General features: G+C 61.5%; 162 protein-coding genes, 2 tRNA genes and 2 riboswitches (1 of these 166 only partly in view). Of the genes, 94 read left to right on the forward strand and 70 right to left on the reverse strand.

Annotation, left to right across the window (positions count from 1 at the left end):
• Together I6E52_RS12065 and ychF are read left to right on the forward strand one after the other, a co-directional pair.
• A protein-coding gene (locus I6E52_RS12065; protein ID WP_197157739.1) for a CoA-acylating methylmalonate-semialdehyde dehydrogenase crosses the window boundary here: on the forward strand, positions 1 to 662 show its 3' portion. The gene continues 835 nt to the left of window position 1, outside the view; only the last 662 of its 1,497 coding nucleotides appear in the window; its start codon lies beyond the left edge, outside the window; the stop codon is at positions 660 to 662.
• A 73-nt stretch (positions 663 to 735) separates the two neighbouring features.
• The gene (gene ychF / locus I6E52_RS12070) at positions 736 to 1,812 is read left to right on the forward strand and encodes a redox-regulated ATPase YchF (protein WP_197107419.1); all 1,077 of its coding nucleotides are present in this window, start codon (positions 736 to 738) and stop codon (positions 1,810 to 1,812) included.
• 54 nt (positions 1,813 to 1,866) lie between these two features.
• Here the strand turns inward: ychF and I6E52_RS12075 are convergent, their stop codons facing one another.
• Positions 1,867 to 2,823 (reverse strand): class II glutamine amidotransferase, encoded by a 957-nt coding sequence (locus I6E52_RS12075; RefSeq protein ID WP_197157741.1) that lies wholly within the window; start codon positions 2,821 to 2,823, stop codon positions 1,867 to 1,869.
• Positions 2,824 to 2,962: 139 nt separating this feature from the next.
• Between I6E52_RS12075 and I6E52_RS12080 the strand changes: the two genes are divergently transcribed.
• Positions 2,963 to 3,220: a DUF4190 domain-containing protein gene (locus I6E52_RS12080; RefSeq protein WP_197107416.1), complete on the forward strand. Its 258-nt coding sequence runs from the start codon at positions 2,963 to 2,965 to the stop codon at positions 3,218 to 3,220.
• 9 nt (positions 3,221 to 3,229) lie between these two features.
• Positions 3,230 to 3,616, forward strand: coding sequence for a hypothetical protein (locus tag I6E52_RS12085; RefSeq protein WP_197157743.1), 387 nt, complete (start codon positions 3,230 to 3,232; stop codon positions 3,614 to 3,616).
• A 34-nt stretch (positions 3,617 to 3,650) separates the two neighbouring features.
• On the opposite strand, the gene I6E52_RS12090 is transcribed toward I6E52_RS12085, so the two are convergent.
• Positions 3,651 to 4,034 (reverse strand): hypothetical protein, encoded by a 384-nt coding sequence (locus I6E52_RS12090; protein ID WP_197157745.1) that lies wholly within the window; start codon positions 4,032 to 4,034, stop codon positions 3,651 to 3,653.
• Between the two features lie 164 nt (positions 4,035 to 4,198).
• Between I6E52_RS12090 and I6E52_RS12095 the strand changes: the two genes are divergently transcribed.
• Together I6E52_RS12095 and I6E52_RS12100 are read left to right on the forward strand one after the other, a co-directional pair.
• Positions 4,199 to 4,873: an SDR family oxidoreductase gene (locus tag I6E52_RS12095; RefSeq protein ID WP_197157747.1), complete on the forward strand. Its 675-nt coding sequence runs from the start codon at positions 4,199 to 4,201 to the stop codon at positions 4,871 to 4,873.
• A gap of 55 nt (positions 4,874 to 4,928) precedes the next feature.
• The gene (locus I6E52_RS12100) at positions 4,929 to 5,948 is read left to right on the forward strand and encodes a hypothetical protein (protein WP_197157749.1); all 1,020 of its coding nucleotides are present in this window, start codon (positions 4,929 to 4,931) and stop codon (positions 5,946 to 5,948) included.
• On the opposite strand, the gene I6E52_RS12105 is transcribed toward I6E52_RS12100, so the two are convergent.
• Complete coding sequence (locus tag I6E52_RS12105) at positions 5,945 to 6,529, reverse strand: nitroreductase family protein (protein ID WP_197157751.1); 585 nt, start codon at positions 6,527 to 6,529, stop codon at positions 5,945 to 5,947. The genes I6E52_RS12100 and I6E52_RS12105 overlap by 4 nt on opposite strands.
• A gap of 182 nt (positions 6,530 to 6,711) precedes the next feature.
• On the opposite strand from I6E52_RS12105, the gene I6E52_RS12110 reads away from it, so the two are divergent.
• From I6E52_RS12110 to I6E52_RS12120, 3 genes are all read left to right on the forward strand, one after another.
• A complete protein-coding gene (locus I6E52_RS12110; RefSeq protein WP_197157753.1) occupies positions 6,712 to 7,071 on the forward strand; it encodes a zinc ribbon domain-containing protein YjdM in 360 nt (119 codons plus the stop codon).
• 74 nt (positions 7,072 to 7,145) lie between these two features.
• Positions 7,146 to 7,634, forward strand: a complete 489-nt coding sequence (locus I6E52_RS12115) for a heme-binding protein (protein ID WP_197157755.1) — start codon at positions 7,146 to 7,148, stop codon at positions 7,632 to 7,634.
• Between the two features lie 41 nt (positions 7,635 to 7,675).
• Positions 7,676 to 8,653, forward strand: coding sequence for a Ppx/GppA phosphatase family protein (locus I6E52_RS12120; protein WP_197157757.1), 978 nt, complete (start codon positions 7,676 to 7,678; stop codon positions 8,651 to 8,653).
• Between the two features lie 33 nt (positions 8,654 to 8,686).
• Here the strand turns inward: I6E52_RS12120 and I6E52_RS12125 are convergent, their stop codons facing one another.
• Entirely contained in the window at positions 8,687 to 10,021 is a 1,335-nt protein-coding gene (locus I6E52_RS12125; protein ID WP_197157759.1) for an MFS transporter, read from the reverse strand.
• Positions 10,014 to 10,121, reverse strand: a riboswitch (TPP riboswitch). (Overlaps the previous gene by 8 nt.)
• A 163-nt stretch (positions 10,122 to 10,284) precedes the next feature.
• Between I6E52_RS12125 and I6E52_RS12130 the strand changes: the two genes are divergently transcribed.
• The 5 genes from I6E52_RS12130 (at position 10,285) to I6E52_RS12150 (ending at position 14,245) form a co-directional block, all read left to right on the forward strand.
• Complete coding sequence (locus I6E52_RS12130) at positions 10,285 to 11,421, forward strand: iron-containing redox enzyme family protein (RefSeq protein ID WP_197157761.1); 1,137 nt, start codon at positions 10,285 to 10,287, stop codon at positions 11,419 to 11,421.
• Positions 11,418 to 11,645: a CDGSH iron-sulfur domain-containing protein gene (locus I6E52_RS12135; protein WP_197157763.1), complete on the forward strand. Its 228-nt coding sequence runs from the start codon at positions 11,418 to 11,420 to the stop codon at positions 11,643 to 11,645. Before I6E52_RS12130 ends, I6E52_RS12135 begins: the two co-directional genes overlap by 4 nt.
• A 25-nt stretch (positions 11,646 to 11,670) precedes the next feature.
• A complete protein-coding gene (locus I6E52_RS12140; protein WP_197157765.1) occupies positions 11,671 to 12,060 on the forward strand; it encodes a PPOX class F420-dependent oxidoreductase in 390 nt (129 codons plus the stop codon).
• Between the two features lie 9 nt (positions 12,061 to 12,069).
• On the forward strand, positions 12,070 to 12,273 hold the full coding sequence (locus I6E52_RS12145; protein ID WP_197157767.1) for a hypothetical protein: 204 nt from the start codon (positions 12,070 to 12,072) through the stop codon (positions 12,271 to 12,273).
• A gap of 226 nt (positions 12,274 to 12,499) precedes the next feature.
• On the forward strand, positions 12,500 to 14,245 hold the full coding sequence (locus I6E52_RS12150; protein ID WP_197157769.1) for a VWA domain-containing protein: 1,746 nt from the start codon (positions 12,500 to 12,502) through the stop codon (positions 14,243 to 14,245).
• A 90-nt stretch (positions 14,246 to 14,335) separates the two neighbouring features.
• Here the strand turns inward: I6E52_RS12150 and ctlX are convergent, their stop codons facing one another.
• Positions 14,336 to 15,328: a citrulline utilization hydrolase CtlX gene (ctlX, locus tag I6E52_RS12155; protein ID WP_197157771.1), complete on the reverse strand. Its 993-nt coding sequence runs from the start codon at positions 15,326 to 15,328 to the stop codon at positions 14,336 to 14,338.
• 7 nt (positions 15,329 to 15,335) lie between these two features.
• Complete coding sequence (locus I6E52_RS12160) at positions 15,336 to 16,367, reverse strand: ornithine cyclodeaminase (protein ID WP_197157773.1); 1,032 nt, start codon at positions 16,365 to 16,367, stop codon at positions 15,336 to 15,338.
• A gap of 131 nt (positions 16,368 to 16,498) precedes the next feature.
• Between I6E52_RS12160 and I6E52_RS12165 the strand changes: the two genes are divergently transcribed.
• The 5 genes from I6E52_RS12165 to I6E52_RS12185 all read left to right on the forward strand — a co-directional run bounded on the left by I6E52_RS12165 (position 16,499) and on the right by I6E52_RS12185 (position 23,715).
• Positions 16,499 to 16,930, forward strand: a complete 432-nt coding sequence (locus I6E52_RS12165; RefSeq protein WP_197107398.1) for an Lrp/AsnC family transcriptional regulator — start codon at positions 16,499 to 16,501, stop codon at positions 16,928 to 16,930.
• Positions 16,931 to 16,984: 54 nt separating this feature from the next.
• A riboswitch (glycine riboswitch) is annotated at positions 16,985 to 17,106 on the forward strand.
• A 138-nt stretch (positions 17,107 to 17,244) separates the two neighbouring features.
• Positions 17,245 to 18,402 (forward strand): glycine cleavage system aminomethyltransferase GcvT, encoded by a 1,158-nt coding sequence (gcvT, locus tag I6E52_RS12170; protein WP_197157775.1) that lies wholly within the window; start codon positions 17,245 to 17,247, stop codon positions 18,400 to 18,402.
• A 2-nt stretch (positions 18,403 to 18,404) separates the two neighbouring features.
• The gene (gene gcvH / locus I6E52_RS12175; RefSeq protein WP_197125574.1) at positions 18,405 to 18,776 is read left to right on the forward strand and encodes a glycine cleavage system protein GcvH; all 372 of its coding nucleotides are present in this window, start codon (positions 18,405 to 18,407) and stop codon (positions 18,774 to 18,776) included.
• Positions 18,776 to 21,700 carry an aminomethyl-transferring glycine dehydrogenase gene (gene gcvP, locus I6E52_RS12180; RefSeq protein ID WP_197157777.1) on the forward strand — a complete coding sequence of 975 codons (2,925 nt, stop codon included), beginning with the start codon at positions 18,776 to 18,778 and terminating at the stop codon, positions 21,698 to 21,700. Before gcvH ends, gcvP begins: the two co-directional genes overlap by 1 nt.
• A 329-nt stretch (positions 21,701 to 22,029) precedes the next feature.
• Positions 22,030 to 23,715, forward strand: a complete 1,686-nt coding sequence (locus tag I6E52_RS12185; protein ID WP_197157779.1) for a VWA domain-containing protein — start codon at positions 22,030 to 22,032, stop codon at positions 23,713 to 23,715.
• A 101-nt stretch (positions 23,716 to 23,816) separates the two neighbouring features.
• On the opposite strand, the gene I6E52_RS12190 is transcribed toward I6E52_RS12185, so the two are convergent.
• The 4 genes from I6E52_RS12190 to I6E52_RS12205 are packed head-to-tail and all read right to left on the reverse strand — an operon-like array spanning position 23,817 to position 25,966.
• Positions 23,817 to 24,239: a VOC family protein gene (locus tag I6E52_RS12190; protein ID WP_197157781.1), complete on the reverse strand. Its 423-nt coding sequence runs from the start codon at positions 24,237 to 24,239 to the stop codon at positions 23,817 to 23,819.
• A 19-nt stretch (positions 24,240 to 24,258) separates the two neighbouring features.
• The gene (locus I6E52_RS12195) at positions 24,259 to 24,735 is read right to left on the reverse strand and encodes a GyrI-like domain-containing protein (protein WP_197157783.1); all 477 of its coding nucleotides are present in this window, start codon (positions 24,733 to 24,735) and stop codon (positions 24,259 to 24,261) included.
• 50 nt (positions 24,736 to 24,785) lie between these two features.
• Positions 24,786 to 25,568, reverse strand: coding sequence for a CPBP family intramembrane glutamic endopeptidase (locus tag I6E52_RS12200; protein ID WP_197157786.1), 783 nt, complete (start codon positions 25,566 to 25,568; stop codon positions 24,786 to 24,788).
• Positions 25,565 to 25,966, reverse strand: a complete 402-nt coding sequence (locus I6E52_RS12205; RefSeq protein WP_197125566.1) for a thiol-disulfide oxidoreductase DCC family protein — start codon at positions 25,964 to 25,966, stop codon at positions 25,565 to 25,567. Before I6E52_RS12205 ends, I6E52_RS12200 begins: the two co-directional genes overlap by 4 nt.
• 264 nt (positions 25,967 to 26,230) lie before the next feature.
• On the opposite strand from I6E52_RS12205, the gene I6E52_RS12210 reads away from it, so the two are divergent.
• From I6E52_RS12210 to I6E52_RS12240, 7 genes are all read left to right on the forward strand, one after another.
• A complete protein-coding gene (locus tag I6E52_RS12210) occupies positions 26,231 to 27,823 on the forward strand; it encodes an ABC transporter substrate-binding protein (RefSeq protein WP_231602090.1) in 1,593 nt (530 codons plus the stop codon).
• A gap of 139 nt (positions 27,824 to 27,962) precedes the next feature.
• Positions 27,963 to 28,892, forward strand: coding sequence for an ABC transporter permease (locus I6E52_RS12215; protein ID WP_197125564.1), 930 nt, complete (start codon positions 27,963 to 27,965; stop codon positions 28,890 to 28,892).
• Entirely contained in the window at positions 28,882 to 29,841 is a 960-nt protein-coding gene (locus I6E52_RS12220; RefSeq protein ID WP_197157790.1) for an ABC transporter permease, read from the forward strand. The genes I6E52_RS12215 and I6E52_RS12220 overlap by 11 nt, the downstream gene beginning before the upstream one ends.
• Complete coding sequence (locus tag I6E52_RS12225) at positions 29,838 to 31,589, forward strand: ABC transporter ATP-binding protein (RefSeq protein WP_197157792.1); 1,752 nt, start codon at positions 29,838 to 29,840, stop codon at positions 31,587 to 31,589. Before I6E52_RS12220 ends, I6E52_RS12225 begins: the two co-directional genes overlap by 4 nt.
• Positions 31,590 to 31,697: 108 nt before the next feature.
• Positions 31,698 to 33,500: an ABC transporter family substrate-binding protein gene (locus tag I6E52_RS12230; RefSeq protein WP_307842530.1), complete on the forward strand. Its 1,803-nt coding sequence runs from the start codon at positions 31,698 to 31,700 to the stop codon at positions 33,498 to 33,500.
• A gap of 203 nt (positions 33,501 to 33,703) precedes the next feature.
• On the forward strand, positions 33,704 to 35,611 hold the full coding sequence (typA, locus tag I6E52_RS12235; RefSeq protein WP_197157794.1) for a translational GTPase TypA: 1,908 nt from the start codon (positions 33,704 to 33,706) through the stop codon (positions 35,609 to 35,611).
• A gap of 74 nt (positions 35,612 to 35,685) precedes the next feature.
• Positions 35,686 to 36,222 (forward strand): hypothetical protein, encoded by a 537-nt coding sequence (locus I6E52_RS12240; RefSeq protein ID WP_307842531.1) that lies wholly within the window; start codon positions 35,686 to 35,688, stop codon positions 36,220 to 36,222.
• Positions 36,223 to 36,252: 30 nt separating this feature from the next.
• Here I6E52_RS12240 and efeB read toward each other — a convergent pair whose 3' ends face one another.
• The 3 genes from efeB to efeU form a co-directional block, all read right to left on the reverse strand.
• Positions 36,253 to 37,524 (reverse strand): iron uptake transporter deferrochelatase/peroxidase subunit, encoded by a 1,272-nt coding sequence (gene efeB / locus I6E52_RS12245; RefSeq protein ID WP_197157796.1) that lies wholly within the window; start codon positions 37,522 to 37,524, stop codon positions 36,253 to 36,255.
• A gap of 67 nt (positions 37,525 to 37,591) precedes the next feature.
• Entirely contained in the window at positions 37,592 to 38,764 is a 1,173-nt protein-coding gene (efeO, locus tag I6E52_RS12250; protein WP_197157798.1) for an iron uptake system protein EfeO, read from the reverse strand.
• Entirely contained in the window at positions 38,764 to 39,621 is an 858-nt protein-coding gene (gene efeU, locus I6E52_RS12255; protein WP_197157800.1) for an iron uptake transporter permease EfeU, read from the reverse strand. Before efeU ends, efeO begins: the two co-directional genes overlap by 1 nt.
• Before the next feature lie 115 nt (positions 39,622 to 39,736).
• Here efeU and I6E52_RS12260 point away from each other — a divergent pair, with 115 nt between their 5' ends.
• The 4 genes from I6E52_RS12260 (at position 39,737) to I6E52_RS12275 (ending at position 43,760) form a co-directional block, all read left to right on the forward strand.
• The gene (locus I6E52_RS12260) at positions 39,737 to 40,927 is read left to right on the forward strand and encodes a PIG-L family deacetylase (protein WP_197157803.1); all 1,191 of its coding nucleotides are present in this window, start codon (positions 39,737 to 39,739) and stop codon (positions 40,925 to 40,927) included.
• Positions 40,924 to 41,259 (forward strand): ferredoxin, encoded by a 336-nt coding sequence (gene fdxA, locus I6E52_RS12265; RefSeq protein WP_197107380.1) that lies wholly within the window; start codon positions 40,924 to 40,926, stop codon positions 41,257 to 41,259. The genes I6E52_RS12260 and fdxA overlap by 4 nt, the downstream gene beginning before the upstream one ends.
• The gene (dapC, locus tag I6E52_RS12270; RefSeq protein ID WP_197125550.1) at positions 41,259 to 42,365 is read left to right on the forward strand and encodes a succinyldiaminopimelate transaminase; all 1,107 of its coding nucleotides are present in this window, start codon (positions 41,259 to 41,261) and stop codon (positions 42,363 to 42,365) included. The genes fdxA and dapC overlap by 1 nt, the downstream gene beginning before the upstream one ends.
• Before the next feature lie 99 nt (positions 42,366 to 42,464).
• Entirely contained in the window at positions 42,465 to 43,760 is a 1,296-nt protein-coding gene (locus I6E52_RS12275; RefSeq protein ID WP_197125549.1) for a citrate synthase, read from the forward strand.
• A gap of 142 nt (positions 43,761 to 43,902) precedes the next feature.
• Here the strand turns inward: I6E52_RS12275 and I6E52_RS12280 are convergent, their stop codons facing one another.
• The gene (locus tag I6E52_RS12280; protein ID WP_197157805.1) at positions 43,903 to 45,216 is read right to left on the reverse strand and encodes a hypothetical protein; all 1,314 of its coding nucleotides are present in this window, start codon (positions 45,214 to 45,216) and stop codon (positions 43,903 to 43,905) included.
• Positions 45,217 to 45,249: 33 nt separating this feature from the next.
• On the reverse strand, positions 45,250 to 46,191 hold the full coding sequence (gene dapD / locus I6E52_RS12285; RefSeq protein ID WP_197125542.1) for a 2,3,4,5-tetrahydropyridine-2,6-dicarboxylate N-succinyltransferase: 942 nt from the start codon (positions 46,189 to 46,191) through the stop codon (positions 45,250 to 45,252).
• Between the two features lie 26 nt (positions 46,192 to 46,217).
• Between dapD and dapE the strand changes: the two genes are divergently transcribed.
• From dapE to I6E52_RS12300, 3 genes are all read left to right on the forward strand, one after another.
• Positions 46,218 to 47,315, forward strand: a complete 1,098-nt coding sequence (dapE, locus tag I6E52_RS12290; RefSeq protein ID WP_197157807.1) for a succinyl-diaminopimelate desuccinylase — start codon at positions 46,218 to 46,220, stop codon at positions 47,313 to 47,315.
• Complete coding sequence (locus tag I6E52_RS12295) at positions 47,297 to 48,544, forward strand: hypothetical protein (RefSeq protein WP_307842532.1); 1,248 nt, start codon at positions 47,297 to 47,299, stop codon at positions 48,542 to 48,544. The genes dapE and I6E52_RS12295 overlap by 19 nt, the downstream gene beginning before the upstream one ends.
• Before the next feature lie 94 nt (positions 48,545 to 48,638).
• Complete coding sequence (locus I6E52_RS12300) at positions 48,639 to 48,812, forward strand: DUF3117 domain-containing protein (protein ID WP_197107374.1); 174 nt, start codon at positions 48,639 to 48,641, stop codon at positions 48,810 to 48,812.
• Positions 48,813 to 48,952: 140 nt separating this feature from the next.
• Here the strand turns inward: I6E52_RS12300 and uvrA are convergent, their stop codons facing one another.
• Together uvrA and I6E52_RS12310 are read right to left on the reverse strand one after the other, a co-directional pair.
• Positions 48,953 to 51,421, reverse strand: coding sequence for an excinuclease ABC subunit UvrA (uvrA, locus tag I6E52_RS12305; RefSeq protein WP_197157809.1), 2,469 nt, complete (start codon positions 51,419 to 51,421; stop codon positions 48,953 to 48,955).
• Positions 51,422 to 51,559: 138 nt separating this feature from the next.
• On the reverse strand, positions 51,560 to 52,192 hold the full coding sequence (locus I6E52_RS12310; RefSeq protein WP_197157811.1) for an O-methyltransferase: 633 nt from the start codon (positions 52,190 to 52,192) through the stop codon (positions 51,560 to 51,562).
• A 63-nt stretch (positions 52,193 to 52,255) separates the two neighbouring features.
• Here I6E52_RS12310 and I6E52_RS12315 point away from each other — a divergent pair, with 63 nt between their 5' ends.
• On the forward strand, positions 52,256 to 52,651 hold the full coding sequence (locus I6E52_RS12315) for a sec-independent translocase (protein WP_197107371.1): 396 nt from the start codon (positions 52,256 to 52,258) through the stop codon (positions 52,649 to 52,651).
• A 29-nt stretch (positions 52,652 to 52,680) separates the two neighbouring features.
• Here I6E52_RS12315 and I6E52_RS12320 read toward each other — a convergent pair whose 3' ends face one another.
• Positions 52,681 to 54,243, reverse strand: a complete 1,563-nt coding sequence (locus I6E52_RS12320) for a succinic semialdehyde dehydrogenase (RefSeq protein WP_197157813.1) — start codon at positions 54,241 to 54,243, stop codon at positions 52,681 to 52,683.
• A 60-nt stretch (positions 54,244 to 54,303) separates the two neighbouring features.
• Between I6E52_RS12320 and I6E52_RS12325 the strand changes: the two genes are divergently transcribed.
• Together I6E52_RS12325 and I6E52_RS12330 are read left to right on the forward strand one after the other, a co-directional pair.
• Complete coding sequence (locus tag I6E52_RS12325) at positions 54,304 to 55,701, forward strand: MFS transporter (RefSeq protein WP_197157815.1); 1,398 nt, start codon at positions 54,304 to 54,306, stop codon at positions 55,699 to 55,701.
• Positions 55,698 to 57,188 carry a pyridoxal-dependent decarboxylase gene (locus I6E52_RS12330; protein WP_197157817.1) on the forward strand — a complete coding sequence of 497 codons (1,491 nt, stop codon included), beginning with the start codon at positions 55,698 to 55,700 and terminating at the stop codon, positions 57,186 to 57,188. Before I6E52_RS12325 ends, I6E52_RS12330 begins: the two co-directional genes overlap by 4 nt.
• Positions 57,189 to 57,207: 19 nt before the next feature.
• On the opposite strand, the gene I6E52_RS12335 is transcribed toward I6E52_RS12330, so the two are convergent.
• Complete coding sequence (locus tag I6E52_RS12335; RefSeq protein WP_197157819.1) at positions 57,208 to 57,645, reverse strand: GNAT family N-acetyltransferase; 438 nt, start codon at positions 57,643 to 57,645, stop codon at positions 57,208 to 57,210.
• A 34-nt stretch (positions 57,646 to 57,679) separates the two neighbouring features.
• Positions 57,680 to 58,594, reverse strand: a complete 915-nt coding sequence (locus I6E52_RS12340; RefSeq protein ID WP_197157821.1) for a LysR family transcriptional regulator — start codon at positions 58,592 to 58,594, stop codon at positions 57,680 to 57,682.
• Positions 58,595 to 58,666: 72 nt separating this feature from the next.
• On the opposite strand from I6E52_RS12340, the gene I6E52_RS14480 reads away from it, so the two are divergent.
• The gene (locus I6E52_RS14480; protein ID WP_255529328.1) at positions 58,667 to 58,789 is read left to right on the forward strand and encodes a hypothetical protein; all 123 of its coding nucleotides are present in this window, start codon (positions 58,667 to 58,669) and stop codon (positions 58,787 to 58,789) included.
• An 84-nt stretch (positions 58,790 to 58,873) separates the two neighbouring features.
• Here I6E52_RS14480 and I6E52_RS12345 read toward each other — a convergent pair whose 3' ends face one another.
• The 5 genes from I6E52_RS12345 to I6E52_RS12365 form a co-directional block, all read right to left on the reverse strand.
• Positions 58,874 to 59,086 (reverse strand): helix-turn-helix transcriptional regulator, encoded by a 213-nt coding sequence (locus I6E52_RS12345; protein ID WP_197138917.1) that lies wholly within the window; start codon positions 59,084 to 59,086, stop codon positions 58,874 to 58,876.
• Entirely contained in the window at positions 59,086 to 59,568 is a 483-nt protein-coding gene (locus I6E52_RS12350) for a DUF2975 domain-containing protein (protein ID WP_197157823.1), read from the reverse strand. Before I6E52_RS12350 ends, I6E52_RS12345 begins: the two co-directional genes overlap by 1 nt.
• A 98-nt stretch (positions 59,569 to 59,666) precedes the next feature.
• Complete coding sequence (locus I6E52_RS12355; RefSeq protein ID WP_197157825.1) at positions 59,667 to 60,788, reverse strand: P-loop NTPase; 1,122 nt, start codon at positions 60,786 to 60,788, stop codon at positions 59,667 to 59,669.
• Positions 60,778 to 61,275: a DUF1003 domain-containing protein gene (locus tag I6E52_RS12360; protein WP_197158063.1), complete on the reverse strand. Its 498-nt coding sequence runs from the start codon at positions 61,273 to 61,275 to the stop codon at positions 60,778 to 60,780. Before I6E52_RS12360 ends, I6E52_RS12355 begins: the two co-directional genes overlap by 11 nt.
• Positions 61,276 to 61,303: 28 nt before the next feature.
• Complete coding sequence (locus I6E52_RS12365) at positions 61,304 to 62,635, reverse strand: magnesium transporter MgtE N-terminal domain-containing protein (RefSeq protein ID WP_197157827.1); 1,332 nt, start codon at positions 62,633 to 62,635, stop codon at positions 61,304 to 61,306.
• A 36-nt stretch (positions 62,636 to 62,671) separates the two neighbouring features.
• On the opposite strand from I6E52_RS12365, the gene I6E52_RS12370 reads away from it, so the two are divergent.
• Complete coding sequence (locus I6E52_RS12370) at positions 62,672 to 63,304, forward strand: general stress protein (protein ID WP_197157829.1); 633 nt, start codon at positions 62,672 to 62,674, stop codon at positions 63,302 to 63,304.
• A gap of 70 nt (positions 63,305 to 63,374) precedes the next feature.
• On the opposite strand, the gene I6E52_RS12375 is transcribed toward I6E52_RS12370, so the two are convergent.
• Together I6E52_RS12375 and I6E52_RS12380 are read right to left on the reverse strand one after the other, a co-directional pair.
• On the reverse strand, positions 63,375 to 64,853 hold the full coding sequence (locus I6E52_RS12375) for an aminopeptidase P family protein (RefSeq protein WP_197157831.1): 1,479 nt from the start codon (positions 64,851 to 64,853) through the stop codon (positions 63,375 to 63,377).
• A gap of 96 nt (positions 64,854 to 64,949) precedes the next feature.
• Complete coding sequence (locus I6E52_RS12380) at positions 64,950 to 65,963, reverse strand: endonuclease/exonuclease/phosphatase family protein (RefSeq protein WP_197157833.1); 1,014 nt, start codon at positions 65,961 to 65,963, stop codon at positions 64,950 to 64,952.
• A gap of 33 nt (positions 65,964 to 65,996) precedes the next feature.
• Between I6E52_RS12380 and I6E52_RS12385 the strand changes: the two genes are divergently transcribed.
• Together I6E52_RS12385 and I6E52_RS12390 are read left to right on the forward strand one after the other, a co-directional pair.
• A complete protein-coding gene (locus I6E52_RS12385) occupies positions 65,997 to 66,863 on the forward strand; it encodes a PHP domain-containing protein (RefSeq protein WP_197157835.1) in 867 nt (288 codons plus the stop codon).
• Positions 66,864 to 66,922: 59 nt separating this feature from the next.
• A complete protein-coding gene (locus I6E52_RS12390) occupies positions 66,923 to 68,095 on the forward strand; it encodes a MalY/PatB family protein (protein WP_197157837.1) in 1,173 nt (390 codons plus the stop codon).
• Here I6E52_RS12390 and I6E52_RS12395 read toward each other — a convergent pair.
• Positions 68,092 to 68,796: a TetR/AcrR family transcriptional regulator C-terminal domain-containing protein gene (locus I6E52_RS12395; RefSeq protein WP_307842533.1), complete on the reverse strand. Its 705-nt coding sequence runs from the start codon at positions 68,794 to 68,796 to the stop codon at positions 68,092 to 68,094. The genes I6E52_RS12390 and I6E52_RS12395 overlap by 4 nt on opposite strands.
• 84 nt (positions 68,797 to 68,880) lie before the next feature.
• Here I6E52_RS12395 and I6E52_RS12400 point away from each other — a divergent pair, with 84 nt between their 5' ends.
• Both I6E52_RS12400 and I6E52_RS12405 read left to right on the forward strand, forming a co-directional pair.
• Positions 68,881 to 69,618, forward strand: a complete 738-nt coding sequence (locus I6E52_RS12400) for an NAD(P)-dependent oxidoreductase (protein WP_197157839.1) — start codon at positions 68,881 to 68,883, stop codon at positions 69,616 to 69,618.
• Positions 69,619 to 69,778: 160 nt separating this feature from the next.
• Positions 69,779 to 70,732: an L-lactate dehydrogenase gene (locus I6E52_RS12405; RefSeq protein ID WP_197157841.1), complete on the forward strand. Its 954-nt coding sequence runs from the start codon at positions 69,779 to 69,781 to the stop codon at positions 70,730 to 70,732.
• On the opposite strand, the gene I6E52_RS12410 is transcribed toward I6E52_RS12405, so the two are convergent.
• The gene (locus tag I6E52_RS12410; protein ID WP_197157843.1) at positions 70,721 to 71,464 is read right to left on the reverse strand and encodes a hypothetical protein; all 744 of its coding nucleotides are present in this window, start codon (positions 71,462 to 71,464) and stop codon (positions 70,721 to 70,723) included. The two genes, I6E52_RS12405 and I6E52_RS12410, sit on opposite strands and share 12 nt — an antisense overlap.
• Positions 71,465 to 71,884: 420 nt before the next feature.
• On the opposite strand from I6E52_RS12410, the gene I6E52_RS12415 reads away from it, so the two are divergent.
• Genes I6E52_RS12415 through I6E52_RS12445 form a run of 7 tightly spaced genes read left to right on the forward strand, consistent with a single transcriptional unit; the run spans position 71,885 to position 80,113 of the window.
• Positions 71,885 to 73,534, forward strand: coding sequence for an ABC transporter substrate-binding protein (locus I6E52_RS12415; RefSeq protein ID WP_197157845.1), 1,650 nt, complete (start codon positions 71,885 to 71,887; stop codon positions 73,532 to 73,534).
• A complete protein-coding gene (locus tag I6E52_RS12420) occupies positions 73,531 to 74,508 on the forward strand; it encodes an ABC transporter permease (RefSeq protein WP_197157847.1) in 978 nt (325 codons plus the stop codon). The genes I6E52_RS12415 and I6E52_RS12420 overlap by 4 nt, the downstream gene beginning before the upstream one ends.
• Positions 74,508 to 75,377, forward strand: a complete 870-nt coding sequence (locus tag I6E52_RS12425) for an ABC transporter permease (RefSeq protein WP_197157849.1) — start codon at positions 74,508 to 74,510, stop codon at positions 75,375 to 75,377. The genes I6E52_RS12420 and I6E52_RS12425 overlap by 1 nt, the downstream gene beginning before the upstream one ends.
• Entirely contained in the window at positions 75,374 to 77,053 is a 1,680-nt protein-coding gene (locus I6E52_RS12430) for an ABC transporter ATP-binding protein (RefSeq protein WP_197157851.1), read from the forward strand. The genes I6E52_RS12425 and I6E52_RS12430 overlap by 4 nt, the downstream gene beginning before the upstream one ends.
• Positions 77,050 to 78,156, forward strand: a complete 1,107-nt coding sequence (locus I6E52_RS12435; protein ID WP_197157853.1) for an FAD-dependent oxidoreductase — start codon at positions 77,050 to 77,052, stop codon at positions 78,154 to 78,156. Before I6E52_RS12430 ends, I6E52_RS12435 begins: the two co-directional genes overlap by 4 nt.
• Before the next feature lie 5 nt (positions 78,157 to 78,161).
• Positions 78,162 to 78,929 (forward strand): transcriptional regulator, encoded by a 768-nt coding sequence (locus I6E52_RS12440; RefSeq protein ID WP_197157856.1) that lies wholly within the window; start codon positions 78,162 to 78,164, stop codon positions 78,927 to 78,929.
• Positions 78,926 to 80,113 carry a MalY/PatB family protein gene (locus I6E52_RS12445; protein ID WP_231602092.1) on the forward strand — a complete coding sequence of 396 codons (1,188 nt, stop codon included), beginning with the start codon at positions 78,926 to 78,928 and terminating at the stop codon, positions 80,111 to 80,113. Before I6E52_RS12440 ends, I6E52_RS12445 begins: the two co-directional genes overlap by 4 nt.
• Here I6E52_RS12445 and I6E52_RS12450 read toward each other — a convergent pair.
• On the reverse strand, positions 80,102 to 80,833 hold the full coding sequence (locus tag I6E52_RS12450) for a transcriptional regulator (RefSeq protein WP_197107347.1): 732 nt from the start codon (positions 80,831 to 80,833) through the stop codon (positions 80,102 to 80,104). The two genes, I6E52_RS12445 and I6E52_RS12450, sit on opposite strands and share 12 nt — an antisense overlap.
• A gap of 54 nt (positions 80,834 to 80,887) precedes the next feature.
• The gene (locus I6E52_RS12455) at positions 80,888 to 82,387 is read right to left on the reverse strand and encodes a DEAD/DEAH box helicase (RefSeq protein WP_197157858.1); all 1,500 of its coding nucleotides are present in this window, start codon (positions 82,385 to 82,387) and stop codon (positions 80,888 to 80,890) included.
• Positions 82,388 to 82,562: 175 nt separating this feature from the next.
• Here I6E52_RS12455 and I6E52_RS12460 point away from each other — a divergent pair, with 175 nt between their 5' ends.
• Complete coding sequence (locus I6E52_RS12460) at positions 82,563 to 83,279, forward strand: ferritin-like fold-containing protein (RefSeq protein WP_197157860.1); 717 nt, start codon at positions 82,563 to 82,565, stop codon at positions 83,277 to 83,279.
• 14 nt (positions 83,280 to 83,293) lie between these two features.
• Here the strand turns inward: I6E52_RS12460 and I6E52_RS12465 are convergent, their stop codons facing one another.
• On the reverse strand, positions 83,294 to 83,584 hold the full coding sequence (locus I6E52_RS12465; protein ID WP_197157862.1) for a hypothetical protein: 291 nt from the start codon (positions 83,582 to 83,584) through the stop codon (positions 83,294 to 83,296).
• Positions 83,585 to 83,586: 2 nt separating this feature from the next.
• A complete protein-coding gene (locus tag I6E52_RS12470; RefSeq protein WP_129073342.1) occupies positions 83,587 to 83,811 on the reverse strand; it encodes a DUF3107 domain-containing protein in 225 nt (74 codons plus the stop codon).
• Positions 83,812 to 83,885: 74 nt separating this feature from the next.
• On the opposite strand from I6E52_RS12470, the gene I6E52_RS12475 reads away from it, so the two are divergent.
• Both I6E52_RS12475 and I6E52_RS12480 read left to right on the forward strand, forming a co-directional pair.
• Positions 83,886 to 86,987, forward strand: a complete 3,102-nt coding sequence (locus I6E52_RS12475; RefSeq protein WP_197157864.1) for an ATP-dependent DNA helicase — start codon at positions 83,886 to 83,888, stop codon at positions 86,985 to 86,987.
• Positions 86,984 to 90,250 carry an ATP-dependent DNA helicase gene (locus I6E52_RS12480; RefSeq protein WP_197157866.1) on the forward strand — a complete coding sequence of 1,089 codons (3,267 nt, stop codon included), beginning with the start codon at positions 86,984 to 86,986 and terminating at the stop codon, positions 90,248 to 90,250. Before I6E52_RS12475 ends, I6E52_RS12480 begins: the two co-directional genes overlap by 4 nt.
• Positions 90,251 to 90,262: 12 nt before the next feature.
• Here I6E52_RS12480 and I6E52_RS12485 read toward each other — a convergent pair whose 3' ends face one another.
• Positions 90,263 to 91,117 carry a LysR family transcriptional regulator gene (locus tag I6E52_RS12485; RefSeq protein WP_197125496.1) on the reverse strand — a complete coding sequence of 285 codons (855 nt, stop codon included), beginning with the start codon at positions 91,115 to 91,117 and terminating at the stop codon, positions 90,263 to 90,265.
• Positions 91,118 to 91,204: 87 nt separating this feature from the next.
• On the opposite strand from I6E52_RS12485, the gene I6E52_RS12490 reads away from it, so the two are divergent.
• Positions 91,205 to 92,656, forward strand: a complete 1,452-nt coding sequence (locus I6E52_RS12490) for an MFS transporter (RefSeq protein WP_197157868.1) — start codon at positions 91,205 to 91,207, stop codon at positions 92,654 to 92,656.
• Between the two features lie 27 nt (positions 92,657 to 92,683).
• Here I6E52_RS12490 and I6E52_RS12495 read toward each other — a convergent pair whose 3' ends face one another.
• Positions 92,684 to 93,685 carry a phosphotransferase gene (locus I6E52_RS12495; RefSeq protein WP_197157870.1) on the reverse strand — a complete coding sequence of 334 codons (1,002 nt, stop codon included), beginning with the start codon at positions 93,683 to 93,685 and terminating at the stop codon, positions 92,684 to 92,686.
• Between the two features lie 67 nt (positions 93,686 to 93,752).
• Between I6E52_RS12495 and nudC the strand changes: the two genes are divergently transcribed.
• On the forward strand, positions 93,753 to 94,679 hold the full coding sequence (gene nudC / locus I6E52_RS12500; protein ID WP_197125490.1) for an NAD(+) diphosphatase: 927 nt from the start codon (positions 93,753 to 93,755) through the stop codon (positions 94,677 to 94,679).
• Positions 94,676 to 96,370 (forward strand): ATP-dependent helicase, encoded by a 1,695-nt coding sequence (locus tag I6E52_RS14590; protein WP_197157872.1) that lies wholly within the window; start codon positions 94,676 to 94,678, stop codon positions 96,368 to 96,370. Before nudC ends, I6E52_RS14590 begins: the two co-directional genes overlap by 4 nt.
• On the opposite strand, the gene I6E52_RS12510 is transcribed toward I6E52_RS14590, so the two are convergent.
• Positions 96,288 to 97,178 carry a hypothetical protein gene (locus I6E52_RS12510; RefSeq protein ID WP_197157874.1) on the reverse strand — a complete coding sequence of 297 codons (891 nt, stop codon included), beginning with the start codon at positions 97,176 to 97,178 and terminating at the stop codon, positions 96,288 to 96,290. The two genes, I6E52_RS14590 and I6E52_RS12510, sit on opposite strands and share 83 nt — an antisense overlap.
• A gap of 127 nt (positions 97,179 to 97,305) precedes the next feature.
• Positions 97,306 to 98,649: a zinc-dependent metalloprotease gene (locus I6E52_RS12515; RefSeq protein ID WP_197157876.1), complete on the reverse strand. Its 1,344-nt coding sequence runs from the start codon at positions 98,647 to 98,649 to the stop codon at positions 97,306 to 97,308.
• A 108-nt stretch (positions 98,650 to 98,757) separates the two neighbouring features.
• Between I6E52_RS12515 and I6E52_RS12520 the strand changes: the two genes are divergently transcribed.
• The 4 genes from I6E52_RS12520 (at position 98,758) to I6E52_RS12535 (ending at position 104,237) form a co-directional block, all read left to right on the forward strand.
• On the forward strand, positions 98,758 to 99,870 hold the full coding sequence (locus I6E52_RS12520) for a S16 family serine protease (RefSeq protein WP_197157878.1): 1,113 nt from the start codon (positions 98,758 to 98,760) through the stop codon (positions 99,868 to 99,870).
• A gap of 174 nt (positions 99,871 to 100,044) precedes the next feature.
• On the forward strand, positions 100,045 to 102,924 hold the full coding sequence (locus I6E52_RS12525; RefSeq protein ID WP_197157880.1) for a UPF0182 family protein: 2,880 nt from the start codon (positions 100,045 to 100,047) through the stop codon (positions 102,922 to 102,924).
• 89 nt (positions 102,925 to 103,013) lie between these two features.
• Positions 103,014 to 103,090: transfer RNA gene (locus I6E52_RS12530), tRNA-Met, on the forward strand.
• A gap of 196 nt (positions 103,091 to 103,286) precedes the next feature.
• Positions 103,287 to 104,237, forward strand: a complete 951-nt coding sequence (locus tag I6E52_RS12535) for an SDR family NAD(P)-dependent oxidoreductase (RefSeq protein ID WP_197157882.1) — start codon at positions 103,287 to 103,289, stop codon at positions 104,235 to 104,237.
• Positions 104,238 to 104,256: 19 nt separating this feature from the next.
• Here the strand turns inward: I6E52_RS12535 and I6E52_RS12540 are convergent, their stop codons facing one another.
• The 3 genes from I6E52_RS12540 to I6E52_RS12550 form a co-directional block, all read right to left on the reverse strand.
• Positions 104,257 to 106,143 carry a threonine/serine exporter ThrE family protein gene (locus I6E52_RS12540; protein WP_197157884.1) on the reverse strand — a complete coding sequence of 629 codons (1,887 nt, stop codon included), beginning with the start codon at positions 106,141 to 106,143 and terminating at the stop codon, positions 104,257 to 104,259.
• A 122-nt stretch (positions 106,144 to 106,265) separates the two neighbouring features.
• Positions 106,266 to 107,891, reverse strand: coding sequence for an LPXTG cell wall anchor domain-containing protein (locus I6E52_RS12545; RefSeq protein ID WP_197157886.1), 1,626 nt, complete (start codon positions 107,889 to 107,891; stop codon positions 106,266 to 106,268).
• A 113-nt stretch (positions 107,892 to 108,004) separates the two neighbouring features.
• On the reverse strand, positions 108,005 to 108,628 hold the full coding sequence (locus I6E52_RS12550) for a TetR/AcrR family transcriptional regulator (RefSeq protein ID WP_197157888.1): 624 nt from the start codon (positions 108,626 to 108,628) through the stop codon (positions 108,005 to 108,007).
• 104 nt (positions 108,629 to 108,732) lie between these two features.
• Between I6E52_RS12550 and I6E52_RS12555 the strand changes: the two genes are divergently transcribed.
• The gene (locus tag I6E52_RS12555; RefSeq protein ID WP_197157890.1) at positions 108,733 to 109,125 is read left to right on the forward strand and encodes a VOC family protein; all 393 of its coding nucleotides are present in this window, start codon (positions 108,733 to 108,735) and stop codon (positions 109,123 to 109,125) included.
• Here I6E52_RS12555 and I6E52_RS12560 read toward each other — a convergent pair.
• On the reverse strand, positions 109,122 to 109,394 hold the full coding sequence (locus I6E52_RS12560) for a hypothetical protein (protein WP_197157892.1): 273 nt from the start codon (positions 109,392 to 109,394) through the stop codon (positions 109,122 to 109,124). The two genes, I6E52_RS12555 and I6E52_RS12560, sit on opposite strands and share 4 nt — an antisense overlap.
• Before the next feature lie 112 nt (positions 109,395 to 109,506).
• Here I6E52_RS12560 and nadE point away from each other — a divergent pair, with 112 nt between their 5' ends.
• Complete coding sequence (gene nadE, locus I6E52_RS12565) at positions 109,507 to 110,331, forward strand: ammonia-dependent NAD(+) synthetase (protein ID WP_197157894.1); 825 nt, start codon at positions 109,507 to 109,509, stop codon at positions 110,329 to 110,331.
• Between the two features lie 15 nt (positions 110,332 to 110,346).
• Here nadE and I6E52_RS12570 read toward each other — a convergent pair whose 3' ends face one another.
• The 6 genes from I6E52_RS12570 to I6E52_RS12595 form a co-directional block, all read right to left on the reverse strand.
• Positions 110,347 to 112,563 carry a S9 family peptidase gene (locus I6E52_RS12570; RefSeq protein ID WP_197157896.1) on the reverse strand — a complete coding sequence of 739 codons (2,217 nt, stop codon included), beginning with the start codon at positions 112,561 to 112,563 and terminating at the stop codon, positions 110,347 to 110,349.
• Positions 112,564 to 112,630: 67 nt separating this feature from the next.
• Complete coding sequence (locus I6E52_RS12575) at positions 112,631 to 113,374, reverse strand: FadR/GntR family transcriptional regulator (RefSeq protein WP_197138953.1); 744 nt, start codon at positions 113,372 to 113,374, stop codon at positions 112,631 to 112,633.
• Positions 113,374 to 114,162: a 3-oxoacyl-ACP reductase gene (locus I6E52_RS12580; protein WP_197125454.1), complete on the reverse strand. Its 789-nt coding sequence runs from the start codon at positions 114,160 to 114,162 to the stop codon at positions 113,374 to 113,376. Before I6E52_RS12580 ends, I6E52_RS12575 begins: the two co-directional genes overlap by 1 nt.
• A gap of 33 nt (positions 114,163 to 114,195) precedes the next feature.
• The gene (locus I6E52_RS12585) at positions 114,196 to 115,557 is read right to left on the reverse strand and encodes an aldehyde dehydrogenase (RefSeq protein ID WP_197157898.1); all 1,362 of its coding nucleotides are present in this window, start codon (positions 115,555 to 115,557) and stop codon (positions 114,196 to 114,198) included.
• Complete coding sequence (locus I6E52_RS12590; protein WP_197157900.1) at positions 115,554 to 116,297, reverse strand: gamma-glutamyl-gamma-aminobutyrate hydrolase family protein; 744 nt, start codon at positions 116,295 to 116,297, stop codon at positions 115,554 to 115,556. The genes I6E52_RS12585 and I6E52_RS12590 overlap by 4 nt, the downstream gene beginning before the upstream one ends.
• Positions 116,284 to 117,651, reverse strand: coding sequence for a glutamine synthetase family protein (locus I6E52_RS12595; protein WP_197157902.1), 1,368 nt, complete (start codon positions 117,649 to 117,651; stop codon positions 116,284 to 116,286). The genes I6E52_RS12590 and I6E52_RS12595 overlap by 14 nt, the downstream gene beginning before the upstream one ends.
• A 218-nt stretch (positions 117,652 to 117,869) precedes the next feature.
• Here I6E52_RS12595 and I6E52_RS12600 point away from each other — a divergent pair, with 218 nt between their 5' ends.
• Together I6E52_RS12600 and I6E52_RS12605 are read left to right on the forward strand one after the other, a co-directional pair.
• Positions 117,870 to 119,414: an amino acid permease gene (locus I6E52_RS12600; protein WP_197138957.1), complete on the forward strand. Its 1,545-nt coding sequence runs from the start codon at positions 117,870 to 117,872 to the stop codon at positions 119,412 to 119,414.
• A gap of 135 nt (positions 119,415 to 119,549) precedes the next feature.
• A complete protein-coding gene (locus tag I6E52_RS12605; protein WP_197157904.1) occupies positions 119,550 to 120,410 on the forward strand; it encodes a sulfurtransferase in 861 nt (286 codons plus the stop codon).
• Between the two features lie 93 nt (positions 120,411 to 120,503).
• Here the strand turns inward: I6E52_RS12605 and I6E52_RS12610 are convergent, their stop codons facing one another.
• A complete protein-coding gene (locus tag I6E52_RS12610) occupies positions 120,504 to 122,000 on the reverse strand; it encodes an APC family permease (protein ID WP_197157906.1) in 1,497 nt (498 codons plus the stop codon).
• A gap of 142 nt (positions 122,001 to 122,142) precedes the next feature.
• On the opposite strand from I6E52_RS12610, the gene I6E52_RS12615 reads away from it, so the two are divergent.
• The gene (locus tag I6E52_RS12615; RefSeq protein WP_197125366.1) at positions 122,143 to 122,952 is read left to right on the forward strand and encodes an acetoacetate decarboxylase family protein; all 810 of its coding nucleotides are present in this window, start codon (positions 122,143 to 122,145) and stop codon (positions 122,950 to 122,952) included.
• 127 nt (positions 122,953 to 123,079) lie between these two features.
• Positions 123,080 to 123,574 (forward strand): AAA family ATPase, encoded by a 495-nt coding sequence (locus I6E52_RS12620; RefSeq protein ID WP_197157908.1) that lies wholly within the window; start codon positions 123,080 to 123,082, stop codon positions 123,572 to 123,574.
• 69 nt (positions 123,575 to 123,643) lie between these two features.
• Here the strand turns inward: I6E52_RS12620 and I6E52_RS12625 are convergent, their stop codons facing one another.
• Complete coding sequence (locus I6E52_RS12625) at positions 123,644 to 124,990, reverse strand: glutamine synthetase family protein (protein WP_197157910.1); 1,347 nt, start codon at positions 124,988 to 124,990, stop codon at positions 123,644 to 123,646.
• 110 nt (positions 124,991 to 125,100) lie between these two features.
• Here I6E52_RS12625 and I6E52_RS12630 point away from each other — a divergent pair, with 110 nt between their 5' ends.
• A complete protein-coding gene (locus I6E52_RS12630) occupies positions 125,101 to 125,808 on the forward strand; it encodes a type 1 glutamine amidotransferase (RefSeq protein ID WP_197157912.1) in 708 nt (235 codons plus the stop codon).
• Positions 125,809 to 125,858: 50 nt separating this feature from the next.
• Here the strand turns inward: I6E52_RS12630 and I6E52_RS12635 are convergent, their stop codons facing one another.
• The 3 genes from I6E52_RS12635 to I6E52_RS12645 all read right to left on the reverse strand — a co-directional run bounded on the left by I6E52_RS12635 (position 125,859) and on the right by I6E52_RS12645 (position 128,896).
• Positions 125,859 to 126,194 carry a cupin domain-containing protein gene (locus I6E52_RS12635; protein WP_197138963.1) on the reverse strand — a complete coding sequence of 112 codons (336 nt, stop codon included), beginning with the start codon at positions 126,192 to 126,194 and terminating at the stop codon, positions 125,859 to 125,861.
• Between the two features lie 65 nt (positions 126,195 to 126,259).
• The gene (locus I6E52_RS12640; protein WP_231602093.1) at positions 126,260 to 127,630 is read right to left on the reverse strand and encodes an aminotransferase class V-fold PLP-dependent enzyme; all 1,371 of its coding nucleotides are present in this window, start codon (positions 127,628 to 127,630) and stop codon (positions 126,260 to 126,262) included.
• 21 nt (positions 127,631 to 127,651) lie between these two features.
• Positions 127,652 to 128,896 (reverse strand): cytochrome P450, encoded by a 1,245-nt coding sequence (locus I6E52_RS12645; RefSeq protein ID WP_197157914.1) that lies wholly within the window; start codon positions 128,894 to 128,896, stop codon positions 127,652 to 127,654.
• A gap of 147 nt (positions 128,897 to 129,043) precedes the next feature.
• On the opposite strand from I6E52_RS12645, the gene I6E52_RS12650 reads away from it, so the two are divergent.
• The 7 genes from I6E52_RS12650 (at position 129,044) to I6E52_RS12680 (ending at position 135,196) form a co-directional block, all read left to right on the forward strand.
• A complete protein-coding gene (locus I6E52_RS12650) occupies positions 129,044 to 129,544 on the forward strand; it encodes a MarR family winged helix-turn-helix transcriptional regulator (RefSeq protein WP_197138965.1) in 501 nt (166 codons plus the stop codon).
• 120 nt (positions 129,545 to 129,664) lie between these two features.
• Positions 129,665 to 131,128: an aldehyde dehydrogenase gene (locus I6E52_RS12655; protein WP_197157916.1), complete on the forward strand. Its 1,464-nt coding sequence runs from the start codon at positions 129,665 to 129,667 to the stop codon at positions 131,126 to 131,128.
• A gap of 2 nt (positions 131,129 to 131,130) precedes the next feature.
• The gene (locus tag I6E52_RS12660) at positions 131,131 to 132,042 is read left to right on the forward strand and encodes a catechol 1,2-dioxygenase (RefSeq protein WP_100389797.1); all 912 of its coding nucleotides are present in this window, start codon (positions 131,131 to 131,133) and stop codon (positions 132,040 to 132,042) included.
• The gene (locus I6E52_RS12665) at positions 132,035 to 132,913 is read left to right on the forward strand and encodes a fumarylacetoacetate hydrolase family protein (protein WP_197157918.1); all 879 of its coding nucleotides are present in this window, start codon (positions 132,035 to 132,037) and stop codon (positions 132,911 to 132,913) included. The genes I6E52_RS12660 and I6E52_RS12665 overlap by 8 nt, the downstream gene beginning before the upstream one ends.
• A complete protein-coding gene (locus I6E52_RS12670) occupies positions 132,910 to 133,101 on the forward strand; it encodes a ferredoxin (RefSeq protein WP_009774276.1) in 192 nt (63 codons plus the stop codon). Before I6E52_RS12665 ends, I6E52_RS12670 begins: the two co-directional genes overlap by 4 nt.
• A complete protein-coding gene (locus I6E52_RS14595; RefSeq protein WP_197157920.1) occupies positions 133,101 to 134,327 on the forward strand; it encodes an NAD(P)/FAD-dependent oxidoreductase in 1,227 nt (408 codons plus the stop codon). Before I6E52_RS12670 ends, I6E52_RS14595 begins: the two co-directional genes overlap by 1 nt.
• A 56-nt stretch (positions 134,328 to 134,383) precedes the next feature.
• The gene (locus tag I6E52_RS12680) at positions 134,384 to 135,196 is read left to right on the forward strand and encodes a carbon-nitrogen hydrolase family protein (protein WP_197157922.1); all 813 of its coding nucleotides are present in this window, start codon (positions 134,384 to 134,386) and stop codon (positions 135,194 to 135,196) included.
• Here the strand turns inward: I6E52_RS12680 and I6E52_RS12685 are convergent.
• Entirely contained in the window at positions 135,193 to 136,395 is a 1,203-nt protein-coding gene (locus I6E52_RS12685) for an aminotransferase class I/II-fold pyridoxal phosphate-dependent enzyme (RefSeq protein WP_197157924.1), read from the reverse strand. The two genes, I6E52_RS12680 and I6E52_RS12685, sit on opposite strands and share 4 nt — an antisense overlap.
• 94 nt (positions 136,396 to 136,489) lie before the next feature.
• On the opposite strand from I6E52_RS12685, the gene I6E52_RS12690 reads away from it, so the two are divergent.
• The 6 genes from I6E52_RS12690 to I6E52_RS12715 all read left to right on the forward strand — a co-directional run bounded on the left by I6E52_RS12690 (position 136,490) and on the right by I6E52_RS12715 (position 142,520).
• Entirely contained in the window at positions 136,490 to 137,041 is a 552-nt protein-coding gene (locus tag I6E52_RS12690) for a hypothetical protein (RefSeq protein WP_197157927.1), read from the forward strand.
• Positions 137,035 to 137,856, forward strand: a complete 822-nt coding sequence (locus tag I6E52_RS14365; protein ID WP_307842534.1) for a PKD domain-containing protein — start codon at positions 137,035 to 137,037, stop codon at positions 137,854 to 137,856. Before I6E52_RS12690 ends, I6E52_RS14365 begins: the two co-directional genes overlap by 7 nt.
• A 163-nt stretch (positions 137,857 to 138,019) precedes the next feature.
• The gene (locus I6E52_RS12700) at positions 138,020 to 139,675 is read left to right on the forward strand and encodes a S1C family serine protease (protein ID WP_197157929.1); all 1,656 of its coding nucleotides are present in this window, start codon (positions 138,020 to 138,022) and stop codon (positions 139,673 to 139,675) included.
• 130 nt (positions 139,676 to 139,805) lie between these two features.
• On the forward strand, positions 139,806 to 140,834 hold the full coding sequence (locus I6E52_RS12705) for a glycosyltransferase family 2 protein (RefSeq protein WP_197157931.1): 1,029 nt from the start codon (positions 139,806 to 139,808) through the stop codon (positions 140,832 to 140,834).
• A 4-nt stretch (positions 140,835 to 140,838) separates the two neighbouring features.
• Positions 140,839 to 141,657 (forward strand): CDP-alcohol phosphatidyltransferase family protein, encoded by an 819-nt coding sequence (locus I6E52_RS12710; RefSeq protein WP_197125412.1) that lies wholly within the window; start codon positions 140,839 to 140,841, stop codon positions 141,655 to 141,657.
• Positions 141,654 to 142,520, forward strand: coding sequence for a glycosyltransferase family 2 protein (locus tag I6E52_RS12715; protein ID WP_197157933.1), 867 nt, complete (start codon positions 141,654 to 141,656; stop codon positions 142,518 to 142,520). The genes I6E52_RS12710 and I6E52_RS12715 overlap by 4 nt, the downstream gene beginning before the upstream one ends.
• Positions 142,521 to 142,588: 68 nt before the next feature.
• On the opposite strand, the gene I6E52_RS12720 is transcribed toward I6E52_RS12715, so the two are convergent.
• Positions 142,589 to 144,523, reverse strand: coding sequence for a DEAD/DEAH box helicase (locus I6E52_RS12720; protein ID WP_197125408.1), 1,935 nt, complete (start codon positions 144,521 to 144,523; stop codon positions 142,589 to 142,591).
• A gap of 116 nt (positions 144,524 to 144,639) precedes the next feature.
• On the opposite strand from I6E52_RS12720, the gene I6E52_RS12725 reads away from it, so the two are divergent.
• A complete protein-coding gene (locus I6E52_RS12725) occupies positions 144,640 to 146,010 on the forward strand; it encodes a CDP-glycerol glycerophosphotransferase family protein (protein WP_374059111.1) in 1,371 nt (456 codons plus the stop codon).
• Positions 146,011 to 146,015: 5 nt separating this feature from the next.
• On the opposite strand, the gene I6E52_RS12730 is transcribed toward I6E52_RS12725, so the two are convergent.
• From I6E52_RS12730 to I6E52_RS12750, 5 genes are all read right to left on the reverse strand, one after another.
• Complete coding sequence (locus I6E52_RS12730) at positions 146,016 to 146,858, reverse strand: hypothetical protein (protein ID WP_231602095.1); 843 nt, start codon at positions 146,856 to 146,858, stop codon at positions 146,016 to 146,018.
• A gap of 87 nt (positions 146,859 to 146,945) precedes the next feature.
• The gene (locus I6E52_RS12735; RefSeq protein ID WP_197157935.1) at positions 146,946 to 147,686 is read right to left on the reverse strand and encodes an ABC transporter ATP-binding protein; all 741 of its coding nucleotides are present in this window, start codon (positions 147,684 to 147,686) and stop codon (positions 146,946 to 146,948) included.
• Positions 147,686 to 148,471 carry an ABC transporter permease gene (locus tag I6E52_RS12740; protein ID WP_255529335.1) on the reverse strand — a complete coding sequence of 262 codons (786 nt, stop codon included), beginning with the start codon at positions 148,469 to 148,471 and terminating at the stop codon, positions 147,686 to 147,688. The genes I6E52_RS12735 and I6E52_RS12740 overlap by 1 nt, the downstream gene beginning before the upstream one ends.
• A gap of 160 nt (positions 148,472 to 148,631) precedes the next feature.
• Entirely contained in the window at positions 148,632 to 149,324 is a 693-nt protein-coding gene (locus tag I6E52_RS12745) for an NTP transferase domain-containing protein (protein WP_197107291.1), read from the reverse strand.
• A gap of 302 nt (positions 149,325 to 149,626) precedes the next feature.
• On the reverse strand, positions 149,627 to 150,115 hold the full coding sequence (locus tag I6E52_RS12750) for a hypothetical protein (protein ID WP_197157940.1): 489 nt from the start codon (positions 150,113 to 150,115) through the stop codon (positions 149,627 to 149,629).
• Between I6E52_RS12750 and I6E52_RS12755 the strand changes: the two genes are divergently transcribed.
• The 3 genes from I6E52_RS12755 to I6E52_RS12765 all read left to right on the forward strand — a co-directional run bounded on the left by I6E52_RS12755 (position 150,108) and on the right by I6E52_RS12765 (position 153,771).
• Positions 150,108 to 151,892, forward strand: coding sequence for an ABC transporter ATP-binding protein (locus tag I6E52_RS12755; protein WP_307842536.1), 1,785 nt, complete (start codon positions 150,108 to 150,110; stop codon positions 151,890 to 151,892). The genes I6E52_RS12750 and I6E52_RS12755 overlap by 8 nt on opposite strands.
• An 11-nt stretch (positions 151,893 to 151,903) precedes the next feature.
• Positions 151,904 to 153,439, forward strand: a complete 1,536-nt coding sequence (locus I6E52_RS12760; RefSeq protein WP_231602096.1) for a hypothetical protein — start codon at positions 151,904 to 151,906, stop codon at positions 153,437 to 153,439.
• Positions 153,440 to 153,510: 71 nt separating this feature from the next.
• Entirely contained in the window at positions 153,511 to 153,771 is a 261-nt protein-coding gene (locus I6E52_RS12765) for a DUF3039 domain-containing protein (RefSeq protein ID WP_197125402.1), read from the forward strand.
• A 30-nt stretch (positions 153,772 to 153,801) separates the two neighbouring features.
• Here the strand turns inward: I6E52_RS12765 and I6E52_RS12770 are convergent, their stop codons facing one another.
• A complete protein-coding gene (locus I6E52_RS12770; protein WP_307842537.1) occupies positions 153,802 to 155,094 on the reverse strand; it encodes a nicotinate phosphoribosyltransferase in 1,293 nt (430 codons plus the stop codon).
• Positions 155,095 to 155,166: 72 nt separating this feature from the next.
• Between I6E52_RS12770 and murI the strand changes: the two genes are divergently transcribed.
• From murI to I6E52_RS14600, 4 genes are all read left to right on the forward strand, one after another.
• Positions 155,167 to 156,003 carry a glutamate racemase gene (murI, locus tag I6E52_RS12775; RefSeq protein WP_197157943.1) on the forward strand — a complete coding sequence of 279 codons (837 nt, stop codon included), beginning with the start codon at positions 155,167 to 155,169 and terminating at the stop codon, positions 156,001 to 156,003.
• A gap of 55 nt (positions 156,004 to 156,058) precedes the next feature.
• Positions 156,059 to 156,808: a ribonuclease PH gene (gene rph / locus I6E52_RS12780; protein WP_197157945.1), complete on the forward strand. Its 750-nt coding sequence runs from the start codon at positions 156,059 to 156,061 to the stop codon at positions 156,806 to 156,808.
• Positions 156,808 to 157,440: an RdgB/HAM1 family non-canonical purine NTP pyrophosphatase gene (rdgB, locus tag I6E52_RS12785; RefSeq protein ID WP_197158080.1), complete on the forward strand. Its 633-nt coding sequence runs from the start codon at positions 156,808 to 156,810 to the stop codon at positions 157,438 to 157,440. Before rph ends, rdgB begins: the two co-directional genes overlap by 1 nt.
• Before the next feature lie 74 nt (positions 157,441 to 157,514).
• Complete coding sequence (locus tag I6E52_RS14600; RefSeq protein ID WP_197157948.1) at positions 157,515 to 158,060, forward strand: HEAT repeat domain-containing protein; 546 nt, start codon at positions 157,515 to 157,517, stop codon at positions 158,058 to 158,060.
• An 11-nt stretch (positions 158,061 to 158,071) separates the two neighbouring features.
• Here I6E52_RS14600 and I6E52_RS12795 read toward each other — a convergent pair whose 3' ends face one another.
• Both I6E52_RS12795 and I6E52_RS12800 read right to left on the reverse strand, forming a co-directional pair.
• Positions 158,072 to 158,809: a DedA family protein gene (locus I6E52_RS12795; RefSeq protein WP_197158082.1), complete on the reverse strand. Its 738-nt coding sequence runs from the start codon at positions 158,807 to 158,809 to the stop codon at positions 158,072 to 158,074.
• A 203-nt stretch (positions 158,810 to 159,012) separates the two neighbouring features.
• Positions 159,013 to 159,097, reverse strand: a tRNA-Leu gene (locus I6E52_RS12800).
• Between the two features lie 396 nt (positions 159,098 to 159,493).
• Here I6E52_RS12800 and I6E52_RS12805 point away from each other — a divergent pair.
• The gene (locus I6E52_RS12805) at positions 159,494 to 160,306 is read left to right on the forward strand and encodes a TauD/TfdA family dioxygenase (protein ID WP_197157950.1); all 813 of its coding nucleotides are present in this window, start codon (positions 159,494 to 159,496) and stop codon (positions 160,304 to 160,306) included.
• A 19-nt stretch (positions 160,307 to 160,325) separates the two neighbouring features.
• On the opposite strand, the gene I6E52_RS12810 is transcribed toward I6E52_RS12805, so the two are convergent.
• The 5 genes from I6E52_RS12810 to I6E52_RS12830 all read right to left on the reverse strand — a co-directional run bounded on the left by I6E52_RS12810 (position 160,326) and on the right by I6E52_RS12830 (position 164,530).
• The gene (locus I6E52_RS12810; RefSeq protein ID WP_197157952.1) at positions 160,326 to 161,171 is read right to left on the reverse strand and encodes a hypothetical protein; all 846 of its coding nucleotides are present in this window, start codon (positions 161,169 to 161,171) and stop codon (positions 160,326 to 160,328) included.
• 91 nt (positions 161,172 to 161,262) lie between these two features.
• Entirely contained in the window at positions 161,263 to 162,219 is a 957-nt protein-coding gene (locus tag I6E52_RS12815; RefSeq protein ID WP_197157955.1) for a DUF2510 domain-containing protein, read from the reverse strand.
• A gap of 231 nt (positions 162,220 to 162,450) precedes the next feature.
• Positions 162,451 to 162,852, reverse strand: a complete 402-nt coding sequence (locus I6E52_RS12820; protein WP_197157957.1) for a roadblock/LC7 domain-containing protein — start codon at positions 162,850 to 162,852, stop codon at positions 162,451 to 162,453.
• Positions 162,849 to 163,439, reverse strand: coding sequence for an ATP/GTP-binding protein (locus tag I6E52_RS12825; RefSeq protein ID WP_197107277.1), 591 nt, complete (start codon positions 163,437 to 163,439; stop codon positions 162,849 to 162,851). Before I6E52_RS12825 ends, I6E52_RS12820 begins: the two co-directional genes overlap by 4 nt.
• Before the next feature lie 218 nt (positions 163,440 to 163,657).
• Complete coding sequence (locus I6E52_RS12830) at positions 163,658 to 164,530, reverse strand: EamA family transporter (protein WP_197157959.1); 873 nt, start codon at positions 164,528 to 164,530, stop codon at positions 163,658 to 163,660.
• A 97-nt stretch (positions 164,531 to 164,627) separates the two neighbouring features.
• Between I6E52_RS12830 and I6E52_RS12835 the strand changes: the two genes are divergently transcribed.
• The gene (locus I6E52_RS12835) at positions 164,628 to 165,137 is read left to right on the forward strand and encodes a MarR family winged helix-turn-helix transcriptional regulator (RefSeq protein WP_197157961.1); all 510 of its coding nucleotides are present in this window, start codon (positions 164,628 to 164,630) and stop codon (positions 165,135 to 165,137) included.
• Here the strand turns inward: I6E52_RS12835 and xylB are convergent.
• On the reverse strand, positions 165,125 to 166,519 hold the full coding sequence (gene xylB, locus I6E52_RS12840) for a xylulokinase (RefSeq protein WP_197157963.1): 1,395 nt from the start codon (positions 166,517 to 166,519) through the stop codon (positions 165,125 to 165,127). The two genes, I6E52_RS12835 and xylB, sit on opposite strands and share 13 nt — an antisense overlap.
• Positions 166,520 to 167,710: a xylose isomerase gene (gene xylA / locus I6E52_RS12845; protein ID WP_197157965.1), complete on the reverse strand. Its 1,191-nt coding sequence runs from the start codon at positions 167,708 to 167,710 to the stop codon at positions 166,520 to 166,522.
• Between the two features lie 360 nt (positions 167,711 to 168,070).
• Between xylA and chvE the strand changes: the two genes are divergently transcribed.
• The 5 genes from chvE to I6E52_RS12870 all read left to right on the forward strand — a co-directional run bounded on the left by chvE (position 168,071) and on the right by I6E52_RS12870 (position 174,717).
• Positions 168,071 to 169,174, forward strand: a complete 1,104-nt coding sequence (gene chvE, locus I6E52_RS12850) for a multiple monosaccharide ABC transporter substrate-binding protein (protein WP_304610964.1) — start codon at positions 168,071 to 168,073, stop codon at positions 169,172 to 169,174.
• An 88-nt stretch (positions 169,175 to 169,262) separates the two neighbouring features.
• Positions 169,263 to 170,792 (forward strand): multiple monosaccharide ABC transporter ATP-binding protein, encoded by a 1,530-nt coding sequence (gene mmsA / locus I6E52_RS12855; RefSeq protein ID WP_197157969.1) that lies wholly within the window; start codon positions 169,263 to 169,265, stop codon positions 170,790 to 170,792.
• A gap of 4 nt (positions 170,793 to 170,796) precedes the next feature.
• Positions 170,797 to 171,996 (forward strand): multiple monosaccharide ABC transporter permease, encoded by a 1,200-nt coding sequence (mmsB, locus tag I6E52_RS12860; RefSeq protein ID WP_197107270.1) that lies wholly within the window; start codon positions 170,797 to 170,799, stop codon positions 171,994 to 171,996.
• A 42-nt stretch (positions 171,997 to 172,038) separates the two neighbouring features.
• Positions 172,039 to 173,241 (forward strand): ROK family protein, encoded by a 1,203-nt coding sequence (locus I6E52_RS12865; protein ID WP_197157971.1) that lies wholly within the window; start codon positions 172,039 to 172,041, stop codon positions 173,239 to 173,241.
• Positions 173,242 to 173,307: 66 nt separating this feature from the next.
• Positions 173,308 to 174,717 carry a GH1 family beta-glucosidase gene (locus I6E52_RS12870; protein WP_197157973.1) on the forward strand — a complete coding sequence of 470 codons (1,410 nt, stop codon included), beginning with the start codon at positions 173,308 to 173,310 and terminating at the stop codon, positions 174,715 to 174,717.
• Between the two features lie 26 nt (positions 174,718 to 174,743).
• Here I6E52_RS12870 and I6E52_RS12875 read toward each other — a convergent pair.
• A partial coding sequence (locus I6E52_RS12875) for a SulP family inorganic anion transporter (protein ID WP_197157975.1) occupies positions 174,744 to 176,209 on the reverse strand: 1,466 nt, incomplete at its 5' end.

Here is a 176,209-nt window from a genome sequence, read left to right on the forward strand (position 1 = left end):
GCGAGCGTTGCATGGCGATCTCGGTCGTCGTTGCTGTCGAGCCTGTTGCTGATGCGCTCATCGCGAAGGTCAGCGAGCGGATGGCGACACTCAAGGTCGGCGACGGAACTCGCTCCTGCGACATGGGTCCGCTCATCACCGAGCAGCACCGCGACAAGGTTGCTGGCTACATCGAACTTGCTGAGGCTGACGGCTCCACTGTCGTCGTTGATGGACGCGGCATCGAGATCGACGGCGACGCTAACGGCTTCTGGCTCGGCCCGACGCTCATCGACAACGTCTCCACTGATTCGGATGTCTACAAGCACGAAATCTTCGGACCGGTTCTCGGCGTGATTCGCGTTCAGAGCTACGAAGAAGGGCTCGCCCTGATCAACTCGTCGCAGTACGGAAACGGCACCGCGATCTTCACGAACGATGGTGGAGCGGCTCGTCGCTTCCAGCGCGAAGTTGAGGTCGGCATGGTCGGCATCAACGTTCCGATCCCCGTTCCGGTTGCGTTCTTCTCCTTCGGCGGCTGGAAGGATTCGATGTTCGGCGACACGAAGGCTTATGGCCCCGACGCGATCCGTTTCTTCACCCGTCAGAAGGCTGTAACCAGCCGCTGGCTTGACCCCAGCCACGGTGGAATCAACCTCGGCTTCCCGCAGAGCGACGCCTAACACCTAGTCCGCATTACCGTCGCGATAGCGGTCCCGTACCTCGGGGCCGCTATCGCCGGTAGGATTGTCTTCTGTGGCTCTCACTATTGCAATCGTTGGACTCCCGAATGTCGGCAAGTCCACCCTCTTTAACGCTCTGACCAAGAATTCGGTGCTCGCCGCGAACTATCCGTTCGCGACCATCGAACCTAACGTGGGCATCGTGAACCTGCCCGACCCGCGCCTCAAGGTGCTCGCGGGCATCTTCGGCAGCGAGCGCATCCTGCCCGCTCCCGTCTCCTTCGTTGACATCGCCGGCATTGTGCAGGGCGCCAGTGAGGGCGAAGGTCTGGGCAACAAGTTCTTGGCGAACATTCGCGAGGCTGACGCCATCGCTCAGGTCGTGCGCGGCTTTAGCGACCCGGATGTTATTCACGTCGACGGCAAGGTTGATGCGGCATCCGATATGGAGACCATCAACACTGAGCTGATTCTCGCTGACCTGCAGACGCTTGAAAAGGCTGTTGCGCGGTACGAGAAGGAACTCAAGACCAAGCGTGTTGAGCCGGCCGTTCTCGAGGCTGCGCTTGCTGCGCAGGCGTTCCTCAATGAGGGCAAGCCGTTGTCGGCGGCGACCAAGATCGAACTTGAGCTGATCAGTGAACTGGGTCTGCTCACCTCTAAGCCATTCATTTACGTTTTCAACGTGGATGAAGCGGTGCTGGGCAGCACCGAAAAGCTCGCCGAATTGGCGGCCCTGGTTGCCCCCGCGAAGGCGATCTTCCTCGACGCTAAGTTGGAGGCCGAACTCATCGACCTCGACGAAGAGGATGCCGCAGAGCTTCTCGCGAGCACCGGTCAGGAAGAGAGCGGTCTCGACCAGCTCGCGCGTATCGGCTTCGACACTCTCGGCCTGCAGACCTACCTCACGGCTGGTCCGAAAGAGACTCGCGCCTGGACCATCCCGAAGGGTGCCAAGGCGCCTCAGGCTGCCGGCGTCATCCACACTGACTTCGAAAAGGGCTTCATCAAGGCTGAGGTCATCGGCTTCGACGACCTCGTCGAGACCGGTTCCATCGCTGAGGCTCGCGCCAAGGGCAAGGCTCGCGTTGAGGGCAAGGAATACGTCATGAGCGACGGCGACGTCGTGGAGTTCCGCTTCAATAACTAGGGGTTTTCGTCTTCCGTCACGCCAGGCTGCTCACAATCTCCGTGAGAAGAACACCTAGCGCGCTGAGACCTTCAGCGTGTTGGTGGTTCTGGTGATGCGCTCACCGTCGTTCTCGAGGAAGACGATCTCGCCGAACTCGAGAAGCGACCAGTCGTCACCCTCGGTCAAGGGCTCGGAGGCGAATATGACACCGGTCGCGTCATCCTCGCTGCTCTCCTCAAAATCGTAGGTCGTTGCGTCGTCCTCGAAGTTGCGTCCCATCAGTAGGTACATCGGTTCGAGGAGCATCGAGAGCGCGAAGTCGTCGCTGTCGGGGGCTGATTTCCGCAGCTCCTTCCAGTCACCAGCGGGGTTGGTCTCACCGTGGTGACCGAGGCCGACGTTGACACCGATGATGCGGTCGGCTGACACGAGGGCCATTTTCAGCTTCGTCAGAGCGCCGAGGTCGAGGTCCTTCATCGCCTGGGCGATCAGCTCGATGAGCTTCTCGATCGCTCGTTGGACGTCCTCGTTGCTGTCACCTTCGAGCAGCGAGAGGAGTAGCACGTAGATGAACTCGGTGTCCGTGTTCCCGCGCATTTGTTTGAGATACCGATCCTCGCAGTGCTGCAGCAGCTCGCGCTGCAGGAGCTGCCAGTTGGGCAGGTAGCCATTTTGGGCGACGATCCACGGGGTCTCCTCGAAGGAGAACGGGTGGCAGTTCTCGTCGACCATCACGACCTTCGAGTCGTACGCCGCGGCGCGCACATGCGCCAACATCGTGCTGGCTTGGAGGCTGGGGATCATCCGGCTGGCGTTGTCGTCGTAAAAGGCCGCCATGGGTCGGCGGTAGATGAAGGGTTCTTCGGGCTTCAGCAGGTGCTCGCCCCAGATTCCGAATCCCCATCCGGCCAACTGGAGCTCGGGGTGCCGTTCGGGGTCGAGTGCCTGGTTGATCAGGCTGTTCTCCGGCTTGAGTAGGAGGTTCTCCAGTGGTGTCTCAGGACCGAGGTAGGCGAGCACGCGGCACATAAGTCTCCTTCGTTGGGCTCCTGTCATCTTACCGTCGGTGCACGGGGCCGATGCTGGTCGCGGTGGAGTTCCGCTTCCATAACTAGCCGCGTCTCACAGTGCCGCACGACGGCTTTCGGCGGTCGTGCCACTATGACGTATGACAACAAGCCCTGTCCCGCGCACGAACACGCTCGCACTCATCGGATTCATCGCCGCGTTCATGATTCCGATCGTGGGGGTGGTGCTGGGCGCAATGGGTCGCAAGCAGATCACGTCGAGTGGGGAATCGGGTCGCGGGCTAGCTCGCGCAGCGATCATCATCGGCATCGCGGGCACGTTGTTCCAGGTCGCTTTCTTCGCTGTCTGGCTCACGATCATGACCGCTGGGCTGACGCAGAGCGGACTTCTGGGCTAGGCCTAGACCATGATTCGGTCTTTCTGGAAGAAGCATGTCAAGCCTCCGATCCCGGACGAAACCCTGGATCCGTTCGAGGGAGGCGTTGGTGTCTTAACGAAAGATGGCGTCGAAGCCGGCCACATCGCGTCAGTCGTAGGGCACTTCGTATCGCCATTGAGTCTCTTCCAGCAGACATGGTGGGTCTGGTACATCGTCGTCTGGGCCGACGGCACTCACGAGCGATCCCAGGAAGACTATCCACCGTGGATCACCGTGCGGGAGCTGCAAGCGGGATACTTCGAATTCAGCGGCCACAAGTCGCCACACAACGGTCGCTACGATTTCGCTTGGCTCGACGCGGACGAAGCGGCCGCTACTAAAGAGAAACTAGGCATCACGGACGAAGAGTTTTAGAGGCGCTGAGGGTGACCGCGTCGACGCTCTACTCTTAGCGTGAATTAGGCTCCGCGAATCTCTTCTCAAGCTTCGCGAGCTGTGCGGGCGATCGAGTCCAATTCGGGTTTTTGTCCCAGGCCGGCTTTCGTTTGCCACTTTGTTTCCGCGTGAGGTGCCACGCATCGCAACGATCACAGGGATAGACGCGATGTGGCATCTTCATGTCTGCCTTTTCCGCTTTCTGCCAGCGGCTAAGTGCCTCGCGAGCTTCCGCTTGAGTACGGAAGGCGTTCTTGGCGCAGGATGATGCTTTCGCCACCGGGGATGGTGGTGGCGTCGACTTGGTTTTTAGCGGGCGCGTTGCCTTCGTTTTCGTGGCCGGAGCGGTTTCAGCGCGGTTCAGTTGTCGATCGATCGCGGTCAGGATCGCGTCCATGTCTGCGTCATCCTCTGCTCCATATATCTGCCGGTCACTGAGGGAATATCGCTCTTCCATAAAACGCAGGATAGCGGCTGGACCCGCCACTGCGTTCCCTGCCGAAACGCCGGTAAGCTTTTTCGAGCAGCACTGCCGCCGAACGCTTTGATCAAAGGATGCTCATGCCCGTTATCGCCATCATCGGAGCAGGCCCCGGACTCGGCGCTGCAGTCGCCCGCCGGTTCGGACGCGAAGGCTTCGCCGTCGCCCTAGTTTCACGTGACCAGTCGAAGCTTGACGCTCTCGCATCTGAGCTCGAAGCGGATGGCGTGACCGCTCGCGGTTTCGCCGCCGACGTGCGTGAGCCGGCGCAACTCGAAAGCGCGCTCGCTCGTGCGGCTGCCGAGCTCGGGCCCATCACCGCCGTTCAATACAGCCCGCTCCCATCACGCGACTACCTGAAGCCGGTGCTCGATCTGACTCCCGAACTCGCACTCGAAGCGCTGCAGTTCTCTGCCCTCGGTCTCATCCACACCGTGCGCGCGGTGCTGCCCGCAATGCGCGAGGCTGGCCACGGCAGCATCATCCTGATCAACGGCGGAACCTCGGTGAAGGCCCGTGCAGGCTTCGCGGGAACGTCACTCGCGTTCCCCGCCGAAAGTGCTTACGGCGAGATGCTGCACGAGACACTTGAAGGGGAGGGGATCCGCATCCGTCAGCTCGTCATCCCGGGCGGCATTCCCAAGCTTCAGCTGCCCAACGGCATTGATGACGTCGCTTCTCGCATCTGGGCCATCCACGCTTCAGAGGGCGAGTTCCGCACGATGCTCATCCCGCTCGAAGACGGCCGCGAATAGTGCGCTCTTCCGCGACTAGGCGCACAACCTGCCGGCCTTCGAAAGGAATCAGTTCATGACGACAGCGGAAGAGTACCTTCGCAACATTCCCGCGGCCCACCGCTCGGCGACAAACACCATTGTTGCGCGGCTCTCGCTGTGGGCAAAGGACCTTGCGTCTGAACTGCAGCCGGTGGTGTTCCTTCCCGGCCAGAAAGACCACCCGGTCTTTGACGACGCTGCTCGAGTCTTCGACGAAGCTGTCGAGCAGCTGTTGCTTGCGGATGCTCCGCGACCGAACGAGGTGCCGCTGCTGTTCGTCGGCTACCACGCCATGAATCGCTTCACACGAAAGCGCCAGACTCTGGGTTTTCTCGTGACCGATCAACGCATCGTTATTCAAGACAAGTTCGCGGGAGTATTCGGGCGAGAGCTCCCCAACTATCGGATGCTGCCCGTCACCTCGGTAGATCCGGTCGCCTCCAGCCATGCCCTGATCAGTTCCGTTGGCAGTGCGTTCGACTGGTCAGACATGGTGAAGCTCATCGGAGCCGACTCGGCTGAGGGCCACTCTCCAGAGTTCCGGCTCACTCAACTTCTCGCGGATGCCGTGACGAGCGTCGTGCAGCTCTCGCAGGTGCTCGGGCTCGCCATCGCGGGCGAACCGGACGAGGAAGAGACTGAGAACGCGACTGCTGCTGAGCTGGTTCCGCGGCTGGCAGAGCTCGGCATCCGTAGTGACGTGTTGCTTGCTGATGACCCGCGCCTCGCCAAGATGCTCAAGAAATTTGGCCCCAAGATCGGCTTGGGCGACGGCGAGACTATAGCGTTCGCATCGCTCGATAAAACCTTCGCGGGTGTGTACGGCATTGTCGTTACGGATACCGCGGTTCGCTCGTGTGACCTAATGGAAGAACCGGTCGTATCTCTCCGCAGTGCAATCGACCCGGCATCCGTCAAGCTGGATGACAAAGCGACCGCCATCATTACGGAGCCGGGCGTCGCGCACGTGCTTGTCTCGCACCTGTCGGCCGACGTGAAGAATGGGATTGTGACCGCGCTGCGCGAACTGATCGCGGGCGACATCAAGCCTTAGGCGTTGACGAGTACCGACTCGGCAGCGGCACGTCGTGCGCGGGGTGCGGTTTCGCGCTCGCGGATGACGTCGGTCATCTCGGCGGGGTCGCCCAGTGCGCCAACGGCCATGACCGTGGTGGGTGTGAAGTGCGGGTCGAGGTCGAGGGCTGCTGCTGCGGCATCCGAGTCGAAGCCTGACATCTGGTGGCTGAACAGCCCGTGGCTCTGGGCCTGGATCGTGAAGTAGGCAACGGCCTGGCCGGTGTCGTAGAGGGCGGTCGGCTGCGGCTTGCCTTCGGGGTTGTGGTGTTCCGTCAGGAAGACGAGCAGTGCCGACGCGGATCCGGCCCACGTTTGGTTGAACGCGATAAGCGAGGAAACGATGGCGTCGTGCTGCGGGGTTCCGCGACGAGCGACGACGACGCGCCAAGGCTGGCTGTTGTAGGCCGAGGGTGCCCAGCGAGCAGCTTCGAGAGCATTCTGCAGCGCCGCCTCGTCAAGAGGCGCGGTGGCATCGAAGTGGCGGGGGCTCCACCGTTCGGCAAGCACATCAAGGATGGGGGAGTCGGTCGCGGCGAGACGGTCGTGAAGCATGGTCATAAAGAGGGCCTTTCAGGAGCTGAACAGAAGCAATCTGCGATGTCGATGGGTGCAACAGAGGCGTCGCTGAACCTATTCCGAATCTGCGAACCAATCTGCAACCGCGCAATCAGGTAAAATTGACGATTAGCGACTAGTTCAGCGCTGCGCCAGCCCGAACGGCGCCAAGCCGAAAGTGCCTTATGTCTGACGCCCTGCCTCTCTGCCCGAACTGCTCTAGCGACCTCGCCTACGAAATGGGCGCGCTGTTGGTGTGCCCGATGTGTGGTCACGAGTGGTCGCCAAGCGAGGCGGATGCCGCTGCCGAAGCAGAGCAGAACGCCGCAGTGATCAAGGATGCGTTCGGCACGCCGCTCGCCGATGGCGACACGGTGAGCATCGTCAAGGACCTCAAGGTCAAGGGCAGCCCCACGTCGATCAAGGTCGGCACGAAGGTGCGCAACATTCGCCTCGTTGACGGTGTTGGCGACCACGACATCGACTGCAAGGTTGACGGTTTCGGCCAGATGCAGCTCAAGTCGAGCGTCGTCAAGAAGGTCTAGGCGGCCACGTTTTCGCCGCGATAGCTTCGAGAATTATCAGGTTCGCTCACTGCCCACGGGCGTAGGGTGACGGCATGACCGAAAAGCAGCCCTACAGGGTGATTTCTGAGCATGATGGTTACGAAGTGCGGCTCTATCCGGCACACATTCTTGCGCAGGTGGATGCCGATGGTTCGTTCTTTGAGGCGGGAAATCAGGGGTTTCGTCCCCTCATCCGCTACATCAGTGCCTCCAACATTTCTATGACGGCGCCGGTCATTCAATCACCGGGCCAATCGAAGAGATACACGGTTAGTTTCGTGATGCCTGCTGGCGCAACGAGCGTTCCGGCGCCTCGCGATGCCACTGTGCGTACCGTTGACGTGCCCGAGCAGCGGGTAGCTGCGCGGCGTTTCAGCGGTGGCTCGAACGAAGACCGATATCAAGAGAATGCGGATGCTCTGCTTGCCGCCCTCACCCGTGATGGTTGCGCGCCGCTCGGCTCCGTCTATTTCGCCCGCTATGACCCGCCGTGGAAGCCGGGATTTTTGAAGCGCAACGAAGCCCTAGTCGTTGTTCGCTAGCCCCACCCGCTAGCCCCACCCACCGCACTTCAGGAGAATCCATGACCCGCGTCGCCGCCATCGATTGCGGAACCAACTCGATCCGCCTGCTCATCGCCGACCTCGACGGCCACGGCGGTCTGACCGACGTCGTGCGCACTCTCGAAGTCGTGCGCCTGGGGGAGGGCGTCGACCGCACCGGCCAGTTCAGCCAGGGCGCCCTCGATCGCACCCTCGCGGCCGTGCGCCGCTATGCCGATCTGTGCCGCGAGCACGGCGCCGAGCGCATCCGTTTTGTGGCTACCTCTGCCACCCGGGATGCCGCCAACCGTGCCGAGTTCACCGACGCGGTCCTCGCGATTCTGGGTGCGCCGGTCGAAGTGATTCCCGGAACCGAAGAAGCCGCGCTGTCGTTCCGTGGCGCGCTCACGGCGCTGCCCGCATCCGATTTCGACGACGCAACTGCGACCACGCCTGCACTCCAACACCTCGTCGTTGACCTCGGTGGCGGCTCCACTGAACTCGTGATCGGCGGCAACATCCCTGAAGCGGCATATTCGATGGATGTCGGCTGCGTGCGACTGGCGGAGCGCAACATCACGAGCGACCCGCCCTCCGATTCTGAGCTCGCCGCCATCCGTAGTGACGTCAGTGCGGCCCTCGATATCGCCACGGCGACAGTCGATCTCTCGCAGGCCAGCGAAGTCATCGGTGTTGCCGGGACTGTCACCACAATCACCGCGCATGCCCTCGGTCTCACCAGCTATGACCCGGTCGCGATCAGCGGAAGCCGGTTACCGCTCGCAGACGTGCTCCGTTCCTGCGAAGCGCTCACCCACATGCCCCGCGCCGAACGTGAAGCCTTGCCCTACATGCACCCCGGTCGCGTGGACGTGGTTGCCTCGGGCGCCATCATCTGGGCGACAGTGCTCCGTCGAGTGGCGGATGCCGCGGCTGCAGCCGGACACCCGCTCGAGTGGGTCACGACGAGCGAGCGCGACATCCTCGACGGTGTCGCCCTCTCGCTCGCGACTGACTGAGCGGTTGTCTGGCCAGCCGACTAGCGAAACGACTTAAGCGCGCTCGCCAGCGTCGAGATCAACCCCCGCCGTCTCCGGCCCGACAAACGCACCCACCGCAATCAGTATCCCGCCGAGGGCGAGCAACGCAGCTACCGCACCCTGCTGCCCCAAAATGCCTTGCAGCGCCGGCAGGTAGTACGGATACAGCGCCGGGATCACGATCGAGAGGCTGTATCCAACGCCGTAGCCGCTCGCGCGCACCGAAGTGGGGAACCGCTCCACGAGGTACGCCCCGACCGGCCCGTACGCCGACACGGTCACCACTTGAAGCGCGACTACTCCGAGCACAAGCAGCCCAAGGCTAGGTGCCGCAAACACGGCGAGAAACGCGAGCGGGCCTGCAACCGCCGTCAGCATCCCGAACCCCATAAAGAAGCGCCGCCGTCCGGTGAAGGTCGAGAGATGACCGCACGCTGCCATAGTGAGAGCGGATGCCGCGGTGCCGATCATCATCGCGAACGACAGGGTTCGACCATCCAATGTCCCTGTCGCGCCCAGCGCCCCCGCGCCGGAACCCAGCTGACCGGCCAGCACCGGTATCGCCATGTTGGTGAGCAGCCAGAGCCCGCTCATCATGATGAACACTTGCCAGAGCGCACGGCGGTGGCGGCCGACGAGAATCTGTTTCAACGGGTTAGTGCGCTGCAATGGGCGTTGCCACTGCGGCGACTCTTCGACCCGCGCACGGTAGTAGAACAGCATCGTGAAGGCGAGCAGCGAGCCCAAGATGAAGAGCGCACGCCAGCCCCACTGGTTATAGGCGGCGGCGTCGAGCACGCTCTGCAGCACAAACACCATGCCCGCGATCGAGGCGTTGGCCCAGGGCGACATCCACATGATGAGGCCGCTGACGAGGCCGCGCCGTTCGGGCCGCGACCATTCCATCGCGAGTGGGATGGCGGAGGTGTATTCTCCGCCGAGGAAGATGCCGCCGACAAACCGCAGCAGAAGAATTGCGGCCAGGGTTCCGCTACCGAGCACGGTGTGGTCGGGCACGAACGCGATCAGCAGAGTCGTGAGCGCGACACCGAGCAGAGCGACCTTCGTGGTCGCCGTTCGCCCGATGCGGTCGGAAATGGACCCGAAAATCGCCGCCCCGATCGGTCGGCCAAGCAGCGTCGCGACAAAGATCAGGCCGGCGTTCCCGACCAGATTGTCCGAGCCAAACAGTTGGGCGGATGCCGGCGCGAGCGCAATCACCGGTAAGAAGATGTCGAACTGGTCGACATAGTTGCCGAAGATCCCGCCGCGCACAGCGCGACGTGTGGCCAACGGAGCCGCAGAGGAGGCAGACGAGACAGCGGGGATCGAATGTGTGGGGCGCATGAGCCGTACTTCCTTCGCCGGCATTACCCGGTAGGTTCGACGGTCGAAGCTGCGTCAGCTCCCTCTCAGCCCTTGCATTAGGGCTCCCGTGTGGACGCCACCAACCTAACACTCCGCTGCGCTCAAAAAGACCGGCAAAGTCCCAAGAATCGCGCAGCAAGCTTCCAGCCAGACCGTCAAAGATTCCATGAGTAAAGCTGAACGATCGGCGGAGATCGTACAACGATTCAATCCCCACTTTCAGATGAAAAGGAGAGGTCATTATGGCCACAAGCGAGAACTCTCTTCCCGGAAATTCGGCAGAGTACGACAAATGGTGCGATGAAGAGATCGAGGCCCGCGGCCCGATTAGTGAGCTGCTTCTTAACGCGTTTTCACAGCAGAGCAAACCGCAAGAGGTCGTGGGATTGCCTGAAGCTGTAGCGTCCGCTGTCGAAAGCGGTCGGGATCTCATCCGCGATGAAGACGTGCAATTGGCGCTGTTTCTGCTCTACGGCCTCTACTACGGGGCCGTGGTGGAAAATGGCGATCGCTGGGAGTGGGATCTGGGCACTATCGCGGCGCGACTCGATCTCGAGCAGGCGTTCGAGGCGCAGCTCCGTGCGGCGGTCACCATTCCGGAGTTGCCGAACGCTGCGGACGAGGATGTCGCTGCCGCCCTTTTTGAGTTCACCAGCGCAGACTCCGGACCGAGTCTCTCTCGCTATGTGGCAAAGAAACTCACGGCGGATCAAGCCCACGAGTACTTAGTGCAGCGTTCGATTTACACACTGAAGGAAGCTGACCCGCACTCCTGGGCAATTCCGCGCCTTCGCGGTCGGGCCAAGGCGGCGCTGGTCGAGATTCAGTCCGATGAGTATGGCGCCGGGCGCCGAGATCGGATGCACTCCGAAATTTATGCTCGCACCATGCGCGGTGTGGGGCTCGATTCGCGGTATGGCGCGTACCTCAACTACGCGCCAGCGATCACGCTGGCGTCGTTCAACATGATGTCGATGTTTGGGCTCCATCGCCGACTTCGCGGGGCCATCGTCGGCCACTTGGCGGCATTCGAAATGACGTCATCGATCCCCAACAAGCTGTATGCGCGTGGCTTCCGCCGCCTCGGTTATGGAGGCGATGTCACTGAGTACTTCGATGAGCATGTGGAAGCCGACGCGGTTCATGAACAGATTGCGGCGCGCGACTTAGCTGGCGGTTTGGCGGAGAGCGAGCCAGCGTTGCTGAGCGAGATTTTCTTTGGCGCGGGTGCGTGCCTCCTACTTGACGACTGGGTGGCGCAGCACATGCTGGAGTCGTTCGAGGCCGGGCGTTCGTCGCTTCGAAAGCCTCTCGCGGCGCTGGCGACCGGCGACTTCGTGAATGATTCCAACCCGATCGGAGAGGTAGCGGCACGATGAACAAGCAGTCCCACAATTCCCCTGAGGCGCGCGGCTCTGACGATGTCGAAGTGATTGCTTGCGCCGACGGACCGCTCTTGGTTCGAGGCGCGATTGACTTGCGATCGTCAGACGGCGAGCCCATTCCTCAATCACGGCGCACCGTTGCGCTCTGCCGCTGTGGGGTGTCAGACATCAAGCCGTTTTGCGATGGAACTCACAAACTCGTCAACTTCAAGGCGTAGTGGCGCAGGCGGCGATAATGGGGAGATGACTTCTCCTGAATTCTCCGCTCTGGCCACCGAGCCTTATGTCTCGCTCACTACTTTCCGCAAGTCGGGGGATGCGGTCTCTACCCCGGTGTGGATTGTTGCGGATGGCGATCGCATGTTTGTTACGACGGCGCCCCATTCGGGCAAGGTGAAGCGCATCGCTCATACTGATCGCGTCGAACTGACCGCGTGCGACATGCGTGGCACGATAACCGAGGGTGCTGCCACGGTGACGGCGACCGCGAGTGTTCATCATGATGCTGAGACTTTGGATGCCATGGATGCGGCTCTCAAGAAAAAGTACGGCGCCAAGTACGCGGCAATCCGTCTCGCGCAGAAGCTTCGCGGCACTGCAGGGCAATCGGTTGCGATCGAGTTGCGCGCGTAGGTTCGCATCATGAGCCTCGATGACGATCCGTTCGGGTTCGAGATCACGAAGAGTGGTGAGGTGCGCATTTTTCGCGCTGGTCGCGAGGTTGTGGTGGTGCGAGGTGTTGCTGCGGCCAACTTGTCGGCGCGTTTAGGAACGAGTGCAGCTTCTGATCAGCAGGTTTTGGCGCGGGCGACGGGAAACTACCGTCGCGGCAATGAACGGCGTTAGAGGGCGGGAGCAAGCACTTTATTCCCATGCAAAAATCTTGCGCTAGGAGATGAAATCAGGCGTCTCACCGGGATATTCGTTGGTTTCACGCAACGATACTGAGAATAACCTGTGTAAGGCCGTTTTATTGAAGCGAAATTGTGTCACTATTGTGTAGGCCCCCGAAAGGGGGTCAACTCTTGGTTCCCCCGAAATCAAGTGCACCCGTGATCGATGGAGTCCCCCTGTGTCCCGACCTCGCCACCGTTCCAGAACAATTAAATCCTGGTTCCTCCGCGCTAGTACACCCGCCCTCGCAACCCTGCTCACCCTGTCCCTCGCCGGTGGTGGCGCTCTCGTAGCGCTTGCTGCCCAGAACAAGCTCGACGATTTTGTGGCCCAGACTTTCGGATGCCCGAATGCCACCGAACTCGTTGTCGTCACCGATCCCACCATTTCGTCGACCGTCCAAACCGTCGCGAATGCTTTCAATGCGGAGCACGTTGGTCAATGCCTCTCGGCCACAATCGTGACGCAGCGCTCCGCGGATACCGCCGCATTGCTGGCATCCGGCACCTCCACTGGTGCTGACGCCTGGATCCCTGATTCGCCGATTTGGTTGAACCGAGTGGAAAGCACCGCGACCGCTCTCGGCCGCGAAATCCCCAAGACGCAGGAGTGGGATTCGATCGCATCGAGCCCGCTTGTGCTGGCAACCCCGGCCGTGAAGGTCGCGGAATTCGAAGCATCCGAGGTGGGGTGGGGTGCAATCCTTGATGGCCGTTACCGCACGCTTCTGCCTGATCCTGAATCGTCATCTGCGAGCATGATCGCGCTCGCTACCCTCAATGATCTCGCGGCAGATACCGACCCTGCTGACTTCGACCGTGTGCTGATGAATCTGGGGCGCTCGATCCCCGACTCCACCAAGGCGGCCTTCACCGAGCTGCAGATCACTGACTCACGCACGGTTGCTCTCGCAACCGAGCGAGAGATCGTGGAACATAACGCGTCCAGCCCTGACGAGCCTCTGGTGGCGCTGTACCCGTCCGAAGGCACCGTCGCCCTCACCTACCCCTTTGTTGTTGTCGATAACTCCGAAGTAACGGAACTCGAAGCCTCACGGATGACCGACGAAGAACGCGCAGAACTCGCCGACCTCGAAACCTCTCGTACGAAGCTTCTTGAGGAATTTGCTGATCTTGTTCGAGGCTCGGCTCAGGTCCTGAACGCCGAAGGTTTCCGTGACAACGCCGGCGAGGGCGAGATTCTCGCCTCCGGTGTCATCGCAGCACCCGTCGCCACCAAGTCGGTGGGAGACACTGACGAACTCGTGAGCATTCTGCGCAACTGGAACGCCCTCAACCTGCGCTCGCGCATTCTCACCGTCGTCGACGTTTCTGGTTCGATGCTTGAGCGTGCCTGGGACGGTCAGCGCCGCATCGAGATGTTCCAGAACTCGGCCGAGGATGCCTTCAGTACGCTTTCTGAGGATGACGAGCTCGGCATGTGGCTCTTCTCCAAAGAGCGCGTTGGCACCGAGGACTGGGAAGATGTCGCGGGCATCCGCTCCATGAACGATCCCGAGCACGTTGAGAACCTTCAGGCGATCATCGACACCCTCCCGTCGCGCATCAACGGCTACACCGGTCTCAACGACACCGTTTTGGCCGCGGTTACTCACGTGCGCGAAGACTTCAACCCCGACAAGGTCAACTCAGTGATCCTCATAACTGACGGTCGCAACGAAGACGACAACGGCATCTCCTTGGAGAAGCTGGTTGACGAACTGAACGCGATGATCGACAACAACACTGATGAGCCCGTTCCCGTGGTGCTCGTCGGAATTGGGCCAGACACCGACGTCGAAGCGATGCGAAAGATCGCCCAGGTCACCGGTGGAACGGCCTACCAAGCAAACAACCCCACCGAGCTCAGTAACGTGATGCTCGAGGCGTTGTCACAGCGCGACTGCCGCCCGAACTGCAGTTAGCGAACGCCCAGCAACCTGCGACACCACTGGTGTCGCAGGTCGCTGAGGTCTGTGGCGAAGGCGGAGGGACCCGCTTCCACCACAGATTGGCTAGGCGCCTGCTGTCGGGGCTGCTTCGGCAGCGTCGGCAGCAGGAACGCCGGCGGCAACATCCGCGGCCATGCGTGAACGACGATCCAGATGGATGCCGGCCACCATGCAGCGCACCGAGCCACCGGCCAACTCGATCGTCGGAATGTCGAGCGGCACGATCTCGCAGCTGGCTTCGATCACCGAGCGCTGAGCGCGAGTGAGACTCGCGAGTGCGCGGTTTGAGAGGGCCAAGATGCGGCCGTTCGGAGTCCTCAGCTCGAGAGCATTTCCCGCAAAGTTAGCAATCTGCTCAGCCGTGAGGTCGATCAGGGTGCGACCGGGGGCGGTCAGGCGCTCGGCCATTTCCATGCGGCGATCTCCCGACGCAATCAGGTCGAGCCCGATCATGGCGAAGTCGGTCGCGATGCACATCATGACGTTGGTGTGGTAAATCGGCACACCGTGGCTGTCGCGGGCCTCAAACATCATTGGCTCATAGCCGAAGGATGCGCAGAACCGTTCGAGCGCGAGCGGGTTGGCGCGGTGCGATTCTGCCGCATACGCTACCCGGTTGGTGTGGTCGATGACCATCGCGCCGGTGCCCTCAAGGTAGATGCCGTCGTGCTCTAGTCCGGAATAGTCCACGACATCCTGCACCCGAAAGTCATGCTTCAACATTTCAATGACATCGGTGCGTCGCTCGGTGCGCCGGTTTGGAGCAAACATCGGATACACCGCAACGCGCCCACCACTGTGCGTCGAGAACCAGTTGTTCGGGAACACACTGTCGGGCCGCGTGCTCTCCTCATCCTCAAACACGTGGATGTTGACGCCCGCGTCACGCAACGTCTCGGCCACCTGGGTGGACTCGTCGTACGCGGCGCGAGCAATCTCATCCGGAGTGCGGCTGGGGTCAGTCGACTGGAAGGCATTGTCGCCCGCAGTTTGGCTATTCGGGGTGAAACGGTGCGGGCGGATGAGAACAGCGGCCGAAGGGGCCTGAACGCTCATCGGTGGCCTACGCGGTCAGTACAGGAACGCGCGACACGAGCGAGAACAGATCCTTGGGGTCAGCCGGGTCGGCAATCAGGTCAAGGTTCGTTGCATAGTCGGTGTCACGAACAGCGTCGAAGACGTAGCGCAGTGCCGAGAAGTCTTCGATCGCGAAACCAACGGAGTCGAAGAGTGTCACTTCCTCAGCGGAGCTGCGGCCCGTCGCGGTACCGGCGAGAACTTCCCACAGCTCGGTGATGGGGGAGTCCGCTTCAACCTGCTGAATTTCGCCCTCGATGCGGGTTTGCTCGGGGAACTCGACGAACACGGTCGAGTTGCGCACGATGGCCTCTTCGAGTTCTGTCTTGCCTGGGCAGTCTCCGCCAATGGCGTTGAGGTGCATGCCGGGTTCAATCATGTCGGCGGTGAGAATCGTCGCGTTCTTCTTGTCGGCGGTGCAGGTGGTGACGATGTCGGCGCCGGAAACAGCGTCTGCTGCTGAGGTTGCGCGCACGATGTCGAAACCGAGTGGCTCAACGTTGCGGATGAACTTGTCCATCGCAGCGGGGTCGGTGTCCCAGACGCGCAGGCTCGTGATGCCGAGGCCGGCGCGGAAGCCGAGTGCCTGGAACTCAGACTGAGTGCCGGTGCCGATGAGGGCGAGAACACTGGAGTCGGGGCGAGCCAAAGCGCGCGCGGCCATGACGGAGGTCGCAGAGGTGCGCAACGCCGTCAGCAGGGTCATCTCCGAGAAGAAGGTGGGGTAGCCGTTGTCGACGCGGGCAAGCATGCCGAGCGCAGTCACGGTCTGGAAGCCCAGTGCAGGGTTGGATGGGTGGCCATTGACATACTTAAAGCCGTACGTTTCGCCATCGCTCGTCGGCATCAATTCGATGACGCCTTCGGGGGAGTGGGCGGCAACGCGAGGTGACTTGTCGAACTGGGGCCACTTGGCATAATCCTGTTCGAGGTAACCCACGATGCCCATAATGATTGGCTCGATGCCGGTGTCGGCAATCCAGCGGCGCATGTTGTTGACGTCTACGTAGTGAACCATGGTCACTCCTTTCGTTGCGGTAATCGTGCTTCCTACGTTACGAATGTGCACTATGTAGCTACAACTCCCAGTCGACGCTATTTCCGGCCAATAACTAGGCATAATGCGAGGCTAAATTATACACTTTGTGTATGTCTGACTTAGATGACCTCGATCGTCGCCTCCTCGCCGCGCTTCGAGCCGATGCGCGAGAGTCAGTGGCGAGCCTCTCGCGTCGCCTCAACGTCACGCGCGCGACCGTCACGAGCCGTATCGATCGCCTCGTGAGCAACGGCACAGTGCTCGGTTTCTCGATCCGTATTCGGGAAGATCGCGACCCGTCCTTTATCCGGGCGATTGCCTTTGTCGAGGTAGAAGGGCGATCGACGGACTCTGTGATCAGCCAGTTGCGAGGCCTGCCCGAGATCCACGAACTTCACACCACCAACGGCGCCTGGGATCTGGTGGCAGACATCCGCACCGACAGCCTCAGCAACTTTGACCGGGTGCTGGCCCGCATGCGCAATGTGGAAGGTGTCGTGAACAGTGAGACCAGTTTGTTGCTCAGTTCAGCGCTTCTGTAGCGCGAGCATCCTTCCCACATTGCTATGCTGAACTCACAACTGAACATCGGGCCGCAACACGATGCGGGAGAGCCGGGCACCCAGCGCTAGTCAACTGAAATTGGCAAGCGTCAGGCCGGCACCGAAGGAGCAAGCCTCCCCGCCAATCTCTCAGGTTCACGTACCGCACCGCACTGGCCACTCTGGAAAGAGAACCTCGCATCACCCTGAGGTTCCGCCGACGGTGAAAGCTCGCTAGCGTTTAGCGTGTGAAGCTCTCAGGCTCATCACAGAGGGGGAGTTCTATTCACTAGCCCATGCGCCAGGAGAACTCCGTGACCGATGTATCAAGTTCTGAAGCTTCATCCGCTGAATCTTCGCCCACCGCGGTGAGGTATTCGCCGTTGCACAACATCCATGAGCAACTCGGTGCTGCGTTCACCGATTTCGCTGGCTGGATGATGCCGGTGCGGTATAGCTCCGACCTCGCCGAGCACCATGCCGTGCGCACCGCTGCCGGCATTTTCGACATCTCGCATATGGCCGAGATTCACGTGCGCGGCGCTGACGCTGGCGCGTACCTCGACTACGCGCTCGCGGGCAAGCTCTCGGGTATTGCCTTGGCTCAAGCCAAGTACAGCCTGTTGCTCAATGAGGCGGGTGGCATCATCGATGACCTCGTCACCTATCGCCTTGCCGACGACCATTTCCTCGTCGTGGCGAACGCAGGCAACCGTTTCGCTGCCGCAACTGCTCTCACCGAGCGCGCTGCCGACTTTGACGTAGTGGTCACCGACGAGAGCGACGACTACGCGCTTATCGCCGTGCAGGGTCCGGTCTCGCGCGCCATCCTCGAAGCGACCGCCGGTCTCGGCGACTTCGCTACGCCGCTCGACGAACTCAAGTACTACCGCGAAACCGCGGCCACCTTCAACGGCACCGACCTCATTATCGGTCGCACCGGGTACACGGGCGAAGACGGCTTTGAGCTGTACATTCACGTGGATGCCGTGGCCGACCTCTGGGCAGCGCTCACCGTCGCCGGCGAACCGCTCGGCCTCGTGCCCGCCGGTCTCGCGTGCCGAGACACTCTCCGCCTCGAAGCGGGCATGCCGCTGTATGGACACGAGCTCAACCTCAGCACCTTCCCCGTGCAAGCGGGCCTCGGCCGCGTTGTTGCGCTCAGCAAGGAAGGCGACTTTGTCGGCCGCACTGCAATCGAAGCCGGGCCGGATGCTGACGCTCGCGTTCTCGTCGGTCTCGCTGCCGAGGGTCGCCGTGCCGGTCGCGCCGACTACCTCATCTTCGACGGCGACACCGAGGTCGGAGTCATCACCTCCGGTGCGCTCTCGCCGACTCTGGGCCACCCCATCGCGATGGCTTATGTCGACCCCGCCGTGAGCGAGGTCGGCACCGAGCTTCACATTGATGTGCGGGGCAGTCGCATTGCTGCATCCGTTGTTTCCCTACCCTTCTACAAAAGAGAGGCCTGATCATGGCTGAGAAGAGCGAATTGCAGTACACCGCCGAGCACGAGTGGGTGTTGGTTGACGGCAACGTCGCGACGGTCGGAATCACCGACTTCGCGGCAGGCAAGCTGGGCGACATCGTTTTCGTTGATCTGCCCAAGGTTGGGGCCACCGTCGCTGAGGGCAAGATCGTTGGCGAGATCGAGTCGACCAAGTCGGTGGGCGAACTCTTCGCTCCCGTTGCGGGAACCGTCGTCGAATCCAACGATGCTGTCGCCGACAGCCCAGAACTCGTCAACAGCGACCCCTTCGGCGAAGGCTGGCTCGTGAAGATCGAATTTACTGAACTCCCGTCGATGCTCAGCCTCGACGAATACACCGCATTGACAGGCGAATAATGCCCAACCCTTTCATCAGCGGCACGTTTGCTGACCGCCACATCGGCACGGATGACGCAGCCCAGGCCAGCATGTTGGCCGCTGTCGGCTACGACAGCCTCGAATCGCTCGTGGATGCTGCGGTTCCGCCCGCCATTCACCAGACTCCGATCGTGAATTCCACGATCCCGGCTCCCGCCTCTGAGCGTGAGGCGCTCGCCGAACTGCGTGCTCTCGCCGGCGCAAACAAGATTCGTCGCAGCATGATCGGTCTCGGTTACTACGACACCATCACGCCCGCCGTAATCAAGCGCAACGTGCTTGAAAACCCGAGCTGGTACACGGCCTACACGCCGTACCAGCCGGAGATTTCGCAGGGTCGCCTTGAGGCGCTCCTCAACTTCCAGACGATGGTTGCTGACCTTGCTGGAATGACCACGACGAACGCGTCGATGCTCGATGAGGGCACCGCCGCTGTTGAGGGGATGCTCCTTGCGCGCCGTGCGGCTCGCGTGGAGTCGCCCGTGTTCATCGTGGATGCCGATACTTTTCCGCAGACCAAGGCTCTGCTGGCGAACCGCGCGGAGGCTCTCGGAATTGAGCTTGTTGAGATCGACCTGGCAACGCTCGGTGCGAACCCTGAGCTGCCGGAGTGCTTCGGCGCGCTCATCCAATACCCGGGCGCAACCGGTCGCGTGTGGGATTCCAGCGAGGTTATCGCTGCAGTGAAAGCTCACGGCGGACTCGCCGTTGTTGCCGCTGATCTGCTTGCGTTGACGATTCTCAAGTCGCCCGGTGAACTCGGCGCAGATGTTGCCGTCGGCACCACACAACGCTTCGGCGTTCCGATGGGCTTCGGCGGACCGCACGCCGGCTACATGTCGGTGCGCAAGGGCCTCGAACGCCAGTTGCCCGGCCGCCTCGTCGGTGTATCTCAGGATGCCGCTGGCGACCCCGCCTACCGTCTTTCGTTGCAGGCGCGCGAGCAGCACATCCGCCGCGAGAAAGCGACCTCCAACATCTGTACCGCGCAGGTTTTGCTCGCTGTCATGGCATCCATGTATGCCGTTTATCACGGACCGCAGGGCCTCAAGCGAATCGCTCAGCGCATCCACCACGACACCGCCAAGTTCGCAGCACGCTTGACCGCTGCCGGCTACACGGTCGAGAACGAGACCTTCTTCGACACCCTCTCTGTGACGAAAAAAGGTCAAGCGCAAGCGATCGCCGCCAAGGCACTCGAGAGCGACATCCTGCTCTATGTTGTGGATGCTGACACTGTTCGTTTGAGCTTCGACGAAGTCTCGACGCAGCCTTACGGTGGAATGCTCGCCGCGCAAGAGAACGATCTCGCCGAAGCCTTTGGGCTCGAGAGCGGCTACACGACACCGCTTGACGACTCCAGCATCCCCGAGGCTCTCAACCGCACGAGCGAGTACCTCACGCATCCGGTGTTCAACACGCACCGCTCGGAGACGAGCATGATGCGGTACCTCAAGTACCTCGCCGACAAGGATTACGCGCTCGACCGCGGCATGATCCCGCTGGGCTCGTGCACGATGAAGCTCAACGCAGCGACCGAGATGGAAGCGGTGAGCTGGCCGGAGTTCGCAGGCATCCACCCCTTCGCTCCGGCCGAAGATGTGTCGGGCTATCTCGTCATGATTTCGCACCTAGAGTCGTGGCTCACTGAGGTCACCGGTTACGACACCGCGTCGTTGCAGCCGAACGCCGGAAGCCAGGGCGAACTCGCGGGGCTCCTCGCAATTCGTGGCTACCACCGCGCGAATGGCAATCCGGAACGCACGATCTGCCTCATTCCGTCGAGTGCTCACGGCACGAACGCCGCCAGCGCCATGCTCGCCGGAATGCGTGTCGTCGTGGTGGCCTGCGATGATCTCGGCAACGTGGATCTCGACGACCTGCGTGCCAAGATCGCCGAGCACGCGAGTGAAATCGCCGCCCTCATGATCACCTACCCCTCCACCCACGGTGTCTACGAGCACGAAGTGCGTGAAATCACGCAGGCCGTGCACGATGCTGGCGGTCAGGTGTACGTCGATGGCGCCAACCTTAACGCCCTGCTCGGTTACGCGCGGTTCGGGGACTTCGGCGGCGACGTCAGTCACCTCAACCTGCACAAGACCTTCTGCATCCCGCACGGTGGTGGCGGCCCCGGCGTTGGTCCGGTTGTGGCGAAAGCGCATCTGGCTAAGTTCTTGCCTGGCCACCCCATGGCGCAGAGCCAGCATCATCCCGCTTTCGACATGCAGACCGGTGCTGCTGGTCCCTATGTTCACGCTGGGGGAGCGGTGAGCGCTGCGCCCTACGGAAGCCCGAGCATTCTGCCGATCACGTGGGCCTACGTGCGCATGATGGGATCGGCTGGCCTCAAAGCCGCGACCGGTGCCGCTGTGCTTTCAGCCAACTACATTGCGGTGCGCCTACGCGAGCACTTTCCGGTGCTGTACGCGGGAGACAACGGCCTCGTTGCTCACGAGTGCATCCTCGATCTGCGTCCGCTCAAGGAAGCGACCGGCATCGACAACAACGATGTCGCCAAGCGCCTCATTGACTACGGTTTCCACGCTCCGACGATGTCGTTCCCGGTATCGGGCACGCTCATGGTTGAACCTACCGAGAGCGAAGACCTCGCTGAGCTCGATCGCTTCATCGACGCGATGATTGCCATCAAAGAAGAAGCGGATGCCGTGGCGGCCGGAACGTGGCCAGCCGACGACAACCCCCTCATCAATGCTCCGCACACGGCGCATTCGGTGATCGCGGGCGACTGGGATCACTCGTATTCGCGTGAGCAGGCGGTGTATCCGTTGAGCTCTCTCGTTTCGGGCAAATACTGGCCGCCGGTACGCCGTGTTGACAACGCGTATGGTGACCGCAATTTGGTCTGCTCGTGCCCGCCGATTGAGGCGTTTGCGCACTAGCGAAATGCCCTAAATTTCGTTGCTTGAGTAACGGAAAATGGCGCGTGCGGAACCGATCCAGTTCGGTTCTGCACGCGCCATAATTGTGTCCCCCGAATGTGGGACACCAGCATTCGTCTGGCATCGGCATCTGCCGTGGGGAAAATTCTTCACTTTAGCTGGATTTTCTCTCTTCAGGTGTTGTAATGTGCGTTTGGTGTACAGCGAGTGGTCGACCCGACGACCCCAAATCGCTTTCTCACCGACTGGAGAGCTTCGTGACCACCCGACGGCATCGACACCGTAAAACTTTTTGGCAACGGTGGAAGAAGCGCTGGTGGCTGGCGCCGGTGGCACTGGTTGCCATTGCAGCACTCTCTCTCGCTGGCATCCAACTGGGTGCAATTGGATGGATTTCGGATGCTGTTGCTCCGTTAGCGGGTGGCTGCACAGATACTCGCCCTGTCGTAATCGCCGCTGACCCGTCGATTGCTCCTGCCCTCACTATCGTCGCGGCGGAGTTCGATGAGGCCGACGGCAACTGCACGGAAACCGAAGTCCGTTCGCTCGTTTCGGCAGACACCGCTGCTCTCTTCGCTTCAGGTGCTGCCGGCGATCTCGACGCGTGGGTTCCTGACTCGGCGGCTTGGCTCGATCGCGTCACATCGATGGCCGACTCCTTGGGGCGCACTGCCCCCGAGCTCGAGATCACCGACTACGTGGCGAGCACCCCGGTAGTGCTGGCTACATCCGCATCGCAAGTCGCCGACCTCGGCGATACGCCGCTGTCGTGGGAGTCACTACTCAGCGGCACTGTGGTGACCCTGGTCCCTGACCCCGAGGCGAATGCCGCGAGCCTTGCTGGCCTTGCGCAGCTGCAGTCGGTCTCGTCTGCTGAAGATCCGCGCCAGTTCGCGGGTGCCATGATCGCCATGGGAAAAACAATTCCTCAGACTTCCGAAGAGGCTTTCGGGCTCGCGACTGACGCAACTCTGCCCACCGTTGTCATGACAACGGAGCGTGAAGTTGCCACCTACAACAGCGGGTCTGAGTCCTCGCCCATGATCGCGCTATATCCGACGGACGGAACGGTTGAATTGACCTACCCCTTTGTTGAGGTCGTCGGTGGGGATGAAGAAGCTGAGACGTCCACTTCAGCGACCTCTGCGTCCACAGGCGCTTCTGCTGCGGTAGCGAGTGAAATAGTCGCTGCCGATGCTCCGCAACGACTTCTTACGGCGCTGGCGGCGGCAACGCGCTCGTCGGCTGAAGTGTTGGCCAAGGAGGGTTTCCGCGATGCTGATGGCGGCGGCGACTTGCGGGTGACGGGAGTTCCCGAGACAGCCACTGAAGCGAAGCCGACGGCGGATGCTGCAGTACAGATCGAGATTCTTCGCTCGTGGAGTGTTCTTACGCTTCGTTCGCGACTCCTCGTTGTCATTGACACTTCAGGTTCCATGCTGGATCCGGCGAATAACGGCCTGCGCCGAATCGACGTGTTCCAGCTCGCTGCTAGTGAGGCGCTGTCAAAGTTCTCGGGCGAAGCCGAGCTGGGCGTGTGGGCCTTCTCTCAGAACCGTATCGGCACGCAGGACTGGGAACCGCTGTCGCCTATTGAGCCTCTGTCTGATCCCGATCATGTGGCTCAGATCAATGGCGTTGTCGCATCGTTGCCGGATCGCATTTACGGCTACACGGGGCTCTATGACACCATCTTGGCTGCGGTCAAGGAGGTCAAGGAGGACTACGACCCGTCGAAGATCAACTCGGTTCTGCTCATCACTGATGGCTACAACGAAGATGACAACGGCATCAGCCTGTCGGCGCTTCTCAAAAACTTGAAGGCGATTGACGACCCGAATGAGCCCGTTCCGGTGATCTTGATCGGGTTCGGTCCGGATACTGACCTGGAGTCAATGACGAAAATTGCGCAGTCGACGGGTGGTGCAGCGTATTCCGCTGCCGTGCCGGAAGACCTCGGCAAGGTGCTCGTGGATGCCCTCAGCCAGCGGTCCTGTCGTCCGAACTGCACGTAGTCGCTCAGGCCGCGGCTCGCTGACTCTCGAAGCGGAGCATCCTGAGGATGCCCGCTCGAGGGGGTCAGCGCCGCGGCGGTGCAGACTGCTGCAGTACGGCGCTAACGCGTCTCGTTGTCGTCGCTGATGCTGACGATCCAGTTCACGGAGTAGCGGTCGAGCACCATTCCGAAGATCCCGCCCCATTCGGCGCGCTCGAGCGGCATGTCGATTCGACCACCGTCGCACAGCTTTTCCCAGTAGCCCTCGATGGCGGTTTTTTCGCTGAGGTAGCCCGCAATCGAGATCGACATCGATCCGCCAGGGCTGTAGTCCATGGTTTTGGGGGTGTCGGCCAGCATCAGCGTGATTCCGGCCGGGGATTCCAGCTGGCCGTGCATGACCCACTCTTGTTCTTCGGGATCTTCACTGGCGTTGAAATCGGCGAAGGTATGGATTTCGGTGGTGCCGTCGAACACGGACTGATAGTAGGCAAGAGCTTCGCGAGCATTGTCTCTAAAACTCAGGTAGGGGTTCGTTTTCATGGTTGTTTCCTCTCTGGAGCTATTCGGCGGCGGGAACCACGGGAAATTCGAGGCGGGTGAGGAGCTCTGCTTCCGTAACTTCGCCAGGGGTGTTGAGGTAGATTTCGCGGGGTGCTCCGGCGTAGGTGTGGCCGTGTTCGCTGAACCAATCGAAAACGTCGTTGTAAGTGGCCTTGAGACCGCTGTAGGCGCCGTGGTGTGTGACCGTAGCAACGCGGCCACCGGCCAGTTCGTGTGTCGTGAGCACTGGATGATCGATAAGCCCGTTCGCGACTGGAACGCAGACTTCGCACTTCCATGGCCCATCGGTGCGCATCTCTTCGGTGTACACGGCCATCACGGGCCCCGCGACGGTGATGGCGGGGTCGGCAGTCTCGGTGAGCAGAGTGCCGATTGCGCCGCTCATGTCGGCAGGAAGAGTGTGCATCGTTGTCGAGAACTCGATGCCGGCAACGACGTGGCTTGGCACTGTTTCAATAGTGATTTGCGACGACATGCGCCACACTCTACGCCTCGGATGTAGCGAACGGTACTGGTTGTGGAGAACTATTCCGTGGCGCCGAAGAGCGCGGGAAACGCTCCTAGAGCCCAGCCGTAGCCGACAAAGATGGCAGCGTCGATGAGGGTGTGGGCAATGACAAGGGGCAGCACTCGACGGTAGCGCGTGTAGAGCCAGCCGAAAAGCAATCCCATGGCGACATTGCCGACAAACGCGCCAATGCCTTGGTAGAGGTGATAGGTGCCGCGCAGGATCGCAGTCGAGATAATGATCTGCCACCGGCTCCAGCCAAGCTCGCCGAGTCGGGCGTAGAGGTAGCCGATCACGATGACTTCTTCGGTAATACCGGCACGCAGAGCCGAGAGCAGCAGCACGGGCACGGTCCACCAGTATTGGTCGAGTGCAGCGGGGACAACATTGACAGTGATGCCGAGGGCACGCCCGGCGAGGTAGACCGCGATTCCGGGGATGCCAATCGCAAGGGCGAGAGCGATTCCGGTGAGTCCATCGCGAGTCGGGCGTGTGAAGTCGATTCCGAGTCTCGACAGTCGCGGCTTGGTCGCACTCCACAACAGGAACGCGACGAGCGCGACGGGCGCGAGATCAAAAGTGATACCGAGCAGCTGATAGATCAGGTCGAAGGTTGGCCGTGTGCTGAGTGACGAATTCAGCGTTGCGGTTTGCTGCGACAGCGATTCGGTACGCGTCAGTCTGTTCGTGATCGAGACGATCGAATAGATCGCGGACGCCCCGAGCGAGAGCGCAAGAACGATCGAGATCTCTGTCCAGAGCCGGCCGCGCGACTGAGGAAGCGCTGGTGCTGAGCTCACTCGGAGGGGCGCATGGCGCAGGCTGGAGTTCCGCCGGGCAGACGGTGCCGGAAGCGCGCGACGAAACGGTAGCCGAGGGAGGCGATCGTGCTGAAGGGCTCGGTGGCAATGAGATGCCCAAGGAAGCGCCATCCGAAATTTGGCTGAATTCTCAGAAGGGCTGAGAACGCCATGTGGCCGGCGAACTGTCGAGTAGGAGTCACGAACCACGCCGCTTTCTCAACGTCGTCCTGAGTGAGGGCGTAGTCGTCGAGATCGATCCATTGCCAGGGAGTGCTCTCGGGGAACACCGGAAGAATTGCCTGCAAACGATTGACCCAAAGGGTGCAAAAGGCGCAGTCACCGTCGAAGATCAGTATGGTCTGGGGCGCGCGGGAAGCCGGGCTCGATTGCGACATGGAAAGATGTTAACTCACGTTGCTGGGCGTCGCTCTGGAGAGGTTTGCGCAGTTTTGTAGTGAATGGCAGCGATGGTGCGCGGGAATTCTGCAAAGTATGCACATAATCTTCACGAGCGTTACTGCTGTGTAACGTTTGGCTTTACAGTTTTGATTGGGGCATCCCCCCGTTTTAGGGTGTGAACTATCAAGCGCGGTGCGGCGCCAAAAATTCCGTGCCGTTAGCGCAATTCTGCACAGGAGGAAACATTGAAGAGATCACGCATGGGCATCAGTGCAATCGCACTGCTGTCAGCCTCAGCACTCGCACTTGCGGGTTGCTCGGCCAGCGAGGCGCCCGCCGAAAGCGATACCGCCGCGATCATCACCACAAACGGTAGCGAGCCACAGCAGTCGCTCATTCCGACCAACACCACCGAAACTGGTGGCGGCAAGATCGTCACCTCGATTTTCGCTGGTCTCGTTTCCTACACCGCTGATGGCGATGTAGTCAACGAAGTAGCTCAGTCGATCGAATCCGAAGACGGACAGGTGTGGAACGTCACACTGAACGACGGCTGGACCTTCACCAACGGTGAAGCTGTAACGTCTGACTCCTTCGTCAAGGCATGGCAGTACGGCGCACTGCTCAGCAACGCGCAAAGCTCCTCGTACTTCTTCGACAACATCGAGGGCTTCAGCTACGACGAGGAATCAGAGCTCACGGGTCTTGACGTTGTCAGCGACACCGAGTTCACCGTCACCCTGATCAACCCTGAGGCAGACTTCCCGCTGCGTCTCGGCTACTCGGCATTCATGCCGCTGCCCGAGTCGGCTTGGGAAGACCTTGACGCATTCGGCGAAAACCCTGTCGGCAACGGTCCGTACATGGTTGCTGAAGACGGGTGGCAGCACGATGTCCAGATCGACCTCGTCACCAACCCTGACTACGACGGCGTACGCAAGGCTGTCAACGGTGGCGTGTCGATCATCTTCTACACCAGCCAGGATGCGGCATACGCTGACGCTCTCGGTGGCAACCTCGACATCCTCGACGCTGTCCCTGACTCGGCATTCGCAACCTACGAGTCGGACTTCCCGGGTCGTTCGGTGAACCAGCCTGCAGCAATTTTCCAGGCGTTCAACATGCCGTACTACCTCGAGCACTGGTCGGGCGAAGAGGGCAAGCTGCGTCGTGCAGCTATCTCGATGTCGATCGACCGCGCTGAAATCACTGATGTCATCTTCCAGGGCACTCGTACGCCGGCAACCGACTTCACGTCGCCGGTAATCGCTGGTCACTCCGACAACCTCGCTGGCGCTGAAGTCCTCGACTTCAACCCGGATGAGGCTGTAAAGCTGTGGGCTGAAGCTGACGCAATCGCGCCGTACGGAGACACCGTCTTCGACCTCGCGTACAACGCTGATGGTGGACACCAGGCATGGGTTGACGCTGTAGCTAACAGCATCAGCAACACGCTTGACATTGAAGCTGTGGGCAAGGCATACCCGACGTTCGCAGACGCGCTCAACGACCGTGACGCTAACGCGCTCACCGGTGGAACGCGTGCCGGATGGCAGGCTGACTACCCGTCGCTGTACAACTTCCTCGGACCGCTCTACGTTGATGGAGCCGGCTCGAACAAGGAAGGCTACTCGAGCCCCGAGTTCGAGAAGATTCTTGCTGAGGGTGCTAGCGCATCGTCCGTAGAAGAGGCAACGGCGAAGTACCAGGAAGCTCAGGAAGTCCTCCTGGTCGACCTTCCTTCGATCCCGCTGTGGTACTCGAACGTCACCGGTGTCTACTCTGACACCGTTGACAATGTTGTATTCGGTTGGGACTCTGTCCCGCTGTACAACGAGGTAACCAAGGGCTAATTAGCTCTTAGTTTTACCCAGTTTCCACTCTCAAGGTGTAATGCCCGGGGCTAGCTTTAGGCCCCGGGCATTACACTGAGTACCCTCATTCAGTGATTGTGACTCTTATGCTTATCCGTTCCTTCGAGGGAACCATCTGATGCTTTGGTATGCAGGCAAGCGTTTCCTCCAGATGATCCCCGTGTTTTTCGGCGCGACATTCTTGATCTATTTCATGGTGTTCGCGGTTCCCGGCGATCCAATCGCTGCGCTTTACGGCGACCACCCGCCAGCTCCGGGAGTGATTGAAGCGGTTCGAGCGGAGTACAACCTCGACAAACCCTTCATCGTTCAGTATCTGCTGTACATCGGTGGGCTCTTCCAAGGCGATCTGGGAACGACGTTCTCCGGCCGACCGGTCATCGACGTTATGGCTCAGGCCTTTCCGATCACCGCTCGACTAGCGCTGCTTGCTCTCGCGATCGAAGCCTTCTTCGGCATCATCGTCGGCCTCGTTGCTGGTCTCCGCAAGGGAAAACTGTTCGACGCTTCCGCCCTCGTGATCAGCCTTCTGCTGATTTCGGTTCCGACGTTCGTTGTCGGTTTTGTGCTTCAATACGTCTTCGGCATCCAACTGGGGTGGGCAAGAACCACCGTCAGCGGTGCGGCGCCGTGGGGCGAACTCATTTTGCCGGCGATCGTTCTCGCCTCGGTTTCATTCGCCTATATCGTGCGGCTTACCCGTGCGAGCGTGGCAGACAACCTCGGCGCAGACTTCGTGCGCACGGCTACTGCTAAGGGACTCTCGCGGCGTCGAGTTGTCACCGTGCACGTTCTTCGCAACTCGCTTGTTCCTGTCGTCACCTACCTAGGAGTCGATATCGGTTCGCTCATGGTCGGCGCGATTGTGACCGAGGGAATCTTCAACATCAACGGTGTCGGTGGAACCGTCTATCGAGCAATCCGGCTAGGGGAGGGTCCCACTGTGGTTTCCTTCGTCGCAGTGATGGTCATCATCTTTGTGCTAGCCAACCTGCTCGTTGACCTGCTCTACGCCGCGCTTGACCCAAGGATCCGTTATGCCAAGTAACAACACTGGTCGGCATCGTCCCGGCCAAGAACACTTCATCGCCTCGCTTGCAGAGACTCCGGTCGCTGAAATCGATCAGGTTGATGAAACAGGCAAGGCCCGCAGCACCTGGACCGATGCGTGGGAAGCCATGCGTCGTCGTCCGATGTTCTGGGTATCAGCCAGCTTGATCTTCGTGATCGTGATTGTGGCGGTATTCCCGGGGCTCTTCGCTAGCGCTGACCCCCGCGAGTGCTACCTCAAGTTCAGCAACGGAGATCCTCAGGCCGGTCACCCTCTCGGGTTTAACCGCCAGGGCTGTGACGTCTACTCGCGGATCATCTTCGGAACTCAGGCATCGGTGACCATCGGTCTGCTGACCACGGTGATCGTAACCCTGTTCGGCGGCGTGATCGGAGCTCTCGCGGGCTTCTACGGCGGGTTCCTCGACTCCTTCGTTTCGCGCGTCGGTGACGTATTCTTCGCTATCCCCACCGTTCTCGGAGCAATCGTTCTGTTCTCGGTAATCTCTGTTCGTGACGCACTCACCGTGTCGCTCGTGCTCTCCTTGTTTGCGTGGCCCCAGATTGCGCGCATCATGCGTGGCGCAGTCTTGTCCGCTCGAAACTCGGATTACGTCACGGCTTCGGCCGCCCTCGGTGTCTCGCGATTCAAGACTCTGGTTCGCCACGTGATCCCCAACTCGATTGCTCCCGTAATTGTGGTGGCCACGGTGTCGCTCGGTATCTTCATCGTTGCGGAAGCGACTCTCGGATTCCTCGGAATTGGTTTGCCGCCCACCGTCATGTCGTGGGGTAACGAGATCAACCAGGCTCAAGTGACGGTTCGTACGCACCCGCAGACGCTTTTGCTGCCTTCGGCTGCGCTTTCGATTACCGTGCTTGCCTTCCTGATGTTCGGCGACGTAGTTCGCGATGCCCTTGACCCGGAAGCGAGAGCACGCCGATGACCAATCCAGAAACAGTTTCCGTGTCGTCTGACTCCTCGAACGATGAAACACCGCTGCTCAAGATTCGCAACCTCGAAGTTGGCTTCGAGACTCAGCGTGGTCTTGTGCCCGCCGTCCGCGGCGTCGACCTGACTCTGTATCAGGGGCAGACGCTCGCGATCGTCGGTGAATCCGGATCGGGCAAGTCCACGACTGCGCAAGCAGTTATTGGGCTCCTCCCGGGTGCAGGCAAGGTGTCGGGCGGCTCGATCGAGTTCGAAGGCCACGACCTCACCCAATTCTCGGATGCTCAGTTTGCTGAGGTGCGCGGTAGCCAGATCGGCTACGTTCCCCAGGACCCGATGTCGAACCTCAACCCCGTCTGGAGCATTGGCTTCCAGGTAGAAGAGGCGATCAAGGCCAACGGAATCGCTCAGGGCAAAGAAGCGCGCCAGCGCACCATCGAAGTACTGCAAGAAGCCGGCCTCAGCGATGCCAGCGAGCGACTCAAGCAGTTCCCTCATCAGTTCTCTGGTGGAATGCGCCAGCGTGTTCTCATCGGTATCGGACTCTCGGCTCGCCCGAAGCTCCTGATCGCCGACGAGCCAACGTCTGCGCTCGATGTCACCGTGCAGCGCCAGATCCTCGACCACCTGCAAACACTCACGCGTGATTACGGCACCTCCGTGCTCTTCATCACTCACGACCTCGGCCTAGCTGCTGAGCGTGCTGAACAACTCGTGGTGATGTACAAGGGCAAGGTCGTGGAATCGGGACCGTCGCGTGCGATTCTCGAGAACCCACAGCATCCGTACACTCAGCGTCTCGTCGCTGCGGCACCGAGCCTCGCCTCGCGTCGCATCCAGTCGATCAAATCGGCGAAGTCGACTGACGACAGCGTGCGCATCTTCGGTGAAGGCTCGCTCGATGAAGCTCTCATCGCTCGTGCCGCAACCCGAGAAGCATCAGCGGATGAGGACCTGATCAAGGTGAGCAACATCACCAAGGTCTACGAGATTCGCAAGCAGGGCTTCCGCAAAGACAAGCTTCTTGCCGTCAATGACATTTCCTTTGGCGTCAAGAAGGGCACCACGACCGCGCTGGTCGGGGAGTCCGGTTCTGGCAAGTCGACGGTCGCCAAGCTGATTCTTCAGCTCGAATCGCTCACGAGCGGAAACATCGAATTCGACGGCAAGAACCTCGCGGGAATCAAGGGACAGGAACTCCTCGAATTCCGTCGCCGCGTTCAGCCCGTTTTCCAAGACCCGTATGGGTCACTCGACCCGCAGTACAGCGTGGGAAACACCATCGCAGAACCGCTGCTTGCTCACAAGCTCGGCACTGCGAAGGAACGCTACAACCGGGTGAGCGAACTGCTCGATCAGGTCTCGCTGCCGCAGGCAGCACGTCACCGTTACCCCGGCGAACTTTCCGGTGGCCAGCGTCAACGTGTTGCTATCGCTCGTGCCTTGGCACTCAAGCCAGAGGTGCTCGTGCTCGACGAAGCGGTCTCGGCGCTTGACGTGCTGGTTCAGGGGCAGGTGCTGAATCTCCTCACCGAGTTGCAGACCGAGCTTGAGCTCACGTATCTGTTCATCACGCACGACCTCGCTGTCGTGCGACTGGTGGCAGATAACGTGTGCGTCATGCAGGGTGGCCGCATCGTAGAAGCCGCGTCGACAGACGAGGTCTTTGAGAACTCCAGCAATCCCTACACGCAGGAATTGCTTGAAGCGATCCCCGGCGCCAACATCACACTCGGCGCCTAGTTTCTTAGTGCAGAAGGGCCGTTCCCCACTCGGGGAGCGGCCCTTCTGACTTAGACTCGTTTCTAGCGTGCCACCGCACGCTGTGTGTCCGTGTGCAGAAGGGGTTTCGTGAGCGCCACAAGAATTACGGCGAGCCTTGCTGTTGCCGCGGCCGCAGTATTGGTGTTGGCGGGCTGTGTCCCTCAGCAATCGCCCACTATCGAAGGCTCAGAGCTCACCGTCGCGGTCACTCAGCCCTACACCTCGGGCAACCCGTCGACTTCTTTTGGTGCGAGTGACACGAACGCCACCATTGCCTATGCAACAGGCTCCGGTTTCACCTACTTCGACGACAAGTCTGCGCTCGTGCGCGATGAGTCTTTCGGCCACTTCGAGAAGGTGTCCGATGACCCCCTCGCCGTGACCTATACGGTCGCTGACGGCGTGCGCTGGTCAGATGGTTCCGCCGTTGATGCCGTTGATCTGCTCTTGGAGTGGGCTGCGACATCCGGTGCTCTCAACACTCCCGATGCGGATGCCGCCAGCACGGTGGATTCCGAGACGGGCGCTCCGATCGATCGTTCGGATGACCGAGTGTTGTTCGACGCCAGCGCCACCGGAGATACCGGAATCGGTCTCGTCACAGAGATGCCGCAAATGAGTGACGATCGGATGTCGCTCACCCTCGTGTTTGACGAGCCAACCGCTCAGTGGCAATCTGCGTTCTTCGGCGCAGATTCTGCGGCCAAGCCCGCCCACGTCGTCGGCATGATGGCCTTCGCCAGTGACGACTCGATCGAGGCCAAAGAGCGCGTTTTCTCCGCCATTAGCGATGGCAATGAGAGCGACCTTGCCGCGATCGCGCGCACCTGGAACACGGTCTTCAACTTCGAGGGCATGCCCGCGAATAAGAGCCTTGTCGTCTCGAACGGACCTTACGTAGTTTCTGACTTCGTCGCGAATCAGTACGTGACTCTGAGGGCCAATGAGGACTACAGCGGCATGCGCGAGCCGACTTTTCAAGAGATTCGCGTTCGGTTCATGAGCGATCCGCTAGCGCAAGCACAGGCCTTGCTTGTTGGTGCTGTACAAGTAGCAGAGCCGACAATGAATCAAGATGTGCGCAATGCTCTTGCCACGATGAACGCCACGGTCATCGATGGCACCACCGATAGGTTTGAACACCTTGATCTGCAATTCGCGGAGTCAAAGAGTGGCGTCTTCGATGATCCGCTCGTGCGTCAAGCGTTCCTCAAAACGGTGCCGCGCGCCGCAGTTGTTCAGACTGCGCTAGGCGAGCTGTATCGTCGGGCAACCCCGCGCGACTCATTCCTCTTCGCTCCCGGCGATGAGGGCTATCGCAGTGCGCGTGCCGCTAATGGCTCTGCCGACTTCGTCGAGCCGGACATTGCTGGCGCCAAAGAGCTTCTTGCCGAAGCGGGCGTCTCGAAGCCTGGCGTATGCATCCTCTATGACGCCTCTGACGACATGCGTGCAGCCGAATACACCTCCATCGCCGAGTCGGCCAAGGCGGCGGGTTTCGTAGTGAGTGATTGTTCGAGTGACGACTGGCGTGACCAACTCGGCACCCCCGGTGCCTACGACGCTGCGTTGTTCAGCTGGCAGAATCCTCGCCCTGGCGTAGGGCTTTCGGCGGCGATCTACGGCACCGGCGGTTATGCCAACCTCAATTACTTCTCTGATTCCACGGTCGATTCGTTGATAGCCGATGCGACTGACCCGAGCGTGGACGCTGAGGGACGAACCAACGCCCTGAAGGCGGCGGATGCTGCGCTCTGGAGTGCATCCTATGGAATGCCGTTATTCCAATACCCCGCCACAGTCGCATACGACCAAGACCGGGTCGATAACGTCTCGTTGTCGTCGCTGAATCCGGGCGTATGGTGGAACGTGTGGGAGTGGAAGCCCTAGCATTTTCGTCCCCCTGAGGGGGCGGCTGCGATAAATCTTGTCAAACAGGGTAAACTGGTGGAGCAGGACACTCTGAATGATCTTCTGCGACCTCCCAAGATCTTTACCCGGTGGCATCAGGCCGCCGATCTGCTGCCGAGAATTTCTGCGCAGCGTCTGCGGTGAAAGACCGCACAGCCTCCAATGAATTAAGGAATATTGCTATGGCTATGGCCACTCGCAGCGATTTGCGCAACGTAGCGATCGTTGCCCACGTTGACCACGGAAAGACAACCCTCGTTGACGCGATGCTTCGCCAGACGAACTCCTTCGAGGCGCACGCGCACCTCGAAGAACGCGCGATGGACTCGAACGAGCTCGAGCGCGAAAAGGGCATCACGATCCTCGCGAAGAACACCGCGATTTCGTACAACGGCAAGTACGCCACTGATGGCCCCATCACGATCAACGTGATCGACACCCCCGGCCACGCCGACTTCGGTGGCGAAGTTGAGCGTGGACTCAGCATGGTCGACGGCGTTGTGCTGCTCGTTGACGCCAGCGAGGGCCCGCTTCCGCAGACTCGCTTCGTTCTCCGCAAGGCTCTTGAAGCCAAGCTTCCCGTGATCCTGCTGGTCAACAAGACTGACCGTCCGGATGCGCGCATTGACGAAGTTGTCGCCGAAAGCCAGGACCTGCTCCTCGGCCTCGCGAGCGACATGGCAGACGACGTTCCCGACCTCGACTTGGACGCCATCCTTGATGTCCCGATCGTTTACGCTTCGGGCCGTGCTGGTGCTGCAAGCTGGAACAAGCCCGAAAACGGCACCCTGCCTGACAACGATGACCTCGAGCCGCTGTTCGACGCCATCCTCAAGCACGTTCCCGCACCGTCGTACGACGACGAGCACCCCCTGCAGGCCTGGGTTACCAACCTTGACTCCTCGCCGTTCCTCGGCCGTCTTGCTCTTCTGCGTGTCTTCAACGGCACCATCAAGAAGGGCCAGACTGTTGCCTGGGTCAAGCACGATGGAAGCGTTGCCAACGTGCGCGTCACCGAGCTCATGATCACGAAGGCTCTCGACCGTTACCCGGCCGAAAGCGCCGGCCCCGGTGACATCGTTGCTGTTGCAGGCTTCGAGGACATCTTCATTGGTGAAACTCTCTGTGACCCCAACGATGTTCGTCCGTTGCCGACCATCACGGTCGACGACCCAGCAATCTCGATGACCATCGGAACCAACACCTCGCCGGTCATCGGCAAGGTCAAGGGCCACAAGCTCACCGCTCGCATGGTCAAGGACCGTCTCGACCGCGAACTCGTCGGTAACGTCTCGCTCAAGCTCGTCGACATCGGGCGTCCGGATGCCTGGGAAGTTCAGGGTCGTGGAGAGCTTGCGCTCGCCATCCTCGTTGAGCAGATGCGTCGCGAAGGCTTTGAGCTCACCGTTGGTAAGCCCCAGGTTGTTATCAAGAAGGTCGACGGCAAGGTTCACGAGCCTTTCGAACACCTCACGATCGATGCTCCTGAGGAATACCTCGGTGCGATCACTCAGCTCCTTGCTGCTCGTAAGGGCCGCATGGAGGGGATGAGTAACCACGGCACCGGCTGGGTTCGCATGGAATTCATCGTTCCGTCGCGTGGCCTCATCGGTTTCCGCACCGAATTCATGACCATCACCCGCGGTGCTGGTATCGCCAACGCCGTCTCGCACGGTTACGAGCCTTGGGCTGGCGAAATCGTCACGCGCGTCAACGGTTCGATCGTTGCTGACCGTGCCGGTGCGGCTACTCCGTTCGCGATGGTTGCTCTGCAGGAGCGCATGTCGTTCTTCGTTGAGCCCACGCAGGAGGTCTACGAAGGCATGGTTGTCGGCGAGAACTCGCGCGCCGACGACATGGACGTCAACATCACCAAGGAAAAGCAGCTCACCAACATGCGCCAGTCGACCTCGGACTCGTTCGAGCGTATGACTCCGTCGCGCAAGCTCACGTTGGAAGAATGCCTCGAATTCGCTCGCGAAGACGAGTGCGTAGAGGTCACTCCGGAGTTCGTGCGAATCCGTAAGGTCGAGCTCGATGCCAACGCTCGCGCACGCAGCACGTCGCGCATGAAGAAGCAAAACGCCTAACCTTTCTTCTCGCAGCGGGCTCACATGAGTCGGCAATCTGCGCGGAGTACGATGCAGCTACGGTCATCCTGATCGTGGCTGCATCGTTGGTTAACGGCGTATTCAGTCGCACCACCGCGTCACTTCTGGAGTTAGTCATGTTGAGCGCCCGCCGCAGTGTTAGCGCATCCGTTGCCCTCGTTCTGGCCTTGGCCATTACGCCAGCGCTATCGGGCTGTTTCGGCGAAAACCCCATCGGCGGAATCGTGGAACAGGCTACCGGCGGCAAAGTGAGCCTCGGCGGCGATGAGGTTCCTGAGGGCTTCCCCAGTGCAGTGCCGCTGGCCGACGGCGAAGTGCAGTTTGGCATCGCTGCCGGCGACGGAGACAATCGCGGCTACAACATCACCATCTTGACGGGCGCTGAATCGCCCCTGGGCGCCATCGAAACGCAATTTGCGGATGCCGGTTACGAGTCGCAAGTGCAAGCCAGCGGTGCTGATGGTGCCGGTTCGGTTCTCTTCTCCAATGATTCGTGGAATGTCGTCGTACTTGTCGCGCAGACCGATGATGGCTACACCGCGAACTACACGGTCGCGCCCGCTTCGATGGGCGAGCAGATCGCCAACTGAGCTCTTGGCGCAATGCTGAGGCAAACCCGTTTAGGCGAGGTCGAACATCCCCGCGCCGATAAAGCTTCCTGACTGTGCTCCGGGAGGAACAGCGAAGATTGCTGAGCCGACGTAGCGCACGTATTCGTTCATGAGGTCGTTGCGCGAGAGCGCGAGCTGGATGGGCACGAACTGTTTTTCAGGATCGCGTTGGAAGCTGATGAAGAACAGGCCGGCGTTGAGTCGGCCGAGCTCGTCGTTGCCATCCACGAAGTTGTAGCCGCGTCGCAGAATCTGCGCGCCACCGTGGGTGTCGGGGTGGGCGAGCTTCATGTGCGAATTGTCGTCAATCAGCGGCGCATCATCGCGACCGGCCTGCTCGAAGTCGGGGTCGGTGAATTCGGAGCCGCCGCTGAGAGGTGCGCCTTCACCCTTGGTGCGCCCGAAGATCGTCTCTTGTTCACGCAGTGAGGTGCGGTCCCAGGTCTCGATGGTCATGCGAATCTTGCGGCTCACGAGATAGGAGCCGCCGGCCATCCAGGAAGCTCCGTCTCCGGATGCTGCCCAGACGAAGTCGTTAACTGCGTCGGTTTCTTCGGCGCGCAGGTTCGCGGTGCCATCTTTGAAGCCGAAGAGGTTGCGCGGTGTCTTCTGCGCTTGCGTTGTCGATGACGTGCGGCCGAAGCCGAGTTGAGACCAGCGAAGCGTTGCGCGGCCAAAGGCGATACGCGAGAGGTTGCGGATGGCGTGAACGGCGACCTGCGGGTCGTCGCTGCACGCTTGGATGCAGAGGTCGCCCCCCACGAGTTCGGGCAGCAGAGCGTCGCTGGGGAACTTCGGGAGGTCAATGAGGGCCGATGGTCGCTTGCTGGCGAGGCCGAAGCGCTCATCGAACAGCGTAGGGCCGAAGCCGAAGGTGATCGTGAGACCACCCGGTGGCAGATCGAGGGCTTCGCCCGTGTCATCCGGTGGCGCATCGTAGGGTCCGCTCGCGGGACCATAGTCGCCTGCGGCTTCGCCGGTCGTCATGCGCGCGGCGGCGTAGCTCCAGTCCTGGAGCAGTTCGATGAGCTCGTCGCGAGAGATGTCATTGACGTCGAAGGCGGCGAAGTGGAGTCGATCTTGAGCCGGCGTGATGATGCCCGATTGGTGATCGCCGAAGAACGGGTAGGTCGCGGCGACATCGTTGCCCGTCGTCGACGAGCCGCCACCGCCACCGAACGCGAAAGCTCCACCAACGCCGAGTCCGGCACCCACAACGCCAGCCCCAGCTAGCCCGAGGAGGCCGCGGCGGGAGAGACCCTTGGTGTCATCTGTTGGCATTGCTGTTCTTTCGGTGTGGGGCGGTAGGCGGCTGCTGTCTGCAACGGCCGGAGACGGGGGAGTGGAGTTAGAGAACCAACACTGCGGTAAGGCGAGAGAGGGGCTCGGCGAGCGCGTTCACCTGATCGGAGAATGCGCGAATCTCGCTCGTGGACAGCTCAGTGTAGAGACGGAAGCCGTCGCCTTCCTTCTGCGCGTCGAGCAATGTTTGCAGCTCATCGAACTCCGCGTCGAGGGTGGCTGCGAGATCGGCATCCTTCGTGACCAGGATGTCGCGAACACCGTCATAGAGCACACGAGCACCATCGATGTTCGCTTGGAAATCCCACAGGTCGGTGTGCGACCAGAACTCTTCTTCTCCGGTCACCTTGCCGCTGGCAACCTCGTCGAGAAGGCCAATGGCGCCGTTGGTCTGCTGATCAAGAGTGAACTCGAGATCTTGCACGTTGTTGTAGAGAGTGGTGGTGTCTTCGACAAGCTGCGAGGCAAGCGCTTCACGCTTCGACTGGTCGTAGGGCTCGAAGCCGGCTTCGGCCTCGGCGGGCCACAGATCTTTCTCCATGGCGTGCCAGCCGGTCCACTCTTGACCGTCTTCGAGGTCGGCTTCCCGCAGATCCATGCGGGGGTCGAGGTCACCGAACGACTCGGCTACAGTCTCAACGCGCTCCCAGAACACGCGCGTCGGGGCGTAGAGAGCGCGGGCAGCGTCATCGTCGCCAGCGATATACGCGGCAGCGAAGTCTTCCGTGCCAACGACAAGGTTTTCGATCTGGTCCTTGACGTAACTCTTGTAGTTGGCGTTTGCCGCGGCGACTTGCGCGGCAGTGTCACCGCTGAACGACAAATCTGTACCGGAATCGGTGACCGTAAACGCTGCCGTACCAACTCCCTCACCGATCATTCCCGGCTTGCAAACCGTGAAGTAGTCACCCGGTTGAGCCAATACGACGAGATCGCGACTGATGCCGGGGCCGATGTTCTCGACCTCACCGACGATGCGCAGTCCGTCATCCGCCAGCAGGTAGAACTCAGTGACCTGGTCACCGGAGTTCGTGACGGAGAATACGAGGGTGCCGCTTGGCGCTTCGCTGGCGCTCACGGCGCAATCTGTGGCGCTGCTGTCGACAGTGATCGTGTTGTCGGCGGTGGCTTCGGTGCTGTTGGCAACGCAGCCGGTGAGAGCGAGCGCAGCGACAGTTGCCGCCGCGGCGAATCCGTAGCGGGTAGGGCGGGTGGTCATCAGGCTCCTTGAGTGCTGAGGCGTGCTTCGGGCACCAGCGGCTTATCAGCACGCTTGTTGCCGCGAACAGTGCGGATGAAAATCGTCATGACAGCCCCGACATAAGCAACCCACACACCGGCTTCGAGCCACGTGGTCGCGGGGGAGAAGTTGAGAGTGCCCTTAAGCAATGTGCCGTACCAGCTGTCGGGCGGGATAGCCGCGCTGACGTCAAAGGCGAGTGCGTGGAGGCCCGGCAGAACGCCGGCCTCTTGCAGGTCATGCACGCCATAGGAGAGCACGCCGGCGGCAACGATGATAAGGATTGCGCCGGTCCACGTAAAGAAGCGAGTGAGATTGATGCTCACGACGCCGCGGTAGATGAGGTAGCCGAGCACAATCGCGGCAGCAATGCCGAGCGCTGCGCCAGTGAGGGGGAGTGCGGTCGATCCGCTCGCCTGTACTGCTGCCCAAATAAAGAGGGCGGTTTCGATGCCTTCGCGGCCGACCGCGAGGAACGCGACGAGAACGAGGCCCCAGCCGGCACCCGTGAGGTGCGAGTCGACTTCGCTGCGCAGTTCGCGACCGAGACCGCGGGCGGCGCGGAGCATCCAGAAAATCATCCACGTGACGAAGGCGGTAGCAACAATCGAGAGGATGCCGCCAATGAGCTCTTGAGCCTGAAACGACAAGCCGTAGGTGCCGAAGGTGAGACTCGCGCCGAGGCCCAGCGACAACACGATGGCGATAGCGACTCCGAGCCAAATGCGGGGGAGTACATCGGTACGATCGATTTTGCGAACGTAGGCAATAAGAATGCCAACCACAAGCGCGGCTTCGAGGCCTTCTCGTAGTCCGATCAGGAAGTTTGCGAGCACTGGACTCTCTTGTCAGTTGAGTTCTGGACAGGTTGGTAAGCCTAACCTAAGCAACCGTAATTCGGCTACCTGTGCTTATTCTGTTTACTGCAGAACGAATGGTGGAGGAACGGCCGTGAAAGATCGAGCACAACGGGTATTGGTTGTTGCCGCACGCCCAGAAGACGAGGCGTACGTCTTCGGCGCCACCATTGCCACTCTGGTTCAGCGTGGTACCGAACTCATTGTGCTCAGCTGCAGCAACAACGCGACCGCCGCAATAGAGGCATCGCCCTCGACCGGCAGCGCACCCGAGACTGTCTCACACGGCGCCGCAGTGCCTGGTTTCCTGGCCGCAAGCGTCACTACGGGCGGCAGTGCAGAAACGAATACTGCAGTTGCTGACGCTGAAGCGGATGCCGACACCGACGCCGATACCGGCACCGACACCGGCGAACGCGCGGCGGTGTCCGTCGACGAGGTCGTGCGCGAAATCCTCGGCATTACCTCTCACCACATTTTGCGTGAAGACAACGGTCGTCAGTTCAGCACGCTCGACGCCCGCGCTCTCGCCTCCGACCTAGCTGCAGCAATCACCTCGTTGAAGCCGGATGTCGTCGTCAGCTACGCCAAAGAGTCCAGCGGAACGGCGCGCGGCGCTGAGGCGCTGCTCGTGCACGACGCCACGGTGTTGGCGACTGAACTTGCTGGGGTGCCTTTCTACACGGCATCCGCTGTTCCTGTTGATCGTGGGGTGGCGGTCTCGTCGGCAACGGCCCTCGCGTTTAAGCGTCGGGCGACAGAGATTTATCGCAATGAAGTTCCGGTGGGAGAGAGCGTTTCGACACCGCCGGAGTATTTGCGTCGCTTGCGTCGCCGCGAGCTGGTCATCGGCGAACGCAGTCGTGTGGAGCGCAGCATCTTGGCTCTGGTTTCTCTCGCGTTGGGGGCCTTGGTCGGCCTCGTTCTCACCGCCGTGCACCAGTCAACGTTCACGATCGGTGATGTTCGTGTCCCGTGGGGAATTGTGGTGTCTGTCACGCTCGTAACGGCGCTCATTCTGGGCCTGCGATTGATTTATGACACCCGAGTCGCGGCAGGTTTTGCCTCGCTGGGTGTTCTAGCGATGTCGGCACTCTTGGCTGCGGCAATGCCCGGCGGAACAATTTTGATCCCGGCGAATGTTGCGGGCTACGTGTGGACTTTTGCGCCCGTGCTTGTGGTGCTCATTGTGGTGGGGTGGCCTCGGGTGAACCGTCAGGTTTCGTCGGCGAGCCGCGCTAACATTGAATTGAACTCTCCCGTGAAAGGTGCGGATATCTCTTGACCTACGTCATCGCTCAGCCCTGTGTCGATCTTAAAGATCGCGCGTGTGTAGATGAATGCCCAGTCGACTGCATTTATGAAGGCGACCGCATGCTCTACATCCACCCGGATGAGTGTGTTGACTGCGGAGCGTGCGAGCCGGTGTGTCCGGTTGAGGCCATCTATTACGAAGATGACCTGCCCGATAAGTGGGCCGATTACTACAAGGCCAACGTTGAATTCTTTGATCTCCTCGAGGTGAGCTCACCCGGTGGAGCAGCAAAGGTCGGTGTGATTCCCAAGGATCACGCCCTCATCGCGGCCCTGCCTGAGGGTGGCGGGTCCTCAGACTAATGGCGCGCACGCCGTTGGCTCTCCCCGATTTTCCGTGGGATTCGCTTGTGCCGTACGGCACGATTGCGCGCACTCACCCCGATGGCTTCGTTGACCTGTCAGTCGGTTCACCGGTAGACCCCACCCCCACGGTTATCCGCGAAAGTTTGGCGACGGCCACGGATGCTCACGCCTACCCCACCGCCACGGGCACAGTTCAACTGCGTGAGGCCATCGTCGACTGGTTTGAGCGCCGCCGTGGTGTGCCCGGGCTCACCGTCAACAATATTCTGCCGACCGTCGGTTCCAAAGAGTTGGTGGCACTGCTGCCGCTGCTGCTGGGGCTCGGCAAAGACGACGTCGTCGTGCATCCCTCGGTCGCGTACCCGACGTATGCCATTGGGGCGGCCATGGTTGGCGCTACTGCTGTGGCATCTGACGATCCTGCATCGTGGCCCGAGAACACTGCTCTCGTCTGGCTGAACAGCCCAGGTAACCCTGATGGTCGCGTCGCTGATGTTGAGCAGCTGCGCGCTGCTGTTGCCCGCGCTCGCGAATTGGGTGCAGTCATCGCCTCAGACGAGTGCTACGCCGAACTCAACTGGAACGGCCCCGACCCCACGCCTTCCATTCTCGATCCCGAGGTTATTGGCAGCGACCGGTCGTCAGTTCTTGCGGTGTATTCGCTCAGCAAGCAGTCGAATTTGGCCGGTTACCGTGCCGCATTTGTGGCCGGATGCTCGGGACTCATCTCAGAACTACTCACCGTGCGCAAACACGTCGGACTTCTCGTGCCCGGCCCCGTGCAAGCCGCGATGGTCACGGCCCTTCAAGATGACGCCCACGTTGCGGCCCAGCGCGAGCTTTATCGTGCACGTCGCGCCAAGCTGCTGCCCGCTTTGAAGCGGGCGGGATTCTTCGTGGATGACAGCGTTGCAGGCCTCTACTTGTGGGCAACAAAGAACGAAGACTCGTGGCAGACGGTTGGCGATTTGGCGCAGTCTGGCATCCTCGTGGTTCCGGGCTCGTTCTACGGCGAAACCCCTGCCCGGCACGTACGTATCGCACTCACCGCGAGTGACGACACCATTGCGGATGCGGTCGCTCGCCTCGATTTGCTCGCTTAAGTGCACTAACCGGCGAAGGCCTTGTCGTTGACCTCTAAAACCGATCTGGTTTGGTTGGTTGGTGTGACAGTGGCCATTCAACCCTTGTAGGCTGTAGCGGTGAATGAAGCCCCTCAAGACCCAGAGAAGGCCACCCTCCACTTTCCGGGCGGTGCTGCAGAATTTCCCATTATCCGTGGGGTCGATGGTCACAACAGCATCGATATCTCCACCTTCATGAAGCAGACCGGTTACACGGCGCTTGATCAAGGGTTCGTGAACACTGCGTCAACCCGCAGTGAGATCACGTACATCGATGGAGACCGTGGAATCCTGCGTTACCGCGGGTACGCGATCGAGGATGTCGCGGCCAACTCCACCTACCTCGAAGTAGCGTGGCTGCTGATTTACGGTGAACTGCCGTCGAAGTCGCAGCTCGAAGAGTTCGATGAAAAGATCCGTCGGCACACGCTGCTGCACGAAGACCTCCGTCGCTTCTTCGACGCCCTTCCGCCGAGCGCGCACCCCATGTCGGTGCTCTCCAGCGCGGTGTCGGCTCTGTCGACGTATTACGAAGACTCGCACGACGTGCGCGACCCCGAGCAGGTCGAGATCTCGACCATCCGTTTGCTGGCAAAGTTGCCCGTCATTGCGGCCTACGCTCACAAGAAGTCACTCGGTCAGGCACTGCTGTACCCCGACAACTCGATGAGTTTTGTCGACAACTTCTTGAAGCTCAACTTCGGCAACATGGCCGAGGAGTACGAGGTCAACCCCGTGCTGAGCAAGGCGCTCGACCGCCTGCTGATTTTGCACGAAGACCACGAGCAGAACGCGTCCACCTCCACGGTGCGCCTGGTCGGCTCGACCGAAGCCAACATTTTCGCTTCGATCTCCGCCGGTATCAATGCTCTCTATGGTCCGCTTCACGGTGGCGCCAACGAAGCCGTTCTCAAGATGCTTGGCGAGATCCAAGAATCGGGCGAAGGCGTTCAGAAGTTTGTTGATCGCGTGAAGCGCAAGGAAGACGGCGTGCGCCTGATGGGCTTCGGCCACCGCGTGTACAAGAGCTTTGACCCGCGTGCACGTCTCGTCAAAGAGAGTGCGGATGAGGTACTCGCCAATCTGGGCGTCAGCGACCCGCTGCTCGACATCGCTCGTGAACTCGAAGAAGTCGCCCTCGGCGATGACTACTTCATCGAGCGCAAGCTGTACCCCAACGTCGACTTCTATACCGGCGTTATCTACAAGGCGATGGGTTTCCCGCCGCGCATGTTCACGGTGCTCTTCGCTATCGGTCGCTTGCCGGGCTGGATCGCTAACTGGCGTGAGATGAACCAAGACCCCAAGACCAAAATTGGTCGCCCGCAGCAGCTCTACACGGGCCCTGCAGCTCGTGACTGGCCGCAGCGCTAGCGCAGCAGCAGCTTTACGACGAACGGCTGGTTCCCCTCGGGGAACCGGCCGTTTCGCGTTGTGTGCGCGTCATTACAAGGGCGGCCCCAACAGTGCGGCCCCACAACGCCAGCCACGCGGCGCTGGCAGTGGAACGTGGCGGCTAGTCGAAAACCGGGACGTCGAGGCGATACACCTCGGCATCCATGCCGCACGAACCGCCATCGGAATTGAAATAGACGTGGGTGAATGTGCGGTTGACCACGGCGTGAGTCTCGGTCCAGTAGTCCTCACCGCAGTTGTAGGTGTGGGCGAGATTGAGGATGCGGCCGCCGTCAAGTTCAATGGCCATCACCTTTTCGCAGGTCCAGGCACCCTCGGCGTTGCAGTTGTAGGTGGACACCACGACCCACCCTGGCTTGTCATACCCTTTTCCCGAGATGTGCATCGAGGTGTTGGCATCGTCGTAGGCGTCGAAGAGCGTGGTGCGCTCTAGCGAGTCCATATCGACCGAAGTGAGGAAGCCAGCCGTTTCGCTCGCGGAGTTGAAATCGATGTAAACGTACGCATCCCGGCCATCGGCGGAGAGAGCGACGTCGCTGTGCTCGCTCGCCTCGGTCAGTAGGCGTTGGTTGCTGAGGTCGGCGTCGTAGACGTAAGTGCCGGACTCGGCGGAGGCCACGACGTATTTTCCGGTGGGGGAGGCACTCACCCAGTCCGTGTCGGCGGGCAGCTCGCTAGTGCCGAGCACTGTATCGGAGGCAAGGTCGTAGCTGACCATTCCCAGAGGCTGCTCGTCGGGGTTGTAGACGATCCAAGCGTAGATGGTGCCGTCGCTGCTCGGAGATCCCTCGCTCCGGTCTTTCATGTAGTCGGCGTCCGGGAACGCACTCGACAGGGGCTCTCGGAGGTCAGCAATGACCGTCGATTGTCCCGACGTCACGTCGAGTTCATGAAGGATGAGGTCGCCTTCGGAGGAGTTAGGCCCCTCCAGATAGCGGATCAGGTGTGGATCGGTGGGGTGCCACTGAGGTTCGGCATCCGGATGGATGTCAAGGGCGCTCACGAGGGAGGCATCAGCGGTGGAGTACACGTGATATTCGGCATCACCGTGGTAGGTAAAGAACAGCGAGCCGTCGGCGTTCTCAGCCTGCCGACGACTGTAGCTGTTGCGATCAAAGCGAGTGCCCTCGGCCGAGGTGACGCGCTGAATTGTAGTGCCGTAGACCGGATCAGTCTCCACGCTACCGAGAGCCGGCTTCTGCCACGATTCGTCGGGGGCGGTGGCATCCATTCCCCAGGTGAGCGTGGCGCTGTTGCTCGCTGCTACGGGGGCGGGGGAGAGCTCAGGAGTAAGTGCCTGGTCAGCTCCGGTACACGCCGTGAGGGCAAACATGGCTGCGGCAACGACTGCGGCGGCGCGATACCGGCGCAGTCGCAGTGTGGTGCCAAACCGGGAAGCGGTGAAGGTCTTCATATCAAGCTCCTAAGCCCCCCGGCGGTGGTGTGTTTAGGCGTGCAGGGCCGTGTTTAGCTCGACGCCGCTGCCGCTGCGAGGCAGCACCTCGACGGCACCCGTGACAGAGTTGCGGCGGAACAGCAAGCCGTTGACCCCACTGAGCTCGACGGCCTTGACACGGCGCGGCGTTGCCGAACCATCAATGATGGTGACCTTCGTGCCTGCCGTGACATAGAGCCCGGCTTCAACAACCGTGTCGTCGCCGATGGCGATGCCAATTCCGGAATTGGCGCCGAGCAGCGCGCGCTCGCCGATGGAGACACGTTCGGTTCCGCCACCGCTGAGCGTGCCCATGATGGATGCTCCACCACCGATGTCGGCACCGTCACCCACGACGACGCCCTGAGAGATACGGCCCTCGACCATCGAGCTGCCGAGCGTGCCGGCGTTGAAGTTGACGAAGCCCTCGTGCATGACGGTGGTTCCGGGGGAGAGGTAGGCGCCGAGGCGCACACGCGAGGCGTCGGCAATGCGGACGCGTTCGGGCAAAACGTAGTCGAGCATCCGCGGGAACTTGTCGATGCCAGTCACGACGATGCCGTGACGCTTGAGCGAGACACGAACCTCTCGGAAGTCGTCAGGGTGCACCGCTCCGGCGTTGGTCCAGACGACGATCGGCAGAGCGCCGAAGAGGCCGTCGAGGTTGATGCTGTTGGGCTTCACGAGCAAGTGGCTGAGCAAGTGCAGGCGCAGGTAAGCGTCGGCGACGTTCTGCGGCGCGGCATCCAAATCGATCTCGACGGTCACGAATTCGGTGCGCACGCGACGGCGTTCGTCAGCCCCCAAGTGCTCTTCGAGGTCGGCGGGGGTGTAGTGCGGGTCGGTGCCCTCGGGGATTGATCCCAGGTGCGGAGCGGGGAACCACACATCAAGTGTTGTTCCGTCGCTGGCGATTGTTGCGAGTCCGTATCCCCATGCTGTGCGCGAAGTCATGCATCAAGGTTACTTACACTGGGTGCATGCCTGCGACCGATCTCACCGTTCCCGTGCTCGATTTGGGTGCCTCAAGCCCCGACCTGACCCGCCAGATCTGCGATATCGAGTCGGTCTCCGGCAACGAGAAGCGCATTGCGGATGCCGTAGAAACCGCTCTGAGCGCGTTTAGCCACCTTGAGGTGATTCGGGATGCGGATGCCGTTGTCGCCCGCACGAACGGCGGCAAGGCGCAGCGCGTGGTGATTGCCGGCCACCTCGATACGGTTCCGGTGAACGAGAACCTGCCGACGACCCTCGAGATGATCGACGGTGAGGAACACCTCGTCGGCCGAGGAACGGTCGATATGAAGGGCGGCGTCGCGATCGCACTCAAGCTCGCCGCAGAACTCTCTGATCCCGCCGTCGATGTGACCTGGATTTTCTACGACCACGAAGAAGTCGCCGCTGACCTCAACGGGCTCGGCCGCATTGCGCGCAACCGCCCCGACCTGATGGCGGGCGACTTCGCGATCATTGGCGAGCCGTCGAACGCCACGGTGGAGGGCGGCTGCAATGGCACCGCTCGCATCGACATTTCGCTCACGGGGCTGCGCGCACACTCTGCGCGTGCCTGGATGGGCGAGAATGCCATCCATGCGGCAGCGCCCGTGCTGGCCATTCTGGCCGCCTATGAGCCTGAGCAGCACGAGGTCGATGGCCTTGTCTACCGCGAAGGACTCAACGCCGTTGGCATCACCGGTGGTGTTGCCGGCAATGTGATTCCGGATGCCGCGACAGTGACCGTGAACTTTAGGTTCGCCCCCGACCGCAGTACCGAGCAGGCGATCCAACACTTGCGTGAGGTCTTCGCTGGCTTCGAGTTCGAAGTCACTGACCTTGCTGGCGGCGCACGCCCCGGACTGGATGCTCCGCTCGCCCGTGATTTCCTCGCCGCGGTCGGTGGCACGGCAGCCCCCAAATATGGCTGGACCGATGTGGCACGCTTCGCTGAACTCGGCGTTCCCGCCGTGAACTATGGCCCAGGCAATCCGCTGCGCGCCCACGCCGACGACGAGCGCGTCGCCACTAGCGAGATCGTGGCGTGCGAGCAGGGACTGCGGGCGTGGCTGACGGCTCGCTAGCCCCCACCGGCTCGTTTGCCTCAACGGTGCGCCGCGCAACAACGGCGCTACTTGCTCCCGAGCGCTGGTGGATCGCAGTTATCGCGATCTTTGCTGCCTCGCGGGTCGTGACGACGTCTCTGCTGTTGTGGTTCGCATCCGTCCAAGGGCAAAACCCGTGGACGGGCCCCGCGCCCGATTACTTCTCGTTCGCTAAAATCTGGGACGGCCACTGGTATTACATCATCGCGCTGACCGGGTATCCCTCGGAGCTACCGCTGACCGAGGCCGGTCACGTTGCCGAGAATGCGTGGGCGTTCATGCCCGGCTATCCCGCGGTAGTGCGGTTCGTCATGACGCTGACAACGCTCGATTTCGCCGTGGCTGGCGTCATCGTCTCCGTCGCGTTCTCGCTGGGGGCCGCGCTGTTGTTCTACCGCGTGATGCACCTCGTGTTGCCCGCCGGCACAGCCCTGTTCTCGGTCGCTATCTTCTGCTTCGCGCCACTGTCGGCCATCCTGCAGGTCTCCTACGCCGAGTCGATGTATCTCTTCTTGCTCACCTTGTCGCTCTACTGGCTGATGAAACGCCATTACTGGATGCTGTTGCCGGTGATCGCGGTCATGTCCCTGACGCGTCCGAGCGGCTTGGCTTTTGCGCTCGCGCTCGGGTTGCACGTGGTCTATCGCTGGTGGATTCGCCGCCGTGAGGAGTTTCCGCTGCGGGAGCGCATTGCGGCAGTCTCGGCGACTGTGTTTAGCCTGATCATGGGTTTTGCTTGGCTCCTGATTGCGGCAGTGGCCACGGGGTCTCTCTCCGCCTACACCGACACTGAGCTCGCGTGGCGGGCGCCCTACGTCGGTTACGGCGAATTGGTACCGTTCGCGGCGTGGATCCAAGGGGCCGAATTTTGGGCTCAGTGGTGGCAAATGCCGCTGTGGCTCTTGCTGGTGATGCTCGTCGCTGGTGTTCTCGCGTTCTTCGTTTTTCTTTTCACCACGCCCGCGCGACGGCTGGGGGTGGATCTGCGCTTGTGGGTTGCCAGCTATGCGCTGTATTTGCTGGCCGTTTTCTTCCCGCAGTCGAGCACGTTCCGACTCCTGATGCCGATGTTCCCGCTGGCGGGCGCCCTCGCGCTACCGCAGTCGCGTGTGTATCGCGCTGTGCTGCTCGCGGCGTGCATTGCCGGACAGTGGGCATGGATCCATCTGGCCTGGTGGGTCGACGCTTACGACTGGACTCCACCCTAAATAGGTGTGCTGAGGGTGAATGAATCGACAGAGTTTCAGTATCGGCGGTCTTTGCTGGATAATAGAGTGCAGTACCGATGAAAGGGGACTATCTATGGCAGCCATGAAGCCGAGGACCGGTGACGGGCCGATGGAGGCTGTCAAAGAGGGCCGACTCATTGTCGTGCGTGTACCTCTCGAAGGCGGCGGTCGTCTCGTTGTTTCTGTAAACGACGACGAAGCAAAAGAATTGCACGACGCTCTCGCGGGCGTTGTCACTCCCGCTTAGCTTTTCTTCTCAGCCTTAATCGGCGGCCCACGCATAAAACGCGTGAGGCTAGTCGAAACACAGCACCGAACACGATCACTTCGTGTTCGGTGTTTTGTGGTTAACGCCCGATGGTGGCGGTTAGCCAATGGCACGGGCGGTTAGCCCGCTGCGCGGGTATCGATCCACTCGCTGAGGTACTGCGCTGTTGCGCCGGTGCCCGCGGCAACCTCGCGGGGAGTCCCTGTGGCGACGATAGTGCCGCCCTTGTCTCCGCCGCTGGGGCCCAAGTCGATCACCCAGTCGCTGGCAGCAATGGTGGCGAGGTCGTGCTCGACAAGCACGACAGTGTTGCCGGCATCCACGAGTCGTTGTAGCTGCGCCAGCAAGAGCTCAGTGTCCGACGGATGCAGCCCCGATGTCGGTTCGTCGAGCAGGTAGAGCGCATGGCCGCGACGCGCGCGTTGCAGCTCGGTCGCGAGCTTGATGCGTTGCGCTTCTCCACCGCTGAGTTCTGTGGCTGGCTGGCCGAGACGCAGGTAGCCGAGGCCAACATCGCGCAGGGTGTCGAGGCTGCGCAGCGCCGAGGTGGATCCGGCGAAGAAGTCTGCGGCGGTGTTGACGGTCATGCCCAGTACTTCGGCGATGTTCTTGCCGAGGTAGGTGACCTCAAGTGTGTCGTCGTTGTAGCGGGCACCGTGGCACGTGTGGCAGGGAGCGTACGTTCCGGGCAGGAACAGCAGTTCGACTGAGACGAAGCCTTCGCCCTGGCAGGTTTCGCAGCGTCCGCCGGCGACGTTGAAGGAGAACCTGCTCGCGGTATAGCCGCGTGCCTGCGCTTCGTCGGTTGCCGCGAAGAGCTTGCGGACGACATCGAACATTCCGGTGTAGGTCGCGAGGTTCGAGCGAGGGGTGCGTCCGATGGGGCGCTGGTCGACAAGCACGAGACGATCGAAGGAGTCGAGCCCGGTGGTGTCTTCGAGCGTCAGGTCATGGGGGTGGTCATCCGCTTCGGCCGCGTCATCCGGAGCAGTACCGAGATGAGAGCGCACCGCCTGCGCGAGTACCTGGGTCACGAGCGTTGACTTGCCCGAACCTGACACACCCGTGACGGCGGTCATCACTCCAAGCGGGAAGTCGACCGTGAGATCGCGGATGTTGTGCAGCGATGCCTTGTCGAGGCGCGCCCAAGACTCCGGGGTGCGCACCTCGCGCAGCGGCTGTGCTCGCTGCGGAAAGAGATAGCGGGCGGTGATCGATTCGGGCACATCTTTGAGGCCGTCAACGGGGCCGGAGTAGACGAGCTGCCCGCCGCCTTCACCAGCGCCGGGGCCAATGTCGACGATCCAGTCTGCTCGTCGAATCACATCGAGATCGTGCTCCACGACAAACAGGGAGTTGCCGGATGCCGTCAAACGGTCGAGCACTTTCAGTAGCGGTGCCGCATCCGCGGGGTGCAATCCCGCGGAGGGCTCGTCGAGCACATAGACGACGCCGAAGAGGCCGGAGCGCAGTTGGGTGGCGATGCGCAGGCGCTGTGCTTCGCCGGGGGAGAGCGTTGTGGAGTTGCGGCCGAGGCTGAGGTAGCCGAGACCGAGGTCGAGGAGCACATCAACGCGGGCAATAACGTCGTCGCCGATCCGGTGAGCTACCTCGTTGCCTTCCGACCCTTCGCTTTCGGAGTCGGCACGCGCCATGCCTTCGCGCAGTCGAGCCGCAAGGTCCGTCAGCGGCACGGCATTCATCTCGGCGATGCTGAGCCCAGCGAAGGTGACGGACAGCGCATTCGCCTGCAGGCCGCTACCGCCACACTCGGGGCACGCCATGCTTTGCACGAAGCGGAGCGCGCGCTCGCGCATCCGCTCGCTCTGAGACTGCGAGAGCACGTTCATGGTGTGCTTGCGGGCACTCCAGAACTTGCCGTTGTAGCCGTGGTCGACGCGGCCCTCTTCGGGCTGGATGAAGACGGATGGCTGTTCTTCGGTGTAGAGCAGCCAGTCGCGATCCTTGCGGCTGAGAGTGTTCCACGGTGCTCGAGTATCGATCCCCAGGCCGTTGACGATGCTCTTGAGGTTCGCGCCCTGCCACGCTCCGGGCCAAGCGGCGATCGCGCCGTCGCGAATCGAGAGCGTGGGGTCGGGAACGAGAAGATCTTCGGTCACGTCGTGCACGACGCCGAGGCCGTGACAGCGCGGGCAAGCTCCGGTCGCGGTGTTCGGCGAGAAGGCTTCGGCCGACAAATGGCTGACGCCAGCGGGGTAAGTGCCGGCGCGGGAATACAACATGCGCAGCAGATTGGAGAGCGTCGTGATCGTGCCGACGCTCGAGCGCGAGCTTGGCGCTCCGCGACGCTGTTGGAGGGCGACAGCGGGCGGGAGGCCGGTGATGTCTGTGACGTCGGGCGCGCCGACCTGGTTGAGCAGGCGCCGAGCGTAAGGGGCAACCGATTCGAAGTAACGACGCTGTGCCTCGGCGTAGAGGGTGCCAAAGGCGAGAGAAGACTTTCCGGAACCGGAGATGCCAGTGAAAGCCACCATGCAATCCCGCGGCACATCGAGGTCGATGTTGGCGAGGTTGTTTTCGCGGGCCCCTCGAACGTGAACCCAGCCGTCACGATCGTTGGTGTTCATGGATGCTCCGTTCTCACGGCGTGCGGAGATTCCAAGTTCCTCGGCAGCGCGCGCTCTGTCGTGTGCGTACAGGGTGGCGATAGTTAATCCACAGTACGGACACGATGCTGAACGCCGGGTGAGCGTTCGCTGAGCGCGTTAGTCGCTGAGTTTAGTGAGTTGAAGGAGCCCGTCGCCCACGGGAATCAGCGAACTGATCACGGCGGTCGATTGGGAAATCTCTTTGAGCAGCGAACGGAAGTTCGAGACAGTGGCATCGCGCTGCGCGGGATCCGGCACGCGGTCACGCCAGAGAGCGTGCGCGACGGCCACGACTCCACCGGGACGTACCAAACGCAGGCCGTGTTCGACATACTCAATAACAGACTGCGGGTCGGCGTCGATGAAGACGAGGTCGTAGCTTGACTCGTTCATACGAGGAAGAACCTCGGCTGCTTTTCCACCGATCTGACGCACGCGATTCGCTTGAATGCCAGCCTCAGCGAACACGGAACGGGCCACCTGCTGGTGGTCAATCTCGGAGTCGATAGTGGTGAGCAAAGCGCCGGGGCTGCCTGCGAGCATCCACAGCCCACTAATGCCAACACCAGTGCCGACTTCGATGATGCTCTTGGCGCCCGTAGCGGCAGCGAGCAGGGCCAGCTGAGCACCGACCGCGGGGCTCACCGCTTCGATTCCTAGCTCGCTGGAATGTACGCGCGCCGCAGCGATCTCTGGGGGTTCGACGACGAACTCCTCGGCGTACTTCCAACTCAACTGCTTGTCTGACACATTGCTCCTATCGCTGTGGTCAACTGTAGACGCAGCGCGCGAAGGCAGCGGTAAGCTAAACGGGTGTCCTTCGGTCTCACATTCGACAAACTGCTGATCATTGGGATCATCGCTGTCTTTTTGCTGGGCCCCGACCGTTTGCCCTACTACGCATCTCAACTCGCACGCCTCGTCCGCTCGCTGCGGGACATGGCCAACGGCGCTAAAGATCGCATGCGTGAAGAGATGGGCCCCGACTTCGACGACATCGACTGGAAGCAGCTTGACCCGCGCCAGTACGACCCGCGCCGCATCATCCGCGATGCTCTTCTTGAAGATGAGACGCCGCCCGTCAAGGTGCGGCCTCCACGCTCAGCCGCGTATGCCGAACGGCAAGCAGCGCTGGCTGAACGCCAATCGCAACTCAAAGCTGAACTGAAGGCCGGCGAAGTCGCGCCCTTCGATAACGAAGCTACTTAGCTCCTCATCTCTCTCACGACTAGCCGCGGTTAGCGGCGGCGCAGTAGCTTCAGTACGCCCAACAGCGTCACCATGAGGCCAGCCATCGCCGCAAATTCGGCGCCCGAGCGAGGTAGCTGCAGAATTCCGTTCGACTGCGAGACGGTGCGCGATTGCACGAAACGCAGGATGCCTTCTGGCCCATTGCGGCGCCCTAGGCCTGAGTGCTTCATGCCGCCCATCGGCGCATCGACGCTCGAGAAACTGCCACGGTAGCCCTCGTTGATGTTGACGCTGCCGGCATCCAGTCGATCGGCCAAGCGACGAGCGTGAGCGATTGAACCGCTGAAGATGGAGGCATTGAGGCCGAACTCGGTGTCGTTAGCGCGGTTAATCGCGTCGGTGTCGCTCTCGACACTCGTGATCGCTACCACCGGGCCAAACGTCTCGTTGGCAAAGCACTCCATCTCGGCGGTGACATCCGTCAGCACGGTCGGAGCGTAAAAGTAGGGGCCGAGATCGGGGCGGGGGCTTCCTCCAGCGAGCACAGTGGCACCCTTGGTGACGGCATCCTCGACATGTGCTTGCACGCGTTCGAGTTGGGCCTTCGACGTGAGAGATCCCACGTCGCCCGAGTAGTCGAGGGCCGAGGTCTGGGAGAGAGCCTTCACGCGTTCGGCGAAGGCGCGAGAGAACTCCGCAGCGATCGACTTGTGCACGTAGATGCGTTCGATCGAAACGCACAACTGACCCATGGAAGCAAAGCAGGCATAGACGGCATCCTCAGCGGCCTGCACTGGATCGGCATCGCCCAGCACGAGCAGCGGGTTCTTGCCGCCGAGCTCGAGCGAAGCGCCGATCAGACGCCCGGCCGCGCGCTTACCGACCTTGGTGCCCGTCGGCGTCGAGCCGGTGAAACAGATGTAGTCGCTGTTATCGACAACGGCATTGCCGACCTGGTCGCCGGGGCCCGCCACAATCGGCCAGACGGCAGCAGGCACGCCCGCATCAATGTAGGCCTCGCGAGTGGCGAGCATCGACAGCGCGCCCTGATTGTCGATCTTCTGGATGACGGCACTGCCGGCAGCGAGGGCGGGAACGATATCCATCGCCCCTAGTGCGATCGGATAGTTCCACGGCGTGACGACACCGATGAGTTGCTTGGGGGAGTAGCTCACGTGCGTCGACATCAGCAGTGGGATGCCCGCCCGGCGACGCTTGGTGGCCAACACCCGCTCGGCAGAAACGGCATAGTAGCGCGTGATCGTCGCGGCCTGAAAGATCTCTTCGAACGCTTGACCACGCGTCTTGCCTGACTCGGTTTGCAGCAGGTCGAGCAGCTCATCCTTGCGTTCCAGCAGCAGATCATGGGCGCGCAGTAGCACGCGGCGACGGTAAGCAAAGCCGGCGGACTGCCAGGCGCGTTGCGCTCGGCGGGCGGATGTCGCGGCATCCCGAACATCCCGGGTCGAACTCTGCGGCAACTCATGCAGGGCCTTGCCCGTGAAGGGAGCAATCACGGTGGCCGTGTCGGAGGTGGTGCACCGCAGCTGGGCGACGAGAGTGTCGCGACGACGCGACCCGATCAGTGAAACGACTGTGTGAGGCGACATAACTCAACACTACGACCGTGCGCCACAATTTCGGCTGAGCAAAGCGCTAGGCTCACGAAGATGACGACCGCAGCGCCGCGAGCTCTTTCCCGAAGCTCCATCGCCACCTATGCCATCGGTTCTCTTGGCACCGGCGGTTTTGGTGCCCTGCCCGGGCTCGTGCTCGTGTACTACCTGACCGACACGCTGGGGATTGCGGCGCTTGCCGCCGGCATCCTCGTGACCGCAGCCAAAGTGTGGGACGTGATCATCGATCCTGTGATTGGTGCGCGTAGCGACCGCAGCCTGGCGCACCATGGCACTCGGCGACCGGCGATGCTTCTTGGTGCCATTCTGTTGCCGATCTTGTTTGTTCTCACCTTCGCGGTGCCGGCGGGCATCGGCCCGCTTGCGTCGGGCATCTGGGTGTTCATCGCCTTCGTCGCCACGGCAACCGCGTTCAGTATGTTTCAAGTGCCGTATATCGCCTTGCCCGCCGAACTCACCCGCAGCTATGACGAACGCACTCGGTTGCTCGCGGTGCGCGTCGTCGTGCTCACGGTGGCGATTCTGCTGTTCGGTGCTGGCGCACCAGAAATTCGTGATGCCTTTGCCGATGAACGGCTCGGCTATCTCGTGATGGCCGTTTCGGCCGCCGCGCTCATGGGCGTCTCGCTCGTAATTTCGTCGTTCTCGGCTCGCACCGGCACCGTCTCGCTGACGCCGACGGTGTCGATCGTTGACACCTATAAGTCGGGAATCGCGGCGCTCAAGCGGAGCCAGCCGTTCCGTGCCCTGCTGCTGACCTTCCTGCTGCAGGGGCTCGCCACGGGCGTCATGCTCGCGGGCGCGCAGTATGTGGCGACCTGGGTGCTCGGCACCGGAGTAGCCATCCTCTTCGTGTCGCTCATCGGGCCAGCACTGCTCTTCGCTCCGGTCTGGGCTGCCATCTCCCGCCGCATCGGCAAAGAGCGCGCCTTCGTGTGGGCCTCCGCCTGCTATGGCCTCGGAGCCCTGCTGATCGTGCCGCAACTGTGGGCCCCCGGCGCGTGGATCTATGCGCCCGTCGCGCTCGCCGGAGCGGGCTACGCCGGAATGCAAGCACTGCCCATGTCGATGCTGCCCGACGTGATCTCCCATGACTCCCGCCGGCACCGCATCGCCTCGGCCGGCACCTTCGGGGGAGTCTGGACCGCGGGGGAAACCACGGGCATGGCGCTCGGGGCCACTGTGCTCACGACTGTGCTCGCGGCATCCGGTTATCTCGAATCAGTGGCCAACCAGACAGTGACCCAACCCGATTCGGCCATCGCCGGAATCATCATCAGCTTCAGCATCGTGCCCGCCGTGATCATCGGCCTCTCGCTGCTGACCTTTAGGCGCTACCCGTTGCGCCGCAGCGACATTGACCATGCCGATGCTGAACCACACCCCACAAGTGGCCCAACCACCACTTCGAACGATCAGGAGACCCGATGAAGTTCGACCACCAGCCCGCCGACATTCTTGAGCGCCTCAACGCGCTACGTGAAGCGGATGCTCCCACCCACGGTGGCCATGTGCTGTCGTATGTCTACGACTCCGGCCTCGCGGAGCTCGACGAACTTGCAGCTCAAGCAATCCGTGCCGTGCAACCCGTCAATGGCCTCGACCCGACGACCTTCACCTCGGTTGCCGTCATGGAACGCGAAGTGCTTGGCTTTGCCCGCGACATGCTCGGTGGCGATGAGGATGTCGTCGGCACCGTCACGACCGGCGGTACCGAAAGCTGTCTGCTGGCCGTCAAGACGGCGCGCGACGTGTGGCGGGGAACGGGCGCCTCGGCGCGCACGGGAATGCCCCGGTTGTTGGCTCCCGTCACAGTGCATGCGGCATTCCAGAAAGCGGCACATTACTTCGGGCTCGAACTGGATCTCGTGCCGGTGGGCCCGGGCGGCGATGTCGCCGCGAGCGATCTCATCGCACGCATGGGCGACGATGTCGCTCTCGTGGTGGTGTCGGCTCCGAGCTATGCGCACGCCGCGATGGACCCCGTCGTCGAGGTCGCGGCTGCAGCAGCCGAGCGCGGAATCGCCTGTCACGTTGATGCCTGCATCGGCGGCTGGGTGCTGCCGTTCTGGGAGGGCGTCGCCCCCTGGAACTTTGAAGTGCCGGGCGTCACGAGCATCAGCGCCGACCTGCACAAGTTTGGCTACTCGCCCAAGGGCGCCTCGGTGATCCTGCAGCGCGGTCGTGATCGCCAACGCACGCAATACTTTGCGACGACGCGCTGGCCGGGCTACCCGATCGTCAACCCCACCATCTTGGGCTCGAAATCTGCGGGGCCGCTCGCGGCTGCGTGGGCGATTATTCAGGCACTCGGCACGAGTGGGCTTGCCGAGCTCTCCGAGTCGTGTGCGCGGTCCACTCAGGCCCTGCGCGACGTCATCGGCGAGATTGAAGGCCTCCGCGTTGTGGGCAACCCGGTCGGACCGCTGTTAGCTATCGTATCCGATGACTCGGTTGCTGTTGACCGCCGCGTTGACCCGCACCACTGGGCCGACCAAACGCGCGAGCATGGCTTCTTGCTGCAACTGCAGCCCTCGCTCGTGCAGAGTGACGGAACGATGTTGCCCGCCACGACCCACCTCACCGTGACTCCCGTGACTGCGAACGTGCTCGATGACTTGAGCGCGGCGCTGCGGATGGCGGCTGACGAAGTGCGCGGCGTGCCCGCCGTCTCTGCAGAAGCTGTATTGGCCACGTTGCCCGCTGAGGCGCTCGCAGCGTTGGGGAACCCGGATGCTGCACCCCTCGACTCGGCGACCGCAGCGGGCCTCCTCGGCGCGCTCGGCATCGGTGCTGGAGACCACGGCCTTCCCGACCGGATGGCGCCACTGTTGGCTCTCATCGCCGCGATGCCCGCACCGCTCACCGAACGCCTGCTTATCGAACTGCTTGCGCGACTGATCGAGCCGACCGAGTAGGGCGCCGTCGCTTCGAGCGTTACGAGTCGGAGGCGGGTCGCGTCATCCACACGTCGTGGTCGTCTTCGTCGTAGGGCGTGAAACCGTGTCGTTCGTAGAGCCGCAACGCGGCACTGCCCTGAAGCACCATGAGGCGAAAGGGGCGGTGGTCTGGCCGGGCGAGCACTTCGGCGAGAACCTGGCTGCCGATGCCGCGCCCCTGCAGGCGCGCGGGCAGGTAGAAGTGTTCGATCCAGCGGGCATCCGGTTCGGGGCGCACGCTAATCGAGCCGACATCCTCGCCGGCGACCCGAATGATCTGAGTGTTCTCCGGCGCGAAGGCGTCGCTCATCCAGGTGCGCACCCGCACGGGATCGAAGAGGCCGTGGCGTTCGAGGTCGGCCCGAAGTCCAACTGTGCGAAGGTCAAGCAACCAGTTGAGGTCGTGTGCGGTGCTGGGGCGTAGCGAGTATTCCACTCCGTGATTCTAAGCGGGCGGATGCGCGGCGGCGCTAGACCGTGTGCTCGCGTTCGAAGCGCGTCGCCTCATCCACGAGGGCTTTCACGACGGCGCGCACGGAGGGACGTTCGGCGCGGTCGGGGCGTAGCAGCGCCGAGATGAGCCGCGACGACGGAACGCCTTTGAGGGGGCGGGTGATGAGGCCGTTCTCGCGGTCTCGGGTCGTGAAGCGCGGCAGGATGGCGATGCCGTGGCCCGCTGCCACGACGGCTTCAACGATGCTGTTGTCGGTCAGACGCTGGGCGACCTTCGCTGGAGCACCGTTTGCCGCTTCGATTCGCCGAAGGATGCGGTCGAAAGGCAGACCGGAAGGCACCCCGATCCACGTTTCGTCGAGAAGGTCAGCGGGGGTGAGCGCCGCCTTGCGGCCGAGCGGATGATCTTCGGGGAGTGCGACATCCAGAGACTCACGCATGAGAGGAACGACGGCGAGCCCCCGCTCGGTCCAAGCGGGGAGAACGTGCGGTGAGTCGGAGACGACGACGTCGTAGTCGGCGGTGAGGTTGGCGACATCTTCGAGCACAGAGTCTTGGTCGTGGCAGCTCAGGGTGAGCCCCTGCTGGCGATTGACGGCGTGAAACAGCCCCGGCAGCAACATCTCGCCACCGGTGGGAAAAATGGTCATGGTGACGTCTCCGCGCGGGGACTCTCGAAAGTCGTTCCACAGTGCTTCGGCTTTCTCGATTGCGGTAGCCACATCGGCCGCGGTGTGGGCGAGCGCCCGGCCGGCCGACGTCAAGACGATGCCCCGGCCTACGCGCTCAGTGAGAGGGATTCCGGCCTCGCGTTCCAGAATTTTGAGCTGCTGAGAGACGGCCGATGGCGTGCGCATCGTTGCCTTGGCGACCGCCGTAATACTGCCGCGGTCGGCTAGCTCGCGAAGCAGCTCCAAGCGCCGAATATCCATGTAGTTACTCTACAAGGTTAGATAAGGAAGATCATCTTGTTCTAAAAGGTTGGCCACAGCCAAACTGTAGACATGAACTTCGAACTAATCATCATCGTGGCACTCGCCGCAACCGGTATCGCCGCAACCCTGCGTGCCGTTGCAACCGACGGATACCGTCGCGTGCCCACCCGTCGCTACAACACCATGCCGTAGCCAACCGCCAGCCGGTTTACGCAACACCACAGCAATTACTGCTGTGGTGTTTTTGCGTTAACGGGGCGAACGAACTGGCGGCGACTATTGCTGTTCGTCATCCCACACGAGGATGTCGCCGGGCTGGCAATCCAGAACGCGGCAGATCGAATCCAGGGTTGAAAACCGCACGGCCCGAGCTCGCCCGTTTTTGAGTACGGCGACGTTGGCGGGGGTGATCCCCACGGCCTCGGCAAACTCTCCCACTGACATGCCGCGCTCAAGGAGGAGACGGTCAATGAGGATGCGTATCGCCATTACACAACCTCATCAAGTTCGGTTCTCATCAGCACGGCTCGCTGCAGCAAAGATCGCAGCACAAGGAGAACGAGGAAGAGTGTCACGCCGACCAGAACGCTCGCGATAACCGCGAAAGCAAGCAGTGGTGGGCCTGGGATGAAAGCGAGCGTTGCTGCCGCTAAAACGGTGGCAATCACAACGCTGATGGCGAGCAGGTTCACTAGTCGTGCTGCATCAGGATTGAAGATCTCGTCTTGTCTAATAAAGCCAACCAAGACGGCTGTGGACGCGAGAATCACCTCAACGCAGAGCCCAAAAGCGAGGCCCAACGTGAGTAGCGGAACCCGCAGGTCGTCAAACTCTGGATACTCGGTTGCTGCCAATTGCGATAGTGGCACCAGGGCGATGCAACTCGCTAGTACTGCAATCGCGAGCAGGCCGAGCGCGATCCAAGTCGCAATTGCTGCGCCAAGAGAAGGCCGGGGTAGAGAAAGTTCCATACATCGATAATCGATGTATATCTATCGAAAGTCAATAGCCTGCTTTCGGGATGCCGTGCTGCGTATGCGTCCGGCTGCAGCAGTGCAGAACAGCAGCGTTAGCGGGGGCTGAGCCCCAACTTGCGGCCGGCAACGCTGCGCTTGAGCGAACGGAGAGTCGTGGCAAGAGCAGCGATTGCCTGAGCCGCCGGATCCTCGGGAGCCGCGATCACCACGGGCACCCCGGAATCGCCCCCCTCACGCAGAGCGATGCTGAGCGGGATCGAGGCGAGCACCGTGACAGGCTCGTCTGGCGTGGAGAGCTTGGCTGCGGCATCCGCCCCACCACCAGAGCCGAAGAGTTCGAGCACGCTGCCGTCGGGCTGGGGGAGACCGGCCATGTTTTCGATGACGCCGATCACGCGTTGCCCGGTTTGGCGAGCAACGAGGCCGCTGCGTTCAGCAACATCGGCGGCGGCCGACTGCGGGGTCGTGACGACCACGACATCGGAGTGCGGCAGCAACTGGCCGAGCGAGATTGCAACATCGCCCGTGCCGGGAGGCAGATCGAGCAGCAATACATCGAGATCGCCGAAGAACACGTCGGTCAAGAACTGCTGAATCGTGCGGTGCAGCATCGGCCCACGCCACGAGACGGCCGTGTTGTCTTCGACGAACATGCCAATTGAGATGACCTTCACGTCGTACGCGACAGGCGGCAGAATCATCTCGCCCACCTGAGTGGGCTTGGCGCCGTGCAGGCCGAGGAGTCCCGGGATCGAGAAACCGAACACATCGGCGTCGATCACTCCAACGCGCAGGCCGCTCTGGGCCATCGAGACCGCAAGGTTCGCGGTGAGCGTCGATTTGCCGACGCCACCCTTGCCACTTGTCACAGCCACAATCTGGGTGAGCGAATCTGGCCCGAACTGCATCGTCTTGGGCTTGCCCTTGCGCAGCTTCTCGGTGAGGGCAGTTCGCTGCGCCGGCGACATGATCGACACGTCAATGGTCACCGTCGTGATGCCGGGCACACGCTCGGTCGCCTCCCGCACGTCACGTTCGATGGAGGTCGCGGCCGGGCATCCGACAATCGTCAACGTCAGGCCCACGGATGCCGCACCAGCGTCGTCGACAGAAACCCCAGAGATCATGTCGAGCTCTGTCACGGGTCGCCGAATCTCGGGGTCGATCACCGAGGCGAGGGAGGCAAGTACCGCGGCTTCGAGCTCAGCGTTCACGGTTCTCCGTGTCGGCTTCGGCGGCGTCGTCTTTTTCGAGTTCTTCGAGCAGACCACGAAGTTCAGCGCGAATGAAGTCCTTGCTGGCGAGGTCGGTCATGGCCAGGCGCAGCGCAACCACTTCGCGTGCCAAGTATTCGGTGTCGTTGAGGTTGCGTTCTGCACGCTGACGGTCTTGTTCAATCTGCACGCGGTCGCGGTCATCTTGACGGTTCTGGGCGAGCAGAATCATGGGCGCAGCGTAGGAGGCCTGCAGCGACAGGATGAGCGTCAGCAGGGTGAAGTTGGTGGAGCGCGGGTCAAACTGCGCATCCAGAGGCGCGCTTGTGTTGTAGATCAACCAGACGCCCACGAAGGCGGAAAGGCCGACCAAGAACCACGGGGTTCCCATACCGCGAGCGAAAGCTTCTGAGTAGCGGCCCATACGGTCGCGACTCTGGAACATGCCGAACCCGCTGCGCAAACCCTTGGGGGTGTCGAGGCGCATGTCATTGCGCTGTGATCGAAGTGACCGCTTAGCTAGTGCCACGGGCTGCCCTCCCTGCGCGAATTTCTTTCTGCTGAACGATGGTTAGAGGTCTCGTAGAGGTGTCGTCGAAGCTCGCCGACTCGTCGGTGGTACTTCGCCAGTCATCGGGAAGCAGATGGTCAAGCACGTCGTCAATGGTCACCACCCCGAGCAAACGATGGTTGTCATCGACCACGGGCACTGACACGAGGTCATAACTCGCAAGAATGCGCGACACTTCTGCGGCCGTCGTGGACGAGCGTACCGGTTCAAGCGATTGGTCGATCAGGGCGCCCAAGCGTTCATTGGGTGGGTAGCGCAGCATCCGCTGGAAGTGCACCATACCGAGTAGGCGGCCGGTCGGCGGCTCATACGGCGGCAGCGTGACGCAAATGGCGGCACCGAGTGCCGGGGCAAGGTCGTGACGACGAATGAGGGCCAGACCCTCAGCAACAGTGGCGTCGGCAGACACAATGATGGGCTCGGTGGTCATGAGTCCACCTGCCGTGTCGGGAGCGTAGCTGAGCAAGAAGCGCACATCTTCGGCTTCTTCGGGCTCCATGAGGTCGAGCAGTATCTCGCCGCGCTCATCGCTGAGGTGGGCGATGAGGTCGGCAGCGTCATCCGGCTGCATCTCGTCGAGCACGTCGGCGGCACGATCATCGTCGAGCTTATTGAGCAGCGAGACCTGTTCGTTTTCGGGCATCTCCTCCAGCACATCAGCGAGGCGATCGTCGGAAAGCTCTTCAGCCACTTCCATCATGCGCTGCGTGGGAAGTTCGAGCATCGCGTTGGCGAGGTCGGCAGGCAAAAGATCGGAGAAGCTCGCAACGAGCTGAGTCGCCGATTGGGCCTCGCCCTCGTGCGTGTTGTGCTTCAATTCGTCCCACTCGGCAAAGTCGGTGGGGCCCTTCGCGAAGAGCGGCGAACCGCTAGCCTTCGGGCGACGCAAGAAGAGCTGGCTGATTTCCCACTCGCCAATGTCGACCTCTTCGATCGACACGTCTTCGATTTGGGCTTCGCCAGAGCCATCGCGCATCGACACCCGCCGACCCAAGAGCTCAGCCATGACACGGATTTCGCCACCACGCTGCTCGAAGCGGCGCAAGTTCAGAAGACCCGTGGTGATGATCTGCCCCGAGCCAATGCTCGTGACGCGACCAATCGACAAGAAAACATGGCGTTTACCGGGAACTTCAGCGATCATTCCGACCACGCGAGGGCTCGCATCGCCGCGCTCAACGACCAGCACGTCGCGGACCTTGCCCACGCGGTCGCCGTTGGGGTCGAAAATTGAGCAGCCCACCAATCGGGCAACGAATACTCTTGAGGTGCTCACAAGTAAAACCCTACCCCTGCATGGGAGAATGAACCGATGAGTAACTTCACTGGATTTTCCCGCCGCGCACCGCTTCAGTCGAGCGTGCCCCGCGGAGACGTACTTGGCCGGTATGCCAGCTACACCGACGCCCAAGCCGTAATCAACCAACTAGCCAAAGCAGAGTTCGATATCAAAGGCGTCGCGATCGTCGGTCGCGAGCTCACGACCGTCGAAGTGGTCACTGCACGCCTCAGTTATGGTCGTGCCGCACTCTCCGGTGCCACCAGCGGTGCCTGGCTCGGACTCTTCTTCGGATTGATCTCGACGATCATTTCGCCCTTCACCACGCAACAGATCGGCATCTTCTTTGCCGCCATCGTGGCCGGTGCCGGAATCGGAATGATCTTCGGCGTCGTCAACTACTCGATCATGCGCAAGCGTCGCGACTACGCGGCAACCTCACAACTGCTGGCTGATCACTACGACATCATCATCGCGCCCGGCCTCACCGCCAAGGCTCACACAATCCTCGGCACGGCTGCCAGCGCGCAGGGCGTGCATTCAGCACCGCATGTACCTACCCCGACCGAAGCGCCCACCTCGACAGAAACTGTCGAGAGCAGCGATACCGTCGGGTCGGATGCCGATAGCGCCGACAATGCACGCTCAGACGACGCCGCCAAATAGCGGCCACGCACCACTCAGTAGCGGTGCTGATATGGCGCGCGCCGCGCTGGGCTGACGCGCGCCTCCAGAACTAGGAGCGGGCGATCCACGCTTCGACGGCATCCGCTGTTCTCGGGATGTTCACCGACAGGTTCTCAGCGCCGTCTTCGGTGACGACGATGTCGTCTTCGATGCGCACGCCGATGCCGCGGTATTCCTCGGGAACGGTGAGATCGTCGGGCTGGAAGTAGAGGCCGGGCTCGATCGTGAAGACCATGCCGGGCTCCAGCACGCCATCAAGGTACATGTCGCGACGGGCTGCAGCGCAGTCGTGCACGTCAATGCCGAGGTGGTGGCTCGTGCCGTGCACCATGTAGCGGCGGTGGAACTGCTTGTCAGCCTGCAGCGACTCTTCGGCGGAGACGGGCAGGAAGCCCCACTCCGCGGTCTTCTCGGCGATGACGCGCATGGCTTCGGCGTGGATGTCGCGGAACTTGATTCCGGGGCGCACGATAGCGAACGCCGCATCCGCCGCTTCCAACACCGCGTTGTACACGCGACGCTGCACCTCGGTGAAGGTGCCGCTGATGGGCAGGGTGCGCGTGATGTCGGCCGTGTAGTAGCTGTCGAGCTCAATACCAGCGTCGATGAGGATGAGGTCGCCGGCATTGACCGGCCCATCGTTGCGAGTCCAGTGCAAGACGCACGCGTGCGGGCCTGACGCGGCAATGGTGTCGTAACCGACTGTGTTGCCCTCGGCGCGGGCGCGACGGTTGAAGGTGCCCTCCACGAGGCGCTCGCCGCGGGTGTGCTCCACGATGTTGGGCAGGTCAGCGATGACGTCGTTGAAGCCCATCTGCGTGGCGTCAACAGCCGCGCGCATTTCAGCGACCTCGTAGGAATCCTTGACGAGGCGTAGCTCGCTCAGGTCGCGGCTCAGCTCGTCGTCACCGTCATGCTCAAGAGCTTCAGAGTCGGCAGCGAGCAGGCGGCGGCCATCAACCTGGTCAGTGACATCGCGGTCGGCGTCGCGCACGATCAGCGTTGAGGCGTCGACGCTGTCGAGCACAGCCTCAAACTCGACCAGCGGCAGAGTTGCCAGGCCGAGATCGGTAGCAACGTTCTCCAGCGAGGGACGCGGTCCGGTCCAGAATTCTCCGACATCCGGGTTGGCATAGAACTCGCTCGTGTCGCGGCCGGCAGCCGGACGGAAGTACAGGGTGGCCGAGTGGCCAGTAGCGGTGGGCTCCATCACGAGAACACTGCCGGCAACAACATCCGAACCCCACCCGGTGACGTGCGCAAAGGTGGAGTGAGCGCGGAATGGGTAGTCGGTGTCGTTAGAGCGCACCTTGGCGGCGCCTGCCGGAATGATCAGGCGCTGGCCGACATGAAGCTGCGAGAGGCGCTCGCGGCGCGCAGCGGCAAAAGCAGACTGCTCGCGGGGAGTGACCTCGGCGTCAACGCGCTCAGCCCACCCCGAAGAGATGTACTCAGCGAAGCCCGAAGACTGCGGAGTCGTAGAACGGTTAGAGGTCGCGCGGGGGCTGGGTGCCGAAGTATCTGCCATACCTCTAGTGTCTCTCGTCAGGCTGCAAAAAGCACTATCGAGAGGGACCCTCAGGGTTCGCATGATTGCGCGGCAGTGGGCGCTCAGGCTGGGTGGCTACTGAGTGCGTGACAGCGTCGCAAGAATCGGGCGGTGGTCGCTGCCGAAGCCGTCGTGCGACTCGATCACGCGCATCCCCGTCGTGGTCCACTCGCTTGTGGACATCACATGGTCAATGGGGGCGCCCAAGAGCGAAGGCAACTGGGTCGGCCACGTGCCGATCGCGGCGTTATCGGTCGCGGACGCGGCATCCGTGCAGCTGCCGAGAGCAAAATCGGCACCATCGGTGAGGGAGGCATAGTGGTCGAGGGTCGAATTGAAATCCCCAGCGAGGATGACATTGCTGCCGCGACACTGTTCGGCCAACCAATCGAGGTCGGTGCGCCAGTTCGTCATCTCGCCTCGCACGGGGGCGACGGCGTGCACGGCCACAATCGTGGGATTGGCGGGGTCTTGAGGAATCGCTACGACACTCGGCAGAGTCGAGGTGGTTCGCGCTTGCAGGTCAACGTCATATTCGCCGAGGGCAACGCTGATGAGCACTGTTGTCGATCGTGACTTCGAAATCTGGTCGTAGGCGAGAGTGTGAACCCACATCGGTCGGTCTGCTGCCGCCATCAGCTGGGCAACTTCGAAGCCCAACTCTCGGGTGGTCTCCGGAAGGCTCACAATGTCGGCGTCGTTCTCGAGCGCAAGATCAGCAATCGCTTGAGCGCCGGGAGCGTCGCCGAGCGTGTTCCACGACAGCACCGTTACATCGCCCTCAGCTTTCGTCTCAAAGCCTGGGCTGCCGAAACCACGCGTGGCCAACACCACGAGAGTGAGCGCGCTAAACGCGAGCGCCACCACCGCTAGCGATGCCGCGAAGCGGTGCATCCGCGCCGATAACAGAGCAATGAGTGTCAACGCCAGCACGGCCACGAAAGCGGCAGCAGCGCTGAGCCCGCGCATCGATACCACCTGGGCAGCACCAACCGTCTGCTCAAGGGAGAACAGTTGGGGCCAGGCCGCGACAATAAGGGCGGCTGCGGTGGCGAGTATAAAGATCGCCGCAAGAAAGCGTTGAATCATAGCGACCCGAGCCTAGAGCAATAGGCTTGCATAATGCTCAACACACCGATCGACCTGCACACTCATAGTGCCGTGTCTGACGGTACCGAAACTCCTACCCAGCTGGTGCGCTCCGCCGCCCGCGCTGGATTGGGAACGGTAGCGCTCACCGACCACGACTCCACCGCTGGCTGGCACGAGGCCATTTCTGCGGCATCCGCGTCGGGAATCAATGTGATTCCGGGTATGGAATTGAGCACCAACTTTGGGCCGGCGAGCGTTCACGTGCTCGCTTACCTCTTCGACCCGCTCGATCGCACCATTGTGACCGAAACGGCGCGCATTCGTGATGGTCGGCTTCGTCGCGCCGAACGAATCGTCGAAAAGATTGCCCTCGACTACGACCTGACCTGGGATGACGTGCTCGCCGAATCGTCCGACGGCACCACGCTGGGGCGCCCCCACATCGCTGACGCGCTCGTTCGCAAAGGTCACGTCGCTAACCGCAGCGCCGCGTTTGAGAGCATCCTGCACTGGCAGGGCGGTTACTACGAGAAGTACTACGCGCCCAGCCCGCTCGAGGGAGTGAAGATGATCGTCGCTGCCGGGGGAGTGCCCGTGCTCGCGCATCCGGCCGCCCACGGAAAATACCGATCAATGGATGACGCGGTGATCCGCGAACTCGTCGACAACGGGCTCTTCGGTCTTGAGGTGTACCACCGCGATAACACTGACGAGGGCAAGGAATGGCTGCTGACCGTCGTGAAGAAATTCGGGCTCGAAATCACCGGGTCGAGTGACTATCACGGCGAAGGCAAACCCAACCGCCTCGCAGAAAACACCACGGCTCCCGAAGTGCTCGAAAAACTCATCGCCCGCGCGACCGGCTCGAAGCCGTTCATCGCCCACGCGACACCGTAAGAATTGCGTGGCCCGACTAGGCCAACGCACATGTATCACCCCGCCGAGTAGGAGACAGCATGACCAGCAACGCCGAACAGTGGAACGCCCTCACCCCCGAACTTTTGCGCAGCCGAGGCAGCAACAAATGGACGGCGCCCGAAGGTGAACTGCTCTGTGCCGGCGTCGCTGAAATGGATTACGGCACCGCCCCCGCCGTGCTTGACGAGTGGGCCGCGATCGCTGAGCGCCTTGAGTTTGGGTACCCCGCAGAATCCGTCGCTCTCGAGATGAACGCGGCGACAGCGAAATGGCACCGCGAGCAGTACGGCTGGAACGTGGATGCCGTCGACGTGCATCCTCTCCCTGACGTTCTCAAGGGGCTCGAGCTCGCCATCCTCGAGTTCAGCAAGCCTGGTGCGCCGGTAATCGTGCCGACTCCCGCCTACATGCCCTTCCTCATGCTGCCGAAGACCTTCGGCCGTGAGGTCATTGAGTCGCCCATGTTGCGCGGTGACGACGGCAGCTTTTCGCTCGACCTCGACGACATCGCGCGGCACTTCGCGGCCGGAGCGAACGTGTTCGTACTCGCAAACCCGGGCAACCCCACCGGCAAGGTTTTCACCGCTGACGAACTCTCGGCGCTCGCCGACGTCGCTGACGCCCACGGCGCTCGCATTTTCAGTGACGAGATCCACTCGCCGCTCACTCTCTTCGGCAACAAGCACGTGCCGTTGGCGAGTGTTTCGGATGCCGGAGCACGCGTTGCGATCACCGCCACCAGCACGTCGAAAGCCTTCAATCTGCCCGGGCTCAAGTGTGCGCAAATTATCCTGAGCAACGACGCCGACCGCACACTGTGGGAAACAATCGGCTGGATGGCGTCACACGGTGCCAGCACGCCCGGAATGCGTCTCAACACTGCCGCCTACCTCGGTGGCGAGCCGTGGCTTGGCGAAGTGCGCGAATACATCGAAGGCAACATCGAGTATGCGCGGGCGGCGCTCGCCGAGCTGCTGCCTGAGGCACGCATGGCTCCGATGCAGGGCACGTACCTGGCCTGGCTCGACTTGCGGGCCTACTCGGACGAGCCAGAGCTCTCCGAGATGTTGGCGGAGAAGGCGGGCATCCGGGTCAATGGGGGTGTCGGGTACGGCGCAGTCGGCGCGGGTCACATTCGTGTGAACCTCGCAACGTCGCGCCCCATTCTGGAGCGAATCATCGCGCAGCTCGCTGCGGCGATGACGGCCTAGCGGCTTGCGGCCGCCTCGCCCCAACCCGGGAGGGGTAGGCGCTGTTCGAGTGAATCGAGGATGAGCTCGAGTCCGACCTCAAATTCGTTGGCATAGCTGTAGCCGGGCAGCATCGCGTGGCCAACGGCCATTTCGGTGAGATGCGGAAACTCGCCGGCCGGCATCTCGGTGACGATTCCGTCGGCGACTTCGGCGAGCTCCTCAGCCGTTTCGAAGGGCAGGCTGAGCTCTTGCAGCACGAAACCGTAGATGTAGCTGTCGAGCGCGGAGAAGGCATGCGCAGCGCCGGCGATCGAAAAACCGCCGGATCGCAGGGCGCCGATGACGGCATCGTGGTGACGAAGCGTCGCAAGACCGGGGTCTCGGCGTGAATCCATGAGCCCGATAGCCCAGCGGTGGCGCACGAGCACGTTGCGGGTAGAGATGGCGCGGTCGTGCATGGCCCTCCGCCAACCGTGTTCGGTGGTGGGGAGTTCGATTTCTCCGAAAACCAAGTCGACAAGGCCCGTGAGGATCGCATCCTTGTTGGGCACGTGGTAATAAATCGACATTGCTTCCACGCCGATGCGATCGGCGAGTTTGCGCATCGTGAGAGCGGCGGAGCCCTCTGCATCGGCAAGCTCGAGGGCGGCGGCGAGTACGGCGTCGCGCGTGATCGGTGGGCGCTTCTTGGTGGTGCGCGTTTGGCTCTTATCTGCCACTCGGCTGCTCCTTGTCGGACGGGGTATTGATTATCTTACTGCGTAAGGTAATCTTACGTCGTAAGGTTTATTTGGGAGGAAACCATGACCAGCTCCGAAAACAGTCGTCCTGCCACCGAGGCAGCACGCCAGCGCGTCTGCATTGTCGGTATCTCCGGCAAGCTCGGCCAGTACCTGACAGCTCATGCGCTCGAGCGCGGTTACGAAGTTGTGGGCGTGTGTCGCCCTCAGAGCGTTGCGAAACTCGACCACTTCGGCGATCGCATTACGGTAATCCCGGGGGAGACCTCTGACCGCAGTGTCATCGAGCGAGCGGTCGCGGGCTGCACCGCCGTATTGACGGTTCTTGCGCCGTGGGGCGTGCGGGATTATTCGTCGCGCACCGCTCAAGCCGTCATGGATTTCGCTCCGGACGGGGCACGCCTAATCTTCTCGTGTGGCTGGCATGTGCGAGCCAGTGCAGCCGACGTTTATTCGCGACGCTTCCTCGCGACGGTGGCCATCGCATCCTGGCTCGCGAAGGCGATGCGCGCCGTCGACATCGCTGACCAGACCCGCGCCGCAGAACAGATCTTCGCGAGCGACACTCGCTGGACGCTCGTGCGCGGGAGCGACCTCGAAGAGGGTGAGAGCGAAGGGCTGCCCGCGTGGAGCCCGGCGGTCGGTTCGCCGTTGTTGGAGAGCAACCTCACCCGCCGCACCGACTTTGCGCTTTTCATGGTGGAGGCAATCACCAACGACGCCCTCATTGGCCAAGCGCCTGCGATCGTCGGATGCCGCAGCGAGTCTGCCTTGGGGCATGCTTCGTCGGCGCGCGCCTAGCTACCCCACGGCCAAAGCCGCGAGCGGCAACTTCGCAATGTCGCCGGTCTCTACGCTCTCGCGGCGGGTTTCGTTCCCCTCTACTACCTCGTTAGTTTTCACTTCGAGTATTCAGGGTAACTTCACGACCTCCGCGAGGCAGTCGTGGGACACTAATCGCATGAGCCTTGTCGAGAACTCAAAGCTGACCATTGTTGGAGCCGGAAGTGTGGGGGCGAGCGCCGCCTATGCTGCCTTGATCAGAGGGTCGGCCCGCCAAATAGCCCTGTATGACATTGCGACGAAAAAGGTGGATGCCGAAGTTCTCGACCTTTCCCACGGCACTCAGTTCACCGGGTCGAGCCAGATCATGGGTGGTAGCGATATCTCGGTCGTGGAGGGATCCCACGTCGTGGTGATCACGGCTGGCGCAAAGCAGAATCCTGGCCAGTCCCGCATCGAACTTGCTGATGTCAACGCCCGCATTATTGGTTCGATGATGCCGCAGCTCATGGAGGTCGCGCCTGACGCGATCTACATCATTGTGACCAACCCCTGTGACGTGCTCACGGTGCTCGCTCACGAGCAGTCGGGGCTTCCGCCCGAGCGTATCTTCGCGTCCGGTACCGTGCTTGATACCTCGCGGCTGCGCTGGAAGCTTGCCGAGCGCGCCGGCGTCTCACCTTCTAGCGTTCACGCGTCGATTATTGGCGAGCACGGTGACTCCGAGTTTCCGTTGTGGTCACGCGCCACCATCGGTGGGGTTCCGATTCTGGAATGGCAGCGCGATGGCCGCCCCCGCATGACAGAAGCAGAGCTCGATGACATCGCCGACGGCGTCCGCAACGCCGCCTATAAAGTCATCGAGGGCAAGGGCGCGACGAACTATGCGATCGGGTTGTCGACTGCCCACATCGTGGAGGCGATCCTCGGTGACAAGCACTCCGTCATGCCGGTTGCTCCCGTGCTCACTGACTTCCACGGAATCAGCGGTGTCGCGCTGTCAGTGCCCTGCATCGTGAGTGCCTCCGGCGCGGTCCCGATCAAAGAAACCACCTTCAGCGAGACAGAGTTACGCCTCCTCACCGAGTCGGCGGCTACCTTGCGCGGTGTCGCTGACTCGCTACGACCGTAGAAGCGTTGCCAGCAGCGACTTCGGCCTCGATGTCGCAGCCATCGACGCGATTTCTGCCGAGGTGGAGCGGATGTCGGTGGTGTCGTTTTCGATGAGAATCCGGCAATCATTGATAGCGCTCTGAAGCAGCGCTTTCAGTCGTTGGTCGGCGCCGGGCGAGCACGCGCAGGCGATACCAATCACTGAGCTGCGGATGATCGACTGGGTCATTCGCGTCACATCCCGAGCTCGACGACCTCGACCACGGACGGGGTAGTCCGCACTGAACTTGCGCGCCCAGAATTCGGCCGCTGGTGCCTGAGCGAACGCCGCAGTGACGAGATCTGCCAGATCGTCGTCGGGGTGAGGCTCGATAGTCGCCAGCTGTGATTGCGCAGCAATGATGCCGACAGCGAGAGCCCGTTGCCGCCCTTCGCTGGCGATCGGCAGGGCCGCGGTTGCCGCGCGCAGTGCGATGCGAAGTTCTAGGCGCGGGTCGTCGCTCGTCAGACCGATGACGGACGGGATGAGCTCGACCAACTCTGAGCGGTGGTGGTCGGGGGTGCAGTCATTGACGAGGCGCGCCAGAACGGCGAGTGCCGGATGAGTGCACGAGGGATGGTCACTCCACTTTTCGCCCGCGAGGTAGGAGGCGAACTCCATGAAGCAGCCGCCCCGGCGGGGAGTGCGATGGCGCCCAGCCGCGAGAACGGGCATGAAATCTGGTGATGAGCTCTTCTGTTGCACCGGCATTGATCTCCTCCTTGGCTACCGCGTGCTGAGGAACATTTTTTCTATTGTGCGCCTGTTCTAGCGATAAAACCAGAGTCATTGTCGAGGGCATCGGGCGTCCTCAGTAGACGCGAGCGGTGGGCGGTGAGAATGGCCGGACGTAACAGTTGCTACGCGTGTTTTGAGGTGATTACCGTCGTTTTTTGGTTTTCGCCGATATCAATAATTACTCAACACCGTGTTGCATTTTTGCGCTAAAACCTGCAGAGGTTTCAACTATGTTTCAGGCACCTCCACAAATTGTTGCTTAAGTTACTTTCTTGTTGCGTGCTTCAACAACTATTGCAAGGCCTCCACTGCTTGTCATAACGTCGCCTCCAACGCGCCAATGATGCCCCGTTTCTTCACATCCCGACCTGGAGCCGACCCAAGGAGACATCGATGTTGAACACACCCTCGAGGCGCACAATGCGTCTCGTCACGAGCGGGGCAGCAGCCCTCGCGATCACGGCGGGACTCGTCGCGTGCAGTGCAGAAGAAAGCACGACTGCGAGCGGGGGAGACCCCGTTTCGGGCGGGACCCTAACTTTCGCCTCAAACGGCGACACCGATTGCCTCGATCCGCACCAGAGCGCGGCGGACCTCGCGGCCCTCTACTCTCGCCCCATCCTCGACTCCCTCGTGAGCCTCACTGACGACGGAGAGGTTCATCCCTGGCTGGCTAAATCGTGGACGGTCTCGGATGACCAACTGACCTACACGTTTGAGCTGCGCGACGACGTCACTTTCACCAATGGCGAGAAGTTTGATGCCGCCGCGGTCAAAGCGAACTTCGATCACATCGTTGACCCAACCACAGCATCCGCACTCTCAGCCGGATACATCGCGCCGTTCGTGGCGGCAACAGTCCTAGACGACTACACAGTGAGCGTGGAGTTCTCCTCGCCCTTCAGCGCATTCCTTCCCTCGGTGGCTACCGCGTACTTCGGGATGGAAGCGCCGGAGACACTTCTGCAAGATCCGGGGGAACTCTGCAAGGTAATCGTGGGCACCGGCCCCTTCATGAGCGAGACGGGATATGTGGCTCAACAGGGCATTACGTATCTCAAGAACCCCGACTACAACTGGGCTCCGGAAACAGCCAACCATCAGGGCGCTGCTTACCTCGACGAGCTTGTCATGACGATCGTTCCTGAGGATTCTGTGCGACTTGGCTCACTCTCGAGTGGAGAAGTCGATGCGATCGCGAGCATTCCACCGGTGAATGTGGAATCGCTCGAGGCTGACTCCAACCTCTACACCGATAGCGCTGCGGCGCCAGGGGGAAACTACAACTACTTCCCCAACACCGAGATGGGCGTATTCGCAGATATCGACGTTCGCGAAGCATTCCGCATGGGTATTGATTTCGATACGCTCGTCGGCTCGGTGTACTTCGGTGCTTTCGAACCAGCGAACTCACCCATTGCACCGAACACGGCCTACTACGACCCCTCGCAAGAGTCCTCGTACGAATATGACGCGGATGCAGCAGCGAAACTGTTGGACGACGCAGGTTGGGTAATGGGCGCTGATGGCGTTCGCGTGAAGGACGGCGAGAAGCTTGCGATCCAAATGCCGATGATCTCTGGCGCACGCGAACAACGGGACACGCTCGCCCAGCAGGTGCAAGCGGAGGCCGCCAAGCTTGGCTTTGAGATGGTGATTGAGTCCCAAGACCTCGGTAGCTACGTAGAGGCACTCGGAAACGGCTCTTACGATCTCATCGAGATCAGCTGGCAGCGGTCCTCTCCCGACGTGCTTCGCACTCTGTTCGACAGTGCCAACATTCCCGATGGCGGCTTTAACACCGCGTTTTCACGATACACATCGCCTGTGATTGACGATTCGCTGGCGGACGCGCTCGCCACGCTCGACCCGGATGAGCTCACCGAGCTGTATGGGACAGCCCAGCAGGAGATTGCGGATCAGGTGTTGGTTTTCCCGCAGTACGTTTTCTCCTACATCCTCGGAGCCTCTACCTCAGCGCAAGGGATCGAATGGGAACCGCAAGCGTTCCCGATCTTCTATGACGCTTGGAAATCCGAATGACCATTTCGACACCCGTCGAATTGATTGTGGCTGCCCCGGGACGCAAGTCCCGGGGCCTCGCCCAAGCAATAGCTCGGCGCATTGGAATCGCGGTCATCGTGATTTGGGGAGCGATCACGGCGTCGTTCCTCGCGTTGAAATCGATGGGCGGGGACCCAGTGCAGTCCATCGCGGGTGGGGTGGTGCAAGTTACTCCAGAACTACGCGAACAGATCATTGCAAAGTATGGGCTCGACGATTCATTTTTTCAGCAGTATCTGAGCTATCTCGGTGGTGTGCTGCAGGGTGATCTCGGTACTTCGTACGCGTTACGTCGCCCCGTCGTGGAAGCGATTGCGGAACAGCTCCCCAACACCATGACGCTCCTGATCACTGCCACAGTATTTGCCGTCGCCGTAGCTTTCATCGTGTCATTGACGACTGCTCATCGTGGCAAACGAGTGCGCTCTACTTTTCAAGCGTTGGAGTCGATCGGCGTAGCAGTTCCCGCCTTTTGGCTGGGCATCATGCTCATCACCATTTTCTCCTTTGGTTTGAGGATGTTTCCCTCCACAGGAGCAAACGGTGTGGCAGCTCTGGTGCTACCAAGCATCGCGCTCGGGCTCCCCGTTGCTGCCACCTTGAGCCAGGTGATGCGGGACACTCTGGAGAAGACTCTGGATGAGCCGTTCATCGTGACAGTCCGCGCACGCGGTGCAGGGGAATTTGTGGTTCGCGTGCGGCATGCACTGCGTCACAGCCTTGTCTCGGTGATCACTCTGGTGGGGTGGCTCTCAGGCACTCTCATTGGCGGGGCGGTCGTAGTTGAGCAGGTGTTCTCTCGGCCGGGAATCGGGCGAATGATCTTCTCCGCCGTTCTCAATAAGGACATGCCTGTCGTGCTCGGCATCGTGATCGTAGCGGCTGTCTTCTACGTCATTGTCAACACTGTCATTGACCTGCTCTACCCAATTATTGATCCGAGGCTCCGATAATGACGACACTTGCTTTGAAGCCGACTATTTCGAACTCCATCCGCGAGGTATGGCATGCAATCACTAGGGCCCCTATCACTGTGGTGTTATCGGCGCTTATGCTCGCCTTCTTCGTCCTCGCGGCGGTGTGGCCAAACCTGATTGCACCGGGAAACCCGCTCGCAGCGGACCCTCTCCAGACGCTCAAGGCACCGAGTGCAGCGCACATCCTCGGCACCGACGAAAACGGTCGCGACGTGTTTACCCGCATTGTTCACGGTGCGACCCCATCGCTGTTGACCGGTCTTGGTGCCTCCGCGCTCGCGCTTATTGCAGGAACTCTGCTTGGCGTGATTGCCGCGCAGGGCGGAAAATGGGCGGATGCCGTAGTCATGCGTTTCGTTGACATTCTGCTGGCAATTCCAGGACTGCTGCTCGTGCTCGTCATCATCGCGGTGATGGGCAAGGGCACGCTTAACGTCATCATCGGCATCGCGCTTTTCTCCGTGCCGGGTTACGCGCGCCTAGTGCGTTCAGAGATCATGGTCATCCGTCGTTCCGGTTACGTCGATGCGTCAGTGTCGCTGGGCATTCCGCGATTGCAGATCGTAATGCGGCATATTGTGCCGAATGCGATTCGTCCCGTGCTTATCCTCGCCACAATCGGCATCGGATCGGCGATCGGCACGGGGGCGACGCTTAGCTTCCTCGGGCTGGGCCCGCAGCCACCAGCTCCAGAGTGGGGTGCAATGTTGGCGTCCAGCCAGAGCTACTTCTCCGTGGCTTGGTGGGCGGCGCTCTTCCCCGGCCTAGCGATCACCGCTGCGGTGCTTTCGATCACCGTCCTTGGTCAATATCTGCAACGTCGTCTCGACGGGAGAACAGCATGACGAATACAGTCTCGAAGTTGGAAGATGCCGCTCCTCTCGTCGATGTGCGTCAATTGCGGATCGCATTTGGCGAGGGGGAAAAACGCGTCGAAGTTGTCCACGGAATCGACTTTCATATCGCCCGTGGTGAGTGCGTTGCGATCGTAGGCGAGTCTGGTTCAGGCAAGACGGTTACAGCACGCAGTCTCATCGGGCTCACCGGTGCTGGTGCGGTGGTCACCGCCGATGAGATCGCAGTCGGTGGGCGGAGCATCATGGCGCTCAGCAACAAGCAGTGGCGAGAGTTGCGCGGAGTCGAGGTGGGTCTGGTGCTGCAGGATGCGTTGGTCTCATTTGATCCGCTCCGTACCGTCGGAAAGGAAATCTCGGAACCGCTCGAGCTCCACAAGACAGTTCCGTCAGCGGAAATCGAGGAGAAGGTGATCGAGCTGCTTCGGCAGGTTGGCGTTCCCGAACCTGAGTTGCGCATGAACCAGTACTCCCACCAACTATCGGGAGGGCTCCGTCAGCGGGCGCTCATCGCATCAGCAATTGCAGCGAATCCTGCGCTGATCATCGCCGACGAGCCCACAACGGCGCTCGACGTCACCGTGCAAGCTCAAGTCCTAGAGCTGCTGGCGGCGCGCAAGCGGGAGAACACCGGCATTCTGCTTATCAGCCACGATCTTGCGGTTGTTTCGCAGGTCGCAGACCGGGTGTACGTCATGCGCTACGGCGAATTTGTCGAAGACGGGCCAACGGCTGAGGTTCTGAACAATCCCCAACACGAATACACCAAGGCGCTCCTGGCCGCCGATCCTGTAGAACATGCGAAGGGCACTCGGCTCTCGATCCAGGTCGGTGAGACTTTGGTTCAACCTCGTGCCGAAATCTCCAGTGATGTTGTACTGAGCGCTACGAACCTCGTGAAGAGTTTTGGCGATCGCACCGTTGTTCATGGTGTCAGTTTCGACCTTCACCGCGGCGAAACGATTGGCATTGTCGGGGAGTCAGGTTCTGGCAAATCAACGACGGCCCGGATGGCGCTAGCGCTTGACGAGCCAGATAGTGGCAATGTGTCGCTCGATGGCCGTCCATGGTCGGGGATTCCAGAACGGCAGCGCCTCGCTCGGCGACCGCGAATGCAGGTTATCTATCAGGACCCGCTGAGCTCGTTCGACCCGCGTTATAGCGTGAGCCAACTTCTCGGTGAGACCCTCGCGAGGATCGACCATCCGCGCTCGGATCGGAAGGCGCGGAAGCTGGAACTGCTGGATCTAGTCGGTCTCACGTCGAGCATGTTGGAGCGTCAACCTCTTCAGATGTCTGGTGGCCAACGTCAGCGCGTTGCGATCGCTCGGGCGCTCTCAATGCGTCCCGAAATAATTGTGTGCGACGAGGCAGTGTCGGCGCTCGACGTGTCAATTCAAGCGCAAGTCCTCGACCTTCTTGCCGATCTGCAAGCAGAATTTACGATGTCGTACCTCTTTATCTCGCACCACCTCGGCGTAGTTCGTCACGTTAGCGACCGCGTTCTTGTCATGAAAGACGGCTGGGTAGTGGAGCAGGGCGATGTCGACGACGTATTCGAGCATCCACAACATCAGTACACCCAAGAACTGCTGGCGGCTATTCCGCGCATCAGCAGCGTCGCCGAAGCAGCGGCAGCACCGCAACAAAGGAGAACTGCATCATGACTCAACATGTCGACACCGTCGTAGTCGGGGGCGGAGCGATGGGCTCATCAACCGCCTGGAATCTTGCGCGACGCGGGAGGCCCGTTGTCCTTCTAGAGCGTTTCGCCCCAGGCCACAAAAATGGGGCTTCGCATGGCGCGACGCGCAACTTCAGCACGGGGTATGTAGACGAGGTGCACAACTCAATGATTCATGAGTCACGACGGCTCTGGAATGAACTAGAGGATGCAACCGGAGAAACCCTTCTCGATGTTATTGGCACCGTCAACCATGGCGGAATTGATGTGACGCGAAACGATTGGTTGAGGGAGCACGGCGTTCCCGTTGAAATGCTTGCAGCCGAAGAAGCTCACGAGCGGTGGCCGGGCATTCGATTTGCTACTGCGGTGCAGTACATGCCGGAGGGCGCCCGGGTGCGGGCAGATGCTGCCGTGGCCGCGCTTCAGCAACAAACGGCGGCGCTAGGTGGCGTGGTGAAACACAACACCGAGGTGCTCAAGATAACCGTGCTCTCAGACGACGCGGTGGAAATCGTGACGGGTGACGAAACCTATATTGCGAAGACCGTCGTCGTAACGGTGGGCGCGTGGACAACGAAATTGTTGGGCGCAACAATGGCCCTTCCACAACTAGTCGTCACCCAGGAGCAGCCTGCGCATTTTCAACAACGGGATATCGCAACGCCGTGGCCGAGTTTCAATCACGCGCCCATCGCAGGTGACTCCGATTACGACTACTGGTACTCGCCCATCTACGGCATGCTCACCCCAGGAGAAGGAATCAAGGCCGGTTGGCACGGCGTTGGTCCGGTGACGGATCCTGATTTGCGCAGTTTCGTTCCGGAATCAGTGCAACTCGCCGCGCTACAACGCTATGCGCGTGACTGGCTGCCTGGCACGGACCCAGACGATTTCATTGCGATCAGTTGCACCTACACGACGAGTCCCAACAGCGTATTCGTGCTCGACAGGGTCGGACCAATTGTAGTTGGTGCGGGGTTCTCGGGCCATGGGTTCAAGTTCACGCCGAGTGTGGGGCGCATTCTTGCTGACCTCGTTGATGGCACGTCACCTTCTGCGCCGGTTTTCTCGCTGGCTCGCTAATGAAAGTGGATCGCGCCAGAAGTGATGATTATGAATCCTCGGCATCACACGAACTGAGCGCAGACGGAGAGCGGGTTCTCGAACTGTTTGCAGGGCTTGTTGAGCCGCTCTGGCGGAGCTTGAGCACGGATAGCGAAGTGGTGCTGCACGAGATCCGTTTGCTGCCGAATTCCGTGGTTGCTATCGCAGGCACGGTGACGGGGCGGCAAGTGGGCGACCCCGCAACTGATTTGCTCCTTGAGCAGCTACGGAATGTTGACCGGGTGCAGAACAACATCGATTACCAGAGTGTATTGCCCGATGGTAGGCGGTTGCGTTCCTCCACGATGATTGTGCGGGACAGCGGCGGTATCCCGGTTGCTGCGCTGTGTATCAATACCGATATTTCGGATTGGCTCACTGCGCAGGAGCAGGTTGATGCGATGGTGTTGGGGCGTGCATCATCCGCACGTTCTCGACCGCCAGCGCGGCTCGAGAGTCCCGCCGTTCCTGCCGGGGAGAGGGGGAAGTCGGAGCGGGGGGAATCATTCCCTCGCAGTGTCGACGAACTGGTGTCGGAGCTAATCGGAAGCGCGATTGAGAACACCGGTGTCCCCGTCGAACTTATGAAGAAGCAACACAAGCTGGCCGTAGTGGAGCAGCTTGAGGCACGTGGCCTCTTTCTCCTGAAGGATGCCGTCGAAGTCATCGCCGTAGCGCTCGGTGTGACTCGCTTTACTATCTACAACTACCTCAACGAACTCGCTGCAGCGGGAAAGAGTGAAAAATCATGACGATGACCAACCCGATTAGTCCATTGGCCGCCCAATGGGATGCGATCAGTATTGATGAGCTCGTCGCACGAGGCAGCGCCAAATGGAGCCTAGAGCCCGGTGTGATCGGAGCGTGGGTGGCGGAGATGGATTTCGGTACCGCACCTTCGGTTATTGAGGCGTGGCGAACATCGGAACGGCGTCTCGAATTCGGCTACCCGCCCGCAGCGTTAGCCGCGGATATGTCGGCAGCGACCGCCCAGTGGTACTCCTCGCACTATGGCTGGGACGTTGACCCCGAGGACATCTCTCCGATTGCGGACGTTATCAAAGGCCTTGAGCTGGCGATCGTGGAATTCACCGCACCCGGCGGCGCGGTTATCGTGCCGACACCGGCATACATGCCGTTCCTCTTTGTGCCGCCCGCCCTCGGGCGAGAGGTTATCCAAGTGCCCATGTTGACCGATGAGAACGGGCTGCTGGTGCTCGATTTGGAGACGATGGCGACGCACCTCGACGGTGGGGCGAATCTCATCATCCTGGCAAACCCGGGTAATCCCACGGGGCGTGTCTATACAGCGGCTGAGCTCACCGCGCTCGCCAACCTCGCGGATGCCCACGATGCTCGTATCTTCAGCGACGAGATCCACGCCCCGTTGACGTTGTTTGGCAACCGTCATATTCCGCTCGCGAGTGTGTCAGACGCAGCCGCGCGTGTCTCCATCACTGCTACATCCGTGTCGAAGGCATTCAATCTTCCTGGGCTCAAGTGTGCGCAGATTATCCTGAGCGCTGACGCCGACCGCGAGAAGTGGAAAACGATTGGATTTATGGCCAGCCATGGGGCGAGCACGCCTGGTATCCGAGCCAATACGGCGGCGTATAAAGACGGCGCACCGTGGCTTGATGAGGTAACACGCTACCTCGAGTCGAACTACCTAATACTCAAGGATGCGCTCGCTGCACAGCTGCCGGATGCCAAGCTGCTACCGCTTCAGGGTACCTATCTGACGTGGGTTGATTTCAGCGCCTATGAAGTTGCTGGTGAGGTCGGCGAGGTCTTGCTGGAAAAGGCAAAGGTGAAGCTCAACAGTGGCCCCGCATTTGGCGAGGGATACAACGGTTTCGTACGGTTGAACATAGCAACGCCGCGGCCCGTGCTCGAAACCATCGTTGATCGAATCACGCAAGCGTTAACTGCCTGAGGGCCCGTCGGCGTCCCCGTGTTCGTTGCCGGGGGCGCCCTCGAGCTCGTTCAAGTAGTTGTAGATCGTGAAGCGGGTCACTTCCAGTGCGCCGGCGACGGTTTCGACTGCGTCCCTCAGAAGGAACATGCCACGCTCGCGAAGGCGGGCGACTACGGCGAGCTTGTGCTCTTTCTTCATTAGATCGACCGGAACCCCTGCGCGGGCGATGGTGTCAGCGATGAGGTGATCGGCCAGCTCTTCAACGTCGTGTGCGAAGCGTTCGTTCGAGCCTGTCCCCAGGGTCTCCGCGGTGGCGGGAACAAGCGGGAAACCGCTCATCTCTGACACTAGGTCGCGCAGTCGTTCCCAAGCGCCGAGATCAGAATTGACGCACAGCGCGGCTACTGGTTCACCCCGCGAATTTCGAAAGATCGTCGTGCTCGACGTTAGCTGTCGGCCATCGGGGAGCACCGTGGAATAGCCCTGAAGAAAGTCCCGTGAGCTCCCACTTGCCACGGTTTCGAGGAGAACATCCGTAGCGGGATCGCCAACGGCACGACCGGTGACGTTTCCAGCAACGGCAACGATGGACTCGGGCAGTTTCGCGATCTCGTGGAGCACCACTTCGGCCGTACCTGGCACGATCGGCGTGATGGTGCGCACAACGTTCTCAAGCATCGTGATGATGCTCGCGTTCTCGGCGACAATCCCGACTTTGGGCGTTTCCTTTTCGGCCATAACTCTTATTCTGCGTGACTCCGCCGCTAATCGTGGCGATTCTCGTCGTTTGTTCTACGCGGTCGGAGGCGCAGTCGGTGCGCCTTCGTTTCCGCCACGACGACGACGCGTGCGCTTGCGACGGGCGGGTGCTCCGCCGTCGTGCGTGCCGCCGCCTTCGGGGCGGTTGCTGTCGTCAGTCGCACGGGCGCTGGCTACCGAGCTACCCTCGGTCGATCGTGCACCGGCGGTGGAGCCAGAACCCGATCCAGAACGCGTGCGGTTGCGGGGAGGACGTGACGAGTCGGTTGAACGCTGTGATCCGCGGCCACCGGCTGATCCTGATCCGGAGCCCGAAGCAGCACCACTGGTGCGCAGCGACGGAGCGTGCGAGCCAGGAAGGCGGCCCTTGGTTCCCTCAGGAATGTCGAGGTCGGTGAAGAGGTGCGGGCTCGACGAGTAAGTCTCGGTTGGCTCGGGGATGCCCATTTCGAGCGCCTTGTTGATGTGCGTCCACTTGAGCATGTCAGCCCAGTCCACGAACGTGACAGCAACACCGGTCTTGCCGGCGCGGCCCGTGCGGCCTGCGCGGTGCAGGTACGTGTCGTGGTCGTCGGGGATGGTGTGGTTGATCACGTGGGTAACGTCGTTAACGTCGATGCCTCGTGCCGCAACATCCGTCGCGATGAGAATGTCTTTCTTGCCGGCCTTGAACGCAGCCATGGCGCGCTCACGCTGCTCCTGGTTGAGGTCACCGTGCACGGCGGCAGCGTTGAAGCCGCGGTCGTTCAGTTCTTCAACAAGCTTGGCAGCGGCACGCTTGGTGCGCGTGAAGACAACCGTCTTGCCGCGACCCTCAGCCTGCAGGATGCGCGCGATGACCTCGTCTTTGTCGAGGTTGTGAGCGCGGTACACGACGTGCTTGATGTTCTTCTGCGTCAGGCCCTCGTCGGGGTCGGTGGCGCGGATGTGGATGGGCTTGTTCATGAAGCGACGAGCGAGAGCCACGATCGGGCCGGGCATCGTTGCCGAGAACAGCATCGTGTGACGGGTGGGAGGCGTCTGAGCAAACAGTTTCTCGATGTCGGCAAGGAAGCCGAGGTCGAGCATCTTGTCTGCCTCATCCAAAACCATCACCTTGATGTCTTTGAGTGACAGCATGCGCTGGCTGGCGAGGTCGAGCAAACGACCGGGCGTGCCGACGATAACTTGGGCGCCGGCCTTAATCTGTTCGACCTGACCTTCGTAGGCCTTGCCGCCGTAAATAGCGGCGATCTTGGTCGAGCGGTTGGATGCCGCGAGCACGAGGTCTTCAGCTACCTGAACACAGAGTTCGCGAGTCGGCACCACAATGAGTGCCTTTACTCCGGGCTCGGGATCTTTGCCGAGCGACTGCAGCACGGGAAGCCCGAAGCCGAGAGTTTTACCGGTACCGGTCTTAGCCTGACCGATGATGTCCTGGCCTGCGAGGCCCATAGGAATGGTTTGGGTTTGGATCGGGAACGGTTCGATGATGCCCTTGGTGGCAAGAGCATCGACCATGTCCTGATCGATATTAAGTTCTGAAAAAGTCACGTATGAAGCCCGTCTAGGTGCGATGCGCCCTTTTTGACCTGGGGCGCGGGACCCCCTCCTGAGTCGGGGGGATGCCCGCAGTTTAGCGGGTTCTGCTGGGTCGAGGCCGTGAATTGAGGCGGCGAGGCGGGTTGTTGCAACTGCGCAGGGCTCTCACACGCTCTAAGCTGGCTCCGTGGTTAAGTGGTTTTCGCGCAAGCCAGGTCGCATCGAAGTGCCTCGCCTTCGGTCACGGTCTGATGTTGCAGCGACCGAAAAAGTAGCCCTCGCGGAGTTCACTCCCGACATTCTCGCCTTCTTGGGGCGCGCAGCGTATGTGCAGCTCAAGATTTTTGAGAACCTCTCGCGCGTCATCGCTAACGCCCCGACGACGGCGGCGAAGACCGCGATCGGTAAGGCCGCAGAGCTGTCGCTGTCGAAGCACCGTCAGCTGGTAGACGAAATCACCAAGGCCGGCGGATCGCCAGCGGAAGTGATGGACCCCTTTACTGAGTCGGTCGACAACTTCGAGCGCATCGCTCGCGGCGCCGATTGGTATGAATCGCTCATCACGGCCTATCTGAGTGCCGGATTCTTTGACGACTTTTATGCGCTGCTTGCGGCCGGACTGCCGTCAGAATCCCACTCGCGCCTGGTCGCGATTTTCCGCGGAGAGTCTGGCGAGAAGGTTCTTGCGGAGTACTTGCAGGCAGCGATCGACGCAAACCCTCGCCTCGATTCACGGCTCGCCATGTGGGGTCGTCGTCTCATGGGCGACATGATGCTGTTGGCGCGATCGGCGCTCGTTTTCCCTGACCACACGCGCACCACCGAGGCGCAGGTTGAGCCGGTATTTACCGAACTTATCGCGGCGCACACGCGGCGCATGGATGCGCTCGGCCTCACCGCCTAGCGAACTGCGTTCAGTTAGCCGCGTGAGAGCGCTTCGAAGGAACGCACGTCGGCGGCTTCGCGGTGGCGCGGCAGGCGGATGGCGACAACCAGAGCCACGGCTATGCCGGCAAGCAGGCTTGCCACCCAGATCCAGGTGCCATCAAAGGTGAGACCGGCCCACACGAGGGCGACCCACACCGTCGCGGTAACCGCAGCACCGACAGCGGGCAGCAGCGCCGCCCCGTACATGCCGCGCGACGGCAGCAGGTAGCGGATGATGGTTGCGAGCGACGCTCCGATGACGGTGACGAACAGCAGTTCCACTGTTAGGCCACGAATCCGATGCGGCGCGACTCTTCTTCGCCGAGTTCGACGTAGGAGACCGACGCGGTAGGAACGATGTAAAGCTTGCCCTTGGCGTCACGCAGGCTCACGTACTTGGCATCCGAGTTCAATGCCTCGGCGATGATGGTCTCGACCTCGCTCGACGACTGTGCCGACTCGAAGTTGATCTCACGGGGGCTGTTGTTGATACCGATGCTAATGTCCACGACCCAAGATTACGACACAACGGGGCGCGATGAATATCACGTTCACTGTCAGCGCATCCCGATAGCGTTGACGCATGGTCACCTTGCCCTCTGAGCGTGCGGATGCCGCGGCTAACGCACCGCATACGCTCGACGATTCTCAGCGCGCTGTTGTCGACCTCGCCGAGGGTGTGAGCGCGATCGTTGTTGGAGCTCCGGGCACGGGCAAAACCGAGACTCTTGTTGAGCTGGTGGCGCAGCGTGTGCACGCCCGCGGCTGGTCGCCCGAGCAGATTGTGGTGCTCTCGGCAACCCGTCAGAGTGCGACGGCGCTGCGTGATCGATTGGCGGCACGCATTGATGCGACCACCTTGGGGCCGATGGCGCGAACTGCGAACTCCCTCGCGTTCGAAGTGATCCGCGAGGCCGCTGCTGTTGCCGGAGAAGGCCCGCCAACACTGCTCACAGGCGCTGAGCAAGACCAAATCATTTCTGACCTGCTTGCGGGCGAGATCGCTGACGGCATGGGAGCGCCGTGGCCGGCCCACCTCGATCCGGAGGTTCGCCGCCTGCGCGGGTTCCGCACCGAGTTGCGAGATCTCATGATGCGCTGTGTCGAGTTTGGGGTCACGCCCGCTGACTTGGCGGCGCTCGGCGAACGCACCGATCGGCCGGAATGGGTGGCGGCATCCGCCTTCATTGCGGTGTACGACCAGGTGAAGGCTAGCTATCGGGATCGGCATTTTGATGCGAGTGAGCTGCTGGCTGAGGCCGCTGGGCTGATTGAGGGCGGGCACTATGCGGCGATCGATCGGCTGCGGTTGGTCGTGGTCGACGACGCCCACGAACTCACCGAGGCCACCATTTCTCTCGTGCGGGCGCTCGCCAGTCGCGGCATAACGATCATCGGTTTTGGCGATCCTGACCTCACCACGGGGTCGTTCCGGGGCGCGCAGCCTGCCGTGCTGTCGCAGTGGGCGACGCGGCTCGGGCTTGAGAACTGCGAATCGTTGTTTTTGTCGTCGGTGCATCGGCACAGTGCTGAGCTACGTCAGACGGTGACCAACCTCACCCAGCGCATCGGTGTTGCGGGGCTCATCGAGCAGCGCAAGTCGCCGGCGGTCGCCACAGCGCCGTCGAGCATCCAAAGTTTTCAGCTCTCGACACCGGCCGAAGAGGTTGCGTTCATTGCGCGCCATTTACGCGAGAAGCATGTGCTTGAGTCGGTGCCGTGGTCGCGCATGGCCGTCATCGTGCGCACCGGTTCGCTGATTCCATCGCTGGCCCGGCAGTTGCGCACCCTCGAAGTGGTGACGAGTGTGTCGAGTGCGCGCAGTGCCGTGCGCGACGAATTCAGTGTCAACGGCTTGATCGTCTTGCTTGAGCTGGCATTGAAACGTCGCCCGCTGGATGCCGCAGCAGCCGTCGAGCTGCTGTGTAGTTCCGTTGGCGGTTTCGACACCGTCTCGCTGCGGCGCCTCAAGGCTGCGCTGCGTCACGAAGCGCTCGGTGCCGAAATTTATGACTCGGCCGACGAACTCATTGCGCAAGCGCTGGCCGCCCCGGCAGGGTTCGTCACGATCGACAATCGTGTGGCCCGGCAGGCTGCAGCGGTCGCCAAGAACCTTCACGAAACCGCTGCTGCAGGGGCCGCCGGCGACACCATTGAAGAACTGCTGTGGGGCGCGTGGCAGCGCAGCGGGCTCGCCGATCGTTGGTTTGAGCAAGCTCTGGGAGCCGGCGTTGTCGCCGAAGAAGCCAATCGCCACCTCGATGCGGTTGTTGCACTGTTTTCGTCTGCCAAGCGTTTTGTGGAACGTCGACCGGATGCTCCCGCCAACGTTTTTCTCAACGAATGGCTTTCGGCGGATGTCGCTGAAGACACCCTCGCCGCGCGGTCGATCGTTGACTCGGTCACGGTTGGAACGCCGGCATCCGTCATCGGCCAAGAGTTCGATGTTGTGGTGGTTGCCGGTATGCAAGAGAACGTATGGCCAAACCTCCGCGTGCGCGGTTCGCTGCTCGGTGCGCACGACCTGCCCCGCGTGCTGGCGGGCGAGAAACTCGCGGTCGCCGACCGGCGCCGAGAAGTTCTCCACGACGAATTACGGATGTTCGCCCAGGCCGTGTCGCGGGCCACGAGCGAAGTGATCGTGACTGCCGTGGCCGGTGACGACAACATGCCGTCGCCGTTCTTGACGCTCATTCCTGAACCGGATGAGCCCGTGCGTTCGCGCCCGCCGCTCAGCCTGCGCGGTCTCGTGGGCGTGCTGCGCCGCGAGCTAACCACGGGCGCTCAGCCGGAGGCTGCTGCGGCGTCGCTGGCACGCCTCGCCGGCGAGAGTGTTCCCGGTGCCGATCCGCGCTCCTGGTACGGGCTTCGCGCGCCAAGCACCACCGCGCCGCTCGTCGACCTGACCGAACCGGATGCCGAAGTGCGGGTGTCTCCCTCGCGCATGGAATCGTTCGAAACGTGCCCGCTGCACTGGGCGATCGACCAGCTGGGTGGCTCCACGACAAACGTGGCCTCCAACCTTGGTTCGCTCATCCACGGTGTTGCTGAAACGGCCACTGATTTCAGCGCCGATGCGCTCTACAAGGCGGTGGAAGAACGCTGGGGCGAGATGACCTTCGAGGCCTCGTGGCAATCGGAGGCTGAGAAGCTGCGCGCCCGCACACTAACTCAACACTTAGCCGCCTACTTGCGCGACTTCGCCGCTGACGGGGGAGAACTCATCAGCAACGAGATGGGCTTCGTGCTTCCCCTCGAACAGGCCCGACTGAGCGGAAAGATTGACCGCGTCGAAATGTATGGCGGCACCACCGCCGTGATCGTCGACCTCAAGACCGGCAAGAACGAGCCATCCAGCGACAAGGCTGTTGCCGATCATCCGCAGCTCGCCGCCTACCAACTTGCCTTTGCCTCCGGAGCCATTGAGGGCGTGCCCGAAGGCCTCGTCAATGGGGGAGCGAAGCTCGTGGTGCTCTCGCCGTCGGCCAAGACCCGCGACTATGACGCCCCCAAGCAACAACCGATGAACGACGAGGAGCTCGAACTGTTCCGACAGCGCGTGATCGAGGATGCCCGCGGAATGGCCGGCAGCGTATTCGTAGCTAGGGTGAGCAGCCACTGCACCGACCCGTGGAGCTTCGGCAACTGCCGCATTCACGTCGTGCCGGCGGTGAGCGCCCGATGATCTCTTCTGTCGACCTCGCCGGTCTTATGGGCATCCACGCTCCCACCGAACAGCAACGTGTCGTGATCGAGGCGCCGCTCAGCCCCGCCCTCGTCGTCGCCGGCGCGGGCAGCGGCAAGACCGACACGATGGCCAGCCGCGTCGTGTGGCTCGTCGCCAACAACTTGGTGAGCCCCGACCAGATTCTCGGCCTCACCTTCACACGAAAAGCCGCGGGTTCGCTCAGCAAGCGCGTGAGCGAACGCATCGCGATCCTGCGCGACGTGCAAAGCGCGCATCCCGAACGATTTGTGGCGACCCCCGAAACAGCTTCGATCGAGTTTGATCAGCCCACGATCTCCACCTACAACTCCTTTGCCAGCGCACTCTTCACCGAGAACGCGCTCCTCATCGGTCGCGAACCCGAATCGACTCTCCTCAACGATCCATCATCGTGGCAACTGGCCCGCAAACTTGTGGTGGCGAGCACGGATGAACGGCTCATCGGCCTCGAAAAGTCCATCAGCGCGCTCACGGAGGCCGTTCTCGACCTCAGCCATGCGCTCAGTGACAACGTGGCTAGCGCCGAAGATGTTGCTGCCTATGCGCAACGCTTCACTCAGATTTCCGAGCTTCCCTACGCCGAGACCGCCCGCAAGAAAACCCCCTACGCGTCGGTTATCGATGCGGTGAAAGAGGTCGGTTCGCTCGCGCCGTTGCTCACTCTGGCCGTTCAGTATGCCCAGCAGAAGCGGGCGCAGGGGCTCCTCGAGTTCAGCGACCAAGTTGCTCTCGCCCTCGAAGTAGCTGAGCGCTCAAGCGATGTCGTCGAGCACTATCAAGACCGCTACCGGGTCGTTCTGCTCGACGAATACCAAGACACCAGTGTCGTTCAAACCCGACTGCTCGCACGCCTCTTTGGCAACCATTCGGTCATGGCCGTCGGTGACCCGCACCAGTCAATTTATGGCTGGCGTGGAGCCAGTGCAGCCAACCTTGCGCGTTTCAGCCGCGACTTCACCGACAACGCTGATGCGCAATATTTCGCGCTTTCTACGAGCTGGCGCAATGCCACGACCGTGCTCGACGCCGCCAACGTGATCGTCGAACCGCTCAGCGCACGCTCACCCGTGCGCGTCGAATCGCTCGGTGCTCGTCCCGCCGCCCCCGTTGGATCGGTCGACACTTTTTATTTCGAACACATTGATGAAGAAGCTCATGGCGTCGCGAAGTGGTTTGCCCGTGCCCTGGCGCCGCAGGCGTGGAACGACTACAACCCGGATCCTGACGCTGAGGCTCCCACCCCGCCGACCGCCGCCATCCTGTTCCGCCGTCGCAGCGACATGGAGCGTTTCGCAACTGCCCTCGGCGCAGAAGACGTTCCGTACCACGTGCTCGGCATCGGCGGCCTGCTCTCGACCCCCGAAATCGTTGACCTCGTGAGCGCGCTCACCGTGATCCATGACCCCACCGCCGGCTCTGAACTCATTCGGCTGCTGTCGGGCGCGCGCTGGTCCATCGGCCCGCGCGATCTTCAAGAGCTCGCATCACTCTCGCGCTGGTTGCTGAGCCGCTCAGTCACGCAGCAGGAGCTGAGCGCCGAAGTGCGCCAGCGGATGCGAGACTCCGTCGCCGTCGATGATTCGGCATCCATTGTGGATGCTCTCGACTTCGTGGGGGAGGCTCCCGCAAGTCATTCGCAACTCAAGGGTTTCAGCGAAGAAGGCCTGTCTCGGCTCAAGGACGCCGCCAAGCAGTTGGCGTTCTTCCGCTCCCGAGCCGGGCTTGAGCTTGGCGACCTCGTGCGCTTGCTTGAGCAAGAACTGCTCCTCGACATTGAAGTGGTGGCGAGCCGTCCGCAAGCCCACGGGATGGCGAACCTCTATGCCTTCCACGATGAGCTTGCGGGCTTCTTGGCCAGCGATGACCAAGCTAACCTTGGCAGTTTCTTGTCGTGGCTGCGTCGAGCCACGCAGCAAGACATGATGGGCCCGCGCAGCGACGATGCCGAAGCCGGCACAGTGCAATTGCTCACAATTCACGCGTCCAAGGGCCTGGAATGGGATCTGGTAGCGGTGCCCCGCCTCGTAGACGGCGAAGTGCCGGCGACCTCACGCGAGGGCAAAGGATGGGTTAGTTTTGGCAAGCTGCCCTTCGCGTTCCGCGGTGATGCTGGAGAGCTCCCCGAACTCGAATGGGAGAACGCGCACTATCAATCCGAGTTCGATGGTTCCCTCAAAGAATTCAAGACAGCCCTCGCTGAGCGGCACCAGGCCGAAGAACGACGCCTTGGCTACGTTGCCATCACTCGTGCCCGCGACAATCTACTGCTGACCGGCTCATTCTGGTCGAGCCGCAGCAAGCCCCAAGCGCCCAGTATTTTCTTGCAAGAACTCGAAGAGCGCGGGCTGATCGCGGAGCTTCCCGCTGACCCGGTCAACGACGAGAACCCCACTCTCAACGATGTCGTCGACCCGCTCTGGCCGTTCGACCCCCTCGGCAACCGCCGCACGAGCGTTGAAACAGCGGCCCACCTCGTTGCCACCGCTGATCCGGGGGCTGATGGTCTCTGGTCACACGAAATCGACCTGCTGCTCGCCGAGCGCAGTCGTGCCGCGAGCGAAGCCCGCCGCACTCCACTGCCGCAGCGCATCCCCGCCTCCCGTTTCAAGGACTACATCGCCGACCCCGAAGCCGTCGCGCTCTCGCTCCGTCGACCGATGCCCGAGAGACCCTACCGAGCGACGCGCCTCGGCACCCAGTTTCACGAATGGGTGGAATCACGCTTCGGCTCTACGGCATCCACCGAAACACTTGACGCTTTCGCCCTCGAGATCGACGGCACCGACTTTGATGGCTTCGATGGTGAGAATGCGGCGGATGTCGAAAAGCTCGCCGAGCTGCAAGCGACCTTCGAGCGTTCGGCGTGGGCCACGCGCAAACCCGTCGACGTGGAGATCGAGATCCACGTCCCCTTCGGCGACCGCGTCGTTATCTGCAAGATCGATGCCGTGTATGCCGATGGTGATCGCTTCGAGATTGTCGACTGGAAAACGGGGCGAGCCCCACGCGATGCGGCCGACCTCGAAGCGAAGCAACTGCAGCTCGCCCTGTACCGGCTCGCCTATGCGCAGTGGAAGGGCGTGCCGCCCGAGAACATCGATGCGGCGTTCTACTTCGTCGCCGACGACACCGTGATTCGTCCGAAACACATCTCGAGCGAAGCCGAATTGCGCGACGCCTGGGCGAAGTCTGTCGGCGCCGCCCCCAGTTTCGGTGGCTAAGCGTGCCGGTGGCTAAGCCCGCCGCTGCACCGGCCGGCTCAGTATGGCGGTGCTGAGTGCCTCGATCGGTTCGCGTGCCGCCATCGGATTGTCGAGCAACACGAAGTCGACATCGCCTAGCTCGGGCAGGTCGAATGATGCCGGAACCTGGGCCAAATCGGGCGGGATGAGCGACTGCGGAAACACCGCGATACCGATCCCTGCGCGCACCGCGGCAAGAGCGCCATTCACTTCCTTCACGTTGCACGTGATGCGCCAGGTTCGTCCGACAGCCTCAAGCGCACGCATCGCGTACGCGCGGCCCAGACTCGGAGCTTGGTAGGCGATGAGCGGAACCGGGGCCCCCGATTCAACGGTCATGCTTTTATGGCCCAGCCACACCATCCGGTCTCGGCGCACCAAGCGCCCACCTTCGGCACCGGCGTCTTGTTTGACGAAAACCAGATCGAGTTGGCCGGCCTGAAGGCGGCGCACGAGATTGCCGCTCTGGCTCACGGTGAGTTCGAGATTGATGTGCGGGTAGAGCTGCCGAAAGTCACGCAGGATGCGCGGCAACTGGGTAAGGGCAAGGTCATCTGCTGATCCGAACCGAAGCCGCCCGCGCATCGCAGAGCCGGTGAAGTACTTCACTGCTTGGTCTTCTGCCGCAAGAATTGCTCGCGCAAACCCGAGCATCGCTTCGCCGTTGTCGGTGAGCGAGACGGTGCGAGTGTCGCGCAGCACGAGTATGCGGCCTGCCGCAGCTTCGAGCTTGCGGATGTGTTGGCTAATCGTCGGCTGGCTGAGCTCAAGGGTGCGGGCGGCCTCCGTGAAACTGCGGGTGTCTGCGACAGCGACGAAAGATTTCAGGACGACAGGATCAAACACAATGCCTCATTACGAAACGTAATAGAATTTATAGCGTTGATTATGCCGTGAAATGAGTGACGAGACAATACGCTTGAGCGTGTGAGTATGCCATCTGAGACGTCGCCGGCGACAGTGCCTATCTCGGCGGTCATGCAGCGGCCGCTCTGGCGCGATACCTTCAGCTCTCTTCGGCTGCATAACTACCGCCTCTATGTCATCGCGCAGTTCATTGCCTACACAGCGGCATGGGTGCAGCGCATCGCCGTCGACTGGCTCGTTCTGGAACTCACCGGCAACGTTGCGCTCGTTGGCCTGACGATCGCCATCCAGTTCACGCCGACCATCATCCTCGGCGCCTATGCGGGGGTTATCGCCGACCGCTTCGACAAGCGGGCGACTCTGATGGTCGCGCAGTCCATCATCGGCACGCTCAGTCTTGCGCTGGCCATCGTCACGATCATGGGAGTGGCCCAGCTCTGGCTCGTGTATCTGCTCGTGCTGCTGATGGGCATCATTCAAGTTTTCGACAACCCCGCTCGTGCGGTGTTCGTCAACGAACTCGTCGGACCGCGCCATTTGCGCAATGCCATCAGCCTCAACGCGTCGATTTTCCACTCGGGCGCGTTTCTCGGGCCTGCCCTGAGCGGCGCGCTGATCGTCGCCGCCGGCTCGGGCTGGGCAATCGGTATCAACGCTGTTGCGGTTGTAATCGGCGTGATCATCTTGGCGTCCATGCGCAAGAACGAACTACTGATCGCCCCTCGCGCGCCCGAATCGAAGGGCCAGATTCGCGAAGCGATTCGCTACATTCGGGCTAAACCTACGCTGTTCTGGACGATGGTGATGGTCTTCGTTGTTGCCGTGTTCGGGATGCCGATGCCCACGCTCCTCGCTGCCATGGCCAACACCGTCTATGACACCGGCGCCAGCGGTTACGGCCTGTACAACTCACTGGCCGCGATCGGTGCCTTGCTCGGAGCCCTTGCCTCTGCTCGTCGCGCGAGTCTCCGCCTGCGCACGATCATCTTTGGCGCGGTGCTCTACGGTGCCATGATGATGCTTGCCGGCGTCGTTCCCATTTATGGCATGTTCTTGGGGGTGCTGATCGGCATCGGCCTCAGTCGACTCCTGCTCATGACGGCCGCTGAAACGATGGTGCAACTGTCATCCAACCTCGTGATCCGCGGGCGCGTTATGGCCTTCTGGGTCATGGTGATTCTCGGCGGCCAGGCCGTTGGTGGTCCGCTCATGGGAACCATCGCCGAACTCTGGGGTGCCAAGCTTGCCTTCGTTATCGCCGGTGGTGTGCCCGCCGCAGTAGCAATCGGTATTGCCATCGTGCTCGCGCGCTCCGGTCGTCTCACGGTAAAAGTGGCACCGCGCCGAGCCGGTCGGTGGGTGGCCATCGTGCCGAAGCATCAGTCGCGCGCGATCACTGAGCCCATCACCATCGTGGATGCCGCAGCAATGCAACCGGAACCGCGCGGAATGCGATTGCGAAAATTACGCTCGTCCTTGCTGCGCTCGTCAGCGAAGAGACGCCGGGAACGCAAGTAGCCAGCGAGGCGCGGTCAGAAGGCGAGACTAAACTGCGCGGTTGTCCTTGCGCAGCATCGCTTCAACTTCGTCGACGGCCATGGTTGGCATTGTGTTGGCGCTGATGGGGTTCATGACATCGTCTCGGATGTCATCGAGCAGCGTCGTAAGCATCTCACTCGCGTCATCCACAATTTCAGTACTGCGCACTTCGGTGCCATGGAGCAACCATTTCGCGACCGAAAGCTCGGCGTAGAAGGTGGCGCGCTGCTTGAGCTGACGGTCACCGGCGCCCCGAGCATCCGCGTAGGCACCGAAGGCGGTGTCGATGATCGCGTCATTGCGCGGACCGAGTAGCCACTGCAGATCGGTGGCGGGGTCGCCGACTTTAATGTCTTGCCAGCCGAGTACGCCGGTCACAGCGTTGTCGGCACTCAAGAACGAATCGGAGACGAGGGAACCGTTGACGACGCTGGGCTGGAACTGCCAGAGCTTGGAGTCTTCGGCCGCTTTGCGCCAGCGTTCGAGCAGCGCAGCAGGCACCAGCTTGGTGGCGGCGGCACGGTCGATGATTGAAATGCAAGAGCGTAGGCACTCGCCGGCGGTCTGCACGGGGAGTCCGGCATCCGCAACGAAGCTTGTGGGAAGGGCGTGAATCGCGGCGATGGCGGAACCAATGGATGCCGCGAGCGACCCAGCACCGGTCGTGTACGCGCGCATCGGAACCTTGCTGCCGTACACAAATTCGTAGACGATGCCGCGAGTTTGACCGACAGGAACTTGCCCCGCGTAGCTCGTGACATTGAAGGGGAGACGGGTGCGCACACCGGCGCTCAAGGCGCGCAGGGCGACGAGGTCGGCGGACTGTACGTTCTCGGCCGCAGCGTTTCGTGGCACCCGAATAATCCAGTGTTTGCCGGCGCGGTCGGTGATGAGCGCCGAATCGAAGTCGTTTCCGTTGCCGGTGCCGAACGGGGCGGCTGCGGCAACTTCGAGTCCCTCGACAGCAGAGGTCGCCAGCGCGGCTAGAGTGAGATGTGATCTGGCCATAACACTCAGGGTAGGTTGCTCTGACGTGCATTTGCCGCACGCCACGCACTTGGGACGGGGTCGATACATGTCACAGGCTTTTCTTTCGCGACTGCCATTGTCGCGATATGAGATCGATCGTGACCACTTAGCTCGGGAAGATCCGCGTCTTCTTGACCGCTTGTGGCGCGAATCGGCAACTCGTGTGCTGCCCATTTTTGATGGCTCGGCGCTGCTGGCGGCCGACGGTTCTTTGGCGCTCTTGCACCCGGATGCGATCGAGCGCGGCCACACGAGCGTCTATTTGGGGCGCTCGATGTCGACGACGAGTCCCGAACCGGTTGGCACGCCCATCGTGACGGTTGAACTCGAGGATGCCGGGCACTTTGCCGAGGCCGAGTGGGGCAACTTGCGCAGCATTGCACCGCAGCTGAGCGACCGGGATGCGGGGCTTTTCACTGAAGCGCTCGCGATTTTGAACTGGCACTCCTCACACTTGTTCTCGCCGCGCACGGGGGAGCCGACCGTTGTGGAGAAGGCGGGGTGGGTTCGCCGCGATGTCGCGTCCAAGCTTGAAGTGTTTCCTCGCACCGACCCCGCGATCATTGTCGGGGTCACCGACAACGATGATCGTCTGCTTCTCGGGTCGAACGCGCTGTGGGAGTCGAATCGCTATTCCTTGCTCGCCGGGTTCGTGGAACCGGGGGAGTCGCTGGAGTCTGCCGTGCAGCGCGAAATTTTCGAAGAGTCGGGTGTTCCCGTGGTCGATCCCGTCTATTTGGGCAGCCAACCCTGGCCATTTCCGGCGTCGCTCATGCTCGGCTTTATGGCATCCGTCGCTCCCGGTTTCACGGGCCCCGGCACCCCGGATGGCACCGAGATTCTCGATCTGCGCTGGTTTAGCCGTGAGGAACTCGCAAACTCTCTCAATGAAATCCGCCTGCCCGGCCATTCGTCGATCGCTCGCGCCATCATCGAGCACTGGTACGGCCAACCGATTGACGAACAACCGTGACGCTTGACGCAAACGAATTACTCGACGCGCTAGACGAGGGCCAGCGTCAGGCCGCTGAAACTCTCCTCGGACCGGTGTGCCTTCTCGCGGGTGCCGGCACAGGAAAGACTCGCGCCATCACCCATCGCATCGCCTATGGGGTTGCGACCGGTGTGTACCCTCCCGGCCGAGTCATGGCTCTGACCTTCACGAACCGCGCCGCCGGTGAATTGCGCGGACGGCTTCGTAGCCTTGGCGCAGAAGGTGTTGCCGCACGAACGTTCCACGCCTCGGCTCTCTCGCAGCTGAACGCCTTTTGGCCTCAGACCATCGGCGGCACCATGCCGCGCTTGTTGGAGGGCAAAGCGCGCATGATTGCGCACGCCGCAGACTCGATCAAACTCAAGCTCGATACCGCAACGTTGCGGGATGTCGCTGCCGAAATCGAGTGGCGAAAGACGTCGCGGATGTCGGTCGAACAATACGGAAACGCTGGCCGCACCGTGCCCGCGGCCCTCACCATCGACAAGATGGTCGAACTTCAGTCCGCCTACGAGTCGATCAAGGATGCCCGGCGACAGATTGACTTTGAAGACGTGCTTCTGGCCGCCGCCGGCATGATCGAGGCCGAGCCCCGCATCGCGCAGCAGGTTCGCGAGCAATACCGTTTCTTTGTCGTCGATGAGTATCAGGACGTCTCGCCGCTGCAGCACGAACTGCTGCGGCTGTGGGTGGGCGACCGCGATGATCTTTGTGTCGTCGGCGATGTGAGCCAGACCATTTACTCCTTTGCCGGAGCAAGCCCTGACTTCTTGCTGCGCTTCGCGTCGCAACATGACAACGCTGCCGTTCTTCGACTCGAGCGAAACTACCGTTCGACTCCCGAGATTGTGCACACCGCGAACAAGTTGATGGGCAACCAGAAGGGTGCGCTCACCCTGCAGGCGGCGACAACCGAGCACTCTCCGACCCCGCAGGTCACTGGCTACGACGATGACAACGCCGAGGCCGCCGCGATTGCCGCCGCAGTCGCGGCCCAAATTGCCGCAGGAACCAGCCCCGAAGACATTGCAGTGCTCTACCGCATCAACGCTCAGTCGCAGCCCATTGAGGCCGCGCTCACCGAGGCAGGCGTGCCTTTCCTGGTGCGCGGAGCGACTCGCTTCTTTGACCAGCGCGAAGTGAAGGAAGCCATCATGCTGTTGCGTGGTGCCTCAATCACGACCGCTACCGAGCCACTGTTCAAGTCAGTCAGCGACATCCTTCGCTCCATTGGTTGGTCGCAAGAACCACCGGAGACCGCCGGGGCGGTTCGCGAGCGGTGGGAATCGCTCAACGTGATCATGCGTCTCGCCGAGGATGCCGCTGCCGAGATGACGCTGCGGGAGTTCGTGGCCGACCTTGTCGATCGCCAAAGCAGCAACAACGAGCCGTTGCGTTCCGCCGTGAACCTCGCGACCTTGCACTCGGCCAAGGGCCTGGAATGGGAGTGCGTGCACCTCATCGGCCTCAACGAAGGCCTACTGCCCATCAGCTACGCCCGCACACCCGAAGCGATCGACGAAGAACGTCGACTGTTGTATGTGGGTATTACGCGTGCCCGCCGGTCACTGGGGATGTCGTGGTCGGCTAGCGCACAAACAGGCCGGGGTGCGCGTCGTGCCCCCAGCCGTTTCCTTGACGACGTTCGGGACCGGACGCAGAGCTTGTAATCTGCGTCACTTGTTGGCAGCCGCATTCAGGATGCCGAAATCGCAAGCTTTCATCGCGGCGCCCGGTGGCGTGGTCGATGCGCACCGACGCAGTAGCGTCGGCCGGGGTCTGATCGAAGACGGTGTACCCGCTGCGACCCAGACGATGCAGGGCCATACGGCTGGCCTCGCCGGCGGCTTCAGCGATGAGCGTGGGTGTTTGCGCGAGCGAGGTGCGCCCCATGAGCTGAGTCGCGATGGCAGGCCAGGATGGGTCAGCATCGCGGCGGTGAAGATCAATGCACAGAAGGCATCCGGTGATTCCGGGAGTAACGACCGGGCCAACTTCGGCAGCAGAATCGGTGATGACGACGGGCATATGGGGCACGTCACGGCGAAGCCAGTGCGAATGCACCGAGGGTGGAATGACGAAATGGCCGACAACGATTGCGAGATCCGGGTCGGGATTGGCAAGTTCATCGGGAGTTTCGGCGACATCAACGCTTACTCCGCTGGCGGCGAGAATGCGTGCGATGGACTCCACGAGCACACCAGAGCCGAGAACTGCGACCCGAGCACTTGGCGGCTGTGGGGGAGTCGCGACTAAGACTCGAGACAGGGCATCGAGCAGGTCGTTGCACTCAGCAGGATGAGACTTCGCCAGCATTCCGATGCCGCTACGACTAATGCCGGCCACGAGAGCAGAGAGGATCTTCTCTTGGTTCTCGGTGACGCGCGGCAATACAACGACGGGTGGGTCAATGCCGAACTGAGCACTCGTAGGGGATCGCCACACGAGCGGTAGTCGGGGGTCTACACGCAGCATCATGTGCCCATTGTGCACAACTGTCCGATTGGTCAGTGTGAAGATTCCACAGCCTGAAGATGAACTATCGGCGACAAAAACCTGTTGCGCGCGCGACTCTCTTCGTGCCCAGCACTTTCTTCAGTGCGGGCTAGGACTCCTCGCCCTCGTGAGGGCGATCTCCCGACTCATCATTGAGAAGATCATTGATGGCTTGATCAACGTCATCCAGAGTGCTGCCACCGTCACGCAGGCGGGCAACGAGAGCGGCCGGGTCGTCGATATCGGCGGCCGTCGGCATGAGGTCGGGGTGCGACCACAGCGCGTCGCGTTGATCGGCACCGAGCTCGTCGGTGACGTGCTGCCACATCGCTGCTGCTTCACGCAGGCGACGCGGGCGCAACTCAAGACCCACGAGAGTGGCAAAAGCCGACTCAGCAGGGCCACCGGACGCGCGACGGCGTCGCACGGTCTCCGCAATCGCCTCGCGCGCCGGAAGTCGCGAGGTGGCGGCGGCCGTCACAACATCCACCCAGCCTTCAACAAGCGCCAGAACGGTCTCGAGGCGCTCGAGCGCCTCACGCTGCTCTTCGCTCTTCGGTGGAATGAGCGAACCGTTCGTCATCGCGTCGCGAAGCTCTTCAGGATTATTGGGGTCAAAGTCGCTCGCCAACTCAGCAATGGCATCCGAATCAATGTGGATGTCGTGGGCATAGGCGGTAACAGACGTCATGAACTGCAGACGCAGCCACTTTGCGTGGCGGAAGAGTCGGGCGTGTGCGAGCTCGCGCACCGCCAAGTAGAGGTGAATCTCGCTGTCGGGCAGGTCGAGACCGTTGCCGAACGCGAAGACGCTCTGTGGAACGAGTACAGCTTGCTGTTCATCGAAGAGAGGGATGCCGATGTCGCCGCCCGACACCACTTCGCTCGACAACTGACCAACAACCTGGCCGAGCTGCATGGCGAAGAGGGTGCCGCCGATGTTGCGCATGACTTTGCTTGCGCCGCTGAGCATCTCGTCCATTTCCTCTGGCGCGTTCTGCTTGAGAACGTCCGTGAGGGAATTGGCGATCGAGTTGGCCACTGGTTCAGCAAGCTGAGTCCAGATGGGCATCGTGATGGTGACCCATTCGCTGCGGCTGAGCAGCTTGGGTTCCACGGTGAGTTCGGAGATATCGGTGACCTCATCGAGCCAGAGCGCAGCCACATGGAGGGCCTGCTCGAGTTTGGTGCGTTCGGCGGGCAAAGACACCACGGTGCTTTGCGACGCGAGGTTCTTAGCCTGCTCAAGAGCAATGTCCCAGTTGATGCCGTCGCCGCTCTTGCCAAGCGCGTTCTGGAGCTGGCTCAGCAGTTGCTGAATCATCGCAGGATCGTTGGGCAACCCTGCTGCACCAGCCAATTTCGCCGGATCGATTTCGCCCTCGCCCGAGAGAAAGTCGCGCATCATGTCGCGGAACTCGTCTTCGGAATTGTTCTCAGCATCGTCAGCCATGCTTTAACGCTAGCCGCTCGATGCCGTGCGCGGCTGAGTTTTGACCTAGGCTAGTGACTCTTACCGTGCGCCTGTGGCGAACACCGCTCCCACCCCGTAAGGACTTAGGTGGCCCTGTTTACTGATAATCGACCCGAACCTTCATCGAGCCGCGCCCGAAGTGGCTGGCTCGGATGGTTGGTTCTGAGCGTCGCGCTTGTAGGAACCCTGCTGGCAACACTCGTCCCTTCGCCGTACATCATCGAGCAACCTGGCCCGGTGTACGACACTTTGGGTGACGTGGAGATTGAGGGCGCACTCGTGCCGCTCATTCAGATTCCGGTCGAGACGACCTACCCCACCGAGGGTGCACTCGACATGCTGACGGTCAACGTGTTGGGAAACCCCGATTCACCGCTCAGCTGGTTTGAGGTCGGCGCCGCGTATTTCGATCGCAGTAAAGCAATCGTTCCGGTCGAAGCTGTTTACCCCGTTGGCGTGACGGTCGAGGAGTCCACCGAGGCAGGTGCAATTCAGATGGAGACGTCGCAGCAGGAAGCGATTGCCGCAGCGCTCTCTGACCTGGGCTACGAATTTGATGCCACGCTGACCGTTGCTGAAACCTCCGCCGGTGGACCGTCAGAAGGCGTGCTCGAAGCGGGCGATGTCATTCGCAGCGTGAACGGTGAGACTTTTGCCGACGTAGCTGGACTGCGCGACGAGATCGCAGCAAACGGAATCACAACTCCTGCCGAGGTTGTCTTCGAGCGCGAAGACGAAGAATTGACCGTCGAGATCACTCCCACAATGAGCGAAGGCGACGACGCCATCCCGATCATCGGCGTTGTGGTCGGTAGTGCCTATAATTTCCCGGTTGACGTCAAGATCCAGCTGGAGAACGTTGGCGGTCCGAGCGCCGGAATGATGTTTGCCCTCGGAATCATCGACAAGCTCACGCCCGGTGCAATCAACGGCGGCACCGAAGTTGCGGGCACGGGAACGATCACCGCAACCGGCGATGTCGGGCCGATCGGCGGCATCCAGCAGAAGATGTATGGCGCGCAGGCAGCTGGTGCTGACTTCTTCCTCGCTCCCGTGGAGAACTGTGATGAGGTTGCAGAGAACACTCCCAAGGGCCTCACGGTCTATGCGGTCGATGATCTAAACGATGCGCTCGTAGCGCTGGCCAGCATCCGCGGCGGTTTGAGCGGCGCCGGACTTCCCACCTGCAGCGCCAATTAAGCGTTGCCCGACCCGTCAACTGTGCGACGAACCTTCCCGTGCGCTGCCCTCAGCGCACTTCCCTGTGAAGAACATTGCGTGGAGCTTGTGTAACGCTGAGAGCGATCACCAACCCCGCGCCCATGAAAGACCTTTAAGATAGCTCTAAGCCCCCAATTTCAGGAGCAAAGTACTGTGTCGAGCCAAACCCAATCAGCCCCGACGAGCAAGACGAGGTCTGCGTTTACGATCACGGCGATAATTCTCGCCGTCATTGTCATCGCGTTCTTCTTGTTCTCGAACCTCTACGCCGATGTGCTCTGGTATAGCCAGACCGGGTATTTGGAGGTTCTCACTACCCAGTGGATCGCTACAGCCGTGATGTTCATGATCGGCTTCGTCGCGATGGCGGTTCCGGTCGGCGTCAGCCTGCTGATCGCTTTCCGTGCACGCCCGATCTACGCCAAGCTCAACGCACAGCTTGAGGGCTACCAGCAGGTAGTCGAACCGCTGCGCAAGCTCGCCATGGTTGGAATCCCGGTTCTGCTCGGCATCTTTGGCGGTGTCTCCTCCGCGAGCGCCTGGCCCGTTGCCCTGCAGTGGTTGAACCGCAGCTCGTTCGGCCAGACCGATCCGCAGTTCGGCTTGGACATCTCGTTCTACTTCTACGAGCTTCCGATGTATCACTCCATCGTTGGCTTCGCTTCCGCCGTGTTGATCATCTCCTTCCTCGGAGCACTCGCGACGAGCTACCTCTACGGCGCTCTCAGCGTCCATGGTCGCGAGGTGCGCATTTCACGTTCTGCTCGCGTTCAGCTTGCGATCACCGCTGGTGTCTTCTTCGCACTGCAGGCCCTCAGCATTTGGCTTGACCAGTACACGACGTTGTACTCCGCCAGCCAGGGCTTCCTGCAGACTGGTGCAAGCTACACCGAGGCAAACGCCACCATCCCGGGTCGTGCGATCCTCGCCGGCATCGCGGCGATCGTGGCCATCCTCTTCATCGTGACGGCGATCATTGGCCGCTGGCGTCTGCCGATGATCGGCACCGCGCTGCTGCTCATCAGCGGACTTGTCGTCGGAAACCTCTACCCGTGGATCGTTCAGCGCTTCCAGGTAGACCCCAACGCCCGTAGCTACGAATCTGAGTATATCGATCGCAGCATCCAAGCGACCCGGGATGCCTACGGTGTCTCTGATGTAGACGAAGTTCCCTACAGCGCGACAACGGATGCTGAGCCCGGAGCGCTTCGTGCCGACGCGGCGACTACGGCCAACATCCGAATTCTCGACCCCGCGATCGCCCCAGCGGCGTTTGCACAGCTCGAGCAGTTCAAGCAGTACTACCAGTTCGGCAGTCACCTCGACGTTGACCGCTATGACATTGATGGCGAGACTCAAGACACCGTGATTGCGGTTCGTGAGCTCAACCAGTCCGGTCTTGGTGAGTCACAGTCCTGGTACAACAACGCAGTCGTCTACACCCACGGCTATGGCGTCGTTGCCGCTTTCGGTAACCAGCGTGCCGCGGATGGACAGCCCGTGTTCCTCGAGTCGGGAATCCCGAGCACCGGAGACCTTGGCGAATACGAACCCCGCGTTTACTTCGGCGAAGACTCTCCGGAGTACTCGATTGTTGGTGCCCCTGAAGGCTCCGACGACATCGAACTCGACTACCCATCGGGTGGCGAAGACAGCGACCAGAACGCCACGACGACGTTTGAGGGTGACGGCGGGCCCGTGCTCGACAATATCTTCAAGAAGCTTGTCTACGCGGTGAAGTTCCAGTCTGAGCAGATCTTCCTTGCATCAGACGTGACGGACGAGTCGCAGATTCTCTACGACCGCGAGCCCCTTGATCGTGTCGCGAAGGTCGCCCCGTACCTCACCCTAGACAGTGACGTGTACCCGGCCATCGTGGACGGGCGTATCGTCTGGATTGTTGACGGCTACACCACGGGCGCTAACTACCCGTACTCGCAGGTTGAGCAGCTTTCTAGCGCGATCGCCGACACCTACACGCCGGCACCGCAGTTCGCACTCGACGACATCAACTACATCCGCAACTCGGTCAAGGCGACTGTTGATGCTTACGACGGTTCGGTGAACCTGTACGCGTGGGATGACGAAGACCCGGTTCTGCAGACCTGGAACAAGATCTTCCCGAACACCCTCTTGCCGCAAAGCGACATGACCGTGGATCTGCTGGATCACGTGCGGTACCCCGCTGACCTGTTCAAGGTGCAGCGCGAGATCCTCGGTTCGTACCACGTCACCGATGCTGGCTCGTTCTACTCGAGCGATGACCAGTGGATCAGTCCCGAAGATCCGGTTTCGGACACGGGCTCGCTCCAGCCGCCGTACTACCTGACGATGCAGGTTCCCGGAACGGACGACCCGGCGTTCACGCTGTACTCGACCTTCATTCCGCGAGGAACGGCTGACGCGAGTCGAAGTGTTCTTACCGGTTACTTGACCGCGAACTCGGATGCGGGTCCTGACTACGGCAAGCTCACGCTGTTGACGTTGCCGAAGCAGGACACGATTCCTGGTCCTGGACAGGTGCAGAACAGCTTCAATACCGACACCATCGTGGCCAACCAGCTGGCACTTCTGCAGCAGGGTGACACCGAGGTGAAGCTCGGTAACCTGCTGACGCTGCCCGTCGGTGGTGGACTGCTCTATGTGCAGCCGGTCTACGTGCAATCGACCAGCGGAACTCAGTACCCGCTGCTGCGTAAGGTTCTGGTGTCATTCGGTGACGAGATCGCGTTCGAGGACACCCTCGACGAAGCTCTCGACACGCTGTTTGGCGGAGACTCTGGTGCCGAAGCCGGCGACGGTGAGGTTCCGGTAACGCCGGATGTTCCCGTTGACCCCGATGCGCCCGTCGACCCCGATGCGCCGGTAGTTACTCCCGGCGACAACGCGGCACTCGACAGCGCACTGGCGGACTACAAGTCGGCACTGGCCGATCGCAACGCGGCTTATGCAGACAACGACCTCGTCGCTGCTGCGGAAGCTGACCAGCGCATGGTCGACGCAATTGAGCGGGCAATCGCCGCCACCGAATAGTGAAATCTAACTCAGCGGGCCGCAGCACACTGTGAGCCCGCTGAGTTCGGTTTTCGTGCCGTTCACCCTGTGTTACGCTTTATATACGCCGCGGGGTGGAGCAGTTCGGTAGCTCGCTGGGCTCATAACCCAGAGGTCGCAGGTTCAAATCCTGTCCCCGCAACCACGTAAAGAATCCCGGTCTCATTGAGACCGGGATTCTTGCGTTAACGGGCTTACGTTATCGGGCTTACGTTGTCGGGCTCATGCAGTGCCTTCGGATGCGTGATCCGCTCGCGGGTGTGAGATTCTTAGCTGCACCGGACGCCGGTAGTTAAACCCGCGAAGCTCCTGAGCGGTGTTCCTGCAGAAAGAGACCCCCTATGAATTCTTACGCCACCATGACCGCTCTCGTCACGGGCGCAAGCTCCGGGGTGGGTTGGGAAGCCGCAGCGCAGCTTGCCGAGGCAGGCTACGGCCGCATCATCATCACGGCGCGCAGTGCCGAGAAAGTCGCAGAGGCTGGGGCTTCGCTCAGCGCACGAGTTCCCGGCGCGCAGTTTGTGCCGGTGACTCTCGACCTCGACGACTTCGGATCCATCTCCCGGGCTGCTGACGGCCTCATCGCCGACGGCACTGCTATCGACGCCCTCATCCTCAACGCGGGGGTTGCCTCCACCACTCAGTTGCGCCGCACCTCGGCTGGTATCGAGCAAATCATGGCGGCGACGCTGACAGGGCACCACGCGTTTACCCAGCACCTGCTCCGGGGAGGGCTGTTGAGCGCCCACGCTCACATCATCATCGCCGGGTCGGAAGCCGCGCGCGGAGACGTTCCCTCGTTCACTGTTGTGGACGTGGCTGAACTGGCTGCGGCATCCTTCGACGGTGATCTGGAGCGTGCCATTGAGGCGATTCTTCGCGCGGAGCCGCCCGTGAAATACAGCAACAATAGTCAGTATGCGACGGCGAAGACCTTTGCGGTGTGGTGGGCGAGAGAGCTCGCCACCCAACTTCCCGCCGGCATGACGGTGAACGCGGTGTCGCCCGGCAACACTCCGGATACGCAAGCATCACGGGCGATGCCCGCGATCATGCGCAGGGTTTTATTGCCGCTCATGAAACTCATTCCCGGCGTCTCGCACAGCGTTCCGGCGGCCGCTGCTCGGTATCTCAGTGCGATCGAGATGTCGGATGATGTGACTGGAACCTTCTTCGCGTCACCGCCGAAGAAAATGACGGGACCGCTCACCGCCGCGACCCAGAGCCATTTCACCAACCCAGCCGGGCAGCGCGCCCTCTGGAACGTGTTGGAAAGACTGACAGCCGAGTAGAAGCGTTCCGAGTTGGCCGCTACTTTTCGGCGGAGGCTTCGGTTTCCTTCTGAGTGCCAGGGGCGGGCACCGCTATCGGCTCGGTCGCGGGGGCCGGCTCAAGGAAGTCGAAAAGTTGGGGAATCCGTTGGTCGCGCAGCGAACTTGAGGCGGCGAGCCCGATGAGAACGCCCAGGGCGATCGCGATCATCGTGCCGACCGTGGTGATGAGGCTGCTGAACGCTCCTGTGTTGCCCCCTAAGACCTCGGTGACGCCCACGAGCCCCAACGCTCCCGGTACGAGCAGCCAGAACGCAGGGAGGAAGCTGACGATCGCGGGAGGGCCGCTGCGGTGTCGCGCGACGAGCACCGCGACAGGAGTCATCGCGATGGCACCGACGAGAGCCGACAGGACGCCGCCGAACAACACATCACCGATCACTTGGGCGCCATAGGCCACGTAGAGCACGAGCATGATCCACGGAATGGATGCCGGCCGTGCGCACTGATAGACGGATATTCCGATTCCAAATACCGCGACCGCGATCCACGGTGCGATGGGGCCGAGGGGTTCGCTCGACACATCGAGGTTGATGGTGGGAACGCCCACAAGGGCGCCGGCGGAGACGATGCCGACCGCGAGCAGCAGCAGTCGCATGGCGCCAGCAGCGGCACGGGCAGAACCAGACATGATGTGGCCGGTCGAGAGTTCGATGACGGCAGTGGTGAGCAGTCCACCCGGCAACAAGATCACCAGCGGTGCTACGAGCGAGGGCAGCACACCGGAGTCAGCAGATATCCGGGTCACGAGCAACACAATCAGTGAGGAGCCGAGAGCGGCTCCCACAATCACAAGTGCGGTGTATCCGGAGGGCAGACGTTCGCCGAGCAACAGCAGTGTTCCGACGCCAAGGCCAAGCGCAGCAGCTAACAGCACTCCGAGCCATGATGAGCCCAGAAGCACCGCGATCGCGGCCGACGTGAGTGCATACGCAAACACTCGTTGAACGGTTGAAAAAGGCGCAGAAAGCGCGCGCACTTTTGCGAGCTGACGCGTGACCCACGCACTCGAGCCAGCACGAACCCGCCCCACCTTGACGACGCGGTCAATCACATCAATGGCATAAAGCAGATAGGACCGGCGGCCCGCCGACACTGCTCTCGTTTGCGCGGAACCGTCGGCATCCAGCGACACCAGAATTGCCGTAGGGAACACAATTACTTCGGCAGAAGGGTACCCATTTGCCGTGGCGACATCCTGCACGGCAGAGCGAACCATGCTGACCGGGTAACCGCTATCGATCATCGCTTCGCCGACATCCGCCATGGAATTGAGCACAACCCCAGCCGAGGTCGCGCTATCGCGTAGTGGCGCCGCAGGGGCAGCGGTGTGCGCCGTGAGTGAGCGCCGTCTCAGGGCGAGCCAGAGCACAATCAGGCTCGCGACCAAGACGGCAACAGCGATGAGTAATGACGTGAGCGAAACCGTGGATGTCGCAACACTGGGGGGAGTCGCCGGCAGCGGCACGACTTCGACCTCGTCTGCCGGAGTCTCGACCGGTGTGGGGGTGGCGCTCGGCGTCGGAGTGATGGTCTCGGAGGGAACCGGAGTTGGAGTCGATGTTGGGGTGGATGTCGACGTTGAGTTGGGAGTCGGGGCGACCGTCGGGGTCGGGCTAGGAGCGGTCGTCGCTGCGAAAGTTTCCGGAGCGCTCGGGCCGATCGCTGCCGGGTCTTCGTCGACAGCAGCCAGTGCACTGCCGCGAGACAACTCGCTAGAGGTGCTGTGTGCGGGCGTTGACGTAGTGGCGGCGCGCGCGGGGGAGCTTGGCCCCACCGCTGCCGAGACAGCCAACAGGAGTGCACCGGCCGAGCAGGCAGCGACGATCAGCACTCGAAGACTTAGTCGGCGCTGCGCGATTCTCATTCTCCAGTGTCCTCCGTGGTAGACAAACCGGTGTGTATGAAACGTACGCGGAATCGTCGGTAACAGCGAATGTGGTTGCGCTTATCGCCTGGTCTCATGCTCGCGTGAGCGAGAAAGGCAGCTTAGCGACGAGGCTGCGGTGCGCGCTGGCGTTGTTGAGGTCGCAGCGCTGAGCTGCGACGGACCGCGAGCAAAGTCGATCCGGCAAGGAGCAGGAAGGTGGCAGCCAGAGCCGCGTTTGTCGCATCCGAGCCGGTTGCAGGCAGCAATGCGCCGGCGAAACGAACGGTGGTGGCGTCGGAGGCGAGCGTGAGTTGGTCGGACGCGACCGAGGCGATGCTCGAGAAGTCGGCTCCGACATCCGTGACAACCAAGATCGCGGTGCAGGTTCCGGTAGCACCGGGGGCGAGGTTTGTGGGCATTGCCGAGCAGTCGAACGCCAGCGTCGGCAAGGTGCTGGTGACGACAACGTTGTCGAGGGTGGTGTTTCCCGTGTTGTGTGCCGAAACGGTGAAGGTCGCGGTGTCGCCCACGGCGGTGTACGTGGTCGTGTCGGCGCTCTGGGCGACGTCGAGTGCAGGGGCCTGATTAGCTGCGGTAGTCGCGGTGTCGGCGGCAGAGGTGACCGTTTCGCCCCACGTCTCTCCGGAGGCGGTGGCGGAGTTGGTGTAACTACCAGCGTCGATATCGTCTTGCGTCACAGCATGCTCAGCGGCGCAGGTCATGGTGGCGCCTGCGGCGAGGGTGTTTGCGGGGCACGAGAGGTTTTGCGCTCCGGCGTCGTTCACGGTGACGTTGCTGAGCGCGAGTGTGCCGGTGTTGGTGAGGAGAAAGCTGTAATCGATGAGGTCGCCGACCTGACTAGCCGTGGCGGGCAATGCTGTAGCGGTCTTCGCGATCGTGAGGTTTGCCGTGCCGTCGACAACGGACGGGCCGATGAAGCTCATTCCCTCCGCGACGGCAGTTCCTGTGTCGTGTTCGTCGCCCACGATGACCACCATGCGCGAGACGGGGGTGGCGAGATCGGCGGTGAAGCCGATCCAGCGCGTGCTGCGGTTGCCGCAGCCGTCGGGATCTGTGCCGCACAGACTTTGGTCGCCGCTCGGCACAATCTCTTCTTCAGAGATCAGTAAATCGTCGGTGTCGTACAGGCGCACGAGCGCGGGAACGCCGGACCCATCAGTGCGTGTTTCGAGATCGCCGAACCACCCGCCAAATGCAAGCACGTCAGCCGAAAACGTGAACTCAAACGCGTCACGGGTGTTGGCTTCTTGGGAGTTGCCGCCGGATGCTCCGTAGCTGAAGCCAGCGCCGTTGGTGCAGCCGCTGTTGCCATCGAGGAGCGAGGGCCGAGGTGAGCTGCTTTGAAGGGTGTTGCCGCTGCCGGTGCACTGGGCGATTCCGGGGTTAGGGCTCACACCGACAAGGGTGGTCGTGGCGCCGGGGGTGTACATGGTGCGTTCAACGGACACGGTGGTGCCGCCCGGTGTAGTTGCAATCACGCCCGAGAGTGGATCGTTCTGGGTGCCGTTGATGACGAGAGGCGCGGGAACTGTGCCGCCACGAGCGGTAACGGCGGTGCCCCACGCGTCGCGAAGGGTGGTGGCGGCGGCACGACCGGCGATGTTGTTTCCCGATGCTTCTGCCGAGACGTGCGAATACGTGGCAGCGGATGCCGGAGTCGCCACGAGCGCGACGAGAGAGGTCGCGAGGGCCGCAACGAAAGCAGTCTTAATCGGGTACTTCATAGTGAATCCTTTAGCGTGAAGCCGCTTCGGGTGCGACCAACACACCACCAGCCTATGGGAAAAGGGTCGCGCGGTTCATTACCCAGTTGGGGTGGCGTTGGAATCTGGCAGCTTTAGTGGGCGGCGTAACGCCAAGTGTCGACTAGCCCATGGATAGCGGCAAACGCGGAGTGGATGTGCTCGGCGCCAGCCTGCGAGCGGATGGTGACTTGGAGCCCGAGAAACATCAGCGACAGAATCTCGGCCCGTTGTGCGGTGAGGGAATCGTTCTCGGTGCCTGCAGGGAGAGCGTTGGCGGCCAAAGCGGTCATCTGCAGGCGAAGCTCGCGACCGTAGTCGACAGAGAAATCTTCGTAGCCCGGGGTGCTGCCTCGCAGTTCATTCGCGCTCATCACCATGAGGCAGCCGAGGCTGCCTTCGTCGGTTCCTGCGAATTCTTCGAAGTTGTCGAAGAAGGTGTGGATGCCGTCAATGCCGGGCCCAGATTCGGCTCGCAGTTGGGTGAGCATCGCCATGCGTTCGCGGAGGTAGCGCCGCAGCACGGTCGCGAAGAGTTCGTCTTTGCTGCCGAAGGTGCGGTACAGGCTGGGTTTGTGAACCCCGCTGGCTTCAACGATGTCGCTCATGGAGGTGTGACCGTAGCCCTGCTGCCAGAACAGCGCAGTGAGTTGATTGAGCACAGCTTCTTCGTCGAAGGCTCGCGGGCGGCCAGCGGTGGGTGTTAACGTGGTGCTCATTCACCCACTCTACGTCCATTCGTGGATATTTAGAACCCACCGGTATCAAAACAATCGTGTGCCGTTCCGGACGCTTCGTTGGTGAAAAACGGAGGGAAAGACCGATGACCAGCTCCTTAGACAACGTAGAAGCCATCACCGTGTTCTCGGATGATGTTCCGGCATCCCGAGAGTTTTACACGAGAGTGTTTGCAGCGCCCATCCTCTTTGAAGACGAGGTGTCGGTCGCGCTGCGAATCGGTGCCATCGTGATCAACGTGTTGGCGCGAAGCGAAGCCCCCGCGCTGATCGCACCCGAACCAATTGCAGAGTCGGCGGCGGCGGCATCCGTGATGTTGACGGTGAATGTGCCCGATGTGGATGTTGTGTGCGCCACCCTGAAGAAACACGGCGTCGAGCTCGTCAACGGTCCGATCGATCGGCCGTGGGGTCGCCGCACTGCAGTGTTTCTCGACCCGTCTGGGTTGCCGTGGGAGGTCGCTCAGGAGCTGGGCTAGCTCGAGCGCGTTCCCGCAGAAGTGCGCTCGATCTTCAGCATGACGAGTGCGCCGACGATCAGCACAGGGCCGACGAGGCGGGCGATCTGAGTGAGAAATTCGACCCCACTGGCAAGGCCGCTCGCGAACTGTGAGGCGAGCGGAAAACCAATCGATTGCGCTGCCCAATAAAGGTTGGGGATCACGAAGTTGCCCAGAACGAATCCCACGATGAGTAGGCCGAGCCCGGTCCAGAACGCAATTTTGGGGTGAAGTAGTTGATCGATCATCCGGGGCTCCTGTGTTTCGTGGGCGTAACAGTTTCAGGCTAACCCGCCGAGAGTTCGCGGCGCAGCAGAAGTGAACAATCCTAAACCTAAGAGCGCGGGTTAGATTTAACGTATGACTCCGTTGCAGGCGCGCATCATCTCCGAACTGAACACCCAAGCTTCGATCGACCCTGCTGGTCAGATCCGCAGGCGTATCGAGTTTCTTAAGGAATACCTGACGGCATCGCATGCCAAGGGGCTCGTGTTGGGGATTAGCGGCGGGCAAGATTCGTCGCTCGCCGGGCGAATCTGTCAGCTTGCCGTCACGGAACTGCGCGCGGAGGGCGCCGAGGCGCAGTTTGTGGCCGTCCGGCTGCCGCACGGGGTGCAGCACGACGAAGACGATGCGCAATTGGCGCTCGACTTTATTGAGGCCGACCGCGAAGTCACCTTCAACATCCAGCGGGCCGTTGACGGTATTGCTGCCGAGTTCGCGGATGCGATGGGCGAGCCCATCACTGACTTTAACAAGGGCAACGTGAAGGCACGCGAGCGCATGGTGGCGCAGTACGCGATTGCGGGGCAGCTCGGCTACCTCGTGGTCGGAACCGACCACGCGGCCGAAGCCGTCACAGGTTTCTTCACCAAGTTCGGAGACGGTGGTGCCGACGTGCTGCCCCTCACGGGCCTCACGAAGCGCCAGGGCAAGCAGTTGCTCAAGCACCTCAATGCGCCCGAGCGCCTCTACGAAAAGGTGCCGACCGCCGACCTTCTCGACCACACGCCCGGCCAGGCCGACGAAGCCAACCTGGGCGTCACTTACGAGCACATCGACGACTACCTTGAGGGCCTCGAGGTGCCGGCCGAGGCCGCTGCCGATATCGAGCAGAAGTTCCTCAACACTCGCCACAAGCGTGCGGTGCCGGTGTCGATGTACGACGAGTGGTGGACTGAATAACGGGAGCGCTCCCGATCAGCCCACTGAGTCGCGCGTCACATCCACCATCCACGCGTAGTTGAAGGCGCGCTCGCGCCACGCGTCGTAGCGACCGGAGACGCCGCCGTGGCCCGCCGCCATTTCGGTCTTGAGTAGAGCATCCGCCCCCACCTCGCGCAGTCGGGCAACCCATTTGGCCGGCTCGACGTAGAGCACGCGGGTGTCGTTGAGGGAGGTCACAGCGAGGATGCGCGGATAGTGGGTGTCGTGCACGTTCTCGATGGGGGAGTACGACTTCATGTAGTAGTAAACCTCCTCGTTGTGCAGGGGGTCACCCCACTCGTCCCACTCGATGACGGTCAGCGGCAGCGAGGGATCGAGGATCGAGGTGAGCGGGTCGACGAAGGGGACGACCGCGAGGATGCCCGAGAAGAGCTGAGGGGCCAGGTTCGCGACGGCACCCATGAGCAGACCGCCGGCGCTTCCACCCTCAGCAACCAGACGATCGCTCGAGGTCACCTCGGTGTCGATGAGGTGATGGGCACACGCGACAAAGTCGGTGAACGTGTTGCGCTTGTGCAGCTTCTTGCCGCCCTCGTACCAGGTGCGGCCTAGTTCGCCACCGCCGCGCACGTGGGCGACAGCGAACACCATGCCGCGGTCGAGCAGGCTCAGGCGGGCAGCGGTGAAGCTCGGGTCAATGCTGATTTCGTACGAACCATAGCCGTAGAGCACGGTCGGGGCCGGGGTTCCGGGCACCACGAGGTCGTTGCGGTACACGAGGGAGATCGGCACGCGCGTGCCGTCGGAGGCCGTGGCCCACTCTCGACGCTGGGTGTACAGCGCGGGGTCAAAGCGGCCGAGCACCGGCTGCTGCTTGCGCACGACGAGCTCGTTGTTATCCACCAAGTAGTCGTAGACGATCGTCGGAGTTACGAAACTGCCATAGCTGAGGCGGATGCTCGGCTGATTCCATTCGGGGTTGGAGCTGAGGCCCACGGTGAAAAGTTCGTCGTCGAACTTCAGTTCGTGCGGGATGTCTTCGTAGCGTCCGCCATGCTTCGGAACGATCGCAATCGCCACGCGAGTGAGACCCTCGCGGCGGTACTCGATGGCCACGAAATCCTTGAAGGCATCCACGCCCTCGAGGCGCACGGCTTCATTGTGGGGGAGGATCACGCGGCGCTCGCCGAGGGGATCCGCCGCCGCAACGCTCACGAGCTCGAAGTTGATCGCATCCTTGTTGTGCACAATCAGTAGACGATCCTGCGTGCCAACCACCACATGCTCAACGTCGTATTCGACACCCACTTCGCGCGGCCAGACAACCTCGAACTCACCGGTTGGATCGCTCGTGTCGAGCAGCCGCGTCTCACTCGTCAGTCGCGAGCCCGCCTCGATCGCCAAATACTTGCCGCTGCGCGAACGCCCAACGCCCACCCAGAAACTCTCGTCGGGCTCATGAAAGACCTGCACCGTGGATGCCGCGGCCGTGCCCAGCTCGTAGCGCCAAACCGTATCGGGGCGCCACGCATCATCCACCGTCGTATAAAAGACGTACTTGCCCGTGGCATCCAGAAGCGCGCCGCCCGCGGTGCCCGGAATCTCGTCAGGAAGGTCATCGGCGGAGCTGAAGCGGGTGACGGTCTCGGTGTCGGAGGGACTGCTCGCGGCAGCGCTCGCCGCAGCGGCATCACCGAGCTGGCGCACGCGCAGTGTGTAGCGCTCGTCGCCTTCGATGTCGACGCCGTAAAGCAACAGGGTGCCGTCATCGCTGAGCGAGAACGAGCCGAGGCTAAAGAACTCGTGGCCCTCTGCTTCGATGTTGTCGTCGAGAAGGATCTGCTCGCCGGGGAGTGTCGTGGGGACAGCGGGCGCATCCGCGCCAGCGTCACCAGCCACAGGCTCGCCAATCGTCGGCGGAGTCCAGTCGTCGTCACTTGCGATCGGTGCGCGGCAGTGGATCGCGTATTGCTTGCCCTCTTCGGTGCGGCTGAAATACCACCACTGGCCGCGACGAACCGGAACGCTCAGATCGGTCTCCTGAGTGCGTGCCTTGATCTCTTCAAAGATCTGCTCTTGCAACACGCTGAGGTGACTCGTGCGCGCCGCGGTGAAAGCATTTTCGGCATGGAGATGCGCGAGGGTGGCAGGGCTCTCTTTGTCGCGCATCCACTCGTAATTATCGACGTAGTGGTCGCCATGCTGGATGCGTTCGGTAGGAACCTTTGCGGCTTCAGGTGGAGTGAGCATGACTTCAGCGTATGCCCGATTTCTGCGAAGCGGGCATGCCAGAGAAGTGAAACCGGTGGGAAAACTGTTACTCGAGGAACCCGCGCAGCAGAAGCGCAGTGCCGGCCAAGTGCTCGCTCATGGCCTGCGCCGCGGCATCCGGCCGCCCAGTGAGGATAGCGATCGCAATCTGCTCGTGTTGAGTATTCGAGTGCGCGATATTGGGCCCGAGCGAGGGGATGCTATCGAGCAACTCGTTCACGCGCATCCGCACATCGGCGATGAGCGGGGTGAGAGATGCCGAACCCGCGAGCTCGCCCACCATGAGGTGAAAGCGGGAATCGAGTCGACGGTATTCTTCATCGCTCGCAGCGTTGGCGTTGCTGAGACTCTCCCAGAGAAGTTCTCGCTCGGAGGGCGTGAGGGCGCGGCCGGCAGCAGCGCGCGCACCACCGACCTCGAGGATCTCCCGCAGCGTGAGGGTGTCTTCGATGACTTCGGGAGTGAGCTGGCGGGCAGCCGCAACAGGGTCGCCCGAGGCGGTTCCAGGAGTGTGCGTGGGGAGAGTTTCGCTGACGAAGGTGCCACCATAGCGACCGCGACGAGACACCAGATAGCCAGCGTCGCTCAGTGAGGCGATGGCGTCCCGAACGGTGTCTCTGCTGACGGAGAGCATCGTGGCGAGCTCACGTTCGGCAGGCAATCGCTCTCCGGGAGCGACTAAGCCGAGGCGCACTGTCTGGAGGAGTCGCTGAACGGTCTCCTCGAAAGAGTTGCCCCCGCGCACCGGGCGCAGCAGCAACTCTCCGTGGAGACCGGTCGGCTCATCCATTACAGCGGTGTTGTGTAGGCGGAGCTGATTCCGCCATCGACAATGAACGTCGACGCGGTGATGAATGACGAGTCATCGCTGGCGAGGAATGCAACGGCGGCGGCGAGTTCGTCAGCTTCAGCGAAGCGTCCCATGGGGATGTGGACGAGACGGCGAGCGGCACGTTCAGGATCCTTCGCAAAGAGCTCTTGGAGGAGGGGAGTGCTCGTGGGGCCGGGGCAGAGTGCATTGACTCGAATTCCCTCCCGGGCGAACTGCACGCCCAACTCACGGCTCATCGCCAGCACGCCACCCTTAGATGCCGTGTATGAAATCTGGCTGGTCGCCGATCCCATGATAGCGACGAAGGATGCCGTGTTAATGATCGAGCCCTTGCCCTGGGCGACCATGTGGCGAAGCGCGGCGCGGCAGCAGAGGTACACCGACTTGAGGTTGACGTCTTGCACTTTCTCCCACGCGGGCAATTCGGTGGTGACGATTGAGTCGTCCTCGGGCGGTGAGATTCCAGCGTTGTTGAAGGCGATGTCGACTGACCCGTAGGTGCTCGCGGTGGTGTCGAAGAGCTCATTGACCTGCGCTTCATCCGTCACATTGACCTTGATGAAGTGGCCGCCCACGAGCTCAGCGGCCGCGAGCCCCGTTGTCTCATCCATGTCACCGATGATGACGGTCGCACCTTCGGCGGCGAAACGACGTGCGGTAGCAAGACCGATACCGCTCGCTCCGCCGGTGATGACGGCGACCTTGCCAGCGAGGCGCTGTGTGAGGTCAATAGGGGTGATGCTCATTCGGTGCTCCTTGAGTAGGAAGGGGTGATTTTGTCAGTCGACGGCGATGAAAACATTTTTGGTTTCGGTGAAGTTCAGTGGAGCATCCGGGCCGAGTTCGCGGCCGAGACCGGACTGCTTGAAGCCACCGAACGGGGTGGAGTACCGCACGGAGGAGTGCGAGTTGACCGACAGGTTGCCGGCTTCGACGCCACGAGAAACGCGGATGGCGCGGCTGACATCGCGAGTCCAGATGGAGCCCGAGAGCCCATACTCAGAATCGTTGGCCAACTGCAGCGCATCGGACTCGTCATCGAACGGGAGCACCGTCACTACCGGCCCGAAAATCTCATCGGTCACGCAACGGTCGCTGCGTGACTCTGGGGTCAGCACTGTAGGCGCGAACCAGAAGCCGGGGCCGTCGGGCGCACTGCCGCGGAACGCGACGGGCGCATCCGCCGGAACGTAGGACTGTACTGACGCCAAGTGCTTGGCGGAGACCAACGGCCCCATTTCGGTCGCTTCGTCATGGGGGTCACCAACGCGCACGCCAGCAACGGCAGGCTCGAGAAGCTCCATAAAGCGGTCGTAGGCGCTGCGTTCGACGAGGATGCGGCTGCGGGCGCAGCAATCCTGGCCCGCGTTTTCGAAGACTCCGTAGGGTGCCGCGGCGGCAGCCTTCTCTAGGTCGGCATCCGCGAACACGATGTTGGCACTCTTGCCGCCGAGCTCGAGCGTGACGCGCTTTACTTGGTCAGCGCAGCCGGCCATGATCTGCTTGCCCACGGCGGTCGACCCGGTGAAGACAACTTTGCGCACCGTGGGGTTGGTCACGAAGCGCTCGCCGACGACGGACCCCTTGCCGGGCAGAACTTGGAACAGTCCTTCGGGCAGTCCAGCTTCGAGAGCGAGTTCGCCCAGCCGGATGCTCGTGAGTGGCGTCCACTCGGCGGGCTTCAGCACCACGGCATTGCCCGCTGCGAGGGCCGGAGCGAATCCCCACGCCGCGATCGTCATCGGAAAGTTCCACGGCGTAATCACGCCAACAACGCCGAGCGCCTCGTGGAAGGTGAGGTTGATACCGCCAGCGACGGGAATCTGCTGGCCGAACATCCGCTCGGGGGCCGCAGCGTAATAGTTGAGAACGTCGCGCACATGGCCGGCTTCCCACCGAGCCTGAGAGATCGGATGCCCGGAGTTGCTGACCTCCAGCGAGGCAAGATTCTCGAGGTCGCCGTCTACTGTCTGCGCGAAGCGACGCAACAGGAGCGCCTTGTCGGCGGGGGAGACGCGAGCCCATGCCTTCTGGGCGACGGCCGCGCGGGCGATTGCCGCATCCGTCGCTTCGATATCGAGCAGATCGACAGAGCCGATCTCGGCCTCAGTTGCGGGGTTGATGACGGTGTAGGTGCTCACGCGAGAGCCTTTCGGTAGTGGCGGGCCGCTTCAACGAGACCCTCGAACAGTCGGATGTCTTCTGGCGCTGCCTCGGGATGCCATTGCACGGCAACAACGAAGGTTGCCGACGGTAGTTCGACAGCTTCAATAACGTCGTCGCTCGTGCGTGCCGTGACGACGAGTCCGTCGGCGAGGCGATCGATTGACTGATGGTGGTAGAGGGGCACGACGAGGGGGTCGGTTTGCCCGCCGAGCACCTGATCGATCTGCGAATCGGCTTCGATGGCGACGGGAAGGTGGCTGAAGTTGCCGCCACCTAGTTGATAGTTTCCGTGGCCGACGACTTCAGGAAGGTGCTGGTGAAGGGTGCCACCGAGAGCAACATTGAGCACTTGAGCACCCCGACAAATGCCGAGGAATGGCAGGTCGGCATCGAGTGCTTGGCGCATGAGCTCGTCTTCCCACGCATCACGATCGAGTCGAGGTTCGTCGGTTGTCGGGTGGGGTTCTTGGCCATAGCGCGCTGGGTCGAAGTCTTTGCCCCCGGTGATGATGAGGCCGTCGAGCCCCTGAAGCACCCGGCGGGCAATTTCTGGGCTTACCGGCTGCGGCGGAAGAAGCACCGCGATACCGCCAGCGCGAGTGACAGCCTCGAAGTAGGCCTTCGGCAAAAACGCTGCCGGAACATCCCACACGCCCGTTTGCGCTTGTTCGAGGTAGGTGGTCAGGCCGATAAGGGGCCGATCAGAGTCGCTCAAAGCCGCGCACCTTTTCCCAGTCAGTCACTGCCGAGTCAAAGGCAGCCAATTCGATAGCGGCGTAGTTGAGGTAGTGGTCGACTACTTCATCGCCGAACGCTTCGCGGGCGAAAGTGGATGCCGCGAAGAGTTCTGTAGCTTCCCGCAGTGACGAAGGCACCCGAGGAACATCGCTCGTGTACGCGTTGCCTTCGAAGGCATCGTCGAGCTCAAGCTCGTTGTCGATGCCGTAGAGCCCAGCGGCGATGAGGGCGCTGACGGCCAAATACTGGTTTACGTCGCCGCCAGGAACGCGGTTCTCGACCCGCATTCCGTGTCCTTGGCCAACGACTCGAAGCGCACACGTGCGGTTGTCGAGGCCCCATGCCAGCGCCGTCGGGGCAAAGCTTCCCGGAACGTAGCGCTTGTAGGAGTTGATGTTGGGAGCGGAGAAGAGCGTGAGTTCGCGCATGACCGCGAGCTGGCCGGCAATAAAGTGACGGAACATTTTTGACATGCCGTGTTCGGCATCCTTATCGGCAAAGACGGCGGTTCCGTCTGTTCCGCGCAGGCTGATGTGGATGTGACAGCTATTGCCTTCCTTCTCGTTGTACTTTGCCATGAAGGTGAGGCTCTTGCCGTGCGCATCGGCGATTTCCTTCGCGCCATTCTTGTAGATCGAGTGGTTGTCGCACGTGTCGAGGGCTGAGGCGTAGCGGAAGCCGATCTCTTGCTGGCCAGGGTTGCACTCGCCCTTCACTCCTTCGCAGTACATGCCGGCGCCATCCATGCCGTTGCGGATGTCGCGAAGCAGCGGTTCCATGCGCGTCGACGCCAGCACGTTGTAGTCGATGTTGTAGTCGGTGGCTGCTGAAAGCTCGCGATAGCCCTTCTTCCACGCCTCGCGGTAACTGTCATCAAAGACGATGAATTCGAGTTCAGTGGCAACGAAAGTGTCGAGCCCGCGCTCGGCGAGACGCTCGAGTTGAGCTTTCAGGATCTGGCGAGGGGATGGCGCGACGGGGGTTTCGTCGTGCCACTTCAGGTCAGCGGTGACGAGTGCGGTGGCGACGAGCCACGGGGCGCGGCGCAGGGTTCCCAGATCGGGCACCATGACCATGTCGCCGTAGCCGCGCGACCAGCTCGACATTGCGTAGCCCTCGACGGTGTTCATGTCTACATCAACGGCGAGCAGATAGTTGCAACACTCAGCGCCGTGCGCCGCGGCATCCTCAAGGAAGAGTCTCGCCGAGAGACGCTTGCCCACCAGCCGCCCCTGCATGTCGGTGAAAGCCACGAGAACCGTGTCGATTGCGCCGCTTGCGACGTCGTCGGTCAATTCGTCGAGCGTGAGGTTGCCTGAGCTGGGGGACATTAACTTCTCCTCATTAAGCAAGTCAAATGGTGCGCTTTCCGACCATTAGAACACACCCACGCCGGTGTTGCTCGAAAATCTTCCCCATTGCCGCGGGAAATTTCTGTGGATTATGTCTAGTCAACAACCATTGATAACCGTATAGTCATCGCAAGGATTCTCCCAGCATTGTGTGATCGACACGTCGGTGCACGCAACCAGACTGCAAAGGAAACAGGATGTCCAAAGACACACTGAACGTCTCCGGGGTGAAATACACGACGGCTGCGGCCGGGTATTTCGAGAAACGCACACTCAAACGCACGGCGGGAATCTGGGGACTGTGGGGTCTCGCGGTCGCCGCGGTCATCTCCGGCGACTTCTCTGGCTGGAACTTTGGAATCGGCTTCGCGGGCTTTGGCGGGATGCTGATTGCCTTCGCCCTGCTGATCTTCATGTATTACGGCATGATCTTTAGCATCGGAGAAATGGCATCCGCTATGCCGCACACGGGCGGTGCCTACTCGTTCGCTCGCGCAGCAATGGGGCCGTGGGGTGGTTTCGTCACGGGGCTCGCCGAGACGATCGAATATGTGGCTACTACGGCCGTCATCGTATATTTCTCGGCTGGCTATGCCGACTTTATTACGAGCGAGCTGTTGGGCTTCTCGCTGCCGGCGCCAGTGTGGTGGCTGATTCTGTACATCGTTTTCATCGGGCTCAACTCGGCCGGCGCCGCGATTTCATTCAAATTTGCGATCATCGTGGCGATTGTTTCGATCACCATCTTGCTCGTCTTCTCGGTCATGGCAGCATTCTCTGGTCTTTTCAGCTGGGACAACCTGTTCAATATTGAGGCAGACCCTGGGCAATCATCCTTCTTGCCTCATGGCATCGTGCCGATCCTCTTTGCCCTTCCCTATGCCATGTGGTTCTTCTTGGGAATCGAAGAGCTGCCGCTTGCGGCGGAAGAAGCACACGACCCTGTCCGCGACATCCCCAAGGCCGGTTTGATCGCCCGCACGACGCTGATCATCACGGGTCTCTTGGTGCTCTTTCTCAACACGGGAATCGTTGGTGCCTCCGAGATTTCTACGTCGGGAGAGCCTCTGCTTGATGGCTTCCGCGCCATCGTCGGAGACCAAGCAGCCGCGGCCCTCGCGTTGTTTGCGCTCATCGGGCTATTCGCGTCGTTGCAGGGAATCATGTTTGCTTACGGACGCAACATGTACTCGCTGTCACGCGCCGGTTACTACCCGAAGTTCTTGTCGCTCACGGGTAAGCGTCAAACTCCCGCTGTTGCACTCCTGGTGGGTGCGATTATCGGCTACGTCGCTCTGGTTCTTGTTGACAGCCTCGGCGGCGCCGATGGCGTCGCGGGTGCAATCGTCTTGAACATCGCGGTGTGGGGTGCTGTCATCGCTTACGTGCTGCAGATGGTGTCGTTCTTGATTTTGCGCAAGAAATACCCGAACGCAAACCGCCCCTACCGCAGCCCCTGGGGTGTTCCCGGAGCTATTATCGGCGGCGTTCTTTCGTTGGCGATCTTCTTCGGCTTCTTCATCAACGAGCCCGCTCGTCCGGCGATCGGCGCCATCGCTGTGGTCTACATCGTGATGCTTGCGATATTCGGGCTCTACGGTCGCAAGCGCCTCGTGCTCTCGCCTGAAGAGGAATATGCAATCTCCGGTGGGCTCCACGGAGATCCGCAGAAAGAGGGGTATGGCGGTGCCGTCGAGGAAGAGCTTCTCGCTACTGACGGTCGGGACGAGCCCCGCAGCTAGGAGGAGCTCCGCAACAGATTAGCTCTGAGCTTCCCGTCGCCCGCAAACATCCGGTCGGCGGGAAGCTCAGCTAGTGCGTGTGCGCCGACGGCAGTGAATGCGATCATGGAACCACCCCAATGATCGGAGCCTCGGATGCCACACCCCCTCGTTACCGCGAGCGAACTTGCCGCGCTACTCGACAATGCGGCCACGGGTGGCACGCCGGTGAAGGTTTTAGATGTGCGCTGGAGCCTCGGTGGCCCCACCGGGCTACGTCTCTATAGCGAAGGTCATATTCCGGGCGCGGTGTATGTCGACCTCGATACCGAGCTTGCCGGTCACGGCGAACCGCAGGAGGGGCGTCATCCGTTGCCTGCTGCCGCGGACTTTCAGGCTGCTGCCCGCCGCTGGGGCATCAATGCTGGCGACACCGTCGTTGTCTACGACAACTGGAACAGCCTTGCCGCCTGCCGCGCGTGGTGGCTGCTGCGCTACATGGGGGCTGCAGACGTGCGAGTGCTCGACGGTGCGCTCCCGGCGTGGACTGCGGCCGGGCATCCGCTCACTGAAGGAACCGACGACATGACGAATGCCACCCCGGGTTCGATTAGCCTCAGCGCCGGGCACGAACCTGTACTCAACGCCGATGATGCCGCCTCGCTTCCCGAGAGCGGCGTGCTGCTCGATGCGCGCGCGGGGGAGCGCTATCGCGGCGAGACCGAGCCGATCGATCCGCGCGCCGGCCACATCCCCGGGGCGATCAGCGCACCGACCTCGGGCAATCTGGATGACGCCGGCCACTTCCTCGATTCCGACGCGCTGCGGGAGCGGTACGTGGCGCTCGGTGTCGATGTTGATCGTGCAGTAGGCGTGTATTGCGGCTCTGGTGTCACGGCGGCTCACGACGCTCTCGCGCTGACTGTCGCAGGCTTCCGTCCGGCACTCTTTCCCGGCTCGTGGTCGGCGTGGGCTAACCAGCCCGAGCGTCCCGTCGCGACCGGCGCGACGCCGTAGCTGTGGCATCCGCTCGGAGCATCTCGCTTCACTCCTCTTAAATACGAAGGGCCCCAACATCACCACGGTGTTGGGGCCCTTCGATCAGGGGTGTTACGAAATCACATCCTGCAGCAATTCTTCGTTGAGTTCCTTGCGAACCAGCGACACGATGTAGCCGATCACGAAAGCGATGAACGGTGACAGCACGAGGAACCAGCCGAAAGCGTTGAGTCCGAATGCGGTGACGGTCGGGTCGACGTCGGCGGCAAGCGTGAGGTCACCGGCGAGGAGGCCGAAGCGTGACATCAGCAGGTACTCGGCGAGAACGAGACCAATGAACGCCAAGATCGGCGCAATCATGGTGACGAAGATGTTTTCGGTGCCCTTGTTCCGCAGGAAGAAGCGGATGATCGCCACGCAGACGAGCGCTTCGATCAGCACGATCGCCACGACGGCAAGGCCACTGAACCAGAAGAACATGTTGCCAACGGGGTCGAGCTGGAAGGCGGCGAACAGCACGATCACGACGCCGCTAATGATCGACACGATGATGGATGCGCGGCCAGGAGCTCCGCGACCGTTCACGGTTCCCACCGAACTCGAGATCACGCCACCGCGACCGAGGGCGAAGAGGTAGCGGCTTGCGGCGTTCTGGAAGGCGAGCAGTCCGGCGAACAGGCTCGAGAGCACGAGGATGCTCATGAGCGTTGCGAGCCAGGGCCCTACGTATTCGCTCGCGAGAGTGAAGAGCACGGCGGCGGGGTCTTCGAGGCCGGCTGAACGTTCGAGCGTCTGGTCGATCACGTTCGAGGCGCCCATGCCAGTGACGAGTGCGAAAGCGGTGAAGGCGAAGAGTACGGTGATGAGGCCGACCGCGAGGTAGGTCGCACGGGGTACTGCGCGCTTCGGGTTGACACTCTCTTCGCCGTAGATGGCGGTTGCTTCGAAGCCGATGAAGGAGGCGAAGGCGAAAGCGAAGGCGATACCGGCGGAGCCTGCGAGGCCACCGGCCATGATGAGGTCGGGCGAGAACGATGCAGCCCAGTCGAGGCCCTCGGGGCCGCCATCGGCGAGGATCGCAACGGCTGCGATGACAAGCACAACGAGTTCGGCGAGCATCAATACGCCGAGCACCTTGGCGCCGACGTCAACGCGAGCGAGCGACAGCCCGGTGACGACAACCCAGGCGAGTAATGTCCACGCCCACCAGGGGAGAAGTCCGACCTGTCCGGCCATGACTCCACCAAAGAAGCCATAAATGGCGAGCTGGATGGTGAGGTACGCGAGTACGGAAACGAACGAGGATGCGATTCCGGCGTTGCGCCCGAGTCCGCGGCCGACGTACGCAAAGAATGCACCGGTGTTAGTGACGCGTTGGCTCATCGCGGCGTAGCCGACGCTGAACAGGAGAAGCACGATGCCGGCGAAGAGGTACGCGCCGGGGGCGGCGGCGCCGTTGCCGAGAACGATCGCGACGGGCACTGCGCCGGTCATGCCGACGAGTGGTGCGGCTGCTGCCACCACAAAGAAGACGATTCCGATTACGCCGAGTCGCCCTTTGCGCAGGGTCCGATCGGGGCTTTCCTGGGATTTTTGGTCAAGCGCCATAGTGAAACTCCTCGTTGAGTTCTAAATCAAGTCGTCCGTATCCGAACGAGTTGGGTACAACAATGGCGAAGACAGGGTGACTTAGTCAAGGGTTTCGGGAAATTCATTCGGATACGAACTGTTTTGGGCTACACTCTGGCGCATGACCGAACTCAACGGATTTCTTCCTCCACTCACCCCGCAAGGGTCAAGTTCGCTCGTGCCGAAGATGCCCTGGTACTACTCGGGAACGCTACTCACTGTCGAGTATCTAACCGATCCAGCCAACGTACGTGCGATCCTCCCCGACGATATTGACCTCGCCCCCGAACAGCCGGGCGCTGTTGCCATCGTGTGGGCAGACTGGCAGTCCTGCAGCACAGGCGGCCTCGAGTTGCTCGACCCCGTTCGAGCGCAGTACCTCGAAGCGTTCATGGTGGTGCGTTGCTCCCACAAGGGCATCGTGTACAGCCGCTGCGTCGCCATCTGGGTCAACAAAGACTTCGCCATCGGCCGCGGTTGGTTCCAGGGGTATCCCAAGAAGCTCGGCAACATTGCCGTTACTCGAGTCTTCAACACGGGCAAAGCAACCCCCAAGCTCGAGAACGGTGGCCAATTCGGCGCCTCAATCGCGGCGTACGACCACCGGCTCGCGTCGGCCGTCGTCACTCTTCGCGAACCCGCCGAGAGCAACGGCTTCGTTAACGGCCACAAGATGCTGCACAGCCGCTTCATGCCCTCCATCAGCAAGGATGCCGGTATGTCGCTCGACCAGCTCATCACGATGGGCGGCACCGACGTCGAGATTGGCGAGACCTGGAAGGGCGACGCCGAACTCCACCTCGGAGATTCGCAATGGGATGAGCTGCACTCGATCCTGCCCGTGCAAGAAATCCTCGGCGGCTACTACCGCGAGATCGGAGTCACCTTCAACGGTGGCGAACTCGTAGAAGACCGCTCGAACGCGATCTAATCTCTTTCACCGCAAAAAGCCCCGCCGAGAACTTCGGCGGGGCTTTTCTGTGCACTGACGGCTTCGCGACCCCATTGCCGAGCGGATTCTTCCCGCGAGGTGTTTCGTCGTCTGAGAAACTGTTCGCATGACAGCTGAGCGCCTGCGGGCAGTGTTGGTGACGGGAATGTCTGGTGTCGGCAAGTCGACCGTGTTGGCTGCGCTTAATCAGCGCGGGATCGACGCTGTGGATACCGACGAGGGAAACTGGATCGAGGATGTCGACGGTGAGCCCTTGTGGAGCATCCCACGCGTGACAGCGCTGCTCGACACGCAGCGCGATCAACCATTGGTTGTGCAGGGTACAGTGGCAAATCAGGGCCAGCTCTATCACCGCTTCGACGCCGTTATTCTGCTCACCGCAGCGCAGGCCGTAATCCTCGAGCGACTCCGAACCCGCACATCGAATGACTACGGAAAATCTCTTGCCGAGCGTTCTAAAGTCGAACAGGAAATTCGCGACGTCGAACCCCGACTGCGCGCTGGAGCAACTCACGTGATTGACGCGTCGGCTCCGCTAGTGGACGTCGTAGAGGCTGTTGAGCGCATCATCCGAGGGCGTGACGTCGCACCAGCAGAGTGAGCGACCGGCGTTGGGCCGGAGACGTCGCACCAACCGAGTCCGCGCCAGAGGCCTCCACTCGTGCGGGGCTTAGTAGTCGGCGAAGTACTCGTCGATCTCCCACTGGCTAATATCGCGCGTCGTCTTGTCGGCGACAGAGTCTTCGTAGCGCATCACTTCATCGCGCTTCAGCACGCTGAAGACATCAATCACAGTGCTCCCCATGGTCTCGCGCATCACCGTGTCGGCGTCGAGCGCGTCCAGAGCGGCGCTGAGAGTCATCGGCAAGATTGATGCAGACTCATCCTCGTAGGCCCAGCCTGCGACCGCTGCGGGCGCGGTGAGCTTGCGCTTGATGCCGTCGAGGCCAGCAGCCAGAGTGGATGCGATGAGCAGGTACGGGTTCGCGGCCGGGTCGCCAAGGCGAACTTCCAATCGCGTGCCGGCCCCGCGCTCAGGCGGTACCCGCAGCATTGCGCTGCGGTTGTCGTGGCCCCAGTTGGCGCGGTAGGGAGCGAGGGTGTCCGGGCCGAGGCGCTTGTAGGCGTTGACGGTGGGGTTCGAGAGTGCTGCGAGTGATCCAGCGTGGGCGAGGATTCCACCGATCATGTGGTCGGTGGTCTCTGAGAGCCCAGCGCCGCCATCCGACATGATGTTGTTGCCGTCACTGTCGACGACGGAGAAGTGCAGGTGGAATCCGCTGCCGCCTTCGTCGTCCCAGGGCTTGCCGACGAAGAGGGCGTGCTTGCCGGTGCGGGCGACGATGTCGCGCACGGCGGTCTTGAAGAGGAAGGTACGGTCGGCGGCATCCAGTGCCTCGCTGTGCCAGAGATTGATTTCGTACTGCGAGGGGCTGAATTCGTGGTTGCCGGCGAAGACACCGATGTCCATGCCGTCGAGCATGCGCATGAGGTTCAGGAATTGCCCGCCGGGGTCAACGTGCTCGCCGGTCGTGTAGACGCGGCCGGTGCGGCTGAGGCTGCGGCTCCACCCGTTCTCGTCGTCGTAGTTGGCGATGTAGAACTCAAGCTCGGGGCCGACGGTCGGGGTGAGACCGAGGGCGGCGTATTCGGCGATCACGTTTTGCAGCACCGAACGTGGTGCGACTTCGCTTGTGCTGTGGTCGGGGTTGAACGCATCGCCGATAACGAGGGCAACGCCGGGCTCCCACGGCATCATCGTGAGCGTGTTGGGGTCGATCTGGGTGAGGAGGTCGGGGAGGCCGGATGACATGATGTCGTTTCCGTCGAGCACGCCCCCGCCGGTGGTTGTTACCCACACGCCCTGGCAAAATAGCGGGGACTTCGTGCGATGTAATTGGCTGACAAGAAGATCTTTTGAGCGGGTGATTCCCAGCACATCCGGGAAAATCAGGCGCAGAACATCGATCCCTTTTGCCTGCAAGTCCGCTTGAAGTGCTGCTATGTCGAGAGTCATTCTTCCTCCGAAAAATAAATCGTTCGGCACTGAACGATTAGTGCGATACTAAGGCACACAGCGGTGTGGCTGTCCACTCATCGCCAGAAATTTACCTGAAAGGTACACAGATGAGAGCTCTTCTGGTGCAACACGATCACGTCACCGCGAGCGGCCCAGTCGGTGATCGACTGCGGGAACGCGGCTTTGAGATCGACGAGATCATGGTCGTCACCGAGGAGAATTTCGACAACCCGAACGTTGACTTTGAATTTCCGGATGCGTCGCAGTACGACCTCGTGATTCCGATGGGAGCGCCGTGGGGCGCGTGGGATGACGCGTGCATCGGCCGGTGGTTGGCCCCAGAGCTCGAGTGGGTCCGCACCATCATCGAGGCGGACATCCCGGTGCTCGGTATTTGTTTCGGAGGCCAGCTGATTGCTCGCGCTCTCGGCGGCACAGTTGCGCGCGGTCAGAAAGCCGAAATCGGCTGGACGGCGATCTACAGCGATGACACTTCGCTGGTGTCGAATGGCCCGTGGTTCCAGTTTCACTACGACCAGTGGACGATGCCGGAGGGCGCCGTTGAGATCGCCCGCAACCCGGTTGCGCCTCAAGCTTTCACCTATGGCCGCAGTCTGGCCGTGCAGTTCCATCCCGAGCTCACCGCCGCGATTCTTGAGGGGTGGCTCGATCAGGGTGGCATCGATGAAGTCACCGCCGATGGTCAAAACGCCGCGGTGATGCTCGCGCAAACTCGCGCTGAAGAGGGCCTAGCAGGCCAGCGCACTGCCGCACTCGTGGATGCTTTCCTCGACCGCGTGGCCAAGCTCGGCTAGCCAGCGCTCGCCGGCTGCATTCGCTTGCCGAACATGGCTAGCGAGCGGGCCTACTGCGCTTTCACGACCGTGAGTAAGATCACGGAGTCTTCGAGCGCATCCACCGCATGAATCTCGGTGGGGATGGGGAGCAGGTCGCCTGGCTTGCCCTCCCACGATTCGTCAGAGGATCGCAAGGCGATATGGCCGACGATCACCTGCAGGGTCGCCTCACCGGGGCTGGAATGCTCGGAGAGGCCCTCGCCGGCGCGCAGTGCCATCAACGTCTGCCTCAGCTTCGCGTCCCGGCCACCGCAGATCGTCAGAGCGCTTCGCCCATTATTTGACGCGACAGCACTCGCTAGTTCTGTTGCCGCCAACTCGGTCAAAGAAACAGCTGTGTTCATCTCGTCACCCCTTTCGTGCACTGGTCGGCTTCATCGCCGTGGCCTAAAACTACCTCAGGCGCACGTTATCGCAGCGTTTCTAGCGCTGCCATCACCTTGCTGGTCTCCGTGTCGGGGTTCACGAAGGCGAGCCGCAGCACGCTTTGGCCACGCCACGAGGTCGGCACGCACAGGATGACCCCGTCGTGTGATGCCTGCTTTGACCACGCCGAATACTGTTCGGCGGTCCACCCGGTGCGCACGAAAAGTAGCACCGAGAGCTCTGGCTCGCGAACGAGTTCGAGATAGTCGGTCGCCTCTATGGCGCGGGCGACTTCACGGGCGGTTGCCACGGAGGCTTCGATGGCGTCCCGATACTTGTCGGTGCCGTGGGTGGCGAGACTGAACCAGAGCGGGAGTCCGCGCACGCGTCGCGAAAGGTGCAGTGCGAGTTCGCTGGGGTTCCACTCGTCGCGGTCGATGGCATCCAGATAACTGGCGTGCTGGGAGTGCACGGCGCGAGCCAGCTCGGGCTCGCGATACACGAGCGCACAGCAGTCATAGGGGGCAAAGAGCCACTTGTGCGGGTCGACGATAAAGCTGTCAGCCCGTTCAACACCGTCGAAGATGTGGCGGATGCTCGGGGCGGCAAGACCCGCACCGCCATAGGCGCCATCGACGTGCATCCAGACACCGAACTCTTCGCAGACATCAGCAATGTCGGCAAGGTCGTCGACGAGGCCTTCGTTGGTCGTTCCGGCGGATGCCACCACGGCAAACACGTTCGGTGACTGTTCGAGAACGGCCCGCAGGGCTGCCCCGGTCATATGTCCGCGCTCATCGATGGGTACATCAACCCGGTCAACGTCGAGCGCTTTCGCTGCCGAGTTGATCGAGGAGTGAGCGTTGGAGGTATAGGCGAGTTGCCAGCCGCCAGCAGGGCGACCGCCCCGACGCGTCTTGGCCGTTTCGCGGGCCGTCATGAGCGCCGAGAGGTTGCCTGAGGTGCCACCGGAGACGAACGTGCCGCCCGCTGTCTCGGGCCAATCGAGCAGGCCGATGATCCACTGCAGCGCTTGGTTCTCGGCAAATATTGCGCCGGCACCCGACTCCCAGAGGCCGCCAAAAATATTGGCGGCACTCGTGACGAGATCGAAAGCGACCGCCGCCCGAGTGGGCGCGGCAGCGATGTAAGCGAGGTTCAACGGGTCATCTTGAGCACGAGTTGCCGGCTCAAGAATCTCGTCAAAAATACGCAGTGCTTCTGCGCCGCCAATGCCTTCGGGACGGATCGCTTCGCCAACCTCTGCCGCCAACTCGGCCGCGGGCCGAGCGGTCGACAGGGGATCAGTTTTGCGGACCATTCTTTTGGCGGTCCAGTCAAGAGCGAGTTGTACTACTTCAGTCTCGTCGCCCCATACTGCGTGGGGTCTGCCTTGTGGCCGAACTTCGCTCATGCAACTACCTCGCTCATGTGCCTACTTTGCTAGTTCGACGCTTACCGGGAGTCGTTTGATTCCGTTGATGAAATTGCTGCGTAGACGATCAGGTTCGCCGAGTTTCGTCATTCCGGAGATCCGGGGCAGCAGGTCCTCGAACATAATACGGATCTCGAGGCGTGCCAGAGAGTTCCCGAGGCACATGTGTGGGCCACCGCGACCGAACGCCATGTGCTCGTTGGGGTTGCGGGTGACATCCATCTTGTAAGGATTCTCGAACACTTCGGGGTCGCGGTTGCCAGCAGCAAACCAGGTGACGACCTTCTGGCCTTCCTTGATGGCCTGACCGTTGATCTCGGTGTCCTTCGTTGCGGTGCGACGGAAGTGGTAAACCGGGCTGGCCATGCGCAGGAACTCTTCAACGGCCCACGGGATGAGCTCGGGCTTTTCTTGCAATAGCTCCAGCTGGTCGGGGTTATCCATGAGGTAGTTCATGGAGTGCGTGATGGTGTGGCGGGTCGTCTCGTTGCCGGCAACCACGAGCAACAAGAAGTAGCTGTTGAAGTCGCGCTCGCTGAGTGCTTTGCCATCCATTGGCGTCTGATTGACGAGGCGGGACACAAGGTCAGTGCCATCTTTGCCGCGGCGCTCGTTGGCCAGCGCGTTGCCATATTCGAAGACTTCGAGTGCCGCAGGGGAGCGGAAGGGCAAGAGCCGGTACTGCTCGCTTTCGGCGGAGGTGGCCAAAACATCAGCATGTTCCGGATCGTCGTTGCCGATCATCCGGTTGCCCCAGTCAATGAGCTTGTAAATGTCGGTGTCAGGCACGTCGAGCATTTTCGCGAGCACACGGATGGGGAAGTCAGCGGCGACCTGGTCGACGAATTCGAATTCCTTGTTCGCGAATGCCGCATCAAGCGTGCTGGCGGTGAGACCGCGGAGGAAGGTCTCGTAGCCGGCGACCGCCCGAGGCGTGAATTCGCCCTGCATGAGACGGCGAAGCGCACGATGACGAACACCATCAGTCTCGAGCATCGACTTGCGGGCCTCAATTTGGTCAGCATCGAGTTCTTCGAGGTTGACGGTGCCGCGTTCGCTGGAGAATGTCTCGGTGTCTCGCAACACGGAAACGATGTCGTGGTATCGAGTAAGCGACCAGAAGCCGTGGTTGGGTGCCGGTTCTTCTGACCAGTGCACGGGTGCCTCTGCTCGAAGTTTGTCGAACACGTTCCAGGGTGTGCCGTTCTCGAACAGATCTAGGTCTGCCAGGGTGACGTTCGCCATTGAAGTCAACTCAATCCTCCGTGGGTTGTTTGGATACAAACAATATGCCACACCGGCACGATTCTGCGAACGATGCGCATAAAAACTTTCTGAACGCCGGGGGTTAGATAGAGTAACCGGAGCTAAACGCGAGCAAGGGGACCCTCCGTGGCCGGACCACACACACTGACTGAGACTGAACGCCAAGTGCAGGCGAAGGTCGGCGGCTTGCCGCTCGACTATTCCGCAATGGCTGTTGCCTCGAACCTCTTTCGCGCCGCTAATGCCGTGCGCAATCACTTCGAACGCACCGTTCTTTCTGAGCACAACCTGTCGTGGACGGCCTTCGTTGTGCTGTGGGTCACCTGGATTTGGGAGCCCATCGAGACGCGCCAGATCGCGCTCGAGGGCGGCTTCTCCAAGGCCACTCTCACGGGAGTGCTCACCACGTTGGAGGGTCGCGGTTGGCTTGTTCGGGAGCGGAGCGCCACCGATGGTCGTCTCGTTGTGGTGAATCTCACCGACCGTGGTCGCGAGCTCATGGTCGAGCTCTTTCCTGCCTTCAACCTCCAAGAGCAGGCCGTCACTGGCCCCGTCGATCCCAGCAAGCGCGAAGAGCTGGCCGAGATGCTGCGCGTGATCACCGCGGGCGTGGAGCCCAAAAACTAACCAACCCAGATTTTTTGGTGGTCGGTTCCCTCTAATGCTTGTTTGGGCTCGAATCACTCGCTAAGGTAAGTCATTAGCATCCGAATGACTTAACGGCGAGCGATTCGAGACGGGAACACTATGACCAACGTTCAAGTAGCAGGAGTGACCGTCGATACGCGGCACTTCATCAACGGAGAGCGCGTCGCCTCCGCCGACACCTTCACCAACGTGTCACCCATCGATGCCAGCGCCCTCGGAGAAATCTCCCGTGGAGGTCAACGCGAAGTTGACATGGCTGTAGCCGCTGCCCGCGCAGCATTCCCCGGATGGGCTGCCACCAGCCCGAAAGATCGTGCAGCAATCATGCACAAGATCGCCGACCTCGTCGAAGAGCGCGTCAGTGACCTCGCCAACGTCGAAACGATGGACAACGGTGCGCTCCTGCGCAGCCACCTGCGCGGCGTCATGCCGCGAGTGGCCCACAACTTTAGGTTCTTCGCTGACTACCTTGTGAACGACCTCGGGCATCCGGACTTCGAAACCCGCGGCCACAACAACCACGTCTCGTGGGATCCCTCGGGAGTTGCTGCGCTTATCACGCCGTGGAATGCACCCCTCATGCTCGCCACCTGGAAGATCGCTCCGGCGCTCGCCGCGGGCGACACGGTTGTGCTCAAGCCGGCCGAATGGACGCCGCTCACAGCATCCCTCTTCGCCGATATCACCGCCGAAGCTGGCCTTCCCGCCGGAGTTTTCAACGTGGTGCAGGGCTACGGAAAAGAAGCGGGTGCCTCGCTCGTGGAGCACCCCGACCTCAGCCGCATCTCGTTCACCGGTTCAGTACCGACCGCGAAGTCGATCGCTCGGGCCGCAGCAGACAACCTCACCCCGTGCAGCTTTGAGCTCGGTGGCAAGAGCCCGTGCATTGTTATGGAAGACGCCGACCTCGAACTCGCCGCAACCCTCGCCGTTGAGCAGTACGACAACGCCGGTCAGGTCTGCCTTTCGGGCACACGCATCCTCGTTCACGAAGATATTGCGGATGCCTTTGCCGCAGCATTCCAAGCGAAGGTCGAGACCCTGCGTCAGGGTGACCCTCGCGACCTCGAGACCGACATTGGGCCGCAGGTTCACCGCGTGCACTTCGAGCGGATCAAGGGATTCGTCGATCGTGCCAAGGAGGGCGGAGCAGACATCCTCTTCGGCGGTGGGCCAAACGCTGAGCTCGGCGGCCTCTACTTCACGCCAACGCTCGTCAAGAACCCTGCGCTCGGAAGCGAGATTGTCACGCAGGAGGTCTTCGGGCCGGTGCTGACAATGCAAACCTTCACGACCGACGAAGAACTCGTCGCGATGGCCAACGGAACCGAATTCGGTCTCGCCGCCATCCTCGTCGCAGGCAACCGCGAGCACGCTGATGTCATCGCCAAGCAGCTGGTTGCCGGCACGATCTGGGTCAACTGCTTCTTTGTGCGCGACTTGCGCGCACCGTTCGGTGGCTCCAAGAAGTCGGGTGTTGGCCGCGAGGGCGGCACCTGGTCGTTTGATTTCTACGCAGATGTAAAGAACACGGTGGTTTCACCGAACGGATGGAAGGAATAGTCATGGGAGAAGTAGTTGGCGCTGGGCTGATCGCCCACGTACCTACGATCATGTTGCCCAAAGAGATCCGCATGGAACTCAATGAGGGCAAAGATTCAACGCTCGTTGAAGGCCTCGAACGACTCCGCAAGGATTACTTCGAGAATGACGATTACGACACTGTTGTCGTGCTCGACAGCCACTGGGCGACCACGGTTGAATTCGTCGTTACGGCGCACGAACGCCGCCACGGCAAGTTCACGTCAGAAGAACTTCCTCGCGGAATGAGCGGTGTGCCGTACGACTTCATCGGCGACCCCGAACTCGCGAAGCTCATGGGGGAGCAGGCCGAAAAGAACGGCACCTGGATCACCCCGATCGACGACGAGTACTTGCCGATCATGTACGCCACGATCAACCTGTGGGAGTACCTCGGCAAGGGCTTGCCCGACAAGAAGTGGGTGAGCGTCTCCATTTGTCAGACTGCCACCGATGAAGACTTCTTGCGTGCGGGGCGTGCGATTGGTGAAGCGATTGCCAAGAGCGACCGCCGCGTCATCCTGCTCGCCTCCGGCGCGCTTTCGCACACCTTCTATAAGCTGCGCGATTTGCGCAAGCACGAGATGGCCGATCCGGCCCACATTTTCTCGGATGCTGCTCGCGAAGCAGACTACGAACGTCTCGACTGGTTCAAGGCTGGCGACCACGCTCAGGTGTTGGAAACTATGCCCGCGTTCCAGAAGGTTCGCCCCGAGGCCATGTTTGGTCACTGGCTCATGACGGCGGGTGCCATCGGCGAAGAAGCCTGCACCGCCCCCGGCGTGATGTACAGCGAATACGAAAACTCCATCGGTACCGGTCAGGTTCACGTGTGGTTCCCGAAGCCAGAAGGTGGCTTCCCAGCAGCAAAGGATGTGGTTCTCTCTCGTGACTGAACTCCGCAGAATACTTCTTGATGGATACCCGACCCAGGTAACGCGCCACGGTGACGTTCTTGTTGCGGGCGACGGCCGCGAGGTCGGCGTCGACGACGCCATTCACCTGCCGCCGACCGAGCCGAGCAAGATCATCGCCGTGCACTTGAACTACGCGAGTCGCACCGAAGAATTCATGACCAAGCTGCCGGCGGCACCGACCTACTTTCAGAAGCCGGTCACTGCGCTCAACACCCACAAGGGTGATGTTGTGCGGCCCGAAGGCTGCAAGTGGTTGAACTTTGAGGGTGAGATCGTCATCGTGATCGGCCGCACGTGCCGCAACGTCTCGCCCGAGCAGGCCAGCGACTACATCGCCGGCTACTCGATCGGTAATGACTACGGTCTGCACGATTTCCGCGACACGGATGCCGGTTCCATGCTGCGCGTCAAGGGCAGCGACACGCTCGCCCCGGTTGGCCCCGGTCTCGTTACGGATTGGGATTTCCGCGGCAAGCAGTTGCGCACGATCGTGAACGGTGAGGTCAAGCAAGACGACAACACCGACAACATGGAGTGGGACATGAACTACCTCGTGGCCGATATCGCACGCACGATCACGTTGAGCCCCGGTGACATGCTGTTCTCGGGAACTCCCGCGTTCTCGCGTCCGGTGCAGCCTGGCGACGTTGTTGAGGTCGAAGTTGAAGGCCTCGGCAAGCTCACGAACCGCATCGTGACGGGCCCGACTGCCATCCGCACCGACGTGGGGGCACAACCCACCGAGAGTGAAGAGGTAATGTCGACAGCAATGGGTGGCGACTGGGAGTTCCGAGGAATTCGGACCCCGTCGAAGGATCTCTACCCATCGAAGATTGAGGAAAAGCGATGATCAAAATCGAAGTCGACATGAACCAGTGCCAGCATTATGGCCAGTGCGTGTTTGAGGCACCCGATAACTTCAAGCTCAACGATGACGACAAGCTCGAGTATGTGGCTGAAGCGCCCGACTCGGAGCGCGACAACATTGAAGCCGCTGTGGATGTGTGCCCGATGCAGGCCATTCGAATCGTCGAATAGTGGCTGAGGCTAACCCCGCCGCACCGGTCGTTATTGTCGGTGCGGCGATGGGTGGGCTGCGCGCGGCGGAATCTCTTCGCCGTTCGGGCTACACCGGTGCGATCCGCGTGGTTGGTGAAGAACTTCACGCGCCCTACAACCGTCCGCCTCTCTCCAAAGAGGTGTTGGCCACTGACGTCACTCACGAGGCGGTGGCGTTTCCGTCGCGTGCCGAAATGGGCGATGTTGAGTGGATGCTCGGGGTGCGGGCAACCGCAGTCGATCTCGATGCGCACACACTGACGACGGATGACGGCAACGTGCAGGAGTGGCGTGCCCTGGTTATTGCGACGGGCCTTCGCGCTCGCCGCTTGGATTTCGCCCCGATCGCTGGCCGTCACGTTGTTCGTTCGCTGGATGATGCGATGGCGTTGCGCGCCGAGCTCATCCCTAGTGCCCGCGTGGTCGTTGTCGGCTCGGGTTTCTTGGGTTGCGAACTGAGCGCCACCGCTCGCAAGCTGGGCTGCTCGGTCACGATTGTGACGCCGAGTGCCGAGCCCATGATACGTCCTTTGGGTGATCTCGTCGCGAAGGAAATGCGTCGCCGTCTCACCGAAGAGGGCGTACAGATTTTCTCTGGTGTGACTGTCGCGGCGATCAACGGCGAGACCTCGGTCGAGTCTGTTGAGCTGAGCGATGGCCGCGTTATTGAGGCCGATGTCGTGATTGAGTCTGTTGGCTCGCACTGCAACATCGAGTGGCTTGAGGGCACGAACCTCGATGTCTCGGATGGCGTGCTCGCCGATAATGCGATGCGCGCGGTCACGACCGATGGAATCGCTCTCGATGACGTCTATGTGGTGGGCGATATCGCTCGCTTCCCGAACCCGATGTTCGATGACGTTCCGCGTCGTGTCGAGCACTGGAACATCCCGACCGACACCGGCAAGCGTGCTGGTGCCGTGCTCGCGGCGCACCTTGCCGATGATGGTTCGTTCGCTGATGTGGTGGCGAAACCGTTCGCTCCGGTGCCGTCGTTCTGGTCGAACCAGTTCGAGATCAAGCTGCAGGCCTACGGTCTATTGGGCTTGGTGTCGGATGACGATATCCGCGTGCTTGAGGGAGACCTCACCGATCAGGCTGCCGTCGGTTACTATCGCGACGGCCGTCTCGTAGGCGTGCTCGGAATTGGCATGAAGGCCGCGCTGCTGCCGTATCGCAAGCAGATCGCGGAGGGCGGCGCGTAGTCGTTTTCATACCATCGCCTCTGGGCGCTGGGGGAGTGGGGTCGTAGGCTGGGGTTATGACTCCCGCTTCGACGATTGCTGTCGCCCAGTTCGTTCCTGGCCATGATCGCGATGAGAACATCGCGCAGATCACCGCGCTTGCTGAGCGAGCAGTCGAACGCGGTGCGAGCTTTGTGATTTTCCCGGAGTACTCGTCGTATTTCACCGCCACGATGGGCGAAGACTGGGTCACCGCCGCAGAGCCTCTCGATGGCCCTTTCGTGCAGGCGCTGACGTCGCTCGCACAACGGTTGCGCATTCATGTCGCTGCGGGCATGTTGCAGTCGAGCGACGAAGATAACCGTTTCTGGAACACGCTGGTCGCGATCGCTCCCACCGGCGCCATCGTCGCGACCTATAGCAAGCAGCACCTCTACGACGCGTTCGGTCAGCGTGAATCAGACTGGGTCATCCCCGGGTCGATCGCCGAGCCGACAACTTTCTCGTGGGAGGGCTTCACCGTCGGTTTGCAGACTTGCTACGACATCCGTTTTCCGGAGGTCTCTCGCCGTTTGGTGGATGCCGGAGCGAACCTCATCGTTGTGCCCGCCGAGTGGGTACGCGGTCCGCTCAAGGAATACCACTGGCGCACGCTGCTCACGGCGCGGGCCATCGAGAACACGGTCTTTGTCGCCGCTGCCGATCATGCCCCGCCGATTGGTGTCGGCAACAGCATGGTCGTCGACCCCATGGGCGTTGAGCTTGTGACAATCGGTGAGCGCACGGATGTCGCCGTCGCCCACATTGAACTCGCTCGCCTTGACGAGGTGCGGGCTATCAACCCCGCGCTGTCGCTGCGCCGCTATGGCGTGCATCCGCTCGAGGGCTAGTGTCGCAGCTTCATTCCTGAGAGCTGAGCAGCAGCCCGGTCAAGCACATCCGTTTGCTTGCAGTAGGCGAAGCGGATGAGCGTGTTGTAGTCGCCGTGGTTGGCGGGATGCACGAACGCGGTGACAGGGATTCCGACGACTCCGGCGAGTTCGGGCAGCTGGCGGCAGAATTCGGCGGCGTCCGTGACTCCGAGGGGTGCGGCATCCGCAATGATGAAGTAGCCGGCTTGGGGCGTGCTCACGTCGAAGCCTGCATTACGCAGCCCGGCGCCCAGGGTGTCGCGCTTGCGGGCAAGGCCGTTGGCGAGCTCGTCGAAGTAGCTGTCGGGGAGCCCAAGGCCTGCAGCGATGCCGTGTTGCAGCGGAGCACCGTTGACGTAGGTGAGGTACTGCTTCACCGCCATGATCGCCTGCAGGATGGGCTGGGGTGCCGTGATCCACCCGATCTTCCAGCCGGTGGTATTGAACGTTTTGCCGCCGCTGGAGATGCTGATGGTGCGGTCGAACGCACCGGGCAGGCTTGCGACGGGGATGTGTTCGTAACCGAAGGTGATGTGTTCGTACACTTCGTCGGTGACGATGAGTGCGTCGTACTTGTGGGCGAGTTCGACGATCAATTCGAGGGTTTCGCGGTCGAGCACAGCACCGGTGGGGTTGTGTGGGCTGTTCAGGATGATGAGGCGAGTGCGCCCGCTGAAGGCGGCGCGGATGTCATCGTGGTTGGGCTGAAAATCGGGGGAGCGCAGTGGCACCGTCACATGGGTGGCGCGCGCGTAGTTGATCATGGCGCCGTAGGCGTCGTAGAACGGTTCGAGAGTGATGACCTCATCGCCCTCGTTGGTGAGCGCGAGGATAGTTGCCGCTAGTGCCTCGGTGGCGCCAGCGGTCGCAAGAACTTCGGTGTCGGGATCGAGTTCGATTCCGTAGAAACGTTCCTGGTGTTCGGCGATCGCGTTGCGCAGCACCGGAAAGCCGTTCCCTGGTGGGTACTGGTTGGCACCGTCGCTGATTGCTTTGCGGGCGGCATCCAACACTTCGGCCGGGCCGTCTTCGTCAGGAAAACCTTGACCCAAGTTGATGGCGCCGCTGGTGACGGCGAGGGCCGACATTTCGGCAAAAATTGTTTGGCTCAGCTGCCCGTCGGCGCCGAGCAGCATGGCGCCATTGGCGGCGCGTTCCCAAGATCCGGTGACTGTCATTGTTCCGCAAGCCTAACCACTTGCGGGGGCTGTTTCTGCTTTTGGCTGTGGAAAGTCGAGCGCCCCGATCGTGGCGGATGCCTAGCGTCGATATATGCGGCTACCGAACCTCGTACGTGCGTCGGTTGGCGTGCTCCTCTTAGTGCTGCTGAGTGGATGCGTGCCCTCCGATGCGACGACCCCACCCGAGCCCGCAGCCACCTTCGTTGCGCCCTACGCGACCGACGAAGAAGCGCTCGCGGCAGCCGAGGAGGCGTATGCGGAGTACTTGGCGGCGATCAATAAGGCATTGAGGACAGGTGACATCGACACTTCCGCATTCGAGGCCGTCGCGACGGGGACGGAATTGTCTGGTGCGATCGATGTTTATTCTCAAATTGCGGCTGAGGGGAAACGTTCGACCGCAGACATAACCTTTGATCAGGCCGTGTTGCAACGTTACTCGCGTGATGGTTCTCCGAGCGAGGTAATAACGATCTACGCTTGCGAAAATCTTTCGAAGGCGTTCCTCGTTGATGAAAGCGGTGAGCGCGTGAGGGAAGATGACATTCCCCCTCGAACTATGCAGCTCACTTTTGACCTCTCGCCCGATAACGACAGCCTGCTGCTCTCTGACCGACAGGTGTGGGACGACGCCCCGTGTTGAGAATCTTGATCTTTGTCGGTGCGGTATTTCTGCTGGCTGCGCCTGCTTTGCACTCTGGACCAACCGTTTCTGCGAGCCGAACCTGCCAAGCGGGAGCCGAACTCAATGGCAGCCCCGAGTGCTACACCGATGCGTCGGTTGGAGCGGGAGTGATCGACGTCGAGGAAACTCGAGAAATAGATGGCTCGGGCTACCAATCCGACTACGTCGCTGGTAGTTCAGCAAACTCGGTGGTGACTGAGCCCGTCGTGAACCTCCGATGCGGTGAGGGAGTTCCTCTGGGTTGCAAAGTCATCGGCAATCCTCCGCCGAAAGCTACGGATGCGACCGGGCCGCTCAGCATCACCGACATCGCTGCTTTTCGCCCACAACCACCCAGCGCAGGCATGCAACCCAACCAGTGGATGATCGTCGGCCTCGACACCAACTTCTACGCCAACGCATCCGCTCACGTCGTCGACGGCACACTCTTTGGCGATACCGCGCAAGTGCGCTTCACCCCCATCGCCTACGACTGGGATTACGGCGACGGCACCACCGCCAGCCTCGGCACTCCCGGCAAGACCTGGGCCAAAAACAAGATCGCAGAATTCGATCCAACCCCCACCAGTCACGTGTTCGAAGAACCAGGCAACTACACGATCACGCTCGCCGTCACCTACGCGGCCGAATACCGCGTTGCCGGCAGCAGCTGGCAAAACGTCGTCGGCACCCTCACCATCGTCGCGCCGCCCCTGACGGCAACTGCGGGGCACGCCACCACGGTCCTTGTCGACCAAGACTGCATCGCCAATCCCGCTGGCATCGGCTGCTGATCCGCTCGAGCATCAACCGAACGCAGAACAAAAACGCCACGAAACCGGGCTACCAGCTCGGTGGCTAGGCCAACTCCTTTCAACCGCGCAGCCCACCCACAGCAGACCTAAATAGAATGCACAGGTTAGCGATGGAAGCTTGCATCGCTGAAAGGAGCACACCATGACTCAGGTCCCCGAAGAACCCACCCCCGATGTAACACCCGAAGATGTAACGCCCGAACAAAACAGCACCCCAGCCAGCACTCCCGAGACAGCACCTCAGGGTGAAACGTCTCCCGTCGTAGCTAACACTGCGGAATCGGCCACAGCAGCGAACACCGCGGGAACCCCCGCCGGCGTCGACAGCACGCCCAACCAGACTTCCTCCACCGAAGCGGCGCCCAGTGTCGCTCCGGTGGAAACCCCGCCCGTTGCAGGCACCGCGATCGCCGCAAACGCTGCGGCTCCAAGCGCACCTGCTGAGCCCGCCACATCATCGGCACCCACAGCGCCCACCGTGCAGGCGGATGCAGCCTCAGCCCCAGCCGCAGACGCACACTCGGGCGCAAGCTTCGGCCCCGCAGCAGTTCCAGCGGCAGCATCCGCTGAACCTGTCGCACCCAAAAAGAAGCCCCGCATGACTCTCGGCCTTGTCGCCGGATTCGCCATCGTCGCGCTCCTCGGCGGTGCATCCGGTGCGGGCGTCACGCTCTGGGCTTTGGGAAACCAAGCCACGTCAGCCGTCAGCGGCACCGCGAGCCCCGCATCCATCACCGTCAACGACCCTGGTAATGCAACGCTCGTCACCTCGGTGGTTGCCAAGTCCGCTCCGGCGATCGTCACGATCAACGTGACCGGCCAGAACGCTGGCGGAAGCGGATCCGGCGTGATCATCAGCGAAGACGGCAACGTCATCACCAACGCGCACGTTGTGACTCTTGACGGAGAAGTTGCCGACCCCACGGTCACGGTCACCACAAGCGACGGACGCCTCCTTTCAGCAACGGTCGTCGGCTTCGACGCTATCTCCGACATCGCGGTTATTCACATCGATGACGTCAGCGACATGCCTTTCATCACGATCGCCGACTCGAGTGAACTCAACGTTGGCGATAGCACCGTCGCGATCGGTGCACCGCTCGGACTCTCCGGCACCGTCACCAGCGGAATTGTGAGCGCGCTCAACCGCAGCATCACGATCGCCTCCTCGGCTCTTCCCGAAGACCCCGAAGCGACCACTGAAGCACCTGACGACAGTGGCGACCAGGACCTCTGGAACTTCGACCTCTTCGGTCAAGAGGGTGAAGGGAATGGGCAAAGCTCGTCGTCCCAGGCCTCGGTAGCTCTTGCCGTGATCCAAACGGATGCCGCGATCAACCCCGGAAACTCCGGTGGCGCCTTGCTGAACTCTGATGGTGAACTCATCGGAATCAACGTTGCGATCGCCTCCTCCGGTGGAACCGAAGGCAGCATCGGTGTTGGCTTCGCGATTCCCTCGAACGTCGCGAGCCGCGTCGCTAACGAAATCCTCGAAAGCGGTACTGCAACCCACGGTCTCCTCGGAGCAGCCGTTGCCGATGTAACTGACGACCCAGCTCAGAGCGATGCTGAAGTCGTGGGTGCCAGCATCGTCGACATCGTCTCCGGTGGAGCAGCTGAGGATGCCGGACTCAAGGTAGGAGATATCGTCACTGGATTCGATGGTCTCCCCATTACCAACAAGACTGACCTCACCGCTCAGGTGCGTGCTTACGCTTCGGGCGAGAGCGTGCCTCTCACCTACGTTCGTGACGGTAAGGGATACTCCGTCGACGTCACTCTCGGTGCTCTCCAGTAACACCGAACAACCACGTATGCGGCGTGCACAGGCTCTCAAGCCTGCGTGCGCCGCATACGTGTGTAACCACCGCAATTTGCGCCCTTCGCGATAAGCTCTATCGACAACTCGGCCCGACGTATTGGAACCCATGGCAAAGAAGGCTCAAGCCCTCACTGGTGTGTCGTACGTGATGCCCGTGCTCAACGAAGTTGAACACATTGAGGCTGCCGTCGACAGCCTCACCGCGCAAGATTACGAGGGGCCCTTCGAGATCGTGCTCGCGCTGGGGCCGAGCGTGGATGGTACCAATGCTGTCATCGACGAAATGGCGCGGGTAGATCCGCGCATCCGTCACATCACAAACGAACTTGGTTCTACTCCGGGCGGGCTCAACGCTGCCATCCGCGCCTCGACCTATCCGATTGTGGTTCGGGTCGATGCGCACTCTGTGTTGCCCACCAACTACACCCGTGTCGCCGTCGACACTCTTGAGCGCACCGGTGCCGACAATGTTGGCGGCATTATGAAAGCTCAAGGCCGCACGCCTTTCGAACGGGCGGTCGCTCACGCCTACGGTTCGCCTGAAGGCCTCGGCGGCACCCAGCACCACACGGGCGGCAAAGAAGGCCCCGCGGATACCGCCTACCTTGGCGTCTTTCAGCGTGAACGCCTCGTCGAGGTCGGCCTCTTCGACGAAGATATCAAGCGTGGCCAGGACTGGGAGCTCAACCGTCGTCTGCGCGCGACTGGCGGAACAGTCTGGTTCACGCCCGAACTCGAAGTTGTCTACCGGCCGCGGTCGAACCTGCGCACGCTCATCCGTCAGTTCGTGGCCACCGGTATCTGGCGCGGTGAGCTCGCTCGCCGTTTCGGCACGGCAAACTCGCTGCGTTACTTCGTGCCACCGTTGGCGGTGCTCGGCACCGTTGTCGGCCTTATCCTCGGAATCGTCGCGAGCATTACGGGCACCGGTTGGTTGGCCGTCGCGTACGCTGCGCCAGCCGTCTATGCACTGTTCGTTATCGCCGCAGCTGCTGTTGCTGGGGCGAAAGACGGGTTAAGATCAGGTCTTTGGTATCTGATCGTGCTTCCCTGTATCCACTTTGGCTGGGGCAGCGGTTTCATTCTCGGATTCCTGAAACTCACCAAGAACATCACTGCGCATACGGGAAGGTAAGACCGTGTCTCCTCACACATCACCGCAGCCCGCTACGCGCCCCGAAAGCATCGCCCAATTGCGCGAAGTGACGCAACCCCCAGAGGTGCGCCTGCGAGCAAACGCTGAACACTGGACGGCATCGCTCTACCTGCGCGATATTTCCCCGTACCTCACGTGGATGCTCCTCAAGACGTCTATCAGCGCCAACGGCGTTACCGGGCTCATGATCCTCACCGGTTGGCTCACGGCCGCCGCGTTGCTCATCCCCGGCATGACGGGTGCTGCTCTCGCCCTCATCCTGGGGCAACTACAGATGCTCGTTGACTGCAGCGATGGTGAAGTTGCTCGCTGGCGCAATACACGTTCGCCAGCAGGGGTGTTCCTCGACAAGGTTGGGCACTACAGCACAGAAGCGCTCATCCCGATTGCCTTGGGTCTTCGCGCCGCCGGCTGGCCCCTCGATTTTCCGGCCGATTTCGCGTGGACCACTGCCGGTTTCGCCCTTGCCCTCATCATTGTGCTCAACAAGGCGCTCAACGACATGGTGCACGTTGCCCGAGCCAATGCCGGCCTCGACAAGCTCAGCGACCGCAAGGGTGAGGCGGTGCCGAGCCATAGCGTCGTGGCGAAACTTCGTCGCCTTGCTCGCTTCGTTCCTTTCCACCGCTTGTACCACTCGGTTGAGCTCACAATGATCGCGTTCGCAACGGCCATCATTGCGCTCTTCGTGCCCGCATTGGCCGCAGAGCGCACCGTGCTGCTCATTCTGCTGCCGCTCGCACTTCTCGCGCTCGGCGGTCATTTTGTCGCCATCATGGCGTCCAAACGCGTTCGCTCATGACTCACCGCATCGGCGTTGTTTCTCTAACTCAAGGAAAGCGCCCCCACGACCTCGCGCGCGGCCTTGCTTCGCTGCAGGCGCAGCAGGGCGTCGAACTCGACATCATCGTGGTGGGCAATGGCTGGAACCCCACGGGGCTTCCGGATGCCGTACGCGGCCTTCACCTCGACGCCAACCTGGGTATTCCCGCGGGCCGCAATCGCGGTGTCGAGCACGTGCAGGGTGACTGGATTTTCTTCCTCGACGACGATGCAAGCATCCCGTCACCGACCTTCCTCAGCGACGCTGTCGCGATCATGCAGGCTGACCCGAGCATTGGGTTGCTGCAGCCGCGTGTAGAGGATGCTGAGGGAAAAGAGAACCCTCGACGCTGGATTCCGCGCATTCGCAAGGGCGACCCGCGGCATCCGAGTGATGTGTTTTCCGTCTGGGAGGGCGCCGTGTTGATGCCGCGTCCACTCTTCGACGAGATCGGGGGGTGGGGCGATCCCTACTTCTATGCCCACGAAGGCATAGAGCTCGCCTGGCGAGTGTGGGGTGCCGGCAAACGCGCTTGGTACGCCGGAAACTTGGTGGCAAATCATCCGGCAATCGATCCGGCGCGCCACAGCTACTACTACCGCCTCAATGCCCGCAACCGGGTCTGGTTGGCCAAGCGCAACCTGCCGGTGCTGTTGGTGCCAATCTATGTTGCCAGCTGGACCGCAATTCAGGTCCTGCGTGCAGCGAAGAACCCGGTGGGCATGCGTGCCTGGTGGGGTGGCTGGTTTGCTGGTTGGCGAGAGAACCCCGGCGGACGCCGAAGCATAAGCTGGGCGACCGTGGCGCGGATGGCGCGTGCCGGACGCCCTCCAGCGATCTAACCCAACCCGCTCGCGTTAACGCACGAACGGCGCCCTGCTTTCGCAGAACGCCGTTCGTCGGTGTGGATTTAGTACTTGGTACGAGGCTTGCGCGTCGGACGGTCTTCGTAGCGGTTGCCACTGTCGCGCGATGTGTTGTCGCGACCAGCGTCGTTCCGGGGTGCAGAATCGCGGTTGTTGTAGCCGCGTGATTCTTCACGTTCGCGGTTGGCGCGAGCGCCACCCTCAAATGAGCGATCGCGGCTGGGGTACTTGCCGTCTCCGCCTCGCGCGCCGCCGCCGTTTGCCTTGCGGTCGGGAGCGATCTCGATCAGCTTGCCGCTGATGCGGGTGTCGCGCAGTCGTTCCAACACATCTTTCGACATGTCGGCGGGCAACTCGACGAGCGAGAAGTCCGGACGAATCTGAATGTGACCGAAGTCATCGCGGCTGAGGCCACCCTCGTTGGCGAGAGCGCCAACGATCTGGCGGGGCTCAACGCGCTGACGCTTGCCGACCTCAATGCGGTAGGCAGCCATCGGCTTGGTCGAACGGGGGCGACGCTCGGGACGGTCGCCACGATCTCCGCCGCGTTCTCCGCCACGCTCGGGGCGATCGGTGCGTGCCTTACGGTCATCACGTTCGATGAAGCGCTGGGCGCGTTCCTCTTCTGCCGACAACAACAGGGGAGTCTCGCCCTGGGCTACAACAGCAAGAGCGGCTGCAACATCCGCCTCAGGAATATCGTGGTGCTCAACGTAGTGAGCGATGATGTCGCGGAAGGCTGAAATGCGCGGCTGCTGGTTAAGCGCTTCAGTGATGGCGTCGTCAAAGCGAGTGAGTCGCGTGGAGTTGACGTCTTCAACCGAAGGAAGCTGCATCTGAGTGAGCGGCTGGCGCGTGGCCTTCTCGATGGCGGTCAGTAGTCGACGCTCGCGAGGAGTGACGAAGCTGATAGCCGAACCGCTGCGACCGGCGCGGCCCGTGCGACCAATGCGGTGCACGTACGACTCGGTGTCGACGGGGATGTCGAAGTTCACGACGTGGCTGATGCGGTCAACGTCGAGTCCACGAGCTGCAACGTCGGTGGCAACGAGGATGTCGAGCTTGCCCGACTTGAGTTGGTTGACGGTGCGCTCGCGCTGAGCCTGAGCCACGTCACCGCTGATGGCGGCGGCCGAGTAACCACGGGCGCGCAGCTTCTCAGCCAAGTTTTCGGTTTCGCTCTTGGTGCGAACGAAGACGATCATTCCTTCGAAGTTTTCGACCTCAAGAATGCGGGTGAGCGCATCGACCTTTTGCGGGTACGAGACAACGAGGTAACGCTGGCTCGTGTTTGCCGAGGTGGTGGTCTGCGACTTGACCGTAATTTCTTCGGCGTTGTTCAGGTACTTCTTGGAGATGCGGCGGATTTGTGCCGGCATCGTCGCGGAGAAGAGTGCAACCTGCTTGTCGTCAGGGGTATCGGCGAGGATCGTCTCAACGTCTTCGGCGAAGCCCATCTTGAGCATTTCGTCGGCCTCATCGAGAACCAGGTACTTGAGCTCGGAGAGGTCGAGGGTGCCTTTGGCGAGGTGGTCCATGATGCGGCCGGGGGTACCGACTACAACGTGAACGCCGCGGCGCAGGGCCGACAGCTGAACGCCGTAGGCCTGTCCGCCGTAAACCGGGAGCACGTGCACGCCACGCATGTGGGTGGCGTACTTCTCGAACGCCTCACACACCTGCAACGCGAGCTCGCGGGTGGGGGAGAGCACGAGCGCTTGAGGCTTGCTCTGGGATACATCGAGGCGCGAGAGAATCGGCAGCGCGAAGGCTGCGGTCTTTCCCGTGCCAGTCTGGGCCAGGCCGACTACGTCGCGCCCTTCCAGAAGAGTAGGAATAGTGGCTGCTTGGATAGCCGAAGGCGTCTCGTAGCCAATGTCACGAACCGCTTTCAATACCGCATCGCTGAGAGCGAGGTCGGAGAAAGTGATCGCGGTCTCGGTGGTATCAGACGGTGCGGTTGAATCAGAATCGGTCATTCTATCAATCGTACCTCTATAATCCCCAAAATCCTGCGGTTCTCAGCGGTCTCGCCGGGTAGGAGCCTCCGAGGGGAGGGCAGGTACTATCGAAACAGCGGTCCAACCACCTGCCGTTGGATCAGCATCGGCTCGATAACGGTGCGGCAGGTGAGGCGTTGTATCGACCCTCCGATGATTTGATTGTGACCATGGCGCTACTGAAAGATTTCATAACAGCACGCAAGGTGGCGCGCTCGATGTTGCGCTCTCGCCGTAATCGGCGTCGTGTGGCGAACCTCATGGCCGAGCATCCGCTGCCCGTTCCTGGTTCAGTGAGCATCGCGGTCTACTTCGCTGATACCAAGGTAAATCTTTACCAAATGCGGCAGTGGTATGCCCCGCTAGCCGAGCTCTCGAAGAGCTTTCCGGTAGCGATCATTTCGCGGTCACCGAGTTCAGTGCTGGCGTTGTGGGATGAAGCGCCGGTTCCCACCGCGTATTTGCGTCGAGTTTCTGAGCTTGAGCAGTTTGTGGCCGAGCAACCGTTGAAGATCATCTTCTACGTCAACCAGAACGCCAAAAACTTCCAAATGTTCCGCTACGGCCACATGTGGCACGTTTTCATCAACCACGGTGAGAGCGACAAAATGTACATGACCACGAATCAGTTCAAGGCCTACGATTTCAGCCTTGTGGCTGGAGATGCCGCACTGGATCGTTTGAGCTACAAACTCTGGGATTTCGACGTCACCAAGAAGGCAATCCCGATTGGGCGCCCCCAGGCCGACCATTTCGCCGGAGAGCTGCCCTACACGCCAGACGACCGCACCGTCGTGCTCTACGCCCCGACGTGGGAGGGCGATCGCGACGCTGCCGCCTACGGTTCCGTAGCTAGTCATGGAGTTGCCCTAACGAACGCAGTTCTTGCGAGCGACAAGCACCGCCTGATTTATCGCCCGCACCCCCGCAGTGGTGTTGTAGATCCTGAATACAAGCGCGCCAATATCGCGATCATCGCTGCGATTGCCGAGGCTAACGAGACTGACCCATCGGTGCAGCACATTTACGATGACGGCAAAGAAATGGGGTGGCAGCTGGTTGCAGCGGATGTCGCCATCACTGACGTCTCGGCGATGGTCTATGACCGGCTCGCCACCGGCAAACCGCTCATCGTCACGCGTCCGCTCTCCGAGCAGGCTGACATCGATGAGGGCGGCTACCTCGGAGCATGCGAGTGGTTACTCGCCGACCAGGCCGGTGACATCCTCTCGATCGCCGAGCGCGTGCAGTTCGACACTGAGGCGAAGGAACGCCTCGGCTATTGGGCTGAGCGTCACTTCGGCGACACCACTCCTGGTGCCGCGACTGCCCGCTTCCACGAGGCCGTTGAGTCGCTGGTGGCGCTGTGGCACCGGCACGCCCAGTTGCACATTGGCGATCGACCGTCGAGCGAAGCAGATCCTTTTGAGGATGACGACGACGATGAGTCTCCGTCCGTTGAATAGCTGATCTAGGGCTGGTCGTCGCTCTCGAGCTCAACCCATCCTTGGCGTTTGCGTCGCTGTGGCAGTTGCGGCAACTTGGGTAGCGTCGGTAGCTTCTTGCGTTCGCCGCGCACCTTCGGCGTCTTGGCTGCTTTAGGGAGCGCAATAACGGGCTCAAGCCACGACGGCAGTGTCGCCGGTGCCGGTCCAAAGCCTTGGCGTGCTGAGCGAATAATCTGGCGGCCCAGAATGTTGTTTCCGCCACCGCCGATCACCGCTCCAATGCCGAAGGGCATGAGGCGACCCACGATGTTGGTTCCTTGGGCGGCTGCATACCGTTTGAGGAAGGTGTGCTTGATCCGGTCCGCTATCGGACCCATGAGCGTGGTCGGCAGGCCTTTGGCAAGGGTTTCGCCCCAATAGGCCGAGCGTGCAACGCCGGTGCCGCTGGCTTGAGCTGCCAGTTGTTTCACGAGGTCGCTGCCGGCGGTGCCGAGCACCATTGTCATGACGAGCGCGCGTGCGCGGTCGGGGTCATCGACGACGATGCCGTGCACTTCGGTGACCGATTGAGCAAAGAGCGCGCTGGCCTCAAGGAACCCGGCGGTCTCAACACTCGAGAGCGCGAGCGAGGTTCCGGTGCCGACGGCGGGGATGGCGGCACTCGCCCCGACGAGGGCGCCACCGGTGGTGACGGCGGCTAGGTAGCGGCGCTCCAGAACGGCAATAATCTCATCCGGAGTCGCGTGTGGTTTGCTGCGACGGATGCTGCGGATGTGGGCCAATACGACGGGACGCTGCACGGTGAGCACCCGATCGATTCCGCGCACCACCATGGGGTGTGATGTGCTCACTTCGCTCTTAGCCATACTTTTAACCGTACCTGAGGACTCTGACGGCACCCCGGGAGTTGGGCAGCCGTTGAGTAACCGTGACGTTGACACCTGGTTGGCTAGTTAGGAGCCGTAGTCCTCGTTGTAGCGCGCGAGCACATCGTCGATGGGGCCGTCGAGCACGAGCTCACCTTTGTCGAGGTAGAGGCCTCGCGTGCAAAAGTGGCGAAGGTCACGCTCGTTGTGGGAGACGAAGAAGAGCGTGCGGCCACCCTTCAAGAGTTCCTCGATGCGGCGGTAACACTTCTCGCGGAAGGCCTTGTCGCCAACGGCGAGAACTTCGTCCACCAAAATGATGGGTTCCTCGAGGCGTGAGATAACGGCGAAGGCAATGCGCACGCGCATCCCGCTCGAAAGATGCTTGTAGGGAGTATCGACAAAACGTTCGATTTCGGCGAACTCGATGATCTCATCGAAGCGTTCGTTGATCTCGCGCTTGGTCATGCCGTGCAGGCCCGCCGTGAGGTACACGTTGTCGCGAACGCTCAAGTCGTCCACGAATCCACCCGTGATCTCGATGAGCGGGGCGACGCCTTCTCCAACTTGCACGGTGCCTTCGTCAGCCAGCATTACTTCGGCCACGAGCTTGAGCAGCGTGGACTTGCCTTGACCGTTGCGGCCAACAACACCGATGGCTTCACCGGCGGTGACGTCGAAACTGACGTTACGAAGAGCCCAAAACTCGTTGGCGCGGGCACGACGCTTGCGCCCAGCAAAGAGGTCTTTAAAGCTGCGGCGTGAGCGCCGGTTGAGACGAAAGCGGATGCCGGCGTCGTCAACCCGAATTACGTGGTTGTCGCTCATTAGATCTCCTTCAGCACGGCACGCTCGGTGCGCGTGAAGACAAGGATTCCGACCGCAACAAGGATCAGGCTCATGAGCGCTCCAATGATGACGGCGTACCAGTCGAGTTGCTCAGGGAAGAACGCTGCCCGATAGAGCGAAAAGATTCCCGCAAGCGGGTTGAAGGCGGCGAGGCCATCGAAGCCCAGCTTTTCCAAATCGGGGATGCCGTAAATGATGGGGGAGGCATAGAACAGAAAGCGCAGCGCGAGCTTGGTTGCTCGCTCAAGGTCGCGGAAGAACACCACCAGTGGCGCAACGATCAGGCCAACGCCGATCGTGAGCACCGCCTGAAGCAGCACGCCAAGCGCGAAGTACACGGCTTCCCAGTGCAGCACTGCGCCGGTCGCGATAGCGAAGAATGCGAGCACTGGAAGGCTCGCGATGAACTCAATCCCCTTGGAGAGCACGAGCCGGGCAACCCAGATGGTGCGAGGGATTTTGGTGGATCGGATGAGTTTTGCCTCACGCAGGTACGCACGCGTGGCATCCGAGACGGCGCCGTTGAACCACATCCAGGGCAAGAGCGCACAGAGGAGGAACACGATGTAGGGCTGCTCGCCCACAGCCTTGTCAAAGACTTGGGTGAAAACGAACCAGTAAATGCCTGCCATGACCAGAGGGTCGAGAACGGACCACACATAGCCGAGGGCTGAGGTGGAATACCGCACGCGAAGGTCGCGCATTGTGAGCAACCAGAGAGTACGGCGGTATCGGGTGAGAGGAGACCATGTAGGTCGCTCCAGTGCTGTGTTCGCCACGCCCCAATAGTAAACGGGCAAATCGACAATCAGCCGCACTCATTCGCAGCAGTGTGAGCGATTCTTCACTTTAAGCAGCAATGCCCGCCTCTCACTGAGTGCGAAGCGGGCAAATCTGTGAGGCTCAATCGAGCCATCTGTCTAGTTAGACGAAGAGGTTGGCACGCTCGAGGTCTTCAGCGAAGTCCACCTCGATGGCGTACAGGTCAGAAATGTCGACGGGTTCGATGAGCAAGCGATCTTCTTCGATAGCGAGCTCAATGCCGCGCTCGAAGTAGTCCTGGTCGCCAACCTTCTTGAGGTGACGTACCAGCGTTGCTTTGGCGTCGCGCGAAATGTAGTTGATGCCAACGGCCTCGCCCAGTCCGCCCTTGACGGTCTTGGAGAGTTCCTTGATGTAGCCCTCAGCGTCGGTCGTGTACTTGACTTCTTCGTCAGAGACCTTCGCGGTGTTGACGCTAACGAACGACTGGTCGCGAGCAACCATGGCGGCGGCACGCTCAAGAGCGGTCGGGTCGAAGACAACGTCGCCGTTCATCCAGAGAACTCCACCAGGAGCGGATGCCTGCAGTGCACGCATGAGGCTCTTCGAGGTATTGGTCTGGTCGTACTGCTCGTTGTAGACGAACGATGCCTCAGGGAATGCTTCGATGATGTGCTCAAGCTTGTAGCCAACAACGATCGTGACCTTGGCGTTGTTGCCGAAAGCGTGACGGATGTTGTCGAACTGCTGCTGCATGATGGTGCGGCCATCGCTGAGCTCAGTAAGAGGCTTCGGCAACGAGCGGCCCAAACGGCTGCCCATTCCGGCAGCTAAAATTACGACCTGTGTAGTCATGGTGGTCTCCTCAGTAGTTCTGGGGCCCGGGTTCAAGGTTCATGATTTACCTACTGTTAACCCGAGATTGGAAAAAACGACACACCCTTGTGCGATAGTCAGGCTAACTGTGTCGGCCGAGAACTCCATAGATTTTGGAGGGTTGTTGCCTATTTGTGATGCAGGCTCATTCTCTGCGCATCTGATTGGTAGGTTTGGACAGTGGAAAACGCCCAAACACCCGACGAGGGCACGAAGTCTGTTGAAACGCCGGTAACGAAGCCCGCGAGCAGCACCCGGAAGCCGGCAACGGCCCGTGGTTCTCAAGCAAAATCGTCTACCGCCAAGCCAACAACTCCTGCTACTCGTAAACCTGCCGCCAAGAAGCCCGCTGCTCGCAAGACGCCTGCCCGCACTACAAGTGCTGCCACAAACGTTGATGCGTCTACCGGTGAGTCGCCGATCGCACCGAAACCGTCGCCGACGACGGTGAAGAGTGCCGCAGGCAAGTCGACTTCCGATAAGCCGACGCCGGCCGCACCGAAACGTGCTGCTGCGAAGCCGAGTGCCGCGAAGTCGACCGCTGCGAAGACCAGTGCGTCGAAGACTGGTGCGTCGAAGACTGGTGCTGCGAAGTCGAGTGCCGCTAAGGCTCCCGCGACGAAGAGCCAAGCGACTCGAAGCTCGACGGCGCCGAAGCCGACCGCGCCAAAACCAACCGCACCCAAGCCAACCGCGCCGATGCCCGCTGCGTCGGAGACGATTGCGCCCGAGACGACTGCGCCCGACTCGGATGCTGTCGAAGTGGTCAACGTCGAGGCGCTCGTTGACGACCTTGTGATCGCCGAGACCGTCGAAGCCACGCCCGAGGCGGAAAAAGCTGTCGATGCTGTGTCGACCGATGAATCCGATGCTGCTGAGGATGCAGTCGCTGGTATTGGCGCTGCTGAGGCTGTTGCGGACGCCGCTAACGACGGCGACGCCGCTGCCGCTGCCGACGCCGACGCCGCTGCCGCTGCCGCTGTTGACGCTGAGGCGGATGCGGATTCTGTAATCGATGCTGATGCTGATGCGGACGCCGAACCCTCCGCGGAAGTTCCCGCAGAGAAGCCGGATGCCGTACTTGCCGGGCTCGCACGCCTGCGTGCCCTTGCCTCGCAGTTCGCTGCACCTGCCGCAGAAGCCGCAGAAAAAAAGGCTCTGGCAGAGAAGGCTGCTGCCGAAAAGGCGGCGGCTGAGAAAGCCGAAGAAGACGAACGCGAAGCGGAACGTGCAGAGGTTGAACGTGCAGAGGTTGAGCGCGCTGAGTCTGAGCGCCTAGAAGCCGAGCGCGCGGAAGCCGAAAAGGCGGACGCCGAAAACGCGGAAGCCGAGAAGGCTGAAGCGGGGCGTCTGGAAGCGGAGCAGATCGCTGCTGACACGGCGGAAGTCGAGGAAGCCGAAGCGGTCACGACCGCGCTTGACGAGGCTGACGCTGCGGCGAGCGACGCTGAGACGGACGACGCTGAGGACGCTGAAGTAGGCACGTCCGTTGAGGCTGATGTCGAGCCTGAGGCCGAAATCACGGACGCGGATCGCGCTGACGCTGAGCAAGCTGACGCTGACACCGATGAGACGGCAACCACGAGCGCCACGGGCGACAACGCAGAACCCGAGTCCGAAACCGCGGTGGCGGCACCGATGGCTCCCGCGCCGGAACGCGCGGCAGCCGCCGAGGCGGAACCCACCGACGAAAGCACAACAGAGTCTGAGCTAGAACCTGTGGCTGCGAGCGACGCCCTGGTTGCGGTCGACGCCACTGTGGGTCACGGGCTCGAAGCGACATCCACGGACGTCGTTTTGGAAGTCAGCGGGCTATCGAAAGGCTTCGGCGACACCGTTGCTGTTGATGACATTCGCTTGAGCGTGCGCGCGGGAGTGTTCTACGGAATTGTTGGCCCCAACGGCGCCGGTAAAACCACAACGCTCTCCATGATCACTGGACTGCTGCGCCCCGACTCGGGAAGCGCCACCGTCAACGGAGTCGACGTCTGGGCATCACCAGAAGTCGCCAAACGCTCCATCGGTGTGCTGCCCGACCGCCTGCGCATCTTCGACCGCCTCACGGGTTCGCAACTGCTCTACTACTCGGGAGTGCTGCGCGGACTCGACGCCACCGAAGTGCGCAAGCGCTCCGCTGACCTCGCCACCGCCTTCGGCCTTGACGACGTCATGGGTCGCCTTGTAAGCGACTACTCGTCCGGGATGCTCAAGAAGGTCGCGCTCGCGGCAGCAATGATTCACTCGCCGCGCCTGCTCGTGCTCGACGAACCCTTCGAATCGGTTGACCCCGTTTCGGCGGCAACGGTCACCCGCATCCTCAAGCAGTACGTTGATGCCGGCGGCACCGTACTACTCTCCAGCCACCGCATGGAACTCGTTCAACGCGTCTGCAGCCATGTGGCCGTCATCGTCGAAGGACGACTGCTCGCCGACGGCACCATCGACGAAGTGCGCAATGGAATGTCGCTCGAAGACCGCTTCGTGCAGTTGACCGGCAAGAATTCCAGTGGGGGAGGGCTCGAGTGGTTGAGCAGTTTCTCCGACTGAGACTAACCATCTTGGCGAACGCGTTTCGCCGAGGACCGCTCGTAGCATCCGCCATGGGGTTGGTGCTGATCTACAGCGCCGTCCTGTTCGTGATGGCCATCCTCGCCGTTGCCGACCTGCGCAACACCACCCCCGAAGTTGCGGGCGCCACACTCGTCGTGTTCGGCTCCGCAGCGCTGCTCGGCTTTCTCGTGATGCCCCTCGGGTGGAATGCGGATGACGCACTCGACCCGCGCAGATTCTCCTACCTGCCCGTCACCCGCATCCGCCTCGCGCTGCTCCTGTTGCTCGCCGGTGCCGCAAGCATCCCCACGGTGATGCTTGCGGGGCTCGCCGTCGCTCAAGTAATCGCGTGGTCGGCGCATCCAGCATCCGCCCTTATCGCTGTGCTCTCCGGACTCATCGTTCTCGTCACGGCCATCGTCGGAGCCCGCCTAGCCAGCCTTATCGCGGCCCGCTACTTGAGCACCAGACGCTTGCGCGAAGGGTTCGGCATCGTCGCGATCGCGCTCGTGGTTGCCTCGCTTCCGATTGCTGTCATGCTCGCTCTCGCCGACTACCAATCCCAAGTCCTGCCGGCCATCCGCCGCGTTGCCGCAGTAATGGAATGGACACCCCTCGGTGTTGCCTTCAGCGCGCCGGCTTCCGCAGCAGCGGGAGACAGCAGCGATGTTCTGGGCAAGCTTGCCATTGCGGTCGGCTTTTTGATCGTTCTCGCTGCCTGCTGGTACTTCCTGCTGGGCTACGTTCTCTCTCGCCCCGAACGCAGCGCCGTCGAAACGTATCGCTCGGGCCTCGGCTGGTTCCGCCTCATGCCGTCAACGCCACTGGGCGCCATCGCGGCACGAAGCCTCAGCTACTGGGCTCGGGACGCACGATACTTCGTTGCACTCGCCGCCATCCCCATCATTCCCATCGGCATGGTTGCCGCTCTTCTCGTCGGCGGCATCGGAGCCGACGTGATCGCGTGGATTCCCGTGCCCGTCATGTGCCTCTTTCTCGGCTGGAGTGCCCACAACGACGTCGCTCACGACAACACCGCACTCTGGACCCACGTCTCGGCCCACACGCGTGGTTCCGACGACCGCTGGGGGCGCATCGTTCCCAACCTGCTCGTGGGCATCCCGCTCGCCGTCGTCGGCAGCATCCTCACGGTACTTATCGTGGGCAATGGTGAAGCGCTACCCGGCCTTATCGGGCTCAGCCTGTGCCTACTCTTTGCGGGTCTCGGCGTTTCCAGCGTCAGCTCAGCCGCCTTCCCCTACGCGGCACCGCTGCCAGGGCACGGTGCGTTCATCCAACCTCAAGCGCTCGTCTCGAACGCTGCCACGGTGCAATCGTTCACGTTCGCATTCACGGTGCTATTCGGCCTCCCAGTCTTGGGAGTCGTCTTCTTCAACCCCTTCACCGATCTGCAACCACAGTGGGCAGCCTTCATCGTCGGCTTGGCCGTCGGTCTTGTCGTGCTCGTCATCGGCGTCTACTGGGGCGGACGAATCATGGTGCGCCGCGGCCCCGAACTGCTCGCACTCTCCTCACAGAACTGACCCAGCACATCCCAAGCCACCTTTGCGGAAGCAAAGACACCGGCTTGCAGCGACGGAAGTAGAATCGACTCATGGCTGACACCGATATCACTGGCGGCGGAACCGACACTCTCGACCGCGAACTCGAAGAACTGCTCAACCAAGAGCAGGTTGAAGAGGGCGACCACGAGCGCTTCTCTCACTACGCACCCAAAAACAAGATCATGGAATCGGCGCTCTCGGGCAAACCGATTCGTGCGCTGTGTGGAAAGCTCTGGACTCCGGGTCGCGACCCCGAAAAGTTCCCCATCTGCCCGACCTGCAAAGAGGTCTACGAAAAGATGAAGGGCTAACGCTCCCGCTTTTTCGCTCGGCACACAGCTCTAGCGGTAAATCGTGGGAACTACAGGTTCGCCGCGCGACAACCGGAACGCGGTCTGCGGCAACTCCGCCGTCGCCGTTTCGCAGTGATCGCGCGCGGCAAGCGTGCCACCATCGCCGATCCATTGCTGATCGGCTGTGCCGCCCGTCATGAGTGCAACGTTGAGATCTCGGCCCTCAACATCCGGTCGGCCCTCAGACTCTTGATAAATCAGTTCCATGGATGCGACGCCATTGTCGAGCGCGCGCACCGCCGCCTTGTGACCGCCAATGGTGGCTTTCGCCGCCGACTTCTTGGCGACAGAAATCCACTCGCCCGCATCGTTCTGATGGGCTACCAACTTGTAGACCATGCCTGCGGCCGGGAAGCCGGACCCGGTGACCACGGAGGTGCCAACTCCGAATGAATCGACCGGGGCAGCACGCAGCGCAGCAATCGCGTGCTCGTCGAGGTCGTTGGTGACAGTGATGCGGGTTTTCGTTGCCCCGAGTGAGTCCAATTGGGCTCGAACGGCCGCGACCTGAATCGCAAGATCACCAGAGTCGATGCGCACAGCGCCCAACCCGGTGCCGGCGACCTTCACAGCAAGCTCGACCGCATTCTCGACATCGTAGGTGTCAACCAGCAGCGTGGTCGAGGGGCCAAGCGCGTCAACCTGTGCCTGGAAAGCTTCTTCTTCAGAATCGTGCAGCAGCGTAAACGAGTGCGCTGCGGTTCCCATCGTGGGCACGCCCCAACTGCGCCCTGCCTCAAGGTTGCTCGTTGCGCTGAAGCCGGCGATGTAGGCGGCGCGAGCGGATGCCACGGCAGAGCGTTCTCCGGTGCGGCGTGATCCCATCTCTGCAATGGGTCGCCCGTCGGCAGCAGACACCATGCGCGCAGCAGCGGACGCGACAGCGGAGTCGTAATTCAGCACGCTCAGCGCGAGTGTCTCCAGCAGCACAGCTTCGGCGAAGGAGCCCTCAACGGTGAGCACGGGGGAGCCGGGGAAGTACGCGTCACCCTCGCGGTACCCACTGATATCGCCAGTGAAGCGATAGTTGGCGAGCCAGTCGATGGTCGTGGGGCTCACGATGGCATTGCGCGAGAGGAACCCGAGCTCGTCGTCGCCAAAGCGGAATTCTTCGATGAGTTCGAGCAGGCGTCCGGTTCCCGCAACAACGCCGTAGCGGCGGCTGTCGGGAAGGCGGCGGGCAAACACTTCGAACACACACTGGCGTTCGTGGCGGCCACTGCCGATAGCGGCGTCGAGCATGGTCAGCTCGTATTGGTCTGTTAGCAGAGCGGTACTCACCCGACCAGCGTACGCGACAGACCATCACCGTTGTCGGGGAGGGTTCGGGCATCCACCACTACGATTGAAGACGTGACTGATGCACCTATTGGCGTTTTCGACTCCGGAGTCGGTGGCCTCACCGTAGCCCGAGCGATTATTGACCAGTTGCCGCACGAATCGATTCTGTATGTGGGCGACACTCTGCACTCGCCTTATGGGCCGAAGCCGATTGCCGATGTGCGCCGCTATTCCCTTGAAATCATGGATCGCCTCGTCGACGACGGCGTGAAGTTACTTGTGATCGCCTGCAACACAGCCTCGGCTGCGATGCTTCGGGATGCCCGCGAGCGGTACACCGAGGCGCGCGGCATCGAAGTGGTCGAAGTGATCCAGCCCGCTACGAGGGCGGCAGTGCGTCAGACCCGCAATGGTCGAGTCGGAGTGATTGGCACCGAGGGCACGATCAAGTCGCGTGCTTACGAAGATGCCTTTGCTGCGGCATCCGGCATCGAATTGTTCACGCAGGCCTGCCCCCGTTTTGTGGAGTTCGTGGAAGCCGGCATCACAACCGGGCCAGAAGTTCTTGCTGTCGCCGAAGAATATTTGGCGCCGCTGAAGGCCGCCGAGATCGACACGCTCGTGCTCGGCTGCACCCACTACCCGCACATTTCTGCCGCGATTCAGTACGTGATGGGGCGGGATGTCACGCTCGTCTCGAGTGCGGAAGAAACCGCCTACGACGTCTACAACACTCTGGTTGCGCACAATCTGCTGCGCGATTCCACGGAACCCGCTCGCCACGCCTTCGAGGCGACCGGCCCAGATAAGCAGGGTTTCACCAGTCTGGCTTCCCGCTTCATGGGGCCAAACATCGTGCGCGTCGAGACCTTCGAAACCGGCGCAATTAACCTGCCGCAGCTCCCGTAGCGAGCGCCCCTAACGAACACCAGATTTCACCGATAGACCGATAGAGAGTAGAAACATGACCCGTCACGATGGCCGCGAAAACAACGAACTGCGCGAAGTAACAATCGAGCGCGGATGGAGCGACCAGGCTGAGGGCTCAGCGCTAATCTCGTTCGGCAAGACGAAGGTGCTGTGCACGGCATCCTTCACCAATGGTGTTCCGCGCTGGATGGCAGGCAAGGGCAAGGGTTGGGTCACGGCCGAGTACTCGATGCTTCCGCGCAGCACGAACAGCCGTATGGACCGCGAGGCCGTCAAGGGCAAGGTCGGCGGCCGCACACACGAAATCTCGCGCCTCATAGGCCGCAGCCTTCGCGCTGTCGTCGACATGAAGGCGCTCGGCGAAAACACGATCGTGATCGACTGTGACGTTCTTCAGGCCGATGGCGGAACCCGCACAGCAGCTATCACTGGTGCCTACATTGCGCTCGCTGACGCCATCGAGTGGGGCCGTGAGAAGAAGTTCATCGGCAAGAACTCGAAGGCACTCTTCGATTCGCTCGCCGCAGTGAGCGTCGGAATCATAGACGGTGAGCCAATGCTCGACCTCGCCTACGTTGAAGACGTGCGCGCCGAGACCGACATGAACGTCGTTGTCACCGGTCGCGGATTGTTCGTTGAGGTTCAGGGCACAGCCGAAGGCGCACCCTTCGACCGCCGCGAACTCGACTCGTTGCTCGACCTCGCTCTCGCTGGCGGTACGCAGCTCACCGCGATTCAAGCCGCGACTCTCGGCCAGAGCAGCACCACTCTCACTGGCGCGTAATCGTGCGCATCGTTCTCGCCACCCACAACGCTCACAAAGTTGCCGAGCTGCGCCGCATTCTTGGCCCAGCACTCGACGGCCTCGAACTCGTCGCCTACGACGGGCCCGAGCCGGTTGAAGACGGCGACACGTTCCAAGCCAACGCGCTGATCAAAGCGCGGGCTGCTGCTGCCCACACCGGGCTGCCGGCGCTGGCTGATGATTCCGGAATCTGTGTTGACGCGCTGGGCGGTGCCCCCGGCATCCACTCGGCTCGGTATGCGGGAACGCGCAACGATGTCGACAACCTCGAACTGCTGTTGGCAAACATGGTCGGCAGGGATGACCGCGCCGCCCAGTTTGCCTGTGCGGCAGCGTTCGTGGTTCCCGCCAGTGTTGCTGGCACCGCCGGCACCGCTGGCGCTCCCGAAGCCGAAGCTCACGAGTTCGTGGAGCTTGCACTCTGGCCGGGCACCGTGGCAACCGAGCGGAGCGGAACTGAGGGCTTCGGCTACGACCCAATCTTCTGTCCGGATGGGCAGCCGGGAACATCCGCTGACCTCACCTCTGACCAGAAGGATGCGCTCAGCCACCGGGCCCAAGCATTCGCCGCGATCATGCCGATCGTGCGCACTCAACTGCTGGGCGACTAACCGCAGCCTACCGATCAGCGGCGAGTATTTGCGCTGCGGTCTCGGCGCCGAGCGCAACAACGTAGGGTTGAGGCGTGTCTGAACATGATGATCCCCACGCAGTAGATCTTGAACTCCCCATCGCAGCCCGCATTACGGCCGCGAGCGAACGCCATGGCGAAGCCGTCATTGTCGAACGTGCCGTCTCTCTCATCGAGGGCAACAACGAGGGCAAAGAGTTCCTGCTGATTGTCGGCGGTGAGCATGCTCAGGGCATCCTCGACGGAGCTCCGGTGCTCTACTGGCCCGAGTTGTGGGGAACGCGCGCGCTACTGCACGCCTGGAATGACAGCGCAGCGGATGCCGTACTCGCCGCTCTCAGCAATCAAGCGTGGCGGGTGCGCGAGATGGCAACGCGTGTTGTTGCTACTCGACGACTCGACGCTCGCGAGCAGCTTCTGGCGCTCCTGACGGACGACACTGCCCGCGTTCGCGCGTCCGCAGCTCGTGCCCTCGGAACAGTAGGGTCGCTCGATGTCGTTGAGGCGATCTCTGAGCTTGTGAAAGACGAAGACATTGAGGTTCGCCGCGCTGCTCAGCAGGCCGTGACCGCCATCCGTAAGCGTTCGCCTCAGCAATAGCGGCTTCTGGCCTAGTCGTCGAAGTCTTGGTTGAAGTCTTTGGGGTGCAGGGCTAGCTTTTCTGCTTCAGTGTCGTCGAGAGCCTCGGCGCGGCCCGTTTCGCGCGCCTTTTTCGCTTTGTAGGACGAGCGGAAGTAGTGGTACGCCGTCGGTAGCACCGTGAGGGTTACCGCGGCGAGCAGGATCAGGTCGATGTATTCGACAATGAAATCGCTGAGCCACGGAATGTACCCGAGCAAGTAGCCGCCGAAGGTGAGCCCGGAGCCCCAGATGAGAGCGCCGATCGCGTTGTAGAGCGAGTACTTGCGGTAGTCCATGTGGCCGACGCCCGCCGCGACCGGTGCGAAGGTGCGCACGATCGGAACAAATCGAGCCATGATGACGGCGAGGCCGCCGAAGCGGGTGAAGAAAGCGTTGGTGCGTTTGACGTTTTCGACGCTAAAGAGACCTGTCTCTTTTCGTTCAAAGATCTTGGGGCCCACTTTGTGCCCAATGAGATAACCGACCTCACCGCCGAGGAAGGCGGCAAGGCTCACCGCCAAACAGACCCACCAGATGTCGTACTCGATGACGCCGGCAAAGGTGAGAACACCGGTGATGAGAAGCAGCGTGTCGCCAGGAAGAAAGAATCCAACGAGGAGCCCGGTCTCGGCAAAGACAATGAATGCCACGCCCAGCAGCGCGAATGCCCCAAACCCGGTAATCAGGTTTTGGGGATCGAGCCAAGGGATGATGGCGGTGCCTACCAAGGGGTTTTCTCCAGAATCGTCGGCTAGGTGCGCGTAGTCGGCGACGTTAGCGATGTACGTCACAGAGTAACGCGTGCTGGGGAGGGTTCGCTGTGGGGGATACCCCCGTATCACCGGTTACGGTGACGCGCGCGAGCTTTGCGTCCCGGCTGTGTGCACTACCGTTCAACACCGCTGTGCTCGCGGTCGCGATGCGATCTATGTGGTGCGGAAGGCGGGACTTGAACCCGCACGCTCGAAAGCACAGGAACCTAAATCCTGCGTGTATACCAATTTCACCACTCCCGCTGGCCGGATAATCTTATCGCGACTCGGGCGGCTGTGTTTGCGCCTATGGGATTGCTTCAACTTTGCTGTGCACGGCCCCGTTGGCCCCGCCATCCTCGTGTTTTTGGAGGTGGAGGGTGTAATTTATGTAGTGTCTTCCCTATGGAGACGATGTCCGCGATTGCGCCTTCCAAGAGCCCTGTGAGCCACAGCTAGCGCATCGCACGAAGCAAGGAGAGCGACATTACCGTTCACGAGCTCCAATCGAGCCTGTTCACCCTCGACTCGGCCACTGCCGAAGCGATCCGTACCGCTGCCGAGCGCATTACTGCGCACCCTAATGAGAACCCGGATGACTTCGGTCGCCAGGCTCTCGCTGCAGCGTTCAGTTTGCCTGAAGAGGTCCGTGCGGCTGTTTTGAATTTTGCTGAAGTCGGTTCTGAAGCCGGCATCATGGTTGTGCGCGGTCTGTATGTCGACGAAGACCTCACGGACACCCCGCTCGACAACAAGAGCGGCCTGGGCGCCGGCACCATCTTCGCGAAAGAAATGGGCATGCTTGCTCACCTCCTCGGCAGCATGGTTGCCTACGAGGCTGAGGGCAATGGCCACCTGATCCAAGACATGGTCCCCAACCCGAAGCTTGCTGTAACTCAGCAGTCGCAGGGCTCGAAGGTGGAGCTCGAAGCTCACACCGAGCAGTGCTTCTCCGATTTCAAGCCTGACTACGTGATCCTTGGCGCCCTTCGCGGCGACGAGAATGCCAAGACGTATGCGTTCTCGGGTCGCAAGCTTGTTGCCCAGATGACTCCTGAAGAGGTTGCCAAGCTGCGCCAGCCGCTGTGGGCAACCACGATCGACGAGTCGTTCCAGCCGTACATTCCTCACCCGGATGCCGTTCGTGGCCCGTTCCCGATCATCACCGGTCCAGAGGACGACCCGTACATCCTCGTTGACCAGGACCTCATGCACGGCATCACCGCTGAGGCTCAGCGTCTGCTCGGCAAGGTAGTCGAGACCTACATTGAGCACCGCGACGCCCACGTGCTGCAGCCGGGCGACCTGCTGATGCTCGACAACCTGCGCGCCATGCACGGTCGTTCGATGTATGCCCCTCGCTTCGATGGCAAAGACCGCTTCATTGCGCGTGGCTTCGTCGTGCGCGACCGCCGCAAGCTCTGGCCTCAGCTGCTCGAAGACCGCCGCACCCTCGCTGCGGTCCACAGCTAAGAGGCTCAGCGCAAGCTAGCTAGTTCGTAACGACGCGGGTCGTCTGCTCCGGCAGGCGGCCCGCGTTTGTGCGTTTTGGGGTGATGGCGAGGAAGAGTGCGGCGACGATGCAGAGCTGGCCGAAGATGCCCAGAAGCATGCCGGCGCTTGACTCATCCCCACCTCCGATCGCGAAGGTATCGGCCAGCCCCATGCCCATGGAGAAGCCAGCGAACCAGTGGAAGAAGATCGCGGCGCTCAGGAGCGCGAGGCTCGCTACGAGCATCCCGCGCAGAGTAATAATGTTGGCGAATACCCGTGACGTTGTGATGGCGGCAAACACCACCGCCGCGAGGGGCCAGAAAATGGCCCACATCCACGAAAAGACTTCGCCTTGGAGTTCCCCCGCGGCATCCATCGCTGCATAAATTTCATCGAGCGAAAGTTCCGGAACTTTCGCGAGCGGGTTCCACACGTAAATATTTACGATACCGATAGCGACGATGGCGATCGTGGCCGCTATGGTGGCTAGGCCGATCACCAATCGAGCTCGTCGAGCGTGCGGCGCGCGTTCGGGGACTCTGAGAGTTTTGTGGTCGTCGATCTCAGTTGCTGTTGCCTGTGGCGGCGCAGCCGACTGAGGAGTTGCGGCTCGCGCACGAATGGCGAACCACGTCATGACGACTCCGAACGCAAGCAGCGCTATCGCGAATACGCCGACCGCTGCGCCAACCGCGGTAACCACGACGGGGAAATCGAGCACGGCAGGAGCGCCGAGGCCATAAAAGCCCCAGAGAAGCTGATTAGCGCCCAGAAGTCCAGCGCTGAGATACGCGGCGGTAGCCCACCGCGCGAAACGTGACGCGGGCGACGAAAACGGAGTCATGCCGACACTCTAAGCCAGCGGCATCCGAAATCAAGGATTATTCAGTCGAGGGGTGAGCCGGGCAATATGCCCACCCTCTCGGCTGAAGTTGTTAGCGCTTGTGGCGTCCGCGGAGTCGTGCGAAGAGGCCCTGAGGTGCCGGCGCTGGTGCCGGAGTGTCAGTTTCGTCTTCGCTGGCACCGGGCAGGATGCGCAGGATGTTCATGAGGCTCAGTGCTGCCAGGAGCGAGTGTGCCTCATTAGGCAGAGTTTCAGCGATTGCTGAAAGTTCTTTAGCCGAGAGCGGTGCATGGCTCAGGATTGAGGTCATGCGCAGCTGGTCGGCATCGTGCGGAAGATTCGTGATGTTCGGCCAGCGACGCAGGCGGTAGCGCGCGCCATCGGTGAGCCAAGGCGCGGGGGTGTGAGCGTAACCGGTGGTGCCGATCATCCATAGCAGCGGGTTGAGGTCGAAACCGGCACCCGTTGGCATGATCACTTCTTCGCGGATGTGACTACGCACATTGATGCTGACGGGATGCGTTGGGAAGTCGGTGATTTCAGCTTTCCACCAGTAGGCGCGCTCGTTCACATCGATCACGAGCATCGGGAAGCTGGATGAGGTGATTGACAATACAGTCGGCTGCGCGCTGCTGGACGCAATCTTGATTGCTTCCGCAACCTGCGCCCACTCAGAAGCGAGAACTGACTGGTCGAAGTCATCTTCGGCTGTTTCTCCGACGAATCCGACGGTGGGGTCGCCGGCGATTGCCGAGTCAACTGCTTGCTCGGGCGATGGCGCCTCGAGCTGACGGAGCGTGCTGGCCAACGTCGGCTCAGGCGTCGTTTCGTGCGCGATCGGCGTCGTTGCGGTGACGGGCTGAACGGAATCTTCGAGCTCGTCGTCGGTGGGGTCGGCAAAGTCGACATCGACCAGCTGGTGCACGAGTGGTGCGCGTGCTCCAGAGATCTGGTCAGTCCAGGTGTGGTTATCCCACCAGCGCAGCTGGGGGAGGCCAAGCGGGTCGGGGTACCAGCCGGCGGGGATGTTGGTTGTGTATGTAGTCATCTTCACGCCTCCTGCGTGAATTGGTGTGCGTGCCGAGGGTGCATCGCGGTCGTGCTTGGGGTAAAAATCCTCGAGTCAGAATATGATCTGCGGGTTAGACAAGTGATCGCATTCTGTTCGTAGTTCCTGGTCCTTCTGCGGGTGTTTCGGGTAGTGCTTGCTCAGGTACTGCGTGTGCGGGTTGTACGGGTTGTGCGAGTAGTTCGGGGCCTTCGGGTTTTCGGTTTGTTCTTAGTTCGCCATCAATAAGGTCTTGAGCCTTCGCGCGGTTCGGCGCGCGGCGGTCAGCGATATGCCGATGGTTTCTTTGTCGGTGAAGAGGGCTGCGAGTACCAGCGGGTGGTCGTCGACTCGCACTTGCACGACGTGGCCATGAGCGGCCGCGACGATCACAAACTCGTTATCTCCGAGCTGCAATTCTCTAGCGACAGCATCGGCGAGGGCCTGAGTTGAACTGGCCATGCTCGCGAATCGATTGCTGTCAAATTCTTTACCGGCTACCGAAACAACGCTGAATCCGTCTTCTGTCAGAAGGGATGCGTAGCGAAGTGACGGTGCTAAATCACGAAGTCCACCCAAGGCAAGTTCGCCTCGGACGATGTACTTGGAGTCGAGGTGGGGAGCGAGAGTCATCGTGCTCTCCGTCCACCGGAACCGACGCCGACACCGATGCTGTCGGCGACGGCTTGCTTGAGCTCGATGTTGGCGATGAGCGTCATGAGGAGCGTCATCATCTCTTCCTGAGAGCGAGCATCCACGGTAAGTACCGGGATCATCACGTCAGGCATTTCATCGGCAAGAGCGTTGGCGTATTCCTCGATCAGCGCGCGGGGCACGAGGTCGGCCCGCGTGAGACCGATCACAATTCCGCCGCGCTCGTAGAGGGCGAAGAATTCTTTGACGTATTCGATGGCGGTCTCGACAGGATTGTCGGCATCCGCATTCACCAGCAGCAGTACGCCCTCGGCACGTTCGGCGAGAATCGTCCACATGAAGTCGAATCGACGTTGGCCGGGAACGCCATACAGGCGAACTTTCTCGGCCTCGTTGATCCCGATTTCGCCGTAGTCGAGAGCCACCGTGGTGGTGGGCTTGTCGGCAACGCTTCGGTCGCTATTTGCGGCCTCCGTGCTGACGACATCGATCTCGCTGAGGGCGCGAATAGCGGAGGTCTTGCCGGCGCCCATTGGCCCGGCAAACAGGATTACGTGCTCTGCCATCTGATCCCTCCCCCAGGAGTTCGTTCTACGGTTCTTTCTCACTGAAGCATGCAAGCCCCCGAAGCGGGGTAGTAGACCCCCGTTTGGGTGTCGTTAACATTTGCCCCCATAAATGCTGACCAGAACGTTCTGTCTGTCCCCTCAAGACGTGCCGTGTTTTCTGGGAAGTCAGACGATTTTCTAGACCAATTCGGTACTGGTCTCGACGGCACCGGGGGTCAGCGAGAGGGAATTGGGGCGGGTGCGCGAGCGGGAATTTGTGCCCCGACAATTGCCGCAAGAGCCAGCCCAAACCCGAGCAATTGGAGTGCGCTAAAACGTTCGCCGAGGAGGAGTGCGCCGAGCGCGGCTGCAGTGAGGGGGGAGAGCAAACCGAGCACGGCGAGCGATGAAATCGGCACGATCCGAACGCCCCGAAACCAGAGTGTGTATGCGACGATGCCGCCAACGATTCCTAGCCACGCATAGCCGGCGATAGCGGGCCCGCTGAGCGTCGCCGGAATGCCCTCAGCGAGCAGTGTGATGGGGAGGAGAAAGAGCCCGCCAGCGGTGAGAAGCCAGCCGGCATAGCTGAGCGCCGACACCTCGGGTGGTTTTCCCCAGTGCTTCGAGAGAAGCACTCCGAGCGCCATGGATGCCGTGCCGCCGAGCCCGGCGATGAGACCGAGGGTGTCGAGTTGGGCGCTCGCCCGCAACACAACGAGGGCAACGCCGAGCGCGCCGATGATGCCCCAGCTCACGAGTCGCCAGGGAGCGCTTTGGCGAAAGACGGCGACGATGAGCACGGCAACGATGAGGGGTTGGGCGGCGCCCAGGGTGGCGGCGACTCCGCCGGGGAGGCGGTAAGCGGCGATGAACAGCAGGGGAAAGAAGGCGCCGATGTTGAGCACGCCGAGCACGAGAGATTTCCACCACCAGGCGCCGCGGGGCAGCTGGCGGGCGATGACGAGGGCGATCAGGCCGGCAGGCAGAGCGCGCACGAGGGAGGCGAAGAGGGGATGCCCGGTCGGCAGCAGCTCAGTGGTGACGATGTAGGTCGTGCCCCACACGATGGGCGCAACAGCGGTGATCAGGGTGTCGCGCAGCCGCATGAGAACTCCTTAGTGTTGAATAGTTGAACGTTAAAGAATCTAGCCGGGTTATGCTGGATCCGTCAAACAATTCAACGTTGAGAGATTCTGAGGCACCATGACAGACAGCGTCGATCGCATCCTCACCCAATGGGCCGCGGTGCGCCCCGACCTCAACGTCTCGGCCATGGGCGTGCTCGGGCGACTGTCCCGCCTCACACGACTCCTCGAGCGCGCGCAAAGCGACGTCTTCGAGACGCACGGTCTGCAACCAGGGGAGTTCGACATCCTTGCGACCCTGCTGCGAACGGATGCCGGACCACGCGGCCTCACCGCGGGTGCGCTTTCGGCCAGCGCCATGGTCACCTCGGGAGCGATCACCAATCGGCTTGATCGACTCGTCGCCAAAGGGCTCATCTCGCGCGACGTCGATCCCGAGAACCGGCGCACCATCCGTGTAGCGCTCACCGAGCAAGGAACGCGCACCATCGAAGCGGCGCTCGCCAACCACCTTGAGAACGAGGAACGCCTACTGGAATCACTCAGCGCAAGCGAGCGAGCCCAGTTCGAAAGCCTGTTACGTGGCCTGTTGACCGTGCACGAAAGCGAGCGGAATCACACCGCGTAACGCGCGTACTGCTCCCGAATAATCGGGTGGAAGTCGGATGCCGGCTCCGCCACAGTAGCTATAGCCCAGTCGGGGCGTGTGCCGTCGAGCACCCACGCCGCTTGGGCTGCGGCGCCCAGCGCGACATACTCTGCGGGCTCGGGAACCACGACCGGCACCGCAAACACCTGGGACGCGATGGTCGACACTGCGGGGTTTTGGGCGGCGCCACCTATGAGGAGGATGCGCTCGGCGGAAACCCCTTGGCGACCGAGAGCGTCGAGGCCATCCGCGAGCCCACACAGCAGTCCCTCGACGGCGGCGCGCGCGAGTGACGGGCGGGTCGTGGAGGCAAGCGTCATGCCGAAGAGGGTTGCTGTGGCATCCGGAAGGTTGGGGGTTCGTTCGCCTTCGAAGTAGGGCTGCAGCACGAGTCCGCTAGCGCCGGGGGCCGCTTCGAGTGCGAGGGTGCCGAGCTCATCGTGGGTGATACCCAGCAGCGCGGCGGTGCTGTCCAGCACGCGGGCGGCGTTCATGGTGGCGACGAGGGGCAGGAAGATGCCGCTGGCATCGGCGAAGCCCGCGACGGTGCCGGTGGCGTCAGGAACCTGAGTTTCGGCAACGGCGAAGACGGTTCCGCTGGTGCCGATCGAGACGACGACATCGCCTGCTCGTGCGCCCAAGCCGAGTGCTGCTGCGGCGTTGTCGCCAGCGCCGCAGCCAATCTCGATGGCGGTTCCCGCGACAGTGCCTGCGGATTCACCCGGCGCGACGATGCGGGGCAACACCACGCCATCGGTCACGGAACTGCGCCCGAGTGCTGCCGTGAAAACCTCGTCGTCGTAGGTGTTGGTGACCGAGTTGAAGTAGCCGGTGCCGCTTGCATCCGAGCGGTCGGTCGTGAGCTGAGTGAGATCGGGGTTGGTGGGGCCGAAGCCGCGCAAACGCCAGGTCAACCAGTCGTGCGGCAGGCACACGGCGGCAACAAGGGCGGCGTTCTCGGGCTCGGCATCGCGCAGCCAGCGCAGCTTCGTTGACGTGAACGACGCAACCGGCTTCGAGCCGGTGCGCTCGGCGAGGTCGGGAAACTCGGCGCTGAGGGTGTCGGCTGCGGCAGCAGACCGGGTGTCATTCCACAGCAGGGCTGGGCGGATGACCCGGCCAGCGGCATCCAACACGACCATGCCGTGTTGTTGGCCGCCGACCGAGATCGCGGAGACGTCATCCAGCCCGCCCGCCTCGGTGATGGCGTCGTTGAGAGCCACCCACCAGGCGTTCGGATCAACCTCGGTGCCGGCCGGATGGGAGGCGCGACCGGTGCGGACGAGCGCACCGGTCGCGGCATCCACGATCACGATCTTGCACGACTGGGTTGAGGAGTCGATCCCCGCGACGAGGGTCATTTAGCGAGCGCCCATGAGGTGCTCACCAGCGAGCTGCTGAAGGCGAACAAAGCCGAAGCCCTTGCCATTGAAATAGGCCTCGTGATCGAAGTCTTCGTACGAAGCACGGTCTGCCAGCAGGTCGTCATAGCTTTCATTGTCGCCGAGAGTGTTCTCAGAGAGTTCGAAGACGCGCGCTGCGGCGAGAGCTTCTTGCACCTCGGGGTCGGCGCGGAAGGCGGCAGCGCGCTCCTTGAGGAGCAGGTAATTGCGCATGTTGGCGGCAGCGGAAACCCACACGCCGGCTTCGTCTTCGGTGCGGCTCGGCTTGTAGTCAAAGTGACGCGGGCCGGTGTAGCTTTGGCCGCCGTCCGGGCCACCGTTTTCGAGCAGGTCGACGAGGGAGAAGGCGTTGTGCAGATCGCCGTGACCAAAGACGAGGTCTTGGTCGTACTTGATTCCGCGCTGGCCGTTGAGGTCGATGTGAAAGAGCTTGTCTTGGTACAGCGCCTGGGCAATGCCCGAGGTGAAGTTGAGCCCGGCCATCTGTTCGTGACCAGTCTCGGGGTTCACACCGAAGAGTTCGGGGCGTTCGAGGGTTTCGATGAAGGCCATGGCGTGACCGACGGTCGGCAGCAGAATGTCACCGCGAGGCTCGTTGGGCTTGGGCTCAATAGCGAAGCGGATGTCGTAGCCCTTTTCGGTGACATAGTCACCAAACAGGTTGAGAGATTCGCGGTAGCGCTCGAGTGCTGCCTGCACGTTCTTTGCGGAGTCGTACTCGGCACCTTCTCTGCCGCCCCACATGACGAACGTCTTGGCGCCCAGCTCGACGCCCAGTTCGAGCTGACGCATCGCCTTGCGCATGGCAAAGCGGCGAACGCTGCGATCGTTGGAGGTGAAGCCACCGTCTTTGAAGACGGGGGCGCTGAAGAGGTTGGTGGTGACCATCGGCACGATGAGGCCTGTGTCGCTCAGCACTTGCTTGAGGCGGTCGATTTGCTTCTGGCGTTCGGCATCCGTGGAGCCGAAGGCGAAGAGGTCGTCGTCGTGGAAGGTAATACCGTAGGCGCCTAGCTCGGCGAGCTTTTCAACGCCGTGAACGATATCGAGGGGCGCGCGAGTTGCTCCACCGAACGGGTCGACCCCTTCCCAGCCGATCGTCCAAAGGCCGAAGGAAAATTTGTCGGCGGGTGTGGGTTGTGTAGACATTGAGGCTCTCCGTTGACAGCAGTGGCAATAAGTTATTGACAACAACATACTTTGGCAACGCCGTCACGTCAATCTCGGATCCAAAATAGAAATCCTTGTATTTGCTGACCTGAAGCAGCAATTTGGCGAAACTTTTCGAAAGTTGTTGCATTCAACGTATGAAGCAATATAAGTTCGCTCTATCAACAAAACGGGGCGCTTACCGCTGCCCCTCGCGATACAACGAAGTAGCGCTCCACGGCGCTGGTAATCCGGCCCGTGCTCTTCGTCTCTCGTGAGGACCGCAGCCAAGCCCCGGCCGGTCATACCCCCGTGTGGCTGGCTTGTTGCCCGGCAATCACATTTGAAAGGGACAACACGATGTCAATGAAGAAGATAATTGCGGTCGCAGCAGCGACTGTAATGGCTTTCGGACTCGCCGCCTGCAGCAGCGACGACGCAGGAACTGGCGGCGGCAGTGAAGGTAGTGTCGGTATCTCGATGCCTACCCGCAGCCTCGAACGCTGGATCAACGACGGCGAAGGCCTCAAGGCCCAGCTCGAAGATGCTGGCTACTCGGCAGACCTGCAGTACGCGGACGACAAGGCCGATACTCAGATCAGCCAGATTCAGAACCAGATCGCTTCGGGCGTTGACGTCCTCGTCATCGCGGCAATCGACGGAGAGCTTCTGGCCCCGGTGCTCGCCGATGCGGCAGCACAGGACATCGCCGTCATTTCTTACGACCGTCTGATCAACGGCACTCCCGACGTCGACTACTACGCGACGTTCGACAACTACAAGGTTGGCCAGCTTCAGGGTGAGTTCATCGAAGAACAGCTCGGACTTGCTGATGGCGCCGGCCCGTTCAACCTTGAGCCTTTCGCCGGTAGCCCCGACGACAACAACGCCAAGTTCTTCTTCTCTGGCGCGTGGGATGTCTTGCTTCCTTATGTAGAGAACGGCCAGCTGGTTGTTCCCTCGGGCAAGGCTCCGGCGAGCAACGATGACTGGGCAAGCATCGGAATCCTCGGCTGGAAGTCTGACTCGGCTCAGTCCGAACTCGACAACCGTCTGGGTTCGTTCTACACCGGTGGCGAGAAGATCGACGTCGTTCTTTCTCCCAACGACAGCCTCGCTCAGGGCATTGCCGCTTCGCTTCGCAGCGCTGGTTACACCGCAGGCACCGACTGGCCGCTCTTGACCGGTCAGGATGCCGACAAGGCTAGCGTCGTCAACATCCTCGCTGGAGAACAGTCGATGACGGTCTGGAAGGACACCCGCGAGCTGGGCAATGTTGTCTTCGGTTTCATCGAGGCGATCATGGCCGGCGACGAGCCGGAGATCAACGACACCGAAACGTACGACAACGGCGAGAAGGTTGTTCCCGCATTCCTCATTGCGCCCGAGGTTGTTGTGAAGGATGACGTGCAGTCGAAGCTCATCGACTCCGGCTTCATCCAGGCCTCAGACGTGGGTCTGTAGCCTCGGCTAGATCCCAGAAATACGATTCGACGATCGGGGGACGGCACAGTAGCCGTCCCCCGAAAGTCACTGCGAGCGGAGCACACTCATGACTGCCATCCTCAGCATGAACCAGATCACAAAAGACTTTAGCGGCGGTGTTCGTGCCCTCGACGGCGTAAGCCTCGAGGTGGAACGCGGACAGGTGCACGCCATTTGCGGCGAAAACGGCGCCGGCAAATCAACCCTTATGAAGGTGCTGAGCGGGGTCTACCCCGTCGGCAGCTATGGCGGCAGCATCACCTTTGAGAACCACGAGACCGCGTACCGGTCGATCAACGATTCCGAGGCCGACGGCATCGTCATCATTCACCAGGAGCTCGCGTTGAGCCCCTACCTCTCTATTGCAGAGAACATCTTCCTCGGTAACGAGATCGCCACGCGCGGTGTTGTCGACTGGCCCAAGACCAACCGCGAAGCAACAATGTTGCTCGCGCGCGTTGGCCTCGATGAACTGCCCAGCACTCCCGTTCTCGAACTCGGTGTTGGTAAGCAACAGCTCGTGGAGATCGCTAAGGCCCTCTCTAAGCAAGTGAAGTTGCTGATTCTGGATGAGCCAACGGCGGCCCTCAACGATGAAGATTCGGCACACTTGCTCGACCTCATCAACAGCCTTCGCGGCCAGGGCATTACGTGCATCATCATTTCGCACAAGCTCAAAGAGATTCGCCGGATTGCGGATACCGTCACCATCATCCGCGATGGCCAGACCATCGAAACCTTCGAGATGAAGGAAGCGGATGCCACGGAAGCGCGCATCATTCGCGCCATGGTTGGCCGCGATCTCGACAGTATGTTTCCGCCACACACGCCAGACATTGGCGATGAGCTATTCCGGGTGGAGAACTGGACAGTGCATCATCCGGTCGACACCACGCGCAAGGTCGTCGATGACGCCTCGTTCTCGGTGCGGGCGGGCGAAATCGTCGGCTTCGCCGGGTTGATGGGCGCGGGGCGCACCGAGCTCGCGATGAGCATCTTCGGTCGCTCGTATGGCAGCCACATCAGCGGCACCGCCTTCAAAGAGGGCAAGGAGATCTCGGTCAAGAGCGTCAGCGAAGCGATTGGCCATGGCATCGCCTACGCCACCGAAGATCGCAAGCATTTTGGGCTCAACCTGATTGGCAGCATTGCCGTCAACGTCTCAGCGGCGGCGCTTTCGAAGCTCTCGCGCTTCGGCATCGTCGACCGCTTTGCGGAGAACAAAGTCGCCGAGGACTACCGCGGCCAAATGAACATCAAAACTCCGAACGTGTCGGTGCTCGCCGGCAACCTCTCGGGAGGCAACCAGCAAAAGGTTGTCTTGAGCAAATGGATGTTCTCCGGCCCCGACATCCTGATTCTCGACGAACCCACCCGCGGCATCGATGTCGGTGCCAAATACGAAATCTACGGAATCATCAACGACCTCGCCCGTCAGGGCAAAGCGGTCGTCGTGATCTCCTCAGAATTACCGGAGCTTCTCGGACTCTGCGACCGCATCTATGCGATCTCCGAAGGCACCATCACCGGCGAGATTGATCGCGCCGACGCTACCCAAGAACGACTCATGCACTTGATGACCGCGGGAAAGGACTAACCCGATGAGCACCACAACCCCCACTCGTAAACTGCCCAAGATGCGGGTCGACCTGCGTCAGTACGGCATCCTCGCGGCGCTCGCCGTCATCGTCATCCTGTTCCAGGTGTTGACGGATGGCCGGCTTCTGCTGCCCGGAAACCTCAACAACCTCATCCAGCAGAACGCCTATGTGCTGATTCTCGCCGTGGGCATGGTCATCGTGATTATTGCGGGACACATCGACCTCTCGGTGGGCTCCGTCGTAGCCATGGTCGGCGCGGTTGCCGCGATATCAATGAGCCAGTGGGGCATGCCCTGGTGGGCCGCCGTCATTATCTCGCTTCTGCTCGGCGCAGCGGTCGGAGCGTGGCAGGGGTTCTGGGTGGCCTTCGTGGGCATCCCAGCCTTCATCGTCACTCTCGCGGGCATGCTGTTGTTCCGCGGTCTCACGCTCGTGTTCCTCACGGGCGGAACGATCAACGCGCTTCCCGGTGAGTTCAACGCGATCGGCGGCGGTTGGCTGCCCGAGTTGTTTGGCACGATTGGTGAAGGTCGCGGCAGTCGCGACATCCTCACAATTGTCTTGGGCGTTCTTGCGGTAGCAATGCTGATCACTCAGCAGGTGCGCAGTCGCGCCAAGCAACGCAGTCTTGAACTTCCCGTGGAGCGCAGCGTGTCTTTCTGGATCAAGAACGGTGTCGCTGCGGTCGTAATCTTGGCGCTCACCTTCCAGCTTTCTGCCTACCGCGGAACCCCGATCATCCTGATCATCTTGGCCGTGCTGATTCTGCTCTTCACATTCGTGCTGAACCAGACGGTCTTCGGCCGTCACGTCTACGCGATTGGTGGCAACCTCTTCGCCGCGCAGATGAGTGGTGTGAAGACCTCGTGGATCAACTTTTTCGTCTTCGTGAACATGGGTGTGCTGGCGGGTCTCGCGGGTGTCGTCACGACGGCGCGCGCTGGTGGTGCCGTGGCATCCGCCGGTCAGAGCTTTGAATTGGATGCCATTGCTGCTGTCTTCATCGGTGGCGCGGCTGTCACGGGTGGTGTCGGTACGGTCATCGGTGCCGTGATCGGTGCGCTCATTATGGGTGTGCTCAACATGGGCCTGTCGATCCTGTCGGTGGATGCCGCCTGGCAACAAACGATCAAGGGACTTGTTCTGTTGCTTGCCGTGGCGTTCGATGTCATGAGCAAGCGCCGCGCCGGACGTCGCTAGTCTTAGCATCAACGTTTTATTGCCAATCGAGTGGAACCGCCCGTGAACCAGAACACCCCGCCATCGTCGTCGCTGTCGTCGCCGACCGGTACTGGTGGGCGCGGCGATCGCACTCGGCGGCACAACCTGTCGCGCGTGCTGACCCTGCTTCATCGCGGGGCTCAGCGCCGCTCGCAGTTGACCGCGCAGACGGGGCTTAACCGCTCGACTATTGCGGCGCTCGTGGCCGAGCTCACCGAGCTGGGGCTGGCGTACGAAAGTGAGCCCGATCCCACTCGGCAGGTAGGTCGCCCGTCGCCGATGGTGAACGCGGATGCTCGCACGGTGGCCATCGCGGTCAACCCCGAGATCGACGCCATCACCGTAGGAGTCGTAGGGCTCGACGGTTCACTCTTGAAGCGCATCCGCTATGAAACAGAGACGCCCCCATCAGTCTCCGAGTTCGTGAAGATCTCCAGCCTGATCATCGAGAGCGTGCGCGGGGAATACGAAACGACGGGCCGCATCGTCGGGATCGGTATTGCGGCGCCCGGTCTCGTGCGCGTCGAAGACGGCCTCGTGCGCTGGGCACCTCACCTTCATTGGCGAGATGAGCCAGTCACGGAGCTGCTGGCCGAGGCGACCGGCTATCCCGTCTCCACCGCCAACGATGCGAGTGTGGGTGCTCTCGGCGAGCACATCTATGGCGCTGGCCGCGACATCGATGACCTCATCTACCTCAACGGTGGCGCCAGCGGTATCGGTGGCGGCATCATCAGCGGCGGGCGGCCCCTCACCGGTCGTGCCGGCTATGCGGGAGAATTTGGCCACGTTCGCGTCGAGAACGGTGCTGCCGAGAAGGGCACGCGCGAAGAGGGCAGCCTTGAGACCGAAGTGAATCGCGCCGACCTGTTGCAGGCTCTTGGCCTTACTAACGTCGATTCCGAAACTCTGGATGCTGCGCTGCGCGAATCCACGGATCCTGCGGTGAGTGCGCTGGTGCACCGGCAGCTGCTCTCCCTCGGCACGTCGCTGCGTAACGCCGTGAATGTGTTGAATCCTGAAGTCATTGTGCTTGGTGGTTTTTTGGCATCGATTTTTGCGTTCGATTCGGAGTTTTTGATTGAGCGCGTGCGCGGCCAGGCTCTCGAAGCATCGTTCGAGGGCGTGAAGATTGTGCCAGCCCAACTCGGTGCGGATCTGCTGATGATTGGTGCAGCTGAGCTTGCTTTCGCTGCGCTCCTCGAAGACCCCGCGGCGCTCTAGCCTCACCGCTTCGTTGCCTCGGGATAGTTTCGGCCAAACCGAAGCTCCCGGTCTTAGGGTTACTACATGAACTCCGATTACCGCGATTCTGGTCTCGTATTTCCGCCGAACTTCATCGTCGGCTCCGCGACGGCGGCGTATCAAGTAGAGGGCGCGGCGCGTGATGGCGGGCGCACTGAATCCATCTGGGATACCTTCAGCCACACTCCGGGCAAGACCTGGAACGGCGACACTGGCGATGTTGCTGACGACCACTACTACCGCCTAGAGTCCGACCTCGATCTCATGGCCGAGCTGGGTCTCGACGCCTACCGTTTTTCCATCTCGTGGCCACGGTTTCAGCCGGGCGGACAGGGTCCGATCAACCCGGAGGGAGTGTCGTTTTACTCGCGGCTCGTCGATGGGTTGCTGACCCGCGGCATCCGCCCCATCGCCACTCTTTATCACTGGGATCTGCCGCAAGAACTTGAGGATGAGGGCGGTTGGCCTGAGCGCGATACCGCCATGTGGTTCGCCGAATACGCTGAGCTCGCCGCCACTGCCCTGGGCGATCGCGTGCACACGTGGACGACCCTCAACGAGCCGTGGTGCTCGGCGTACTTGGGCTACGGCTCGGCGTCGCATGCTCCCGGTCGCGCGCGGGATTCTGACGCACTCGCCGCCGTGCACCACCTCAATCTGGCCCACGGTCTGGCCGTGCCCCGCATCCGTGCCGCCGCGACGAATTCGCCGGAAGTGTCGGCGACGCTCAACTTCCATGTGATCCGGGGTGAGGATGCCGAGGCGAAGCGTCGCATTGATGCACTCGCGAATCGCGCCTTCACGAGCCCGATGCTGCTCGGTCGTTACGACGATGACTTCATTGCCGACACGAGCGAGGTGACCGATTGGTCGTTCGTTCACGCGGGCGATCTGGCGACCATCCATCAGCCCCTCGATTTCTTGGGCGTCAATTACTACTCCACGGTCACGGTGAAGATGTGGGATGGCGTGAGCGAGCGGGCGATGAACGACGGTCACAAAGACATGGGTGGCTCCGCGTGGCCCGGCAGCCGCAACGTCGAGTTTCTCAAGCAGGCTGGCCCCTACACCGCAATGGGGTGGAATATTGCCCCTGATGGGCTGGAGGAACTGCTGGTTGATCTGGGTGAGCGGTTCCCTGACTTGCCGTTGATGATTACCGAGAACGGTGCCGCGTTCGACGACGAGGTGACGGATGGTCGGGTGCACGATGCCGACCGGGTCGACTATCTCAACCGACACTTCACGGCCGCGCACCGGGCGATGCAGCGCGGGGTGAACCTGCAGGGATATCTCGTGTGGTCACTGCTCGACAACTTCGAGTGGGGCTACGGCTACTCGAAGCGCTTCGGCATCGTGCGGGTCGACTACGACACTCAAGAACGCATTGTGAAAGACAGCGGGCTGTGGGTGTCTGAGGTCGCTAAGAACAAAACGACGCCGACGCTGAGCTGAGCCGAGTTCGTGAGCGGCGCGCTGGGTTAGCGGGCCAGCTCTGCTCGACGAATGTGCGAGCGCGCGTGCTCGATCGCGGGCTCGAGGTCGGCGAACAGATGGTTGGGGTGGCGCAGCGAGCTGATCACGCCGAGCCGTTTGAGCACATCTAAATGTTCGGGGCGGATGCCCTTGATGATCACGGTCACACCGCGCTTTTCAAGGGCAGTGATGAGTTCGGTGAGGGTATGGGCACCCGTGGCATCAACGAGGTGCAGTTGCGACAGCCGCACGATCACGACTTCGAGGCCTTCGTGTTCGTTGATGCGGTCGATGAGGCGTTCCGCTGCTCCGAAGAACAGGGACCCATCGATGCGGAATAGCGCGATACGTTCGTCGCCGGGTTCGGGGGAGCCCGGAAGCTCTTCGCGGTGAACGCCGCTGGCTTTGCTCATCGTGCGGAGAGCGAAGAAGGCTGCGGCGGCGATTCCGATGCCGACCGCAATGATGAGGTCGAAGCTCACGGTGATGATGCCGGTGATCACGAACACGGCTGCTTCAGATTTTCCGGTGCGCAGCATGGTCTTGATCAGGGTCGGCGACATCATGCGAGCAGCGGTGGCCATGAGAACGCCCGAGAGCGCTGCCAGCGGGATGACGGCGACAACCTGGGCGGCAAGGTAGACGACGGTCAGTAGCGCGAGGGCATGCACGACCGCCGAGAGGCGAGTGCGACCGCCAGACCGCACGTTCACGGCGGTGCGGGCGATGGCGCCGGTGGCCGGCATCCCGCCAAAGAAGCTGGAGGCGACGGATGCCAACCCTTGGCCCACAAGTTCGCGATCGGCGTTATAGGGGCCAGTGTCGGACATGCCGGCGGCGACGCGGGCGGAGAGCAGGGATTCGATGGCGGCGAGGGCTGCGACGGCGAACGCCGGGCCGATGAGCGTGGTCAGGTCGAAGTCGAATGACGGCACGGTCGGTGAGGGCAAGGATGCGGGGAGCTCGCCGATGGTGGCCAGTGGAAGATCCAGTGCTTGGGCAACGATGGTGACGACCGCGATGGCGATGAAGGATGCCGGAAGGCGCCCGCTGATGCGCGAGAGCAACAACATGATGGCAATCACGGCAGCAACAACGGCGAGGGGGAGTAGCGCGGCGGGCCACTGGGCGGCTGTGACGAAGGCGATGGCGGCGAGCACGGCGTTGGTGGGGTGTTCGGTGCCTTCGGTGCCGAGCGCCGAGGGCACTTGCTGCAGGAAGATGATGATGCCGATGCCGACCGTGAAGCCTTCGATCACGGGCCAGGGAATGTAGCTGACGGTGCGGCCGAGGCGCAGCACTCCGGCAATGACGACGATGATGCCCGCCAGCAGGGTGACGATGGCGACGGCTTCAACGCCAGAACTAACGACGATGGGGGCGAGCACCACGACCATGGCGCCGGTGGGGCCGGAAACCTGCACGTTCGAGCCACCGAAGACGGCGGCGACGATGCCGGCGACGATGGCGG

The organism is Salinibacterium sp. NG253 (assembly GCF_015864945.1).
Taxonomy (GTDB): domain Bacteria; phylum Actinomycetota; class Actinomycetes; order Actinomycetales; family Microbacteriaceae; genus Rhodoglobus.

Bases quoted from the DNA above. Each gene is read 5' to 3' on its own strand.
- I6E52_RS12325 (WP_197157815.1), top strand. From the start codon at position 54,304: ATGACGACCGCAGCGCCGCGAGCTCTTTCCCGAAGCTCCATCGCCACC.
- I6E52_RS12330 (WP_197157817.1), top strand. From the start codon at position 55,698: ATGAAGTTCGACCACCAGCCCGCCGACATTCTTGAGCGCCTCAACGCG.
- I6E52_RS12165 (WP_197107398.1), top strand. From the start codon at position 16,499: ATGTCTGACTTAGATGACCTCGATCGTCGCCTCCTCGCCGCGCTTCGA.
- efeB (WP_197157796.1), bottom strand. From the start codon at position 37,524: ATGCCAACAGATGACACCAAGGGTCTCTCCCGCCGCGGCCTCCTCGGG.
- xylA (WP_197157965.1), bottom strand. From the start codon at position 167,710: ATGTCTACACAACCCACACCCGCCGACAAATTTTCCTTCGGCCTTTGG.
- I6E52_RS12480 (WP_197157866.1), top strand. From the start codon at position 86,984: ATGATCTCTTCTGTCGACCTCGCCGGTCTTATGGGCATCCACGCTCCC.
- I6E52_RS12350 (WP_197157823.1), bottom strand. From the start codon at position 59,568: ATGGAACTTTCTCTACCCCGGCCTTCTCTTGGCGCAGCAATTGCGACT.
- I6E52_RS12560 (WP_197157892.1), bottom strand. From the start codon at position 109,394: ATGATCGATCAACTACTTCACCCCAAAATTGCGTTCTGGACCGGGCTC.
- gcvH (WP_197125574.1), top strand. From the start codon at position 18,405: ATGGCTGAGAAGAGCGAATTGCAGTACACCGCCGAGCACGAGTGGGTG.
- I6E52_RS12320 (WP_197157813.1), bottom strand. From the start codon at position 54,243: ATGTCGCCTCACACAGTCGTTTCACTGATCGGGTCGCGTCGTCGCGAC.
- I6E52_RS12510 (WP_197157874.1), bottom strand. From the start codon at position 97,178: ATGATGCTGCGTGTAGACCCCCGACTACCGCTCGTGTGGCGATCCCCT.
- I6E52_RS12735 (WP_197157935.1), bottom strand. From the start codon at position 147,686: ATGAGCGACAACCACGTAATTCGGGTTGACGACGCCGGCATCCGCTTT.
- I6E52_RS12645 (WP_197157914.1), bottom strand. From the start codon at position 128,896: ATGGCGAACGTCACCCTGGCAGACCTAGATCTGTTCGAGAACGGCACA.
- I6E52_RS12685 (WP_197157924.1), bottom strand. From the start codon at position 136,395: ATGACAGTCACCGGATCTTGGGAACGCGCCGCCAATGGCGCCATGCTG.
- I6E52_RS12705 (WP_197157931.1), top strand. From the start codon at position 139,806: ATGGCAAAGAAGGCTCAAGCCCTCACTGGTGTGTCGTACGTGATGCCC.
- I6E52_RS12830 (WP_197157959.1), bottom strand. From the start codon at position 164,530: ATGCGGCTGCGCGACACCCTGATCACCGCTGTTGCGCCCATCGTGTGG.
- I6E52_RS12385 (WP_197157835.1), top strand. From the start codon at position 65,997: ATGCTCAACACACCGATCGACCTGCACACTCATAGTGCCGTGTCTGAC.
- I6E52_RS12110 (WP_197157753.1), top strand. From the start codon at position 6,712: ATGTCTGACGCCCTGCCTCTCTGCCCGAACTGCTCTAGCGACCTCGCC.
- I6E52_RS12570 (WP_197157896.1), bottom strand. From the start codon at position 112,563: ATGCTCACTCCACCTGAAGCCGCAAAGGTTCCTACCGAACGCATCCAG.
- I6E52_RS12630 (WP_197157912.1), top strand. From the start codon at position 125,101: ATGAGAGCTCTTCTGGTGCAACACGATCACGTCACCGCGAGCGGCCCA.
- I6E52_RS12715 (WP_197157933.1), top strand. From the start codon at position 141,654: ATGACTCACCGCATCGGCGTTGTTTCTCTAACTCAAGGAAAGCGCCCC.
- I6E52_RS12400 (WP_197157839.1), top strand. From the start codon at position 68,881: ATGACCAGCTCCGAAAACAGTCGTCCTGCCACCGAGGCAGCACGCCAG.
- I6E52_RS12425 (WP_197157849.1), top strand. From the start codon at position 74,508: ATGACGACACTTGCTTTGAAGCCGACTATTTCGAACTCCATCCGCGAG.
- I6E52_RS12550 (WP_197157888.1), bottom strand. From the start codon at position 108,628: ATGAGCACCACGTTAACACCCACCGCTGGCCGCCCGCGAGCCTTCGAC.
- I6E52_RS12360 (WP_197158063.1), bottom strand. From the start codon at position 61,275: ATGCGCCTCGACACCCCCAAGGGTTTGCGCAGCGGGTTCGGCATGTTC.
- I6E52_RS12690 (WP_197157927.1), top strand. From the start codon at position 136,490: ATGCGGCTACCGAACCTCGTACGTGCGTCGGTTGGCGTGCTCCTCTTA.
- I6E52_RS12835 (WP_197157961.1), top strand. From the start codon at position 164,628: ATGACAGACAGCGTCGATCGCATCCTCACCCAATGGGCCGCGGTGCGC.
- I6E52_RS12380 (WP_197157833.1), bottom strand. From the start codon at position 65,963: ATGATTCAACGCTTTCTTGCGGCGATCTTTATACTCGCCACCGCAGCC.
- I6E52_RS12090 (WP_197157745.1), bottom strand. From the start codon at position 4,034: ATGGACGCGATCCTGACCGCGATCGATCGACAACTGAACCGCGCTGAA.
- I6E52_RS12435 (WP_197157853.1), top strand. From the start codon at position 77,050: ATGACTCAACATGTCGACACCGTCGTAGTCGGGGGCGGAGCGATGGGC.
- I6E52_RS12475 (WP_197157864.1), top strand. From the start codon at position 83,886: ATGGTCACCTTGCCCTCTGAGCGTGCGGATGCCGCGGCTAACGCACCG.
- I6E52_RS12700 (WP_197157929.1), top strand. From the start codon at position 138,020: ATGACTCAGGTCCCCGAAGAACCCACCCCCGATGTAACACCCGAAGAT.
- I6E52_RS12580 (WP_197125454.1), bottom strand. From the start codon at position 114,162: ATGAGCATCACCCCTATTGACCTCACACAGCGCCTCGCTGGCAAGGTC.
- nudC (WP_197125490.1), top strand. From the start codon at position 93,753: ATGTCACAGGCTTTTCTTTCGCGACTGCCATTGTCGCGATATGAGATC.
- I6E52_RS12610 (WP_197157906.1), bottom strand. From the start codon at position 122,000: ATGGCGCTTGACCAAAAATCCCAGGAAAGCCCCGATCGGACCCTGCGC.
- chvE (WP_304610964.1), top strand. From the start codon at position 168,071: ATGTCAATGAAGAAGATAATTGCGGTCGCAGCAGCGACTGTAATGGCT.
- I6E52_RS12490 (WP_197157868.1), top strand. From the start codon at position 91,205: ATGCCATCTGAGACGTCGCCGGCGACAGTGCCTATCTCGGCGGTCATG.
- I6E52_RS12195 (WP_197157783.1), bottom strand. From the start codon at position 24,735: ATGTCGTCGCAAATCACTATTGAAACAGTGCCAAGCCACGTCGTTGCC.
- I6E52_RS12145 (WP_197157767.1), top strand. From the start codon at position 12,070: ATGAGCCTCGATGACGATCCGTTCGGGTTCGAGATCACGAAGAGTGGT.
- I6E52_RS12220 (WP_197157790.1), top strand. From the start codon at position 28,882: ATGCCAAGTAACAACACTGGTCGGCATCGTCCCGGCCAAGAACACTTC.
- uvrA (WP_197157809.1), bottom strand. From the start codon at position 51,421: ATGAACACCAACGATCGTGACGGCTGGGTTCACGTTCGAGGGGCCCGC.
- I6E52_RS12815 (WP_197157955.1), bottom strand. From the start codon at position 162,219: ATGACTACATACACAACCAACATCCCCGCCGGCTGGTACCCCGACCCG.
- dapE (WP_197157807.1), top strand. From the start codon at position 46,218: ATGCCTGCGACCGATCTCACCGTTCCCGTGCTCGATTTGGGTGCCTCA.
- I6E52_RS12215 (WP_197125564.1), top strand. From the start codon at position 27,963: ATGCTTTGGTATGCAGGCAAGCGTTTCCTCCAGATGATCCCCGTGTTT.
- mmsA (WP_197157969.1), top strand. From the start codon at position 169,263: ATGACTGCCATCCTCAGCATGAACCAGATCACAAAAGACTTTAGCGGC.
- rph (WP_197157945.1), top strand. From the start codon at position 156,059: ATGACCCGTCACGATGGCCGCGAAAACAACGAACTGCGCGAAGTAACA.
- I6E52_RS12300 (WP_197107374.1), top strand. From the start codon at position 48,639: ATGGCAGCCATGAAGCCGAGGACCGGTGACGGGCCGATGGAGGCTGTC.
- I6E52_RS12095 (WP_197157747.1), top strand. From the start codon at position 4,199: ATGCCCGTTATCGCCATCATCGGAGCAGGCCCCGGACTCGGCGCTGCA.
- I6E52_RS12405 (WP_197157841.1), top strand. From the start codon at position 69,779: ATGAGCCTTGTCGAGAACTCAAAGCTGACCATTGTTGGAGCCGGAAGT.
- I6E52_RS14480 (WP_255529328.1), top strand. From the start codon at position 58,667: ATGAACTTCGAACTAATCATCATCGTGGCACTCGCCGCAACCGGTATC.
- I6E52_RS12625 (WP_197157910.1), bottom strand. From the start codon at position 124,990: ATGACTCTCGACATAGCAGCACTTCAAGCGGACTTGCAGGCAAAAGGG.
- I6E52_RS12540 (WP_197157884.1), bottom strand. From the start codon at position 106,143: ATGAGAATCGCGCAGCGCCGACTAAGTCTTCGAGTGCTGATCGTCGCT.
- I6E52_RS12415 (WP_197157845.1), top strand. From the start codon at position 71,885: ATGTTGAACACACCCTCGAGGCGCACAATGCGTCTCGTCACGAGCGGG.
- I6E52_RS12515 (WP_197157876.1), bottom strand. From the start codon at position 98,649: ATGGCTGACGATGCTGAGAACAATTCCGAAGACGAGTTCCGCGACATG.
- I6E52_RS12605 (WP_197157904.1), top strand. From the start codon at position 119,550: ATGCCACACCCCCTCGTTACCGCGAGCGAACTTGCCGCGCTACTCGAC.
- I6E52_RS12280 (WP_197157805.1), bottom strand. From the start codon at position 45,216: ATGAAGACCTTCACCGCTTCCCGGTTTGGCACCACACTGCGACTGCGC.
- I6E52_RS12410 (WP_197157843.1), bottom strand. From the start codon at position 71,464: ATGCCGGTGCAACAGAAGAGCTCATCACCAGATTTCATGCCCGTTCTC.
- I6E52_RS12870 (WP_197157973.1), top strand. From the start codon at position 173,308: ATGAACTCCGATTACCGCGATTCTGGTCTCGTATTTCCGCCGAACTTC.
- I6E52_RS12615 (WP_197125366.1), top strand. From the start codon at position 122,143: ATGACCGAACTCAACGGATTTCTTCCTCCACTCACCCCGCAAGGGTCA.
- I6E52_RS12225 (WP_197157792.1), top strand. From the start codon at position 29,838: ATGACCAATCCAGAAACAGTTTCCGTGTCGTCTGACTCCTCGAACGAT.
- I6E52_RS12825 (WP_197107277.1), bottom strand. From the start codon at position 163,439: ATGGCAGAGCACGTAATCCTGTTTGCCGGGCCAATGGGCGCCGGCAAG.
- I6E52_RS12555 (WP_197157890.1), top strand. From the start codon at position 108,733: ATGACCAGCTCCTTAGACAACGTAGAAGCCATCACCGTGTTCTCGGAT.
- I6E52_RS12445 (WP_231602092.1), top strand. From the start codon at position 78,926: ATGACGATGACCAACCCGATTAGTCCATTGGCCGCCCAATGGGATGCG.
- I6E52_RS12535 (WP_197157882.1), top strand. From the start codon at position 103,287: ATGAATTCTTACGCCACCATGACCGCTCTCGTCACGGGCGCAAGCTCC.
- I6E52_RS12545 (WP_197157886.1), bottom strand. From the start codon at position 107,891: ATGAAGTACCCGATTAAGACTGCTTTCGTTGCGGCCCTCGCGACCTCT.
- I6E52_RS12655 (WP_197157916.1), top strand. From the start codon at position 129,665: ATGACCAACGTTCAAGTAGCAGGAGTGACCGTCGATACGCGGCACTTC.
- I6E52_RS12620 (WP_197157908.1), top strand. From the start codon at position 123,080: ATGACAGCTGAGCGCCTGCGGGCAGTGTTGGTGACGGGAATGTCTGGT.
- I6E52_RS12430 (WP_197157851.1), top strand. From the start codon at position 75,374: ATGACGAATACAGTCTCGAAGTTGGAAGATGCCGCTCCTCTCGTCGAT.
- I6E52_RS12720 (WP_197125408.1), bottom strand. From the start codon at position 144,523: ATGACCGATTCTGATTCAACCGCACCGTCTGATACCACCGAGACCGCG.
- I6E52_RS12745 (WP_197107291.1), bottom strand. From the start codon at position 149,324: ATGACTACACAGGTCGTAATTTTAGCTGCCGGAATGGGCAGCCGTTTG.
- I6E52_RS12160 (WP_197157773.1), bottom strand. From the start codon at position 16,367: ATGGTTCACTACGTAGACGTCAACAACATGCGCCGCTGGATTGCCGAC.
- I6E52_RS12495 (WP_197157870.1), bottom strand. From the start codon at position 93,685: ATGGCCAGATCACATCTCACTCTAGCCGCGCTGGCGACCTCTGCTGTC.
- I6E52_RS12370 (WP_197157829.1), top strand. From the start codon at position 62,672: ATGAGTAACTTCACTGGATTTTCCCGCCGCGCACCGCTTCAGTCGAGC.
- I6E52_RS12600 (WP_197138957.1), top strand. From the start codon at position 117,870: ATGTCCAAAGACACACTGAACGTCTCCGGGGTGAAATACACGACGGCT.
- gcvP (WP_197157777.1), top strand. From the start codon at position 18,776: ATGCCCAACCCTTTCATCAGCGGCACGTTTGCTGACCGCCACATCGGC.
- I6E52_RS12100 (WP_197157749.1), top strand. From the start codon at position 4,929: ATGACGACAGCGGAAGAGTACCTTCGCAACATTCCCGCGGCCCACCGC.
- mmsB (WP_197107270.1), top strand. From the start codon at position 170,797: ATGAGCACCACAACCCCCACTCGTAAACTGCCCAAGATGCGGGTCGAC.
- I6E52_RS12075 (WP_197157741.1), bottom strand. From the start codon at position 2,823: ATGTGCCGCGTGCTCGCCTACCTCGGTCCTGAGACACCACTGGAGAAC.
- I6E52_RS12670 (WP_009774276.1), top strand. From the start codon at position 132,910: ATGATCAAAATCGAAGTCGACATGAACCAGTGCCAGCATTATGGCCAG.
- I6E52_RS12340 (WP_197157821.1), bottom strand. From the start codon at position 58,594: ATGGATATTCGGCGCTTGGAGCTGCTTCGCGAGCTAGCCGACCGCGGC.
- typA (WP_197157794.1), top strand. From the start codon at position 33,704: ATGGCTATGGCCACTCGCAGCGATTTGCGCAACGTAGCGATCGTTGCC.
- I6E52_RS12190 (WP_197157781.1), bottom strand. From the start codon at position 24,239: ATGAAAACGAACCCCTACCTGAGTTTTAGAGACAATGCTCGCGAAGCT.
- I6E52_RS12595 (WP_197157902.1), bottom strand. From the start codon at position 117,651: ATGTCCCCCAGCTCAGGCAACCTCACGCTCGACGAATTGACCGACGAC.
- dapC (WP_197125550.1), top strand. From the start codon at position 41,259: ATGGCGCGCACGCCGTTGGCTCTCCCCGATTTTCCGTGGGATTCGCTT.
- I6E52_RS12765 (WP_197125402.1), top strand. From the start codon at position 153,511: ATGGCTGACACCGATATCACTGGCGGCGGAACCGACACTCTCGACCGC.
- I6E52_RS12810 (WP_197157952.1), bottom strand. From the start codon at position 161,171: ATGACTCCGTTTTCGTCGCCCGCGTCACGTTTCGCGCGGTGGGCTACC.
- dapD (WP_197125542.1), bottom strand. From the start codon at position 46,191: ATGACTTCGCGCACAGCATGGGGATACGGACTCGCAACAATCGCCAGC.
- I6E52_RS12105 (WP_197157751.1), bottom strand. From the start codon at position 6,529: ATGACCATGCTTCACGACCGTCTCGCCGCGACCGACTCCCCCATCCTT.
- I6E52_RS12390 (WP_197157837.1), top strand. From the start codon at position 66,923: ATGACCAGCAACGCCGAACAGTGGAACGCCCTCACCCCCGAACTTTTG.
- I6E52_RS12130 (WP_197157761.1), top strand. From the start codon at position 10,285: ATGGCCACAAGCGAGAACTCTCTTCCCGGAAATTCGGCAGAGTACGAC.
- efeO (WP_197157798.1), bottom strand. From the start codon at position 38,764: ATGACCACCCGCCCTACCCGCTACGGATTCGCCGCGGCGGCAACTGTC.
- I6E52_RS12210 (WP_231602090.1), top strand. From the start codon at position 26,231: ATGGGCATCAGTGCAATCGCACTGCTGTCAGCCTCAGCACTCGCACTT.
- I6E52_RS12120 (WP_197157757.1), top strand. From the start codon at position 7,676: ATGACCCGCGTCGCCGCCATCGATTGCGGAACCAACTCGATCCGCCTG.
- I6E52_RS12125 (WP_197157759.1), bottom strand. From the start codon at position 10,021: ATGCGCCCCACACATTCGATCCCCGCTGTCTCGTCTGCCTCCTCTGCG.
- I6E52_RS12205 (WP_197125566.1), bottom strand. From the start codon at position 25,966: ATGTCGCAATCGAGCCCGGCTTCCCGCGCGCCCCAGACCATACTGATC.
- I6E52_RS12375 (WP_197157831.1), bottom strand. From the start codon at position 64,853: ATGGCAGATACTTCGGCACCCAGCCCCCGCGCGACCTCTAACCGTTCT.
- ctlX (WP_197157771.1), bottom strand. From the start codon at position 15,328: ATGAGCGTTCAGGCCCCTTCGGCCGCTGTTCTCATCCGCCCGCACCGT.
- I6E52_RS12135 (WP_197157763.1), top strand. From the start codon at position 11,418: ATGAACAAGCAGTCCCACAATTCCCCTGAGGCGCGCGGCTCTGACGAT.
- I6E52_RS12680 (WP_197157922.1), top strand. From the start codon at position 134,384: ATGACTCCCGCTTCGACGATTGCTGTCGCCCAGTTCGTTCCTGGCCAT.
- I6E52_RS12450 (WP_197107347.1), bottom strand. From the start codon at position 80,833: ATGGCCGAAAAGGAAACGCCCAAAGTCGGGATTGTCGCCGAGAACGCG.
- I6E52_RS12730 (WP_231602095.1), bottom strand. From the start codon at position 146,858: ATGGCTAAGAGCGAAGTGAGCACATCACACCCCATGGTGGTGCGCGGA.
- I6E52_RS12660 (WP_100389797.1), top strand. From the start codon at position 131,131: ATGGGAGAAGTAGTTGGCGCTGGGCTGATCGCCCACGTACCTACGATC.
- I6E52_RS12420 (WP_197157847.1), top strand. From the start codon at position 73,531: ATGACCATTTCGACACCCGTCGAATTGATTGTGGCTGCCCCGGGACGC.
- I6E52_RS12085 (WP_197157743.1), top strand. From the start codon at position 3,230: ATGATTCGGTCTTTCTGGAAGAAGCATGTCAAGCCTCCGATCCCGGAC.
- I6E52_RS12820 (WP_197157957.1), bottom strand. From the start codon at position 162,852: ATGACTCTCGCTCCCCACCTCGACTCCAAGTACATCGTCCGAGGCGAA.
- I6E52_RS12115 (WP_197157755.1), top strand. From the start codon at position 7,146: ATGACCGAAAAGCAGCCCTACAGGGTGATTTCTGAGCATGATGGTTAC.
- I6E52_RS12635 (WP_197138963.1), bottom strand. From the start codon at position 126,194: ATGAACACAGCTGTTTCTTTGACCGAGTTGGCGGCAACAGAACTAGCG.
- I6E52_RS12575 (WP_197138953.1), bottom strand. From the start codon at position 113,374: ATGGATGAGCCGACCGGTCTCCACGGAGAGTTGCTGCTGCGCCCGGTG.
- I6E52_RS12140 (WP_197157765.1), top strand. From the start codon at position 11,671: ATGACTTCTCCTGAATTCTCCGCTCTGGCCACCGAGCCTTATGTCTCG.
- I6E52_RS12640 (WP_231602093.1), bottom strand. From the start codon at position 127,630: ATGAGCGAAGTTCGGCCACAAGGCAGACCCCACGCAGTATGGGGCGAC.
- nadE (WP_197157894.1), top strand. From the start codon at position 109,507: ATGACTCCGTTGCAGGCGCGCATCATCTCCGAACTGAACACCCAAGCT.
- I6E52_RS12080 (WP_197107416.1), top strand. From the start codon at position 2,963: ATGACAACAAGCCCTGTCCCGCGCACGAACACGCTCGCACTCATCGGA.
- xylB (WP_197157963.1), bottom strand. From the start codon at position 166,519: ATGACCCTCGTCGCGGGGATCGACTCCTCAACCCAGTCGTGCAAGATC.
- I6E52_RS12345 (WP_197138917.1), bottom strand. From the start codon at position 59,086: ATGGCGATACGCATCCTCATTGACCGTCTCCTCCTTGAGCGCGGCATG.